213 protein-coding genes and 4 pseudogenes (2 of these 217 running past the window's edge) are annotated in these 227,380 nt (G+C 65.6%); 122 read left to right on the top strand and 95 right to left on the bottom strand.

Going from position 1 to position 227,380, the window contains the following annotated elements; genetic code table 11:
* Positions 1–375 carry the beginning of a SulP family inorganic anion transporter gene (locus QRN07_RS13085; protein ID WP_285241247.1) on the bottom strand. 1,149 nt of this gene lie to the left of the window's left edge, so 375 of the gene's 1,524 nt are visible here — the first part of the coding sequence; its start codon is at positions 373–375; the stop codon falls past the left edge of the window.
* 168 nt (positions 376–543) lie between these two features.
* Here QRN07_RS13085 and QRN07_RS13080 point away from each other — a divergent pair, with 168 nt between their 5' ends.
* Complete coding sequence (locus tag QRN07_RS13080; RefSeq protein ID WP_285241366.1) at positions 544–915, top strand: MerR family transcriptional regulator; 372 nt, start codon at positions 544–546, stop codon at positions 913–915.
* Between the two features lie 179 nt (positions 916–1,094).
* Positions 1,095–2,687, top strand: coding sequence for a polyprenol phosphomannose-dependent alpha 1,6 mannosyltransferase MptB (gene mptB, locus QRN07_RS13075; RefSeq protein ID WP_285241246.1), 1,593 nt, complete (start codon positions 1,095–1,097; stop codon positions 2,685–2,687).
* 3 nt (positions 2,688–2,690) lie between these two features.
* Here mptB and QRN07_RS13070 read toward each other — a convergent pair whose 3' ends face one another.
* Both QRN07_RS13070 and QRN07_RS13065 read right to left on the bottom strand, forming a co-directional pair.
* Positions 2,691–3,911: a glycosyltransferase 87 family protein gene (locus tag QRN07_RS13070; protein ID WP_285241245.1), complete on the bottom strand. Its 1,221-nt coding sequence runs from the start codon at positions 3,909–3,911 to the stop codon at positions 2,691–2,693.
* A gap of 61 nt (positions 3,912–3,972) precedes the next feature.
* Complete coding sequence (locus QRN07_RS13065; protein ID WP_442854166.1) at positions 3,973–5,253, bottom strand: glycosyltransferase family 87 protein; 1,281 nt, start codon at positions 5,251–5,253, stop codon at positions 3,973–3,975.
* A gap of 365 nt (positions 5,254–5,618) precedes the next feature.
* Between QRN07_RS13065 and QRN07_RS13060 the strand changes: the two genes are divergently transcribed.
* Complete coding sequence (locus tag QRN07_RS13060) at positions 5,619–5,828, top strand: hypothetical protein (RefSeq protein ID WP_050686857.1); 210 nt, start codon at positions 5,619–5,621, stop codon at positions 5,826–5,828.
* Positions 5,829–5,879: 51 nt separating this feature from the next.
* Here the strand turns inward: QRN07_RS13060 and QRN07_RS13055 are convergent, their stop codons facing one another.
* A complete protein-coding gene (locus QRN07_RS13055; protein WP_235504726.1) occupies positions 5,880–6,440 on the bottom strand; it encodes a hypothetical protein in 561 nt (186 codons plus the stop codon).
* A 254-nt stretch (positions 6,441–6,694) separates the two neighbouring features.
* On the opposite strand from QRN07_RS13055, the gene QRN07_RS13050 reads away from it, so the two are divergent.
* Together QRN07_RS13050 and QRN07_RS13045 are read left to right on the top strand one after the other, a co-directional pair.
* Positions 6,695–7,903, top strand: a complete 1,209-nt coding sequence (locus tag QRN07_RS13050) for an aspartate transaminase (protein ID WP_285241244.1) — start codon at positions 6,695–6,697, stop codon at positions 7,901–7,903.
* 22 nt (positions 7,904–7,925) lie between these two features.
* Positions 7,926–8,621 (top strand): 4-carboxy-4-hydroxy-2-oxoadipate aldolase/oxaloacetate decarboxylase, encoded by a 696-nt coding sequence (locus tag QRN07_RS13045; protein WP_056599524.1) that lies wholly within the window; start codon positions 7,926–7,928, stop codon positions 8,619–8,621.
* A 479-nt stretch (positions 8,622–9,100) separates the two neighbouring features.
* On the opposite strand, the gene nac is transcribed toward QRN07_RS13045, so the two are convergent.
* Entirely contained in the window at positions 9,101–10,036 is a 936-nt protein-coding gene (nac, locus tag QRN07_RS13040; RefSeq protein ID WP_056599530.1) for a nitrogen assimilation transcriptional regulator NAC, read from the bottom strand.
* Between the two features lie 313 nt (positions 10,037–10,349).
* Here nac and QRN07_RS13035 point away from each other — a divergent pair, with 313 nt between their 5' ends.
* The 13 genes from QRN07_RS13035 (at position 10,350) to QRN07_RS12975 (ending at position 22,566) form a co-directional block, all read left to right on the top strand.
* A complete protein-coding gene (locus QRN07_RS13035; protein ID WP_285241243.1) occupies positions 10,350–11,432 on the top strand; it encodes an ABC transporter substrate-binding protein in 1,083 nt (360 codons plus the stop codon).
* 48 nt (positions 11,433–11,480) lie between these two features.
* Positions 11,481–12,593 (top strand): ABC transporter ATP-binding protein, encoded by a 1,113-nt coding sequence (locus tag QRN07_RS13030; protein WP_285241242.1) that lies wholly within the window; start codon positions 11,481–11,483, stop codon positions 12,591–12,593.
* The gene (locus tag QRN07_RS13025) at positions 12,590–13,507 is read left to right on the top strand and encodes an ABC transporter permease (protein WP_056599541.1); all 918 of its coding nucleotides are present in this window, start codon (positions 12,590–12,592) and stop codon (positions 13,505–13,507) included. Before QRN07_RS13030 ends, QRN07_RS13025 begins: the two co-directional genes overlap by 4 nt.
* 3 nt (positions 13,508–13,510) lie before the next feature.
* Positions 13,511–14,326: an ABC transporter permease gene (locus QRN07_RS13020; RefSeq protein WP_056599544.1), complete on the top strand. Its 816-nt coding sequence runs from the start codon at positions 13,511–13,513 to the stop codon at positions 14,324–14,326.
* A 213-nt stretch (positions 14,327–14,539) separates the two neighbouring features.
* Positions 14,540–15,325, top strand: a complete 786-nt coding sequence (locus QRN07_RS13015; RefSeq protein ID WP_285241365.1) for a LamB/YcsF family protein — start codon at positions 14,540–14,542, stop codon at positions 15,323–15,325.
* A gap of 1 nt (position 15,326) precedes the next feature.
* Positions 15,327–16,040, top strand: coding sequence for a 5-oxoprolinase subunit B family protein (locus QRN07_RS13010; protein WP_285241241.1), 714 nt, complete (start codon positions 15,327–15,329; stop codon positions 16,038–16,040).
* Positions 16,037–17,050, top strand: a complete 1,014-nt coding sequence (locus QRN07_RS13005; RefSeq protein WP_285241240.1) for a 5-oxoprolinase subunit C family protein — start codon at positions 16,037–16,039, stop codon at positions 17,048–17,050. The genes QRN07_RS13010 and QRN07_RS13005 overlap by 4 nt, the downstream gene beginning before the upstream one ends.
* Before the next feature lie 40 nt (positions 17,051–17,090).
* On the top strand, positions 17,091–18,431 hold the full coding sequence (locus tag QRN07_RS13000; protein ID WP_056599704.1) for an MFS transporter: 1,341 nt from the start codon (positions 17,091–17,093) through the stop codon (positions 18,429–18,431).
* 49 nt (positions 18,432–18,480) lie between these two features.
* Positions 18,481–19,236, top strand: coding sequence for an SDR family oxidoreductase (locus tag QRN07_RS12995; RefSeq protein WP_056599552.1), 756 nt, complete (start codon positions 18,481–18,483; stop codon positions 19,234–19,236).
* A gap of 48 nt (positions 19,237–19,284) precedes the next feature.
* The gene (locus QRN07_RS12990) at positions 19,285–20,223 is read left to right on the top strand and encodes a 2-hydroxyacid dehydrogenase (protein WP_285241239.1); all 939 of its coding nucleotides are present in this window, start codon (positions 19,285–19,287) and stop codon (positions 20,221–20,223) included.
* Positions 20,223–20,993, top strand: coding sequence for an SDR family oxidoreductase (locus tag QRN07_RS12985; protein WP_285241238.1), 771 nt, complete (start codon positions 20,223–20,225; stop codon positions 20,991–20,993). Before QRN07_RS12990 ends, QRN07_RS12985 begins: the two co-directional genes overlap by 1 nt.
* Positions 20,993–22,057: an L-idonate 5-dehydrogenase gene (locus tag QRN07_RS12980; protein WP_285241237.1), complete on the top strand. Its 1,065-nt coding sequence runs from the start codon at positions 20,993–20,995 to the stop codon at positions 22,055–22,057. Before QRN07_RS12985 ends, QRN07_RS12980 begins: the two co-directional genes overlap by 1 nt.
* Positions 22,054–22,566 (top strand): gluconokinase, encoded by a 513-nt coding sequence (locus QRN07_RS12975; RefSeq protein ID WP_285241236.1) that lies wholly within the window; start codon positions 22,054–22,056, stop codon positions 22,564–22,566. The genes QRN07_RS12980 and QRN07_RS12975 overlap by 4 nt, the downstream gene beginning before the upstream one ends.
* Before the next feature lie 32 nt (positions 22,567–22,598).
* Here the strand turns inward: QRN07_RS12975 and QRN07_RS12970 are convergent, their stop codons facing one another.
* Positions 22,599–23,171: an MOSC domain-containing protein gene (locus tag QRN07_RS12970; RefSeq protein WP_285241235.1), complete on the bottom strand. Its 573-nt coding sequence runs from the start codon at positions 23,169–23,171 to the stop codon at positions 22,599–22,601.
* 75 nt (positions 23,172–23,246) lie between these two features.
* On the opposite strand from QRN07_RS12970, the gene QRN07_RS12965 reads away from it, so the two are divergent.
* Positions 23,247–24,212 (top strand): alpha/beta hydrolase, encoded by a 966-nt coding sequence (locus tag QRN07_RS12965; protein WP_285241234.1) that lies wholly within the window; start codon positions 23,247–23,249, stop codon positions 24,210–24,212.
* Positions 24,213–24,227: 15 nt separating this feature from the next.
* On the opposite strand, the gene QRN07_RS12960 is transcribed toward QRN07_RS12965, so the two are convergent.
* The 4 genes from QRN07_RS12960 to QRN07_RS12945 form a co-directional block, all read right to left on the bottom strand.
* Positions 24,228–25,496, bottom strand: a complete 1,269-nt coding sequence (locus QRN07_RS12960; RefSeq protein ID WP_285241233.1) for an MFS transporter — start codon at positions 25,494–25,496, stop codon at positions 24,228–24,230.
* Positions 25,489–27,891, bottom strand: coding sequence for an ATP-binding cassette domain-containing protein (locus tag QRN07_RS12955; RefSeq protein ID WP_285241232.1), 2,403 nt, complete (start codon positions 27,889–27,891; stop codon positions 25,489–25,491). Before QRN07_RS12955 ends, QRN07_RS12960 begins: the two co-directional genes overlap by 8 nt.
* A gap of 86 nt (positions 27,892–27,977) precedes the next feature.
* Positions 27,978–28,397: a VOC family protein gene (locus tag QRN07_RS12950; protein ID WP_050686848.1), complete on the bottom strand. Its 420-nt coding sequence runs from the start codon at positions 28,395–28,397 to the stop codon at positions 27,978–27,980.
* On the bottom strand, positions 28,394–28,837 hold the full coding sequence (locus QRN07_RS12945) for a helix-turn-helix transcriptional regulator (protein ID WP_056599573.1): 444 nt from the start codon (positions 28,835–28,837) through the stop codon (positions 28,394–28,396). Before QRN07_RS12945 ends, QRN07_RS12950 begins: the two co-directional genes overlap by 4 nt.
* 318 nt (positions 28,838–29,155) lie before the next feature.
* Between QRN07_RS12945 and QRN07_RS12940 the strand changes: the two are divergent.
* The 3 genes and pseudogenes from QRN07_RS12940 to QRN07_RS12930 form a co-directional block, all read left to right on the top strand.
* A pseudogene (locus QRN07_RS12940) lies at positions 29,156–30,037 on the top strand (ATP/GTP-binding protein); the annotation flags it as partial.
* Positions 30,034–31,803: a type IV secretory system conjugative DNA transfer family protein gene (locus QRN07_RS12935; RefSeq protein WP_285241231.1), complete on the top strand. Its 1,770-nt coding sequence runs from the start codon at positions 30,034–30,036 to the stop codon at positions 31,801–31,803. The pseudogene QRN07_RS12940 and the gene QRN07_RS12935, both read left to right, overlap by 4 nt.
* Positions 31,804–31,815: 12 nt before the next feature.
* A complete protein-coding gene (locus QRN07_RS12930) occupies positions 31,816–32,259 on the top strand; it encodes a DUF4913 domain-containing protein (protein WP_285241230.1) in 444 nt (147 codons plus the stop codon).
* Positions 32,260–32,295: 36 nt separating this feature from the next.
* On the opposite strand, the gene QRN07_RS12925 is transcribed toward QRN07_RS12930, so the two are convergent.
* The 6 genes from QRN07_RS12925 to QRN07_RS12900 form a co-directional block, all read right to left on the bottom strand.
* A complete protein-coding gene (locus tag QRN07_RS12925) occupies positions 32,296–32,616 on the bottom strand; it encodes a hypothetical protein (RefSeq protein WP_285241229.1) in 321 nt (106 codons plus the stop codon).
* The gene (locus QRN07_RS12920; RefSeq protein WP_285241228.1) at positions 32,609–32,815 is read right to left on the bottom strand and encodes a hypothetical protein; all 207 of its coding nucleotides are present in this window, start codon (positions 32,813–32,815) and stop codon (positions 32,609–32,611) included. The genes QRN07_RS12925 and QRN07_RS12920 overlap by 8 nt, the downstream gene beginning before the upstream one ends.
* A gap of 189 nt (positions 32,816–33,004) precedes the next feature.
* A complete protein-coding gene (locus QRN07_RS12915) occupies positions 33,005–34,987 on the bottom strand; it encodes a glycoside hydrolase family 127 protein (RefSeq protein WP_285241227.1) in 1,983 nt (660 codons plus the stop codon).
* On the bottom strand, positions 34,984–35,808 hold the full coding sequence (locus QRN07_RS12910; protein ID WP_285241226.1) for a carbohydrate ABC transporter permease: 825 nt from the start codon (positions 35,806–35,808) through the stop codon (positions 34,984–34,986). The genes QRN07_RS12915 and QRN07_RS12910 overlap by 4 nt, the downstream gene beginning before the upstream one ends.
* 5 nt (positions 35,809–35,813) lie before the next feature.
* On the bottom strand, positions 35,814–36,767 hold the full coding sequence (locus tag QRN07_RS12905) for a carbohydrate ABC transporter permease (RefSeq protein ID WP_285241225.1): 954 nt from the start codon (positions 36,765–36,767) through the stop codon (positions 35,814–35,816).
* A gap of 112 nt (positions 36,768–36,879) precedes the next feature.
* Positions 36,880–38,166 (bottom strand): ABC transporter substrate-binding protein, encoded by a 1,287-nt coding sequence (locus QRN07_RS12900; protein WP_285241224.1) that lies wholly within the window; start codon positions 38,164–38,166, stop codon positions 36,880–36,882.
* A 297-nt stretch (positions 38,167–38,463) separates the two neighbouring features.
* On the opposite strand from QRN07_RS12900, the gene QRN07_RS12895 reads away from it, so the two are divergent.
* From QRN07_RS12895 to QRN07_RS12875, 5 genes are all read left to right on the top strand, one after another.
* Positions 38,464–39,444 carry a LacI family DNA-binding transcriptional regulator gene (locus QRN07_RS12895; RefSeq protein WP_350224287.1) on the top strand — a complete coding sequence of 327 codons (981 nt, stop codon included), beginning with the start codon at positions 38,464–38,466 and terminating at the stop codon, positions 39,442–39,444.
* A gap of 413 nt (positions 39,445–39,857) precedes the next feature.
* Positions 39,858–43,091, top strand: coding sequence for a DUF5695 domain-containing protein (locus QRN07_RS12890; protein ID WP_285241222.1), 3,234 nt, complete (start codon positions 39,858–39,860; stop codon positions 43,089–43,091).
* A gap of 203 nt (positions 43,092–43,294) precedes the next feature.
* Entirely contained in the window at positions 43,295–49,279 is a 5,985-nt protein-coding gene (locus tag QRN07_RS12885) for an OmpL47-type beta-barrel domain-containing protein (protein ID WP_285241221.1), read from the top strand.
* A 215-nt stretch (positions 49,280–49,494) separates the two neighbouring features.
* The gene (araB, locus tag QRN07_RS12880) at positions 49,495–51,225 is read left to right on the top strand and encodes a ribulokinase (protein WP_285241220.1); all 1,731 of its coding nucleotides are present in this window, start codon (positions 49,495–49,497) and stop codon (positions 51,223–51,225) included.
* Positions 51,222–51,920: an L-ribulose-5-phosphate 4-epimerase gene (locus tag QRN07_RS12875; RefSeq protein ID WP_285241219.1), complete on the top strand. Its 699-nt coding sequence runs from the start codon at positions 51,222–51,224 to the stop codon at positions 51,918–51,920. The genes araB and QRN07_RS12875 overlap by 4 nt, the downstream gene beginning before the upstream one ends.
* Positions 51,921–52,668: 748 nt before the next feature.
* Here the strand turns inward: QRN07_RS12875 and QRN07_RS12870 are convergent.
* From QRN07_RS12870 to QRN07_RS12850, 5 genes are all read right to left on the bottom strand, one after another.
* A complete protein-coding gene (locus QRN07_RS12870; RefSeq protein WP_285241218.1) occupies positions 52,669–54,150 on the bottom strand; it encodes a PepSY-associated TM helix domain-containing protein in 1,482 nt (493 codons plus the stop codon).
* A 122-nt stretch (positions 54,151–54,272) separates the two neighbouring features.
* Positions 54,273–55,376, bottom strand: a complete 1,104-nt coding sequence (locus QRN07_RS12865; protein WP_350224286.1) for a Dyp-type peroxidase — start codon at positions 55,374–55,376, stop codon at positions 54,273–54,275.
* 134 nt (positions 55,377–55,510) lie between these two features.
* Complete coding sequence (locus QRN07_RS12860) at positions 55,511–56,101, bottom strand: copper chaperone PCu(A)C (protein WP_285241216.1); 591 nt, start codon at positions 56,099–56,101, stop codon at positions 55,511–55,513.
* Between the two features lie 81 nt (positions 56,102–56,182).
* Positions 56,183–56,722 (bottom strand): copper resistance CopC family protein, encoded by a 540-nt coding sequence (locus QRN07_RS12855; RefSeq protein ID WP_285241215.1) that lies wholly within the window; start codon positions 56,720–56,722, stop codon positions 56,183–56,185.
* A gap of 163 nt (positions 56,723–56,885) precedes the next feature.
* Positions 56,886–57,500, bottom strand: a complete 615-nt coding sequence (locus QRN07_RS12850) for a hypothetical protein (RefSeq protein WP_285241364.1) — start codon at positions 57,498–57,500, stop codon at positions 56,886–56,888.
* Between the two features lie 531 nt (positions 57,501–58,031).
* Between QRN07_RS12850 and QRN07_RS12845 the strand changes: the two genes are divergently transcribed.
* On the top strand, positions 58,032–58,211 hold the full coding sequence (locus QRN07_RS12845) for a helix-turn-helix domain-containing protein (protein WP_285241214.1): 180 nt from the start codon (positions 58,032–58,034) through the stop codon (positions 58,209–58,211).
* Between the two features lie 34 nt (positions 58,212–58,245).
* Here the strand turns inward: QRN07_RS12845 and QRN07_RS12840 are convergent, their stop codons facing one another.
* On the bottom strand, positions 58,246–58,647 hold the full coding sequence (locus QRN07_RS12840) for a nuclear transport factor 2 family protein (RefSeq protein WP_285241213.1): 402 nt from the start codon (positions 58,645–58,647) through the stop codon (positions 58,246–58,248).
* Positions 58,648–58,727: 80 nt separating this feature from the next.
* On the opposite strand from QRN07_RS12840, the gene QRN07_RS12835 reads away from it, so the two are divergent.
* Positions 58,728–59,123 carry a winged helix-turn-helix transcriptional regulator gene (locus QRN07_RS12835; RefSeq protein WP_285241212.1) on the top strand — a complete coding sequence of 132 codons (396 nt, stop codon included), beginning with the start codon at positions 58,728–58,730 and terminating at the stop codon, positions 59,121–59,123.
* Positions 59,124–59,265: 142 nt separating this feature from the next.
* Here the strand turns inward: QRN07_RS12835 and QRN07_RS12830 are convergent, their stop codons facing one another.
* Positions 59,266–60,201 (bottom strand): AEC family transporter, encoded by a 936-nt coding sequence (locus QRN07_RS12830; RefSeq protein WP_285241211.1) that lies wholly within the window; start codon positions 60,199–60,201, stop codon positions 59,266–59,268.
* Between the two features lie 26 nt (positions 60,202–60,227).
* Here QRN07_RS12830 and QRN07_RS12825 point away from each other — a divergent pair, with 26 nt between their 5' ends.
* The 3 genes from QRN07_RS12825 (at position 60,228) to QRN07_RS12815 (ending at position 62,234) form a co-directional block, all read left to right on the top strand.
* Positions 60,228–60,761, top strand: coding sequence for a CGNR zinc finger domain-containing protein (locus tag QRN07_RS12825; RefSeq protein WP_285241210.1), 534 nt, complete (start codon positions 60,228–60,230; stop codon positions 60,759–60,761).
* 268 nt (positions 60,762–61,029) lie between these two features.
* Positions 61,030–61,401, top strand: a complete 372-nt coding sequence (locus QRN07_RS12820) for a BlaI/MecI/CopY family transcriptional regulator (RefSeq protein WP_285241209.1) — start codon at positions 61,030–61,032, stop codon at positions 61,399–61,401.
* 14 nt (positions 61,402–61,415) lie between these two features.
* A complete protein-coding gene (locus QRN07_RS12815) occupies positions 61,416–62,234 on the top strand; it encodes a M56 family metallopeptidase (RefSeq protein WP_285241208.1) in 819 nt (272 codons plus the stop codon).
* 14 nt (positions 62,235–62,248) lie between these two features.
* On the opposite strand, the gene QRN07_RS12810 is transcribed toward QRN07_RS12815, so the two are convergent.
* Positions 62,249–63,163 (bottom strand): CopD family protein, encoded by a 915-nt coding sequence (locus QRN07_RS12810; protein ID WP_285241207.1) that lies wholly within the window; start codon positions 63,161–63,163, stop codon positions 62,249–62,251.
* Positions 63,164–63,186: 23 nt separating this feature from the next.
* Positions 63,187–63,732 carry a DUF5134 domain-containing protein gene (locus QRN07_RS12805; protein WP_285241206.1) on the bottom strand — a complete coding sequence of 182 codons (546 nt, stop codon included), beginning with the start codon at positions 63,730–63,732 and terminating at the stop codon, positions 63,187–63,189.
* A 111-nt stretch (positions 63,733–63,843) separates the two neighbouring features.
* Between QRN07_RS12805 and QRN07_RS19785 the strand changes: the two genes are divergently transcribed.
* Genes QRN07_RS19785 through QRN07_RS12795 form a run of 3 tightly spaced genes read left to right on the top strand, consistent with a single transcriptional unit; the run spans position 63,844 to position 68,401 of the window.
* Positions 63,844–64,068 (top strand): heavy-metal-associated domain-containing protein, encoded by a 225-nt coding sequence (locus tag QRN07_RS19785; RefSeq protein ID WP_350224285.1) that lies wholly within the window; start codon positions 63,844–63,846, stop codon positions 64,066–64,068.
* The gene (locus tag QRN07_RS12800; protein ID WP_285241205.1) at positions 64,065–66,116 is read left to right on the top strand and encodes a cytochrome c oxidase assembly protein; all 2,052 of its coding nucleotides are present in this window, start codon (positions 64,065–64,067) and stop codon (positions 66,114–66,116) included. Before QRN07_RS19785 ends, QRN07_RS12800 begins: the two co-directional genes overlap by 4 nt.
* Positions 66,113–68,401, top strand: coding sequence for a heavy metal translocating P-type ATPase (locus QRN07_RS12795; RefSeq protein ID WP_285241204.1), 2,289 nt, complete (start codon positions 66,113–66,115; stop codon positions 68,399–68,401). The genes QRN07_RS12800 and QRN07_RS12795 overlap by 4 nt, the downstream gene beginning before the upstream one ends.
* A gap of 95 nt (positions 68,402–68,496) precedes the next feature.
* On the opposite strand, the gene QRN07_RS12790 is transcribed toward QRN07_RS12795, so the two are convergent.
* The 3 genes from QRN07_RS12790 to QRN07_RS12780 form a co-directional block, all read right to left on the bottom strand.
* Entirely contained in the window at positions 68,497–68,883 is a 387-nt protein-coding gene (locus tag QRN07_RS12790) for a DUF7793 family protein (protein ID WP_235504765.1), read from the bottom strand.
* Positions 68,880–71,432, bottom strand: coding sequence for an excinuclease ABC subunit UvrA (locus QRN07_RS12785; protein WP_285241203.1), 2,553 nt, complete (start codon positions 71,430–71,432; stop codon positions 68,880–68,882). The genes QRN07_RS12790 and QRN07_RS12785 overlap by 4 nt, the downstream gene beginning before the upstream one ends.
* Positions 71,433–71,562: 130 nt before the next feature.
* On the bottom strand, positions 71,563–72,408 hold the full coding sequence (locus QRN07_RS12780; protein ID WP_056600816.1) for an SDR family oxidoreductase: 846 nt from the start codon (positions 72,406–72,408) through the stop codon (positions 71,563–71,565).
* Here QRN07_RS12780 and QRN07_RS12775 point away from each other — a divergent pair.
* Positions 72,391–72,822, top strand: a complete 432-nt coding sequence (locus tag QRN07_RS12775; RefSeq protein ID WP_350224292.1) for a winged helix-turn-helix transcriptional regulator — start codon at positions 72,391–72,393, stop codon at positions 72,820–72,822. The genes QRN07_RS12780 and QRN07_RS12775 overlap by 18 nt on opposite strands.
* Before the next feature lie 87 nt (positions 72,823–72,909).
* Here the strand turns inward: QRN07_RS12775 and QRN07_RS12770 are convergent.
* From QRN07_RS12770 to QRN07_RS12755, 4 genes and pseudogenes are all read right to left on the bottom strand, one after another.
* Positions 72,910–73,173 (bottom strand): annotated as a pseudogene (locus tag QRN07_RS12770) (DMT family transporter); the annotation flags it as partial.
* A gap of 30 nt (positions 73,174–73,203) precedes the next feature.
* On the bottom strand, positions 73,204–74,271 hold the full coding sequence (locus QRN07_RS12765; RefSeq protein ID WP_056600817.1) for an LLM class flavin-dependent oxidoreductase: 1,068 nt from the start codon (positions 74,269–74,271) through the stop codon (positions 73,204–73,206).
* 73 nt (positions 74,272–74,344) lie between these two features.
* Positions 74,345–74,677 (bottom strand): hypothetical protein, encoded by a 333-nt coding sequence (locus tag QRN07_RS12760; RefSeq protein WP_285241202.1) that lies wholly within the window; start codon positions 74,675–74,677, stop codon positions 74,345–74,347.
* 2 nt (positions 74,678–74,679) lie between these two features.
* Positions 74,680–75,318, bottom strand: coding sequence for an isochorismatase family protein (locus QRN07_RS12755; protein WP_285241201.1), 639 nt, complete (start codon positions 75,316–75,318; stop codon positions 74,680–74,682).
* Between the two features lie 145 nt (positions 75,319–75,463).
* On the opposite strand from QRN07_RS12755, the gene QRN07_RS12750 reads away from it, so the two are divergent.
* On the top strand, positions 75,464–76,414 hold the full coding sequence (locus QRN07_RS12750; RefSeq protein ID WP_056600822.1) for a GlxA family transcriptional regulator: 951 nt from the start codon (positions 75,464–75,466) through the stop codon (positions 76,412–76,414).
* 142 nt (positions 76,415–76,556) lie between these two features.
* Here QRN07_RS12750 and QRN07_RS19780 read toward each other — a convergent pair whose 3' ends face one another.
* Entirely contained in the window at positions 76,557–76,760 is a 204-nt protein-coding gene (locus QRN07_RS19780; RefSeq protein ID WP_082484437.1) for an AbfB domain-containing protein, read from the bottom strand.
* Between the two features lie 337 nt (positions 76,761–77,097).
* Between QRN07_RS19780 and QRN07_RS12745 the strand changes: the two genes are divergently transcribed.
* The 5 genes from QRN07_RS12745 (at position 77,098) to QRN07_RS12725 (ending at position 83,332) form a co-directional block, all read left to right on the top strand.
* Positions 77,098–78,099, top strand: a complete 1,002-nt coding sequence (locus QRN07_RS12745) for a LacI family DNA-binding transcriptional regulator (protein ID WP_285241200.1) — start codon at positions 77,098–77,100, stop codon at positions 78,097–78,099.
* A 155-nt stretch (positions 78,100–78,254) separates the two neighbouring features.
* Positions 78,255–79,436 (top strand): sugar ABC transporter substrate-binding protein, encoded by a 1,182-nt coding sequence (locus tag QRN07_RS12740; protein WP_285241199.1) that lies wholly within the window; start codon positions 78,255–78,257, stop codon positions 79,434–79,436.
* A gap of 64 nt (positions 79,437–79,500) precedes the next feature.
* The gene (locus QRN07_RS12735) at positions 79,501–80,436 is read left to right on the top strand and encodes a carbohydrate ABC transporter permease (RefSeq protein ID WP_285241198.1); all 936 of its coding nucleotides are present in this window, start codon (positions 79,501–79,503) and stop codon (positions 80,434–80,436) included.
* Positions 80,433–81,281: a carbohydrate ABC transporter permease gene (locus QRN07_RS12730; protein ID WP_056600826.1), complete on the top strand. Its 849-nt coding sequence runs from the start codon at positions 80,433–80,435 to the stop codon at positions 81,279–81,281. Before QRN07_RS12735 ends, QRN07_RS12730 begins: the two co-directional genes overlap by 4 nt.
* Positions 81,278–83,332 (top strand): hypothetical protein, encoded by a 2,055-nt coding sequence (locus tag QRN07_RS12725; RefSeq protein ID WP_285241197.1) that lies wholly within the window; start codon positions 81,278–81,280, stop codon positions 83,330–83,332. The genes QRN07_RS12730 and QRN07_RS12725 overlap by 4 nt, the downstream gene beginning before the upstream one ends.
* Positions 83,333–83,621: 289 nt before the next feature.
* Here the strand turns inward: QRN07_RS12725 and QRN07_RS12720 are convergent, their stop codons facing one another.
* Entirely contained in the window at positions 83,622–85,121 is a 1,500-nt protein-coding gene (locus tag QRN07_RS12720; protein ID WP_285241196.1) for an amino acid permease, read from the bottom strand.
* 479 nt (positions 85,122–85,600) lie between these two features.
* On the opposite strand from QRN07_RS12720, the gene QRN07_RS12715 reads away from it, so the two are divergent.
* A complete protein-coding gene (locus tag QRN07_RS12715; protein WP_285241195.1) occupies positions 85,601–86,017 on the top strand; it encodes a RidA family protein in 417 nt (138 codons plus the stop codon).
* Positions 86,011–87,276 carry a MalY/PatB family protein gene (locus QRN07_RS12710; RefSeq protein WP_285241194.1) on the top strand — a complete coding sequence of 422 codons (1,266 nt, stop codon included), beginning with the start codon at positions 86,011–86,013 and terminating at the stop codon, positions 87,274–87,276. The genes QRN07_RS12715 and QRN07_RS12710 overlap by 7 nt, the downstream gene beginning before the upstream one ends.
* Positions 87,277–87,364: 88 nt before the next feature.
* Here QRN07_RS12710 and QRN07_RS12705 read toward each other — a convergent pair whose 3' ends face one another.
* On the bottom strand, positions 87,365–87,553 hold the full coding sequence (locus QRN07_RS12705) for a hypothetical protein (RefSeq protein ID WP_285241193.1): 189 nt from the start codon (positions 87,551–87,553) through the stop codon (positions 87,365–87,367).
* Positions 87,554–87,691: 138 nt separating this feature from the next.
* Here QRN07_RS12705 and QRN07_RS12700 point away from each other — a divergent pair, with 138 nt between their 5' ends.
* Positions 87,692–88,438 carry a helix-turn-helix transcriptional regulator gene (locus tag QRN07_RS12700; RefSeq protein ID WP_285241192.1) on the top strand — a complete coding sequence of 249 codons (747 nt, stop codon included), beginning with the start codon at positions 87,692–87,694 and terminating at the stop codon, positions 88,436–88,438.
* Positions 88,439–88,532: 94 nt separating this feature from the next.
* Here QRN07_RS12700 and QRN07_RS12695 read toward each other — a convergent pair whose 3' ends face one another.
* Positions 88,533–89,072 carry a TetR/AcrR family transcriptional regulator gene (locus QRN07_RS12695; RefSeq protein ID WP_285241191.1) on the bottom strand — a complete coding sequence of 180 codons (540 nt, stop codon included), beginning with the start codon at positions 89,070–89,072 and terminating at the stop codon, positions 88,533–88,535.
* Positions 89,073–89,339: 267 nt separating this feature from the next.
* Between QRN07_RS12695 and trxA the strand changes: the two genes are divergently transcribed.
* Both trxA and QRN07_RS12685 read left to right on the top strand, forming a co-directional pair.
* Complete coding sequence (gene trxA, locus QRN07_RS12690; RefSeq protein WP_285241190.1) at positions 89,340–89,678, top strand: thioredoxin; 339 nt, start codon at positions 89,340–89,342, stop codon at positions 89,676–89,678.
* Positions 89,679–89,843: 165 nt separating this feature from the next.
* Positions 89,844–90,413, top strand: coding sequence for an OsmC family protein (locus QRN07_RS12685; protein WP_285241189.1), 570 nt, complete (start codon positions 89,844–89,846; stop codon positions 90,411–90,413).
* Positions 90,414–91,253: 840 nt separating this feature from the next.
* Here QRN07_RS12685 and QRN07_RS12680 read toward each other — a convergent pair.
* Together QRN07_RS12680 and QRN07_RS12675 are read right to left on the bottom strand one after the other, a co-directional pair.
* Positions 91,254–93,335: a beta-galactosidase gene (locus tag QRN07_RS12680; RefSeq protein WP_285241188.1), complete on the bottom strand. Its 2,082-nt coding sequence runs from the start codon at positions 93,333–93,335 to the stop codon at positions 91,254–91,256.
* Positions 93,336–93,405: 70 nt separating this feature from the next.
* Complete coding sequence (locus QRN07_RS12675; RefSeq protein ID WP_285241187.1) at positions 93,406–94,701, bottom strand: ABC transporter substrate-binding protein; 1,296 nt, start codon at positions 94,699–94,701, stop codon at positions 93,406–93,408.
* 412 nt (positions 94,702–95,113) lie between these two features.
* Between QRN07_RS12675 and QRN07_RS12670 the strand changes: the two genes are divergently transcribed.
* From QRN07_RS12670 to QRN07_RS12660, 3 genes are read left to right on the top strand one after another with little or no spacing between them, the layout of a single operon-like run.
* Positions 95,114–95,995 carry a carbohydrate ABC transporter permease gene (locus QRN07_RS12670; protein WP_285241363.1) on the top strand — a complete coding sequence of 294 codons (882 nt, stop codon included), beginning with the start codon at positions 95,114–95,116 and terminating at the stop codon, positions 95,993–95,995.
* A 58-nt stretch (positions 95,996–96,053) separates the two neighbouring features.
* Complete coding sequence (locus QRN07_RS12665; protein WP_285241186.1) at positions 96,054–96,884, top strand: carbohydrate ABC transporter permease; 831 nt, start codon at positions 96,054–96,056, stop codon at positions 96,882–96,884.
* A 49-nt stretch (positions 96,885–96,933) separates the two neighbouring features.
* Complete coding sequence (locus tag QRN07_RS12660; RefSeq protein ID WP_285241185.1) at positions 96,934–97,938, top strand: LacI family DNA-binding transcriptional regulator; 1,005 nt, start codon at positions 96,934–96,936, stop codon at positions 97,936–97,938.
* Positions 97,939–98,417: 479 nt separating this feature from the next.
* On the opposite strand, the gene QRN07_RS19775 is transcribed toward QRN07_RS12660, so the two are convergent.
* The 5 genes and pseudogenes from QRN07_RS19775 to QRN07_RS12640 form a co-directional block, all read right to left on the bottom strand.
* Positions 98,418–100,397 (bottom strand): bifunctional metallophosphatase/5'-nucleotidase, encoded by a 1,980-nt coding sequence (locus QRN07_RS19775; protein ID WP_502934793.1) that lies wholly within the window; start codon positions 100,395–100,397, stop codon positions 98,418–98,420.
* A gap of 210 nt (positions 100,398–100,607) precedes the next feature.
* Positions 100,608–102,040 (bottom strand): annotated as a pseudogene (locus tag QRN07_RS19770) (choice-of-anchor I family protein); the annotation flags it as partial.
* Positions 102,041–102,252: 212 nt separating this feature from the next.
* Positions 102,253–103,467 (bottom strand): formaldehyde dehydrogenase, glutathione-independent, encoded by a 1,215-nt coding sequence (gene fdhA / locus QRN07_RS12650; RefSeq protein WP_285241184.1) that lies wholly within the window; start codon positions 103,465–103,467, stop codon positions 102,253–102,255.
* A gap of 66 nt (positions 103,468–103,533) precedes the next feature.
* On the bottom strand, positions 103,534–104,943 hold the full coding sequence (locus tag QRN07_RS12645) for a ferredoxin reductase (protein WP_285241183.1): 1,410 nt from the start codon (positions 104,941–104,943) through the stop codon (positions 103,534–103,536).
* Complete coding sequence (locus QRN07_RS12640) at positions 104,940–106,244, bottom strand: aromatic ring-hydroxylating oxygenase subunit alpha (RefSeq protein WP_050687667.1); 1,305 nt, start codon at positions 106,242–106,244, stop codon at positions 104,940–104,942. The genes QRN07_RS12645 and QRN07_RS12640 overlap by 4 nt, the downstream gene beginning before the upstream one ends.
* 160 nt (positions 106,245–106,404) lie before the next feature.
* Between QRN07_RS12640 and QRN07_RS12635 the strand changes: the two genes are divergently transcribed.
* Positions 106,405–107,337, top strand: coding sequence for a LysR family transcriptional regulator (locus QRN07_RS12635; RefSeq protein ID WP_285241182.1), 933 nt, complete (start codon positions 106,405–106,407; stop codon positions 107,335–107,337).
* Positions 107,338–107,418: 81 nt separating this feature from the next.
* On the opposite strand, the gene QRN07_RS12630 is transcribed toward QRN07_RS12635, so the two are convergent.
* From QRN07_RS12630 to QRN07_RS12615, 4 genes are all read right to left on the bottom strand, one after another.
* A complete protein-coding gene (locus QRN07_RS12630; protein ID WP_050687663.1) occupies positions 107,419–107,622 on the bottom strand; it encodes a hypothetical protein in 204 nt (67 codons plus the stop codon).
* A gap of 78 nt (positions 107,623–107,700) precedes the next feature.
* Entirely contained in the window at positions 107,701–109,728 is a 2,028-nt protein-coding gene (locus QRN07_RS12625; protein WP_285241181.1) for a BCCT family transporter, read from the bottom strand.
* A gap of 372 nt (positions 109,729–110,100) precedes the next feature.
* A complete protein-coding gene (locus QRN07_RS12620; protein WP_056600131.1) occupies positions 110,101–111,207 on the bottom strand; it encodes a GTP pyrophosphokinase in 1,107 nt (368 codons plus the stop codon).
* Positions 111,208–111,261: 54 nt separating this feature from the next.
* A complete protein-coding gene (locus tag QRN07_RS12615; RefSeq protein ID WP_285241180.1) occupies positions 111,262–112,308 on the bottom strand; it encodes a LacI family DNA-binding transcriptional regulator in 1,047 nt (348 codons plus the stop codon).
* Between the two features lie 160 nt (positions 112,309–112,468).
* On the opposite strand from QRN07_RS12615, the gene uriH reads away from it, so the two are divergent.
* Genes uriH through QRN07_RS12600 form a run of 3 tightly spaced genes read left to right on the top strand, consistent with a single transcriptional unit; the run spans position 112,469 to position 115,893 of the window.
* On the top strand, positions 112,469–113,503 hold the full coding sequence (gene uriH, locus QRN07_RS12610) for a uridine-preferring nucleoside hydrolase UriH (RefSeq protein ID WP_285241179.1): 1,035 nt from the start codon (positions 112,469–112,471) through the stop codon (positions 113,501–113,503).
* Complete coding sequence (uriT, locus tag QRN07_RS12605; RefSeq protein WP_285241178.1) at positions 113,504–114,931, top strand: uridine transporter UriT; 1,428 nt, start codon at positions 113,504–113,506, stop codon at positions 114,929–114,931.
* Positions 114,928–115,893, top strand: coding sequence for a ribokinase (locus QRN07_RS12600; RefSeq protein ID WP_285241177.1), 966 nt, complete (start codon positions 114,928–114,930; stop codon positions 115,891–115,893). Before uriT ends, QRN07_RS12600 begins: the two co-directional genes overlap by 4 nt.
* 20 nt (positions 115,894–115,913) lie before the next feature.
* Here QRN07_RS12600 and QRN07_RS12595 read toward each other — a convergent pair whose 3' ends face one another.
* Positions 115,914–116,159 (bottom strand): hypothetical protein, encoded by a 246-nt coding sequence (locus QRN07_RS12595; RefSeq protein ID WP_285241176.1) that lies wholly within the window; start codon positions 116,157–116,159, stop codon positions 115,914–115,916.
* A gap of 243 nt (positions 116,160–116,402) precedes the next feature.
* Between QRN07_RS12595 and QRN07_RS12590 the strand changes: the two genes are divergently transcribed.
* The 5 genes from QRN07_RS12590 to QRN07_RS12570 all read left to right on the top strand — a co-directional run bounded on the left by QRN07_RS12590 (position 116,403) and on the right by QRN07_RS12570 (position 120,621).
* Complete coding sequence (locus tag QRN07_RS12590) at positions 116,403–117,341, top strand: alpha/beta hydrolase family protein (RefSeq protein WP_285241175.1); 939 nt, start codon at positions 116,403–116,405, stop codon at positions 117,339–117,341.
* A gap of 51 nt (positions 117,342–117,392) precedes the next feature.
* Positions 117,393–118,334 carry a carbohydrate kinase family protein gene (locus tag QRN07_RS12585; RefSeq protein ID WP_285241174.1) on the top strand — a complete coding sequence of 314 codons (942 nt, stop codon included), beginning with the start codon at positions 117,393–117,395 and terminating at the stop codon, positions 118,332–118,334.
* Between the two features lie 30 nt (positions 118,335–118,364).
* Positions 118,365–118,916, top strand: a complete 552-nt coding sequence (locus QRN07_RS12580) for an MFS transporter (RefSeq protein WP_350224291.1) — start codon at positions 118,365–118,367, stop codon at positions 118,914–118,916.
* 46 nt (positions 118,917–118,962) lie between these two features.
* The gene (locus tag QRN07_RS12575) at positions 118,963–119,925 is read left to right on the top strand and encodes a LysR family transcriptional regulator (protein WP_285241172.1); all 963 of its coding nucleotides are present in this window, start codon (positions 118,963–118,965) and stop codon (positions 119,923–119,925) included.
* A gap of 132 nt (positions 119,926–120,057) precedes the next feature.
* Complete coding sequence (locus tag QRN07_RS12570) at positions 120,058–120,621, top strand: DoxX family protein (protein WP_285241171.1); 564 nt, start codon at positions 120,058–120,060, stop codon at positions 120,619–120,621.
* Positions 120,622–120,665: 44 nt separating this feature from the next.
* Here QRN07_RS12570 and QRN07_RS12565 read toward each other — a convergent pair whose 3' ends face one another.
* The 9 genes and pseudogenes from QRN07_RS12565 to QRN07_RS12525 all read right to left on the bottom strand — a co-directional run bounded on the left by QRN07_RS12565 (position 120,666) and on the right by QRN07_RS12525 (position 130,305).
* Positions 120,666–121,673, bottom strand: coding sequence for a fumarylacetoacetate hydrolase family protein (locus tag QRN07_RS12565; protein WP_285241170.1), 1,008 nt, complete (start codon positions 121,671–121,673; stop codon positions 120,666–120,668).
* An 11-nt stretch (positions 121,674–121,684) separates the two neighbouring features.
* Positions 121,685–122,758 (bottom strand): amidohydrolase family protein, encoded by a 1,074-nt coding sequence (locus QRN07_RS12560; protein WP_285241169.1) that lies wholly within the window; start codon positions 122,756–122,758, stop codon positions 121,685–121,687.
* Positions 122,755–123,879, bottom strand: coding sequence for an FAD-dependent monooxygenase (locus QRN07_RS12555; protein WP_285241168.1), 1,125 nt, complete (start codon positions 123,877–123,879; stop codon positions 122,755–122,757). The genes QRN07_RS12560 and QRN07_RS12555 overlap by 4 nt, the downstream gene beginning before the upstream one ends.
* A 59-nt stretch (positions 123,880–123,938) precedes the next feature.
* Positions 123,939–124,973 (bottom strand): cyclase family protein, encoded by a 1,035-nt coding sequence (locus tag QRN07_RS12550; RefSeq protein WP_285241167.1) that lies wholly within the window; start codon positions 124,971–124,973, stop codon positions 123,939–123,941.
* Positions 124,970–125,926, bottom strand: a complete 957-nt coding sequence (locus tag QRN07_RS12545; protein ID WP_050683744.1) for a fumarylacetoacetate hydrolase family protein — start codon at positions 125,924–125,926, stop codon at positions 124,970–124,972. Before QRN07_RS12545 ends, QRN07_RS12550 begins: the two co-directional genes overlap by 4 nt.
* A 6-nt stretch (positions 125,927–125,932) precedes the next feature.
* Positions 125,933–126,952, bottom strand: a complete 1,020-nt coding sequence (locus tag QRN07_RS12540) for a VOC family protein (RefSeq protein ID WP_285241166.1) — start codon at positions 126,950–126,952, stop codon at positions 125,933–125,935.
* A gap of 249 nt (positions 126,953–127,201) precedes the next feature.
* Positions 127,202–128,377: an ABC transporter substrate-binding protein gene (locus tag QRN07_RS12535; protein ID WP_285241165.1), complete on the bottom strand. Its 1,176-nt coding sequence runs from the start codon at positions 128,375–128,377 to the stop codon at positions 127,202–127,204.
* 168 nt (positions 128,378–128,545) lie between these two features.
* Positions 128,546–129,844, bottom strand: coding sequence for a Y-family DNA polymerase (locus QRN07_RS12530; protein WP_285241164.1), 1,299 nt, complete (start codon positions 129,842–129,844; stop codon positions 128,546–128,548).
* Between the two features lie 30 nt (positions 129,845–129,874).
* Positions 129,875–130,305, bottom strand: a pseudogene (locus QRN07_RS12525) (LexA family protein).
* Between the two features lie 303 nt (positions 130,306–130,608).
* On the opposite strand from QRN07_RS12525, the gene QRN07_RS12520 reads away from it, so the two are divergent.
* Positions 130,609–131,100, top strand: a complete 492-nt coding sequence (locus QRN07_RS12520) for a DUF6023 family protein (RefSeq protein WP_285241163.1) — start codon at positions 130,609–130,611, stop codon at positions 131,098–131,100.
* A 49-nt stretch (positions 131,101–131,149) separates the two neighbouring features.
* Here QRN07_RS12520 and QRN07_RS12515 read toward each other — a convergent pair whose 3' ends face one another.
* From QRN07_RS12515 to QRN07_RS12505, 3 genes are all read right to left on the bottom strand, one after another.
* Positions 131,150–131,668: a GNAT family N-acetyltransferase gene (locus QRN07_RS12515; RefSeq protein WP_285241162.1), complete on the bottom strand. Its 519-nt coding sequence runs from the start codon at positions 131,666–131,668 to the stop codon at positions 131,150–131,152.
* Between the two features lie 317 nt (positions 131,669–131,985).
* Entirely contained in the window at positions 131,986–132,369 is a 384-nt protein-coding gene (locus QRN07_RS12510) for a hypothetical protein (RefSeq protein ID WP_285241161.1), read from the bottom strand.
* A 363-nt stretch (positions 132,370–132,732) separates the two neighbouring features.
* The gene (locus QRN07_RS12505; RefSeq protein WP_285241160.1) at positions 132,733–133,371 is read right to left on the bottom strand and encodes an isochorismatase family protein; all 639 of its coding nucleotides are present in this window, start codon (positions 133,369–133,371) and stop codon (positions 132,733–132,735) included.
* 196 nt (positions 133,372–133,567) lie between these two features.
* On the opposite strand from QRN07_RS12505, the gene QRN07_RS12500 reads away from it, so the two are divergent.
* Entirely contained in the window at positions 133,568–134,521 is a 954-nt protein-coding gene (locus QRN07_RS12500; RefSeq protein WP_285241159.1) for a GlxA family transcriptional regulator, read from the top strand.
* A gap of 163 nt (positions 134,522–134,684) precedes the next feature.
* Here the strand turns inward: QRN07_RS12500 and QRN07_RS12495 are convergent, their stop codons facing one another.
* A complete protein-coding gene (locus tag QRN07_RS12495) occupies positions 134,685–135,080 on the bottom strand; it encodes a nuclear transport factor 2 family protein (protein ID WP_285241158.1) in 396 nt (131 codons plus the stop codon).
* A gap of 92 nt (positions 135,081–135,172) precedes the next feature.
* Positions 135,173–135,328, bottom strand: a complete 156-nt coding sequence (locus tag QRN07_RS12490) for a hypothetical protein (RefSeq protein WP_285241368.1) — start codon at positions 135,326–135,328, stop codon at positions 135,173–135,175.
* On the opposite strand from QRN07_RS12490, the gene QRN07_RS12485 reads away from it, so the two are divergent.
* Positions 135,261–135,560, top strand: coding sequence for a winged helix-turn-helix transcriptional regulator (locus QRN07_RS12485; protein WP_285241362.1), 300 nt, complete (start codon positions 135,261–135,263; stop codon positions 135,558–135,560). The genes QRN07_RS12490 and QRN07_RS12485 overlap by 68 nt on opposite strands.
* 617 nt (positions 135,561–136,177) lie before the next feature.
* Here the strand turns inward: QRN07_RS12485 and QRN07_RS12480 are convergent.
* Together QRN07_RS12480 and QRN07_RS12475 are read right to left on the bottom strand one after the other, a co-directional pair.
* Positions 136,178–136,768, bottom strand: coding sequence for a dihydrofolate reductase family protein (locus QRN07_RS12480; protein WP_285241157.1), 591 nt, complete (start codon positions 136,766–136,768; stop codon positions 136,178–136,180).
* 58 nt (positions 136,769–136,826) lie between these two features.
* Positions 136,827–137,492: a GntR family transcriptional regulator gene (locus QRN07_RS12475; protein WP_056600086.1), complete on the bottom strand. Its 666-nt coding sequence runs from the start codon at positions 137,490–137,492 to the stop codon at positions 136,827–136,829.
* Between the two features lie 178 nt (positions 137,493–137,670).
* Here QRN07_RS12475 and QRN07_RS12470 point away from each other — a divergent pair, with 178 nt between their 5' ends.
* The 7 genes from QRN07_RS12470 (at position 137,671) to QRN07_RS12440 (ending at position 142,947) form a co-directional block, all read left to right on the top strand.
* The gene (locus tag QRN07_RS12470; RefSeq protein ID WP_285241361.1) at positions 137,671–138,927 is read left to right on the top strand and encodes an ABC transporter substrate-binding protein; all 1,257 of its coding nucleotides are present in this window, start codon (positions 137,671–137,673) and stop codon (positions 138,925–138,927) included.
* A 67-nt stretch (positions 138,928–138,994) separates the two neighbouring features.
* Complete coding sequence (locus QRN07_RS12465; RefSeq protein WP_285241156.1) at positions 138,995–139,609, top strand: hypothetical protein; 615 nt, start codon at positions 138,995–138,997, stop codon at positions 139,607–139,609.
* The gene (locus tag QRN07_RS12460; protein WP_285241155.1) at positions 139,609–140,457 is read left to right on the top strand and encodes a phosphotransferase family protein; all 849 of its coding nucleotides are present in this window, start codon (positions 139,609–139,611) and stop codon (positions 140,455–140,457) included. Before QRN07_RS12465 ends, QRN07_RS12460 begins: the two co-directional genes overlap by 1 nt.
* Before the next feature lie 40 nt (positions 140,458–140,497).
* Entirely contained in the window at positions 140,498–141,316 is an 819-nt protein-coding gene (locus QRN07_RS12455) for an HAD family hydrolase (RefSeq protein ID WP_285241154.1), read from the top strand.
* Between the two features lie 123 nt (positions 141,317–141,439).
* Complete coding sequence (locus QRN07_RS12450) at positions 141,440–141,688, top strand: hypothetical protein (protein ID WP_050683728.1); 249 nt, start codon at positions 141,440–141,442, stop codon at positions 141,686–141,688.
* Positions 141,689–141,715: 27 nt separating this feature from the next.
* Entirely contained in the window at positions 141,716–142,531 is an 816-nt protein-coding gene (locus tag QRN07_RS12445; RefSeq protein ID WP_285241153.1) for a glycerophosphodiester phosphodiesterase family protein, read from the top strand.
* A 164-nt stretch (positions 142,532–142,695) separates the two neighbouring features.
* Complete coding sequence (locus QRN07_RS12440; protein WP_050683726.1) at positions 142,696–142,947, top strand: DUF6480 family protein; 252 nt, start codon at positions 142,696–142,698, stop codon at positions 142,945–142,947.
* A gap of 12 nt (positions 142,948–142,959) precedes the next feature.
* Here the strand turns inward: QRN07_RS12440 and QRN07_RS12435 are convergent, their stop codons facing one another.
* The 3 genes from QRN07_RS12435 to QRN07_RS12425 all read right to left on the bottom strand — a co-directional run bounded on the left by QRN07_RS12435 (position 142,960) and on the right by QRN07_RS12425 (position 147,415).
* Complete coding sequence (locus QRN07_RS12435) at positions 142,960–144,021, bottom strand: EAL domain-containing protein (RefSeq protein WP_285241152.1); 1,062 nt, start codon at positions 144,019–144,021, stop codon at positions 142,960–142,962.
* A 167-nt stretch (positions 144,022–144,188) separates the two neighbouring features.
* The gene (locus QRN07_RS12430) at positions 144,189–145,730 is read right to left on the bottom strand and encodes a putative bifunctional diguanylate cyclase/phosphodiesterase (protein WP_285241151.1); all 1,542 of its coding nucleotides are present in this window, start codon (positions 145,728–145,730) and stop codon (positions 144,189–144,191) included.
* Between the two features lie 20 nt (positions 145,731–145,750).
* Positions 145,751–147,415 (bottom strand): ATP-binding protein, encoded by a 1,665-nt coding sequence (locus QRN07_RS12425; RefSeq protein ID WP_231685976.1) that lies wholly within the window; start codon positions 147,413–147,415, stop codon positions 145,751–145,753.
* Between the two features lie 31 nt (positions 147,416–147,446).
* Here QRN07_RS12425 and QRN07_RS12420 point away from each other — a divergent pair, with 31 nt between their 5' ends.
* The 3 genes from QRN07_RS12420 to QRN07_RS12410 all read left to right on the top strand — a co-directional run bounded on the left by QRN07_RS12420 (position 147,447) and on the right by QRN07_RS12410 (position 149,982).
* Positions 147,447–147,866, top strand: a complete 420-nt coding sequence (locus QRN07_RS12420; RefSeq protein ID WP_442853698.1) for a DUF7793 family protein — start codon at positions 147,447–147,449, stop codon at positions 147,864–147,866.
* Between the two features lie 131 nt (positions 147,867–147,997).
* Complete coding sequence (locus QRN07_RS12415; RefSeq protein ID WP_050683763.1) at positions 147,998–148,786, top strand: class I SAM-dependent methyltransferase; 789 nt, start codon at positions 147,998–148,000, stop codon at positions 148,784–148,786.
* A gap of 71 nt (positions 148,787–148,857) precedes the next feature.
* Complete coding sequence (locus QRN07_RS12410) at positions 148,858–149,982, top strand: glycerate kinase (RefSeq protein WP_285241150.1); 1,125 nt, start codon at positions 148,858–148,860, stop codon at positions 149,980–149,982.
* 83 nt (positions 149,983–150,065) lie between these two features.
* Here the strand turns inward: QRN07_RS12410 and QRN07_RS12405 are convergent, their stop codons facing one another.
* A complete protein-coding gene (locus QRN07_RS12405; RefSeq protein WP_050683720.1) occupies positions 150,066–150,728 on the bottom strand; it encodes a DUF6766 family protein in 663 nt (220 codons plus the stop codon).
* A 14-nt stretch (positions 150,729–150,742) separates the two neighbouring features.
* Positions 150,743–151,252 (bottom strand): DUF6328 family protein, encoded by a 510-nt coding sequence (locus QRN07_RS12400; RefSeq protein ID WP_050683719.1) that lies wholly within the window; start codon positions 151,250–151,252, stop codon positions 150,743–150,745.
* 205 nt (positions 151,253–151,457) lie between these two features.
* On the opposite strand from QRN07_RS12400, the gene QRN07_RS12395 reads away from it, so the two are divergent.
* The 3 genes from QRN07_RS12395 to QRN07_RS12385 all read left to right on the top strand — a co-directional run bounded on the left by QRN07_RS12395 (position 151,458) and on the right by QRN07_RS12385 (position 153,867).
* Positions 151,458–152,357: an SDR family oxidoreductase gene (locus QRN07_RS12395; RefSeq protein ID WP_050683718.1), complete on the top strand. Its 900-nt coding sequence runs from the start codon at positions 151,458–151,460 to the stop codon at positions 152,355–152,357.
* A gap of 64 nt (positions 152,358–152,421) precedes the next feature.
* Positions 152,422–152,757, top strand: a complete 336-nt coding sequence (locus QRN07_RS12390; RefSeq protein ID WP_050683717.1) for a hypothetical protein — start codon at positions 152,422–152,424, stop codon at positions 152,755–152,757.
* 312 nt (positions 152,758–153,069) lie between these two features.
* Complete coding sequence (locus QRN07_RS12385) at positions 153,070–153,867, top strand: GAF domain-containing protein (protein WP_285241149.1); 798 nt, start codon at positions 153,070–153,072, stop codon at positions 153,865–153,867.
* Here the strand turns inward: QRN07_RS12385 and QRN07_RS12380 are convergent.
* A complete protein-coding gene (locus QRN07_RS12380; RefSeq protein ID WP_285241148.1) occupies positions 153,845–155,194 on the bottom strand; it encodes a uracil-xanthine permease family protein in 1,350 nt (449 codons plus the stop codon). The two genes, QRN07_RS12385 and QRN07_RS12380, sit on opposite strands and share 23 nt — an antisense overlap.
* A 194-nt stretch (positions 155,195–155,388) precedes the next feature.
* On the opposite strand from QRN07_RS12380, the gene QRN07_RS12375 reads away from it, so the two are divergent.
* Positions 155,389–155,994, top strand: a complete 606-nt coding sequence (locus QRN07_RS12375; protein WP_285241147.1) for a malonic semialdehyde reductase — start codon at positions 155,389–155,391, stop codon at positions 155,992–155,994.
* Between the two features lie 103 nt (positions 155,995–156,097).
* Here QRN07_RS12375 and pgm read toward each other — a convergent pair whose 3' ends face one another.
* The gene (gene pgm / locus QRN07_RS12370; protein WP_050683762.1) at positions 156,098–157,747 is read right to left on the bottom strand and encodes a phosphoglucomutase (alpha-D-glucose-1,6-bisphosphate-dependent); all 1,650 of its coding nucleotides are present in this window, start codon (positions 157,745–157,747) and stop codon (positions 156,098–156,100) included.
* Between the two features lie 246 nt (positions 157,748–157,993).
* On the opposite strand from pgm, the gene QRN07_RS12365 reads away from it, so the two are divergent.
* Both QRN07_RS12365 and QRN07_RS12360 read left to right on the top strand, forming a co-directional pair.
* A complete protein-coding gene (locus QRN07_RS12365; RefSeq protein ID WP_285241146.1) occupies positions 157,994–158,932 on the top strand; it encodes a nuclease-related domain-containing protein in 939 nt (312 codons plus the stop codon).
* A 45-nt stretch (positions 158,933–158,977) separates the two neighbouring features.
* Complete coding sequence (locus QRN07_RS12360; RefSeq protein ID WP_285241145.1) at positions 158,978–159,580, top strand: DUF4190 domain-containing protein; 603 nt, start codon at positions 158,978–158,980, stop codon at positions 159,578–159,580.
* 111 nt (positions 159,581–159,691) lie between these two features.
* On the opposite strand, the gene QRN07_RS12355 is transcribed toward QRN07_RS12360, so the two are convergent.
* Positions 159,692–160,390 carry a FadR/GntR family transcriptional regulator gene (locus QRN07_RS12355; RefSeq protein ID WP_285241144.1) on the bottom strand — a complete coding sequence of 233 codons (699 nt, stop codon included), beginning with the start codon at positions 160,388–160,390 and terminating at the stop codon, positions 159,692–159,694.
* 131 nt (positions 160,391–160,521) lie between these two features.
* Here QRN07_RS12355 and QRN07_RS12350 point away from each other — a divergent pair, with 131 nt between their 5' ends.
* The 3 genes from QRN07_RS12350 to QRN07_RS12340 are packed head-to-tail and all read left to right on the top strand — an operon-like array spanning position 160,522 to position 164,685.
* The gene (locus QRN07_RS12350) at positions 160,522–161,889 is read left to right on the top strand and encodes an SLC13 family permease (RefSeq protein ID WP_056601741.1); all 1,368 of its coding nucleotides are present in this window, start codon (positions 160,522–160,524) and stop codon (positions 161,887–161,889) included.
* 46 nt (positions 161,890–161,935) lie between these two features.
* Positions 161,936–163,144 (top strand): CaiB/BaiF CoA transferase family protein, encoded by a 1,209-nt coding sequence (locus QRN07_RS12345; protein ID WP_285241143.1) that lies wholly within the window; start codon positions 161,936–161,938, stop codon positions 163,142–163,144.
* Positions 163,144–164,685 (top strand): carboxyl transferase domain-containing protein, encoded by a 1,542-nt coding sequence (locus QRN07_RS12340; protein ID WP_285241142.1) that lies wholly within the window; start codon positions 163,144–163,146, stop codon positions 164,683–164,685. Before QRN07_RS12345 ends, QRN07_RS12340 begins: the two co-directional genes overlap by 1 nt.
* Before the next feature lie 76 nt (positions 164,686–164,761).
* Here QRN07_RS12340 and QRN07_RS12335 read toward each other — a convergent pair whose 3' ends face one another.
* Together QRN07_RS12335 and QRN07_RS12330 are read right to left on the bottom strand one after the other, a co-directional pair.
* The gene (locus QRN07_RS12335) at positions 164,762–165,208 is read right to left on the bottom strand and encodes a LapA family protein (protein ID WP_050683708.1); all 447 of its coding nucleotides are present in this window, start codon (positions 165,206–165,208) and stop codon (positions 164,762–164,764) included.
* Between the two features lie 143 nt (positions 165,209–165,351).
* Positions 165,352–166,758 (bottom strand): amidase, encoded by a 1,407-nt coding sequence (locus QRN07_RS12330; RefSeq protein ID WP_285241141.1) that lies wholly within the window; start codon positions 166,756–166,758, stop codon positions 165,352–165,354.
* A 186-nt stretch (positions 166,759–166,944) separates the two neighbouring features.
* On the opposite strand from QRN07_RS12330, the gene QRN07_RS12325 reads away from it, so the two are divergent.
* The 3 genes from QRN07_RS12325 to QRN07_RS12315 all read left to right on the top strand — a co-directional run bounded on the left by QRN07_RS12325 (position 166,945) and on the right by QRN07_RS12315 (position 168,597).
* Positions 166,945–167,271 carry a rhodanese-like domain-containing protein gene (locus QRN07_RS12325; RefSeq protein WP_050683706.1) on the top strand — a complete coding sequence of 109 codons (327 nt, stop codon included), beginning with the start codon at positions 166,945–166,947 and terminating at the stop codon, positions 167,269–167,271.
* A 60-nt stretch (positions 167,272–167,331) separates the two neighbouring features.
* Complete coding sequence (gene pheA / locus QRN07_RS12320; protein ID WP_285241140.1) at positions 167,332–168,309, top strand: prephenate dehydratase; 978 nt, start codon at positions 167,332–167,334, stop codon at positions 168,307–168,309.
* 93 nt (positions 168,310–168,402) lie between these two features.
* The gene (locus QRN07_RS12315; protein ID WP_056601734.1) at positions 168,403–168,597 is read left to right on the top strand and encodes a hypothetical protein; all 195 of its coding nucleotides are present in this window, start codon (positions 168,403–168,405) and stop codon (positions 168,595–168,597) included.
* Between the two features lie 43 nt (positions 168,598–168,640).
* On the opposite strand, the gene QRN07_RS12310 is transcribed toward QRN07_RS12315, so the two are convergent.
* A complete protein-coding gene (locus QRN07_RS12310; protein WP_050683703.1) occupies positions 168,641–169,705 on the bottom strand; it encodes a diacylglycerol/lipid kinase family protein in 1,065 nt (354 codons plus the stop codon).
* Between the two features lie 89 nt (positions 169,706–169,794).
* Here QRN07_RS12310 and serS point away from each other — a divergent pair, with 89 nt between their 5' ends.
* Positions 169,795–171,075, top strand: a complete 1,281-nt coding sequence (gene serS, locus QRN07_RS12305) for a serine--tRNA ligase (protein ID WP_050683702.1) — start codon at positions 169,795–169,797, stop codon at positions 171,073–171,075.
* Between the two features lie 10 nt (positions 171,076–171,085).
* Here the strand turns inward: serS and QRN07_RS12300 are convergent, their stop codons facing one another.
* A complete protein-coding gene (locus QRN07_RS12300) occupies positions 171,086–171,622 on the bottom strand; it encodes a GNAT family N-acetyltransferase (protein WP_056601733.1) in 537 nt (178 codons plus the stop codon).
* Between the two features lie 413 nt (positions 171,623–172,035).
* Here QRN07_RS12300 and QRN07_RS12295 point away from each other — a divergent pair, with 413 nt between their 5' ends.
* From QRN07_RS12295 to QRN07_RS12285, 3 genes are read left to right on the top strand one after another with little or no spacing between them, the layout of a single operon-like run.
* Entirely contained in the window at positions 172,036–172,893 is an 858-nt protein-coding gene (locus QRN07_RS12295; protein ID WP_285241139.1) for an HAD family hydrolase, read from the top strand.
* Between the two features lie 12 nt (positions 172,894–172,905).
* On the top strand, positions 172,906–173,046 hold the full coding sequence (locus tag QRN07_RS12290; RefSeq protein WP_285241138.1) for a hypothetical protein: 141 nt from the start codon (positions 172,906–172,908) through the stop codon (positions 173,044–173,046).
* On the top strand, positions 173,043–173,627 hold the full coding sequence (locus QRN07_RS12285) for a histidine phosphatase family protein (protein ID WP_285241137.1): 585 nt from the start codon (positions 173,043–173,045) through the stop codon (positions 173,625–173,627). Before QRN07_RS12290 ends, QRN07_RS12285 begins: the two co-directional genes overlap by 4 nt.
* Positions 173,628–173,677: 50 nt before the next feature.
* On the opposite strand, the gene QRN07_RS12280 is transcribed toward QRN07_RS12285, so the two are convergent.
* Complete coding sequence (locus QRN07_RS12280; protein WP_050683687.1) at positions 173,678–174,277, bottom strand: MarR family transcriptional regulator; 600 nt, start codon at positions 174,275–174,277, stop codon at positions 173,678–173,680.
* Positions 174,278–174,398: 121 nt separating this feature from the next.
* Between QRN07_RS12280 and QRN07_RS12275 the strand changes: the two genes are divergently transcribed.
* Positions 174,399–176,795 (top strand): phosphoketolase family protein, encoded by a 2,397-nt coding sequence (locus QRN07_RS12275; protein ID WP_285241360.1) that lies wholly within the window; start codon positions 174,399–174,401, stop codon positions 176,793–176,795.
* A gap of 40 nt (positions 176,796–176,835) precedes the next feature.
* Here QRN07_RS12275 and QRN07_RS12270 read toward each other — a convergent pair whose 3' ends face one another.
* Positions 176,836–177,579, bottom strand: coding sequence for a siderophore-interacting protein (locus QRN07_RS12270; protein WP_285241136.1), 744 nt, complete (start codon positions 177,577–177,579; stop codon positions 176,836–176,838).
* 147 nt (positions 177,580–177,726) lie between these two features.
* Between QRN07_RS12270 and QRN07_RS12265 the strand changes: the two genes are divergently transcribed.
* Positions 177,727–178,317, top strand: coding sequence for a GNAT family N-acetyltransferase (locus tag QRN07_RS12265; protein WP_285241135.1), 591 nt, complete (start codon positions 177,727–177,729; stop codon positions 178,315–178,317).
* A 33-nt stretch (positions 178,318–178,350) separates the two neighbouring features.
* Here QRN07_RS12265 and QRN07_RS12260 read toward each other — a convergent pair whose 3' ends face one another.
* The 3 genes from QRN07_RS12260 to QRN07_RS12250 all read right to left on the bottom strand — a co-directional run bounded on the left by QRN07_RS12260 (position 178,351) and on the right by QRN07_RS12250 (position 181,024).
* A complete protein-coding gene (locus QRN07_RS12260) occupies positions 178,351–179,103 on the bottom strand; it encodes a DUF429 domain-containing protein (protein WP_285241134.1) in 753 nt (250 codons plus the stop codon).
* A gap of 7 nt (positions 179,104–179,110) precedes the next feature.
* Entirely contained in the window at positions 179,111–180,436 is a 1,326-nt protein-coding gene (locus tag QRN07_RS12255; RefSeq protein WP_285241133.1) for a carboxylesterase family protein, read from the bottom strand.
* Positions 180,437–180,532: 96 nt separating this feature from the next.
* Positions 180,533–181,024 carry an inorganic diphosphatase gene (locus tag QRN07_RS12250; RefSeq protein ID WP_050683682.1) on the bottom strand — a complete coding sequence of 164 codons (492 nt, stop codon included), beginning with the start codon at positions 181,022–181,024 and terminating at the stop codon, positions 180,533–180,535.
* A 158-nt stretch (positions 181,025–181,182) separates the two neighbouring features.
* Here QRN07_RS12250 and QRN07_RS12245 point away from each other — a divergent pair, with 158 nt between their 5' ends.
* Entirely contained in the window at positions 181,183–182,703 is a 1,521-nt protein-coding gene (locus QRN07_RS12245; RefSeq protein ID WP_285241132.1) for a D-alanyl-D-alanine carboxypeptidase/D-alanyl-D-alanine-endopeptidase, read from the top strand.
* 17 nt (positions 182,704–182,720) lie between these two features.
* On the opposite strand, the gene QRN07_RS12240 is transcribed toward QRN07_RS12245, so the two are convergent.
* Complete coding sequence (locus QRN07_RS12240) at positions 182,721–182,924, bottom strand: hypothetical protein (protein WP_285241131.1); 204 nt, start codon at positions 182,922–182,924, stop codon at positions 182,721–182,723.
* A gap of 187 nt (positions 182,925–183,111) precedes the next feature.
* Here QRN07_RS12240 and QRN07_RS12235 point away from each other — a divergent pair, with 187 nt between their 5' ends.
* From QRN07_RS12235 to QRN07_RS12160, 16 genes are all read left to right on the top strand, one after another.
* Positions 183,112–184,242 (top strand): Rv3626c family coenzyme F420 biosynthesis-associated protein, encoded by a 1,131-nt coding sequence (locus tag QRN07_RS12235; protein WP_050683674.1) that lies wholly within the window; start codon positions 183,112–183,114, stop codon positions 184,240–184,242.
* Between the two features lie 123 nt (positions 184,243–184,365).
* On the top strand, positions 184,366–185,421 hold the full coding sequence (tilS, locus tag QRN07_RS12230; RefSeq protein WP_350224290.1) for a tRNA lysidine(34) synthetase TilS: 1,056 nt from the start codon (positions 184,366–184,368) through the stop codon (positions 185,419–185,421).
* Positions 185,422–185,452: 31 nt separating this feature from the next.
* Positions 185,453–186,004 (top strand): hypoxanthine phosphoribosyltransferase, encoded by a 552-nt coding sequence (gene hpt, locus QRN07_RS12225; RefSeq protein ID WP_050683673.1) that lies wholly within the window; start codon positions 185,453–185,455, stop codon positions 186,002–186,004.
* A 206-nt stretch (positions 186,005–186,210) separates the two neighbouring features.
* Positions 186,211–188,274, top strand: coding sequence for an ATP-dependent zinc metalloprotease FtsH (gene ftsH / locus QRN07_RS12220; RefSeq protein ID WP_050683672.1), 2,064 nt, complete (start codon positions 186,211–186,213; stop codon positions 188,272–188,274).
* Between the two features lie 9 nt (positions 188,275–188,283).
* A complete protein-coding gene (gene folE, locus QRN07_RS12215) occupies positions 188,284–188,916 on the top strand; it encodes a GTP cyclohydrolase I FolE (protein WP_050683671.1) in 633 nt (210 codons plus the stop codon).
* Positions 188,917–188,926: 10 nt separating this feature from the next.
* Positions 188,927–189,847 (top strand): dihydropteroate synthase, encoded by a 921-nt coding sequence (folP, locus tag QRN07_RS12210; protein WP_056601714.1) that lies wholly within the window; start codon positions 188,927–188,929, stop codon positions 189,845–189,847.
* 7 nt (positions 189,848–189,854) lie between these two features.
* Positions 189,855–190,232, top strand: a complete 378-nt coding sequence (folB, locus tag QRN07_RS12205; RefSeq protein WP_050683669.1) for a dihydroneopterin aldolase — start codon at positions 189,855–189,857, stop codon at positions 190,230–190,232.
* Positions 190,229–190,774: a 2-amino-4-hydroxy-6-hydroxymethyldihydropteridine diphosphokinase gene (gene folK, locus QRN07_RS12200; RefSeq protein WP_056601713.1), complete on the top strand. Its 546-nt coding sequence runs from the start codon at positions 190,229–190,231 to the stop codon at positions 190,772–190,774. The genes folB and folK overlap by 4 nt, the downstream gene beginning before the upstream one ends.
* Positions 190,771–191,304, top strand: coding sequence for a DUF3180 domain-containing protein (locus QRN07_RS12195; RefSeq protein ID WP_056601711.1), 534 nt, complete (start codon positions 190,771–190,773; stop codon positions 191,302–191,304). The genes folK and QRN07_RS12195 overlap by 4 nt, the downstream gene beginning before the upstream one ends.
* Positions 191,285–191,797: a PH domain-containing protein gene (locus QRN07_RS12190; protein WP_050683666.1), complete on the top strand. Its 513-nt coding sequence runs from the start codon at positions 191,285–191,287 to the stop codon at positions 191,795–191,797. Before QRN07_RS12195 ends, QRN07_RS12190 begins: the two co-directional genes overlap by 20 nt.
* A 35-nt stretch (positions 191,798–191,832) precedes the next feature.
* Complete coding sequence (locus QRN07_RS12185) at positions 191,833–193,365, top strand: PH domain-containing protein (protein WP_056601709.1); 1,533 nt, start codon at positions 191,833–191,835, stop codon at positions 193,363–193,365.
* The gene (locus QRN07_RS12180; RefSeq protein WP_056601707.1) at positions 193,358–194,251 is read left to right on the top strand and encodes a Rossmann-like and DUF2520 domain-containing protein; all 894 of its coding nucleotides are present in this window, start codon (positions 193,358–193,360) and stop codon (positions 194,249–194,251) included. Before QRN07_RS12185 ends, QRN07_RS12180 begins: the two co-directional genes overlap by 8 nt.
* 2 nt (positions 194,252–194,253) lie before the next feature.
* Complete coding sequence (locus QRN07_RS12175) at positions 194,254–195,180, top strand: 4-phosphopantoate--beta-alanine ligase (RefSeq protein ID WP_056601704.1); 927 nt, start codon at positions 194,254–194,256, stop codon at positions 195,178–195,180.
* A gap of 33 nt (positions 195,181–195,213) precedes the next feature.
* Complete coding sequence (locus QRN07_RS12170; protein ID WP_056601702.1) at positions 195,214–195,804, top strand: TOPRIM nucleotidyl transferase/hydrolase domain-containing protein; 591 nt, start codon at positions 195,214–195,216, stop codon at positions 195,802–195,804.
* Between the two features lie 122 nt (positions 195,805–195,926).
* Complete coding sequence (locus QRN07_RS12165; RefSeq protein WP_050683661.1) at positions 195,927–196,493, top strand: type 1 glutamine amidotransferase domain-containing protein; 567 nt, start codon at positions 195,927–195,929, stop codon at positions 196,491–196,493.
* Positions 196,494–196,635: 142 nt separating this feature from the next.
* Positions 196,636–198,117: a DHA2 family efflux MFS transporter permease subunit gene (locus tag QRN07_RS12160; RefSeq protein ID WP_285241130.1), complete on the top strand. Its 1,482-nt coding sequence runs from the start codon at positions 196,636–196,638 to the stop codon at positions 198,115–198,117.
* 111 nt (positions 198,118–198,228) lie between these two features.
* Here QRN07_RS12160 and QRN07_RS12155 read toward each other — a convergent pair whose 3' ends face one another.
* The gene (locus tag QRN07_RS12155; protein WP_050683659.1) at positions 198,229–199,068 is read right to left on the bottom strand and encodes an alpha/beta fold hydrolase; all 840 of its coding nucleotides are present in this window, start codon (positions 199,066–199,068) and stop codon (positions 198,229–198,231) included.
* A 51-nt stretch (positions 199,069–199,119) separates the two neighbouring features.
* The gene (locus QRN07_RS12150) at positions 199,120–199,974 is read right to left on the bottom strand and encodes an alpha/beta fold hydrolase (protein WP_050683658.1); all 855 of its coding nucleotides are present in this window, start codon (positions 199,972–199,974) and stop codon (positions 199,120–199,122) included.
* A 68-nt stretch (positions 199,975–200,042) separates the two neighbouring features.
* Here QRN07_RS12150 and lysS point away from each other — a divergent pair, with 68 nt between their 5' ends.
* The 10 genes from lysS to QRN07_RS12100 all read left to right on the top strand — a co-directional run bounded on the left by lysS (position 200,043) and on the right by QRN07_RS12100 (position 210,704).
* Positions 200,043–201,581: a lysine--tRNA ligase gene (gene lysS / locus QRN07_RS12145; protein ID WP_050683657.1), complete on the top strand. Its 1,539-nt coding sequence runs from the start codon at positions 200,043–200,045 to the stop codon at positions 201,579–201,581.
* Positions 201,582–201,583: 2 nt separating this feature from the next.
* Complete coding sequence (locus tag QRN07_RS12140; protein WP_164468860.1) at positions 201,584–201,751, top strand: hypothetical protein; 168 nt, start codon at positions 201,584–201,586, stop codon at positions 201,749–201,751.
* 130 nt (positions 201,752–201,881) lie between these two features.
* Complete coding sequence (locus QRN07_RS12135; RefSeq protein ID WP_050683656.1) at positions 201,882–202,211, top strand: histone-like nucleoid-structuring protein Lsr2; 330 nt, start codon at positions 201,882–201,884, stop codon at positions 202,209–202,211.
* 322 nt (positions 202,212–202,533) lie between these two features.
* Entirely contained in the window at positions 202,534–205,026 is a 2,493-nt protein-coding gene (locus QRN07_RS12130; RefSeq protein ID WP_050683655.1) for an ATP-dependent Clp protease ATP-binding subunit, read from the top strand.
* A gap of 145 nt (positions 205,027–205,171) precedes the next feature.
* Positions 205,172–207,289 (top strand): S9 family peptidase, encoded by a 2,118-nt coding sequence (locus QRN07_RS12125; protein ID WP_056601697.1) that lies wholly within the window; start codon positions 205,172–205,174, stop codon positions 207,287–207,289.
* A gap of 99 nt (positions 207,290–207,388) precedes the next feature.
* Positions 207,389–207,898 (top strand): amino-acid N-acetyltransferase, encoded by a 510-nt coding sequence (locus QRN07_RS12120; protein WP_050684788.1) that lies wholly within the window; start codon positions 207,389–207,391, stop codon positions 207,896–207,898.
* 229 nt (positions 207,899–208,127) lie between these two features.
* Positions 208,128–209,129, top strand: coding sequence for a dihydroxyacetone kinase subunit DhaK (gene dhaK / locus QRN07_RS12115; protein WP_056601694.1), 1,002 nt, complete (start codon positions 208,128–208,130; stop codon positions 209,127–209,129).
* A gap of 2 nt (positions 209,130–209,131) precedes the next feature.
* Positions 209,132–209,764 carry a dihydroxyacetone kinase subunit DhaL gene (gene dhaL, locus QRN07_RS12110; RefSeq protein WP_056601691.1) on the top strand — a complete coding sequence of 211 codons (633 nt, stop codon included), beginning with the start codon at positions 209,132–209,134 and terminating at the stop codon, positions 209,762–209,764.
* Positions 209,761–210,450 (top strand): dihydroxyacetone kinase phosphoryl donor subunit DhaM, encoded by a 690-nt coding sequence (dhaM, locus tag QRN07_RS12105; protein ID WP_285241129.1) that lies wholly within the window; start codon positions 209,761–209,763, stop codon positions 210,448–210,450. Before dhaL ends, dhaM begins: the two co-directional genes overlap by 4 nt.
* 77 nt (positions 210,451–210,527) lie before the next feature.
* The gene (locus QRN07_RS12100) at positions 210,528–210,704 is read left to right on the top strand and encodes a hypothetical protein (protein ID WP_164468859.1); all 177 of its coding nucleotides are present in this window, start codon (positions 210,528–210,530) and stop codon (positions 210,702–210,704) included.
* 17 nt (positions 210,705–210,721) lie between these two features.
* Here the strand turns inward: QRN07_RS12100 and QRN07_RS12095 are convergent, their stop codons facing one another.
* Genes QRN07_RS12095 through QRN07_RS12085 form a run of 3 tightly spaced genes read right to left on the bottom strand, consistent with a single transcriptional unit; the run spans position 210,722 to position 212,636 of the window.
* Positions 210,722–211,207, bottom strand: coding sequence for a hypothetical protein (locus QRN07_RS12095; RefSeq protein ID WP_056601686.1), 486 nt, complete (start codon positions 211,205–211,207; stop codon positions 210,722–210,724).
* 24 nt (positions 211,208–211,231) lie between these two features.
* Positions 211,232–211,663 carry a DUF3592 domain-containing protein gene (locus QRN07_RS12090; RefSeq protein ID WP_285241128.1) on the bottom strand — a complete coding sequence of 144 codons (432 nt, stop codon included), beginning with the start codon at positions 211,661–211,663 and terminating at the stop codon, positions 211,232–211,234.
* 55 nt (positions 211,664–211,718) lie between these two features.
* A complete protein-coding gene (locus tag QRN07_RS12085; protein ID WP_285241358.1) occupies positions 211,719–212,636 on the bottom strand; it encodes an HhH-GPD family protein in 918 nt (305 codons plus the stop codon).
* Between the two features lie 183 nt (positions 212,637–212,819).
* Between QRN07_RS12085 and QRN07_RS12080 the strand changes: the two genes are divergently transcribed.
* Complete coding sequence (locus tag QRN07_RS12080; protein ID WP_285241127.1) at positions 212,820–213,488, top strand: hypothetical protein; 669 nt, start codon at positions 212,820–212,822, stop codon at positions 213,486–213,488.
* A gap of 39 nt (positions 213,489–213,527) precedes the next feature.
* On the opposite strand, the gene disA is transcribed toward QRN07_RS12080, so the two are convergent.
* The 8 genes from disA to QRN07_RS12040 form a co-directional block, all read right to left on the bottom strand.
* Entirely contained in the window at positions 213,528–214,604 is a 1,077-nt protein-coding gene (disA, locus tag QRN07_RS12075) for a DNA integrity scanning diadenylate cyclase DisA (protein WP_050683571.1), read from the bottom strand.
* 352 nt (positions 214,605–214,956) lie between these two features.
* A complete protein-coding gene (locus tag QRN07_RS12070; RefSeq protein ID WP_285241126.1) occupies positions 214,957–215,916 on the bottom strand; it encodes a carbohydrate kinase family protein in 960 nt (319 codons plus the stop codon).
* Positions 215,901–217,397, bottom strand: a complete 1,497-nt coding sequence (locus QRN07_RS12065; protein ID WP_285241125.1) for a glycoside hydrolase family 32 protein — start codon at positions 217,395–217,397, stop codon at positions 215,901–215,903. The genes QRN07_RS12070 and QRN07_RS12065 overlap by 16 nt, the downstream gene beginning before the upstream one ends.
* 52 nt (positions 217,398–217,449) lie before the next feature.
* Positions 217,450–219,060 (bottom strand): ABC transporter substrate-binding protein, encoded by a 1,611-nt coding sequence (locus QRN07_RS12060; RefSeq protein ID WP_285241124.1) that lies wholly within the window; start codon positions 219,058–219,060, stop codon positions 217,450–217,452.
* A gap of 125 nt (positions 219,061–219,185) precedes the next feature.
* A complete protein-coding gene (locus QRN07_RS12055; RefSeq protein ID WP_050683566.1) occupies positions 219,186–220,151 on the bottom strand; it encodes a carbohydrate ABC transporter permease in 966 nt (321 codons plus the stop codon).
* Between the two features lie 7 nt (positions 220,152–220,158).
* Positions 220,159–221,151 (bottom strand): ABC transporter permease, encoded by a 993-nt coding sequence (locus QRN07_RS12050; protein WP_050683565.1) that lies wholly within the window; start codon positions 221,149–221,151, stop codon positions 220,159–220,161.
* Positions 221,148–222,191 carry a LacI family DNA-binding transcriptional regulator gene (locus tag QRN07_RS12045; RefSeq protein ID WP_235504799.1) on the bottom strand — a complete coding sequence of 348 codons (1,044 nt, stop codon included), beginning with the start codon at positions 222,189–222,191 and terminating at the stop codon, positions 221,148–221,150. The genes QRN07_RS12050 and QRN07_RS12045 overlap by 4 nt, the downstream gene beginning before the upstream one ends.
* Positions 222,192–222,375: 184 nt before the next feature.
* Positions 222,376–222,591 (bottom strand): hypothetical protein, encoded by a 216-nt coding sequence (locus tag QRN07_RS12040; RefSeq protein ID WP_050683563.1) that lies wholly within the window; start codon positions 222,589–222,591, stop codon positions 222,376–222,378.
* A gap of 264 nt (positions 222,592–222,855) precedes the next feature.
* Here QRN07_RS12040 and QRN07_RS12035 point away from each other — a divergent pair, with 264 nt between their 5' ends.
* The 4 genes from QRN07_RS12035 to QRN07_RS12020 all read left to right on the top strand — a co-directional run.
* Positions 222,856–224,469 (top strand): peptide chain release factor 3, encoded by a 1,614-nt coding sequence (locus QRN07_RS12035; protein WP_285241123.1) that lies wholly within the window; start codon positions 222,856–222,858, stop codon positions 224,467–224,469.
* Between the two features lie 10 nt (positions 224,470–224,479).
* Positions 224,480–225,709: a beta-ketoacyl-[acyl-carrier-protein] synthase family protein gene (locus tag QRN07_RS12030; RefSeq protein ID WP_285241122.1), complete on the top strand. Its 1,230-nt coding sequence runs from the start codon at positions 224,480–224,482 to the stop codon at positions 225,707–225,709.
* A 90-nt stretch (positions 225,710–225,799) separates the two neighbouring features.
* Positions 225,800–226,558 (top strand): LamB/YcsF family protein, encoded by a 759-nt coding sequence (locus QRN07_RS12025; protein ID WP_285241121.1) that lies wholly within the window; start codon positions 225,800–225,802, stop codon positions 226,556–226,558.
* Positions 226,555–227,380, top strand: partial view of a 5-oxoprolinase subunit B/C family protein gene (locus tag QRN07_RS12020; protein ID WP_285241120.1) — the start only. The gene runs 869 nt beyond the window's last position; the window shows 826 of its 1,695 coding nt (coding positions 1–826); the start codon lies at positions 226,555–226,557; its stop codon lies beyond the right edge, outside the window. Before QRN07_RS12025 ends, QRN07_RS12020 begins: the two co-directional genes overlap by 4 nt.

Raw genomic sequence — 227,380 nt, 5'->3', positions numbered from 1 at the left:
GGTGACCCCGGCGACGGCCAGCAGGATCTGGAAAACGCCGGCCAGGATCACTGCGGCAATCAGGTAATCCAGCCCGTGGCTGCGCATCAGCGGTGCGATCACCAGCGCCACCGCCCCGGTGGCAGCGGAAATCATTGCCGGGCGGCCGCCCACAAACGAAATGGTCACCGCCATGGTGAACGACGCGAACAGGCCAATGCGCGGATCAACGCCGGCGATCACCGAAAACGCGATGGCCTCCGGGATCAGCGCCAGGGCCACCACCAGCCCGGCCAGGGCCTCCGTCTTCAGTCGCCGTGGCGAACGCAGCGTGGCGCGGACTGATTGCAGCTGATGCGGCGGGACCGTTGCCGGCGTGGTGGTTGGCGCGGCCATTACTGGCTCCGTTCGGAATCGGGAGGGGCTGGCGGGCGGCGGCCGGTCACCGGCGATGCCGGGAAGGGGCGGCTGTGCGCCGGGGTGGCCTATACGGCCGGAAACTAAACCCTACCCTAACGTAATGGTAGGGTTTAGGCCGAATGTAAGGAGCAGAAGGTGGACACCATGCACATTGGCGAGCTGGCCGAACGGACGGGCCTGTCCCTGCGCACCATCCGCCACTACGACGAGGTGGGCCTGCTGCCGGCCGCTGCCCGCACCGATGGCGGCTTCCGGGTCTACACCGAGGATGACTTCGGCCGGCTGATGGTGATCCGCCAGATGAAGCCGCTGGGCTTTTCGCTGGAGGAGATGGCGGACATGCTGGCCCTCCTGAAGCCCGACGGCGGCACCGCCGGCGGGGAAGCGGCCACCGGCGGTGCCGCCGCGGAAAAGCTGGCCGGCTACCTGGGGAAGGCCATCCACGAGCGGGAAAAGATGGCGCGGAACCTCGCCCAGGCCGACGAACTGATCGAACGGCTCCGCGCCGGCGCCTGAACCGGCGTGGGGCTGCCGCGGGGGCCCGGCCGGCATCGCGGCACGTGTTGCCGAATTGTGCCTTTCCACACCGGCCCGCCCGGGCCGCGGCAGGAAGCCTGCTGGTAAAATGGCCGGGTTGCGGAGGGCCGTAATGCGCGTCCACCCAGCGCCGTAACGAAGTAGGGGACCAACACAATATGACGGCAGGCGGGTCACACCTCGGGACTTCGGAGAGCACGGCGGGCGCACCTGCCGCCGCCTCCGCACCCGTAAAGCGCCGCGCCTACGTTGCCACCCTTGAAGGGTTCGTGGGCGCCCTGATGATGTTCGTAGGCTCCATCGGCACCGGCTGGATCGCCAACGGCTCGCCCATGATCCGCCAACCCGTGGTCATCGCCCTCCGCACCGAAGGCTGGGGCGTCACCGTGTCCACCGTGCTGCTCACGGTGGGTGCCATGCTGCTGATCCGCTCCTGGCTGCGGCTGGGGCAGCGGTTGGGGGACTGGGGTGCCCGGTCCCTGCGGTCAGTGGTGATCGCCATTTCGGCGTGGTCCTTGCCGCTGCTTTTCTGCGTGCCCGTGTTTTCCCGGGATGTCTATGCCTACACGGGGCAGGGGCGGCTGGTTATGGAAGGCCAGGACCCCTACGAGGTGGGCATCTCCACCCTCAACAACTGGTTTGCGCTCGGCGCTGACCCGGCCTGGGCCGAAAACCGGACTCCCTACGGGCCCTACTTCCTCTGGCTTGCCCGCGGCGTGGTGGGACTGACCGGAGCCCAGCCTGACATCTCGGTCCTGCTGTTCCGGTTGCTGGCCGGCGTCGGCGTGGTCCTGTGCGTGATCTACGTGCCCAAACTGGCGGAGCTGCACGGCATCAACGGCGCCCGCGCCCTGTGGATCTCCGTGGCCAACCCGTTGTTCCTCATCAGTTTCATTGCCAGCGCCCACAACGATGCCCTGATGGTTGGCCTGGCCGTGGCCGGGGTCTACTTCGCGGCCACCCGCCGCTACATCCTGGGCATATTGCTGGTCACCGCATCCATCGGCATCAAGCCCATCACCATCCTGCTGCTGCCCTTCATCGGCGTGATGTGGGCCGGGCCCGGCGCCACCTGGCTGCGGAAATTCCTGATCTGGGGAGCTACGGCAGCCATCAGCTTCGGTGTGCTGGCCCTCAGCGGGATCCCCTACAACCTGGGCATGGGCTGGACCTGGGCCATCCTGGACTCAACGCCCGGCTACACCGGCTATTCGCCGTCGGGCTTCCTGGGCCAGCAGGTGGAGTTCCTGGGCAACGTCCTGGGACTGCCCGGCGGGACCTTCGCCGACCTGCTCCGGACCGGAATGAAGTGGGCTGCCATCGGCCTGGTCCTGCTGCTGATGTTCCGCGGCGACTACTCCCGGGCGGTCCGCCGCATGGCCCTGGCGTTCGCCGCCGTCGTGATGCTTTCGCCCATCATCCAGCCCTGGTACATCCTCTGGTTCGTGCCGCTCCTGGCCGTCACGGGGATCCGGGACGACTGGCAGATCAGGTCCCTCTACGTGGGGGTGACCTTCTTTGTGGTGTTCGGCGCGCAGGACCAGCTGTCCGTCTGGTCATTTGTGGAGCTGCCCATCGATGCCTCGTCACTGGCGTTTGTGACGGCGCTGGCCTTCACTTTCTACCTGTTGTTCCTTGATGTCCACACCAGGACGCTGCTGATCGATGGCAGGCCGCTGGACCTGGCCAAACGCGCGTGGCAGTGGCTGCTGGCCAAACGGACCAGCCTGCAGCGCACCGGCACGCCCTAGGGTTCAGGCTCCGGCCGGGACTGTGGCAGGCTTGCGGCCCAGCTCAGCGGTCCGCTGCACGGACCACCAGAGGAGCACCACCAGCAGTACGTTCCGGGTGGTGAGGACGGCAGCCATGACCGGGTGGGCATGGATCAGCGGCGTGTAAAACAGTGGATAAATGACAAACGTGGTGATCGCGATGCCCATCAGCAGCGCCGCGGGGACCTTCCAGCGGTCCCAGTCGTGCGCCAGGCCGGCCACAATCACCGGTGCCAGCCAGATGATGAACTGCGGCGAGCCCACCTTGTTGAACACGATGAACGCGGTGACCATCATCAGGGCACCTTCGAGGACCAGCTCCTCCCGCTCGGCGCCGCGGTTCAGGGCCCGGACCAGCAGGACGGCGGCGGCCACGGCCGCCAGGATCAGCAGCGGCTGCATCAGGAACGCAGCGACGCTGGCCCCGGGGCCGTACACCTCCGTGGAGTTGATGGCCGTATTGTCCGCCATCCTTGATCCTGCGATGTTGAAGACGCTCAGCCAGACCCAGGGCGTGGAGAACGTCGCCTCAAGCTGCATGCCGCGCTCGCCCTGGTTGGTGAGGAAGTCCAGGATGTGCGGCAGGCCGCCGGAAAGCCAGGTCCCCACAGCCACGACGGCCGTCACTGCCACACCGGACAGGAGCACCTGGATCCGCTGCCTGCTGGCGATCACAAACGGCACCAGCACGGCGGCCGGCCACACCTTGATCCACGTGGCGACGCTCAGCAGGAGCCCGGCCACCACGGGGCGTTCGGCCGCGTACAGCAACGCCACCAGCACAATCGGGGCGGTGATGCCCTCCACCCGGGCAAAGCTGAGGTAGCCCATGAACACGGTGAAAAACAGCCACCACCAGGCCGGCGCAATCCCGGATTCCGATCGCCGGCTGCGGGTCAGGAACCACAGGCCCGCAGCGTTCAGCGCCGTGATGATCAGGGTCCAGACCAGCAGGTACAGGCCGGGTCCGGCGATGTTGGCGAGGAAGATCGGAATCTGCGCCAGGACCGGGTAGACCCAGGGGCTGATTTTGCCCTCCAGGTCCGCCGGGTTGTAGCCGTCCATGGCCCACTGGCGGTACTGCTCAGTGTCGCTGAAGGTGCCGCCGCCAAGGAAGAAGGACGCCATCCAGCCCAGGAAGTAGAGGTGCACAACGGCGAATCCCCACCACACGCTGGCACGGGTGGCGAACCAGTCCACCACCTTCGCCGGGAGGAGCCGGGTGCGGACGCTGACCAGGCGGTCGAAGAAGCGGGTAGGAATGTCAGCTCTCCTTGAGTGCGGGAGCGGCGGCCGGCGTCTTGCGGCCCAGGAGGTACAGGCGGCGGACGCTCCACAGGAACAGGACCACCAGCAGGACGTTGCGGATGGTCAGCACCAGCGCCATCCAGGGGTTGTTGTGGCTGAGCGCGTCGTAGAAGAGCGGGTAGATGAAGTACGTGGCCACCGCGATGACGATCAGCATGGCGGCCGGGACGCGCCATTCACGCCAGCTGTGGGCCAGACCCACGGCAACAGCGGGGGCCAGCCACACCATGAACTGGGGGGAGCCCACCTTGTTGAACACCACAAACGCCGTGGCCAGGGTCAGGGCACCGGCCAGGAGCAGCTCGGTGCGGTCCACCCCGCCGCTGACCTTGCCGTTGTGCAGGGCCCAGAACGTCAGCCCCGCCACCAGCAGCGCGGCCAGGATGAGCAGGGGCTGCATCAGCACGGACATCACCGCCGTGCCCGGGCCGTCCACCTGCATGGAGTTGATGTCCGTGTTCATGTACATCCGCGAATCGCCCACGTTAAGCACGGACAGCCAGAGCCACGGCGTGGTGAACGTGGCTTCGAGCTGCATGCCGCGGTCACCCTGCTGGGTGAGGAAGTTAAGCAGCTTGGGGACACTGCCAAGGGCAGCGGCCAGCGCAACGACGCCCGCCGTCGTCGTAATGCCTGCAAGGACCACCAGGATCCGGTTCTTGACCACGGCAAACAACGCCAGCATGACCGCTGCAGGCCATACCTTGGCCCAAGTGCCGATGGCCAGCAGGATCGAGGCGATGAACGGCCGGCCCACCCCATAGGAAAGGGCCACCAGGACCAGCGGTGCGGTGAGGCCGTCCACGCGGGCGAAGCCAAGCCAGCCCATCAGGAACGTAAAGACCAGCCACCACCAGGCGGCGGGGATGGCCTGGCTGTCGCGGCCGCGGTTGGTGAGCTTGAGCAGGGCCCAGGCGTTCAGGAGGGTGGTCATCAGGACCCACAGGAAGAAGAACGGCGCGGGACCGGCAACGCCCGCGATGGCCATGGGGATCAGGGCCAGGATGGGGTAGACCCACGGGCTGGGCCCGCCGCTCAGGTTGGCGTCGTTGAAGCCGGCCAGCGCCCACGCGCGGTAGATGCCTGTGTCGCTGAACGCCTCGCCGTTCAGGGAAACGATGCCGGCGAAGATCAGGAACACCAGGTGCACCACAATGAATCCGGCCAGCAGGCCGCGCGGGGTGTTCAGCCAGGCCCGCGCACGGGACGGGATGACGACGTTGCGGATCCGGGTCAGATTGCCGAAGAAGGCGTCGGTGGAAATGGCGGAATCCTTGTCGTCGTGGCACCGCCGGCTGCAGCGCAGAAGAGGCGTTTGTCATGCCGCAGGGCGGGTCTCGGGGGCAGTGGAGCCGTTTTGCGCGCGGCGTCCGCTCCGCGTCCAGTCTAATTGACGGCGCCGCGCTGCCGGTCAAGGCCCGCCCACCCGGCCGCTTTTGTCCGCTGTGACCTGCGGTTACCCGCCGGTAGTTAAATAAAGTTGCTTGCTGTGACTTGACGGTAGATTATGTTCTGGGCACACATATGCCTGATTGCGCCGGCGGCTTGGGGGAGCGGACCGGCGCGGACCCGTATGCACCGTCCCCACCGAAGGTTCTCCCAATGACTGCTGACTTCCCACTGACACTGACCATCTCCGATCGCCAGAGCATGGACACCGAACTTGAGGCTGCCGTCGCCGCAGCCAAGGACCACGCCCTCGCCGGGAAGCAGCACGGCATCCTGGTGACCCGGCACGGGGTGGACACATTCACTGTGGCCCTCAGCGACGCTGTCCCCTTCGGCCTCACCCGCGAACACCAGGCCTGGTAGGCCGCGCCGCCGCCTGTCCGGCGCTGGATGCCGGCAGCGGCGCGCCGGGGCCTATGGCCGGCCGGCGCTGCGCAGCCCCCTGGTCAGCTTGCGGATTTCCTCGTGCTTGAGGCCGCTGGCTGAAGCGAGCTCGTAATCATCGAGCAGCCCCAGGGCCCGTGCACTCGCCAGCAGCCGTGCCCGGTTCCGTTCAAGCACCGCGCGGTCCCCGTCGGCAGCCTTCAGCTCGTTGCCGAGCTGCGTGATGCCCCGCAGATGCTCATCGGCTGACCCGCCGGACGGCTGCACATCGTCCAGTGACACCGCTGCGCTGCGGATCGCCCCGAGCGGCATCCCGGCGGCTTTGGCAATGGCGGTCATTTTCAGGCCGTCACACAACGCCTGCGCCACGTGCTGGTTGAATTTCGCGGAAAGTGCCCGCAGCCTGCTGGACCGGAAAGCCAGCAGGGTCTTTTGCTCCCCGAGCTTCGCGCGGACGTCAGCGGACCGGTCCGACGGCTCCCGGTCCGGATGCCCCCGGTAGGTGTAGAGCCGCGGTGCTGTTCCGCGCCGGAAACCAGGCGCGGCGCCGCTGGCCGCGTCACGGACCTGCGGCGCGGGTTCTGCAGCCACTTTGAGCTCCTGCCCTCGGTTCGGATGCGGACCGGGCAGCTACACCGGGCCCGCTGTGCGTCCCCTGCACGCTACGGGCAATTCCCGACCGGCAAAAATACCGAAAATGCGTGGTGTGATAGCCCGTTCGTGTGGCCGGACGGTCATAAGCCCGCCTTATCCGTCCACGTACTTTAGGTCTTATCCAGATGCCGCGGCCTTCCCTAGGCTCGAATGAATCAAGCTCTGCCAGCTCCCCGACCCTGGAAAAGACCATGACTGAATTTGTGCCTGCCTCCCGCGTATCCCGCATCAAATCCTCCCCCAGCGTTGCTGCCGCAGCCCGTGTCCGCGAACTGAAGGCCGAAGGCCGGCGGATCCTTGACCTCACCGTCGGTGAACCGGACTTCGACACGCCGGCCCACGTGAAGGACGCCGCCGCCGCGGCCATCAGCCGCGGCGAAACCAAGTACACGTCCGTCAACGGCACCCCCGAACTGCAGCGGGCCATCCTGCAAACCCTTGAGCTCAAAACCGGGCTGCACTACACCCCGGCGGAAATCACCATCGGCGGCGGCGCCAAACAGGTCATCTTCACCGCCTTTATGGCCACCCTGGACCAGGGCGACGAAGTGGTCATCCCCGCCCCCTACTGGGTTTCCTACCCGGACATGGTGCTGGCCAACGACGGCAGCCCCGTGATCGTCCCCTGCGGCGAGGACGTGGGCTTCAAACTCACCCCGGAAGCCCTGGCCGGCGCCATCACGGACCGCACCAAATGGCTCATCCTGAACACCCCCTCCAACCCCACCGGAGCCGTGTACTCGCGGGAGGAGCTGGCAGCGCTCGCAGCCGTCCTCGAGGACCACCCGCAGGTCCTGGTCCTGACGGACGAGATCTACGACGAAATCCACTTCGGTGCCGGAAAACTCTCCAGCCTGGTGGCCGTGGCTCCGGGGCTCAAGGACCGGGTGCTCCTGGTGAACGGCGTCTCCAAGGCCTACGCCATGACCGGCTGGCGGCTGGGCTACGGCGCGGGACCGGCGGCCCTGGTGGGTGCGATCAACAAGCTCCAGTCCCAGATTTCGTCGTGCCCGTCCTCCGTGAGCCAGGCAGCAGCAGCGGCCGCCTTGACCGGGGACCAGTCGTTCGTCCGCGACAGCCTCGAAACCTACAGGCAGCGGCGCGACGTGGCAGTGGCAGCGCTGAACGCCATCGACGGCCTCTCCTGCGCGACGCCGGAAGGCGCCTTCTACGCCTACGTCAACTGCAGCGGCGTGATCGGCAAGTCCACCCGTGAGGGCCGCCTGATCAGCACCGACGAAGACTTCACTCTCTACCTCCTTGACGAGGTGGGTGTTGCGGTCATCCAGGGCTCCGCGTACGGCCTTGGTCCGTACTTCCGCATTTCCTATGCCACAGGGCTTCCCGTCATCGAGGAATCCATCGCGGCCATCGACAAAGCCGTCCAGGCGCTTTCCTAACCCCAGCTGAGGAGCAAATCCCATGATCCACGTCAAAACCTCCATCGAGCGGCCTTCCGCGGACGCTGTCCAACGGCTTTCGAAATTCTCATCGGCCACCGTCCACGAAGCACAGGGACGCAAGGGTGCGCTAAGTTCCAGGATCAAGCCGATCGACCGCAGCATGTCCTTCTGCGGCCCCGCCGTGACGGTACGGTGCGCCCCGAGGGACAACCTCATGCTTCAAGTGGCCATCCACTACGCCCAGGAGGGCGATGTTGTCCTGGTCGCCGCCGGTGAGTTCGAAGAAGCGGGAACGTTTGGGGACGTCCTGGGCAACGCCATGAAGGCCAAAGGCCTGGCTGCCCTGGTCACCGATTCCGGCGTCAGGGACACCCAGGACCTTATTGAGCTTGGCCTGCCGGTCTTCTCCGGCAGCGTCAGCATCAAGGGCACCGTGAAGGAGACCATCGGCCCCGTCAACCACCCCGTGGTTTTTGGTGACGAGATCATTTACGCGGGCGACATCCTGCTCGGCGACGCCGACGGTGTGGTGGTGGTCCGCCGCGACGAGATCGAAGAGGTCATCAAGCTTTCCCAGGCGCGCGACGACGCCGAGCGGGAGCTGATCCGCCTGTACAAGGAAGGCGGCACCACCATCGACCTGTGCAACCTCACGGACGTCCTCAAGGCCAAGGGCCTGCTGGTGGAGGACGCCCCGGAACTGCTCAGCCGGTAGCCCCACCGCAAGCGACAGGGGGGCCGGTGTCCGCATGGACACCGGCCCCCTGGCTGCGTTGGCCACAAAAAAGCCGGTTGCGCAGCGACGCTGTACAACCGGCCATGCTCCGTCCGTGCGGCGGGCTACCGCCCCGGCAGCGGGTACGCTGGCGGACCCGCGTGCGCTTCGTCGAGGAACCACATGGTGGAACCACCCTTCCCCGGCGGCATCATGCTGCCTTCAAACACGAAGATGGGATCCGAGAGGAGGTCCGCTGTGCGCCAAAAGCCGTTGGCTGGGCAATGGGATCCCGTGCTGGCCTTCAGATGGATGGCTCGCTCCGCTGCACTCCGGTAGGCCGAAGTAATTTTTTTCATGATGGGCTCCAGTTAATTACGGCATTTATAAAAGCGGTCCGGCTGATCCTGATGCTTTTATTTTAGTTCTGCCGGGAATTGCTGGATAAGACGAATGCAGGGTGCTGTGATAAGCCGGCCTTATGAATCGGCGCGCCGGGTGTACTTGCTGTTGAGCCATTCCTGCAGCATCTCCCGAAGGACCAGCAGGACCGCCGACGCGGCCTCGGACAGCGGTTCGTGATCAGGGGTGCAGAGGGCGATCCGGCATTGCAGTGCGGGGTCCGAAATCCGCAGCACCCGGAAGTCCTCCTCGTGGAAGAGCGCGTCCGCAGCCGACTTGGGCAGGATGGTTGCGCCCAGGTCCGTCCGGAGCAGCCGGGTCAGGCTGGGGACGGACTCCACTTCCCCCATCAGGCGCAGTTCCATGCCCTTGGCTTCGATCCCGGCCTGGACCACCTGGCGGAGGGTGTGGTTCTGCTCGGGCAGGAACAGACCAATTTTGGCTGCTTCAGCCAGGGTGACGGAACCCGCATCGGCGGCGATACCCAGGTCCCGCCCCGCGTTGACAATCAGGTGCAGGTCCTCCACGATCAGCGTGGTGAACTTGACGCCGCGGATGGGGCCCGGCTCGTAAATCAACGCCATGTCCAGGCGCCCGTTCTTGATGGCATCGCTCAGGACGCCACCGTAAATCTCGGTCAGGTGCAGCACAATGTCCGGGTAAAGCCGGCCAACTTCCCGGATGATCTGGGGCGTGAGGCTCGAGGCCATGCTGTACGGCGCGATGGCGATGGAAACGCGGCCTGACGGCGCGGCGCCGGAAGATGCCACGTCCAGGCGTGCCTGCTCCACCTGGCGCAGGATGGTTTGCGCGTGCCGGTACAGGGTGTGGCCTGCGGCGGTGGGCTGGACCCCCTGCTTGCTGCGGATCAGGAGCCGCTGCTTGAGATCGTTTTCCAGGGACGAGACCTGCTGGCTCAGGGCAGGCTGCGCCACGTGCAGCGCCGCCGCGGCCTTGGTGATGCTGCCCGAGTCGACGATCTGTACGAAGTACGCCAGCTTCCTAGTGTCCAAAACGTTCCTCTTTCCAGCACGGTGGGCAGGCCCGCCGGGGGTCATACGCGAACGCTATGTAGGGACATGCATTCGGTCTTTGTGTGATCCACATCTCGGACCTAAGTTTATGCCAGACGACATTTCCGTGACGGCATCATTCTATCCCCGTCGATCAATGGGAAAAAACTATGACCCAATATGCATTTTGCATGTTTGGTACATTCGGCCGAAATGTCATCGCTTTAAACATTCCGGAAATAAGTGCCGCATACCTTCTGGTGTGTTCTTGGGCCCACCCACCGGATTCTTCCTTATGAGAAAGAGCTGACAGATGAAAGTAACGAATAAGGGAAAGTTTGCGGCGCTGGCTGCGATCTCCGTTTCCGCCCTGGTCCTGACCGGCTGCGGCGGCGGATCCACCCCGGCGGGCAATGACAGCCCGGACTCCGGCGAAGTCAACCTGATCGCCTACTCCGGTGTGTGGCAGGACCAGTACACGGCCGCCGTCATCGAGCCCTTCAAAGCCAAGTACCCCAACATCAAAATCAACTTCTCCTCCAAGCGGTCCTCCGCCGAAATGTTGAGCGCACTGCAGGGCCAGAAGAACAGCCCCGCCACGGACGTTGCCATCATGGACAACTCGGTCTCCACCACCGGCAACAAGCAGGGCCTCTTCGAGAAGGTGGACGCTGCCAGCGTCCCCAACCTGGCCAACGTTCCGGACGACTTCAAAAACAAGGACGGATTCGGCCCGGTGGTCATGCTGGACGCCGTCGGACTCCTCTACGACACCGCCGCCTTCCCCAAAGCCCCGGACAGCTGGGACGTCCTCTGGGATCCGGCCTACGCCGGCAAGATCAACGTCAACGCGCCCCCGTCGCTGCTGGGCCTATCCCTGACCGCCATCACCTCAAAAATGGAGGGCGAGGACTACACGCAGGGGATCGACAAGGCCGTGGCCCGGCTGAAGGAACTGGCTCCCGCCGTCCAGACCTTCGCCCCGAACCCGGACGAATACCAGAACGTGATCACAGGGCAGACCGTCCTGGGCCTGGGCCAGAATGCCCGCGGCCAGTTCTACAGCGACCAAAGCAACAAAAAGATGGGCGTCACCTTTCCGAAGGAAGGCACCGTCTACCAGATCAACACGGTGAACCTCGTCAAGGATGCCCCGCACGCAGCCGCAGCCAAGACCTTCATTGACTACTCCCTCTCCGCCGAAGCCCAGACGGCCTTCGCCAAGGCGCTGTTCTACGCCCCGTCCGTCAACAACGCGGACCTCCCGGCAGACGTCAAGGACCGGGTGGTCCCCACCGACGGTTCCCTTAACATCATCCCCCTCGACGTCGACTTCCTGTCCTCGGCCCGCGACAAGTGGACCGACACCTGGAAGCGCGAAATCATCACCAAATAGCCGCCCACCGGCGCCCCTGCCTCCCTTCGCATCAGGAGAACTGAAACCGTGAGTGAAACAAAACTGTCGATCGTTGATCTGACCAAGCGATACGCCGCAGGCCTTGACCCGGCGGTGGACCGACTGAACATGCAGGTGGAGGAGGGGCACCTGGTGGCGCTCCTCGGCCCGTCCGGGTGCGGCAAAACCACCACCTTGCGGATGGTGGCGGGCCTGATGGACCCCACCGCCGGGTCCATCGTGGTGGACGGAAAGGAAATCACGCACACGCCCGTCAACAAGCGCGGCATGGGCATGGTGTTCCAGTCGTACGCGCTGTTCCCCCACATGAACGTGGAACAGAACGTGGCGTTCGGGCTGCAGATGCGGCAAACGCCCAAAGCCGAGCAGAAAAAACGGGTGGCGGCCGCCCTGGACATGGTCCAGCTGGGCCACCTCGGAAAGCGGCAGACCCGGGAACTCTCCGGTGGCCAGCAGCAGCGGATCGCGTTGGCCCGCGCGCTGGTGGTGGAGCCCACCCTGCTCCTGCTGGATGAGCCCCTTTCCAACCTCGACGCCAAGCTCCGCGAAACCATGCGGACCGAAATCCGGTCCATCCAGCAGCGCACCCGCGCCACCACCCTGTTCGTCACCCACGACCAGGACGAGGCACTGGACATGGCCGACCGGATCGCGGTGATGAACGGTGGCCTGATCGAGCAGTTCGGCTCACCCACCGACGTCTACGAACGCCCGCAGACCCACTTCGTGGCCAACTTCATCGGCCAGGCAAACTTCCTCGACGTCACCATCATCTCGGAAACCGGCCCCGCCCCCGTGGTCGGCGAGGCCAGCTACAAAGTGGACGTCGAAGGCCTCGGCGGCTTCGGCGCCGTCGGCGCCAAGGGGCTCACCGGAGCCCACGAACTGGTCATCCGTCCGCACCGGCTCAAGGTCACCCTCACCGGTGAAGGCCACGACGCGCTGAAGGGAACCATCGAACGGGTCAGCTACACCGGCGATGCCCTGTCCGTTGCCATTGCTGTAGGAGAAAGAAGCTTCAACGCCCAGCTGCTGACCACCAGCGGGGACCTGCCCCGCCGCGGTGACACCGCGTACCTGTCCTGGGCGCCGGAAGACGCCTACCTGCTGCCGGCAGCCGCACCCGGGAAGGCATCATGACCCTCCTCAAGACCAGGGGGCGCTCGCCGCTCCAGGCCGCGGGCTCAGGTGAACTCGAAAAAGCCACCGAGAAGCGGAACCGGCGCACGTACCTGGCGCTGCTGATTCCCGGACTCTTGGGCCTGCTGGTGAGCTTCGTCTTCCCACTGGCCTACATGGTGCGGATGTCGTTCAACAAAGGCGCACCGGACGGCGTCATCGAGGAAACCTTCACGTTCGACACCTACCTGCAGCCCCTCACCGATCCGTACTACTGGAAAGTGACCCTGGATACCTTCCAGATGGGCGTTACGGTGGGCCTGCTCTGCGTGCTGGTTTCTTACCCTGTGGCGCTGTTCCTGGCCCGGAGCCAAAGCAAATACCGCGGGCTGCTCCTGGCCATCGCCATTGCCCCGCTGCTGACCTCAGCCGTCGTCCGTACCTATGGCTGGATGGTCATCCTGGGCACCAACGGCCTGATCAACTCGTCCCTGACGGGAATGGGCCTGATCGATACGCCACTGAAACTGACCAACAACATCACCGGCGTGACCATTGGCCTGGTGGAAATCTTTATGCCCTACGCCATCCTCGCCATGATCTCAGGGTTCGGCCGGCTCAGCCCGCAGCTGGAAGAGGCCGCCGGGTCCCTGGGGGCCAGCAAGGCAAAGATCTTCGCCCGCGTGACCCTGCCGCTCAGCCTGCCGGGCATCCTCACCGCTTTCCTGCTGGTGTTCGTCCTGTCCATCAGCACCTTCATCACGCCCCGCCTCCTGGGCGGCGGCAGCGTCCAGGTGCTGGCCACTGAGATCTACGACCAGACCACCGGCCTGCTCAACTGGCCCTTCGCGGCCGCCCTGTCCGTCATCCTGCTGGTGCTGTTCGGGCTGATCATCGCCGTCTACCAGCGGCTTACACGAAAAATCGGAGGCTGAACCATGAGCGAAGCACCGCTGTTCAAACCACGGTTCAACGCCGCGAAGCCCGCCTTCGGCATCCTCGTGTTCCTGCTTTACGTGTTCCTGCTGGCGCCGCTGTTGATCGTCTTTGTTGTCTCCTTCGCCTCCAACCAATACCTCTCGTTCCCGCCGGAGGGCTTCACCCTCAAGTGGTACGAGATGCTGCCAAAGGAAAGCACCTTTATGGAGGGCATGAAGGTAAGCCTGATTGTCGCCGTTGTGGTCACCCTGATCGTCCTGGCGCTGGGTGTTCCGGTGGCCCTGGCCCTCGACCGGTTCGAGTTCAAAGCAAAAGCGGCCGTGCAGTCTTTTTTCCTCTCCCCGCTGCTGATCCCCAGCATCGTGCTGGCGCTGGGCATGGTGCTGCTGTTCGGCCCGCTCAGGCTGAACAACACCTACGCCGGGATCATCATCGGCCACGTCGCCATCACCATCCCGTTTGTCATCAGGACCACGCTGATGAGCCTGGCCACCACCGATACCTCCTGCGAAGCCGCTGCCAGGATCCTCGGCGCCAATTCGTGGACGGTGTTCCGGCGGGTGACCCTGCCCATCATCGCGCCAGGGGTGATCGCCGGCGGCGTCATCGCCTTCATCGTGTCCTTCGACGAGGCCGTCATCTCCTTGTTCGTAGCGGAATCGGGCCTGCCCACGCTCCCGGTGCAGGTCCTGAGGTACGTCGAAAATTCGGCGGACGCCGCCGTCGCCGCCCTCTCCGTGATCCTGATCCTGATCTCCCTGGCCGTTGTGGTCATCGTGGAACGGGTGATGGGTCTGCGCAAGGCGCTGCGGTAATTCCTGGACCCGCACGCCCCCGGCGGGATAGGGCCACGTCATAACCTGGCCCTATCCCGTGACACCGATTACGTCTTTGTGTGAGTCAACTCTCGGTGACAGACTTTTTGAAGGCCGGAAGTGGCGGCGCAAACCGCCGCTTCCGGCCTTCACTCCGAACCACCAGCCGCGAAACGCGGCGGCGGCAGATACCCCAGCAGAGGAAGGCCCATGATGCCCACAGTTGATCTCGTAGCGGATCTTGGTGAAGGCTTTGGTGCCTACTCAATCGGCGACGACGCAGCCCTGCTCGACATCGTCTCCAGCGCCAACATCGCCTGCGGCTTCCACGCCGGCGACCCGGACATCATGAACGCCACCGTTGCAGAATGCGTCCGCAAGGGCGTAGGCATCGGGGCGCACCCCAGCTTCCCGGACCTGCGGGGCTTCGGCCGGCGCGCCATGGACCTCACGGCGGAGGAAGTCCGCAACGACGTGGTCTACCAGCTCGGCGCGCTGACCGCCTTCGCCGGCTACCACGGCGCCTCCGTCTCCCACCTGGCCCCGCACGGCCGGCTGGGCAACCTGGTGGCCACCCGGGCCGACTACGCGGACGCGGTGGCAGAGGCCGCCAGCCGCGTGGATCCCAGCCTGATCATCCTGGCCCAGGACGGCGAACTCGCCCTGGCCGCCGCCCGCCGCGGGCTCAGCGTGGGGATTGTGGGCATCGCGGACCGGGCCTACCAGGATGACGGCACGCTGGTGCCCAGGGCGCTGCCCGGCGCCGTCATCCACGACCCCGCCATCATCGTTGACCGGACCGTCCGGATGGTCTGTGAAGGACTGATCCGCACCGCTTCCGGCACGGACATCCGCATCGCCGCGGACACCGTGCTGCTGCACGGCGACAACGCCGGCGCCGTCGAACTCGCCGACCTGATCCGCAGCGAACTGATCGCCGCCGGTGTCACCATCGCCCCGCTGGCCCAGGTGCTCGCCGCAAAGCAGAAGGTCGCCTGACATGTCCGCTCCCACCCTTGAAATCCACGAGTCAGGCGACGCCGCCCTGCGCGCCGTGGCAGTGTCAGCGGACAAGGAAGCCAACTGGAGCACCGTCCACTCGCTGGCAGCCTGGCTGGCCACCGCCGGGGTGGACGGAATCCACGGCGCTGTCCCCACCTACGACTCGGTCCTGGTGGAATTCGATCCCTACATCACATCCGCCCGGCAGGTCCGGGCGTTCATCCAGCTGGGAATGCGCCAGCTGGAGTTTGTGGGCGGCGGCCTGCGGCAGCCCCGGCACTTCGACGTGCCGGTGGTGTACGGCGGGGGCTACGGCCCCGACCTGGAACGGGTGGCCGAACAGCAGGGCCTCTCCGTTGCCGAAGTCATCGCGCTTCACACCGAAAAGTCCTACCTCATCCGCTGCCTGGGCGCCCCCGCCGGTTCACCCATGATGGACGGGCCCGACTTTCCCCATCCTGTCCCGCGGCTCAAGGACCCGCGGCTGTCCGTCCCCGCCGGAGCCGTGTCGGTAGCCGGCCGCCAGGCGGTTATTGCCCCGGCCGTCGCCCCGGGCGGCTGGTGCGTCATCGGCCAGACCCCGCTGGTGGTCCTCGACGCCGCCAGGGAACCCCTGGTTCCCTATACCCCCGGAGATGTCCTGCGCTTCCACCGGATTGACGCCGTCGAATTCGCCCGGCTTGAGGGCCGGCCGCTGGAGGCCACGGCATGAACAACCCGCTGATCGTCGAACAAGCCGGCAACTCGGTCGTCACTGATCTCGGCAGGACCAGGGGACCCGCCTTCGGGCTCCCCGTCAACGGCGCCCTGGACCAGTTCTCGGCCAAGGCCGCCAACATCCTGGCAGGCAACCCGGACAACGATCCGCTCCTGGAAATCACCGCACTGGACTTCCGGATGCGGGCCACCTCTGACCTGCTGATCGCCGTGACCGGCGCACCCCTGCACCTGACTGTCGGCGGCCGGGAAACCCCCTGCTGGGAGCCGGTATCCGTCCGCGCCGGGGAAACCGTGGCCATCCGCCGCATCACCACCGGCCTCCGCGCCTACATCGCGGTCCACGGTTCCTTCCCCGTCCCCGTCCTGCTGGGCAGCTGCGCCCCGGACACCGTAATCGGCTTCGGCCTCCGGCTCGCCAACGGCACCGCCCTCCCCACGGCCGCCAGCCTCCCGCCCGTCAGCCAGCCGCACTTCGGCCTGCCGCTGTACCGGTTGGGGTTCGCCGCGCCCCAGTTCAGGGACCACCTGGTCATTGACGTGACGGACGGCTCGGACGTGACCGAGTTCGGCGCCACCGCGGAACTGCTGTACCAGAGCACCTACACGGTCAGCCCCCGCAGCAACCACATCGGGCTGCGGCTGGGCGGGCTGCTCCCGGAACGCCAGACGACGGCGGAAGTCCTCTCACGCGGCGTCCCGGTGGGTGCCATCGAGGTTCCGTCGCGGGACGAACTGCTGCTGCTGCACCGAGGCCGCGGCGTGACCGCCGGCTACCCTGTGCTCGCCGTCGCCACCACCCGCGCCCTGGACCTCCTGGGCCAGGCCAGGCCAGGCCACACCATCACCTTCCGAAAAACCACCGTCGCCGAAGCCACCGCCACACACCGGGCAGCGTGCCTCGAGCTGGAGAGGCTGCGTGGAACCGTGCAGACCGTCTTCGGGCTGCTCGGCGTCGGAACCAACGCCGGCTGGCGTGAGCTGCCCGCCGCAGCCGGAATCTAAGCGCATGCCCCCCGTGCCAAACCCCGCAAAGGACCTGAACATGACTACATCAACGCGCGCGGCCTCGCCGCAGCACGACCGGCTGGATGCACGGCAGACCAGGAAGGTTGTCACCGCCGGCTGCGTCGGGATCTTCGTCGAACTGTACGACAACGGAATCTTCGCATTTATGGCCGGCACCCTGGCGCTGGTATTCCTGGCACCGGGGAACCCGGACAACGCCCTGCTGTTTGTTTTCGCCGGCTACGCCGTGTCCTTCTTCGTCCGCCCACTGGGCGCCGTGGTCTGCGGCTACCTGGGTGACATCATCGGCCGGCAACGGCTCCTGGTCTTTGTGATCATGCTTATCAGCGTGGCGACGGCGGGCATCGGCCTGCTCCCGGACTACGCGGCCATCGGCATCGCGGCGCCCATCCTGCTGGTGCTCCTGCGCCTCCTCCAGGGCTTCTCCGTGGGCGGCGAATCGGCCGGTGCCATGACTTTCCTGGCCGAGCATGCCCCCGAAGGCAAACGCGGCATCATCACCTCGTACGCCCAGATCGCCTCCTTCGCGGCGCTGCTCACCGGCACGCTGGTGGCCTACTCCATGTCCCCCTGGCTCACCCAGGCCGCGATCGACGGCGGCGGCTTCGGTTCGTTCGCCTGGCGCATCCCGTTCCTGGTGGCCATCCCCATGGGCATCATCGGCTGGTACATCCGCAAGTCCATCAGCGACACCCCGAACTTCGAGAAGCTCAAGGAAGAAGGCGGGCTGTCCAAGAACCCGCTGAAGGAAGCCTTCGCCTCGGCGGAACACCGCCGCGCCATGGTGCTGGCCCTCTTCATCCCGCTGATGAACGGCTCCGGCTACTACGTCCTCTTCTCCTACATGCCCACCTTCCTGAAGGGCAAGGCCCTGAACTTCAGCATCGGTGAAGCCCTCCTGGTGACGGCCTGCAGCCTGGTGGTCATCTGCATCGCCATCCCGTTCATGGGAGCCCTCTCTGACCGGATCGGCCGCAAGCGGGTCATCGCCGGTTCGGCGATCGCCATGGCCGTGATCGGCATCCCGGCGTACGCCCTCATCGCCACCGGTGAGATGGTCTGGGCCATCCTCGGCGCGTCCCTGATGGCCATCGTCTTCGCCGGCCACACCGCCGTCATCCACATCCTGATTGTGGAACTCTTCCCCACCCGGGTGCGGTACTCCGCCTACGGCCTGGGCTACAACGTCTCCTCGGCGCTGTTCGGCGGCACCGCGCCGCTGCTCATGACGTGGCTGATCAGCACCACCGGCAACATCTACATGCCCGCGTTCTACGCCGTCCTGACCGCCCTCGGCACGCTCATCGCCGTCAGCAGGGTCACGGACCGCGCGCACCAGCCGCTCCGCGACGCCTGACCCACCACTCACCCGGGACCACCGTCCCGCCCAATCACAGGAGACTTCAATGCCCTTTTCCGACTACAAGACTGCGCTCGTCACCGGAGCCTCCACCGGCATGGGTGCCGCGATCGCCGAACGCCTCACCAAGCGGGGCCTCACCGTCCACGCGGTGGCCCGCAACACCGAACGGCTGGCCGAGCTCGCCGACAGGACGGGGGCCATCCCGCACACCGTTGACCTGACGGACACGCAAGCCCTCGCGGCCGCCGTCGGGAATCTGGAAATCGACGTCCTGGTCAACTGCGCCGGCGTCTCCCGGCCCGGCAACATCCTGGACTCCAGCGCGGCGGACATCGACGAACTTGTGGACGTGAACCTCCGCGGGCTGTTGCAGCTGACCCGTCTGGTGCTGCCGGGCATGGTGGCCCGGGACCTGGGCCACGTGGTGAACATCAGCTCGATCGCCGGGCTGTACAACTTCTACGGCCACACGGCATACCACGCCACCAAAGCCGCCGTGCACCAGATTTCCCGGCAGCTGCGGAACGACACGGTCGGCAAACGGATCAGGGTCACCGAAATCTGCCCCGGCCGCGTGGAAACCGAGATCTTCGGCCGCAACATGGGCGGCAGCCCCGAGGCCATGGCCGAGGCGTGGGACACGTACTACGAGGGCTACGAGTCCCTCACCACCGACGACATCGTCAACGCGCTGGACTACGCCGTCGAAACGCCCCGCCACGTGAACCTTGGCCTGATGGAAATCATGCCCACCTTCCAGGTCCCCGGCGGCCTCACCTTCGACCGGCGCGTCGCCTGACCCGTCCGGCCAGCAGTCACCCGTCCCCACAACGAACAGGTCCAACCGATGCAGCTTGTACACACCGTCAGCTTTCCCACGCCCCAACTCCTGGCGGACCTCTCACCCCTCCCGGAGGGGCTGCGCGGCCTTGTCTGGGACATGAAGGCGGCGCCGGGGGAGTCCGCGGGCGAGATTGACGGCGTGATCCTGCCGTACATCGATGCGTCAGCGGTGCTGGGTTCACTGGCGCACGTAAAAAACCTCAAGTACGTCCAGACCCAGTCCACCGGATTCGACGGCGTGCCGGAGGCGGCCGGGCCCGGCGCCGCAGTGGCCACCGCTTCGGGGGTGCACGCTGCTGCCACCGCGGAACTGGCGGTGGGCCTGATCCTGGCCAAGCTGCGCGGCATCGACGAGGCCGTGCGGGACCAGCAGGCGCAGAACTGGAACCCGCAGCGCCGCCAGTCCCTGGCCGACCGGCGGATCCTGCTGCTGGGGGTGGGCGGCATCGGCGCCGAACTGGCGCGCCGGCTTGCTCCTTTTGAGGTCACGCTCACCCGGGTGGGCAGCAGGGCCCGGACCGACGCCGATGGCCAGGTCCACTCCTCGGCGGACCTGGTCCGCCTTGCGGCCCAACACGACATCCTGGTGTCCGTCCTTCCGCTGGATTCGAAGACGCACCACCTGGTGGGCGAGGAGGTCCTCGCCGCGCTTCCGGACGGTGCACTGGTGGTCAATGTGGGCCGGGGCGCCGTCATCAGCACGGACGCCCTGACCCGCGAGGTGGTCTCGGGACGCCTGAGCTGCGCCCTCGACGTCGTCGACCCGGAACCGCTGCCGGCCGGCCACCCCCTGTGGTCCACCCCGAACGCGCTCATCACCCCGCACGTGGGCGGAAACGCCTCGGCCTTCGAACCGCGGATCCTCAAACTCCTCAAGAACCAACTGGAAGCGTTGGCCGCAGGCCGGACCCCGGCCAACCTGGTCCAGCAGGGGGCGTTCTGATGAGCGGGCTCTTCGACCTCACGGGCCGGGTGGCCCTGGTGACCGGATCAAGCCGGGGCATCGGCTCCGCCCTGGCCCGCGCCCTCGCGGACGCAGGTGCCACGGTTGTGCTTAACGGTGTCAACACCGAACGGCTCAAGGCCGCCGAGACGGCGCTCGCCGCCGACTATCCGCCGGGCCGGATCGCCAGCTGCGCCTTCGACGTCACGGACGACGACGCTGCTGAACGCAGCATCGCCTGGATCGAGGAAAACGTCGGCCCGCTGGAGATCCTGGTGAACAACGCAGGCATCCAGCACCGGGTGCCCATGCTGGAGCTGGACGTCGCCGACTGGGAACGGGTCCTGGCAACGGACCTGACCAGCGCGTTCCTGGTGGGCCGGGCCGCCGCCCGCCGCATGATTCCCCGCGGACGCGGCAAGATCATCAACATCTGCTCGGTCCAGACAGACCTGGCCCGGCCCACAATCGCCCCTTACGTGGCGGCAAAAGGCGGGCTCCGCAACCTCACCCGCGCCATGACGGCCGAGTGGGCAGCGGACGGGCTGCAGATTAACGGCATCGCACCCGGCTACATCCACACCGAAATGACCCAGAACCTGGTGGACGACGCCGCATTCAACTCCTGGATCCTCGGCCGCACCCCCGCCCACCGGTGGGGAACCGTGCAGGACCTCGCCGGTCCGGTGGTCTGGCTGGCCTCCGACGGCTCGGCGTTCGTCAACGGCCAGACAATCTTCATCGACGGCGGAATGACGGTGGTGGTCTGATGGAAACCTTGAACCTGCCCGCTTCCGGGCCTGCCCTGGTGGCCCACGCCGCCGGGGACCTGCGCATCGACGACGTACCGTTGCGTGCTCCTGGCCCGGATGAGGCCGTGATCGAGGTGCTGTACGGCGGCATCTGCGGGTCCGACCTGCACTACTGGCTGCACGGCGCGGCCGGCGAATCCATTCTCAAGGCCCCGCTGGTCCTGGGACACGAAATCTCGGCCACCGTGGTCCGCGGCGCCGCCGATGGTTCCGGCCCCCAGGCCGGAACACCCGTTGCGGTCCATCCGGCCACGCCCGGACCAGGGGCCGCGAGGTATCCCCAGGACCGGCCCAACCTGTCCCCGGGATGCACTTACCTGGGCAGCGCGGCCCGGTACCCGCACACCGACGGCGCGTTCAGCCGCTACGTCACCCTTCCGGTCCGGATGCTCCGGCCCCTGCCGGACACCATCGACCTCCGCACGGCGGCCCTGATCGAACCCGCCAGCGTTGCATGGCACGCGGTCTCCCGGGCCGGCGACGTGCGCGGAAAAACCGCGCTGGTGATCGGCTCCGGTCCCATCGGTGCGCTCGCCGTGGCCGTCCTGAAACGGAAGGGTGCCGCCCGGATCGTGGCCGTGGACCTGCATCCCCGGCCGCTGGCCATCGCCACGGCAGTGGGCGCCGACGAGGTCATCGCGGCCACCGACACCGCTGCCATCGCCGCCGTCGAAGCCGATGTGGTGATCGAATCCTCCGGCAACCACCACGGCCTGGCGTCCGCGATCAACGGCGCAGTCCGCGGCGGCACCGTGGTGATGGTGGGCCTGCTGCCTACCGGCGCCCAGCCGGTTCCCATTTCACTGGCCATCACCCGTGAATTGCGGCTCCTGGGCTCCTTCCGCTTCAACAACGAAATCGACGACGTTATCGCCGCCCTGGCCGACGGTTCACTCCGGATCGACCCGGTGATCACCCATGAATTCCCGCTCTCCGAGGCGCTGCCGGCCTTCGAGATGGCCAGGGATTCCACCAGCTCGGGCAAGGTGCTGCTGCGGTTCGACGGGTCCGTCCCAGCATGAGCGGGGAAGCGGCGCCGCTGGTGGTGATGGGGGTTTGCGGTTGCGGGAAATCAACTGCCGGTGCCCTGCTCGCTGCCCGGCTGGGGCGGCCGTTCCTTGACGGGGACGATTTCCACCCGGCCGCCAACAAGGCCAAAATGGCGGCCGGCATTCCCCTGGCCGATGAGGACCGGACGCCCTGGCTTTCCCGGCTGGGGCAGCTGCTGGCCGGCGCCGATACCCGGCACGCACCGCCAGTGCTGGCGTGCTCGGCGCTCAAGCGCAGTTACCGGGACCTGCTGCGCAGCTACGCCCCCAATGCGGTGTTTGTGCATTTGGATGGCAGCGAGGCCACCATCACCGGGCGGCTGAGCGCACGGGCGCACGAGTTTATGCCCGGCTCACTGCTCGCCTCGCAGCTGGCTACGCTGGAGCGGCTCGGGCCGGATGAGGCACACGTCCTGGCGGACATCACGCTTCCGCCGGAACTCCTGGTCGATGCGGTGGCCAGGCTGCTGGCCGCGGGCTGAACGGACCAACCGGCACCTCAGCGGTCCGCCGCTCAGGGCAGCCGGCTGGGCCGTAAAACGTGCGCGACGCCGGCCTGGCCGGGGTCCAGCGGTACCGGGCTGACCAGCGTGGCGGGCCCGCGGTGCAGCGTGCCGTCCGAAAGGGCCCGGCACCGGATCCCGCCCCGGCCCCGCATGGCCACATGCGCTCCGTCCGCCAGCATCCGGTCCATCCACGCGCACGGATGCGCCGGCCGGCCGCCATGGAATTCCACCGCGGAGCCACCGGATTCCACGGCAAAGTCCCGGCCCAGCAGCGGCGCGAGCTCAGCGCCGCGGAGCACCACGTTCCGGCGCGCCAGCAGTGGATCGAATGGCCCCGCACCAAGTTCCGCGGCCATTGCCTCCAGCGCCTCCACCGCCAGCAGGGTCACCGCTGCATCCATATGGGCGGCCTTGCCAAAAAACCGGTCCCCGAGGATCCCCTTGCCCGCCACCACGTCCGCCTGCCCGGCATCGATGGTGGGAACATCGGCGGCACCGTCCCGAGCCCGGCCGAAATAGGCATGTGCGGGGGACACCAGGACATGCAGGATTTCGACGTCGTAGCGGTACATGTCAGCCATGCTCCCAAGCGTAGGGCAGGCAGCACCGGACGGCCTGCGGTGCAAAAGTATCTCCATGATGGAAAGATCTTCCCCATGAGCTCTCTTCAGCACGCGCCAACAACCCCCTCGACGCGCCGCCCGGTCCTGCACTGGGTGTCGCTGGCCTGCGCCGCCGCGCTGGTGCTGGTCCCGGTGGCGATGCTGACCGGGAATCCGGCGGTACTGGGCGGGCACCCGCTCCTGCCGGCGCTGCTGGTGGTTGCCGCCGTCGTGGGCCTTGCCTGGGGAGTGCTGGAATTACGACGGCGGCGCAAGGCCCGGCAGCGCGGGAAGCTCCGGTCCGTCGGGGCCTGGGCCGGTCGGATCGCCATCTTGGGGCTGGTGGCCGCTTTGGCGTGGCTTAACCCGTTCGCCTACCAGCCGGGCAGTGCCGCGGAGGCCGGGCCGATGTCCGACCTGACCGTCACCGAAACGCCGACGGCGATCACCATGGCACCTGACGGCGTCCCCGCCACCACGGGACTCGTCTTTTATCCGGGAGCCCGCGTGGATGCGGCAGCCTACCAGGAGATCCTGGCGCCGGCGGTGGACGCCGGGTTCCTGGTGGTGATCCTCAAGGAACCCCTGGGGCTGAGCCTCCTGGACGGCAACCAGGCCCGCGCCGCCATCGCCGACAACCCGGACATCACCACCTGGGCGGTGGGCGGACACTCACTGGGCGGCGTCAGCGCGTCCACCTTCGCCGGGGACAACGCCGACGTCAGCGGCCTGCTGCTTTACGCCTCCTACCCTTTGGCCACGCTGCGCGACAAGCCGGACCTGGCCGTGCTGTCCGTCTCGGGCACCGCCGACGGGCTCAGCACCCCGGACAAGATCGACGCATCCCGCGAACTGCTGCCTGCAGACTCGGAGTTTGTGGCGGTCCAGGGTGGTGTGCACGCCTTCTTCGGCAGCTACGGCCCGCAGCCGGGCGACGGCGAACCCGGCATCAGTGCCGACGCCGCCAGGGACCAAATCTCCGCCGCCACGGTCACGTTCCTGCAGCGCGTCACGCAGTAGTTAGGACACCGGGCTTCACCGGCCCGGCACCGCCACCTCAACGTTCCCCGGCTCGTTCCGCGCTGCCCTGGTGGCCAGGACGCGGGCAAACACCAGCACCAACAACCCGGCCGCGGGCACAAACAGGAGGCCAACCCGCAGGGACGACGCATCGGCGATGGCCCCCACCACAGGCGGCGAGGCCAGGAAGCCCACCCGCAGCAGCCAGCCCACAATCGTCAGCCCGGCGCCCGGCCTGAACCCGGGAAGTTCGTCGGCTGCGTGCATCGCGGCGGGAATGAGGGTGGCCACCCCAAAGCCGGCCAGGCCAAAACCGGCCACCGTCCCCAGGACGCTCGGGAACGCCAGCGCGGCACCGGTACCCACCAGCACCAGCACACCGCCGGCCCTGGCAACGGCCCGCTGGCCGAAGCGGTCCACCATCCGGTCACCGAGGAGCCGGCCCACAAACTGCATGCCCTGCAGGGAGATGAAGCCCAGGCCCGCCATAAACGCGGACGCGCCCAGGCTGCCGGCCAGGTAAATGGCCAGCCACGAACTGCCGGCATCCTCCACGATGGCACCGGACGCGGCAATCGCCACCAGTGCCAGCAGGATCCCGTACCGGGCCGCGACTCCTGGGATCCGGGGCGGCCCACCCGCCTTCGTTGGAACGGGATCCGTGGCCGGCGGCCTGCCGGCGTTATCAGTCCGTTCAGCGCCATCCGGCTCCGGCCCTGCCAGGAGCCAGCGGGCCGCGGCCAGCGCCGCCGCCCCGAACACCACTGCCGAGACCGCCAAATGGAGCAGGAGCGGGACCCCGGCTTCCGCCGCCGCCGCGCCCACCACGCCGCCCGTGACCGCACCCAGGGACCAGACAGCGTGGAACGAATTGATGATGGACCGGCCGTACAGCCGCTGCACCCGGAGCCCGTGCGAGTTCTGCGCCACGTCGGTCAGCGAATCCATGGCTCCGGCCAGGAAAAACGCCGCGGCGAGCACCGCCCAGCTGGACGCGGTGCCGGCCGCCAGGATCCCGACGGCGGTCAGCAGGGTTCCGGCGACGGCCACCCGGGAGGAGCGGAAACGGCGGATGAGGTGGCCGGCGCTGAGCCCAACAATCAGGGCACCCAGCGGAAACGCGGCAACGGCAGCGCCAAACGCGGCGTTCCCTAGGTCAAGGTCCGCCTTGATCTCCGGGTAGCGCGGCAGGAGGTTGGCGAACAGGGCCCCGTTGGTGAAAAACAGGATTCCGACGGCGGTCCGCGCCCGGCGCGCCGCCGCCGGTACGGCGGCGCTAGGCACCAACGTACGCGGCGAGGTGCTTGCCTGTCAGCGTGGACTTGGCTGCCACCAGCTCCGCCGGGGTCCCCTCGAAAACCACCCTGCCGCCGTCGTGCCCTGCCCCCGGACCAATGTCGATGATCCAGTCCGCGTGCGCCATGACCGCCTGGTGGTGCTCAATGACAATCACCGACTTGCCAGCCTTGACCAGCCGGTCCAGCAGGCCCAGCAGCTGCTGGACATCCGCCAGGTGCAGGCCCGTGGTGGGCTCGTCGAGGATGTAAACGTCGCCCTTTTCGGCCATCTGGGTTGCCAGCTTGAGCCGCTGGCGCTCGCCGCCGGACAGGGTGGTGAGGGGCTGGCCCAGCGTGATGTACCCCAGGCCAACGTCCGCGAGGCGCTCCAGGACCTTATGCGCGGCGGGCGTCTTGGCCTCGCCGTCGGCGAAGTACGTCAGCGCCTGGTCCACGGACATCGCCAGCACGTCCGCGATGTTGCTACCGCCCAGCGTGTACTCCAGGACGGCGGCCTGGAAGCGCCGGCCCTCGCAGTCCTCGCATGTGGACTCCACCGTGGCCATCACACCGAGCTCGGTGAAGATCACGCCGGCGCCATTGCAGGTGGGGCAGGCGCCCTCGGAATTGGAACTGAACAAGGCCGGCTTCACGCCGTTGGCCTTCGCGAAGGCCTTGCGGATGGGCTCCAGCAGCCCGGTGTACGTGGCGGGGTTGCTGCGGCGGGAGCCCTTGATGGCGCCCTGGTCGATGGTGATGATGCCTTCCCGGTTGGCCAGCGAACCGTGGATCAGCGAGCTTTTGCCGGACCCGGCCACACCGGTGACCACGCACAGCATCCCCAGGGGCACGTCCACGTCCACGTCGCGGAGGTTGTGCTTCGCGGCGCCGCGCACTTCCAGCGCGCCGGCGCGTTCGCGGAAGGAATCCTTCAGGGTGGTGCGGTCATCCAGGTGGCGGCCGGTGACGGTGTCGCTCTTCCGCAGCCCCGGCACGTCGCCTTCATAAACGATTTCGCCGCCGCCGGAGCCAGCCGCCGGGCCGAGATCCACCACATGATCCGCAATCGCGATGATTTCCGGCTTGTGCTCCACCACCAGGACGGTGTTTCCCTTGTCGCGGAGCTGCAGCAGAAGGTTGTTCATGCGTTCGATGTCGTGCGGGTGCAGGCCGATGGTGGGCTCATCAAACACGTACGTGACGTCGGTCAGGGACGAGCCGAGGTGCCGGATCATCTTGGTGCGCTGGGCCTCGCCGCCGGAGAGGGTGCCGGCCGGGCGGTCCAGCGAAAGGTAGCCCAGGCCGATTTCGGCGAAGGAATCCAGCAGGTGCTGCAGCCCGGCGAGCAGGGGTTTCACCGACGGCTCCTTGAGTTCCCGGATCCACTGGGCCAGGTCGCTGATCTGCATGCTGCACAGCTCGGCGATGTTCTTGCCGTTGATCCTGGCACTGAGGGCTTCCGGCGCCAGCCGGGTGCCGCCGCAGTCAGGGCAGGACGCGAACGTGACGGCCCGCTCCACAAAGCGCCGGATGTGCGGCTGCATGGCCTCCACGTCCTTGGACAGCATGGACTTCTGGATCCTGGGGATGATGCCCTCGAACGTGAGGTTGACGCCCTCCACCTTGATCTTGGTGGGTTCGGCGTAAAGCATCGTGTCCAGCTGTTTCGGGGTGAAGCTGGCCACCGGTTTGTCCATGGGCAGGCCCACACCTTCGAACAGCCTGCCGTACCAGCCGTCCATCGAGTAGCCGGGGACCGTGAGCGCACCCTCCGCCAGCGTTTTGGTGTCGTCGTACAGCGCGGTCCGGTCGATATCGCTGACGTTGCCCATGCCCTCGCAGCGGGGGCACATGCCGCCCAGGTACGTGACCTCGCGGACCACGTTCTTTTCGACGCGGCCGCCCTTCTCGGTGCTCATCACGCCGCTGGCCTTGCGGGTGGGCACGTTGAAGGAGAACGCGGTGGGCGGCCCAACATAGGGTTTCCCCAGCCTGCTGAACAGGATCCGCAGCATGGCGTTGGCGTCCGTGGCGGTGCCCACGGTGGAGCGCGGGTTGGCGCCCATCCGCTCCTGGTCCACGATGATCGCGGTGGTCAGGCCCTCCAGCCGGTCCACCTCGGGGCGGGCCAGGCTGGGCATGAACCCCTGCACAAAGGCGCTGTACGTCTCGTTGATCATCCGTTGCGATTCGGCGGCGATGGTGGCGAACACCAATGAGCTTTTGCCGGAACCGGACACGCCCGTGAACACGGTGAGCCGCCGTTTGGGCAGTTCGACGCTGACGTCCTTAAGGTTGTTCTCCCGGGCGCCCTGCACGGTGATCAGGTCGTGGCTGTCAGCGACATGCAGTCCGTCGTTGCGGCGGCCCTGGCCGGCGGCGGTTGTGGTGTCCGTGCTCATTGCGTCTCCATCTGTGGGCCGTCGATTTCCGGGGCAAAGCCGTTGCGGCTTTTGTTCCCGGCGCCGCTGGATCCAATACTGTCAGGTCAGGGGTGCTGGTTGATACGGACGGTGTTGCCGGCGGGGTCCCGGAAGGCGCAGTCACGGATGCCGTAGGGCTGGTCGATGGGTTCCTGGACGACGTCGGCACCGGTCGCCTCCACGGCGGCGAAGGCCGCATCCACGTCCGGTGCGGACAGGATGACGGTGGCATAGGTGCCCTTAGCCATCATCTCGGCGATGGTGCGGTGCTCGACTTCGGTGATGCCGGGGCCGGCCGCCGGTGGGTAAAGGACGATTGAGACGGCGGGCTGGCCCGCGGGGCCCACCGTTATCCAGCGCATTCCGCCGTAGCCGACGTCGTTGCGGATCTCGAAGCCCAGGCAGTCGCGGTAGAACGCCAGCGAGGCGTCAGGATCGGTGTGGGGGAGGAAACTTGAGCTGATGGTGATGTCCATGCCAGTCATGCTAACTGCGGCTCCGGGGCGGGCGCTTCTCGATTCCTGACCGGTCTGGTGACCTGTTTCGATACGCACGACGGAAGTCCCGCCGTCGTGCCTGCTGCCTCCGCTTTGTAGGCGCTGGGCGGCATCCCCACGAGTTCGCTGAACCGGGTGCTGAACGTGCCCAGGGAGGAGCAGCCGACGGCGAAGCACACCTCGGTGACGCTGAGGTCACCGCGCGTCAGCAGCGCCATGGCCCGCTCAATGCGCCGGGTCATGAGGTAGCTGTAGGGCGATTCGCCGTAGGCCAGTTTGAAGCGGCGGCTCAGATGGCCGGCCGAGACGTGGATTCCGCGGGCCAGCGACTCCACATCCAGCGGCTGGGCGTACTCCCTGTCGATCCTGTCCTTGACGCGGCGGAGCAGGGCAAGTTCACGCAGGTAGGGGCTGGGTGCTGTGCTCACCTTTCGATGGTGCTACGGGCGGCAGGGGTTGTCCAGAGCCGGGAGTCCAGCGGTTGGGCCCGGACAAATTGGCGGGCGCGGCGGTGCCGGGTCGGCCAGGGTGGGGCCAGGTTCTACCGGCCGGCGGGTGTTCGCCTCTTCAAAGCCGTCTTGAACCGCGTGGGTTGGAACCGTGGCATCAGCGGAATGCGCGGGTACGCTCCCGGCCGGGCCGGAGTGCGGCCGCACTGTTCGCGGGAAGCGGCACAGGAGCAGCCCGGATCGGGGCGACCGGCATTCTGCTCCACGCCAATCCCGTGGTAATGACACGATCGGTGCCGCTTCACCGGCGTCCCCGTCCTCAAAGACCTCCTGGAGGTGATCGTCTCCGCCCCGGACGAACTCCGCCAGGTCGCCCTCGACCGCGGCGACCTGGCCATCTACCAGCAGGAAACCCGGGCACTCGAAGCCACCCTCCTGGGTCTCACCGGGGGTGGGAAGCTCGGGGAAATCTTCTCCCGCCACACCACCGAATCCATGAAACGGGACCGCGCCGTCGTCTTCGACGTCTCCAACATCGATGAGACCGAAACGGACCTGCAGGCCGCGGTGCTGCTCGCGTGCTGGTCCTACGGCTCCGGTACCGTCAACGTCGCCAATGCCCTGGCTGACGCCGCCCTGGAACCGCGCAGGAACTACTTCGTCGTCCTGGATGAACTCTGGCGGGCACTGCGGGCCGGTAAAGGCATGGTGGACCGGGTGGACGCCCTCACCCGGCTCAACCGTTCGGTCGGTGTCGGGCAGATCATGATCTCCCACACCATGTCCGACCTGCTCGCGCTCCAGGCCGAAGAGGACCGGATGAAAGCCCGCGGCTTCGTTGAACGCTCCGGCATGGTCATCTGCGGCAGACTTCCCGCCTCGGAAATGCCGCTGCTGACCTCCGCCATACCCTTGTCCCGGCAGGAGCAGCAGAAGCTCATCTCCTGGCAGGACCCGCCCGCGTGGGACTCCCGCGGCGTCGACGTCGAGCCCCCTGGCCGGGGAAAGTTCCTTATCAAGTTCGGCGGCCGTCCCGGGATCCCCGTCCAGGTCGGACTGACCTCCCTGGAAAAGGGACCGGACGGTGTGAACGACACCGACGGCAAATGGCACCAGCCACCCGAACCTGTTCTTGATCCGGTTCCGTCGGCAGTACCCACCCAAGGAGGCATCTCATGAGCGCACCGAACCGGAAAGGCATGGGCCTTGGGGACGCGATCCTCGTCTGGCTGGCCGTCGGTGCGATCGTCGTCTTCGGCGGCGGGACTTACGCTTCCCTGCACCTGGGGTGCTGGCTGGCCGGTGCGGAGGCTCCGCCGGCGCACCCGGTGGACTTGGTCGCGGGACTGATCAAGGGCAAAGTGGCCTGGCCTGTCCAGGCCACCGTTGTCGCAGCCGTCATGGCCGGGCTGATCCTCGCCCTGGCTGTCGTGGTGCTGCTGGCCTGGCGGAAGGGCGCGTCCCGGCGCGCCCGGGTCGATAAAGCCGCCCGCTACCTGGGTAAGGGTAAAGCGCTTGCCGCGTTCTCGGAAAAGGGCGCCCAGGCGACCGCTGACCGCCTCGGTGTTACCGGCACGCCGGGCATTGTCGTGGGCCGGGTCGTGGCCACCGGGCAGAAGTTCATCCAGTCCTGGGAAGACCTGTCCCTGGACATCTGGGGACCCAGGACCGGTAAGTCCACCTCGAGGGTGATGCCGGCAACCCTGGACGCACCAGGTGCGGTGGTCTCGACCTCGAACAAGCGCGACGTCGTGGACGGCACCCGCGGCGTCCGGGAAACCATCGCCCCGGTGTGGGTGTTCGACCCGCAGAAAATCGCCCAGGAAGAACCCCACTGGTGGTGGAACCCGCTCTCCTACGTCACCGACGAAGAGAAAGCCTACAAACTCACCCAGCACTTCTCCACCGGATCCCGGACCCCCGGCTCCAAACCGGACGCGTACTTCGACCCGAAAGCCGAAGACATCCTCTCCTCCTACTTCCTCGCCGCCGCGCTCGGAGAGCTGCCCATCACCCAGGTCTATCTGTGGGTGACGGAACAGGTCAGCCAGGAACCCATCGAGATCCTCCGGGAGCATGACTATGAGCTGCAGTACAAGGGCCTGGAGTCAACGCTGAAGCTGGCTGATAAGCAGCGGGACGGTATCTTCGGCACGGCCGAGAAAATGATCCAGTGCCTTAAGTCCCGCAACACGTTGCGCTGGGTCGCACCCACGGGAGGGGCGACGGTGGGCACCGATGCCCGCCGTCAGTTCAACCCGCACGAGTTCGCCGCCTCCCAGGAAACGATCTACATCCTCTCCAAGGAAGGCGCCGGCTCCGCAGCACCACTGACCACCGCCCTGACCGTCGCCATCGCCGAAGCGATGGAAGAACGGGCCGAACGCAGCGGCGGCCGGCTTCCCAAGCCCGCCCTGTTCGCCCTGGACGAGTTGGCGAACGTGGTTCGCTGGGCTGGCCTGCCGGACCAGTTCAGCCACTACGGCTCTAAGGGCCTGATCGTGATGGGTATCCTGCAGTCCTGGTCCCAAGGCGTCGAACTGTGGGGTGAAGCGAACATGCGGAAAATCTGGTCCGCCGCGAACGTGAAGGTCTACGGCGGGGGAGTGGCCGAAGAAGGCTTCCTCCGCGCCCTCTCGGACCTTGTCGGGGACTACAGCTACACCAACGTCTCCGTCTCCTCCGGCAAGTCCGGGTCCTCCCGCTCCCGCCAGGAAGGCAAGGAACGGATTTTCGACGTCTCCAACCTCGCCGAACTCGACCGCGGCCGCGCCGTCGTCCTCGCCTCCGGCGCCCCCGCCACCCTCGTCCGCACCATGCCCTGGTACACCGGAAACCACAAAGACGCCGTGCAGGCATCCATCACGAAATACAGCCCCCGACCCGAAGAACCAGCCGTCGCTGTCCACAGTGAGCCGGCACCCAATCCCTGGGTTACGAAGTAGGGAAGCGACGTTATGACCACTGACATTGGCCTCTTCGGTGAAGCCACCGCTGCAGCTCCTGCGCTTCCTGCCCCGGTGGAAAAGCAGGGTGAAGATAAACCGCCTGAACTGGTCTACGGCTCAGCCGAAAAATTCCTCCACGAACAGCTGCTCCCCACCTACGTCCGCGACGTCGACGGCCGCTCCTTCAAATGGTGCACCGAATGGTACTTCCACCCCGAAGCCGTCTCCCGCGTGGAAGCGCTGTGGCGGGCCTGGGAACACCTCAGACTCGACGGCGCAACCGGCATCAGCGTCTGGTTCAAAGACCACGCAGACCACCATATGAACGTCCTCCTTGACCCACGCGGACCGTTCTTTAGATGCGACATGCACAAGCACCGCGATCCGGAACACCTTGAGCCCAGGAAAGCGCCGCATGGGTGGTTCCCGGACGTCCGTCGGTTACCTGGTTGAGGATCACACAGGGTTTCTCTGGTGTCGGGTATCGCGTCAGGCAGAGCTGATTCCGGGCTGCTTCGGGTTAGTCGTCGCTACCGCATCCTGCGCTGGCAGAGGGTGCGCCGGTTGATGGGGGAGCCGGACTTCGTAGTGGTCGTCGCGGTCGATAATCTGGCGTAAATGTGGTCCATCGAATCTGAGCCACATCATCAATCCGTCCGCTGTCGCTGTTTCCACCGTGGCGGTCCGAAGGAACGTGTTGTCGGCCCAGATCTCGATCAGGGAACCAATCAGCGTGCGCCAGTTGCCAATATCTGGTCTTCTCGCCGGTGAGTGGTGCGGGAGCTGGTTGGTCGGCAGGGCCTTAGTCATGGCAGGTTCGGGTGAGTCCGAATGGGACGTTTTCGCTCAAGCGAATGGTGTAGTGGTGAGGGCCGTGGCGGGTGATGAGGATTCCCTGGCTTCTGGAGGCGGCAGCGGCGGTTTGCAGGAGCTTTTCACCGCGGCTGAGTTGATGGTTAAGGTCTTCGCGGTTGTCGGCGCGAACGGTGATGACCTCCAAGGTGTTCATGGCAGTTCTCCAGGTTTTCTCTAGCGATTGTTTGCTGACAGGAACGGGTTGGGATGACATCGATGCCCGTTTCCAGCGTCAGTGGTCCTACCTGACTCGTGGAGGAATGACGCTGTCCCGGTTGGTTGGGACAAGGTGGTTGTGGCCGGGCGAGAGGGAAAGGATCGCCCGGCCACAGGTCTTGGGTGCTCAGTTGATGGGGGCCTTGAGCCACACCCGCATTGTGACGGGGCCGTTGTTGCCCCAGTGGTGGTAGGGGACCAGTGAGGTGGCGACCGGTTCCACGGTGCGTTGGGAGGGCTGACCTGCCGGGTGGAACGGCCAGGGGGCGGGGTTTGATTTTTCCAGCCAGCCTTGGATGTTGATGCGTTCACCGTCGAGGTCCAAGGCTGTGTGAGGGTCAATGATGAAGTCGTCCACGTGCCGTCCCAGTGGCAGGTCAGCTGATTCAAGGCAGTACACCCGCGGGCCGCACTCGATGGCCACGGACCCTTTAATGGCGTCGATTCTGTCATCGCCGGCAGACATGCGGGGGGTCATCGGGAGCCGGAGATGGATAAGGTCACCGGAGGCGAACGTGCGGGTGATTTTGTTGTATCCGGGTGCCGCGGGCTGTTGTTTGCCATTGATGTCGATCGTGGCGTTTTCAGCCCATCCGGGGACCCGGATGGACAGGGTCCAGGGTCCGGTTGGTGTTTCGTCGACGGTCACGGCGATATTTCCGTCGTGGGGGTATTGGGTGTTGACGCTTAGCCGAATACGGCGTTCTCCGGGCAGGTCCGTGGCGATGTCGGTGTTTGCAAATTGGTGGATCTGGATCCCTTCTTCGTCGCTGGTGGCCAGGTAGGTTCCCAGTGATGCCAGGGTCCGGGCAATATTGTTGGGGCAGCATGCCACATCGAACCAAGCAGCCCGTTGGCTGGAGTCTGCCCGCTTGCTTTGTTCCTCGGGGCCGGTTGTCGTGCCCGGATTCCGTCGGTGGAGGGTATTGGAATAGAAGAACGTTTTGCCGTCTTCCGCGGTCGCAGTGGCCACGATGTTGAACAGGGTGCGTTCGATCAGGTCTGCGTATCGGGCGTTGCCGGTGGCTAAGAGCAAACGCCAGCTGAGCATGACCGAGGCGACGCCTGCGCAGCTTTCGCAGTAGGCCCTGTCGCTTGGCAGAACGTAGTCATCACCGAAGGCCTCGTCCTGGTGGTGGGAGCCCATTCCGCCGGTGATGTACGTCCGTTTAGCGACGGTATTTTCCCATTGCGTCTCGATGATTGACAACAGTTCCTGGTCGGCTGTGTCAACGGCAAGATCGACGACAGCCGCGGCCAGATAAAGTGCGCGTACGGCGTGCCCGCGCAGAACTGTTGATTCCCGAACCGGCATGTCGTCCTGGTAGTAGGACCGACCCCATTCGATATCGTCGAGCACGCCGTGCCCGCGCCTGTCGATGAAAAGCCGGGCCTGATCGCGATAACGTTCCTCTCCGGTGGCCCGCGAGAATTCCATGAGCCCGAGTTCAATTTCGGGATGCCCGCACACTGACTGGATTCCCTCCGGACCAAAAGTGTGACAGATGTGGTCAGCTACACGCCGCGCGATGCCGACCAGCTCGTCCTCCCCGTGGGTCCTGAGCCGGGCGACAGCTGCCTGGAGAAGGTGGCCGTAGTTGTAGAGCTCATGGCCCCATTCAAGGTCCGAGTAGCGGGAGCTCTGGCCTGGCCGGCCGAAATTGGTATTGAGGTAGCCGTCTTCCTCCTGTGCAGCGGCGAGCCGGCCAGTGATGGCTGTGATGGTGCGTTCAAGGTTGTTGCTGGGATGGGTTGCGCTTTCCCAGCAGTAAGCTTCGAGAAGTTTGTAGATTTCGGAGTCAGCGAATTCCCGGCCTTGACGTCCCGCGGGCAGGGTGCCGGCGGCGGCGCGGTCAAAGTTGGGCAACCATCCGGAACGCTCGAGCCACCCTAGGCAGTGATCAAGGGTATTGGTGGCGTTTATTCGCGAGCGTTCCCCCCAGAAGCCGGTGGACCGGAGGCGTGTTTCGCTGAGTCCCAGCGGGTACAGCAAGGTCGTTGCAGGGCAGACGGGACGGGGGTCGTATCTGGTGAGGGTGGTATCTAGCACGGTGTTGTCCAATGGTGGTTCCTGGCGCGGTTTGGGGTTGGTGTTGGTTTCCAAAGTCATCCCTTCAGTGCTCCTGACATGAAGCCTGTGATGTAGTAGCGCTGGAGGAAAAGGAACAGGGCTATGCAGGGCAGGGCAAGGACGACGACGCCTGCTTCGGTTACGCCGTAGTCAACGACTCCCATGGCCTGTTGGCGCAGATTGGCTACTGCGAGGGGCAGGGGTGCCAGATCTGAATTGTTGATGAGGATCAAGGGGGCGATGAAGTCATTCCAGGCTGCGAGGAACGTGAAGAGACCAACGGTGACCAGGCCGGGGACCACGCTGGGAAGCAGGATCCGCAACAGTGCCGTGAAGGAGTTGCAACCATCCACCTGTGCTGATTCCTCCAGCTCCGCAGGGATTGCCTCGAACGAGACACGCATCATAAAGATTGCGAAGGGCAGCTGGTACATGGTCAGGACAAGTGACAGGCCCACGAGTGAATCGGTTAGCCCAATGTTCCCGAGCAGGACGTAGAGCGGTACCAGCAGGCTGGCGTAGGGGACCATGAGGATTGCCAGGATCACCAGGAACAGGATGTTCTTTCCTGGAAAGCTGAAGCGGGCAAAGGAGTATCCGGCCAGCAGCGCCAGGGACAGGGTAAGGATGACGGTGAGGCCGGAGACTATGACGCTGTTCAGGATTAGTTGGCCAAGGCCTGGACCGTACTCCAGGAGGCGTTGGAAGTTTCCGAATCCGAATCCTTCCGGCTGGGCAGTTCCGGGTTGACCGGATACGGAGGCCATGCCTGCCCAGATCAGCGGGGAGAGGAAGATGATCGCCAGGCCGCCGGTGAGGACGTAGTAGGGCGTTCTCGAGAGGCTGCGGAGCCCGTTCATTGGTCTTACTCCTTCTCGCGCAGGGCGCGGAACTGAATGAAGTTGATGATCACCAGGGCTGCCAGGACAACGACGGACAGCGCCGCAGCGGAACCCAGATCAAAGCGCTGGAATGCCTCGCGGTAAATCAGCTGAACGACGGTGATTGTCGAGTTGTCCGGACCGCCTTTGGTCAGGATGAAGAACTGATCGAAGGCCAGGAGTGAGCCGGTGATGCACAGGATCAGGCACATCGCAATGGAAGGTTTGAGCAGGGGTACGGTGATGGTCCTGAAGATGGTCCAACGTCCGGCGCCGTCGATCCGGGCAGCTTCGTAGATGTCACCGGATATTCCCTGCAGGCCGACCATCAGGATGACCATGTAGAAGCCTGTGAAGCGCCAGATGATCAGGAATACGGTTGACCAGAGGGCAGCCTCGGGGGTTCCGAGGAAGGAGAGGGGCTCATCAATCAGTCCCAGGGACTGCAGGATGGGATTGATGGGACCGATGTTTGGGCTGTAGAGGCCCCAGAAGAGGAGTGCAGCTGATGCCAGGCCCAGTGCGCTTGGTACCAGCACGGAGGTTCGCAGGAATTTGTTCCAGCGGGTTACTTCCTGCACTATCAGGGCGATTCCCAGGGCAAGCGCCAGCATGATTACGGTGACGATCGCGGTGTACTGGAGGGTGAAAAGGATGCTCGGCCACAGCAGCGGGTTGTCCGCCAGGCCGGTGTAGTTCTCGGGAGCGTTGATGCCGCGGTTGCCGCCGAGCAGGCTCCAATCACTGAGGGACATCTGCCCCACGGTAAAGAGCGGTACGAGGAAGAGCAGGATGACGAAGATTGCGGTCGGTGCGGCATAACCCCAGCCGACGAGTGCCCGTTTGGTGGATTTGGATAAGCGGCGGCGTGGGGTTGCAGGGGCGCGGTCAGGGCCCGGAGCTGTCACCTTTGGTTCAATCTGGTTATGGATGGACATCGTTGTTCTCCTCGGACTGCCGGCCGGCTCTGGGCTCTAGGGCAGCGGTGGGCTTTTGGTGACGCGTGCGGGCAGCCGGTCAGGCTGCCCGCACGCGGGTATCAGGAGGGAATCAGTCGCCGAGTACGGCGTTGACTGCCTCGTTGTCTTTGTCAACAGAATTTCCGTCGCCGAACACGGCACCCCGGAACAGGCTGAGCCAAGGACCATTGGGGTCATTGAAAGCAGCGCCGAACTTCAGCGAGTAGGGGGTTTCGCCCTTGGCCGCGACCTTGTTGATGGCCACAACGCGCGGATCGGCGTCTGAGTACTTGTTCGAGGCCAGGTCTGTCCGGGCCACTACGTCGTTGTTTTTGGCCAGTACCTCGACCTGGGCTTCATCGCCAAGTGTCCATTTCAGGAATTCCCAGGCAGCATCCGCGTTCTTGCTGTTTGCGGAAATTCCAATGGCGTCGCCGCCCACGAACGTTGATTCCCCGCCCTTAATGCCCGGGATGGCCGCGACTCCTGTTGAAGCGGGCATGGACCCCAGGGTGGTGGAGGGCATCGGCATGACCCCGACCTTCCCGTCGGCAAACGGCTTGGTCCAGGTCGCGCCGGTTTCGTCCGCAGTTCCGGCGCCTGCGATGCCGTCGGCAGCCAGGCCACGGTAGGTCTTGTAGAGCTCTTTGGCTTCGCTGGATGCGAGGTTGGCGGATGTCCCGTCCTCGTTCAGTACGCTTTGGCCCGCGCCCCAGATCCAGGGGAAACCGGTGAAGACCATGCAACCACCGCAGTTACCGCCGAAGTATGTGCCGCTGACCCCGCCGCCGAGCTTGTTGACAGCCCGTGCCTGCTCATCAAATTCAGCCAGCGTGGTGGGGCCCTTGTCCGGGTTCAGACCGGCTTTGGCGTAGAGGTCTTTGTTATAGAAGAGCACGGACAAGTCCATAGTGTGGGGAACGACGTACTTTTTGCCCTCAAGCGTTCCGGTCTTGATGTGTGACTGGGCCAGGTCCCCGGCAAAGTCCAGACCGTCAATCCGGTCGGTAATGTCCGTGTACAGGCCCTGGGAGGTGTAGTTGGGGACGAAAACCACGTCGGAGGCGAAGAGGTCAGGCAGGCTCTTGGATCCTGCAGCCGCACCGATCTTCGCCTGGTAGTCATCCGTGGGAATAATGGTGAGCTTAATCTTCGTCGGGTGGTCTTTGTTGTAGGCGTCCACGAAGGCCTGGCTCTGGACTTTCGTGGCTGCACGGGTCCACATGGTCAGTTCTGCGGGGCTGCTGGACTGGCTTGCCGGAGTTCCGGCCGCGCACGCCCCCAACGTCAGGGCCGCAATGACCGCACCGGCAGCGCCGGTTACGGCCCGCCGGCTGACAGTGGGCTTCCCTCCACGGATGAAATCGAACATAGTCATCTCTTTACTCTTCCTTGAGCGGTTCACCGAACCCCTGCGGGTCGGGATCTGCTGCTTGTACGACCCGCGATCGAGGTCGGTGATGCAAACGGAATGAACGGGATGGTTTCGGAAAACATGCGTCAAAAAGCACAAAACAGAAAACTTCCGAAAACCTTTTTATAGAGTAGGGCCCGTGTAAAGTCAGGTCAAGGGTCTATCACTTGAGCTTTACGGAAAACTGGTGGGAAACGAATGACGAACGTGCTTGATAATCAGGACGCTACCGATCTCGTTCGCCCTCCAACGCTTCGGGATGTGGCGGCACTGGCAGGGGTATCCATTGCTACGGTTTCCAAAGCCCTCAACGGGCGGGAGCACGTACGGTCCGAAACCCGGCAGAAGGTGCAGCGGGCGGCGGAAAAACTCAACTTTTTCCCCAACGTCCTTGCCCAGAATCTCCTCTCGGGGCGGTCAGGTACTGTCGGGTTGCTGACCAGCGACATGGTTGGCCGGTTCTCCATTCCAGTTATGGTGGGAGCCGAAGATGCGTTCGGTTCTGACAGCATGTCTGTTTTCCTGTGTGATGCACGGGGGGATGCGATCCGGGAACAGCACCACCTCCGCGCTCTCCTGGGCCGCAGGGTGGACGGGCTGATCGTCGTAGGGGACACCACCAATCCCAGAAAATCCTTGGGCCAGGCATTGGGCGTTCCTGTGGTGTACGCCTACTCACCGTCAGAAGACAACAATGACATGTCCGTCATCAGCGACAACGTTGCCGCAGGCCGCCAGGCGGTTGAACATATCCTCAACTGCGGCCGCACGCGGATCGCCTACGTTTCCGGCGACATTGAGTACATGGCGGCCCGGGAGCGGGTCGCCGGGGCAACGGAAGCACTGGCCGAACGCGGGCTTACCCTCGTTGACGGGGCACCGCTGTACGGAGCCTGGAATGAAACCTGGGGCCGGGGTGCCGCCCGGCTGCTCCTTGAACGGCACCCGGACCTGGACGCCATCGTTTGCGCAAGCGATGAAATCGCCCGCGGCGTCCTGGACGTACTGCGTGAAGCGGGCCGGATAGTGCCCGATGATATCGCCGTCATCGGCCACGATAACTGGGAACAGTTCGCGAGCCAGGCACGGCCGCCCCTGACAACCATCGACATGAATCTTGAACTCGTAGGCCGCCGCGCAGCGCAACTGCTGTTTGCCGCCATTGACGGCAAGCCCGAGCCCGGCGTTCACGTCATCGCCACCCGCCTCGTCAACCGGCAGACGACGACGCCCACCCACTGAAGCCCGCCCGGAGGCGCCGGCGCCCCCTCCGCCAGCAGCACTCAACAGCCAGGAAAGAGCGTTTCGCATCTTTTCCTACCCCACAGCATCGCCCGATACCTTATCCAGGAGCCACCAACAGCCGCATGCGGTAGTTCTAGTACGCTCCCTTCATTACTTCCGAAAACTTCCGAAAACCTTTACTTAATTCTTTGGGCCACATAAAGTCCGGGGGGTATGAGGCTGCGCGCCCGGTCTGCGGGGCGTGGCGTGGTTCGCGACAAGGAAGTACGCGCTGGAATATGAAAACAACGAGTTTAAGTCTAGGGATTGCCTCTGTCCTCGTCCTCGGAATCGCCGCCCCGGCTATTGCCCTGGGCGGCAGTCCATCGGTCATTGCCTCGGTGGCTGAACCCGGGTTCTGTGAACGGCCGATGTCTGACAGCCCTGCGCAGCGGGCAACGGTTTCCGCCTCTTACACGGCGGCGTGGAACAACCTTGCCGCAGTCAAAGATGGCGTGGTCCTGCATCGCGGTGGTTCCCAGAACCAGATCTGGGGCACCTATTCAGGTGCGAACAGGCCGGCGCAGCAGTGGCTGCAGTACGACTGGTCCGGTCAGGGCACACTCACCGGAGCGACAGTTTCGTTCTGGTCCGAAACTGATGCAGATGTCGGCGGCGACGGGGTACTGGCACCAAAGTCGTGGAAGCTGCAGTCCTGGGATGGTGCGGCTTGGCGGGACATTGCGCTTAAAGACGGTGCCGCCTACCCGAGGGTAAAAAATGCCCCCAATACTGTCACGTTTGCAGGACCTGTCCTGACTGCCAAACTTCGTGCGGTTTTTGATGCCGCCTCCAACGGCACCAGCAACGCTGCGGTTGCAGTCAGCGAGTTTGCCGTGACCGGCGACGTGCCACAGGCCCCCGGCCGCGGGCAGGAGGTCCTTAGCAGCGACAGTTTCAATGTCGCCGTCGACCGGGGGACCGGGGGACTCTTCCAGCTCAGCAACGCCAAAGACACTCCCTCGTGCACGAACTACGTCATGAACCCGTCCCTGCACCCTCCGTTCGATGTCAATGATTCCCGCTGGACCGGCGATGTGGTGATGAAGGTCGATAACGTCAACCGGACGACAGGCCTGTCCGATGACATCCGGTCGGTCACCCGGGAAGGAAACGCCGTTAAGGTTGATTACAAAGGCACCGCAGCAAATCCCAACGGTATCCGCGGCTTTGGGCTCACCGAGAAATACGCACTGAGCGGCACCGCAGGCCAGGTCATGGATTGGTCCATCACCCTGGACAACACCTCCACCAAATCTATGGAGGTCCAGGACCTCGGTATTCCCCTGCTGATGAATTCATGGTGGGACGGGGGAAACCAGACAGGGATCTACGAGCAGAACGTCGCACGGCACTCCTACGTTGCCGGTGACGGCTCCTACATGTACTGGCAGCGGCCCAACGGTGAAGGCCCCTACCTGGTGATGGTCCCGGATGCGAACACTTCACTCGAGTTCAAAGACAAGGCCCGCCCCGGCGAGGGTCCCTTCGCCGAAAAGGACCCGTCATGGGAAGGACTTGTCGAGTACTACATCCACTCAAAGTCAAAAGCCCCGGAACGGGTGGCGGCCGGCAAAGCAGGCCAGTTTCTGCCTGCAACATCAGCAACCATCGCCGCCGGCCAGAGCAGGACCTACGGCTTCAGCTTCCAGTGGGCCAACTCCTACGAGGATATACGCAATGTGCTCTACAACGCCGGCGTTGTGGACGCTGTTTCACTGCCTGGAATGACCATCCCGCAGGGAACAACGGCCAAACTTGCCGTGCGGGCCAAGGCCGGCATCAACTCCGTGACGCCCGGCGGGGGAGTCACTGCCGCCGGAAACAACGCCACCGTCACACCCGCCGGAGAACGGAACGGCTACAAAATCTATGACGTGAAGTTCAACTCCCTGGGAGAAAACTTCATCACCGTCAACTACGGCAACAACAAGAAATCCGTGATGCAGTACTACTCCATCGAACCCGTGGAGAAACTGATCGAAGCCAACGCGAACTTCATCTCCACCAAACAACAGTCCAAGGACAAAACCCGCGGCTACGATGGCGCTTACCTTCAGTGGGACATGCGCACCAAACAGATGGTCACCCGCCAAAACTTCGGCTCAGTGGCATTATCCGGAATCAGCGAGTTCGACCTGCGATGGATGACCGGCGGCTCCGATGACGTCGGACTTTCCCCCGCCACCTTCCTGGCGGAAAAGAACGCCCTGGCCCCCAACGGGGCGCAGATCAAATCCCTCGATTACTACATCGACAACTTCCTCCTTGGCTACCTCCAAAACCAGGTCAAAGACGGAAAGCGGACCTGGAATCTTTACCACTGGTACGACGGCGGCGACGGAGACAGGCCTGCCACGGGACGCGAAGACGGCAGCGGCGACGTCGGCGACGGGCTGGCCACCTGGCGGGTGATGAACTCACCTCACGTCTGGAACACCTACTTCGCCATGTACAAAATCGCCAAAAAACACCCGGAACTGACCGCACGCAGCGCTGCCGACTACCTCGACTACACCTACAACACCATGCGGGCCTACTTCGAACACGACGACAGCCGTAAGTTCCTGCCCGACGCATCCCGCGACATGGCATCCATGGGCGAACTGTCACTGCCGACGGTGCGCGATGCACTTAAAGCAGAAGGCAAGACCGCGGAAGCGGATTCCCTCCAACAGCACTTCCGCCACAAGTACGACATCTTCGCCGCAAAAAAATATCCATTCGCATCAGAAATGAGCATCGACACCACCGCCTTCGAAGCCAACTACACCTTGGCCAAAATGTTTGGTGATACCCAGCTCGCCCAAAAAGTCACCGCCGCGTCCCTGTCATCACGCGGAACCCAGCCCCTGTGGTACTACTACGGGGGAGACAACCGGCACATGGGCGAATCCTGGTGGAACCTGGGATACGAAACCCAACTCGGCGCCTGGCAGCAGCAGGACTACCTCAAGTCCTACGACGCCGCAACAACCGGCTTCAACGCCGACGAGACCATGCGTTCGACCTACGGCGCCTACCTCGCAGGCTGGGCAAACATCAACTCCGGCCAGATCAGCTCCGACCCCGCCAACTACGGTGCCGCTTCCTGGCAGTACCAAAGCGAAAAGGGCTCCACCGAATACAGCTACATCCCCAACCTCAACGGCTGGTGGGGCTGGTCCGGCGAATCGGCGCTCGGCTTCTGGGGCGGCCTGAAAACCGCTGCCGTGAACATCGTCGATGACAAAGTCTTCGGGACGTACGCCTACGGCGGCGACATCACCGTCGTGAACGGAACAACCCGGATCACTCCCCAGGACGGGGTGCGCCAGCGGCTGACCATGTTCAACAAAAACAAGTTCGCGATGGACATTGAGGGTGCAAAGTACCGCGCCGCCACGATCAGCTCTGACCTTCGGACAGTGGAGGTGACGCTGGAGAACACGACCGCCAACAGCTACTCACCCTCGATCTCCTTGACCAGGCTCCCGGCCGGGAACTACCAGGTCCTGGTGGATGGGCAGCGCACCCAAACCCTCACCACCGACGGGACCACAGCCGCCCTGTCCCTGACCGGGCTCAACGGAACCACCAACACCATCAAAATCCAGCCGGTCTGATCGTTGTGATCACCTAGGTGCGACCCGCACCACACACCAGGGGAGGTGCCCGCTCCTAAAAGAGCTGGCACCTCCCTCGCACCCCTGCAAGATCCTCGCGGTATACGCGGCCACAGGGGTTGGCCTGCCCCAGCACCCATCCACGGGCAAGAGCCGAATGCATCAACACCAGCCCAGAAACGACAAAGAACGGGAGCGTCCCCATGACGCAAAAAAGTAGATTATCGCGGGCCATCACGGCCTGCGTTACCTCAACGGTTACTGCAGCCCTCGCCGGCTCGGTACTGATGGCAACACCAGCGAATGCCGCTGACGCTTGGGACCCATATGGTGAAGGGTTACAAAACACAAACGCCTCGCTGGGGTATCCCGCGTTTGTTAACGGCGACAAAGCCATTCCCGCAACGACTGCCGCCTATGACCCCACCACACCGTATTTGGGGCGGATTTTCGCCGCCGATGCCGCCGCCGGGGCAGGCAAGACACCCGGCAATGACTATTGGCTCGATAAAATGCTTGCCCGTGACGGCGTTCAACCCGACGAACCCGGCGGGCTGGACTTCGTCTCAGACCAGCCCAGTGACGTGAATTTCGACAACAACGGCGTCTTCTTCTCGCGGGGACGTGCCCTCTACATGCAGGACTCGGAAGCCGGGCTCGGTTTCCGGGGCAGGGTGGCCTACATTGAAGACCTCGGCAGCTCCGCTTATTCGCTCAACGCCACCATCAACGGGGTAAGTCTCACTTTGCAGGAGACCGAATCCAAACGACACAACACTCCCAGCTATTGGTACACCGAATATACCGGCGGCGGAATGCTGGTGAAGCAAACCAAGTTCATGACGCGGCAAAACGTGGCTGTGGAACGCCTGCAGATCACCACAACTGACGGATCCACCAAGACGGTCAGCTTCTCCCTCACCTCATCTCTGGCCCCAACGCTGGCAGGCACAGAACTAACCGGTTCCGTCGCTACCGCCCATAACGTCACCAAGGTCGCCACCAGGCTCTCAGGCGACCAGTTCACCGCCAGCGGCACAGCGCTTGCCCGCACCGTGGATGTTTCCCCCAGCGCCACGGACATCAAAGTCCAGATGGGATTCACCACCACCGAGATCCCGGAAAGCACTACCGAATTCGAAGCCGTCACCTCAGCTTCGCCCCAGGCAGCCTACGAAAACCAGACTTCGTCGTATAACTCCTGGTGGGTCCAGAACATCCCCTACCTGGAAACGCCGTCCGGGGAAATAGACAAAACCCTGTTCTACCGCTGGTGGCTTTTGCGGACGAACTTCCTGGACGCCCAGGTACCGGGCAACGACTTTCAGTTCCCCACTTCGTTGGAAGGGGTCTACGGCAGTGCGTACAACAACGCGATCGTTCTCACGGCCGGCATGTTCATTGAAGACATGAAGTATTTCCGTGACCCATCAAGCGCCTACGGAACATGGCTCTCCGCCGGCGAGGTGGCACGGAACAGCAAATACACCGACAACCCCGGTAACCCGAACAACTGGAACAGCAGTTATGCCAACTACATTTCCGAGGCGGCTTGGAACTCTTACGAACTGCACGGCGGTGATCCCTCCATTGCCAAAAAACTGGCCGCATACGCCGAGGATGACGTTGTAGGCCAGCTCAAAGAGTTCGATAAAAACAACAACAATCTGATCGAGTATTCCAACCCCGCACTGACGGGCAACGACGTGGATGCCGTGTCCTTCTCCTGGCGGAACACTGCCGCATGGACATCCCACCCCATGGACCGCCCGGAAACGGCCTATCTCTATTCAGGGGCACGCGCAGCTGCCGAAGCTTACAGAACCTCAGGCGACACAGCCGGAGCCGAGCGGATGGAACAAAAAGCCGCAGCCATCAAAAAAGCCGTCCTCGACGTGATGTGGGAAGACAAACGCCTCACCGCAGATGAAGCCGGTCTGTTCGGAAACATGATTAAGGCCAGCTACTCGGATGGCAGTTCCGGTCTGGCCGCGGGATCAAAGATCCCCTGGAAGGAAGTCAACATGTACTATCCGTACACCGTTGGCCTCATGCCCAAACCCGGAGACGCCGATTTCGACAAGAAGTACCTGGAGGCTTTCAGGCTGTTTGTCGATAGCGAGCACTACGCGCCCTTCCCGTTCTACACAGCAAACCAAAAAGACGCCAAGGCCCGGGCAATCAGGGATGCCGGGTCAGGGAAGCACTATTCCAACAACTTTTCCACCATCAACTCCACGGTGATGTTCAGGCTGCTCTCCTCGACCCTGCGGGACTATCCCAACAGCTACCTCACCAGCGATTACTACAAGAAAATGCTGTACTGGAACGCGTGGGCATCTTACGAAAAGGGCGACGTCACACGTCAGAACGAGAATGAATTCTGGTCCCACGGCTCAGCAGCTGACGGCGGATCGATCAAGTACCGCTCCTGGATCCACCAGACGCAGCTTGGCACCACCAACTTCACGATGATTGAAGACGCCATGGGTCTTCAGGCAAGGACCGATGACAAGCTGGAGCTCTCGCCGATCAACATCGACTGGGACCACTTCACCGCCAACAACCTCAAATACCACGACAAAGACCTCACCATCGTGTGGGATCAGCCCGGCGGGGAGAAACACTACGGTGATACCCCCGAGGGTTATTCGGTCTATTTGAACGGTGAGCGGGCCTTCACCATCGACGCCCTCGTCCCTGTCACCTTCGACACGGTCACCGGAACCGTCACCACTAAAGCAAACGTCACTTACAACAAAGCCAACGCGGTCAAGCAGGCCCGAGACGTCCGTTTTGCCTCCACAGATTCTGTCGTGGGTCTGCTCGCCAAAGCCGGTGTAGACATTGATCCTGCCTCCAGCGCTGCACCCAATCTGGCAGAAGGAAAACCCGCCACCGCCTCCTTCTCCGCCCCCGGCACTACCCCGTTTGGAAGTACTAACGTTCCCGGGAACGCCGTGGACGGGTCGACGGTCAATGAACCGTTCTGGGGAACTACGGGCTCACCGAATGCCAGTGACTGGCTGGAAGTTGATCTGGGCACCGAACAAACGATCAACGAAGCCAAAGCGTATTTTTACCGGACATCCTCCAGCACGACGGTCCAAGGCTACGCCGCACCGAAGTCCTACTCAGTCCAGTACTGGGACGGCACAACGTGGAAGTCTGTCACTGCGCAGGCGAGGACACCCAAAATCGCTGCGGGCAACGAGAATTCGATCCGCTTCGCGGATGTCCGGACCCAAAAGATCCGGATAGCCGTAACTCACCAGCAGGGCCAGAAAACCGGCATCAAGGAACTCCAGGTCCGACGGATCGGCACCGCCTACACGCCCGCGGAAAATGAAGCCCCGGCAATATCGGTGCAACGCATCACCGTGGCCGACCCCAGCATTGCCCGGTTCACAGGAACCGTCTCCGATGACGGCTTGCCAACCGGCGAACTGACGCAAAGCTGGGCCGTGACGGCCAAACCGGCCGACGACGCCACCGTCACGTTCAGCGATTCAGCTTCACCCAACACCACCGCCCGGTTTTCCATCCCCGGCTCCTATACCCTACGCCTCACAGCTTCGGACGGGATGAAGGAAACCAGTGTTGAACAGGTCATCAACGTCTCCGACATCCGGCCCCTCGGACCGGACGTTGGATCGTACGCAAAACCCGCCACCTCCTATGTAGCTCCCTGGAACCGGCTCAGTGCCATCAATGACGGCGAAACCGTGGGCACCGCGCAAACAGATCAGACCAAGCTGTGGGGAACCTACAGCGACAACAACAGGCCGGCCACCCAGACGGTGACTTATACCTGGCCGAACGCAACGCGTTTGGCAGGGGCCGGAATGGCCTTCTGGCAAGATACTGCCCAAGGAACGGGTGCCGGCGTGGCACTGCCCTCGGCATGGAAGCTGGAGTACCTGGACGGGGCCACCTGGAAACCGGTGATCCTGAAGCCCGGAACAACCTACGCCACGGCCGGAATCGGAACGTCCAACGAAGTCGCATTCGAACCCGTCACCACAACCCAGCTCAGGGCCACAATCTCGGCAAGCAAAGCCGCCTCCAGTTCGACATACTCCGCCGTGGCTGCATCTGAATTCGACGTTTTCAGCGACTACCCCAGTTCCTATGAGGTAATTGCCAAACGCACCAGCGCGGGCGTGTTGGTAACCCTTCCCGAGACAGCCACCGTCGTGTATCCCAACGGAAACCGGGGAGACCTGCGGGTGAGCTGGGATGCGGTCGAACCTTCACGGTTCAACGCCCCGGGCACCGTTACCGTCACCGGGGTATTCACCGGATCAACACTGCCTGTCACGGGCACCATCAGCGTCGGCGAAACGGGAAGCGAGGTCATCTCCATCGACCCGCAAACCGCACAGACGCTGGCAGGGAAAGCACCGGATCTGCCCAGAACGGCTGTAGTGGTCTTGGGCGGTGGAAACGGAGCCAGGGAATCCAGGCCCGTCACCTGGGATGCGGTTGATCCAGCCGCCTACGCACAGACGGGCACCTTTACAGTCGCAGGCACTGTGTCTGGAACCGGACTCAAAGCCTCCGTCACTGTTACCGTGGACCCGGATCCCGCAGCAGCCACCAAACCCGCGGCACCGGCCGCACCTTCTGCCACCGTAGCGGGAGCTGATGCGACCATTAACTGGACGGCACCTACGAACGGCGGAAACCCCATCACGAGCTACACCGTCACGTTGAACGCCGCCAACCAGGTACCGGTCACCAAGGCGGCGACGGGAACCACCACCACGTTCACGGGACTAACGGCCGATACGTATTCAGTGACCGTGTCAGCTACGAACGCCGTAGGAAAATCCGAGGAATCCCCTGCAACAGGGTTCACGGTTGCTGCCGCTGATGTGCAGGCGCCCACACTGGCAGTGTCTGCCTCTCCGGAGGTTGCCGACGGGAACGCGGGTTGGTGGAAGTCAGTGGTGAACGTTGCCGCCACCGCAGCCGATGAAATCGATCCCAAACCGGTGGTCGAAATCAGCCGTGACGCCGGAACAACCTGGGCTCCTTTCACGCCCTTGGTTCTCGGCGGGGGCACCCCCTCGCTCCAGCTCAGGGCCGTGGACGCCGCGGGCAACAAGTCCCCGGTCATCGAGCGGGCCTTCAAGATAGACAGGGTAATTCCCACTGCCACGGCAACCGTCGACCAGGCAGCACGGAAGGTCACTATCAGCGGCACCGATCCCGAGCCGGGGTCCGGGATTGACCGGATGGAGTACAGGGACAACCCCGACGCCGGCTGGACAGCTGTCCCGGGTTCTGCAACGGCAATCACTGTCGGACAAAAGGCCACAACAGTGGAATACAGGGCCATCGATTCTGCGGGAAACCCCAGCGCAGGACAGTCCGCGCTGGTGCCAGCAGCATCCGCGCCGAAAGCAACAGTGACCACGACATCGGCCACCGAACCATCAGCACAGGGTTGGTACCAGACGGACGTCCTGGTCAAGGCCACAGCACCGGTCGGATACGCCGTACAGTACCGGCTCGACAACGGAACCTGGAAAGCTGCTACGCAGACGCTGACTGTTTCGACCAGCGGCCCGCACACCATCGAACACCGGTTGCTCAAGAACAACGTCCTAGTGGACGGATCAGTCTCAAGCACCTCGGTCAAGATTGACAAGATCACACCGGTAACATCCGTAGCCGCCTTGCCCACCAGCCTGGTCGGCACACCCCGTAACCCGGTCAACCTGACCTTCTCCGCCAGGGACATCCACTCCGGAGTCGCGAAGATCGAATACAAAATCAACCAGGGACCCTGGACCACGACAGCGGCTACCACCACGGTGGAATTCTCAACCGTGGGCGACTACGCCGTGGCATACCGCTCCTTGGACGAGGCAGGAAACATCGACAGGATCCGTTCGACCACAGTGAAAATCACGCCCAACACAGCAACAACGCTGAAGACAGGCGTCAGCACCGTCAAACCGGGTGGATTCATCACCTTCAATCTCACCGGCTTCAACCGATGGGACAAAGTCTCGCTCACCAGCGGGTCCACTGAAGCATCGTCAGTACTCACAGACGAGAAAGGCAACGCCAGACTCACCATCCAAATCCCGGCCGGGGCCCCAACAGGAGCATTGGTCCTGACTGCAAAGGGAAGCGCTGAGCTCACAGCTACGACCAAGATCATCGTCGTCAAATAGCACCTGAGCTGATCCATAAAAGGAGGTGCTCCTGTTCACAACAGGAGCACCTCCTTTTTCACGTGCTTCGAGCCGCAAAAAAGAAGCAGGGTTCGGCCCCCGGCGCGGCCATTCTCGATCTCAGACTCTTCGCGGCCAGCGTTGACGCATTTCTTGTTAGCGCTCACAATAGATTCAGGCCGCGAAGTGGCGGCAGCAACTGAAGGAATCTTCTTATGGACGCTGTGGAAGGCCGGGACGCTTACGTCGTCGGCGTGGATTATGGGACCCTTTCGGGCCGCGCCGTGGTGGTCCGCGTGCGGGACGGCAAGGAACTGGGCAGCGGTGTATTCGACTACCCGCACGCCGTGGTCACCGACGCCCTGCCCGCAAGCACCGGCGGATCCGCCAGGCTTCCCGGCGAGTGGGCCCTCCAGGTCCCCAACGACTACCGCGATGTCCTGCGCAACGCCGTCCCGGCAGCCGTGGCCGACGCCGGGATCGATCCGGCCGCCGTCGTCGGAATCGCCACTGACTTCACCGCCTGCACCATGGTGCCCACCAAGGCCGATGGCACGCCCCTGAACGAGGTGGCCGGTTTCGCCAACCGGCCACACGCCTACGTGAAGCTCTGGCGGCACCACGCGGCCCAGCCCCAGGCGGACCGGATCAACGAGCTTGCCGCGGAACGCGGCGAGGCCTGGCTGGCGCGTTACGGCGGCCTGATTTCCTCGGAATGGGAATTCGCCAAGGGCCTGCAGCTGCTGGAAGAGGACCCCGGGGCCTACGCGGCGATGGACCACTGGGTGGAAGCCGCCGACTGGATCGTCTGGCAGCTCTGCGGCCAGTACGTCCGCAACGCCTGCACCGCAGGCTACAAGGGGATCTACCAGGACGGCCGCTACCCGTCCGGGGACTTCCTGGCCGCCCTCAACCCCGGGTTCGAGGACTTCGTCAGCACCAAACTCGAACACACCATTGGCCGGCTGGGTGACGCCGCCGGCTACCTCACCGCCGAAGCTGCGGCCTGGACCGGACTGCCGGAAGGCATCGCCGTGGCCGTGGGCAACGTTGACGCCCACGTCACCGCGCCCGCAGCCAGGGCCGTTGACCCGGGCCAGCTGGTGGCCATCATGGGTACCTCCACCTGCCACGTGATGAACGGCACCGAACTCCGCGAAGTACCCGGCATGTGCGGGGTGGTGGACGGTGGCATCGTGGACGGGCTCTGGGGCTACGAGGCGGGCCAGTCCGGCGTTGGCGACATCTTCGGCTGGTTCACCAAGCACGGCGTCCCGCCGGCCTACCACCAGGCCGCCGCGAAGGCCGGCCTGGGCATCCACGAATACCTCACCGAACTGGCCGCCGCACAGGCCATCGGCGGGCACGGGCTGATCGCCCTCGACTGGCACTCCGGCAACCGCTCGGTCCTGGTGGACCACGAACTCTCCGGCATCGTGGTGGGCCAGACCCTCGCCACCAGGCCCGAGGACACCTACCGGGCCCTCCTGGAAGCCACGGCCTTCGGCACCCGCACCATCGTGGACGCCTTCCGGGACTCCGGAGTACCCGTCAAGGAGTTCATCGTGGCCGGCGGCCTGCTGAAGAACAGGCTCCTGATGCAGATCTACTCCGACGTCACCGGCCTGCAGCTCTCCACCATCGGCTCCACCCAGGGCCCGGCCCTCGGCTCAGCCATCCACGCCGCCGTGGCTGCCGGGAAGTACCCGGACATCCGCGTGGCCGCCGCCGCCATGGGCGCCGAACCCGGCGAGGTGTACACCCCGATCCCGGAAAACGTGGCTGCCTACGATGAGCTGTTCCAGGAATACCGGACCCTGCACGATTACTTCGGCCGCGGCACCAACAACGTGATGCACCGCCTCAAGGCCATCCAGCGGCGGGCCGCCGGCCCGCTCCCGGCAGCCGGGGCGGACACTGAGGCAGCTGCCGGGGTGAACGCATGAGCGCCGTAGGAATCCTGGACACCATTGCCAAAGTCCGCGCCGACGTCTGCACCCTGCACGCCGAGCTGACCCGGTACCAGCTGGTGGTCTGGACGGCGGGGAACGTCTCTTCGCGGGTCCCCGGCGAGGACCTGATGGTCATTAAGCCTTCCGGAGTCTCCTACGACGGGCTGGCCCCCGAGCTGATGGTGGTCACCGACCTTTACGGGGTGCCCGTGGCTGGCAACGCCGGGGCGGAATGGGGCAACCCGGCGCTGTCGCCGTCGTCGGACACGGCAGCGCATGCCTACGTCTACCGGCACATGCCGGAGGTGGGCGGCGTGGTCCACACCCACTCCACCTACGCCACCGCCTGGGCCGCCCGCGGCGAGGCGATCCCGTGCGTACTCACCATGATGGGTGACGAGTTCGGCGGGTCCATCCCGGTGGGCCCGTTCGCGCTGATCGGCGACGACTCGATCGGGCAAGGCATCGTGGAGACCCTCCGCGGCTCCAGCTCCCCGGCCGTGCTGATGCAGAACCATGGCCCGTTCACCATCGGCAAGGACGCCACCTCGGCCGTGAAGGCAGCCGTGATGTGCGAGGAAGTGGCACGCACCGTGCACATCTCGCGGCAGCTCGGCGAGCCGGTATCCATCGACCAGGGCCACATCGACTCCCTCTACGCCCGCTACCAGAACGTTTACGGCCAATAGTGGCGGGACGGCCGGCTGTGTAGCCTGCCGGCATAGAATTCGACGGATCAGGCCATAATTAGCAGGCTCATGCCATTGATTTAATCCCGAGGACTTACTTTGACACCGGTAGCAGACACTTCCACGTGGCATTCATTCACCGGTCAGACCTCGGGGTTTGGCCCGTCCTGTTGGGTATCCCTGGTCCATGACACTTCTGTCGTCTTTCGAAACATCATGACCCCACAGTTAAGTGAAGCGATGTCGCGTTCAGCCGGAAGACAAGACCGGCGGATCTCGAGCAGCGCACCCCCGGTTGAGCGGCGCACATCGATGCGCACGTCCAGGAGGTGGGCGTCCTCGAAGATCGTGCCAGCCGTCAGTGGATTGCGTTCGGGTTTGCCGTGAAGATCCAGTATCTGCCGTAAAAAGAGCTCGAAAGCTTTGTACACCGAACTCAGGTGGGGGGACTGCGGCAGGTCCCCAGGCCGCTGCCACGCAGAAATCCGCGCATAGCCGCGCGTAGCCGCGACCCAGGTGCAGGGCCGGCGGTCTTGTCCTATCTTCCGCGACGACGGGGCTTCAGCAGCTATTTCTACCTATGTCTCCAAAGCACCGATAATGGACCTGATGTAAAGCTAGGCCTGAAAAGGGCTCCTAAAAGACCTTCTGGCTACGAATCGTGGCATGCCCTGCAGGACTCAGCTCACCACAACAGCTCATCATCGCCTGGCGCGCCCTCAGCCTTTTGCTGGGACCTTTGGTTTTTCTAGTTGGTGGTTGTGCCCGCGGGGCGGCGGTTCTTGATGAAGCCAAGGGCAACGTCAAAGGCCAGGAAGACCAGCAGGCTGATTCCCAGGATTGGTATGGCAATGCCGACGCCTGTGGCGAGGATCGCCACCGCGAGTGTCAACGGCCATGGGGCGTTGCGGACGAAGGAACGTGCAGGAGGGCGCCCGGCAGTCCAGGCTGACCCCTTGGTGGGGCGGCGTTTCCACCACATCAGGTAGCCACCCACTACGCTGGTCGCCAAGCTCAGCGCGATGAGGACCAGTACCAGCTGGTTGGCCAGGCCGAACAGGACGCCCATGTGGGCGTCGATGCCCCAGCGGCTGAGTTTCGCGGCTAGGTTGAAGTCTTCAAAGACCAGTTTTCCGCTGACGGTCATGGTGGTGGGGTCGACTGCGATTGCGTCAGCTTCCGTAGGCCAGGACCTGTCGATTTCCGTGGCGGTCCAGGCGGTTCCTTCCTTGGAGGGCGGTTTGATCTCTATCTTGCCTGCGTTGATGAGGGGTTCCTGCCGGGCTGCGGCGAGTACGTGGTCGTACATGGCCGGATCTGCCGTACCGGTTGTCATTGCGGCATGGTCGTGACCGCCGTGGTCGTGCTCACCGGTGGCTTGGGTTGCCGCCGTGGGCGTCAGCGCTGTGGGAAGTTTTGGTGTTGTCCAGGTCAGGGATGCCCGCAGGTTGGTGATGTTGTCCCCGGCAAACTGCGACCAGGTCAGACCAGTGGCAGAGAGGAACAGGAAGCCGAGCAGCAATACGGCGCCGCCGGTAGCGTGAATCTTGAGCAACTGCGGACGGCTGAAGCGGCCCTTCCGTAACACCAGGGAAGGGCTTTGACCAGTCTCTTTCGTGTTCTTTGCGATCGGCTTTCCCCGGCGTGGTTTGGTCAACCAGAGGGCCAAGCCGGCGAGGGTGATCACCCACAGCCAGGAGGCAGCGAGTTCGCTGTACAGTCGTCCGAAGTCACCGAGGTGGAGGTTGCGGTGGAGTTGGTCGATCCACGTTCGGAACGGCAGGACGCCGGAGGTTCCGTAGACGGTCAGGTCGCCGCGGACTTCGGCGTTGGCCGGGTTTATGAAGATCGCCCGGGATTCTGATTCCCCCAGGGATGGGTTGGTGAACATGATGCGGGTCGTGTCCCCTGGTTTGGGTGCAGGGCGAACGGCGGAGGGTTGTTGGTCTCCTACTATTTGCTGTGCCGCGCGGATCTGCTCGGAGAGGGGTATCGAGGTCTGCGAGACGGGAACGTGGAGTTCTTTGTCGTAGATGGCCTCTTCCATGGCAGGGGTCAGCGCGTAGAGTGCTCCCGAGAGTGCGGCGATGAGCAGGAAGGGGCCGACGAAAACGCCGGCATAGAAATGGAGACGGCTGAGCAGGGCTCTCAGAGGACTCCCGGGTCGTTTACCGGTTGGACGGGGCGACTCGGCGGGTGTGCCGGGGTCGTTGGTGATGGTGCTTGTCATGACGTGTGTTTTTCCTCAAAGGAATGCTCGTGCCGGCTGGGATGACCGGGCGGAGCGTAGGGCAAGGGGCAGCGCACCGTGACCACCCTGTGGGGTGGTCACGGTGCTGAGTGAGTAATGGTTCAGGTGAAGAGTTGGTCCCCGATGAATCCGCCGGGTTGGCACCCCGGCGGGATGGCAAAGACGGCTGAGCCCACGGGGGTGGTCCACTCATTGAGCAGGTCCAGTTCGTCCAAACGGCGTTGGATCGGTACGAACTGCCGTTCCACGTCTGCCTGGTAGGAAACGAAGATCAGCCCGGAGTCGGACACCGCACCAGAAGTGGGCGCGGCGTCGTAGTTGAACGCCCTCCGGAAGATCCGCTGGGTTTCGTCGTCCGGGCGTGCACGGCGCAGGTGGGAGAACTCCGCAATGACCGGAAAACCCACAGGATTGACCGCCGCGAAGTCCGGTTCCTCGTGTTCAGTGGTTCCGGTCAGGGGAGCGCCGTTGGACAGCTTGCGCCCCACAGACTCTTCCCGTCCGGAACGGTCCAGTTCATCCCATTTGTCCAGGTTCATCCTGATTCGCCGGATGACTAATGACGTACCGTTCTGCGTCCACGCGGGGATCGCGTCAGTGCCGTAGACAACCTCTTCAAAATGTCCGGTACCGGCAGATGGGTTGGTTGTTCCGTCCACTTGGCCGAAGAGATTACGCATGGTGGTACCCGGCTTCTCAGTCCCGTAGGCCCGGCGAAACCCCGTTTGCACCCACCGGACACTGGTGAAGCTTCTGCTGTCCTTGAGCAGCATCCGTTGTGCGTGTGCCATGGTCAGGGGATCATCACCGCAGATCTGCAGCAGAAGATCTCCGCCGGTGAACTCCGGGACCAACCGGTCCACGGAGAACGCCGGGAGGTCCTTCAGCCATGCCGGACGACGCCGGGGGGCCACCACATCCACCAAAGCGGATCCGAAACCGAAAGTCACCGTCAGCCGCGCCGGGCGGAGGGCAAGTTCACCCTCAGTGTCCGCCAACGCAGCCTTGCCCTGGGTCAGGTTGGCAGCATCGTCGCTCAAGAGCTTCAAGAGAGCCTTCACACGCTGGGGCGTGGTCCCGGGTTGCAGATCCAGAGCAACGAAGACACCGTGCGCTTGGGCGTCGGTACCGACTCCGGCCTGCCGGGCCCCGTGAAAAGGAACCGTTTCAGAGCCGTTTGCATCGGGTGCTGCAGCTGGAGCCACGGTTTGCGTTTGCCCGGCCAGTTGCGCACCGACAGCGGCTAACGCCCCCACTCCGGCAGCTGCGCCGCCGAAGAGCAGATGACGTCGACGCACCCCGGCTTCGGGCCGGTCTAGGTCCTCAGAATGGGCGGACACTACTCGGACGGGGCCGGCGCAGCGGACTCACTGTGGCTGTGGTCCATGGAGTCATGGCCTGACGGGCTGGTTTCGCCCGGCATGTAGTTCTCGTTGGCGCCCACGAAGTCCTTGCCCTGGGCGGTGAAGTCAACCGTGCCGCCGTCGGACGTCTTCAGCTCAACACTGATGTCGTCCCCAGCGAGGACAGGCTTCGCCAGGCCCATGAGCATAAGGTGGTTCCCCCCGGGTTCAAGCGTCAGCTCACCCTTTGCAGGAATCACGAAGCCGCCCTGTTTGGCCTGCATTTGCATGGTGCCGTTGGCGCCCATGACGGTTTCGTGCAGCTCGACCATGGGCGAGGCCGCGGTGCTGGCACTGACAACCGTCACATCTTTGTCCGTTGTGTTGCGAATGGTGCCGAACGCTGCAGACATACCAGTATCTGCTGCCTTGACCCACGGCTCTGAGACGGTCAGCGCCGCGGCGTTTTGCGTTACGGACGCAGAAGCGGACGACGCCGGGTTGCTGCCTTGGGCGCATCCGGTCAGCACCAGCGCAGCTGCTGCAATGACGGGCAGGGCGAGGTAAAGGAAGTTCTTTTTTGACATGGTAATGCTCCTGGTGAATTCGGCTCTCCACAGAAACGCAGTGAGGTTCGTGGAGAGGAAAATTAGTATTTCAGTAAGGCGTCAGTTGCCCTTGGTCGCGGCTTTACGCACCCCGCGCACCACAGCCCACAGCAGATAGAGGGACAAGCCTCCGGCTGCACCTATTCCAGCGGCCAGTACCCAGCCGGGCCATGACAAAGGCTCACCGCTGGTGCCGGCAACTTGCGGTTGCGCCGCTGACTCCGGGATGGCGGTGGGCGCTGAGGTGCCGGCACCGGGTGCCGGGACGGAACCGGTTCGAGCGTCAGCTCCGACAAGGAACGAGTAACTGCCGTTGATCGGGTGCCCATCACTGGACACCACACGCCAACGAACCTGGTACTCACCAGGGGGCAGGTCCCCGGCCAGCGGCTGGGTCAACGTCTCCCCGGCCAGGACAGACTCTCCTTGGACCCAGTTCTTCGAACCGGAATCGACCACACGGATCTCATGACCGATCTTCAGCAACGGTGCGCTGAACTCTAAAGCGACACTCGACGGTGCGGTGGTAAACCGTTCGTTGGTGCCGGGGGTTGACGAAACCAACTCGTCGTGGGCGGAAGCTGATGGTGCGCCGACCAAGGTAAAACCAAGGCACAGCAACACGGCCAACAGCAGGGTGTTCCTGCTGCGTTCAGGAATCCGCCATGTGAATGAATGCAAGGAATGACTTGCCATGGCTGCTTCCCGCCCCGCGACCACCCTCGGCGGGCGGGGCTAAGTGGGTTGTGAAGGCGCGGTGCGCCTAGGACACGACCGGAAGCAGAGGCGGGCCGCGGTGCCGCATCACCAGCAAAGGGACACCAAGATTACGCAGAGGCCGTACAGGCCAGTCTGATGGGTTAAAAGGTGCTTCCGCTGACACCGCCAAAGGTTGGAACAAGGGCAGGAACGGGACCAGCCTCAGACCCAGCGCCTGGATCAGCCTGAGGGCAGTAACCTCACCATGCCGCAGCACTGCGATCGTCAGCACGGCCGCGATCGTGTGCCCCACCCACATCACTGGGTTGGCATGATCCATTCCTCCCGCAGCGGTGGCCGGATCCAGTATGACGTGGGCCGAATGTCCGGCGTGACCGGAAGATGGAACCGACGCCATAGCCGTATGGGACGAAGCGCCGAGACTGAAAAGTCCATGGAACAGGGCTTGGCTGAGAAGAACAGCGGCGCTCAGCCTCAAGAGGGACATTGATCTTCCGGCCAAAGCTGTGCACACCAACCCCGACAATGCCAGCGACAACAAGAAGATGACACCATCCGGGGAAGGGCCGCCAGCCGCGATGTGCGAGAAAGCAGCGATGAACGTTGCCGCAACGGCCGCGGCAAGGCCACGCAGCAAGCGCACCACACGTCCCGTCATCAGCTCCACTTTCGTCCACGGCAACCGAATCCATCACGGTCGCATCAACTCGCTGACCATACTACTTCTACAAAACGTCGAAATAGTAGAAATCGTTCAGCTACCGACATCGGCTCCATCTTTGCGGGCCCACCGTCGGAGTCATCCATGCAGGCTGTGAGACCTGGATCCAGCCACCGGGGAAAGCATCCGGGCGTCACGTGAAACGAACCGCCGCTACGAACGCGACGGCTGCAGCTGGCGGGCACATCGGGTTGGCCAGCATGCAGGGGCACTGCCGGATTTCGGCCGATGACGCGGGCAGCAGGATTCCTGGCAGCATCCGGCACGCCATGGAGTTGCGCCGTTGCCGTCAGTGTGTGGCGCCCAACTCGATGAGCAGGACTCCGGTGATGATGAGTCCCAACTCGGCCAGCATTATCGGTGTGAGCCGTTCCTTGAAGAAGACCCGGGTGTTCCGTGGAAGGTCGGTGTAGGCGTCGACGGTCTGGCGCTCGGCGGTGGTATGCAGGTGGGAGTCGATTTCATCCGGTGGCAGCAGCCCTGGACGAGGCCCGCAGGCTGCTCGAGCAAACCAAACTGACCGTTGACCAGGTAGCGGCTGCGAGCGGTTTCACCAGCACCGTCACCCTGCGGCAGAACTTCGCTTCCGCCTTCGCAACAACCCCCACCGACTACCGCAGGCGCTTCGAGGCACTGCCGTCCCCGTGACTGGCCGGCCGTTGTATGGGCCGGGCAGCTCTTGCTAGTTGTTGGCCTGGCCCCAGAAGTTGTCCTCTGCTGAAGGTTCTGAGGAGAAGAGGTGTACCTCTGTGATGGCTCCTTCGTGGACGGTGAGCAGGTCGAGTCCGGGCATGTCCATGGTCGCGTCCGGCCGTGATCCCGAAAACCGGACCGGTACGGCAACCAAGCCGCCGTTGACCATCGGCTCTCCCGTGACCGCAAGTTCGAATGTGCCTTGGCTTGCTTCCATCATGCCGCCCAGCAGGCTAGCGACGGCGTTGATGCCCTGGTGGGTGCCGGAGAACCGGTTGGCTCCTGGCTGGTACCAGATGATGTCCGGGCTCAGCAGCGCCATGGCTGCCGGGACGTCGCCGCGGCCCAGGGCATCGAAGTAATCGGTGGCGACGGTGGAAGGTGTACTCATGGGATTCTCCTAATAAAGTGAGGTAACACGCTCAATGGTTACATTTGGTATCCTGTTACCTCAACGTAACTGGAGGACTGATGACGAACGAACCGGCCTGGAATGTCATGGTGTCCACCTGTCCGTCCCGGACGTCCCTTGCAAAAATCGCCAATAAGTGGACCGCCATGATCGTGATCGCCCTCAGCGCGGGGCCCCTGAGGTTCGGGGAAGTACGCCAGACCGTGGACGGGATCAGCGGCAAGGTCCTCGCCGACACCTTGCGGGATCTGGAACGGGACGGGATTGTGAGCCGCACGTCCTATGACCAAATGCCTCCCCGGGTGGACTACGAGTTGACCACCCTGGGACGGTCCCTCCACGAACCGTTGGTGGCCCTTGGGCGCTGGGCGGAAACCCATATCGCCGAAGTCATGGCGGCCCGCGATTCGTACGACACACGGCCCGGCCCCGCCACGCTTCCCACCCGCACCTAGGGAAGCGCTAACAGCGACTGCCCCCTTCACCGAATGGGATCACCGGCGATGACTTGTTTTCTTGAGTCACGCCGTGACGAAATGGCCTACTGAACGACTGTCGTGGACACGCTGCCGGGGATCCATTTAACGTAGCCGGTCTTCACGGGTTGCCGGAGAGGAAATCCATGACCATGAGCGTGATGGGCAGCGTGGCAATCGAGAGAATGGTTTGTGTGCCGGTGATGGAGGCCATGAGCCTGGTGTCCCCACCCATTTTTGCTGCCAGCACGTACGCCGACGGGGCGGTTGGGACAGCGCTGATCAGCACGATGCTAGTCAACGTTGCGCCTGTCGCGCCGAGCAGGATAGCCAAGGAGGCGGCAGCGGCCGGAAGAATGACAAGTTTGAGTGCGGTGGCCACGCCGATGTCGAAGATGTCCCGTTTATGGAACGTCAGGTGCAGTGCGGCTCCGGCGATGAGTGTCCCACAAGCCAATGCAGGGGCGGAGAGCATAGTGACCGCTGATGAAATGAAGCCAGGTAGGGGGAGAGCAATAAGGTTCAGGACCAGCCCCAGGGCGCAGGCTTGGATCAAAGGGTTTTTGATCAATTCACGCCAGACAGGGACTTTTGGACTCGATGCCGCTTTATCTCCGTAAGCTGCCAGAACGCTCACGCTGATGATGTTGACCAGGGGGACCACAACGGCGCTGGCCAAAGCAAACGTAGCCACTCCCTCCAGGCCGTGCAGCGCTTGCGCGAAGATCAAACCAACGTAGGTGTTGATGCGAATTGAGCCCTGCACCATGGAGGTGAGTTGAGGGCCGTTGACCCGGAAAGGCCGTCGAAGGGCGAGGACTAGGCCAGTGACAAGGAGGATTGGTGGGGTCAAACTCAGCAGCAACGACCCGAGCGGAATGACGGTGAGGTCCGTACCCGCGATGGATGTAATGAAAAGCGCCGGCGTAAATATCCGGTAACTCATCCACTCCAATCCCCGCCAAAAACCGGGCTCCCTCAAGTACCGGTGCCGCAGCCAAGCGCCCAGGCCAAGGATGAGGACAATGGGAACAATAGCCGTAGTTACGAGGTTCATTTCAGAAACTATGGTGCAATGGTTTAGTGCAGTTCAACCATGACAATATGACAGGGCCGCTGCTTGCTGTGGATCTCGTAAATTTCGCCGGCGGGACGTGGACCGTCGATGGCGCCCAGGAAATTCTCAGAAAGCATCAGATCCGCAGAGCCTCATTGACCAGCTCCACATCAGAATCCTTGCAGGACTGGGCTGGACGCTTACGAGCCGCCTTTGAGGCCATCGACGTAGGGACCCGCTGCCGGGTGATTAACGGACTGCTGGATGCAGGAGCAATGCGGGCGTATCTGAGTACTCACGACCAGTTGCGTCCGCACCTGCATTTCGCGCCTGATGATGATGATGTCCTTGCTCGGGTTAAGGCGGTGACTGCCGGGGGGCTCGCTATTTTCGCTGTCGAATCCGATGGCGCCAGGCTTGGGATCTGCGCCCGCGGTTCCTGCGGCATCGTCTTCGTGGACACCAGCCGTAACGGCCTGCGGTCCTATTGTTCCACCCGGTGCGGAAACAACGATGCAGTCCAGCGCCATCGCAAGACTCTGGCGCACGGTAAAAGCTAACGGTGGGCTGCTCCTGTACTGGCCGCCCGGCTTCGTTCGGATAAGAACTCATCGACGGGACCGCCGATTGCGGGTGGCCCCTGGCGGCATCGGCCATGAACGAGGCAAAGATGCCTCGTAAGAATCTTGTCCAGGCGCTTGAACGGGCGTTACGCAGCGCGGGATGGTGGAGCAGGGAAACAACCATCTTGATCGAGGCAGCGGTGAACCTGCGCCGCCGGGGTGACACCGCCGAATACCATAGAATACTGATCAATAGGAGGTATCCATGGCCAGCACCCGCGTTCGCGCCAGGGGTGAGCTTGAGACAGAGGTTATGCGCCTGCTTTGGGCGGAAAGCCAGCCTGTCAGTGCGAATGAACTTGCACAGAAGTTTCCGGCCCCGCAGCCTGCCTACACTACCCTCATGACTGCTTTGTCCCGGCTGGAGCGGAAAGGCCGCGTTGTCAGGTCCGGGGATTCCCCGCGGAAGATTAAATTCAGCGCCTCACGTTCCGATGAGGAGCATGCCAGCGAAACAATGATGACGGCGCTGGGCGGGGCCGGTGACAGGCGGGCAGCGCTGCTTGCTTTCGCCGGCAATCTTAATGACGAGGATTTGGATCTTCTTCGGGCAAATTTCGGAACGATATCTGAGTAAGTCGGAGGTACTTCATGCTGCTGACCGCGTTGGCCTGCGTAGCCTGCGCTGCCCTGATAGCGTATTTCGCCCCCTCGCTCATGACCGTGGGAAGGTGGCAGCTCCTTCATCCAAGAAGGGCCCTTGCGGCATGGTTCGGTGCATTTTTTCTCGGAGTGGCGCTTTGCGCGGCTGCCTTGGTGCTCAGTGTTGGTGGTGCCGTTTCAGCCTCCGTTTCCACTCCGGTCCTCGACGCCATTCTGTTGACGCTGGGCGGATGGTTGAGTCTTGCTCTTTTCGGTGCGCTTGCGTTCTTTGTGGTGTCGTCGGCTGCGCCGGTGGTGGCTCTGGAGCGGATGAGCAACGCGACCTTGGCTTCCGTAGCTACCAGTCGGGAGGAATTTGCCGGCTACACGCTGGTCCGTTTCGAATCATCCGATGAAATCGCCTATGCCATACCGGGAAAGCGCCCCGCCATCTTTCTTTCGTCAGCCATGGAACGTGCCCTGACGCCACCACAGCTGCTGGCTGTGGTGGCGCATGAGTATGCGCACCTGCGGCAGCATCATGGATTCGCGATGCTGGTAGCAAAAATCAACGCTGCCTGTCTGCCTGGAATGAACCAAGGAAAATCACTAAAGCGGGCCACGACACTCCTCGTCGAGCTCGCCGCCGATGACGCAGCTGCGCGGCAAGTGGGCGCTGTATTTCTTGCAAACGCCCTGGTCACCCTGTCCCGGAACTCCGGGGACCAGTCGATGCGGCTCCGCGCTGAACGGCTTGCTGGAAAACAATGGCCCCGGCGCCGCGGGATCGTCCGACACGATCCGGAACGAAAGCTCCTGGCGAGATAGCTTTGAGGTCGGGTTCAGTGGGAGTGAGAGGGACTGGTACCCGTCAGGACAGCTGTAATCACAGCCACGACCACCAGCAACAACAACTCGTATGCCAGGGTCCGGCGCAGCGACGACCATTCGGAGCCGGAGGACGTTGCCAGATGGCGTATGAGGCCCATCCGGTTCCAGAGAGCGACTGCTACAGCAGCGAACACCAACCCCACTTTCACCAGCAGCATCCGCCCGTAGCTTCCGGACAAAAGCTGAGCCGGTCCGTCAAGGATCAGGAACGCCATAACCACACCTGAAACCGCCAACAGAACCACGCTCACCAAGGCGAATCCAGAGAACCTGACGACCACGGCCGCCAGTTTGAAAGCCTCAGGCGGGGTGGCGGGGAGTCTACCTAGCCGCAGCAACAGACCGAGGAGACCGCCCAGCCAGACCGCTGCCACGGCCAGATGCGTCAAGTCTGCCGCGAAGATCAGCCACGCAGGCTGTTGACTGCGGGTATGTCCCGAGAGGACCGGGATACCCAGGCATGCCAGCACCACGAGCGGGAAGACGAACCTGCTCCACGCGGCGGGTTCTGCCGCACGAACAATCAGTAACGCTGTCGGTGCCGCCACAAGAAGCACCAGGGCTGCCTGCACCGATGGTGGGTACAGGTAGGCGCCCCACTCGCTCGTATCCCATGCCGCGGAGAATGGCCGACCGGCGATCCGGAGAGCGGTCAACGGCACCAGCAGTAGCGTGGCCGCAGTTCCGGCCAGAAGAAACACGCACGGCACAACACGCATGAACAATTTACTGCGCTGGCCAGCCGGGACGATCCATCGTTCAAAGACCACGAGCCCTGCAAATGCGATGAGCCCAATGTACTGGCAAGCCGTCAGCCAGTCCACGGTTGCATTGACGGTGGGATCCTCGGTGGGGAAGTCCTGCACAACCCATTCCAGGGCCGTTCCGATCAGTGAGCTAGCATCAACCAACACATCACCGCCATTCCAGCGTGCATGGCAGTTCCGGCAAGTTCCGCTGTTCCCGAACCAGTGCTGCGCGGAAGGACAGTATCTGCGAAGAAGACGACAGCAGCCACTGCAAGAATCACCGTAAGGATCAAACCGATCACCAACATCCCGCCTGTAATGGTGGTGTGGTGCACCCCACCACCGGCAGGCATGGCAGCAATCATCCACACCATGGCCGTCATCATGGCCAAGTGTGCGAAGTCGTGCCATACCTGCGATAGCCGGGAAGCGTCCCGCCGCAGGTCTATAACGAGGCAAGCTGTGCACCAGAGTGCGCCGGCTAAGAAAACGGCCATTTGTGGGCTCTTGGGCCAAAGGTTCCACCACGGCCAGCACATGGCCATCATGATCAGGCTCATCATGGCATGAAGAACGCCGTCAACAACGCCCCGTACACCCCGGGCTTTTAAACGCGCAAGAGATGTTGCAGTGGTGCCGGCAAAAAGGGCGGAAAGTAACCACTGCCATGTGGGGTCCTGGATCAATGGAATATTCTCCTGCCGGTCTCGAAGGCTAATCTACAACATGTAGAATACTATCTCTACATGTTGTAGACTTGCGGGCGGATCGGCGAACAATAAGGAGCGGTGGGCACCATGGAAACGATGGAAATCCGAGTCGACGGAATGACGTGCTCACATTGTGAGAAAACAGTCGCGGACGGGCTCTCGCGGGTTCCGGGAATCGGGGGTGTCACCGCCGATGCCGCTACTGGCCGCGTCGGGTTCCACCTGGATGGACCTGTTCAGCGTCAGAGCATTGAGAATGTGATCACAGAAGCCGGGTTTGTCTTGGGCGTCTGGCCGGACCGGAATCCGTGACAGCAGCACCAATCTTGTTTGATCCCGCTATTGACGGCAAGCGCATCCATCGCAACCGTCGCGCAATATTTTCGGTAGCCGCAGGGAGCCTGGGGTTAATAATGACTCCGCCGATAACCTCCGCCATATCTGCGGGAAGCGAAGCCTACGAGAAACTGCATACCAGTTTTCCCGGGCTCGACGTGGCCGTGTCCACTGGTGCCGCGCAGGCTGCGGCTGATCTTTTCGCTGCTCTGACGGTCGGTGCGCTCCTGATGTTGTTATTCTTTCGGGACGCCCACGGAAAAACTTCGCCGACGCTAGGCTTCTCCGTGGAGATGCGGGTCCTGCAGGTGGCCTCTGCCGGGTGGGCAACGATGTCGGCGGCCATGGTGCTGATGGAGATGCTGGACACTTCGGGTTTTCCGTTCGGAAGCCTGGCTAGCCCCGACGTTGTACCCTTCCTCTACGGCGGAGGCGACGCGCCAAAGGCGTGGACCATCTCGGCCGTCGCCGCCTCTGTTGCCTTCGCGGCGAGTATCTTCGCCGAGCGTTGGAACGGTCTGCTTATAGCACTGTGGGCCACCGGATTCGGAGTTCTGGCACCTGTCGTCGTAGGCCAGACACTGGTGGGACCCAACCATGACTTTGCCAACGATGCAGGAGCCATCCAGACTCTGTTGACAACAACTGTATTCGGGCTTTCCTTTGTCGCCGCCCTGCGGGTGGCCTCCGGCCACCTCATAGCGCCCATAATTGTCCTGCGCCTTTACAAAACCATGGTTCTGACAACATCCATGATCATCGTTTTCGACGTGCTCCTGACGTGGTTCAAGCTCGCCGGGACCGGCCTGTTCGATTCATCGACAGGCTGGCAAATCACAGCGCGGTGGGTTTGCCTTGTGGCTCTCGCTGGCGCGTCAGCATGGGGCTGGTTCTACTGGCAGCAACGGAGCCTGACCGACAGGCGTATCAACCGCATCCTAGCCCTGTGTACCGCCGCCGGCAGTGGTTGGATCGGTGTTACTGCCGGTATGGCGCGGATCCCGCCGCCGCATTATTTCCAGCCCACCACCATCACTCAGATCCTTCTCGGGTACAACGTTGAACAGGCACCCACGGCAGCCATCCTGTTCACGGAGTGGCGTCCTAACGTGCTGTTCCTCGTGATGGCTGCCACTGGCGTGCTGGTGTATCTTTTGGCAGTCCGTACCCTGATCCGAAGGGGCGACAAATGGCCGGTTGGGCGGACCGTGTCATGGCTCGCAGGGTGGGCCACAGTGGTGTTCGCCACCAGTTCCGGATTCGGTAAGTACTCCGCGCCAGACTTCGGCATCCACATGATCGTGCACATGAGCCTGAATATGCTCGCACCCATCCTGCTGGTGATGGGCGGGGTCCTCACCCTGCTCCTGCGTGCCGCGACGACCCAGCCCGGCACTCCGGTGGGCCTGCATTTCTGGATTACCCAGGGCATGCATTGGCCGGTACTGCGCCTGGTGTACAACCCCTTGGTCGTCTTTGCGCTTTTCGTAGGCTCCTACTACGGGCTCTACTTCTCCGGCATATTCGGTGAGTACATGCGCTTCCACTGGGCACATCAGCTCATGAACGTGCACTTCCTCATCGCCGGATACCTCTTCTACAGTCTCGTCATCGGTGTGGACCGGCCACCACGGCCGCTGCCGCATATCGGCAAGCTCGGCTTCGTTTTCGCGGCCATGCCATTCCACGCGTTCTTCGGCGTCATCCTGATGTCCAGCACCAGCATCATCGCTGAGAACTTTTACAGGTCACTCGCGCTGCCCTGGTCAGACCTTCCGTCCTCACAATACTTTGGCGGCGGTGTCGCCTGGGCCGGAGGGGAACTGCCGCTGCTGCTGGTCATTATTTCCCTGGGTATCCAGTGGTCCCGGCAGGACGCAAAAGATGCCCGACGCAAAGACAGGCACCTGGACGAGGGCCGCGACGACGAATACGAGGCCTACAACCGGATGCTCGATACACTCGCGGCCCGCCAGGAAACTCAACTCGCAAACCCGCTCGTCCAACGAAGGGAAAAGCCATGACCGTCGAAGCCCCCACCGGGCCACCCTTGCAATTAAATATTTCAGGGATGACCTGTGCCGCTTGCGCCGGAAGGGTCGAAAAGGCCCTCAATCGCCTCGACGGTGTCACCGCAAGCGTTAATTATGCCACTGAGCGGGCCTGGATAACAGGCATGCCGGCAGGTCGGGTAGCCGAAGCAGTGGCAAAGGTCGAGAAAGCAGGTTACGGCGCGCAACTCCATGATGACGCCGATGACCAGTGGTCACGCCGGGCCAACGAGGTCCGGGTTACCTCACTGCGCCGCCGGCTGCTGCTGGCTGCTGTGCTGACGGTCCCCTTAATGGATATCACCATCGTTTTCGCTCTTGTCCCCGGATGGCGGTTTCCGGGCTGGGAATGGCTTTGCCTTGCCCTCGCGCTGCCGATTGTGACATGGGCGGCATGGCCATTCCACCGGACCACGCTCCGGAATCTCCGCCACGGCAAAGTCACTATGGACACGCTGGTGTCATTGGGCATTGCCGCATCCTTCGGCTGGGCCCTCATCACGCTTGCCTTGGGTATCGAAGGCGGCAGCGGATACTGGCTGGGGTTTGGAACCGTTCCTGCGGGCGCCAACTCAATCTATCTGGATGTTGCAGCAGGGATGACCACATTCCAACTGGCAGGCCGCTATTTCGAAACCCGGTCCCGGCGGAAAGCCGGCGACGTACTCGGTGCTTTGTCGCGCCTGGCACCAACCACCGTCCGGGTCTTCGAGGACGGCTACGAACGGCTCAAGCCTGTGCACGAGCTACGCAGGGGAGACACGTTCGTTGTTCTTCCCGGCGAAGCGATCCCGGCCGACGGACTCATCACCTCGGGACGTGCATCGGTAGATACCAGCATGCTGACCGGCGAACCCCTGCCCCGCGAGTCCCGGACAGGGAACACCGTAGTAGGCGGAACCATCAGCACCAATGGACGGCTCCAAGTGCAGGCCACCTCAGTGGGCGCGCACACCCAACTGGCGCAGATGGCAGCGCTGGCAGAACAGGCACAAGCCAGAAAAGCCAACGTCCAGACCCTCGTCGATAGGATCACCGCATACTTCGTTCCAGGGGTCATCACCCTCGCGGTCCTCGTTACCGGGGCATGGCTCCTCAGCGGCGCAGAACTCTCCCAAGCGTTCGGCATAGGTATCTCCGTCCTCATTATTGCCTGCCCCTGCGCCCTTGGGCTGGCAACCCCTACAGCCCTTATGGTCGGCATCGGGCGCGGGGCAACCCTCGGAATTTTGGTCAAAGGCCAGGACGCTCTGGAAGCCAGCGGCCGGATCACCACGGTGGTTCTGGACAAAACGGGAACCCTGACTACCGGAAAAATGACAGTGCACTCCGTGACGCCACTGGCCGCCTTCACGGAGTCAGAGGTGCTGCGCATCGCGGCCACCGTAGAGCAGGGTTCCGAACACATGATCGGCCAAGCCATCGGCCGCGAGGCTCGTTCCAGACACCTGATGCTCAGTGACCTTGTTGACTTCGATGTTCACCCCGGCCGCGGTGCCACAGCATCCGTAGACGGCAGCGCAGCGCTCGTGGGAAATCTTGCCTATCTGAGTGAAAATTCCGTTTCCGGCCTGCAGCCCCTGGCTGGCCCGTTAGAGCAGGTCCAAAGCAGTGAAACCTCCGTCTTCGTTGCCTACCGGGGCGAATTGATCGGAAAGATCGAACTGGCAGACACCATCAAGGCCGACGCTGCCAAAGCCGTTGCTGCCCTGCATGGGCTGGGCCTGAAGACAGTTCTGCTCACGGGCGACTCGGATGCCGCGGCGCAGCGGATCGCCGCGCACACCGGAATCAAACACGTCTACAGCGGTGTGTTGCCTGCAGAAAAAGCCGCTATCGTCCGTGGCCTAAAGGATGAGGGTAACCGGGTGGCCATGGTCGGCGATGGAATCAACGACTCCGTGGCCCTCGCGGCCTCTGACCTTGGACTGGCGGTAGCCACAGGGACGGATATCGCGCTTAAGTCCGCCGACATCATTCTGGTGCGGGAGGACCTGTCCGTTATCCCTGATGCAATCGCACTTTCCCGGCGCACCCTTATGACCATCCGGATCAACCTGCTCTGGGCCTTTGGCTACAACATAGCGGCTCTGCCGATCGCAGCCGCCGGACTCCTGAACCCTCTGATCGCGGCCGGCGCCATGGCGCTGTCATCAGTTCTGGTGGTCTACAACAGCCTCAGGCTCCAAAACTTCCGAAGTACACGGGACCACCACGCCATCAGAGAAGCATCCGGTGTACGGGGTAATCCTGGCTGAGGAGGGTGCCCGGGCAGGTGTGGTCAGAACTTGCATGGACCGGCAATGACGGGCAGCAGGCCTGAACTGTCCTTCAGAGATGTGTCCATCCGTCCTCAGTGTTCTGGCTGCGGAGCTGACGCCAGGATCCAGTCCAGGGCCTCGGTTCTGCGGGTGAAGAAACGGGTTGGGCACGGGTAAGAATGGGCGCTACGGAAATTAGCGATCATCCAGTCGACAGGGCCGGCACCGAGCAGGGCAATTCGTGAGGCTGCGGTGGGGGTGGAGAAAGCTGCACGGGCATGATGGCTAACCGTTTTTACATCTGCCATTTCCGCCAATAGCGGCATCGCCAGTCCCTTGCTGATCTTGTTGACTTCAGCCATGGCGCTTTTGACGTCGTCAACGTCAAGGCTGGACCCTGGTTGCCAGACGAGGTGAATCACGCCGTCTTCACGGATTCCCAGGCTGGCTTTGCCGCCCACGATGGATGTCGTTTTCACTCTGGGCGCTCTCTTCGGGTGGGGGTTGTTCGCAGCAGTGCGGCGAGATGGCGGCCGGTGATACTTGCCGGGTCAGCGGCGACTTGTCCGGGGGTTCCCGTGGCGATGATCTGTCCGCCGTTGCTTCCGCCGCCGGGTCCGAGGTCGATAATGTGGTCGGCGTTGGCGATTAGGTCCAGGTCGTGGTCGATGACGATCAGTGTTGCCCCGGTAGCCAGCAGCATGTCGAAAACCCTCAGGAGGTTGCGGACGTCGCGGGGATGCAGTCCAACAGAAGGCTCGTCGAAGACGAACACTGTTCCTTTGTGGTTACGGCCCAGTTCCGTAGCAAGTTTGAGTCGCTGCGCTTCACCGCCGGAGAGGGCTGGAGTGTCTTCTCCTAAGGTGAGGTAACCGAGACCCAGATCGATGAGGGTTTTCAGTTTGCGTTGGACCTTGGTTATTCCGGTGAGCAGATGGGCGGCATCAGCGACGGTGGTCCCGAGCATCGCAGGAAGCGAACGGTGGTCCAGGGAAGTGGCCAGGACAATGTCGTTTGCTGCGGGAGAATACCGGGTACCCATGCAGTCCGGGCAGGGGATATCAACGTCGGGAAGGAACTGGACGTCGAGAACAATTTGCCCGGTGCCTTCACACCGCGGACACCGCAGCGTTCCGGTGTTGTATGAAAAGTCGCCGGCCAAGAGCCCCCGCTGCCGCGCTTCGGGCGTAGCGGCATACGCCTTGCGCAGCTCGTCCAGTATGCCGCTGTAGGTGGCGATGGTTGATCGGACGTTAGTTCCGATCGGGGTGGCATCAACGACGTCGGCGCGGGTCACACCCGCGCTGTCCAGGAAAGTCACATGCGGCGGGAGGGCTTCGCCGCCGTGCGCCGCGGCCAGTGCCGGGACCAGACTCTCCAGTATCAAGGTGGTCTTACCGGATCCGGACATACCGGTTACAGCCGTCAGCCTGCCCAGCGGAATCGAAGCTTCGAGAGCGTGCACGGTGTGGATCGGCGCCGTTGCGAGCCGGATGGTCCCGGCGTCGAAAACGTCCTGCGCTGGCCTCTGCTGGCGGATCTGGACAGTTTCTTTTCCGGAGAGATAGCTCCCGATGACCGATTCCGGGTTCCGGCTGATGTCTTCGATGGATCCGGTGGCCGTCACCGTACCGCCGTTGGTCCCGGAACCGGGTCCAATTTCGATCATCCAGTCAGCTTCACGGAGAACCTGCACATCGTGGTCCACGAGAATTACCGAGTTGCCGTCGGCGAGAAGGTCCCGCATGACTCCGATCAGGCCCTCGACGTTGGCGGGATGAAGACCAATCGAGGGTTCATCCAATACGTACAGCACGCCGGTGGTCTGGTTGCGGACTGCCCGCGCGAGCTGCACGCGCTGCCGTTCGCCGGTGGAGAGGCTCGAGCTGGCCCGGTCGAGGCTGAGATAACCCAGTCCCAGCTGGACCAGCCGATCGGCCATCCCCGTGTACTGGGTAATGATCATCCGAGCCATCGGGTGCATCTCCGGCGGCAGCGTGTCAACGGCTGCCGATACCCAAAGGACCGTCTCATCAAGAGTCTTTGCCGTGATTTCTGCAAGGTTGCTGCCGGCGACCTGCGTGCTGCGGGCGGCCGTTGACAGGCGGCTCCCGTGGCAGGCGGGACACGTCTGGGCCGTCATGAATCTGTTGACTCGTGTGAAGCCCTTCTCGGATGTGGCGTTTTTCAAGGCTTCTTGTACGGCGAGCCGGGCATTGCGGTACGTGAAGTCCAGCTCGAACAACTTGCCGTTCTTGGACCTAACGGCAATGTGTCTTTTCTCCTCCGGTCCGTGCAGCACAATGTTACGTTCATGCTCGGTGAGGTTCGTGTACGGTACGTCCGTTCGCACTCCCAGTTCGGCCACAACCTGGGGCATGACGGTAAGCCCGAACATTTTCCAGGGCGAAACTGCACCCCCGCCAATGGTGAGCGACTCGTCAGGAACGAGGGTGCTGTCATCGACTTCCCTGACAGTGCCCGTTCCCGAGCAGTTCCCGCAGGCACCATCGGAATTAAACGCCAGCGATTCAGCTCCCGGCGGGTAGAACACGGACCCGCATTCCGGACAGGTCAGGTCGAGGTTAGCTGCGACATCGATAGTGGGGTCCAGCCGGTGCCCGTTCGGACATGTGTGTGAACCCAAGCGCGAAAACATGACCCGCAAGACATTCAGAAGCTCCGTTGAGGTGCCAAAGGTGGACCGCATGCCGGGGACACCCGGCCTCTGTCTCAGCGCCAGGGCGGCGGGAACATGCCGCACTGAGTCCACGGCTGCCCGGGTCGCATGTGCCATCCGCCGCCGCGTGTAAGTCGAAAGAGCCTCAACATAGCGGCGTGAACCCTCGGCATAAAGGACCCCCATCGCAAGCGAGGACTTTCCGGAGCCGGATACACCGGCGATGGCCACGAGCCGGCGCAGCGGCACGTCGACGTCGATGCTGCGAAGGTTATGCACCCGGGCCCCGCGGACCGAAATCACCATAGGGCTGTCGATCTCCGGCCTGTCGATGTGGTCAATCCCCACGCTGCTCCTCCGGAAACCGTCGTCCTGACTCGAATATTTCACATCACCTCAACCCTATGGTGCACCCGGCTCCCTGAAACCAGGGTGCCGGACGATCATTATTGTGGACGGGGAAGCTATGGTTTCTGGTTCAGGGCTGGAGAGCCAACTCCCGCAGCCACTCCTCGACGGTGCGCGGCGCGATTCCGAGGAGTTTCTGCGCGGAACGCGGTTCAGCGATGACGTCACCAGGCTGGGATTGCCGGTGTTCGTATGCCTCGACCACTGGCAGGACACCGGCTTCGCCAAAAAGCGGGACGGTGGCGATACCAAATTCCTGCGGGGTAATGCTTTCGTACCTGACTTCAGTACCCAGGTAAGCGCTGAATCCCCGGGCAAGGTCCGCGCCGGAGAGTGCGGGCAGGGAGCCCACCGACACGTTTCCGGTGATTCCACTTTCAGTCAGGAGCCTGACGACAACATCAGCGACATCCAGATGGGAACTCCAGGAGGCCTTGTAGCCGCTCTTCAGGGGATATTTCAGTGTGCCCTCTTTCTTCACGACGTTCATCACCGGCGGCAGGAGGAGGTTTTCCAGGTAGAGGCGTGGTTCGACGACCGCGTAGGACAACCCGCTGGCACCGAGGTAAGCGGCCAGAATCGCATGTGCAGTCAAAGGCGATTCCGTAGAAGCCGGGTAGCCGCTCGTGGAGAACACGACCCTGGCCGGCCGGGTCTTCTCCAACGCGCCTGCAACGTTACGGGCAAAGTCTTCCTGTGCGCCGGGGGCAGCAAGGGGAAGATGGATAAACACACCGTCAGCGCCGGCGTAGGCGGCGGTCAGCGATTCAACGGAGGTGAAATCCACACTCACCGCTTCTCCGGCGACACCGGAGGCATCGCGTACCGCGGCGACAGGCAAGTGACCTGCTGCCTTGAGGGCGTTAAGGACGGGGGAACCTTGGGCGCCGGTAGCGCCATGCACGATAATTTTCATGTATTCATTAGTGCATACTATGCATCGGTTACATCAAGTGCACTAATGGTAAATTTATGTATGACTTTCTGCGCTTCGAACTTTCCCGGCTGTGGCGTCGCCCGTTTTCTGGGTCTCATGAATGGACCTTGGGCCACACTGATCGTTCGCGAGCTGCTGGGAGGACCGCTCAGGTTCGGCGAAATCAAGGACCGACTGACCGGCATCAGTGCACATACGCTGACGAACTCTCTGCGGAAGTTCGAAGACCATGGCCTGCTGACCCGGACCGTCTACCCGGAAATCCCTCCCAGGGTGGTTTACGAACTGACCCCGGCTGGTCAGGAACTGCGGACGGTCTTGAATTCCATGAACGACTGGGCGCTGTCCGTCCCCATGGTTGCGCAGATGCCGGATTCTACTCACGCCTTGTAGAGGACAGGCGAGGGAGCACCCGCTTGCCGGTACCGGTCGGTGGGAACCGAGTTCCACACACAAAACCCCGCCGATAACCAGGACTATTCCCACCATCATGAGCGGCTTGAGTGGTTCGCCAAAAAGCAGGGTGGCCAGCAGTACGGTGAGCGTGACCCCGATCGCCGCCCAGATTCCGTAGGCGACACCGAGCGGCATACCCTGGCGGAGGGTGCCGGCCAGAAAGCCAAAGGAGGCGATGTAGCCCACAACGACGACTGCGATGAAGGCAGGGTTGTCGAGTGCGGCTTTCATGGCAAGGGAAGCGGTGACTTCACTGCAGATGGCCCCGGCAAGGAAGATCCATTTCATGTCGGTTTTCCCGGCGTCCGAGGGTGGGCGCTACAGGCGAGGGAAGTCATAGTAATCCGCCATCAGAGTCAGTGCGTCCAGGTCAAGGGCGGATGAGTGGCCCCCGACGACCAGCATGATCTCATCGACTCCGGTTCGTTGGTGCAGGTTTTCGAGGCGGCTGGCCACCATGGCGGGTGTTCCGTGAAAGGTACGGTCGGTGTAGGCGTCGACGATCTGGCGCTCGGCGGTGGTATGCAGGTGGGAGTCGATTTCATCCGGTGGCAGCAGCAGGTAGCCTTCCCCTCTGAACATCCGCAGCATGGCCATGGCTGAGGTAGCCGCCTGCCTCTTCGCTTCAGCCGTGTCTGTGCTGATGGCAGCGGGCACGCTGACGAGGGTGTGTGGCGCGGTAAGGACCTCCGAGGGGTCGAAGCTCTGGCGGTAGACGCGCATCGCCGTATCGATGTCAGCGTCCCCGAACTGCAGGGCGAAGGCGTACGGGAGACCAAGCTGGCCTGCAAGGCGCGCGGAGTAGGGCGACGAGCCGAGTATCCACGGTTCCGGTGCCGTCAGCGGGGCGGGGACCTGGTTCTCCCGCGCCTGCCACGGGCCGGGAACGGCATGGACGTCCACAAACGGGTGGCCGGCTGGAAAGTTGTCCCCGAGGAAGCCAAGCAGTTCCAGTACCTGGTGCGGGAACCCGTCGTTGGCGTCCGCGTTCCTGCGCAGTGCCGCCGCCGTTCTCTGGTCAGTGCCGGGCGCACGGCCCAGGCCCAGATCTATCCGGCCGGGTGCCAGGGCATCCAGCATCCCGAATTGCTCGGCTATCAGCAAGGGTGCATGGTTCGGAAGCATCACCCCGCCGGCCCCCAGCCGGATGCGCGCTGTTTCCGCGGTAAGGCGGGCGATCATCAAGGACGGTGAGGACACCGACGTCGCACCCATCCCGTGGTGCTCGGACATCCAGAAGCGGTGGTACCCCCGCTGGTCCGCGGCTCGCGCCAGGGAAACGGTGCCTGCGAGGCCCTCGGTGGCTGTGGTTCCCACGCCTGTGCCGCCAGCGGACAGGACAGATAAGACAAAGGGTGCCGTGCCGGAGTTTTTCCCGAACTGCATTTTACTGAAACTCCTTGTGGAAATTCTTCCTGGAACCGGTCTGAACGGCCCTGGATGGTGTGGTGTGGCCGAACTACGGCGTCGAGAGATGGCGGATGGCTGACAAGAGGACCTCAATTTCCCTGTGCCCGAGTCCTGGAACCAGTGATCCAAGCGATACCTGTTCAGCGTCGGCGACGGAAGCCACCAACGTCAGGAAGTTCCTCTCGTCCGCGGGAAGCGACGCGGCATAGGTGACGAGCGCCGGGAAGTTCACCGCAGCCGGCGTTTTGAGCAGGCCGGGACGGATCCACGGCTGGCCCAACGCCGCGAACTTTCCGTCATAGCCCCGAATCAGCATCTCTGTCGCTGCAGCGTGCATCGGGCTATGCCGTGCATGCGCCCGGAGTTGTTCGTGGAGCTCCACGCTTAGAGCCGGGCTGCCTGCTCAGCGCCTGCGATGGCGGAGCTGCCCAGGTCGCTGCCGGTGGTTGGCTCCCCTGCGGCAAGCGCCGCGGTCCAGGTTGCCGTGGTGGAAACGTGGGCCCAGTTTGAGTTGAGGACCGCCATCAGCGTTTGGTGCACGGTTTTGGCCGCGGCGGCACCGGCGTTGTTGGCGATGTTGATGGCACCTGTCGCATCCGAGATGACCTCTGTGGCAAAGCCAAGGAATTCTGCGTCCGCTGCTGAGGCGAGAATGCAGTTGTTGGTCATGTAGCCCACCAGCGTGACAGTGTCCACGTCCTGGCTGCGGAGCCATTCGGCCAGGTCCGTGCCGGCATAAACGGAGCTGTAGTGCTTGGTGAGCAGCTTCCAGGAGTCAGCCTTGCGGTTTTCCACCTCAGGGTGCAGTGCAAAGGCAGGGGTCCCCGGATCAAAAACGGGCGCACCTTCTCCTGCGCTGTGCTGAACGGCCGCTACCGGTATTCCGGCGGCCGCGGCGGCATCAATGGCCTGCCCGATATTTGCCAGCGACTCAGCAGGCCGGGGGTAGTGGATCTCGAGCGGACCGCTGAAGTACTGCTGCTGGATGTCCACAATGATGAGTGCGCGGCGGGGCGTGGTCACAATAATTTCTTCTCCTAGGTCGTTGGCGTCCGGCAGGACCCCTGGCTTCCATTGTTCGGGTGCCCGCCCCCGGCTACCAGTGGCATGAATGCTGCCTTACGATGGATTTGCGCCAAAACTATTCCTGAGCCCACCCTGGAGCGTTATGAAGATCGCCATCTATGCTTTCGACGGCGTGCCCATGTTCCACCTCGCGGTTCCACAAATGGTTTTTGAAGAGGTCAAGCGCCAAGGGCACCCGTGGTCCACCGAGCTTTTTTCAGACGGCGCGGACTCCTTGGTGACCGCCGAGGGCTATCAACTCAGCGGAATTTCCGGGCCCGAAGCTGCTGTCAACGCCGATGTTGTGGTGATCCCATCGTGGTACGGCGGCGACAGGACTGCTGGGGCCGGCCTGCAGGCACTCCTCGTGAACGCACACCGGGAAGGAGCCACCATCATGGGCCTATGCCTCGGGGCGTTGGCCGTGGCTGATGCCGGCCTTCTTGACCACCGGTCAGCCGTAACGCACTGGAACGCCGTTGGGGCTCTTGCCCGGCGGCGCCCGGCTGTCTGCGTTGACCCTTCGGTCCTGTACATCGACCACGGGGACGTCATCACCTCGGCGGGCACCGCGTCGGGGATTGATGCCTGCCTTCATCTGGTGCGCAGGAGCCTCGGCGCCGCAGCGACCAACTCGGTCTCCCGCGCACTGGTGGTGGCTCCCCACCGGGAGGGCGGGCAGGCGCAATACATTGAACGCCCGGTCCGCCCGCAGCAGACAGGCGATCCCATTTCCAATGTCATCGGATGGGCGCTGAACAATCTTTCCGAACCTCTCACCATTGAGCAATTGGCTCTTCAGGGGCACATGAGCCGAAGGACCTTCATCCGCGAATTCCAGGTCAGCACAGGCACAACGCCGGCGGCATGGGTCCGCAGCCGGCGCCTGGACGAGGCCCGCAGGCTGCTCGAGGAAACCAAACTGACCGTTGACCAGGTAGCGGCTGCGAGCGGTTTCACCAGCACCGTCACCATGCGACAGAACTTCGCTTCCGCCTTCGCAACAACCCCCACCGACTACCGCAGGCGCTTCGAGGCACTGCCGTCCCCGTGACTGCCGGCAACCGCACCAGCCGGGAAGCCCCGGCCCCGGGAGCTGCCCTCCGCTGACGGATCGGAGGAGAAAGGCGAACCTCCGCAATTGTCCCTCCGCGCACGGGGAGCAGGGTCGAGTCCCACCTAATCGTTTGTTCAGGTCAACGGACGTTGCGGAACGTAGCATCACTCCGAGAGGTATTGGAAGTGATTGGATCTATTCGAAGGCGGAAATCAGCATGCCGAAGGTAGCGGTCGGGGAAATTGTAGGACTGGTACGAACTGGCAGTTGCATCTGCCAAGGTGTCCGTCGGAGAAACGCGGGCCCAGTTGGAGTTGAGGACCGCTATCAGCGTTTGGTGCATGGTTTTACCCCGGCGGCACCGGCACTGTTGGCGATGTTGACCAGCAATTACATCCGAAAGACCATGCCAATTGGCGTCAAGCCAACACCGATACCGCTGGTGCTAAGCCATTGCCACGGGGTCGACCTTTCGCTCGAATGGCATTGGCGCCTGCGGCCATACACTTGATTCGAAGTTCAAGCCCTGACAGCTGATTGTGGGGGCTTGCCTTGATTCCCCCGGCCTCAAGGGAGGCAGATCGAGGATACCGGTGAACAGCTGCGCTGCCTACTTCACCGTGAATCGGTACTCTGGAGACAGAAGGGGAAGTCATTGATGATGTACGTGAGGAGTGTGGGTGGTAACAAGCAAGGACGTGGCGGCCCGTGCCGGTGTGGCCCAGAGCACGGTTTCTTACGTTATGAGTGGGAAGAGATCCATCTCGCCGGAAACCCGCGCCAAAGTCGAAGCTGCGATAGCAGAGCTTACATACCACCCAAATGCTGGAGCGCGCGCCCTAGCAAGCAACAGGACGAGCGTCATCGGCCTCGTGGTCAGTATGTCCCGGACAACGGAGATGGCCGGTTTGCTGCCCTTCATCGAGGCAATAACTTCGGATGCCCGTGTGCGCGATCATGACGTCGTACTGGTAACCGAGGAGGCTGGAACGGCAAGCCTGGAACGACTCTCGGGAAGGTCGCTGGTTGATGCCATCATTCTCATGGACGTGCACCTGCATGACGCCCGGCTTGAGCGGGCGGCTCAGCTGGCTGTCCCTGTTGTCCTCATCGGCCTCGCAGAAGATAACCATGGCCTGGACGCCGTCGATTTCGACTTTGAAGCTGCCGGCATTATGGCTGCGGAAGAACTGCTGGACCGGGGCTACACCCGGGTCGTGGTAATAGGTGAGCCGCCTGAGGTGAACGTGCGTGCGTACGGCTTTATCGCCGGGTTCGAACGGGGCGCGCTGGAGGCGTGCCACCGGCGGGCTGCGGAAGCTGAAGTGCTTCGGCCCGCAGCCCCGGGGTGGAATGCATTCTTGGCCGAGGTCTCAGAGCAAATCGGTAAAGCAAGGACTTCACGGGTTGGTTTCATCGCCCGCACGCCCCAAACTGTGGCGTGGGTATTGCAGTTGCTCCTCATCGGGCATCTCGAACCTGGCCGGGACGTGGGCTTGGTCGGCATGTGTACTGACGAAGACTCTGAAACCTTCAGCACCCCTGTCACGAATGTCTCCCCGAGGCCGCGGGAAGTGTCGTACGCGGCCATGAACCGCGTGTTCGAACTATTGGACGGAGCCGAGCCGGGCGGCCAGATTCAACTGATCCCGCCGCGGCTCACTCGCCGCTGCACGACCTAACCCGAGTTACAGCAAAGCAGCACCCCCTTCCTAAAAGAATTGTTTCATGCTATTTTCGATGCGTATCGAGTCGATACGCATCGATTAATTTTTCTGATAGATAAGGCGAGATGATGACTCAAAGGCGAGGCAGGGTTCTGCGGACGGCTGCGGCTGTGGCGGTTCTTTCCACGGCATGTGGTGTAGCCGGATGTGCTCCGACATCGAGCGGCCCTGAAGATGCGCAAACAGTCTTGTTGCAGCGTCCCGCAGGTTCCACTAATGACACGAAAATTTATGACTCGGTTCTTGCCACGTGCGAAAAGACTACCGGGATCACTATCAAGACTCAGGACATCCCCAGTAGTGGCTATCTGGCCAAAGTCCTTCAACAGGCTTCCTCCAAAACCCTGCCCGACGTATTAATGCTGGACAACGGGGAGGTACCTCAGATCGCCGAATCGGGGGCCCTTGCACCCCTGAAGCCATTGGGCGTTACGACCAATGGATTTGCTGAAGGTGTAGTGCAGGCTTCGACTTACGGAGGTGAACTGTATGGAGTGCAGCCCGTGGCTAACACGATCGCATTGTTTGTGAACACCGAACTCCTTGCGGCAGCTGGGCTGAAAGCCCCTACAACATGGGATGAATTGAAAAGAACGGCTTCTATCCTCACCAAAGGCGATACTTATGGCGTCGCTTTTTCCGCAGCCGCGTCTGAGGAAGGAACATTTCAGTTCCTTCCGTTCTTCTGGTCCAACGGCGGCGATGAGACCAACATTCCCACTAGCGAAGGTGCGGCCGCTCTTCAGCTGTGGAAGGACCTCGTGATCGCCCATGCGGCATCGGAATCGGTGCTGACCTGGACGCAGGCGGATGTCAACGACCAGTTCATCGCAGGCAAGGCTGCGATGATGATCAATGGGCCGTGGCAATTTCCGTCCCTGGATAAGGCCGGAGTCAAATACGAGGCCGTGGCCCTTCCTGCTCCTCAGCCGGGTGCTGAAATTGTTTCTCCGCTCGGGGGCGAGACTTGGACGGTTCCTGTCACCGGCAATAAGGAAAAGATGGCTTCAGCTGCCCAGGTGGTGCAGTGCCTGGGGTCCGATGCAAGCCAGCTCGAGCTCGGATCCGGGCGAAACCTCATCCCAACGAATGAGAATCTCGCGGGACAGTATGCGCAAGAGAATCCCAAGATGAAGGGCTTCGTTGACCAGATTCCCGGTCTTCGTGCACGCACCGCCCAGTTGGGCCCGGATTACGCCAAAGCGTCCCAAACCATCTACACCGCCATCCAGGATGTACTTACAGGAGGAGCGGAACCTTTGGAAGCTCTGCGTCGAGCGGAAACCAAATAGCAATGGCCACGATGGCCGGACCAGTCCGTGCAGGCGCCCTTGCAGGGAGACAAGCATCATGATCATGACTGAAATCAAGACGAAGCCGGTAATCGCACCACGCTGGCGGGTATCTGGTCGCAACAAAGAAAGGCTCCTACAGCAGGCCTTTTTGCTGCCGGCCACTTTATATATTCTGCTGATCTTCGGATACCCCGTCGTGCAAAACGTCATAATGGCGCTTCAGCAGTACACCACCGCCACATTCTTCACCGGTCATGCCCCTTGGATAGGCCTTGCCAACTATCAGGCAGTACTCCAGTCGCGGGACTTCGGCCGTGCTGCTATGAACACCCTGACATTCACAGTTTTTTCAATCGCAGGACAGCTGATCTTCGGCATGCTCATCGCCCTCTATTTCCGCCGCAGATTCCCGCTTAACAACCTACTGCGGGGTTTGCTGCTGTTGCCATGGCTGATTCCACTGATTGTTTCCAGTGCAGTCTGGCGGTGGATGCTGGACAAGGACTCTGGGGTGGTCAACCAGATCCTTGGTGCTCTGACCTTCAGCGATGTCCGGATCGGATGGCTCACCGACACAACAGTGGCGCTCCTGGCGGTGATCTGTGTGAATATCTGGCTGGGAATTCCGTTCAACGTGGCCTTGCTGTACAGCGGCCTGCAGGACATCCCACAGGAACTCTATGAGGCCGCCGCCCTAGACGGTGCCACCGGAGCGAAAGCATTCAAGCACATTACCTGGCCCCTTCTCCGGCCCGTCGTCACGGTGGTGTTGGTCCTTGGCGTCGTCTACACCCTGAAGGCCCTGGATATCATTCTTGGCCTCACCGGAGGGGGACCTGCGAACGCAACACAAACCTTGTCGACAGAGTCCTACCGTTTGTCGTTCCAACAGTTCGACTTCGGCCAAGGAGCCGCAGTGGGCAACATCCTCATTGTTATTTCCCTCGTATTCGCACTGCTCTACCTGCGGGCCAACCGGAAGGGGTCGAAGGCATGACAAGCACCACCGCCACAAAAGCGGCCGGATCATTTGGACTGGAACGATCTGCTTCCCGCCACACGATTTTCGGACTGGTGATCGTTGTCGTTTTGCTCTTTCCGGTCTACTGGATGGTCAACGTGTCGCTGCAACCCGGCGGACGGGCCGTGGGCACGCCCTGGTTTCCCATCAATCCTGACCTGTCCGGCTACGCCACCGCCATCGCCGAGCAAAGCCCAAACCTCGTCACCAGCCTTCTCGTCGCTGGGGGCAGTGTCCTATTCAGTCTCGTGATTGCCGCCCCTGCCGCCTACGCAGTGGCGCAATTGCGGATCCCGTTCGCCCGGACCCTTCTCTTCGCGGTGCTCATCTGCCAGATGATTCCAGGGATCGTCGTGTCCAACGCTCTCTATACAGCGTTCAATCAGTTGGGGCTGTTGAACAGCATCATTGGCCTAATTATTGCCAACTCCAGCGCCGGCATACCGTTCGGGATCCTCATCATGCACGCTTTCATGCTTTCCATCCCGCCCTCAGTCATAGAAGCTGCACGGGTCGACGGTGCGGGGCCAGTCAGAGCCTTTGTTTCCATCGTCCTTCCGATGAGTAGGAATGCGATCATCACCGCGGGTCTCTTTGCCTTCCTCTTTGCTTGGGGAGACTTCCTCTTCGCCGTCACCCTCACCACCACCAATGAAGTCAGGCCCGTGACCGTTGGCCTGTACTCCTACCTCGGCACCTACGTAAATGACTGGAGCGCCGTCATGGCCACCGCAGTTCTCGCATCCACACCCGCCATCGCCGTGCTCGCGGTCGCCCAACGCTACATATCAGCAGGCGCAACCGGGGGAGCGGTCAAATGACCATTACCGATTCATCGTCCCTCAACGCACCCCAGGCCCTCGGCAGGATCCGTATCCCCTTCGGCCAGGGGGAGGCTTCTATTGACCCCGTGACCGGCGCGCCCGTGCAGTTTGTGGCCAAAAATGCCCCGGACCGCCGATTCCTTCTTGATCCTGACTTGGTCTGGCACTCTCTGGAGCACCAATGGGGCAGCGGACACATCATCACCGATGGGGGAGCGGCACGCTGGAACAGACCGGACAGGCAGGAAGTGGCCACCAACTCCTCAGTTAGCCACTTCCTCCCTTCGGAGCAGCTCGCTTTGACAGTCAAAAGGAACGTTCGCAAAGACAAGTTCATCGAACGCTACGAATTTACCAACACGGGATTACACACAACGAAGGTGACCAGCGTCGGCATCCAGACGCCGTTCGCAGACCTATATGAAAGCGCCCAGGAAGCCCTCCAGCGTTCCGTGCACGCCCACATCTTCACCGGCGGCGCTTGGGCATGGGTGCTCGCCCAGCCCATGTCAGGAACAGGGCCTCTCCTTGGGCTGGTCCTCGAGGAAGGGGAACTTTGGGGATATTCCATAGAATCACGCAACCGGAACACATCCTCCAATGCCCGCGGACACATCGTTCTCCAGGTAACTGACCACGCCCGCAACCCGAACGCCTTCGGCGGCCAACCGGCCCTCACACTCGAGCCCGGTCAGAGCCTTGTCCTCCAATGGCAGCTTGGCTGGTACGGAAACATCGACGAGTTCCTCTCTGCCACCAAACCGTCGGCCAAACTCTCGGCGGTGTCAGCACCCATAAACCAAGCAATCACCATCACCACCAACCTCTCCGTTACCAGTAGATCAGAGGCGCTGAAAATTTCTCCCACCCCCGAGGGCACAGAGGTCCGAAGCGCCTGCCCCGGCACCTTCATGATCGAAATCGGCGGCAGCTCACGCACCGAAATCGCCTTCCACGACCCGCTAGCCGGGGTCATCAAACGGCGGTGCGCCTACATTCTTGACCACCAGCGCGCGGCATACCGTCCCGGCTCCCTGGCCCACGCGTTCGTCCCCGTCGATACCGCAACAAAGTTGGCGCAGACCACTAACGGCTGGTCTGACTGGACAGATGGCTCGGAACGAATTGGCATGGCCCTGCTCCTGCAAATGGCTGTGCGCCGCGGCCTCATAGACCCGGCCCTTGATGACGCCCTTGAGGGGTGGGCCGAGTTCGCGGTGGAAAACCTTATGGACAGCACAGATGCGCCTCGCCGGGGTTCCCAGGACCATCACACCGGAGCACGGCTTTACGACGCGCCATGGCTGGCCCAGTTCTTCCTTGAGCGCTACCTTCAAACAGAAGACACCACCCACCTTCACCGCGCAGAACGAATTCTCAACCGTGCCTTCGCCTTGGGAGCGCAAGGCTTCCTGGCAATTCACTTCTCTGGCACCTGCGTTGCAGTGGCCGACGCGCTGGCTGTGGCTGGTGCTCTTGAGGCAGCCCAACAACTTAGAGGCCAAGTGATTGAAAGCGCCCATTACTTTGCTGCCCGCGGGGTGCAGCTGCCCCCACACGAGGTGTTCTACGAACAGTCAATCGTGGCGCCCTTGGTCTGCCTATTCAGTGATGCCTACCGGCTTACAGGGGACCACGTGTTCCTCGACGCCACACGCACGGCGTTGCCATGGTTGCTTGCCTTCGGAGGCCCGCAGCCGCACACCCGATTGTACGGAGTGGCAATCCGCCACTGGGACGGCTACTGGTTCGGCCTTCGTCGGCAATGGGGCGATGTTTTTCCTCACTATTGGAGCGCCCTGACCGCAGAGGCTCTTCTAGGCCTGCCGGAGGAACTTCTGAATGCAGGGCATGAAAGCCTGGCCCTAGCTATCCTTCGTGCAAACATGAGCAATTACTTTCCCGACGGGTCAGCAACCTGTGCCTTCATCATGCCCACCACCGTGGACGGGGTCCCGGCTCACACCGCCGATCCCCTTGCCAATGACCAGGACTGGCACCTTGCTATGTGGCTTGGAATGATCGATAAATTCAATTTGTCGGACTAGTTTTGGGGCGCTCATTGGGGCCCGGGCCGTCCAGGGACTGGGAACTGGCCGCGCTAAATGCCTGGCCGTGTTCGCCATAACCTTTGCCGAGCGCAAGACGCCGTAGTCCGCGAGCGTCGGGGTGGCCGCCGGCAGTAAGGGATTGGAGGCGAAGAAGCCTGTGGTATCTCCGTGGAACTCATTGCCTCACTCTCGCCGCTCTGGTGTGAGGTGCAAACAGCAGATCGATCGGGGCGGGACCGACGACCACTGCTCGGAGTTACGGTCGTCCGCCCCGTTGCGCTGTATCTTAGGGCTGCCGGGCTGTGGGGCGGTTGCTGACGATGGGTGCCGCTCCGGTGTAGCCGTTGCGTGCAGCGGCGATCTCGCGGATCCTTCCGCGGCATGCATACCAGCCGGCGATCATGAGCGCGACCGCGATTGCGGTTACGAGCATGGTCAACGGGGATTCGATAAGGATCATGGCAAGGACCACGGCGAGGAAGGCAATGGTTAGATAGCCGGTAAAGGGGGCTCCAGGCATGCGGAATGAAGGACGTTGGGTCCAACCTTTCTTGCTCCACCGCTGAAACTGGATTTGGCACAGCACAATCGCGGCCCATGCCACGATGATGCCAACGGCCGCGATGCTGAGAACGATCTCGAACGCGTCGCCCGGGACGATATAGTTCAGCGGGATGCCGAGGAAGGAGACTGCTGCGGTGATGGCAACGCCGCCATAGGGGACGCCCGCCTTGTTCATTCGGAGCGCGAATTTCGGCGCTGACCCTGCGGTGGCCATCGAGCGCAGGATTCGTCCGGTGGAGTAGAGCCCGGCGTTGAGCGAAGACAGGGCGGCTGTGAGCACGACGAGGTTCATGATGGAGTCAATGCCATTGACGCCGATTGAGCTGAAGAACGTCACGAACGGGCTCACGCCCTTTTCGTAGGCGGTGTAGGGCAGCAGCAGTGAGAGCAGGACGACGGATCCGACGTAGAAGACCGCGATGCGGGCGATGACGGCGTTGATCGCCTTCGGCATAACCTTTTCGGGGTTCTCCGTTTCGCCGGCGGCGGTGCCGACGAGCTCAATTGAGCCGTAGGCGAAGATGATTCCCGACATGAGCAGGATCATCGGCATGATGCCGTTCGGGAAGATCCCGCCGTTGTCGGAGATGAGCTGGAAGCCGACCGGATCACCGGTTGGGGTGCCGAAGATGACGAAATAGATGCCCACGAGGAGGAACATGACCAGTGCGGAGACCTTGATGAGGGCGAACCAGAATTCCATCTCGCCGAAGACCTTGACGGAGACAAGGTTGAGGGCGAGGACGAGCACCAGGGCGATGAGGGCCCAGCCCCATTGCGGGACCGCGGCGATCCAGGGGACGTACCTGCCGAAGAAGCTCATGTAGAGTGCGGCGGCGGTCGTGTCGGCGATGGTCGTGGCGGCCCAAACCAGCCAGTAGAACCATCCCACGGTGAACGCTGCCTTCTCGCCGAAGAATTCTCGGGCGTAGGAGACGAACGAGCCCGACGATGCCCGGTGCAGTACGAGTTCGCCGAGGGCGCGCAGGATCAGGAACGCGAAGGCCCCGCAGATCGCGTAGGCGACGAAGAGTGATGGCCCGGCTGCGGCAAGGCGGCCACCTGCGCCGAGGAATAGGCCTGTACCGATCGCGCCCCCGATGGCGATCATCTGGATTTGTCGGGATTTGAGTCCTTTCTGGTAGCCGGCATCCTCGGCGTGCAGTACTTGATCGGGAGCATGTGCGTGCCCGGAGTCTGTGACGGGTGGCTGAATCGACATGGGAAGCCTTCCTGGAGATACGAAGCTCGAATTGCGAGGCCTGATGGTCTACGGCGTAACCGCCGGAGTTGGGGTGCTAAGAGGATGTCCGCCCTTTGTAGGGCTTCGTGGCAGTCGAGGTGATTGCGGTTCTGAGCCTGCCCGCGGTCAGGCGACCTGATGAGGGGCGACGGGATGTGGAAGACCTGAACCCCCGGCCTATTGGGAGATTCAAATCACAGTTGAGAGTATGCCGGACATCACATCCAGAAATCAACAGATTGTTGGATATATTCAGACGACTTCCGCATTCCATGCACTAGAAGTACAGGACAGGCGGGATGTACAAGGTGATTCGATCTACCGCATGTAAACAAGCTGTGTAATAGTGGTGGAAAGTTCAGCTTCTTAATTACTGAGTGTTGAATATCCTTGAAGGTGAATCGACGTGCCGTGCCTACTGTGCCGCGTTCGCCTCTCGAACGTCTGGAAGGTATTTCATGGTTGAGTCCGTTACGTCCACACCGCTCTACGAACGCGCGGTCCGGGTGGGGGATCTACTCTTTGTCTCCGGCCAACTCCCTATCGGAGATGCTGGGTTGCTCTATCCCGGGCGCGTGGGCCAGGAAGTTACAGTCGAGCAGGCGCGCGAGGCTGCCGTGCTCGCTGCCAGCCGGTGCCTGGACGTCGTCCGCGACGAACTCGGGTCGTTGGACGTGGTCAAAGGTATCGCCAGGATCGGAGGATACGTCTCAGCAGGGGAAGGATTTGTGGATGCACCCGCCGTAATCGATGGTGCGTCCCAACTCGCCCTCGATGTGCTTGGAGAAAAAGGGCACCATGCGCGGCTGGCAATGGGAGTAGCCTCCCTGCCGCTGGGTGCATGCGTCGAGATCGAAATGACTGTCCAGTGCTAAGGGCAGCCGAGCAGGCTCAGGCCCGCAGCTTCACGACAATCGGGAACCCGCTTGAGGAGCTCTCCCTCGAACAGCTCCGCCAGCGCACGAGCATGAAATGGCGCACTCATCCCTCCGACGTGCTGCCTCTGTGGGTTGCCGAAATGGACGTCCGGCTCGCGCCGCCCGTTTCGGAAGCGCTGCACCAGGCCATCGATGACGGAGACACCGGATACCCTGCTGGGACGAAGTTCGCGGAGGCCATAAGTGCGTTCGCTTCCCGGCGCTGGGGCTGGGACGGGCTGGCGGTCGAGCGCACCGCCATCGTGCCCGACGTGATGATGGGCGTCGTTGAAATCCTGCGGCTGATCACAGATCCAGGTGATGCCGTCGTCGTCAACTCCCCGGTCTATGCACCTTTTTACGCCTTCATCACCCATGATTCGCGCAGGATCGTTGAAGCCCCGCTAGGACAAGATCTCAGGATCGACCTTGGCACCCTCGAGGAAGCTTTCAAGCACGTGCGGTCGCAGGGACGGAACGCCGCCTACCTGATCAGCAATCCACACAACCCGACCGGTGTGGTCCACAGCCCTGAAGAGCTCGCAGCTGTCGCGGCCCTCGCCCGCAACTACGGGGTCCGGGTCGTCTCGGACGAGATCCACGCCCCGCTCATACTGCCGGGAGCAACATTCACTCCGTATCTCAGCGTGCCCGAGACCGAGAACGCGTTTGCGCTCACTTCGGCGTCGAAAGCCTGGAACCTGGCCGGCCTCAAGGCAGCACTCGCAATCGCCGGACCCGACGCTGCCGATGATCTTCACCGTATGCCCGAAGAGGTCAGCCACGGACCGAGCCACCTGGGAATCATCGCCCAGACCGCCGCGTTCCGTGACGGTGAAGAATGGCTGGATGCACTCCTCCGAGGCCTCGACGCCAACCGGACTCTCCTCGGAAAGATGCTCGCCGAACATCTTCCCGGTGTGGGGTACGCCGCTCCCGAGGGGACATATCTAGCCTGGCTGGACTGCAGCCATCTCGCCCCCGATTCGCCAGGCGGCCCTGATGGCCTCGGCACCGTAGCCGACCTCGCCGGGCCGGCCAAGATATTCCTCGACAAGGCGCGGGTCGCCCTGAGCTCCGGCCATGTCTTCGGCACGGGCGGCGCTGGACATGTCCGCCTCAACTTTGCCACTTCCCAGGCCATACTCACCGAGGCTGTCACCCGGATGGGCCGGGCCGCCGTCCCAATTGAACAAGACTCATCAGCCCGCGCCTGACGGTCCAGCAATACAACCCGGCCGACCACGGAGAACGTATGGCTTTGCGTATCCACCACACCTGGCACCCTGTCATCGGCCAAAGAGTTCAAATGAGGTGCAGCGGCATCACTAGCGCGAAGGTATCGTCGACGCAGTCACCCTGGACGATGCGATTCTCTGGATCGCCGGTGACATCTTGCAGCCGCGGATGATGTTCCAGCGCACCGACGGCTTCGAAGTTTGGATCGGCTACCGCTGGGAATCCCGTACGGGAGAGCCAGCGTGATCCATGCAATGCAACAGTATGTTGAAGCAAATAGCCCTAGCCTGCGGGATCGATCTCTGCCGCGACAGCGATACACTTCAACAAAAGGTATAATTTATAGCGGTTTCGGGAACTTGTATCCGCCTACTCATCGGAAGGACAGCACCAATGACCCAAATTGGTTCGCTCGGATCAGCAGCTCCGCCCCCGGACGCGCTGCATGGCATGGACGCCGAGTCCATCAACCGGATTCTGGAGCTCCTGGTGGCACCCCTTCAGGCCGCGGTGCCTCAGCCCACGGAAGTCGTTCTGCATGACCTGCAGAGAATCCCGAACACGGTCCGTGCTATCGCCGGAGATGTCACTCGCCGTCAGATCGGCGACCCACCTACCGACAAATTGCTCGAACGCGTGGCAGCAGGTAACTTCTCCCATGAGATCGGCTACCGCTCGCAACTGCCTGACGGGAGAATCCTGCAGAGCACGACGATCATTTACATCGACAAGGAAGGCCAAGCTGCTGCAGCCCTGTGTCTGAACGCTGACGTGTCAGCCTGGGTCACGCTCCGCTCCGCCTTGGACCGCTTCGTCCTCGGTCACGACGGGAGCTCCATGCTGGCGACCCCTGCCGTGCACGGGGCTAAACCGGTCGGCCCCCAGGGGAGCGAGTACTTCCCGCACAGCGTGGAGGAACTCAGTTCCAAGCTCGTTGAGGCCGCGATCACCGCCATTGGGGTTCCCGTTGAGCAAATGCGCAAGGAACACAAGATGCAGGTCGTCTCGGAGCTTGACCGCCGTGGATTCTTCCTCATCAAGCAGGCAGCCGAGACAGCGGCTACCGCGCTCGGAGTCACCCGCTTCACCATTTACAACTACCTCAACGAACTCGGCGGAGAGGTCGAAAAGACAGCCTGACCCTCGGACCATCATGGCCATCACGGAGGTGCCTTCGGTGAGTTTATGTACGCGGGGGGCGGCAGGGCACCGCATCCATAGCGCCCCTGACTACCTACGGGGCTCTCGGTACTACCTGTGCGGCGAGGATCGCAGCGGCCGTGAGTTCCTCCTTGGGGGCCCCGGCGGCCGCTTCGACACTCAACCCGTAAATCGCCGACATGACGTATCGAGCCAGCGCGGTGCAGTTTGTGCCGGCGGGCAGATCGCGGTCGGCGAGGGCCATTTCAAGCCGGTCCAAAACGGTTCTCCTCATCCGTTCGCGAGCGGCTGCCAGGAGATCAACTATTTCGTGGTGAGGTTTTCCGGATGCAAGGCCTGCCTGGATCGTCATACAGCCGAAAGGCTGACCTTGGCTAGTGAATACGTCAACTCTCCCCGTCAGAAGGGTCAGCACTGCCTCGTGGGCCGTAGGCCTGGACATGGCGTCCTCCAGCTGGACTGTGCGTTCGCACATGTACCGGTCCAGCGTCTTTTCGAATAGCTCCCGCTTGCTGCCGAAGGCGGCATACAGACTCGGCGGGTTTATGCCGAGCGCCTGTGTCAGGTCGGCAATAGATGTGCCCTCGTATCCCTGACGCCAAAACAGCTCCATGGCAGCCTGAAGGGCGGCCTGATCATCGAATCCGCGTTTACGGCCTCCCGGCATTTCATGCCCTCCTGATCTCAGCAAATGCTGCCATTTGCCTTTTCTGTAATATCCACTACAGTACATCCCATGAGATACGTAGCGATCACTATACAACTTGCGGTGGATCTTTCCGAAGCTCGTTCGCTTAGCGACACATGACCCTCATCCGGCACGGCATTGCAACCGGGCCCGCACCCGCCTTTCCCTGACCAGCAAATGAAAGAGGAAGCCATGTCTGCCCGATCAACAACCAGCTCCGCATTCCAATCCGATGTCCTCCAGAACGATCTGCCGGTCCTGGTCGACTTTTGGGCACCATGGTGCCCGCCGTGCCGTGCCGTTGGGCCTGTGCTCGATGAAGTGGCCCTTGAGCAGGCCGGGAAAGTCGAGGTCATCAAAGTGAACGTCGATGAGAACCCCGAGCTCGCCCGGCAGTATGGCGTCACCTCAATTCCCGCCTTCCGGGTATTCAACAACGGTGAGGTCGTGGGTTCGTTCCTTGGTGCCATGCCGAAGGAAGCATTTGAAGACCGTCTTGCCCCCTACCTGGGGGCAGCGGCCCGCAACTGATATCCAGGCAGCTCAACAGGGGCACCACCCTCAACGAGACATCGCCGATGTTGAGCTGCCAGCAAACTCCCTCCGAAAAGGGCATTCCACACAAGCCTGGCCCGTGACGCGCTTTAGCTGCGGAAGGGCGGATGAACCGCATCAACCAACCTGAAAGGAAACACCATGACTGAAACGAACACCCTGCGCACAGAGCCTTTCGCCGACCTGGCAGCCATCGAGGCGACAGTGGCAGCTGTCACCGAGCAGCGTGAGCTTGGCAAGGTCACCTTCAGCATGCACAGCGAGTCGGCCGGAGGTTTGACCGCCAAGACCATCACCGGACCCCTGACCCAGGCGGGAGTCGGCAACGAATCGCGCCGCGGCCAGTTCACGCTGCACAGTGATGAGCCGGTCTCCCTGCTGGGAACTGACACGGCCGTCAGCCCCGCTGAATACATCCTCAAGGCCCTGGCTGGCTGCTACATGGTCACGCTGGCCTCCCTTGCTGCAGCCAGGAACATTCAGTTGAAGCACGTCGCACTGACCCTGGGCTTCGACATCGATCTCAGCGGCTTCCTCGGAATTGATAAGAGCGTCCGCAAGGGTGCACAGCAAATCACCGTGGACGTTCAGATCGACAGCCCCGGCACTTCACGGGCTGACCTGAAAGATCTGATTGGCGCGCTCGAAGCCACATCCCCAATCCGTGACACCTTGGCCAACCCCGTCCCCGTCATCACCCGTCTCGGCTGACACCGCACGGGGTTTCCCAAGGCTACGGTTATAACGAAAAGGAACAAACTTGGCGACGACCAACGTTGCCTGAGAACAGTTCACCGCCACCATCGAGGGCAACGACATAGCACTCGTGGATTTTGGGCATCTTGGTGCGGTCCCTGCAGCCAATTTGGCCCCATGGACGAATCCGCGCTGAACTCGCCGCATCCCCGGCCCAGCTCTGACCGCGTCAAACTGGACTGCCGATGCAGTGAGCGCGTTGCCGGCCGTTCCGCATGACCGGCCGGCAACGCTTCGGTTTCGATGAACGAACGATAGCGGGATTTGGCATGGTGGACCACACCGCCGAAAGGATGAATCGGGCCAACGTGAACAGCAACCTTCGATGTATGTCCGTCACGGAACTTGTGGTGACCAGCTCCGGGCCTTCCTGGACATCCCCTTCGTCAACCGGGCGCTGGCTTCGAAGCCTGACTTCCGTATCCGGTGAAAAGGTGCCACGATCGATGGCAAAACATCGCCTTCTCGGGGCACTCCCCTTGTCCTTTCCTGAGCGCCGATAACGGGTCTTATGTAAAGCTGGGGCCAAGAGAGGCTCTCTGAAGGCTTCCGCGGACCTCTGTTGACAGTCCTCACGGGTTGCGTCACCTGCGGCAACTCGCCAAGTAGTCGAGAGCGACCAGAACCAGCATGTGCCTGCAATGGGCGAAGCTCCAGTCAAATAGCGGTTGACCGGAGCTTCGGTTCATTATGTGCCCTGGAACCTGAGGATTACTTGTGAGCTGATGGGAGCCTGTTCGAACGTGGACTGAACGGCGACGCCCGCGCCCTTAAGTGATGGCCGGCCGACGGCTGTCATCCCAGGTCAGGCTGGCTGTGGACGCGGACCACCGATACCCCTGCCGGCGGGAGTTTCATGGTCCCGCCGCGCTGCAGCCCTGCTCCACCGAGCAGATCCGTGCCGTCCACCTCAAGTTCCACCACCACTACCGATGCGGTGTGATTGAGGAAGAAGAGGTACCGTCCTGCGGTGGTGCAGCGTTCGGTCACTTCCACACCGTGCGGTGCCGGGTGCGGCGCACGGATTCCGGCCCGTGACAGCACTGCTCCCACCACCAGGTCCAGCGCTTCCTGGGGCAGGTGCGTGCCGATGTAAACGGCCGTCCCGGCACCCAGTCGGTGATCCAGGATGGCGGGCCGCCCGGCCAGGTGGCCGGTCGTGTAGGTGGCCACGACTTCTGCCCCTTCCGAAACCATGTCATCCTGCCACCGTGTGGCGCCGCCGTCGAACGCTTCCTGGAGTAAATCCGGGGCGTAACTGCCCAGGAGCGCCTGCCCCTGAACCGTGCTGATTTCGACGGCGGCGTCTTGGGCCAACGGTGAGAAGTCCCTGATGTGCCCGCCCACCACAGTGCGCAGGCCACCCGGATATCCGTTGCCGATAACTTGATCGTCCTGGTCCACGATGCCGGAGAAATAGGACGCCACGACATGGCCGCCGCCTGCCACGAACGCCTCGACGGCAGCCTGCTGGCTGGAGCTCATCAGGTACTGGTTGGGGATGACAAGCACCTTGTAGCCGGACAGGTCGGATGCGAGGGCGACAACGTCCACAGCCGCATTTTCCAGCCATAAAGAGCGGTAGTGGCTGGCCGCCACCGCCCGGTAATCGTAGTTGTTCACAGGGTGGGCGGGTCCCTCCACGGCCCACCAGTTTTCCCAGTCCCACACCAGGGCAACGTCTGCGGTTGTCCTTGCTCCGGCGATTTCCGCGAGCTGCGCCAGCTCGTTGCCGAGTTCCTTGACCTCTTGCCAGGTCCGGCTGGCCTCGCCGCTGTGGGGAAGCATTGCCGAGTGGAACTTTTCCTGACCGAAGCGGGAGGCGCGCCACTGGAAGAACATCACGGCGTCTGCTCCGTGGGCCACCGCCTGGTAGGAGCCCAGCCGCATCATGCCGGGCTGCTTGGTCAGGTTCACCTTCCATTGGCTCACTGCACCTGCTGCCTGCTCCATCATCATCCAGGGTGCTCCGTTCCCCAGATGCCGCATGAGGTCGTACTGCAGCGCGGCCTCCACCAGTGAGGCGGGCTTGGCAGGGTCCGGGTAGATGTCCAGGGCGATCACGTCCGTCTCCGGGGCCCACCGGCGGTAATCCTGGATCCGGAAGAACTGGACAAAATTCGTGGTGGCTGGGATGTCCGGTGTAACTCCCTGGAGCAGGTCCCGCTCCAGTTTGTACAGGTCCACTTGGATGTCTGTGGTGAAGCGGGCGAAATCCAGTTCGCGTGCCGGATTCACCCACCCCCGCACGGGTTGTGGCAGGTGCACCTGGTCCCAACTGCTGTAGACCTGTCCCCATAAAGTGGTCCCCCACCTGGCATTAAGCTGATCCAGGCTGCCGTACTTCTCCTGCAGCCAGGACCGGAAGGCCCCGTCGCACAGCCCGCAGAAGCAGTATGCGTGGTATTCGTTGCCGATGTGCCACATGGCCAGCGCCGGATGATCCCTGTAACGCTCCGCGAGGGCACGCGCCACCCGCTGGCTCCGGTCCCGGTACACGGGCGACGACGGGCAGAAATGCCCGCGGCTGCCCACCGCCACACGGGTTCCTGACCGTTCCACCATCAATGTTTCGGGGAACCCCTCGGCCAGCCACGGAGGCGGGGAGGCATTGGGCGTGGCGAGGTTCACGAGGATGCCCCCGGCAGCGAGCAGGTCCATCACTTCGTCCAGCCAGCCGAAATCGAAAACCCCGTCCGCCGGTTCCAGGCGCGACCAGGAGAAAACCCCCAGGCTGACAAGTGAAACGTTCGCCTCCCGCATCAACCTGACATCCTCGGGCCAGGTGCTCCTGGGCCACTGCTCCGGGTTGTAGTCACCGCCATAGACCAGGCCGGGAAGCCGCTGCTGGAAGGACTCTAAGGGGGTGGGGCTCATGGCCTGCACTTTCACAGAAGGGAGGAGGGTTGGTTGCCTGAAGAGTTCGTTGCCTGGATACAAGCAGCGACTACATGGCTGCCTTAACATCGGCAATGAGCTGGTCTGCCGCTTGGCGGGGCGTCATCCGGTCGAAGACGACCTCCTGGGAGAGCCTCTTGACGGAGTCGATCAGCACCGCGCCGGCCTTCGGGTTGGGAATGGCGTAAGGAGGGGTGTCGAGCTCATTGATCCTGGTCACGTACTCGGCGACCTTGCCCTCCACGGGGGTCAGCGTGGGCGTGATGGCTTCAAGGACCTTGGAGCTGGACGGCACACCGCGGTCAAACTTCGAGATCTTTCCGGCTTCGGCGGAATTGGTCAGGAAGTCGATCAGCATCGCAGCTTCCTTGGGATGGTCGCTGTTCGCTGCCACTGAATAGTAGATACCGGGCTTGGTCCAGCCACCCGGTTCCTGGAACTGCCGTTCGCCCGGCAGGCGGAGCAGCGTGAATTCCTGCCCTGCCGCCTTCTCCAGGTTTCCGAGTTGATTGACGGAGACCAGGGACATGGCTTTTTTACCCAGCGCGAGAGGGGACTGTTCCAGGGCAAGGCTGGCCGCTTCGAGTTCGGCTTCCACGGACTGGGTTCCGCCGCTGTCCCGCAGGCTGCGAACGAACTCCCACCACCCTGCAGCGGTATCGGCGCTGAAGCCGACCTCGCTGCCGTTGTTCTTCCAATAGTCTTCTCCATGCTGGCGCAGCCACAGGTTCATTGTCTGCTCGTCCATTGTCAACGCCGCGCCTGCCACCTCCGGTGTGGCCTTGGTGATGGCGGCCGCGGTGTTCCTGAAATCGTCCCAGGACCAGGTGTTGTCGTCCGGCACGGGAACACCTGCGGCTTCGAATAACGCAGGATTCACTGCCATGCCAAAGCCGGATTCACCGGAGGGGATGCCGTAAAGCTTGCCGTCAATCTGCGTTCCGGCCAGCGATGCCGGGGAAAAATCGCCGGTGGGCAGCACCTCGGCCTGTCCGGTGAGGTCCACCAGCTGGCCGTTGTCGATGTAGGTGTACATGTATGGATCGGTCATCTGCATAACATCAGGCAGGTCACGGGATGCAGCGCTGGTGGAAAGCTTATTGAAGTAGTCACTGAAGTTGGAGAACTCCGGCTGTACGCTGATATTCGGGTGTGCCTCCTCAAAAAGGTCAATGACCTCCTGCGTCTGGGCATGCCGGGCGTCCGAACCCCACCAGTTGAAGCGGAGTGTTACGGAATCATCCCCCGCCGGGCTGCCGCAGCCGGCGACGCCCAGACTCACCGCGGCTACCAAGGCTGCTGCGAGGGTTCTGACCCTCAGGGGTCCTGCGTTCTTTTGTGCCATGGTGGAGCTCCTTTGCTACGGGTGGCAACGCGCCGCAGGGATCAGCGGCAGTGCGTCGATGGACTTTCAGGGTGCGGCGAAATATCGGCAACCGGCTTGGGAAGCTCAGTCGAGCTGCCATGCCTGACCGGACTGAAACGGTCATCGATCTAACAACAATTGTGACCGTTCACTCCCGTGAGTGCGTTGTAAATAAAACACTTCTCAAGGAATACCTTGAACAATAGTGACCGGTAACTATTTTCGTCAAGACCATTGACGCCGTCGAATTTTCACTGCAATACTCGATCCAACCTGCCGGCGTGAGCCGCCCCCATTCCCTCTGACCCGGAGCGTTTTCATGTCAACGATGACCCACCTGCCCCGAAGTACGGCAGCCGCCCCGCCCCCGGCGCCGCAGCGGCGAACACTCATGAAGAAGCTCGAAGAGCGGGCAGCCTGGCAATTTCTGCTGCCGTGGTTCGTGGGCATGCTGCTGATCACCATCGGGCCCATGATCGCGTCGCTCTATTTCTCGTTCACGGATTACAACCTGCTCCGCGCCCCCAGTTGGGTGGGTCTGGACAACTTTGAACAGATGCTCACTGACACCCGGCTGCACAAGTCCCTTGGCGTCACGTTTGCCTACGTGCTGATTGGGGTTCCCGCCCTCTTGGTGGTGGCACTCTCCCTGGCCATGCTGCTGAACCGCGGCATCAGGGGGCTGCCGTTCTACCGCTCCGTGTTCTACCTGCCCTCCCTTCTTGGTGGGTCAGTGGCGGTGGGAGTGCTCTGGCGGCAGGTCTTCGGCACTGAGGGCCTGGTCAACCAGTTCCTTGCGCTCTTCGGCATCGATGGTCCGGGGTGGATCTCCAACCCGAGTACAGCCCTGACTTCCCTGATCATGCTGCACGTATGGAGCTTCGGATCCTCGATGGTGATCTTCCTGGCCGGGCTACGTCAGATCCCCGAGGAGCTCTACGAGGCGGCAGCGCTGGATGGGGCCGGCCGGTGGGCGCAGTTCCGCAACGTGACAGTTCCACTCCTGACTCCCATCATTTTCTTCAATCTGATACTGCAGATCATCAATTCATTCCAGACCTTCACCCAGGCCTTTGTGGTCAGCGGGGGGACCGGCGGACCGGCCGATTCCACCCTGTTCTACTCGCTCTATCTCTATGAGCAGGGCTTCGGCCGTCTCAACATGGGGTACGCATCCGCGATGGCCTGGGTGCTGGTGATGATCATCGCCGTGTTCACGGCCGTCAACTTCTACTTCAGCAAACGATGGGTGTTTTACAGTGACCGCGACTGATATCAAGCCACCCCGGACGAAGGCACCTCTTCCTACCGGGTATCCCCAAGCCGGAAAAATGCGCAAAAATCTTCGGGGCCTGTTCAAACACGTTGCACTGGTTCTGGCCGCGGGGCTCATGCTCTACCCTCTGCTATGGATGGTGGCCAGCTCGTTCCGCCCCGAAGCCCTGATCTTCCGGGACCCCTCGCTGATACCGACGGAAGTGGACACCAGCCACTACGCGGACGGATGGACCGCATTGGCCCATCCCTTCCACGTCTTCCTGGCCAACTCGGCGATCATCGTGGCGGGATCACTCCTGGGAAACCTGGTGACCTGCTCGATGGCCGCCTACGCCTTTGCCAAACTCGAGTTCCGCGGAAAGGGCCTGCTGTTTGGGGCACTGCTGCTTACCCTGATGCTCCCCATGCACGTGGTCCTGGTCCCGCAATACGTTTTGTTTTCCAACCTGGGCTGGGTCAACACCTACCTTCCCCTGATCATCCCCAAGTTCCTGGCCACAGACGCCTTCTTTGTGTTCCTCATGGTGCAGTTCTTCCGCGGACTGCCCAAGGAACTGGACGAAGCGGCAAGGCTGGACGGCGCTGGATACTGGCGGACCTACTTCCAGGTGATCCTGCCGCTGTCAGTCCCCGCCCTGGCCACCACGGCGATCTTCACCTTCATCTGGACCTGGAACGACTTCTTCGGACAACTCATCTACCTTACGAAGCCTGCATTGCAGACGGCACCCGTGGCGCTGCGCAACTTTGTGGATGCCACCAGCGGAGCCTCCTGGGGCTCCCTGTTCGCGATGTCCATCGTGACCCTCATCCCTGTCTTCGTTGTTTTCCTCGTCGGCCAGAAGTACTTGGTTAAGGGGATTGCGACGACGGGGCTGAAGTAGCAGGGCGCCGGCACCGCCCGCCGTGGTGCAGCCCCTAGACTCAGGAGTTATGGAATCCATCAGCGGGGCCCCTGGCCGCCGCGCCACCATCGTGGATGTAGCCACGGCGGCGGGCGTCTCCAAGCAGACGGTCACCCGTGCCATGAACGACATGCCGGGAATCAAGGCCGAGACCAGGACCCGGATCCAGCAACTGGCCAAGGACCTTGGCTATGTTCCCAGCCGTTTCGCCAAAGGCCTCGCCCAGGGTGCGCAAACCTCTATTGGCCTCGCCATCCCCGGCCTCACCAACCCGTATTTCCCGGCGTTTATAGCCAGCGTCGTCGAGCAGGCGACAGAGCGGAACTGGCAGGTGGTGATCAGCGACTACGTGGACCGCGCCATGGGGCCGGTCTCCGCCGTCAGCCAGCTGGCGCCCCAGGTGGACGCCGTAATCGGCTACCTGGGCAACGAAACCGGCGCATCGCAGGAAATTCTTGGCCGGCGTCCGTTGGTACTGCTTGATCTGACGGGCAGCACCAGCGCCGGCGAGGTGTCCTTCGACTATGCGCACGCGGCCGCCCTGGCACTCGCCCACCTCGCAGGACGGGGTGTTAACCGGGTCGCATATCTGGATTATGTCCGCGATGGTGGATTGTCTGTCCGGGGTCAGGCTTTCGCCCGCCGGGCGGGGGAACTGGGAATGGCCACCACCTTCCTAAACGCAGAAGATTCCGCGGGCAGTGCGCGCGAGACCATCTCCGCTTACCTCGCCAAGGGCAACTCCCCCAAAGCAATCGTGACTTTTAATGACCTTATGGCTGCCGGGGCTATGAAGGCCCTCACTGCCGGCGGCAAGAATGTGCCCGGCGATTGCGCCGTCATCGGCATGGATGGAATCGCCCTGGGCGAGCTGCTCACACCTGAACTGACTACGCTGGCGCTGGACCTGCGCGAAGTTGGGGCCGTCGCGGTGCGGCTCGTGGAGCGGCTACTTGCAGGTGAACTACCCGCCGGGGCAGCTGAGTCGCGGGTGGTCCTGCAACACCACCTAGTGGTCAGGGAATCGGCCTAGGATCCGATGGACACCTCGGGATATGTCAATGGCGAAGGCCCTCAACTTAAGCACCCATTCAGAGAAGAACAGTCCTTCGAAGCTGGCAGCCTTCGCTTCCTGGTTTGTGCCCGTGCCGGTCTCGATCAGGTGGGCGGCATATCGCAGAACGCGTAGCTCGACGTCGGTGAACGCCCCAGGCTGCGATGGCGTCATCAGTCGCTTGCCGAACCCCTCTCTGAACTGCAAAAGCACAGTCTTCTGCAGGCCGCAGTTTCCCATCCAGCCGTAATTCCCTGCTTGTCGAACCGATAGCCGACGTTACGTAAAGTAAAAGTAATCCAAGCGCATTTGATCCAAGAAATACTTTCTCTGCGCCAATGCTTTGCGGCTTCACGTGCTGCGTGCTGCGTGCTTCGAACTGGCCACAACACAACGGCGCCCGGACTCCGTCAAGGAAGCCGGGCGCCGTCATTGGAACCGGTAGGAACTGCCTAGAATCAGCTGTCCGCGGCCATTGGAGCGGTCCGCCGGCGGCGGATGACCACCAGCAGTCCGCCGAGCAGCGCCAGCAGGAGGCCCACCCCGGCCAGCGTCAGGGTGGCCCCAGTGGTTGCCAGGTTGCCGGTCAGGTTGGCATCGCTGGTGCCATTGCCCGCGTTCCCGCCGTCGGTCCCGCCATTGCCTGCGCCTGGAACAACCGTGCCGTCGCCCGGCACAACCGTCCCGTCGCCCGGAACAACGGTGCCGCCGTCGCCTGACCCGTTGCCGCCGTCGGGAATGTCCGCGGCCAGGATGGCGCGGCCCAGCGGCGCCGGTTCAACCACGGGGTGCGCTTCGAAGTACTGGACCGTGGCAACCAGGTCGCTCTGCCCCGTGTCCGTGACGCGCCCGCCCTGGGCGAAGGTGGTGAAGTTGTCGCCGCCGGCGGCCAGGAAGGAGTTGGTCACCACGCGGAAGACGTCCCCGTCCGCCACGGCCTTGCCGGCGAACGCCACGGAGACCACGTGGCTGCCGCGCGCTGCCGCCGGGTCATAGACGTAGCTCAGCCCGTCGGAGATGCCCAGGTGCAGCTTGGGCCGGGACGAGCCATCCGGCTGCCACTGCTCTTCCAGGATGGCCTTGAGCTGGGCCCCGGTCAGGTCCAGCGTCACCAGCGTGTTGCCGAACGGCTGCACCGCCGCGACGTCCTTGTAGGTCAGCACGCCGTTGGTGCCGTAGAGCAGGTCTGCGCGGAGCCCGCCCGGGTTCATGATGGCGATCTGGGCCGCCTCGCCGGCGAATGACTCGTTGGACGTGGCCCAAAGCTGGATGTCCGCAGCCAGGTTGCCCAGCGATGATTCCACGCCGCGGTCAGAGCCGTTGGTGCCGCCGCGGAGGATGTCCGCGGTAATGGAACCGACTTCGACGGCGCCGGCCACCTCCGCCTGCGCTGCCGCCTTGGCCACGGTCTCCGCCACGGTGGCGAGGGGTTCGAACGCCCCGACGATCTGGGCGTCATCCCCTTCGCCGACGGTGGTGGTCAGGGACAACAGTCCGCCGGCCAGGGAGACGATGTCCTTGGTCGTCGGATCCACTTCGATGGTCAGCTGGTCCAGGGTGGTGCCGTACTGGTGTGCCTGCAGGACCGGGCGCTCCAGACCGGTGTTGCCCTTGACCGGGAAGGAGCAGGCGTAGGACTGGTGCGTGTGCCCGGACAGGATCGCATCGATGTGGGGGGAGGAGTCCCGGACGAGCTCGCCGTAGGTGGTGTCCTCGGCCGCGATGGCTGCGCAGTCACTGCCTGCTGACCCGTCGTGGGCCAGCAGCACAATCACGTCGGCCTCGCCGTTTGCCGCGTCGCCGTCCGAGAGGTTGCGGGCCACGCGGTTTGCGGCGGCTGTCTGGTTCCCGAACTCGATGCTTTCGATGCCGTCCGGTGAGACCAGCGCGGCGGTCTGCTCGGTCACGGTGCCGATGAAGGCGACCTGCACACCATCAACCTCCCGGATCGCGTACTCCTTCAGCGCCGGCGTTTCGGTGCCCTTGAGGTAGACGTTGGCGCCCAGCGCGAAGTCGGCGGCTTCCGCGCCCGATGCGGGGTCGCCCGCGGCTGCGGCGTAGCGGGGGATAACGCGGTCGGTGAGGTCGGCGAAGCCGGCATCGAATTCATGGTTTCCGACGGCGGACACGTCCAGCCCGGCCTGGGCCAGCGCATCGATGGTGGGGTTGTCCTGCTGGGAGAAGGAGGTGAATGTCGACGCGCCGATGTTGTCGCCGGCTGAAACGAACAGCGTGTTCGGGTTTTTGTCCTTCAATGCCGTGACGGCACCGCCCAGGACGGCGGCGCCTGCTTCAGCGCCGTTTGCTTCGATACGGCCGTGGAAGTCGTTGATGCCCAGGACCTGGATGGTGGTGGTGTCCTTCGGCTCCCCAACCCCCAGCCCGTCGATGCCGAACAGGGTGGTGGTCCCGGAGACCTCGTTCCCGACGGCGAGCATCGGCTTACCGGTGGGGGAATCCCCGGCGGGGATGAAGGCCAGGCCTTCGGGACCCAGGTCGCCCGCGGCACCAAGCGTGTCCACGCCGTCGTCCTCGACCGAGACGGCGAAATCACGGTTGTTCACGTACGTCACGAACGTGCTGTCCTCGGGGGTGGAGATGTCGTAGACGGCGACGCCGCCCACGCGTTCGAAGCCGACAAACGCGTAGGTCCGGCCGCCCACCTCGCCGATCGCCAGGTTCTCCGGTTCGGGTCCTTGTCGTCCGAGCGCCCTTCAAGGTTCGATTCGGAGTGGTTTGAGTTGAAGAACTCCGGGTTGGCGGCGTGGCTGATCCGCTCGAAGTCGTCGCCGGAGTCGAAAACCTGCCGCCCGTCGGTGGTCCAGATGGAGAAGGAGCGGGAGCCGAACGAATACAGTTCCCCGTAGCAGTCACCGGCGGCACCCAGGCCGGTGGCGGTGGTGACGGTGAGCCGGCCCAGGTCGCCGTCAGCGGTCAGGTCAGCCAGCGGGCTGTCTGCGCAGATTGGTGCCAGGCCGTCCTTGCCGAGGTCCTTGACCCGGGCGCCTTCCACGTAGTCGCCCCATTCGCGGGCATCGCCCTCGTTGGCAGTCACTAGGTAGGTGGCGCCGCCGGCGGTGTAGGCGTTGATCCCGTCGGGCATGTACATGCCGTTGAGGCCCTCGAAGGTGCGGATGTTGAACGCCGGGGCGTCTTCGGGGTCGCGGTCCGAGGCGTCGAGTCCCTGGCCTTCAAGGCCGTGGTCCTTAAAGCCAAGCGGCCAGACGTCCTCCACCGTTGCGGTGGCCAGGTCCACCACGGCCACAGCGTTGGCTTCCTGCAGCGCGGCGTAGGCTTTGCCGCCGTCGATCGCGATGTATTCGGGTTCGAGATTGCGGGATACCGGGTGGTCGGCGCCGTGTGGGGCGGGGCCGAAGACGCGGACGTCCGCCGGCAGGGTTTTCGTCCCGCCGGCCTCGAAGGCGTGGAAGGTGGCGGTGCGGACAGCGGACTGGGCGGGTGCCGCCAGGCCGGTGGGAAGGGCGACGACGGAGACGGAACCTTCGGGGTCCACCGTGAAGTCGTCCGAGGGTTCGCCCTCGTTTGCGACGACGGCGCGGCTGCCGTCCTTGGCGATGGTGACCATGTCCGGAAGGGCTCCCACCGTGACCCGGCCGAGGGCGACGGGGGCGTCGGCGGTGGCGTCGAAGAAGAGCAGGGAGCCGGCGTCGGTCTTGGTGGGTGCCTCCAGGGCTATGGTGCCCAGGCCATCGGCGCGGATGGCGACGGAGTTGGCCACCCCGCCGCCGGCGTCGCCGATCGAGAAGAGCTTTTTGGGGGCCGACGGGTCTGCGATGTCCAGGACATCCACGACGGCGGCCTGCGCGTTGACCACAAACAGCCGCTGGGTGGCCGCGTGGTAGGCCACGATTTCCGCCGCGGACTCATCAAACTGGCCGGTTTCATAGGACCCGAGGGCCGTCAGCGAAAGGGCTGAGCCGGTGGCCGGGTACGTGATGGGCGAGGGGACGACGGCGGCCGAGGCCCCCGGTGCCACGACGCAGGATGCTGCGAACGTGAGCGCTGCAGAAGCCACCACGGCACGGGCAAGCCCGCGTGGTGCGCGTCTGGATATCGGCATGGGTTCTCCCAGGAAAGGACGAGTGATACGTCCTGTCTAACCACGCCAGGCGACCGGAGGGTGAACGGCGGGTGTCCGGGGCTCCGGATGGGTACCGGTCCAGGGGTCTCGGGAGGCAGGGAGCAAAGCAGAAAAGGGAGGGCGCCCAGGGTGCCCTCCCTCTCCTGCGCTGACCAGCCGGAATGGACGGTCAGCAGTGGTACATCCGTGACTTAGTTGCTGAGGTAGCCGTTCGGATCGAGGACGTACTTCGTGGCGGCGCCGGCATCGAATTCGGCGTAGCCCCGCGGTGCGTCCTCAAGCGGGATCGAGGTGGCGTTGACGGCCTTGGCGATCTGGATCCGGTCGTGCAGGATGGCCATCATCAGCTGGCGGTTGTACTTCATTACGGGGCACTGGCCGGTGGTGAAGGACAGCGACTTGGCCCAGCCGGTACCCAGCGACAATGACAGGGAGCCCTTCCGGGCTGCCTCGTCCGAGGCGCCGGGGTCCCCGGTGACGTAGAGGCCGGGAATGCCCACGGACCCGCCGGCTGCGGTGAGGTCCATCAGCGAGTTCAGGACGGTGGCCGGTGCTTCGGCGGCGCCGTGGCCATGGCCGCGGGCCTCGAAGCCGACGGCATCGATGCCGGAATCGACTTCCCGGACGCCGAGCAGCTGCTCGATCTGGTCGGCCGGGTCGCCGTCGGCAACGTTGACGGTTTCGCAGCCAAAGGAGCGGGCCTGGGCCAGGCGGTCCGCATTGAGGTCGCCCACGATGACCACTGCAGCACCGAGGAGCTGGGCGCTCGCTGCTGCGGCAAGGCCTACGGGTCCGGCGCCGGCGACGTAGACGGTGGAGCCGACGCCGACCCCGGCGGTGACGGCGCCGTGGAAGCCGGTGGGCAGGATGTCGGAGAGCATGGTCAGGTCCATGATTTTTTCCAGGGCCTGGTCCCGGTTCGGGAACCGCAGCAGGTTCCAGTCGGCGTAGGGCACCAGGACGTATTCGGCCTGGCCGCCCACCCAGCCGCCCATGTCCACGTAGCCGTAGGCGGAGCCGGGACGGTCCGGGTTCACGTTCAGGCAGATCCCGGTTTTGCCCTCTTTGCAGTTCCGGCAGCGGCCGCAGGAGATGTTGAAGGGGACCGAGACGATGTCGCCCACCTTGATGAACTCAACGTCGGGCCCGGTCTCGATGACCTCGCCCGTGATCTCGTGTCCCAGGACAAGTCCGGCGGGGGCCGTAGTGCGCCCGCGCACCATGTGCTGGTCCGACCCGCAGATGTTGGTGCTTACGGTGCGCAGGATGACCCCGTGCGGGACCTTGCGGCCCACATTGACGGGATTGACGCCGGGCCCGGCCTGCAGTTCAAAGGTGGGGTACGGGGTATCGATGATTTCAACGATTCCCGGTGCCTTGTACGCAACGGCTTTGTTACCTGTCATTGAATGGCTCCTATGGTTGGCGGTCTGTGGTTCAGGTGTGCAGCGGGGAACGGCAGCGGGGAACGGCTAGGCATCGATCACCATGTCGGTCTGCGCGGTGGAGCAGCAGGGCAGGAACTTGCCGGCATCGATTTCACGGGCCCGGATGCCGCCCTGGTGGTTCATCTCCACTTCCCCTGAAAGCTTGACGACCTTGCAGGACCCGCACATGCCTTCCTTGCAGTTCGCGCCGATCCTGACCCCGGCCCGCTGGGCCACCCCCAGGATGTGCTCGGTGGGGTCGATCCGGACGTTGATGCCGGTGCGCATGAAGGACAGGGTGAGGCTGCCGGTTCCCACGGTGTCGAAGCTTGAGGCGTCAGGTGACGCGGCCTGCGGTTCCTGGCTGGCGCCGCCGTCGTTCGTCGAGGCCCCGTCCCGGTCCACGGTTTCCAGCTGCAGCCCCGTGGCCTCCAGGGTGCCATCGGCGTCGTAGCCGGGTTCGTAGAGTCCGAATGCCGCGGGCTGGCCCTCGTAGTAGACCTCGGCGGAATCGGCGATTTCCTCCGCGATTTCCTCCGCGATGTCCGCCGCCAGCGCGAGCTCCGCCTGGTATTCGAGGAGGGTCTGGCGATCCCCCGTGAAGAACTCCATGTAGATGGAGGTGTCATCCACGCCCACCTTGCCCAGAAGCTCGGTGGCCGTGTTCAGGTAACCCTCGGGACCGCAGGCGTAGACCTGCCGGCCGTTGGCGTCGGGTGCCACCTCGTCGAGCATTGCCGCTGTCAGCCGTCCGCTGAGCCCTTCCCAGCCCTCCGGCTTGTTGCGGTCGCCCAGCGAGTAGAAGATCTTGACGCGGGAGTCCACGGAGGCGATGTAGGCCAGCTCCCGGTGGAAGGCAAAGCCGCCGGCCTCCGCGCCGTGGTACAGCACCACAACGTCGGCATGTCCGGGCAGCGAGTGGATGGTCCGCAGCATCGACATGATGGGCGTGATGCCTGCGCCGGCGGCGAGCAGCAGGTACCTGGCCCGCCGGTCGGCGTCGGGCAGGTGGAAGGCGCCAACGGGTCCCAGCATGTCCAGGACGGTGCCGGGTTTGACGTTTTCGTGCACCCACGGTGAAACCAGCCCGGTGGGGTCGGCTTTGACGGTGATGTTGAAGGTCCACGGTTCCGTGGGCGAACTGGACAGCGAGTAGCTGCGGTCCACCGGGTCCTGGTCCGCACCGTTCACGGGGAAGGCGATGTTCACGTACTGGCCCGCGCGGAACGCCAGGGGCGCACCGTCGCAGCGGCGGAACACGAAGGTCATCATGCCGCCCGCCTCGGGAACGGTCTCGACGCATTCGGCCATGAACTCCTGGGGATGCCACGGGCCCAGGGCGCGGGCGGCTCCAGCGGGTCCGTCGGTGGTTCCCATCACCCTGTTCCACGGCATTTCAAGACCGCGAATACGCTGTGGTTCCTGAATGGCCGCCTCAGGGAGGAGCTCAATCATGCCAAGTGCTCCTGAACACGCTGCACGTACCAGTTGATGAATGCCTCGACCTGGTATTCGCTCTTCATGTACGGGCCAGGCTGGTAGGCGGGGCTGCCGGCACCCTTCTGGCACAGTTCCACAAACGCCTTGTCCTGCAGGTTGGTCTGCTCCCAGGTGTAGGTGAGTTTCGCCAGGTCGTAGTCAACGCCTTCCACGGCGTCGTCAGCGACGAGCCAGGTGGTGCGCACCAGCGTCTGGTGCTCGTTGACCGGGAAGACACCGAACGTGATGACATGGTCGCTCTGGAAGTGGAACCAGCTGTTGGGCTGCAGGTGCATCGAGCAGCGGCCCAGGCGGAAGTCCCGGAGGTCGCCCAGCAGCTTCTTGGAGAGCCGGCGGCCGTCGGGCGAGAAGGACTCGCCTTCGCCGTCGAGCGATTCCCGGGAGATGCGGATTCCCGCGATGCGGGTATCGAGTTCCTCGACGACCTCGTAGGGCAGGCCGTACCGGCGGCAACGCTCCTCCAGGGAGGACTGGGCTTCCTTGTTGCGGTCCCAGACTTCCTCGAGGTGCGCCGGGATCAGGCCTTCGGTCAGGCCCCAGGTGGGGAAGAGGGAGCAGGCGAGTTCCGGGTGGCCGTCACAGTGGTAGCACTCACGGTTGTTCTCCATGACGAGCTTCCAGTTGCCCTCTTCGATGATGTTCTGCTGGTAGGCGATTTTCGTCTTCGCCAGATCGTGGGGCGCGAGGTAGGGCTCGAAGATTTTCCCGGTTTCGTCGAAATCAGTCGGGGGTTCATCGGCGATGCAGACGAAGATGAGTCCCGCGAACTCGCGGCTGTGGGCGCGTTTGAGGCCGAAGCAGCCCTTGTCGAACTTCGTTTCGCCCGGTGCGGAGGCGTGGATCAGGTCGCCGCTGGGGGCGTAGGTCCAGGAGTGGTAGCCGCACACCAGGTTCCCCGTGGTGCCGGCGGGTTCGGTCAGGACGCGGGCGCCGCGGTGGCGGCACACGTTGTGCAGCACGTTCACGCCGCCGTCGTCATTGCGGAGCACGATCAGCGAGTAGGGGCCGTAGTCGACGGTGACGTAGTCGCCCGGCTCCGGCAGCTCGGCGACGCTGGCTGCAAAGATCCAGTGCTGGCCGAAAATGGCCTGCATGTCAATGTTGAAAATCGTCGGGTCTGTGTAGAACGGGGCGTCGAGGGAGTATCCCGTGCGCCGGAACTCGAACAACTCGGTGATCTCCGCCAGCTGCGCTGCAGGCAAGGACGATGCGAGTTTTCCGCGGGAATTGAGGGGCAGGCTCACAGGAGCAGTCATGTGTTTCCTCCGGGGAAGGCTGGGTAAAGGTGCGGTTTGTTAGAGCCGCGGGGTGGATGGCGCCAACCGGCGTTTTCAAAAGCGTGTAATCACGAGATTAGGGATCATCGACCTGCTACAAAAGCGCAAGATTCTGGAGGGGACCGTGCACAATGGGTGCATGATCGATCCAAGGCTCATCACCCTTCGTGTGTTCGCCCGCTGCGGCACCGTAGGGGCAACCGCGGAGCTCACGGGCTACTCGCCTTCTGCCGTGTCCGCGCAATTGCGGGAGCTCCAGCGGGTGCTTGGCATGCAGCTGCTGACGAAGGACGGCAGGGGGGTGCGGCTGACCGCCACGGGCCGCTATCTGGTGGCGGGATCCGACGCAATCATTGCGGAATGGGAGGCTTTGCGGGCTGCCGCCATGGAGGCCGGCGACCAGATACCAAGTCGTTTTGGACTCGGCGGATTCTCGACGGCGGCAGCCCAGTTGCTTGCGCCGCTGGCCGCCACGCTGCGCTCCACCCGCCCCCTGCTGGAGGTGCAGGTCCTCGAGGCCAACCCGTCCCGGTGCTTCGACTTGCTGGTTGCGGAGCGGATCGATCTGGCCGTCATAGTGGCGATGCAAGCCGACACATACGGTGAGGACGATCCGCGTTTCGAGCAGACCGTCCTGCTCGACGATCCGCTGGACGTGATCGTCCCTTCCACCCATCCGTTGGCGTCGCGGGAAACGGTGACGCTCGAAGAACTTGCGTCCGAGCCGTGGATCACCGAGGCCGCAGGTTCCACGTACCACGCCCTGTTCACCGCGGCATTCACCGCGGTGGGGGTGACCCCACGGATTGCCCATGAGGCCGTGGAATGGGAAACCCAGATCGCTTTTGTGGGCGCGGGCCTGGGTGTGGGGCTGCTGCCGCGGCTGGCACCCCTGCGCAACGCAGAAAATGTGACCCGGCTGCGGATTACCGGCAAGGGGAAACCCGTGCGCCGCATCATCGCCGCGGTCCGCAAGGGCAGCATCGCCTCGCCCCTGATCCAGGAGTCCCTCGGAATCCTCCAGGTCACAGCCAACCGGATCCTCACCGCCCGGCCGGAAGACGAAAACTAGGCCCTGGTCAGCCGTGCCGAATTGAGGGCACGGCTGAGCGGTCCAGGACTGGAGTGCCCTGGACCGCTCAGTGGAGAACTCTTAAGGCTGACGGGAAAAGCGGGAACCGAGATCGCTGTCGACGTACGAGCCGGGACGGGTCCCGGTGGTGTGCTGGCAGTTGCAGCCGCCATCGAGCTGCAGGCGGACGGTCACGGGAGTTGCGGACTCCAACCGGACGTCGACGAAGTCTTTTCCGTCGGTGCTGACCCGGAGAACCTGTTCGGGGACGTTGAGCTGGGACATGGGGTTTGCCTTTGCTGGGGATGGGGAGGGTGGGTCCAGGCGGCACGGGCCGGGGGAAGCCGTGTGCCGCCTGGGGTGTTACTGACTGTTTTGCTGACCGGTTCCGGACTGGGTGCCCACTGCAGGGATGCTCCCCGTGGGAGTTCCGCCCTGGCAGTCAGTCTCGGGGCAGTTTTCGCCGCATTCGTGGCGGGTGACGAGGTCGAATTGGATGCCGCGGTGTTGTTCGACGCCGGTGCGGATGGCGCGTTCGACGACGGAGGTGGCGAGGCGGCGGTGGAGGGAGAGGGGGTCGCGGCGGAGGTCTTTGGCGAGGGCTATGCAGAGGAGGAGCATGACGATGACGAAGGGTAGTGCTGCGACGATGGTGATGCGTTGGAGTCCGGCGAGGGCTTCGGAGGGGACGTCGCCGCCGGCGAGGAGCATGACGGCTGCGACGGCGCCGGTGAGGCAGCCCCAGAAGATGACGATGGGTCGGCGGGGGTGTTCGGCGCCGTTGGAGCTGAGGGATCCCATGACGATGGAGGCTGCGTCGGCGCCGGTGATGAAGAAGATTGCCACGAGGACCATGGCGAGGATGATGACGGCGGCGGTGGCCCAGTCGGGCATGCTGAGGTTTTTGACGAGGTCGAAGAGGGAGCCGTCGAAGTTGATGGAGGGGCTGCCGTTGACCATGGTGACCAGGCCGGGGGTGTTGTTTGTGTCGGCTTGTTGTTGGATGTTGATGGCGGCGCCGCCGAAGATGGCGAACCAGATGACGCTGACGACGCTGGGGACCAGGAGGACGCCGGTGACGAATTGGCGGATGGTGCGGCCGCGGCTGATGCGGGCGATGAAGAGGCCTACGAAGGGTGTCCAGGAGATCCACCAGGCCCAGTAGAAGATGGTCCAGCCGGAGAGCCAGGTGCGCAGGGCGTCATCGCCGACGGCTTCGGTGCGGGAGGACATTTCGGCGAGGTCCCGGACGTAGTCGCCGACGGCGGAGGGGATGAGGTTCAGGATGAACAGGGTGGGTCCGACGAGGAACACGATGAGTGCCAGGACGACGGCGAGGATCATGTTGATGTTGGAGAGCCATTGGATGCCGCGGCTGATGCCGGAGACGGCGGAGGCGACGAAGCACAGGGTCAGGATGGCGACGATGACCACGAGGACGGGGGTGCCGATTTGTCCGAACCAGCCGTTGGAGGTCATGCCGCTGCCGATTTGCAGGGCGCCCAGGCCCAGGGACGCGGCGGTGCCGAAGAGGGTGGCGAAGATGGCGAGGATGTTGATGAATTTACCGACGGGGCCTTCGACGACCCTGACGCCGAAGAGTGAGGTGAAGGCGACGGAGATCAGTTGCCGGCGGCCCAGGCGGTAGGTGCCGTAGGCCATGGCGATGCCGACCACTGCGTACATGGCCCAGGGGTGCAGGGTCCAGTGGAAGATTGAGGTGGCCATGGCGGTCTGGATGGCGGCGGGGGTGCGGCCGTCCACGGTCCCGGGCGGGGGCGAGACGTAGTGGTAGAGCGGTTCGGCGACGCCGTAGAACATCAGGCCGATGCCCATGCCGGCGGCGAACATCATGGCGACCCAGGACACGGTCCGGAATTCGGGTTTCTCCCCGTCCTTGCCCAGGGGGATGTTCCCGAATTTGCCCATCGCGAGCCACAGGACGAAGACGACGAACAGGGAGGCCAGGAGCATAAAGAGCCACCCGGTGTACTCCATCACCCAGTTCAGGGCGCTCGTTGAGCTGGCGGACAGGCTGTCCCGCCCCACAAAGCCCCAGACCACAAACGCAATCGCAATCGCGCCCGTGATGCCAAAAGTGACCTTATCCAGGGTGAGTTTATGGTTGCGGCGGTCCGCAACGGCCCGCTCAGTCCTGGCGCTGCGCAGCTCCTCCATGATCTGCGCGTACTCGCCGGCTTCCGGCAGGGTGGTCGCGACTTCCTCCGGGTCGAGGACAGCGGGGTTGGTGTCTGCTTCGCTGGAGACAGCAACTGCCGGCGGGGTTGTGCGGGAAATTTCGCGTTCTTCGCGGCGGGAGGATTTTGCCGGCGTGGTATCGGCAGGAAACTCCTCGGGCGGATGGGATTTTAAGTCACTATCAAAAGCCATGAGCGGGTCCTTTTGCTCGGAGAGGCATGGGCGTGCGGTCTGGCAGGCCCTCGGAGGTCGGCGCGGACGGGAGGTTGGGGGCCTCGTCCGGTGCGGTGACCTTGGTGTTGCCGTCGACGATTTGCACTTCGTGGGTGCGTACCGGCAGTTCGGCCGGCGATGCGGCGAGAATTGATATGTTTAAATTACCTAGAGAGATATATCAGTGAAGTGTAGGGCAGGACCGGTTGGGTGTCCAGAGTTTTTTCGTGCCCGTGCATCCCACTGAGCGCATTGGCGCGCGGGGACGCACCCGCACGCCCGCATGGACGGGCGGCATGCGGCCTTGATCCGGAGGATGCCGGTGGGTCCCGAGGCGGATCCCGCAGGTTTCTAGGCCTGCGTGAGCCGGTACCGTTCGATTTGCTTGAGCCGGCGCTGGAGGCTGTCGCGCCGCGGGTGGGGGATGGTGTCCGGTGATTCCGCGGTGAGGTCGATGTGCTTGGTGCCGTACTGCCAAAGCAGCAGGTCATCCAGCAGCCGGTCCGGACCGGGGGAGTAGCGGTGGTCAAGGGCTTTGCGGACCTCGGTGATCCGGTTGGCGCTCAGCAGCCCCGCCAGCTGGACAGTCTGGTTGAGCCCGTGCGCTGCCATCAGTTCGGCGGCCCAGCCCCAGTCGTCGTCCACCTTGCGGTCCACGTGCGGCAACAGCGTACGCCACACGTCGCGGATCCGGTTGGGCGTCAGCGGGGCAGCCCCTTCGCCCTCCAGGTCCCAGAAGCTGCGGACCTGCTCGTAGCTCTCGTTGAGCTCCGAGAACGCTGTCTCCACGGTTTCCAGCATGGCTGCCGTGGCCGTGAACTGCCGGTCGAACTGCGGCGTCCACGCGCGCGGATCCTCCGCCTTGAAGCGGATGTCGTGCTCGATCTCGCTCCAGGCGTGGGCGAAGACGGTGCGGATTTGGCATTCGAAGAAGTAGCTGCCGTTGGGCTGGGCTTCCGGGTTGAATGCCTGCTGGTATTCCTTGACGGACTCGTTCTGGATGGTCCGCAGGATCAGGTGCCGGCTGGAATAGCCGTAGGTGCCGGACTCAATGGAGCCGATGTCCTTTTCCCGGTCGCCGCGGCAATCAAACAGCTGGCGCTGGCGCTTGATCAGGTTGGCCACCGCGGCATTCTCCGCCGGCAGCTTGGTGATCACCCGGATGCCCACCATGTCGTTCAGGGTGCGGAACGGGTCCGGGAACTTCAGGACGGGCGGGCCGCCAGGCTCCAGCGGCTCCTCAATCCGCGAGATCTTCTCCCGGAACGACGCCACCGTTTTGGTCCGCCCGGTGACGAACAGCGGTGTGACGTCCGTGTCCTTGAGCATGTCGCGGAGGGTCAGCAGGACATCCCTGGTGACCAGTTTCAGGGCCGGCCGGACGCGCGTGTAGATCTCCACGTTCTGTTCCACGGATTCGCGGAGCGTGGCGTCCAGGTTTTCCCAGTTACTCGGCATGGTCTTAGCTTACGGCGGGGCTGTGACATCCCAAGGCGCCGCCGCGGCGTGCAGTTAATCCGCGGCAGCGGACGTGGAACCACGCACCACCAGGGAGCTCTCCAGCGTCACCTCGGACTGCACCAGGGCCTCACCCTGCATCAGCCGGCGCAGCTGCGCGCCGGCTTCCAGTCCAAGGGGTGCGGCGGGCAGATGGACGCTGGTCAGGCCGGGATTGCTGGTGGCCGAGTAGGGCAGGTCGTCAAAACCCGCCACGGCCAGCTCGCCGGGGATGTCCACCCCGGCCACGCGCGCCTCCTGCAGCACGCCGTAGGCATGGGTATCGGTTCCGCAGACGACGGCGGTCACCCCCTCCCGCTGCCACTGCGTCCACGAGGTGGCGAAAGCGGCCGCGGCAGCGCCGACGTCGATGGTGGTGGCGATGATGCCGTCCGCGGGGGTGCTGATGCCCAGCGCGGCAGCCTCGGTGAGGAACGCCCTGCGCCGGACGGCGAACGTGTCCGTGCCGGTCACACTGTCCACGTAGGCCACTTTTCGGTGCCCCTGGGCGGCCAGGTGGGCAGCAAGCTGGCGGGCGCCATGGGCCACGTCAAGGTTCACGGCCGGTGCGAACTCCGCCAGGCCCGGTGCGTCCAGCAGCACCAGTGGGCCGGCTGCTGACAGGTCCGCCAGGAAGTCCGCGTTGGGTGCGTCCACCAGGAGCCCGGCCGGACGCAGCGACATCAGCCGCCGCACGTCGTCGGCCTTGGGGAACCGTCCCGAGTCCGTCACCGAAAGCAGCAGCTGGTAGTCCGGACCGAGGGACTCGCGGACGCCGCTGATCACCTTTGCAAAGAACGGGTTGGAGATGTCAGGGGCCACCAGGATCACGATCGAGCTGACACCCCTGGCCAGCGAACTGCCGATCCCGTCCACCACATAGCCCAGCTCGGAGATGGCCTCGCGGACCCGGGTGATGTTGTCCCCGGAAACCCGGCCTGCGGTTTTGCCGTTGGCCACCAGCGACACCGTGGCCACCGAAACCCCCGCCCGCTCCGCCACCATGGCGGCAGTGATCCGGCGCGGCCGCGCGGGTTGCTGCACCTGCTCTGCCGAATCCATCCCTCGATCGTAGTCGGCAACAGCCCCCGCCAGCCACCGCAATGCATTAAGCGTTTGACGCGCATGCCGCACAGACCAGCGTTAAGCGTTTGACGTAAACCGGAGGCAGGTGTCATGATCGCTTCTGGAATGCTTCAGTACCCTGCCCCGGCAGGCCCCAATGACGTGGAGAACGATCGTGGAACCCAACCCCCAGCCCACCGCCCCCCGGAAAATCATCCTGGACTGCGACCCCGGCCATGACGACGCGGTGGCCCTGCTGCTGGCGCACGGCAGCCCGGCCATCGATCTGCTGGCCGTGACCACCGTGGTGGGCAACCAGACCCTGGCAAAGGTCACCCGCAACGCCCTCGCCGTGGGCACCATTGCGGGCATCACCGGCGTGCCTTTCGCCGCCGGCTGCGACCGCCCCCTGGTCCGCAGCATCGAAACCGCGCCGGACATCCACGGCGAATCCGGCATGGACGGCCCCGCCCTGCCGGAGTCCACCATCGAACTGGACCCGCGCCACGCCGTCGACCTCATCATTGACACCGTCATGGCACACGAGCCGGGCACCGTCACCCTGGTCCCCACCGCCGGCCTGACCAACATCGCCATGGCGGCCCGCAAGGAACCCCGCATCGTGGAACGCGTCAAGGAAGTTGTCCTGATGGGCGGCGGCTACCACGTGGGCAACTGGAGCGCCGTGGCCGAGTTCAACATCATCATCGACCCAGAAGCCGCGCACATTGTGTTTAACGAGAAGTGGCCCGTGGTGATGGTGGGGCTGGACCTCACGCACCAGGCCCTGGCCACCACGGACGTGGTGGAGCGGATCGACGCCATCGGCACGGGTCCGGCCCGCTTTGTCCGTGAACTGATGGACTTCTTCGCCGCCACCTACAAGGACGCCCAGGGCTTCGACTTCCCGCCGGTCCACGATCCCTGCGCCGTGGCGTACGTGATCGACCCCAGCATCGTCACCACCCGCAAGGTCCCGGTCAACATCGAACTCCAGGGCGCACTCACCCTGGGCATGACCGTGGCGGACTTCCGCGCCCCCGCGCCGGCGGACTGCACCACCAGCGTGGCCGTTGACCTGGACCACGCCAGGTTCTGGGACCTCGTCACCGATGCGCTGGTCCGGATCGGGGACCCGCACGACGGCGGCAGCCAGTCCACCGCGGACCTCGCCACCGCAGGGGGAAAGTAAATGTCTGCCACCCTCACCGCCCCCGTCACGGGCCGCGGCAACATCGCCGCCCTGATGACAGCCCTGCTGGCCGCCTGCGTGGCCTTCCAGCTCAACGCCTCCATGCTCAGCCCCGCCCTGGTGACCATGGGCGAGGAGCTCAACACCAACCAGGCAGTCATCGGCCTGTCCCAGACCTGGTTCTTCACCGCCGCCGCCCTGTTCTCCCTGTTCCTGCCGCGGCTCTCTGACATCATCGGCCGGAAGAAGGTCCTGGTGGGCATGATGGTGCTGATGGCCGCAGGGTCCGTCATCGCCGCCCTGGCCCCGGACGTCACCTGGCTCTTCGTGGGCCGCATCATCCAGGGCATCAGCGGACCCACCGTGCCGCTCTGCCTGATCATGCTGCGCTCCGCCGTCAGCAACCCGCGTAAATACGGCACCCTGATGGGGCTGATCACAGCCGTCAACGGCGGCGTGGCCGGCGTGGACTCGTTTGTGGGCGGCTACTTCGCCGAGCACTTCGGCTTCCGCAGCATCTTCTGGCTGATGGTGGTCCTGGCCCTGGCGGCCACCGCACTGATCGCCTTCCTGGCTACCGAAAGCAAGCCCGCGGCCGGTACCCGGATGGACTGGCTGGGTGTGTTCTTCATCGTGGTGGCCGTGGGCGCGCTGCTCACAGCCCTGAATGAGGGCGCCAAACTGGTGGGTGCCTTCTCCAGTGGCACGCTGGTGCTGAGCCTGGCCTTGGTGCTGGTCTCCGCCGCTGCGTTTTATGCCTTCTGGCGCACGGAACAGCGGACCAGCCAGCCCATGGTGGAAACGGTGCACCTGCGCCAGCGCTCCACCTGGGCGCCGCTGCTCACCACCACCCTCACCATGACCGGCATCTTCGCCGTGATCAACGGCATTGTCCCCGCCTATGTGCAGGCCGCCGGGCCGGGCTTCGGCGTGGGCCCCACCGAAATGTCGCTGCTGATCCTCACCCCGTACGCCCTGCTGGGCTGGCTGGTGGGTCCGCTCAGTGGCCGGCTGGCCCCCGTCCTGGGCTACACCAGGGTGCTCCGGATCGGGCTGCTGGGCAGCGTGGCGGCGCTGGCCATCATCGCTTTCCTGGGCTTGGGCAGCCTGCCCATGATGATTGTGGGCACGGTGTTGCTGGGCATTATGTACGCCGGTACGGTCAACATCATGCTCAACGGTCTTGGTGTGGTCCTCTCCCCGGCAGGCAACCCCGGGTTCCTTCCCGGCATGAACGCCGGCGCGTTCAATCTCGGCGCCGGGCTCAGCTTCCTGGTGCTTCCCGCCGTGCTGGTGGCCACCGCCGGCCTGGCGGACGCGAAGGCGTCCTACCTCACCGTTGTGCTGGTGGGCCTGGCGCTGACGGTGGCCGCGTTTGCTGCCTCGCTGCTGATTCCCAAGCCCGTTGAGGCTGAGGTGGCCGAATGAGTTCCGCAGTGCAGGCCCCCGGCCGGATCGTCGTCGTCGGGTCCCTGAACGCGGACCTGACCATCTACTGTGAACGGCTGCCGGCCCCCGGGGAGACCGTCCACGGCAACGGCTTCGCCGTGAATCCCGGCGGCAAAAGCGCCAACCAGGCCGTGGCTGCCGGCCGGCTGGGCGGTACCGTCTCGCTGGTGGGGGCTGTGGGGGACGACGCCAACGGCGCCATGCTGCGTGAGTCGGTTGCCGGCGCGGGCGTGGACGTGCGGCATGTCCGCATGTCGCAGGAGCCCACCGGTGTGGCCGTCATCGCGGTGGACGCCGGCGGCGAGAACAACATCATCATTTCCGCCGGCGCCAACGGGACGCTGGTGCCGGCCGACGTGGCAGGCGCGTCGGACGCCTTGGCGGGTGCCGCCGTCGTGAGCCTGTGCCTTGAGGTGCAGCTGCAGACCGTGACGGCCGCCGCGCAGGCAGCGCACGACGCCGGTGCAACAGTGCTCCTGAACCTCTCGCCGTATGCGCAGATCCCCGCAGCCCTGGCCGGGCTGACGGATGTGCTGCTGGTGAACGCGCACGAGGCTGCGCTGTTCCTGGGCGGCGCCGGCATGCCCGGCCCTGAGGCGCCGCTGTCCGAGTGGGAGGACGTCCGGCTGCGCTTTGCGGACCACGGTGTGCGCCGTGTCCTGCTGACCCTCGGCGGGGCAGGCTCCGTGGTGCTGGATTCCCTGGCCGAACCGCCGGCGGTGACCCGGGTTGCCCCCACCACCGTTAAGGCCGTGGACACCACCGGCGCCGGGGACGCATTCACCGGTGCGGTCGCTGTCAGGCTTGCCGCGGGCGATGCGCTCGCCGAGGCCGCGGCGTTCGCGTCCGTGGCGGCCGCGCTGGCCACCACGGCCAAGGGCACCCAGGCGGCCTACCCTTCCGCGGCGGACGTGGAAGAACGGCTCCGGCAGGATTCCTAGGCCTTCCGGGGCGCGGGGGCTTAGCCGGGCCGCCGGACCTGGCGGTGGTCGTAGAAGTAGATCCGGTCATGGACCTCGAGACCCACGGATCCCTTGTTCACAACAGCCAGCCGGCCGTGCCGCCTGCCCGTGAACGGATCATCGCCGATCAGCACCTCGCCCACCTTGTAGTGCGGACGGGGTGCGACGCCGCGCCGGCCGATGCGGCCGAACAGTGCAGACACCCGTCCCGTGCGGACCTGGCCGGCCCCTGGCTTCTCCCACATACATGCCCCCTTATCAACAGCACCGTTGCTGCCATGCAGTGAGTGCAGTTTCGGACGCCCCTTGACGGTTCGCTCGTGGCCCGATATGCACCTTGTTACGACAGTAGCCCCATCCGTCACTCGTGTAACACCCTTCGGAGATAACGCCTGCATCACATTTGACCGCCCCGGATGCGCGCCCGGACCGGGCGGCATCCGGGGCCCTGGGACGTTCCCCCGTTCCACCCGCGATAGTGTCGGAACATGACTGGCTTCCGGCGTCGAGCGCTCCTGGCCTCAGTTGCCGCGGCCGCGCTGGCAGCCTGCAGCCCGGCTTCGGAGCCCGGCGCCGGGCGGACGTCGACCACGCAACCATCCACGGGGGACCCCATCGAAGACATCACTGTTCAGCGGCACCGCTACACCTACGGCGACGATCCCAGCCAGTGGGGCGAGCTGTTCCTTCCGGAAAGCCCCGCCAGCAGGACCAGCCAGGGCGTGGTGGTGGTAATTCACGGCGGCTACTGGCGTGCGCAGTACGGTGCCGAGCTGGGCGAGCCGCTGGCCAGGGACCTTGCCGCCCACGGCATGGCAGCCTGGAACCTGGAATACCGCCGCGCGGGCAACGGCGGCGGCTGGCCGGAAACCTTCCAGGACGTTTTGGCCGGCATCGACAGGCTTCGCGGACTGGCCGGGCAACACGGCCTTGACCTGGCCAACGTGGTGGCGCTGGGCCATTCAGCCGGCGGGCACCTGGCGGTGTGGGCGGCGGGGCGTTCCCGGTTGGCCGGGTTCGGTCCCGCCCCGGAGCAGGACGGGCTGGGCAGCGGGCCCGACGCCGTCCGGCTCGCGGGTGTGGTGAGCCAGTCCGGCGTCCTGAACCTCACCGAGGCGGAGAAACTGAATCTCAGCGACGGGGCGGTGGCCAACCTGCTGGGTGGGCCGTCGTCGGACTTCCCGGACCGGTACCGGGCCGCGGATCCCATGAATGCCCTGCCGTTGGACGTTCCCGTGTACGCCGTCCATGCGGTGGACGACACCACCGTCCCGCTCGCCATGTCCACCAGTTACACGGACGCGGCCCAGGCGGGGCACCAGCCCGCCCATCTGGTGATGGTGCCGGGAGACCACTTTTCGCTGATCGACCCGGGGGCCGCGGCGTATGCCAGGTGCCGGGGACTGCTCCAGGGGCTGCTGCGCTGACCGGAGTGAAACGAACTGCTGCCGGACCCACTTCTCTGGCAGAGTATGTCCATGCTCACAGTTATCGGCGAAGGCCTTGTTGACGTAGTCCAGCGCGCCTCCGGAATCGAAGCCCACGTGGGCGGTAGCCCGCTCAATGTTGCGGTGGGCCTGGCCCGCCTGGACCACCCGGTGCAGTTCATCGGCCGGTACGGCCGGGACGCGTATGGCGACTCCGTGGCCGCGCACCTGCGCGCCAGCTCGGTGATGCTGCCGCAGGGGCCCGACGGCCTGCCCACCAGCGTGGCCACCGCGTTGATTGACGACGACGGCGCCGCCACCTACACGTTCGACCTCGCCTGGGAGCTCCCCGGCCTGGCCGACAGGATCGCCTTTATGCTGCAGGGCACCACGCTCCTGCACACCGGATCCATCGCCACCATGCTGGCTCCCGGCGCCGCTGACGTGCTGGCCGCCGTCGAGTTCGCGCACCCGTCCGCCACCATCAGCTTCGATCCCAACTGCCGCCCCAGCATCATCACCGATGTGGACTATGCGCGCGGCCAGGCCGAGAAGTTCGTCGCGCTCGCCGACGTGGTCAAGGCCTCGGATGAGGACCTGGCGTGGCTGTATCCGGGCCGGGACGTGCTTGAATCGGCGCGGCACTGGCTGGCGCTGGGCGGCTCCGAAGGGCCGGCGATGGTGGTGGTGACCCGTGGCGCCGACGGCCCGTGGGGCATCACTGCCGCCGGCGTTGCCGAGTACCCGGCCCCTTCTGTGACTGTGGCTGACACCGTGGGTGCCGGGGATTCCTTTATGGCCGCTTTGCTGTCAGGCCTGGTGGACCGGGGGCTGGACGGGGCGCAGAACCGTGACGTGCTCCGCGCGCTTTCCGCCGAGGGCCTGGGCGAGCTCCTGGCTCACGCCGCCCGCGCCGCCGCAGTCACCGTGTCCCGGCCCGGCGCCAACCCGCCCACGCGCGCCGAGCTGAACGGGGCGTTGGGGGAGGGTTAGGCCGGCGTCCATCCGTCCCGTGGATGGCAGATCGGCGCCCCGGCCGCAGTCACGCTGTTCGGGGGCATCGTGTTCTACGCCCTCATCGTGCATCTGCCGTATGTCATCACCGGCCTCGGCGTTGCCGACGCGGCACTCATCGGGCTCGCCGCAGCCATCGCATCCCTCGCCACCGCAGCGGGCGCCATCTCCTTCCGCTTCCTGGTGAAGCTGGGCACGAAGAACCTGCTGGCGCTCGCCTTCGGTCTGGCCGCCGTGGGACTTTCACTCGTTTCCGTTGCCGGGAATGTTCCGCTGGCCATTGCCGGTGCCGTCATCGCCAGCGCGGGAACCGGTGTCCTGCTGCCCACCCTCCTGACCTGGGCCGTGAACGGACTCGAATACCAGCAGCGCGGCCGGGGCACCGGCATCTGGACCGGAACCTTGTTCATCGGCCAGTTCCTGACTCCCATCGTCCTCGGCGCGGCCGCGGCGGGGTTGGGCAGCCTCGGGTTTGCCCTGGGCGCCTTGGGCATCGCGTGCGCGGTGGCCCTCCTCGCCGTCCTGGTCCGGGGACCGCGCCTGGTGCCGGTCAGCCATTAGCCGGCCCTCGGAAGGGCGGAACTCCGGGCACGGATAACCTGTGGGTATGAAGAACCTGGACCTGAACCTGCTGCCCCAACTTCAGGTCCTCCTGGAACTACGCAACATCTCCCGGGCGGCGGAGCGGCTCCAGCTCAGCCAGCCGGCCACCAGCGCGGCGATGGCCAGGCTCCGGCGCCATTTCGACGACGAACTGCTGGTCCGAAACGGCCGCACCTACGACCTCACGCCCTTTGCCCAGTCGTTGGTCCCGCTGGTTGATGAAGCCATGCTTCACATCCAGCGGGCCACGCGCGTGCGGTCCGGGTTCGACGCCGCCACCAGTGAGCGGGAGTTCATCATCGCCGCCTCCGACTACGCTGCGGCGCTCATCGTCGGACCGCTCCGCGGGATCCTGCGGGAAGAAGCACCGGGCGTCTCCGTGGACTTCGTCCCCACCGCAGGCTCCGGGATCCAGGGCCACATGGCCGACTACTCCAGGATCGACCTGCTGGTGGGACCCACGGGGTACCAGATGCAGGGAGCCAGCAAACAGCTTTTCCGTGACAGTTTTGTGGCCGTGGCCGACGCTGGCAACCCGCTGCTCCAGCAGCCGTGCCTGACCCTCGAACACCTGACCGCGGTGCCCCACGCCGTCGGCTATTTCGGCGAGGGCATCAGCACCCCCGCGGACAAGCTGTTCGAAGCGCGCGGCATCCAGCGCCGGGTGGCCGCCGTGGTGGCCGGCTTCCTCTCCCTGCCGCTCCTGGTCGAAGGCACGGACCTTGTGGCACTTGTCCCGCGGATGCTGGCCGGACGGGCGCAGCGCGGCGCGGACATCGCGGTGCTGGAGTTCTCCGGCGGGACCGAAGCATCCCTGGTGGAGGCCATGTACTGGCATCCGTCCCAGGCGGAGGACCCGGCAAACGTGTGGCTGCGGTCCGTGGTCCAGCGCTCCTGCGCCCGGCTCCACGAGCTCTTTCCCGTCAACGCGCATCCGGTGGCTATCCACGCGGCGGATACCCCGTAAGCTCACGGCTGGTGCCTGCTGCCGGAGGGGTGTACCCTGCCCGATTCTCTCCTGTGACGCGGTGGTCGCTCAGCCGTAGACTCATGCTGGAACGAGCCGTGCAGCGACTCAAACAACCCAAGGAGGACTGTTATGAGCAATGTAACCACCAGCCCTGAGGCGGCGGCCGCCGCGCAGACCCTGTTCCGGGTGGCTCTGGGAGGGGTTCTCGTGGCCCATGGATCCCAAAAACTTTTCGGCTGGTTCGGCGGGGGAGGCGTCGAAGGCACCAGTGAGGGCATGCACGCCATGGGGTTCCGCCCCGCTAAGGCAAGCGCCGTCCTTGCGGGCGTTGGTGAAGCAGGAGCCGGGCTTGCCTTGGCCCTGGGTTTGGCCACCCCTGCCGCGGGCGCCGCTGCCGCAACCACCATGGGCGTCGCGGCCAGCGTCCACGCCCCGAACGGTTTCTTCGCCCAGGAGGGCGGCCTCGAGTACCCGGCCGTCCTGGGCCTGGCTGCCGCCGCGTTCACTATTGGCGGCTCCGGACCGTACTCCCTGGATGCGCTCACCGGCCATATCCTGGACCGGCCCTGGATGCGGATCACCGCCTTGGCTGCGATCCCCACCGCCATTGCGGTCCAGGTCTACCGTCGGCGGCAAGCCCTCGCCGCAGACTCCACGGCTCCGGCTGCCGGCACTGCCGCGGAAGGCGCCTGAGCCCGTCTCCGGGACCAGCCGAAACCCGGATGGGGAGGGGCTGTTCAGCGCAGGGCGTCTCCGGAAGGAGCCGCAGCGGCAACCCGGTTGCGTGGACGGGTCCGGGCGGGAACCCGGGTCGCGGCCTCGCGCCGGGTGCCGACGGTGTTTTCGATGGTTCCGATTCCTTCCACCGTCATCCGGACCACGTCGCCGGTCTTCAGCGGCGGGGGAGTCTGGGCGCCGTTCCGGCCCCAGAGTTCGGCGAGGCAGCCGCTGCCGCAGGTGCCGGAGCCCAGCACGTCGCCGGGCCGCACCACCGAGTCCTGCGAGGCATAAGCCACCAACTCCGCGAACGGCCAGCCCATGTTGGAGAGCAGGTCCTGGCCGATCGCCTCACCGTTGACCTCGACAGCCATGGAGATGGGCAGGAACCCCTCGGCGTCGTGCCGGTCCTCGAACTGGTCCGCCGTGACAATCCACGGGCCGAGCGTATTGGCGAAGTCCTTGCCCTTGCAGGGCCCAAGGCTGACCTTCATTTCCCGGCGCTGCAGGTCGCGCGCGGACCAGTCGTTGAGGACGGTGTACCCAAAAATGTGCCGGTGGGCCTCCTCCGCGCCCAGGTTCCGCCCGTCGCTGCCCGGAACGCGGCCGACGACGGCGGCCACTTCCGTCTCAAAGTCCAGGTCCGTACACCCGGCCGGAATACCGATGACCGCACCGGTGCCTGTCACCGTGTGCGGGTTGGTGAAATAGAAGGTGGGTGCTTCGTACCATTCGGGCACCACGCCGGCCACGCCATCGATGCTTTTCCGCACGCCTTCGACGTGTTCCTCAAACGCCACGAAGTCGCGGATGGTGGCGGGCTCCAGCGGGGCGAGCAGGCGCACGTCCGCCAGCGGAACGGCAGCAGCGGAACCAACCACCTCACGGGCGAGTGCCAGCGTCTCCTCAAGTCCGGCGTCGAGCAGCGTCTGGACGGACTGGCCTGCGGGCAGGGCATAGCAGTTTCCACCGTCCACAAAGCCGGACTGCGTCCCGCCGTCGTGATCCCAACGGGCAATCTTGACCATGTGCGTGTTCCTTAAGCGTCGCGTCGGGCGGCCAGGGCGGCCGCCGCGGTGATGCCCAGCGTGCGTGCGTTGCCGCCCAAAACCTGGGTTTCGTCGTCGGCCGGAAGTCCGGCGGCCTGGACCTCGTCCACCGGGAGGTCTGATCCCATGTCGAACGGGTAGTCCGAGCCGAGCAGCACGCGCTCCGGGCCGGCTGCGGCCACGAGTGCCCGCAGTTCAGCGGGGCTGTGGACCAGCGAGTCGAAGTACAGCTTCTTCAGGTAGGACGACGGCGGCTGGGCACAGCCGTGCGCCTCGGGACGGACCGTCCACGCGCGGTCCGAGCGGCCCAGGGTGGTGGGAAGGTAGCCGCCGCCGTGTGCCGCCAGGACTTTCAGTTCAGGGTGCCGGTCCAGGACGCCGCTGAAGATCAGGTGGGACAGGGCCACCGCATTCTCGGCCGGCTGGGAAACGGTGTTGGCCAGGTAGAAGCGGTCCAGCCGCTCATCCAGCGAGCAGCCAAACGGGTGCAGGAACACCAGGGCGCCCAGCTCCTCCGCGCGGGTCCAGAATGGCTCCAGCCGGGGATCGGACAGTTCCACGGTGCTGCGCTCCGGGTCCTCGGGGGTGGCGGCGAACGAGCCGATCTCCACACCCAACAGCCCGCATTCCAGCACCGCATGCTCCAGGGCCTCCACCATCAGGGCAGGGTGCTGGAGCGGGACCAGGCCCAGGCCGTTGAGCCGCCCGGGCGCGCGGTCCACGAACTCCCGCACCGCCTGGTTGGCAGCTTTCGCCAGCTTCAGGGCCAGTTCCCCGCCGGCGAAGTAGTAGAAGTGCGACGGCGACGGCGAGACCAGCTGCACATCGACGCCCTGGGCATCCATATCCGCGAGCCGGCGGTCGAGGTCGGTCAGCTGCGGCCAGCGTTCCTTGATCATCCTGCCCGAAGCGGTCATGGACTCGGGCCCGTTGCGCCGGACTTCCAGAGCCTGCTGGGCGCCGAAGCCTTCGGGGTCCGCCTCGGCCACGAGCTGTTGCAGGGCCGGAAGCAGGATATGGGCGTGGACGTCCACGATAGGTACTTGAACGGGAGCGGTGCTCATGCGGGTTCCTTCAGCATGGTGGACAGCGAGTTCATCAGGCCGGGCACGTTGGCGTCGCGGACGCCGTCGAGCATCCACTGGCCCAGCTGGACGGAGGCGGTAACTACTGCCGTGGCCCGGTCCAGGCGTCGGTCGGTGAATTCTTTCCAGAGCGTTTCGGTGATCTCGTCGGCCTGGATCAGCAGTTCAGCGAGAACGGTCGCGTCCTCCAGGGCCATGGCGGCACCCTGGGCCACCGTGGGTGGGCAGCTGTGTGCTGCGTCGCCGATGATCACGGTGCGGCCGCGGTTCCAGGGACCGTCCACCAGGTGGGTGGTGAACCACGTGTAATTGATCCGTGCGCTGTGGTCCAGGTTGGCGCGGATTTCCTTCCACGGGCCGCCGTAGGCTGCGGCGAGTTCGGCCATGATGCGGGGTCCGTCCTCGTGTTTGCGTTCCTGCGCCTTCTCCACGAGGTAGGCGTAGATGGTGTCCGGGCCGGTGGGGCAGTAGCCGGCGATGAAGCAGGGGCCGCCGTAGGTCAGGTCGGTGCGGACCACCTCGTCGGGCCGCTCCACGAAGGCACGCCAGATGCCCATGCCGGTGGGCTGGGGTTCCACGTCGATGCCGATGGCCTTGCGCACGGCTGAGTGCAGGCCGTCGGCGCCAATCAGGAGATCGTATGTGGCGGTGCCGCCGTCGGCGGTGCTGACGGTGACGGACCCGCCGTCGTCCGTTATTCCGGTGACGGTCCTTCCGTAGCTGATCCGTGCACCGGCCTGTTCGGCCCGTTCGCGGAGGATGGCGGTGAGGTCCGGGCGGTACATGCCCATGGTGGCGGGAAGGTCATCGCCGCCGGTACGGATGTCTTCGAGGACGGCGATGACGGTGCCGGCGGGGTCGGGGGCGCGCAGGCCCAGGGTGCTGAACCCGTAACCTTTCGCCTCCACCTGGTCCCAGACACCGAGCTGGCGGAGCACCCGCAACGCGTTGCCCTGCAGGGTGATGCCGGACCCGAGGCTCTGCGGGGCGTCCGCTTTTTCGAGGATTTCGACCTGGATTCCGGCGTCGGCCAGGAGGATGGCTGCGGCCAGCCCGGCGGCTCCCGCCCCAACGATTCCGACGTTCTGTACTGCTGCCATCGCTGACTCCTTTGTATTGACGGCGATACTGCTGGTGGTTGTTCTGCTTTAGCTGAAAGCTACCGGACCGCGATCGGATTGACCGGCGAGCCAACGGCCCCCGTGATCGGGAGCGGGGCTGCGGTGAGCAGGAAGTCGTACCTGCCGTCCGCTGCGCACGCTTCGGCCAGCCCGTCCGGGTCCCACATCTCGCCCAGGAACAGGCCAAGGTTGGGGATGGCGATCTGGTGCAGGGGCTGGAAGGCGGCGTCGAACTCGTTCGGACGGACCTCGAAACCCCAGGTGTCAGTGGCGATCCCGGCGATTTCTGAGCGGTGCAGCCAGGGCGCGGTGGTAAAGGACAGGCCGGGGGCTGAGCCGCCGGCGTAGTCGCCCCAGCCGTCGCGGCAGACCCGCGTGTATTGTCCGGTGCGGATTACCACGATGTCGCCCCGGCCCACGGTTGAGCTGGGGCCTTGGAGCTCGATGGTCCGCTGGAGGTGTTCCGGGGTGATGGCGAAGCCGTCCGGCAGTTCGCCGTCGTTCCTTCCCAGCTCGGGGCCGAGCGCCCGGCCGACGTCGAGCAGCACGCCCCGGGTGACGATCTTGGCGGCGGCTGTCTCGATGCCGGTCACCAGGTCGCCCTCGGAGGTGACGACGTCCCCGGCGGCGCGGCCGTTCCAGGCCTTGCCCTGGTCAAAGATGTGGCCCAGGCCGTCCCACTGGGTGGAGCACTGCAGCGGCATGGCGATCACGTCGTCCGCGCCGCCGAAGCCGTGCGGGAAACCCTGGTTGCCGCGTTCGGCGTCCACCCCGGTGTCCGTCATGGTGTGGACGGGGTTTGTGCGGCGGCGCCAGCCCTTTTGCGGGCCGTTGGTGTCGAACGGCTGGGACAGCGAGAACGCATCACCGGTCTTCACCAGTGCTGCGGCTTCGACGCGCTTGGCGGCGTCGATGAAGTTCAGGGTGCCCAGGATGTCGTCCTGGCCCCAGCGGCCCCAGTTGTTGTGGGCCGCGGCCATGGCTCGGATGCTGCCGAGCGGATCGTCACGCCGGATAACCGGGGAATCAGTTGATTCCCCGGTGCCGGTTGGTGCTGTGTCCTGGGTGGTCACTGGGCACCTTCACTTGTGGGTTCGTCCTTGCAATGGATCAGTTGGGTGCCGAGCCCGGTGATGGTGCCTTCCATCACGTCCCCGTCCTGGAGCAGGCGGCCCCAGTGCTGGCCGTTGCCGGCTGGGCTGCCGGTGAGCACGAGGTCGCCCGGGCGCAGCGGCATGATCTGCGATGCTTCGCTGACCAGCTTGGCGACACCGAAAATCATGTCCTGCGTGGACTCATCCTGCATGGCTTTCCCGTTGAGCTTCAGGGTGACCTGGACGTCCTGCGGGTCGCCGAAGAACTTGGCGGGCACCAGCAGCGGCCCGGTGGGCAGGAAGCCCGGCGCGTTTTTGGCACGGTACCAGTCCGAGCCGATGGCCGGCATGTCCTTGCGGAAGACGTACTCGCGGGTGGTGATGTCGTTGACCATGGTGTAGCCGAACACGTACTCCAGGGCTTCCTCGGGGGTGACCCGGAATGCCGTCTTTCCGATCACTGCTGCCAGTTCCAGCTCCCAGTCATGGGACGTGGAGTAGGACGGCAGGGTGAGGTCGTCCGTGGCGGACGCGATCGCCGTCGGGAGCCCGATGAAGAAGTACGGCGTGCCCTGGCCTGCCCGCTTGTCCATCATGGCGGCGGTCTTGGCGCGCACTTCCTCCTCGTCCTCGCCGGGTTCGCGGTGGGCTGCGGCGAGGTCGATCACGTGCTTGCGGTAGTTCGCGCCGGTCTGCAGGACCTGCGCGGGCTCCACCGGGGCGAGGATTTCGACGTCGGCCAGCGCCAGGCCGGTGTGCCCGTCAGCGGAGGCCGCCAGCGAGTCCAGTTGTGGTTCGGTGGTGTCCCAGTGCTCGATCAGGGAGTTGATGTCCCCGTCCAGCGGCAGGACCCGGCCGTCAACCAGCAGGCCGGTGCGTGCCTTGGCGTCGCCGGCTTCCTGGAACCGGATGAGTGCATAGGTTTCAGCCATGGTGTCTTAGCCCCGGCCCTGCTTGGCGTACGGGTTCAGGAGGGCTTCCTTCATTTCCGGGGACGCACCTTCCTCCGTGGCAGTGAAGCCCTCGGCCGGCGGGAAGGATTCAGTCATGGAGTGCGGCATGGCGCCGTTCTTGTAAAAGTTGTTGGAACCGAGCGAGGGCTTCCAGGTGTTGGCTTCCCAGTCCGGGACGTAGTTGCGGTAGCCGCCGGAGTTGAGCTCCACGCGCAGGCCGGAGGGGTCGCGGAAATAGAGGAAGTTCTGCTCACCCACGCCGTGGATGGAGGGGCCGTATTCCATCGGGGTGCCGTTTTCCATCATGACGTCGGCGGTGCGGAGCAGGTCCTCGGTGGCGTCCACCCAGAAGGCGATGTGGTTGACGCGGCCGGCGCGGCTGGAGGTGTCCAGGACAACGCCGAGGTCGTGCGACTTTTCGTTGGTGGTCAGCACGGAAAACACGGTGATGGGTGCTTCGTCCAGGTCAACGAACGCCATGACGCGGAAGCCCAGGGCCTCGTTGTACCACTTGGCGAAGCCGCGGACATCGGAGGATGCCACGGTGACGTGGTCCAGGAAACGGGGGGCGGCGGCGTGGCTGCTGCGGCGCTCGGGCCGGTCCGGGTAGGTGGATTCGAAGCCGGGCTCGGCCACGAACTTTTCCACGTCGTAGAACAGGCGCATGTGGTGGCCGTAGGGGCCGGTGAATTCGTAGGCCTTGCCGTAGCCGTGGCCGCCGGCGGTCCAGGTGCCCTGGACGCCGGTCGCTTCGATGCGCTGGGCTGCGGCTTCAAGGGCTGCCTGGGAGTTGGTGCGCCAGGCCATCCGGCCCAGGGACGCTTCGGGGCCTTCGGTGATGACCAGGCTGTAACGGTAGTAGTCGCCCCAGCAGCGCAGGTAAACGTTGCCATCCATGCGGTCGATGATGCGCATGCCGAACTTTTCCTCGTAGAACCGTGCCGACGCTTCGACGTCCGGGGCGGTGATCTCGAGGTGGGCAAGATGGGAGAGGGGAGTTTCCACGTTGAAGTCCTTCTGGTTACTGGCTGCGGTCGGTTTGGTGCAGGTCCTGTAACCACTGTGAAGCACTTCATATATTTGGGGAAGGCGAGTTTTTCGATATCAACTATCTGCCTCACCGATACCCATCGGATGGCCGTTCCCTCACTTAATGCGCTTAAATCGCCAACACCCGCTAACTTTCCTGGGGACGGTGAGCGGGTGTTGGCCAAAATGGCGCATCTAGTGAGAGCGTCCTGGCTGGAGCCGGTGTTACTCCTTGCCGAGTTTCGCAGCTGAGGTCTGCTCGCCGGACACGCTGTTGAGGGCACGCAGGTCGAAGATGCCGTTGATGTCCGCCTGCTTGGTGGTGCCGGCGGTGACGCCGTCGGCCAGGAGCTTCTGGTAGGTTCCGGCAAGGGGGTCAACGGTGAACACGATGTTCTTCAGCGAGCGGTCGATCACGTCCGCCTTCAGCTCTGCCCCGGCAGCTTCCTTGAGGGCTGCGTTGATGACGGTGGCCTTCTCGCCGTCGGAAGCCTTGTTCAGCCATTCAACCGACTTCACGTGGCCTTTTAGCAGCGCCTTTACAGTGTCCGGGTGGTCGGCTGCGAACTTCTGGTTGACGATCAGGATGGTGGTGGGGAATTCGCCGGGCTTGCCGGACAGCGAGCCGTCCCACAGGTCCTTTTCATCCACCAGCACCTTGGCGCCTGCGGTCAGCACGAGGCGGGAGGCCCACGGCTCGGGTACCCAGGCGCCATCCAGCTTTCCATCCTGGAAGAGTTTGAGGGTCTGGGCGTTTTCGGTGGGGTTGATGGCGACGTCGCCGCTGCCGTCCACGTTGGTCTTGTAGCCCTGCGTGACGAGCCAGGCACGGAGTGCGACGTCCTGGGTGCCGCCCAGTTGCGGGGTGGCCAGGGTTTTGCCCTTGAGGTCGGCGGCGGAGGTGATCTCCGGCCGGACCACCAGCTGGGCGCCGCCTGCTGCAGCGCCGGCGATGATGTTGATGGACTGGCCCTGGCTCTTGACGAACGAGTTGATGGCCGGGTTGGGGCCGATGTAGGTGGCGTCGATGGCACCGGCGTTGAGGGCCTCGATGGCGGCCGGGCCCGCGTTGAAGACCTGGGTGTTGAGTTTGGTGCTGCCCAGCTCTTCGGCGATGAAGCCCTTGCTGACTCCCACCAGCGCCGGGGCGTGCGTGACGTTGCCGAAGTAGCCCAGCTTCAGGTCGGCGGCCGGGTTGCCGGCGGGGGCGCTGTCCGCGGCGGGGGTTGTGCCGCCGTTGTTGGCGTTGACGGCGGATGCGACGGCGACACCGCCACCTACCAGGGCCAGGATGGCGGCGCCGATGCCGATCTTCAGGCCGAGCGGGCGTTTCGGGGTTGCGGACTGGCCGGCCACAATGCGGGTGGAACTCTGCGGACTCTTGTCCTGGGATTCAGACATCGGGGATTCCTTCGGTGGGGGGATGCTGAGTTGAGAGTACGGAGCGCCCAGCGGGGCCACAATCGTTCCGGTCGCGCACGTTCACGGGACGACGCGAAGGCTCAATATGGCGTAGCCCGGCGTCATCCAGGGACGCGGGACGTCTTCCTACGGCCGGATCCGGTGCCGTCAGGCTGCCTTGACCAGGGGCAGTTCCGCCCAGTGCGTGGTGTACCTGGGGGAGCGCATGTCCCGCTTCATGGTCCAGTCGAGTCCGCTTTTGATGCCGCCATGGCCCAGCCCGATGGCGCCCCGGCCGAACCGTTTGCTGACATCCGCCAGGAGGACACCGATGCCGCGTTCCTCGTGCGGGTTTTCGAACAGTTCCAGCGGCGACTGGTTGCCGGTGGGGCGCAGGTCCGTGAGCATCAGGCCCACTTTGGCGTACCTGAGCCCGTCCCGGAGGCGGGGCAGCAGGGCATGGGCTGCCCGGGTGAGCAGGAGGGGGTCCGCGGTGGGCATGGGGAGGGGCACACAGACGCTGGGATACGCCTGTTCCTGCCCACTGAACGCAGACGTGGCCGCGTACGCGGTGAGCACTTTGGCCTGCAGCCCGTGCTTGGCCAGCCGGGCGCTGGCCTGCTGGCCGTAAATGCTCAGGACCTGGCGCATTGCCGCGGTGGTGGTCACCGGAGTAGCGAACGACCTGGAGAAGATGAGTTGGTCCCGGCCAACGCGCTCCTCTTCCAGGGGAATACAGGGAGTGCCGCGCAGCTCCAGGACGGTGCGCATCATGACCACCGAGAATTTGTCCCGGATGGCCACCGGATCCGCACGGGACAAGTCCAGGATGGAGTGGATTCCGATCGCGTTCAGCCTCTTGCTGAGCCGGCCGGCCACGCCCCAGATCTGGTCGACGGGAAGCTTGCCCAGGAGGTTTTCCCGGACGGATCCCGGGACGGAGTCCCAATGGCAGACGCCGAGGAACGACGGGTTGTTTTTGGCCCACTTGTTGCACAGCTTGGCCAGTGTTTTGGTGGGTGCGATCCCCACGCAGACCGGAACTCCCACATGCCGCAGGACCGCCGTCTTCATGATCCGGCCCAAGGCCAGCAGCTCCTCCGGCTCGCCTTTGACGCCGAGGAAGGCCTCGTCGATGCTGTAGACCTCCAGCCAGGCCGAGTGGCGGCCCAGGAGTTCCATGACCCGGGCGCTGATGTCCCCGTACAGCTCGTAGTTGCTGGAGCGCGCCACCAGGCCCCATTCTTTGGCCCGCGGGGCCAGCTTGAACCACGGCTCACCCACCGGAATGCCCAGCGCCTTCGCCTCCGGGGAGCGGGTGACCGCGCAGCCGTCGTTGTTGGACAGCACCACCAGGGGCTTGCCTTCCAGGCTGGGGTCAAAGGCACGCTCCGCCGACGCGTAGAAGCAGTTCACGTCCACGTGGGCGATCTGCGGGAGTTGCCGCATCAGCGCCGGCTTAGACATGCCGGCCGTCGGCCGGGGCCCGGGGGCTGTTTAGACGTGGTGCAGGCATCGGGTGGCCACACCCCATACCGTCAGGTCCGACAATGCCGACACCCTGATGTCCGGATACCGCGGGTTCTCGGCCTGAAGCACCACACCGGCCGGCGTAATGCGGAGCCGTTTGACCGTCAGCTCGCCGTCCAGGACGGCGATGACCACCGAGCCGTCCTTGGGTTCGAGGGCCCGGTTGACGATCAGCTCGTCACCGTCGCTGATGCCGGCACCCTCCATGGAATCCCCGGTCACCCGGACCACAAAGTGCTGGTGATGTCCTTAATGAGGTGCGCATTCAGATCGATCCGGCCGTCAAAGTAGTCCTGGGCCGGCGACGGGTACCCCGCTGCGACAGGCATGGGGGAGACCAGTACCGAGATCAGCGAGGCGCCCGCGGTTAGCACACGGGGACCAACAATAACGCCCACAACACACCCTTATTCGAAAATATGTTCGATTAGTTCAGTGTAGTCCCGGGCGCCGACATCCGCGAGAAACGGCGTAGGCAGCAGGCGCAGAAGCCATCGCGGCGCCCAAGCGTTCCTTCGAGGAAAACGCCACCGAAGTGGGGCGGCTGCTGGGCGCCGCGGCCCAGGGCCCGGGGGTGCCAAAGAAGCCGGCGCCGGCCGGGGAGATCACCGTTGACCTTGCTCCGGGCGACTACATGGTGAAAGGTGCGTGTGCCGGCGTCATCCGTTGAAACTTCCATTGTCGACGGCGGGAACGCGCCGATGACGACGCCGTACCAGTGTTCCTCAGGCCTGGAGCGGTTCCTCCGCCACCCCGGTGGCCCGGTCACCATTGGCTCCGCCTCGCCCCTGGCCAAGCCGGCCGCCGCCGGTGTGGCCATCCGGCCCAACACGGACCCGCGGGCCGCGGAGTTGGAAGACATGTCTGAGTGGTCGGCGCAGCAGTTCAAGCCCTCAATCCCGGGCCAAACCATGGCCAGCACCGCCGCAAACCATGCCACCAGCATCAGCATGTCCACGCGGCCGGGCAGCTACGAGCTGCATTTCATCTGCGACGGGCCGACCGGGGCCAGGTTTTCCATGAGCAGCAACGGAGCAGGGACCGTCGACCCGGTGGGCGTTCCCTGCAACGGGGTCACTTTTACGGCGGCCGTTGACGTGCCGGCGCCCGGGGCGGATGTCAGCATGGCGCCGTTCGGCGGTGCTGATGGCCGTTACGCTGTCCGGCTGGTCCCGTCCCGCAGCCCGGGCTGAATAAACTCAGGGGCGGCCGGCGTCGACCACCGGCAGCAGCGCACCCTGGCTACGCGGTGCCGATCCAGTGGCGGCGTTTGCCGTTGCGGCTGTCCTCGTAGACGCCGCCATTCCTTTCGATCGTGGCCCGCGACCCGGCGTTGTCCTCATCGCACGTGAGCAGCGCCCGCATGATTCCCAGGTCGCGGGCGACCGGCAGGGCGGCGGCGAGTGCGCCGGCTGCATGGCCGCGGCGCCGAGCGGAGGGCCGAACGCTGTAGCCGATGTGCCCGCCCTCGTTAAGCAGGTAGTCGTTCAGCCTGTGCCGGATCGCCAGCGAGCCAAGGAACGTGTCGCCGTCCACGATCCACAGGTAGGTGCAGGGCACGTGTCCCTGCTGCCGTGGGCTTTCCGGCAGGGCGTCGTTGGTGAGCGTGTCAACAAACCGGCGGAATGCCGCGGGATCCTTGAGGTCTGCCAGGAGCCAGCCGTCGGTGCCGGAACCATCCATGCGGGTGCCGCCAAATTCGGCGGCGGCTTCCAGCCAGGAGTGGTGGTAACTGACGTGGGGTGCGGCAAGCGTAGGCATGACTCCGATCGTAGCTGAGCCATTGCGTCCTGGCGGTTTCGGGATGGCGAGTACTTCTGGTCGAAAATTGTCCCTTGGGCTGACCATAAATCGTCGGACTTGCCATTCCACCCAAAGGTCAACTCGGCCGAGACGGGTTCCCTGTTCCGGGATCAGCTCAGGCGTGTGACGTTCGGCGATAAATGGCGGCTTTTTCACGGAGTCATCGATCTTTTGGTGTCGCACGCGAGGGGATCCCCTGTCGAACGCAAAAGCACCCGTTGGACCGCGGTCCAACGGGTGCTACATGACCGCGGTGAAGCGGTTGATGAGGGAGGTCATTTTGAGGCCGGCGAAACCGGTTGCCGAAGGTTTAAGCGGAAGAACGCGATTTCCTTGCCCACCGCGTACCCGATGGCCGATGCCGGGATGGCCACGAAGGCGAGCCCCTGCCAGGGATGGTGCAGGAGGAGAAGTGCAGCCGATCCGGTCAAGATCGAAGCGTAGATCGGCCAGCGCGGCCCGTGAATGCCCGTGAGGAATCCGGTGGCGCCGCCGATCAAGAGCGCAGCTCCGGCGACCAGCAGCGCAGGCGGACGCGAGCCAAGTGGAACGGAAGTGAAGACAAGGATGACCAGCGCGGCGAAAAGCGCGGCGGGAATCGTTACGCGTCCCCAGAAATCTCGGACGATTTGCCGTCGATCCACAACATGTTCATGCACAATGTCCCCCGTATTCGTCCTCTCCCCAGGTTACCGAGCATGCAGCGAGGCGTCGGTTGCCGCAGTCCAACGGGAGCGGCTCCACCCTGGATGCCCTGAATGATTGACTGAGCGACGTAGCCGTTCAGAGCTACGGATGGACAGCGGCAGACAGGAAGCATTCTCGTGATTGACGAGTATCAAGCCGGGCGCCGGCCTGCACCGCCTGCTCCTGAAGGCCCATCCGTACAAAAATGTCCCGCCAGGTGGGGGGACCGGGCGGGACTGCCCTACCGTAACAGGGCATCCTGGGAACTTCGGGAGAGCCTTGGTCTGCGCTGCGCGCCAACCAACTGATGGGCATCCGCTGGCGCGGCCGACTGCTTAGGCCAGGGCCGCCCGACCGGCGCCTGCGACGGCGGAACTGCCAAGATCACTGCCGGACAGGGCATGCCCCGAGGCCAGTGCTTCTGTCCAGGTTTGGGTGGTGGCGACCCTGGCCCAGTTCGAATTCAGGAGGGCCATGAGGGTCTCGTGGACGGTTCGGGCATCGGCGAACCCTGCGTCATTGGCAATGTTGACGGCGCCGGTTGCATCGGACAGGACCTCCGTGTGGATTCCAAGGAATTCTGCCTCCACAGCGGATGCAAGGATGCAATTGTTGGTCATGTAGCCCACCAGGGTGACGGTGTCTACCTCCCGGTCGCGAAGCCACTCAGCCAGGTCCGTGCCCGCATAGACCGAACTGTACTGCTTGGTCAGCAGCTTCCAGGAGTCGGCTTTGCGCTGCTCCACTTCCGGATGCAGGGCGAAAGCCGGGGTGCCTGGATCGAAAACCGGCGCACCTGCTCCTGCGCTGTGCTGAACCGCCACCACCGGTATTCCGGCCGCCGCAGCCGCGTCAATTGCGCGCGCGATTTTTGGGAGTGACTCTGCGTGGGCGGGGTACTGGATCTCCAGCGGGCCACTGAAGTACTGCTGCTGGATATCAACGATGATGAGTGCGCGGCGGGGCGTGGTCATGGTGATGTGTTCTCCTCGAGGAATGGCGTTGGGCAGGACTGCCGAATCTCATTCTTCCGGCGCGTCAAATAAGTCACCAGTGGCATGAACGCTGCTTTACGATGGATTTGAGCCAATGTATTTATGGTGTCCGGCGGATCGATCCGGCCCTTCGTGACGCAGCTGAGCCGCTCAACCCATCCATCCATGGAGACGCATGAAGATCGCCATTTACGCCTTCGACGGTGTGCCCATGTTCCACCTCGCGGTGCCCCAGATGGTTTTCGAGGAAGTCAAAAGGCAGGGGCATGGATGGTCCACTGAATTGTTTTCAGATGGCGTGGAGTCCTTACGTACAGCGGAGGGATATCAACTTGGTGGAATCTCCGGTCCGGAGGCCGCGATTGGAGCTGACGTTGTTGTTGTCCCATCGTGGTTCGACGACGATAGGGCGGCGGGCGGTGACCTGCAGGCGCTCCTCGTCGAGGCGCACCGGAGCGGGGCCACGATTATGGGACTGTGCCTGGGGGCACTGGCCGTGGCCGATACCGGCCTCCTCGATCACCGGTCGGCGGTGACCCACTGGAAGTCCGTGGATGACCTGGCCGGACGCCGCCCAGCGGTCCACATCGATGCTTCGGTCCTTTACATCGATCACGGAGACGTCATAACTTCGGCAGGCACCGCTTCAGGAATCGATGCCTGCCTGCATCTGGTACGCAAGAACCTTGGGGCCGCCGCCACCAACGCCGTCTCACGCGCCCTGGTTGTGGCGCCCCATAGGGAAGGCGGGCAGGCGCAATACATCGAACGCCCCATCCGTCCGCCGCAAACCGACGACCCCATCTCCCGCGTCATCGAATGGGCCCTGAACAATCTTTTGGAACCGCTCAGCATCGAACAGCTGGCCTCCCGGGCACACATGAGCCGCCGGACATTCATCCGGGATTTCCAGGCAAGCACCGGCACCACGCCGGCATCCTGGGTGCGCAGCCGGCGCCTCGACGAATCCCGAAGGCTGCTGGAAGAAACCACCCTCCCCATTGATCAGGTAGCCTCCGCCAGCGGGTTCACCAGCACGGTCACCATGCGGCAAAACTTCGCGACCGCATTCGCAACAACCCCCACGGACTACCGGAGACGTTTCGAGGCCCTCCTGCCCTCTGAATGACTCCGCAGAGTTTGAAGGAGCCGCCTGAGGGCTTGTTGCCAAGCCGGGGCAATGAGTTTCCCGCCCTGAGCGTAACCTCCAGCGATCTCAACCGGTCCGCACACGCAAAAACCCCCGACGTGTGGTCGCCTGCGGTCTTGGTGCGGGGTTGGGTTTGCTTTCACTATCCCCAGAAGGTGTCCTCGATGTAAGGGTCGGAGGAGAAGAGGCGTACCTCGGTGATGGACCCGTCGTCGACGGTGAGCAGGTCCATGCCTGGCATGTCCATGCTGGCCCCGGTCCGGGTGCCGGAGAACTGAACAGGGACAGCAACCATGGAGCCGTTGGCCATCATGGTTCCGTTGACGGCGATCACAAAAGTGCCTTGGCTTGCCTCCATCATGCCGCCCAGGAGGGCGCCGATCGCGTCAAGGCCCTGGTGGGTGCCGGAGAACCGGTTGTCGCCGGGCTGGTACCAGATTACTTCGGGCTTCAGCAGTGCCATGGCAGCAGGGACTTCCCCGCGGCTGAGGGCGTCGAAGTAGGCGGTGGCAACGTCAATGGGTGTAGGGCTGGTCATGATGGTCTCCTTGGAGTGGGGATCGAGATTCCAATGGTTACATCTGGTAACCTGTTACCTCAACGTAACTAATAGAGACTTTTGGTGGTGTTTCAGGTGAGTGTCCCGGTATGGAACGTCATGGTGGCTTCGTGTCCCTCGCGGACGTCCCTGGCGAGGATTGCCAACAAGTGGACCGCGATGATCGTGATTGCCTTGAGTGCCGGGCCCTTGCGGTTCGGGGCGGTGCGGGAGGCGGTTGGTGGCATCAGTGGGAAGGTCCTCGCCGATACCTTGCGGGACCTGGAGCGGGATGGGATTCTTAGCCGGACCGCGTACAACCAGATGCCTCCCCGGGTGGAATACGAACTAACGCCGCTGGGCTGTTCGTTGCAGGAGCCACTCACGGCCTTGGGCCGCTGGGCCGAGAAGAATATCCCTGATGTTCTTGCGGCGCGGGAAGCTTATGATGACCGCGCCCACCCGGTGTCGCTTTCCTGACAGTTGGACACAGGCAACACCCCGTCCCCCGGGACTACCTGCAGCAGTGGGTCATATGGGATGCGCCGCCTCGGAGGCTTGAATAGATCATCATCGACAGCGCCAAGTAGCCAGCGGCATGGAAAGACCCCAGACCCTGGATAAGCGAAGTACCCAGGCTCCGGGGTTTTCTTCTCCCAGCAGTTTGCCATCCAAAGCAGGGAACGGCAGCGCAGAACTACCGCCAGACCACCGTGTACGCGTAACCGTTACCGTTCCTCACGCAGCCCTCAACCAAACGCACGTAAGAACCAAAGCCGGGACGGGCAGCATCCAAACGAGACTCACACAAGGCTTTCGTACCATTCCAGTACACGACCCGCTCAGAAGCCTGAGCCGGCAAGCCAAGCGCGATTCCTCCCCCAACGAGCATTGATGTAGCAACAGCAGCGGACGCGAGCTTCCTCTTCATATTCATCATGTCGTGAGAATAATTTCCGGTGAAGGACGGGTCAATGGGCACTGCTGCCCATGTCGCAGCCACCCCTAGACCATCCGGACACGGTAAAAGATCAACCCCTCGGGTTTTTTCCGCGCACCCCGGGTGCGTCAGGCATGAGTTGCGGCGTGTCAGCCCGTCAGGTGGTGACGCGGTAGCGGATGTGCGTGACCAACGCCGTCCCGCTCACCTCGGAGGGTTCCAGGTTCAGGCCGGTCACGCCGTCCAGGAGCCGCTCGCCTGCCCCCAGGGCGATGGGCGCTATATGCAGCCGGAGTTCATCGATCAACCCGGCCGACAGGTACTGCCGTGCAGTCTGTGCCCCGCCTGCAATGGCCACATCCCCGCTGCCGGCGGCTTGGCGGGCCTGCGCCAGGGCCGTTTCAATTCCATCGGTGACAAAATGGAACGTGGTGCCGCCCGCCATTTCCAGCGGCGGGCGCGCATGGTGGGTGAGGACAAATACGGGTGCGTGGTAGGGCGGTTCCGCACCCCACCAGCCCTGCCAGTCCGGATCCCACGTCCCCGGCCCGGCAAACATGTTCCGGCCCAGGATGTAGGCGTCCGCTGCCAGGATGCCGTCGCGCTCGGCTGTGTGCTCTTCGGGTTCTTCGAACATCCAGCGGTGCAGCCGCTCGCCGCCCCGGCCCAGTGGCTCGGCCATGCTTTGGTCCGGGCCGGCGACGAAGCCGTCGAGGGAGATGGTCAGGTCGCAGGTGACGAGGCTCATGCGCCCATCATGCCACTGCGGTGGATCACCGGGCCCCCTGTTCCCTGCGTGGGAACAATCAGGGTTTGCCGCCGGCAAGCTGCCCAACGGCGCGGGCTTCGAAACTGCGGATGTGGTTCAGCACCAGTTCCGTAGCGGCGTCGGTGTCACCCCGGCGGGCCGCGGCCAGTATGTCGGCATGCTCCGCGGCCTCGACGTCCCACGACGGCTGCTGGGTCCACGCATTGACGGAGATCAGCGCCGTCTGTTCGCGGAGCCCGTCCAGCATGTCCACCAGGACCTGGTTGCCGCAGTTTGAATAGAGCAACTGGTGGAAATCGCGGTTGGCGAGGCTCCGGTCGGCTTCATCCAGTGCCCTGGCCGCGCGGTTCAGCGCGTCCTGCGCGAGCTCCAGGTCAAGGCCGCGCTCGATGGTTCGTGCAACGGCCACCGGCTCAAGCAGGGAGCGGACGTCAAAGACACTGCGGGCCATCTCTGCATCCACCGCCCGGACGGTGGCGCCCTTGTAATCGCTCATGGTCACCAGGCCCGCGCCCACAAGCGTCTTCAGCGCCTCCCGCACCGGCGTTTTCGAAATCCCGAAATAGCGGGCCAGCTCGGCCTCAACCAAGGCCCGGCCAGCGGGTAGTTCACCGGTGAGGATCGAACGGCGGAGCGCCTCAACAACGAGGCCTGTCCGGGACGCTGACGGCAGGAGGCCATGGGGAGTTGGTTGGCTGGTCACGCTCAAACTTTCCCACATTCCGGGACCGCATGCTGCATCGTACTTAGTATATGATGTATCAAGAGTCATGTGATCACCGACGATCGGAGCCCCAGTGCAGTCTTCATCCTCATTCGGCCGAGCCGGAACGGGGTCCCGCCCGGGACGCCGCTTTGCCAGGTCGGGGCTAGCCGCCGCGCTGACAGCAGCGGTCCTTGCGCTAACCGCCTGCGGCGGCGGAACCTCCGGGCAGGAGGCTGATGGTGTTGTGGAGCTTCGGTTTGCCTGGTGGGGCGGCGACAAACGGGCCCAGCTGACCCAGGACGTCATCGCCGCGTTCGAAGCGGAAAACCCGGACGTCAAGATCAGGCCGGAGTTCGGTGATTCCGGGCCGTACTGGGACAGGCTGGCCACCCAGGTTGCAGCCAACGATGCCCCGGACATCATCCAGATGGACGAGAAGTACATCACAGAGTACTCCAGCCGCGGCGCCTTGCTGGACCTGTCCAAGTACAAGATTGACACGTCAAAATTTGATCCAGCAGCACTCCAGTCGGGAACCAGCGAAGATGGCCTCACTGGCCTGCCAGCCGGCATTAATGCGCCCACCATCCTGGCCAATCCGCGGGTTTTCGAGGCCGCCGGTGTTGAACTGCCGGATGATGCAACCTGGACGTGGGCGGACTTCGGGCGCATCGCCGCCGAAGTCACGGCCAAGTCACCGCAGGGCACTTACGGATCCGCTGCGTACGGCGGGGACGAAGCCTCCCTCGGCGTCTGGTTGCGCCAGAACGGCAAGTCCCTCTACACCCAGGACCGCACGCTTGGGTTCGAAGCGCCGGACATCGCGGCGTGGTGGGCCTTCCTGAAGGAGCTCCGCGAGAAGGAAGCAGTGCCCACCGCCTCTGAAGTGGTTGAAGCCGAGGCCGCCACGCTGGATCAGAGCGGCATCGCCGTGGGCACCAACGGATTCGCTTTCAGATGGTCCAACCAGCTCCCGGCACTGGAGAAGGCAGCCGGTGGCGACCTGGAGATCCTGCGGTTTCCCTCGCGGACAGGCGACGCAGCCGATACGCAGCTTTGGTACAAGACCTCGCAGTTCTGGTCGGCGTCCGCAAGGACCAAACATCCCGAAGAAACGGCCCGGTTCATCAACTTCCTGGCCAACGACATCAAGGCCGGGGAGATCCTGCTTGCGGAGCGTGGCGTGAACCCGAATTCCGGGATCCGGACCGCCACGGAATCGAAGTTGCCGTCCGCCGACCTCAAGGTGGTTAAATTCATCGATCAGATCAAGGGAGAGCTGGGAGCTGCTCCCGCCCCGCCGCCGAAAGGCGCCGGTATCATCCAGGAGATCATCCGCCGCTACACGGTGGAGGTCCTGTTCAACCGGCTGTCGCCGGAAGAAGCGGGGCAGAAAGCGGTGGACGAAATGAAAGCCGCCATCAGCGACTGAGTCCAGAGGCGCGGTGACCGGCCCCGTCGGCTTTAAACTGGGCTGACACATCACTTAGGGGGCATGCATGAGGCGTTCCGCTGCTGGACCGGAGGCGCGCTGGGCCAGCGCTTCCGCCGTCGCTGACGGCGTCAAGGACGTGGGCGTCGAGGCAACGGTCCGGTTTTACTTCCAGGCGGTTTTCCCCGCCACGGTGCTGGCCGCACTCTGTGCGGGAATGGCCCTGGCAGCCAGCGGCGCCGTGTCAGCCGTCGGTATTCACCTTTCCGGCTTGACGCTGGGCCTGTACCTGGCCGCGGTTGGGGTCCTCGCCGTAGGAGTGTTGTACGGCTGGCTGCGGATTATGCCCGAAGTCCAGCCGCTGCGCGCCCTTGTCACCTTGGAACTGGGGCCGGCAGCGGCGCGTCACGTCCGGCGCCAGATCCTGGGAATAGAAGCGGTGGATCCTGCCGCGCTGGGTGTTCTTCGTGGCGCGGCCGCCCAGATGCGTGAACGTACTGCCCGGCGCCTGGTGACGACGCCAGGACTGTCGCTCTACTTCGCTGCCCTGGCTGTGGACGGGGACCCCTGGCGCGTCTCCAACACGCTGTCTCTACTGCTCTTCGTGGCCACCATCCCCCTTGGCGTCCAGGCATTCCGCCAGTTCTCCAGGACCGGAAAATTCCTGCGGGAAACGGCGTGATGCGTTGGGATAGGGGGACGCTCACGGCGAGGCAATCGGAGCTGGTGGCCGCCTGGTGCGGTGAGCCGGAACTCATTGAGGATCTGTCCTGGGGTTTGACTGACACCACGGTTCTTCGCATCCGCTCCAGGGGCAAGGATCTGATTGTGAAAGCCGGCGGGCCGGACAACCACCACCTCGGCCGCGAGATCATGGCCCACACCACCTTCACTGGACCGCTGGTGGAGTCCGGCCGGGCCGCAACCATGCTGCACGCAAGCATCAACGAGGCCCTCCTGGTGGCCGGCTACCTGCCCGGGGTCCTGGTGGAAGGCGCCCCGGATGAACAGAACCCGGAGACATATCTGCAGGCCGGCAGGCTCCTGAAGGCATTCCACAGCCAGGCCCGCACGGCGGACGGCGGCTGGGAAACCCGCGCTACCGCCAAAGCCCTCGCCTGGCTGGACACTGACCACCGGATCGATCCCCGGGTGGAAAGCCGGGCCAGGCAGTGCCTCGCTGACTACCGGGCCGCCGCCGCCGAGATGGTGCCCACCCACGGGGACTGGCAGCCGCGGAACTGGATCAGCAACAACGGCGCCATCAGCGTCATCGACTTCGGCAGGTTCGACCTCCGGCCGGCAGCCACCGACCTGTGCCGGCTGGCCGTCCAGCAGTGGCAGCGGGACCCGGCCCTGGAAGCGGCCTTCCTCCGTGGCTACGGCGCGGACCCGCGGGATGGGGACGCCTGGCCGGTTTACCTGCTCCGCGAAGCCATCGGCACTGCCGTGTGGGCGCACCAAGTGGGCGACGGGGCGTTTGAAACGCAGGGGCACCGGATGCTGGACCAGGCGCTGTCGCGATTCTGACGCAGGACCGGCACCCCTGATTCCCACGTAGACTGGCAGTATGCGGCTGGTGGCAAGTGATATTGACGGAACAATCCTGGGGCACGACGGAAAGATCAGCGACCGCACCATCCGTGCCTTCCACGCCTGCCGTGACGCCGGCGTCGAACTGGTCTTTGTAACCGGCCGGCCGCCGCGCTGGCTTTACCCCCTCCAGGAGCAGCTGGGTCACTCGGGCACGGTCATCTGCTCCAACGGCGCTGTGGTGTGGGACCTCGAAGCGGACCGGCTGGTGTCGGCCAAAACCCTTGACATCGCCACGGTCCTCGAAGCCCGCCGCATCATCAAGGACCTGCGGCCATCCGCCCGGTTCGCGGTGGAAACGCTGGCCGGCTTCCACCTGGAGCCCGGGTTTGTGGAAAACGAATCCAGCGAACTCCTGGCCGAATTCACACCCGCGCCGCTGGCGGACACCCTGACGGACGACGACGCCGTGGTGAAGTTCCTGGCCATTGTCCGGGAGGGCACCGCGGACGAATTCCTCGCGGAGGTGCGTCCCGCCGTCGGGCATCTGGCCTCCGTAACGCACTCCGCACCCACCGTGGCCATGCTGGAACTTGCCCGGCCAGGCCTGAACAAGGCCGTTACCCTGGCGGGCTACGCTGCCGCGCTGGGAATCGACGCCGCGGACGTGGTGGCCTTCGGCGACATGCCTAACGACATCGAGATGCTCCGATGGGCCGGCCACGGTTACGCGATGGCCAGCGGGCATCCGGACGCCATCAGTGCCGCCGGCCAGCAGGCACCGCATTTTGACGACGACGGCGTGGCCCAGGTCCTTGAGGCCAGGCTCGCAGGGCTCGGCGCGCCGCTGTCCTGACGCGCCGCCGCCGGACGGGTTCCAAGGTGGCATTCAGCTAACGATCACTCCGCGTTTACCTTCCCTCCGTAGCGTAGCTTCCGGAGAGCCCCAACCTCTCCTTACGAGCACTGAGGGGTAACGATGGCAAAGAACGTCAAGCATGGCAGCGCCGAAGCACCACTGCGCCGGGCAACGCCAGCCCCGCACTGGCGGAACCTGAGCCAGGGCGACCGTGTCCGGGTCCTGCTGAGCCCGGGCTTTGAGACCGGCGGCCTGGTCGATGCCATCACCGCAGACCACACCGCCGTATGGATCAACCTGGACGGCGGCCGCGGCCGGACCCTGCTGCACTGCAGCGACGGCGTGGAGATCCTGCCCGCCGAGAGCTAGCCTCCGCGGCTCGGGTACGCTCGCTGTGTGACCCTGCCCTACTTCGAGAACACCGGCGACGGCGGCCGGATACTCCCCATCGCCATGGCCCACCGCGGGTTTTCCCGGGAGGGGCTGGAGAATTCGATGACGGCCTTCCGGGCTGCTTCCGGGCTGGGGTACCGGTACCTGGAGACGGACGTGCACACCACGGCCGACGGCGTGCTGCACCTTTTCCACGACGACACCCTTGACCGGGTGACGGACGGCCGGGGCAAAGTTTCGGAGCTCACCGCGGCCCAGGTGGCCGCCGCGCGGATCAGCGGCCGGGAGCGCGTGCCGCTGTTCGACGAACTCGTCACCGCACTGCCTGCCGTCCGGCTGAACCTGGACGTCAAGGACTGGAGTTCAGTCCGGAGCCTCGCCGCGGCCATTGAGCGGCACCGGGTCCACGACAGGGTCCTGGTGACGAGCTTTTCGGACCGGCGCCGCAGGGCCCTGTTGGAACTGCTGACCCGGCCCGTTGCCGCGTCCGCGGGCCTGGTCTCCAACGCCCTGTTCACGCTGCTGGGCCCGGTACTCCCCGCGCCCGTATTTGCCCGGCTGATGCGGCACGTGCTGCGCGATGTCCAGGCCCTGCAGGTCCCGGTCCGGCAAGGCCCCGTGCGGGTGGCCACTCCGGGCTTCATCCGCCGTGCGCACGACCTGGGGCTGGTGGTGCACGTGTGGACCATCAATTCCGCCGACGAAATGCGCCGCCTCCTGGACCTGGGTGTGGACGGCATCGTCACAGACCGCGCCGACCTGCTCCGGGACGTGCTGCTGGCCCGCGGGGAATGGCCGGCGGCCGGCGGACGGTCCTAGGACCGGTGTCCGTCTCCGGGCGTGTTCGGGTCCGGGACCTTCGCGCGCGGCGCTCCTCTCAAGCGTGCCGGCCGCACCGGCCAGTCCTTCAGGATTATCAGTATGCTTACAATTAGTCCAGGCTGGGGAATCCGCCACGGCCGGACAGGGAGGACGCACACGCCATGAGCACTTACCATCCGGAAAATGATCCCGCCAATCCCGATCAGCCCCGAAGCGACCAGGCCGGCAGTGCAGGGCCGGCCGGCACGGACAAGGCCGGGCCGCACCCGCATGGCAAGGACTCCGCCGGTACGTCCAATCCGGACCCTGCCGAAGGCAACATCACCGGTTTGGAACCCGGCGGGGGAGTGCCGCCGGGCGAAACGCCGCCTGCAGAAGACCAAATGAGCGGGGACCAGGGCCACGCAGAATAGGTCTTCCGCTGCCTAACGGGACTTTTTGGGCGTGGCCGAGCCGGACGCTGTTTCGCGCTCACCCAGCTGGCGCTCCAGCACGTCCACGTCCAGTTGCTTGTTCCAGGTGGCCCAGTCCTGCGGCCGCACGGAAGGCCGGCCCAGCAGGTAGCCCTGACCGGCGCTGATGCCCAGCTGGGACAGGGCCTTAAGCTCGCCCACGGTCTCGACGCCTTCGGCAACCAGCGTGCTGCCGATCTGGTCCGAGAAGTCCACCAGGCAGGCTGCGAGGGCCCGCTGCAGGCCGTCCGAGTCCACCCTGCTGATGACGTTCCGGCCCACTTTGATGAAGTCCGGCCGCAGGTGGATCATCCGGCTCAGGTCGCCGGCCCCGGAGTGGGCGTCATCCACGGCAATGCGCAGGCCCTTTTCCCGCAGCGGATTAATCGCAGCGATGAATTGCAGGTATTCCTCATCCGAAATGCTGTCCGTTAATTCGAGGACCACGCGGTGGATGGGCAGGTCGATGTGCGCAAACAATTCCGGCAGCCGCGGATCAATGCAGGATGAGGGGGAAATGTTCAAGGAGACGTAGAGGTGTTCGGGCAGGTCGCGCGCCGCGGCTGCGGCGGACCCCAGCGCCGAGAACTCAAGGTTGGCCCCGAGCCCCACGGCGGCCGCTTCCGCGAACCACAGCTCCGCCGCGGCGCCGTCGTCGCTGACGAAGCGGGACAGTGCCTCGACGCCCACCACGTTCCTGCCGGCCAGCCCGTAGATGGGCTGGAACGCCGTCATCAGCATCTGGCTTTCCAGCAGGGCACTGATCCGCGAGATGCTTTGGATCGCATCCATCTGCTCGATGATCTGCGGTGGCAGGACCGGCGGCGCCAGCCGGCGCGGTGCGCCTTCCGTGTCCTGCGCTGCCGCGGCGTCCTGCTGCCGCGCCTCAAGGAGATACTCCAGCAGGGCCCGCTCGGGGACGCCGGGATTCTCGTCGAGACTGTTGCTCAGGCGCTGCCGTATGGCCGCTCCGGACGGATCAGAATCCGCCAGAACAGCCGCAATAATTCCCCATGCCTGTACCCGAACCGACATTAGCTACGCCCCCAGTTGACGAAGTAATGACCCCATGGCCCATTTAATGTTCAAATTTCAAACGCCTTTTTAAGGTCGGTGCTGCTATTGATGCCCAACGTGTTGCGGTGCTGAGAACCTGACACCGCACGATGATCGTATATCGGCAGGACCAAAAGCGCAGTACTTTACAGTTTCGGGCTAGCGCTTTCCGGCTGGTCAGCCAACAATGCCGGAATTTTCTCGGGCGGAACGGGCCGGCTGAAATAGTAGCCCTGCGCGCTGAGGCAGCCCAGGTTTAGCAGGATCTGGGCCTGTTCGGCGGTTTCAACGCCCTCCCAGACCGCTTCCAGGCCGCAGGCGCGCACCAGCTGCAGGACCGCTGCGACGAGGGCCGGCTGGTTGGGATCGGTGCCCAGCCCCGTGATGAGCGAACGGTCCACCTTGACCCTGTCCACGGGCAGCCGGCGCAGGTAGCTGATGGACGAATAGCCGGTCCCGAAGTCGTCGATTTCGATGCCGACGCCCAGCCCGCGGAGTCCGCCCAGGGAGTAGCGGTCCAGCTCGTTGCCCTTGACGATCGCAACTTCCGTCAGTTCCAGCACCACCTGGTCCGGCTGCACCCCGGTTTCCTTCAGCACGGTCCGCACATCCTCGATGAACTGCAGGCTTTGCAGGTCGGTGGCGGAGATGTTGATGCGCACGGAGAAGCGGGCGTCCACCAGGCCGTCGTCGATCCAGCCGCGGAGCTGGCGCACCGCGGTGCGGAGCACCCACAGTCCAAGCTCGGAGATCAACCCGGCTTCCTCGGCCAGCGGAATGAACTCGTCCGGCATGATGAACCCGCGCTTGGGGTGGTTCCAGCGGATCAGGGCTTCCACACCTTCGATCCTGCCCGTGCCCAGCTCCACCACCGGCTGGTAATACAGCGTCAGCCCGCTGCTCCTGATGGCGGTACGGAGGTCCTCCACCAGTTGGCTCCGGAGCCGCCGGACCAGCAGGAGGCCGGGTTCAAACCGGTGCAGGCGGCTCTGCCCTTCGGCTTTGGACGCATACATTGCGACGTCAGCCTCCATCAGCATGTCCTCCGGCGTCGGGTTTTCACCGCCCACGCTCAAGCCGATGCTCGCGCCGCAGCGGACGCTCCGGCCCGGCAGCTCGATGGGTTCCTTCAGTGCTGCCAGGATCCGGTGGGCCACAATGGTGGCCTGGTCGGGGGACGCCGAGGGCATCACCACAGCGAACTCGTCACCGCCCAGGCGGGCCACGACGTCGGAGCTGCGGACGGCGCCGCGGATCCGTTCCCCGACCGTAATCAGCACCTGGTCGCCCGCCGTATGGCCAAGGGTGTCGTTGATGGACTTGAACGCGTCGAGGTCCAGCAGCAGGATCACCGGTCCCTCGCCGGCCTCCCGCTCGGCGTCCAGTGCGGAACGCAACGCCTCGATCAGCGCGGAGCGGTTGGCCAGACCCGTCAGCGGGTCCTGCATGGCCATCTGCTGCATTTCCAGGTGCGCCTCGTGCAGCAGTCGGGTGCGGATCTGGACGCGCTGCTCAAGCTCTTCGTAGATGACCTGGAGATCCTCGGCCAGCAGGTTGGTGCCCATGATGATCGCGTCGAGTTCATCCCGGTTGGCGGACACCTCGATCCTGGAGCTGAGGTCACCCGAGGCGAGCCGGACAATGCCTTCCAGGAGCTGGGAAAGCCGGGGATCTTCGTCGGAAAACATGTGTGGTCCTCCTTCCGGCCCTAGTTGGCCCGGTTGCTGTCGGCGTCCAGCGGCAGGCTGACAGTGACCGTGGTGCCCAGGCCCAGGGTGGACGCCACGTCGATCCTGCCGCCGTGCCTGGCCACGATGTCGCGGGTGATGGCCAGCCCCAGTCCGGTGCCGGGGATGGCACCGGACATGGCGTTGGAGGCCCGGTAGAACCGGGTGAAGACGTGATCGATTTCCTCGCTGGAGATGCCGATGCCCGTATCCGCCACGCTGACGGTGGCCCAGCGGCTGCCGTCCGGGGCCTTGTGCGAGACGCTGCCCACCTCGATCCGGCCCCCGCTGGGGGTGAACTTGATGGCGTTGGAGACCAGGTTGGTGAAGACCTGCTGCAGCTGGACCTCGTCCGCCAGGATTTCCGGGTCTTCAGGCACGGAGTCGACGGCGATGGTCACGTTCTGCAGTTTGGCCAGCGGCCGGAGGGCTGCTGCCACCAGGTCAAGGGTGTGCCCCAGCCGGACCGGGGTCAGGTGCAGCAGGCTGTTGTCGAGGCCCGCGCGGGAGACGCTGAGCATGTCCTCGATCAGGGACCGGAGCCGTTCCGTGTTCCGCACCACGATGTCCAGCATCTGGTGCACCTCGGAGGAGACCGGACCCTCGGTGCTCTCCTGGATCATGTCCAGATACGCCATGATCGAAGTGAGGGGTGTGCGCAGCTCGTGGTTGACGGTGGCCAGGAAATCGGTTTTGGCCTTGTCCAGCTGCTGCAGTTGCTTGACCACCTGCAGCTGGTTGCTGATCAGGTGGCTCTGGATCAGCCCGTGCGCCGCGTTGCCGGCCACGTGCTGGATGAGTCCGCGTTCGGTCCGGGACCATTGCCGGGGCTGGTCCACCATGGCAATCCAGATGATGCCCAGGGAGGAATCGCCTTCGCCCATGGGCACGGCCAGTGAGGAAACGGCATCGGTAATGCCCGACGCCGGGCCCTCGCCGCCGGTGGCTTCCTCATCGGAGGCGTCAGTGGAGAGTGTCTCGGTCCCGGCCCAGAGGTAATCCGCCACCTGGCGGGCCTGCACTTCGTCCGGGATGGCCTCGGCGCCGGCGGGTACCAGGCCGGGCCGGTTCCACGTGGCCGTGATGCGCGGAACCCGTTCGTCTTCGAACGTGGTCAGCCACACCCGGTCGGCGCCGAAGGTTTTACCGAAGCCCGCCACGACGTGCTGGGCTATTTCCTGCGGGTTGTTCGTGGCGCGGACGGCTGCGGAGACCTGGCGGAGCTGCCCGCGGAGGGCCTCGGCTTCCTGCCTGGCACTGCTGCGGCGGGCCACCTGGTCGATCAGTGCCGTGGCACGGTGGACCAGTTCGGCGGGCGGCGGGGGCTTGGTGATGCAGTCGTGGATGCCGGGGGGCGTCATCGCGGCAATGTCGGCCGGGTCATCAAGGTCCACAAGGACCAACATGGGCGCGTCGGAATGCACGGCGGACAGGGAGGCGTCCGCCACGATGACCGAGGGCTGGCCGGTGGCAAGGAGGGCAGCCAGGCCGGCGGCGTCACCGGTGGTCCGGACGGCGTAACCGACGCGCCGGAGTGCAGCGGCGTTGACCTCCAGCCGGCCGGCGTCGGGATCTGCCACGACGGCGGTACGGGGTGCGCGCCATTCACACGGCACATCAGCCGCCACAATGTCCCCTTCCCTCACAGTTGAGTACATTGTAGGGGGAGCAGGGGTGATGGGCTCCATAGGTAATCTGCGAAGGAGACGCGTGACGGATCAGCCGGCTGAACCTGTGAAGGGCGACCTGACCCTCGATGCGGGCGGCGTGCTTCAGCTGTTGTGGCCGCGCGGCGCGTCCATCAGCGAGGCCGATGCCGAGGATGCCATGCGCCGGGTGAACCTCCTCTGCGGCACCGACACGCATCCCATGCTGGTTGACATGGCCACCACGGCGCAGGTCAGCCGCGGCGCCCGGGCCGTTTTCGGCCGGCCTTGCCAGGCATCCCGGATTGCCCTGCTGGGCTCTTCGCCCGTGGACAAGGTGCTGGCCAACTTCATCCTGGGCATCAACAAGCTGCCGTGCCCTACGCGCTTTTTCACCTCCCGCGCGGAGGCCATGGCGTGGCTTCAGCTGGACTCCGGGCACGGAGCCTGACGGGCAGTGCCCGGGGCTGGCGCTGTCACAGAACAAGTGCATGGGCGCCCGGAAAGGCGTTCCGGACTTATATTTGAGGCGTGTCCACCGTCAAAAGTTCCTTCGGCGCATGCCCGCCGGCACTGCGCTCCCTGCTGGCTGCAGCGCGTCGATACCTGCTGATTCCCCGGCTGGCCCGGCTCTCACGCTCCGCCCCCAAAGACCGGGCGGTGGCCTGGGACCGTTACTGGGCCGGCATCAGGACCACCGGTATCGGCGGGGAAGTCCTGTGGGACTCCGGCACCGAACACGAGTTCCTGGGTTACCGGGACACGCTGGTGAAATACCTGGACCCTGCCCTGCCCGTGGTGGACGTTGGCTGCGGCCACGGCAGCTTCACCCGGTCCCTGGCCGGCCTGTTTAGCCAGGCCATTGGTGTGGACATCTCGGCGCACGCGGTGGAGCGGGCCCGGGCCGAAGCCGCCGGGTTGGGCAATGCCAGCTTCGAGGTCCGGGACATGACTGCACCGGGCGCGGCGGAATCCTTGGTGGCCGGCGGCAGCGCCAACGTTTTTGTCCGCGGCGTCCTCCATGTCCTGGACCACTCGGACCAGGCTGCGTTTGCCGCGAACCTCCGGCGGCTCGCCGGTCCGGGCGGCACTGTGTTTATCGCCGAAACAAACTTCCAGGGCAACCCGGTGGCGTACGTTTCGCATCTGGGCGCCACCGGCCGCGGCATTCCCGCGCCACTGGAGCGCGCCATCCGCGAGCTGCCCATGCCGGGTCATTTCGGTCCCGTGGAGCGGGCGCGGGCCCTGCCGGCGGCGGACTGGGAGCTGCTGGCGGACGGTGCCGTGGCCATCGAAACCAACCCCGCCACGGGGGTGCCGGAGCAAAGCCGCGTGCCCGGTTACTTCGCAGTGCTGCGACCCCGCAGCTAGGGCCGTAATAAACCCCACCCCGGCGCGACCCCGGCAAGCGCTTTCCCGCCGCAGGCTGGCATGATGGTCGGATGCGCATTCTGATTGCTCCGGACAAGTTCAAGGGTTCCCTGACCGCTGCCGAAGCGGCAGCGGCCATCGCGGAAGGCGCGCTGCGCGTCTACCCTGACGCGGTGGCCACCCAGTTCCCCATCGCCGACGGCGGCGAGGGCACCCTGGAAGCGGCAGTGGCCGCGGGTTACGAGGAACGCGTCAACGCCGTGGTGGGCCCCATCCTTGCCCCGGTGGGCGCGGCCTGGGCCCTGCACAAGGACGCCGCCGGCCACGTTACCGCCGTGATCGAGACGGCGCAGGCCTCCGGGCTCGCTGAGATGGAACCCACACCCGCCAACGCGCTGCGTGCCCACAGCTACGGCTGCGGCCAGCTGATTGCCGCCGCCCTCGACGCCGGCGCCACCGAGATCGTGCTGGGCCTGGGTGGCTCGGCCATGACCGACGGCGGCAGCGGCGCCCTCCGGGCGCTCGGCCTGAAGCCGCTCGACGCAGCCGGCAATGTGGTCCCGCTGGGCGGTGGCGCGCTGGCGGACATTGTGGCCTTGGACAGCACCGGCCTGGACCCCAGGCTTGCGGCCACCACCTTCCGGATCGCCGTGGACGTCCGCAACCCGCTGTACGGCACCACCGGCGCAGCACACGTCTTCGGGCCACAGAAGGGCGCGGATGCTGACGCCATCGAAGCGCTCGACGCCGGGCTCCGCAACTGGGCGTCCATCCTCCGGGAGGCCACGGGCCGGGACGTGAACGTCCCGGGCGCCGGCGCCGCCGGAGGCTTCCCGGCGTCGTTCCTGGCCTTCACCGGCGCCACGCTGGAAGGCGGCTTTGCGCTGGTTGCCGGACTGACCGGCCTCGCCCACCAGCTCGGCTCAGCCGACCTGGTGATCACCGGCGAAGGATCCATGGACTCACAGTCCCTCACGGGCAAAGCGCCGATCGCCCTGGCAGATGCCGCACGCGACCGCGGCATCCCCGTGATTGTGGTGGCCGGCCGGATCCTGGTGACGCCCGAAGACCTGGCCGGACATGGCGTGGTGGCCGCCGCCCAGCTGCTGGACGTGGCCGGAAGCCCGGAAGAAGCGATCGCAAACGCCGCAAAGTACCTGACCCGGGCCACCACGCAGGTCCTGGAAGGCGCCTGACCCCCCAGGCGGACCTGCCGGCACTTGGCGCTGCGCCGGCCGGGCCCGGTTGGGCCGGGCGGGGATTTCCCGGGCCGGGAGCGCTACGAGCCCGTCTCGTAATGGGGTTCGGCAACGGGCTTGGACTCCGGGGACCCCTTTTCCCGGAGGTACACCGACGCTCCCACCAGCACGGCGACGGCCAGGAATTCGCTCTGCCAGTTCTGGAAGGACTCGAACCAGAACCGGCTGGTGGCCAGGTACTGCAGGACAGTGACCGGCGCCGCGCCGTGGCTTAGCTGGTCCTCGCTGTAGGCTGCTGCGCCGCCCACGGCGTGCAGGGCGAAGGACGCCAGGAACAGCAGAAGCAGCAGGATGGACAGCGAGTGCTCGTAGAGCACCAGCGCGGCACCGCCCCGCTTCACCGGCCACGGCGTGGATTTACCCACGGTGGCGTCCCGGGGGTCCTGGTCCTGCGGGGCCGCCTTTCCCATCGGCTTCGACTCCGAAGAGCCTTTCTGGAACAGGAAAACCGTCAGGATCACGTACATGGCCATCTGGAGGAACTCCGACTCCCAGTTCTCGAAGGTGGCCTCCACAAACGCCCCGGTGCCAAGGAACTCCAGCACGGAGACCGCTGCCTCGCCGTGTGCCTGCTGCTCGTCGCTGTACGATGCGGCGCCGGAAAGGATCATCCCGCCGAAGAACACCAGGAACAGTCCGGCGTTCGCCAGGAGCAGTCCGTGCTCCTTGGCCCATCTGCCCATATTTCGGCCCTCCTTCATTTGGCGCCGTTGCCTGCAGCGGCGGCACGCCTGTTCAAGTGCAGCGGAACGTAGACCAGGAGCACCACCATGACGGCCAGCAGTACCCCACCGGCTGTCAGCCCCGCCTGCCGGCCTGCGGTCACGTCGAACACCAGGGCGGCCGTTCCGGCGCTCAGCAGGGCGATCCCTGCCAGGGCGATCTTGGTGATGGCATCGGCGCTGGAGACCAGGGTTTCCTTCAGCCGCTTGCGGAAGAGCCGCCGGTGCACACTGACGGGCGACAGGATGAACGCGGTGGTCAGCGCGGCAACCACCACATTGACCAGGTAGAGGGTGACCTGGAACCGGTCCAAATCCCCAAACCGCTCCTGGAAAGGCAGGGTCAGGAGGAAGCCCGCAAGGATCTGCACGCCGGTCTGCAGGACCCGCAGTTCCTGCAGGAGTTCGGCCCAGTTCCGGTCCAGCTGCTCCTCCCGGGTTTCATTCCTCCCGGTCGGGCCAGTGTAGTCCTCCACTGCGGACACGCCGCCTCCTTCTGCCGTGCATCGGTGCTGATCCATTTCTACTCCTCCGCTACAGAGAAACAAGGCTGCTGCGTCCGGAAACAATATTTGATAAGTTTGCTGATTATTCGCACGGAAACGGTGGACTTCGGTCCGCCGGCCGGGATAGCTTCGAAAGACAGGTACCCGGCGAAGCTCTTCGAAACCCGACACAGGCAGGCGGACCATGAGCGGAACGAACAAGCAGACCACCCAGCCCACAGACCCCCGGGGCGGTTACCACGCGGGCCCGTTCCCGGAACAGGAACAAAAGCAGCCCGGCCTCACGGCCCCCATGGACCCCACCCCGGACCACGGCGAACTCAGCTACGAGGGGCACGGCAAGCTCCAGGGCAAGGCCGCCCTCATCACCGGCGGCGATTCCGGGATCGGCAAGGCCACGGCCATCGCGTTCGCCCGCGAAGGTGCCGACGTTGCCATCTCCTACCTTCCCGAGGAGGAGGACGACGCGCAGGACACCGCGGCCTGGATCCGGAAGGCGGGCCAGCGGGCCCTCCTCTTCGCCGGAGACGGCCGGGAGGAGGAGTTCAGCACGCGTATTGCCGACGAAACGGCTGCGGAGTTCGGCCGGCTGGACGTGGTGGTCCTTAACGCCGCCTACCAGAAAAACCGGGAAAGCCTGGCGACGCTGCCCACCGAGGAATTCGACCGGGTGTTCAAGACCAACCTCTACTCCCTGCTGTGGACCGCCCGGGCCGCGGTACCGCACCTGAAGGCCGGATCCGCCATCATCACCACGGCCTCCATCCAGGCCTTCAATCCTTCCCCAGCGCTGATCGATTACGCCATGACCAAGGCAGCACAGGTGGCGTTCACCAAGGCGCTGGCCCAGGAGCTCGGGCCCAAGGGAATCCGGGTCAACGCGGTGGCGCCCGGTCCCATCTGGACGCCCCTCATCCCCGCCACCGAATGGCCGGACAAGCTTCCGTCCTTCGGCCAGGACACGCCCCTCGAAAGGGCCGGCCAGCCCGCAGAACTCGCGGCAGCCTACGTGCTGCTGGCGTCCGAGGACGGGTCATACATCTCCGGCGCGGTGCTGCCCGTGACCGGCGGCAAAGGCCTCTGACGGCCAACCAACCCCCGCTCCACACCAGCAAAACCCCGCTCCACACCAGCAACCAGGAGGAACCATGGCACAGGACAACCAGCACGCAGAGCCCGAGAAGGACCCGGGAGGCTACGGTACGCCGACGGCCGAACAGGAAACGGCCGGCAGCGCCCAGCATCAGGGCGACGCCGCCACCAACGAGTCCCAGGCCGACGGCGACACGCCCGTGGCACGCGACATGGACCTGCCGTCCGCTGCGGCGGAGATCGACGAAACCAATGATGACTCCAAGGGGTCCGCGCCTGTCTCTTCGGAGCCGGGGCAGGAGGCGGCCGGCGTCCCGGATGGCAGCGGCAACGATCTTCCGCAGGAAAAGTCCCCGAAGGACGACGACGGCGAGGACTTCGCCGCCGGCTGAGCAGGCACCCCTGTTCCGGAGGCCTCCGTTCATCCTTCCCCAAGGCTGGACGGAGGCCTTTCCCGTGCCGGCACCCTCTCGCGGCGCATCCGCCGCCAGCGTAGAGCCGGCTCCAGAGGCGCGGACGTCCGCGCGCCGCGGCATCCCGTCACACCCGGCCGCAAGGACCCGGCATGACCGCCGGGTGGGTGCGTCCCGAGGCATAACCTGGTGCCTGCGGGTGCCTGAAAACCTCCCGCCGGAGCGCCGCCGCGACGTATCCTTGAACAAGGCTTCATGGCAGGCCGCAACGGACACGAGCAAGGCTGGAACATGGCTGCTGAACCTTCGGGGCAGGTCGGCTGGGGACCGCTTCCAGTTCCACCCGAGCCAGTTCTCGACAGCAAGGACGTGGAGAACTATCTCGGGGAGATGACCCGCGGGTTCATGACGGACATCAGGGCCGCGGACCGTGGCATCGGGTGGGCGGCCACCATCTTCCGGCAGGGGTCATCCCGGACCCTCGCCGCCAGCAGTGAGCAGGCCCGGGCCGCCGACCGGGAACAGTGTTCGTTCGCTGACGGGCCGGTGCTGGCAGCCCTGGGCAGCGGTGAGTTCGTCCTCCTGTCCGATTTGGCAGTGGACAGGCGCTGGCCCGGGTACTCCAGCGCCGCGGCCGGCCACGGAGTCCTGTCGCTGCTGGCCGTCCCCATCGTGTCCGAGGGGGCCGGCAGCGCCGCCATCACGCTGTATTCCCCGGAGCCCTACACCTTCACCAGTGATGACATCCTCCGCAGTACCAGCTACGCCCGGAAAGTGGCGGGCGCCCTCCGGATGGTGGCGCAGGTGGCCGGCCGGGCGGAGTCCGTGGCGGGGATCGCCGTGGTCCGAAGCTCCCTGGTGCTGGTGGATCTGGCCGCGCGGAGCCTGATGAACGAATACGGCCTCAGCCGTGAGGCGGCGCTGCGCATCCTGCAGGCGCAGGCGCTGAGCCACGAACTGGACCTCCGGGATGCCCTGCACGTTGTGGTTCCAGGCCCGGCGCCGGAAGGCCCAGGCATCCGGCCCCAAGCTGTGCCCGGGACGGAACCGGGGCCGGCTCCGGAAGCTAGCGCTTCCTGGCGCGTTTAGCCGCAGCGTTGGCGGCGGCCTTCGCCGCGGGCGGAAGGGGGGCCGGCTCCATTTCGGGTTCCGCCGCGGTGCCCCGGGCCTTGGCGATGGCCTTCATGCCGTGGTAAATCACCAGCGCCGCAGCAGACCCCAGGGCGATGCCCGTGAACGTCAGGTCGCCGATGGTCCAGGTGTAATCGGCGATGCCGATGATCAGGGCCACGGCCGCGGTGGTCAGGTTCACCGGGTTGGCGAAGTTCACCTTGTTCTGCACCCAGATCTTGACACCCAGGATGCCGATCATGCCGTACAGCATGGTGGCCGCGCCGCCCAGGACGCCGGCCGGGACGGTGGCGATGAGTTCACCGAACTTGGGCGAGAAACTCAGCAGGATGGCAAACATGCCCGCCACCCAGTAGGCCGCCGTCGAATAGACCTTGGTGGCTGCCATCACGCCGATGTTTTCCGCGTATGTGGTGGTGCCCGATCCGCCGCCGAAGCCGGCCAGTACCGTGGCGGTGCCGTCGGCCATCAGCGCACGTCCGGAGACGCCGTCGAGGTTCTGCCCGGTCATGGCCGCCACGGACTTCACGTGCCCGATGTTTTCTGCCACCAGCACCAGGACCACGGGGACAAAAAGGCCCAGGACGCCGATGTGGAACTCAGGGGTCTGGAACTGGGGCAGCCCCACCCAGGCTGCGGCGTCCATCTTTTCGTAGCTGACCTCACCGCGGAGCATGGCCACGAGGTACCCCACCACCACGCCCACCAGGATGCTGAGCCGGCCCAGGATCCCGCGGAACAAAACGCTGACCAGGATGATGGTGGCCAGGGTGATCACCGCGGTGATGGGGGCTTTGTCGAAGTTGTCCTTGGCCGCCGGCGCGAGGTTGAGGCCAATCAGGGCGACGATCGCGCCCGTGACAATGGGGGGCATCAGGCGGTTGATCCAGCCTGATCCGAACTTCTGGACAATGGCCCCCACCAGGGCCAGCGCCGCGCCGGCCACAACCACGCCGCCCAGGGCGCCGGCCACACCGAACTGCGCCTGCGACGCCGTAATGGGTGCGATGAACGCGAAGCTTGAGCCGAGGTAGCTGGGCACCTTCCCGCGGGTGATCACCAGGAACAGCAGGGTACCAATGCCGGAAAAAAGCAGGGTGGTGGCAGGCGGCATGCCCGTGATGATCGGAACGAGGAAGGTGGCGCCGAACATGGCCACCACGTGCTGCATGCCCACCCCGATAGTCAGTGGCCAGGCCAGCCGCTCGTCCGGCGCCACCACCTGGCCCGGTTTGATGGCCTTGCCGGTGCCGTGCAGCTTCCATTTGGTTCCGAGCATGCTCATGGGGGCGGGGCCTTTCAAAGGTGGGGAGGGTGCCGTGGAGGGCGGGGATTTGCTGGCAACAGACTACCGCGCGGCGCTGCTGTGGTGAACGTCACGGGCCGTCACGGGAAGAGGACAACTTCAGTTGAAGTTGCAACCATAGGAAGCAACAAGTCTCCCCCCGTGAGCGGGGAGGTACAGCGAAAGGTAAGCCAATGACCATTGCCCATGAAGAAGCGGTTATCGATTCCGCAGCCGTCGACGCGATTTTCGCCGAGGCCCGCACCGCCAACTCCTTCACGGGGGATGTCACCGAGGACCAGGCCCGCGCCATCTACGAGCTGACCAAGTTCGGCCCCACGGCCTTCAACTCCCAGCCGCTGCGCGTGACCTACATCCGCTCCGACGAGGCCCGCGCCAAGCTGGTGGATACCCTTGCCAACGGCAACAAGGCCAAGACCGCCTCCGCGCCGCTCGTTGCCGTCCTCAGCTATGACACCCACTGGGCCGGCCAGTGGGACAACTTCCTGCCCGGCTACAACGCCCCCAAGGCCATGTACGACGCCGATCCCGCCCTGGCCGCCGCCACGGGCAACAACAACGCGCACCTGCAGGCCGGCTACTTCATCCTGGCCGTCCGCACCCTGGGCTTTGCCGCCGGTCCCATGACGGGCGCCAACTTCGCCGCCATCGATGCCGAATTCTTCCCGGCAGGTGACCAGAAGAGCTTCCTGGTGGTCAACATCGGCCAGCCCGGAGCCGACGCCTATGGTGCGGCCAAGCCCAAGTTCTCCTACGACGAGGTTGTCCGCACCCTCTGACCCGCAGTCAGGAACACCGCTTAAACCAGTGATGCTCTATCACTTATGGTTCCCAACCAGGCCGGATGGGAACCATAAGTGATAGAGCATCTGGCGTTTGGGGCTAGGCGATGACGCCGTCCACCAGGGCCTTGGCTTCGGCCTGGACCTGCTTGAGGTGTTCTTCGCCCTTGAAGGACTCGGCGTAGATCTTGTAGACGTCTTCGGTGCCGGATGGGCGGGCCGCGAACCACGCGTTCTCGGTGACCACCTTGAGGCCGCCGATGGAAGCGCCGTTCCCCGGGGCCTCGGTCAGCTTGGCGGTGATGGCCTCGCCGGCCAGTTCCGTCGCGGTGACGTCCGACGACGACAGCTTGCCCAGTGCCGCCTTCTGCTCACGCGTGGCGGCGGCGTCGATCCGGGCATACACCGGGGCGCCGAACTGGTCCGTCAGGCCCTTGTAGAGCTGGGAGGGTGATTTGCCCGTCACGGCGGTGATCTCGGAGGCGAGCAGGGCCAGCAGGATGCCGTCTTTGTCGGTGGTCCACACACTGCCGTCCAGCTTGTTGAAGGAGGCGCCGGCGGATTCCTCGCCGCCGAAGGCGCCCTCGCCGGAGAGCAGGCCGGGAACAAACCATTTGAAGCCCACGGGAACTTCCACGAGCTTCCGGCCGAGGCTGCCTGCAACCCTGTCGATGATGGAGGAGGACACCAGGGTCTTTCCCACCACGGACTCCGGGTTCCAGCCGCTGCGGTTCCGGTAGAGGTAGTCGATGGCCACGGCGAGGTAGTGGTTGGGGTTCATCAGCCCGCCGTCAGGGGTGACGATGCCGTGGCGGTCCGCGTCGGCGTCGTTGCCCGTGGCAATGTCGAAGGCGGCGCCGTCGGACATGCGGTTGATCAGGGAGGCCATGGCGGACGGCGATGAGCAGTCCATCCTGATCTTCTCGTCCCAGTCCAGCGTCATAAACGCCCACTGCGGGTCCACGGTGGGGTTCACCACGGTGAGGTCCAGGTGGTGCCGCTCGCCGATTTCACCCCAGTAGTCAACAGCCGCCCCGCCCATGGGGTCGGCGCCGATCCGCACGCCCGCCTCACGGATGGCGTCCAGGTTCAGCACTGACGGCAGGTCGTCCACGTAGCTGCTGAGAAAGTCGAACTTGCCGGTGCTCTCCGCGGCCAGGGCATCCGCGACGGGGATCCGCTTCACGCCGCGCAGGTCGGCTTCGAGCAATTCGTTGGCGCGGTTGGCGATCCAGCCGGTGGCGTCCGAATCGGCGGGTCCGCCGTGCGGCGGGTTGTACTTGAAGCCGCCGTCGCCGGGCGGGTTATGGCTGGGCGTCACCACGATGCCATCCGCCTGCGGCGCACCGGGCGCTGCTTTCCGGTTGTAGGTGAGGATGGCGTGGCTGAGGGCGGGGGTGGGCGTGTAGCCGTGGCGGGCGTCCACCAGGACCTGGACCCCGTTGGCAGCCAATACTTCCAGGGCCGAGTTCTGCGCCGGCTCGCTCAGTGCGTGGGTGTCCTTGGCCAGGAACAGCGGGCCGGTGATGCCCTGCCCGGCCCGGTACTCCACGATCGCCTGGGTGATCGCGACGATGTGCTTTTCGTTGAACGACGCCTTCAGGCTGGAGCCGCGGTGCCCGGAGGTGCCGAAGGCAACCCTCTGGGCCGGGTCCCCCAGGTCCGGGGTGATGTCGTAATACGCGTCAAGGAGCGCAGTGATGTCAACAAGGTCCTGGGGTTGGGCAACTGTACCCGCGCGGCTAGCCATGGGACCAGCATGCCAGAAGCGGGCGGCAGTCAAAACGAACCGTCCAGAATCCGGTCCCTTTTGGGCGCCCCTGTGACGCGGGGGCGTCATCAACCAAGTAGTGGCACCGAGTACCCCGGGCAGAAAGTACTTATATACCGGCTCCTTGGCCCGCTGCTACTTTTCAAGAAAATCCAGGGATGACATCAACCACGGACGACGCCGGCCTGCCGCCATCGTTGCTCCGGCCAGGAAGCAGGGACGGCCATGGGCGCAGGGGACGGGGCAGCTGAGCAGTCACGGCTGGCGGCCGAAAGGGTGGCCCGGCTGAAGCTCCAGCTGGACCGCGCCGAGCGGGCCACCAAAGCCTGGGATGCCGGTGCCGTGGGGGAGCGACTGGTGGCCGATAAGCTCGGCGAACTGGTGCCCCGCGGCTGGTACGTGCTGCACGATGTCCACTGGCCCGGCCGCCCCAAAGCCAACCTGGACCACGTCCTGGTGGGACCGGGCGGCGTGGTGGTGGTGGACGCCAAAAACTGGACCGGTGAGGTGCGTGTTGCTGCCGGGGTGCTGTGGCAGGGCCGGTACGCGCGGACCCAGGCGGTGGAAGGCGCCCTGGCGCAGTGCGCCGCCGTGGCGTCCGTCCTGGCACCGCAGCACCGCAGGCTGGTGCGTCCCATGATCTGCATGGCCGCGCAGCCGGATCTCTTCGGCGTCACCAACTCGGACGTGGCCGTGGCTGGAGCCGGGCGCGTTGTTGGTGCCATCAACGCGCTGCCCCCGGTCCTCGACCCGCAGGCGGTGGTGGGCCTGTACGCCCAGCTCGGGCAGGAACTCACCCACGAACAGGAGCCCGGGATCACGGCGTTCCGCACGGTTCAGCCAGGCACCGTGATCCGGCCGGCCGGCGGCCTCCCGCCGCGCGGACCCCGGCCGGTGCCCGCCAGCCCCGGACCCGGCAGCCCTGCACCCGGCAGCGCCGCCAACGCCCAGCCGGCCGGCGGCAGCCTGTCCGGGACCGCCGGCAAAGCCAGGCCCGGTAGTAAGGCCGGCGGTAAGGCCGGCGCCCGGCAAATGGGAAACCGGTCCCGCAAGGGACGCAGCATCAAGGTCCAGCACCCCGGAACCACCAGCGGGCTCCGGCTGGCGCTGCTGGCTGTCGTTATAGTTTTCGCGGTATATCTGCTGCCGTATTTGGGGCGCTGACCGGCACGCGGCGGTAGGCTGGAAAGAAATCCTAGGGGGACCCTCTTGACCGACCAGCCTGCCAACAAGCCCGACGCCCAAGGCTTCGATCCGGCGCAGCCCGGTGTCCCGCCGTCGGGCTATGAACCGCCTGCCTTTGTGCCGCCGTACGGCTCCGACGCCCCGCCCGTTCCGCCCTACGGCGCAAACGAGGCGCCGCCGCTTTATGGCCAGGGCCATGGGCCGGCCGGCTACCAGGCGCCGCAGGGGTCGGCCCACGGCGACCACTACGCCTCGAACCAGGCCCCGACGGGCCAATACGGCAACCAGTACGCCGCGGGACCTTACGCCCAGCCTGGCAGTCCCTTCGGTGCGCCCGGCAGCCCATATGCCCCGCAGGGCTACTACGGCATGGCCGCCCAGCCCAAGACGCTAAGCATTGCCAGCATGGTGTGTGGCATCGCCTCGGTATTGGTGGGCTGGCTGATGATCCCGCAGATCGCTGCCATCATCACCGGCCACATGGCGCTGAAGCGCGAACCGGCCGGCAAGGGCATGTCCATAACCGGCCTGGTGCTGGGCTACTTGTGCCTGCTGGGGTACGGCGCCTTCTGGCTGCTGTTGATCATCGGGCTCACGTACGCGAGCTCCAGTTCCTACGGGTACTGACCTGCTGCTGCCTTCCCAGGCTTGTCCGCGGATCCGAACCTTCAGGGCCCTGATCTGCGGACAACCTTAGGATCCGGGCTGTTCCGTGCCGCACGGCGCCCGCCCGGGCAGCTAGCGGAGCAGCTCCACATCCGAGACAAGTTCGATGTGGGCCAGCATGGCATCGGCTGCGCCGTCAGGATCCTGGGCGCGGATGGCGTCGGCAATTTTCCGGTGTGAGGCCAGGGACTGCTCCGGCCGGCCAGGCTGGCCCAGAGACTCCATCCGGGTTTCCAGGATCATTTCGGCGATGAACGCCATCAACTGCGCCAGCACCGAGGAATGCGCCGCGCCCGTGACGGCCTGGTGGAACAGCTCGTCGCCATGCGTGCCGCGGTCCCCGTCGCCGATTTCCGCCGCCATCACCTCCAGCGCCCCGTCAATGGCGGTGAGGTCCGCGTCCGTGCGCCGGACGGCGGCGAGGGCCGCAAGCTTAACCTCCAAGGTACTGCGGGCCTCGACAATCTCCGGCAGCCGGCTGCGGTGCTCGCGCAGGCCCTTGATCACCGAAGCGACGCTGGGCCGGCGGGCCAGGACCGCGCCGGTGCCGTGCTGGACGTCAATGACCCCCAGCACCTCGAGGGCCACGAGTGCCTGCGCCAGGGTGGCACGGGAAACGCCCAGCCGTTCGGCGAGGTCGCGTTCGGCCGGCAGCAGGTCGCCGGGACCCAGCTTGGCCGATTCGATGTAGGCGAGAATCTGCTCCACCAGCTGCTCGTACAGCCGTGGCCGCGCCACCCGCTCGAGTCCCAGCCGTGATGACTTCTCCACAAAACCCCGCTACGTCGTCGTTATCTCCCAGAATACAGTGCAAACCTATTGACAGATAGACTCACTGTCTAAGAGGCTAGTCCAGTGAGCCAGTAATCCACGTCACAATTTTCTGCAATGGAGAACCAACGATGTCCGCTCCTGTCCTGTCCATCATCATCCTGGCGGCGATGTTCCTGCTCGCCACCGTGCTGCCCCTGAACATGGGCGCGCTGGCGTTTGTGGGCGCCTTCCTGCTGGGCAGCGTTGTCCTGGGAATGTCCACCAACGACATCCTCGCCAACTTCCCCGGCGGCCTCTTCCTGACCATCGTCGGGGTAACCTACCTCTTCGCGATTGCGCAGAACAACGGCACCATCGACCTGTTGGTCCGGGGTGCCGTCCGGCTGGTGGGCAGCCGGGTGGCGCTCATTCCCTGGGTGATGTTTGCCATCACCGCCGTGATCACCTCCGTGGGCGCGCTGTCTCCCGCCGCCGTCGCCATCATCGCGCCGATCGCGCTCAGCTTCGCCGGAAAATACAAGATCAGCCCCCTGCTGATGGGCATGATGGTGATCCACGGCGCCCAGGCAGGCGGCTTCTCGCCCATTGCCGTGTATGGCGTCACCGTCAACGGCATCCTGGCCAAAACGGACCTGGACTTCAGCCCCACGGCGCTGTTCCTCTCCAGCCTGGGCTTCAACCTCGTGATCGCCGTGATCCTCTTCATCGTCCTGGGCGGGAAGGCCCTGCTGTCCTCCCGCGTGGGCCACTTTGTGGAGCAGGCAGCGGAGGCCCGGATGTCCGTCAGCGTCGGCGCGAAGGCCGGCAGTGACGTGGCCTTCAAGGGCTTCGGCTCCGGCATGTACGGTCCCCGCGACCCCGCCGGCGACGGCGTGGCAGCCACCCGGGAACGTTCGCAGCGCCTCCCGCAGCTGGTGACCATCGCCGGCCTGATCGCGCTTGCGGTCATCGCGCTGGGCTTCAAGGTGGACGTGGGCTTTGTGTCCATCACCATCGCGATTGTGCTGGCACTGGTGTCCCCGGCCGCCCAGAAGGGCGCGATCAACAAGATCAGCTGGTCCACCGTGCTGCTCATCTGCGGCATGCTCACCTTCGTGGGTGTGCTGGAGGAAGCCGGCACCATCGAGTTTGTCTCCGGCGGCGTGGCGGGGATGGGCCTGCCGCTCCTGGCCGCACTCCTCATCTGCTACATCGGCGCCGTGGTCTCCGCCTTCGCTTCCTCCACCGCCATCCTGGCCGCACTGATCCCGCTGGCCGTCCCGTTCCTGTCCTCCGGCGACATCGGCGCTGTCGGCGTCATCTGCGCCCTCGCGGTTGCGTCCACGATTGTGGACGTGTCGCCGTTCTCCACCAACGGCGCCCTGGTCCTGGCCAACGCACCGGAAGGCGTGGACAAGGACAGGTTCTACAAACAGATCCTCGGCTACAGCGGCATCGTCATCGTCGCAGGCCCGGTCCTGGCCTGGCTGGCCCTGGTGGTCCCCGGCTGGCTCTAGCCACCACCGCTCCCCGCCACCCCGCATCAGAAAAGGAACACCGCACATGAGCAGAGCTGACAGCACCCAAGGACCCCTGGCCGGCCACACGGTGATCGACCTGAGCCGCGCCCTGGCCGGGCCGCACGCCGGCATGATGCTGGCGGATCTGGGTGCCCGCGTGATCAAGGTGGAAAACCCGGGCACGGGCGATGACACCCGCGGCTGGGGCCCGCCTTTCGTGGGACCCGAGGACGATCTCCAGTCCACCTACTTCATGTCCTGCAACCGCAACAAGGAATCCATCAGCCTGGACCTCAAGAGCGGTGACGGCCAGGCGGTGCTCCGCGGCCTGCTGGAACGCGCCGACGTGGTGATCGAGAACTTCCGCCCCGGTGTGATGGACCGGCTGGGCTTCTCCACCGGTGCCATGCATGAGCTCAACCCGCGGCTCATCATCCTGTCCATCACCGGGTTCGGCCACGACGGCCCTGAGTCCCAGCGCAGCGGCTACGACCAGATCCTGCAGGGCGAAGCCGGCCTGATGTCGCTCACCGGCTCCGGCCCGGACGACCCCCAGCGCGTGGGTGTCCCCATCGCCGACCTCCTGGCCGGCATGAACGGCGCGTCCGGGGTCCTCGCGGCCCTGGTCGAACGGGGCCGGACCGGCAAGGGGCAGGTGGTGCGCACCTCGCTGCTGGCTTCGCTGATCGGGGTCCACGCCTTCCAGGGCACCCGGACCACCGTGGCGGGCGAGGTGCCGCAGGCGCAGGGCAACCACCATCCCTCCATCGCCCCCTACGGCCTGTTCGCCTGCAAGGACGGCAGCGTTCAGATCAGCGTGGGCAGCGAGAAGCTGTGGGCGGCGTTCGCAGCGGCCTTCGGCCTGGACCCGGCGGCCGCCGGCTTTGCCAGCAACGCGGACAGGGTGCGCAACCGCGCCGGGGTGATTGCCGCCGTCGAACGCGCCTTCTCCGCCTATGGCGCTGCGGAACTGCTGCAGAAACTGAACGACGCCGGGATCCCGGCAGGCAAGGTCCGCTCGCTGGATGAGGTCTACGCGTGGGACCAGGTGGCGTCGCAGGGGCTGGTGGTGGACGTGGAGCATCCGCTGCTGGGCACCGTCAGCCTTCCCGGCCCGCCGCTGCGCTTCTTCGCCGCCGGCGATAGCGCGGAAACCACCATCACCAGCCACAGCGCGCCGCCGTTGCTGGACGCCGACGGCGGCGCGATCCGGGAGTGGCTTGGCCTCACCGCCGCGGCGGGCACCAAGTAATGCCTACGTCGGAGAAGGTCCGGCACCTGGGCGCCGCCGAGCTGCTGTCGGCCGTGGTGGATCCGGGGTCGTTTGTTTCCTGGGACGCGCCCGCGGAGCAGCCGCCCGTGTCCGACGGGTACGCCGCCGACCTGGCCAGGGCCCGCGACCGCAGCGGCACCGACGAGTCGGTGCTCACCGGGGCCGGGCTGATCCAGGGCCGCCGCGTGGCGGTCATCGTCAGCGAGTTTGCGTTCCTTGCGGGGTCGATCGGGCACGCGGCCGCGCAGCGGATCGTGGCGGCCGTGGAACGGGCCACCGCCGAGGGGCTTCCGCTGCTTGCCGGTCCCGCTTCGGGCGGAACGCGGATGCAGGAAGGCACCCTGGCGTTCCTGTCCATGGTCAAGATCACCGGCGCCGTCCGCGCCCACCGGCAGGCCGGCCTGCCGTACCTGGTCTACCTGCGGCACCCCACCACCGGCGGGGTGATGGCCTCGTGGGGCTCGCTGGGCCACATCAACGTGGCGGAACCCGGCGCCCTCCTGGGCTTCCTCGGCCCGCGCGTCTACGAGGCGCTGTACGGGGAGGCGTTTCCGGACAACGTGCAAACGGCGGAGAACCTGTTCAGCAAGGGCCTTATCGACGGCGTGGTGGCGCCCGGACAGCTGGCGAACCTGGTGGCACGGGCCCTGGACATCCTGGCCGCAGCGCCGGGTACCGGTGTGGGCCCGGAGGGGTCCGGTCCGGCTGCCAAACCGGCTCCGCCGGAAACCCTTGCCGTCCGGCCGTCAACTGTTGACGCCTGGACCTCCATCGGTATCTCCCGGAAACCGCGGCGGCCGGACCTCCGGCAGCTCCTTAAGTACGGCGCCAGCGATGCGCTGCCCCTCAACGGTACCGGCCAGGGGGAAAAGGATCCCGGGCTGCTCCTGGCGCTGGCCCGGTTCGGCAGCCAGCCCTGCATTGTGCTGGGCCACGCCCGGCCGCTGCGGAAGGACGCCGCCGGCATGGGCCCAGGCTCGCTGCGGGAGGCCCGGCGGGGCATGAAGCTCGCCGAGGAACTCCGGCTGCCCCTGCTGACCGTCATTGACACTGCGGGCGCGGATCTGTCCAGGGAAGCTGAAGAGGGCGGCCTGGCGGGGGAGATTGCCCGCTCACTGCACGAATTGATCGGACTGGAATCACCGTCCGTCTCGGTGTTGCTGGGGCAGGGTGCCGGCGGTGGGGCGCTGGCCCTGCTGCCCGCAGACCGGACCATCGCGGCGCAGCACAGCTGGCTGTCGCCGCTGCCGCCGGAGGGCGCCAGCGCCATTGTGCACCGCACCACCGCCCACGCTCCGGCCATGGCACAGGCACAGGGTGTGAACGTGGCATCGCTGTACGCCAACGGCCTGGTGGACCACATTGTTGACGAGCGCGGCGACGCTTCGCTGGAGCCCGCCGGATTCTGCGAACGGATGGCCCGGGCCATCGAGTACGAGCTGGGAAACCTGGCCGGGGCGCCGGTTGCGTCGCTGGTGGCGTCCCGGGCGGAAAAGTACCGGAACCTGGGCGCCTTCTAGGCTCCCGCCGCTTCCAGGCCTGCGCCGGGCAGGCGGGCCCGGAACTTACCGCCCGGGCCCACCGCTGCGGCCCGCCTCAGCGGCGGTTCGCGGCCCTGGTCCGGTGCGCCGTGGCGCGGAGCTGCAGGATCCGGACCCCGCCGGCCGCGGCCACCAGCACGCCGCCGGTGACGCTGGCGATGAACAGGGCCATGCCCAGTGGCAGCTGACCCTCCAGGCCGAAGTACCGGACCAGGACCTGGTCCTGGTTCTGCAGGATAAAGATGATCAGGAGGATCAGCAGGACCAGAGAGGCCACGACGGCGGCCCACACCACGCCGGCGCGGGTCACCTTGGGCTCCTCCGCCGGCCGGGTCGCTGGCTGCCGGGGCTCCTGCCTGCGGGAGTCCTGCTTCCGGGTCTCCGCGGTGCCCGCCTGGGGTTCGGTCGCGGGTGCTGCGGGCTCATGGTCCGGAACCGCCGGCACCTGCCCGGCGGGATCCGGCTGGCCGTCCGTGCCGGGGGTGTACTGTCCAGAACTCATGTTGTTCCCCTTAACTAATAAGCATGCTTATGGTGCAACCTTAGTTGGCGGGCCTGCCGGGAACAACTGCTCCGGGAAGGCTCCCACCGGCTCTCCACATGTTAGGGCGGAGTTGGCGGGCTGCCGGATCCCGCCACGGGCTTTCAGAATCCGATCTGATGCGCCACCTGCAGCAGCAACGACTCTGAGCCGGCCGGCCCCACCAGCTGGATGCCCATGGGCAGCCCCTGCCCGGGTGCCCCGCCCGTCCAGTGCACGGGAATGGTGATGGCGGGCAGGCCGCACACGTTCACCATGGAGGACCATGGCGCGTACTCGCATTGCTTCCGGTAATCCCCGTCGGCATCCCCGGGCCACTGCGCCGCAGGCCACCTGTCGCCGCCGTGGACTGTTCCCGTGAACCAGCCCACCGGGCGGGGTGTCTGGGCAAGTGCAGGCATCAGCATCAGGTCCCACTGGGCGTACTGGGCCACCGTGTCATGTTCGAACCTGCGCAGGAACGCCAGCGCTTCCTGCAGCTTGGCAGGGCTCCGCTGCTGGGCCCGCCGCCGGAAGGTCCTGGTCAGCGGGGCCAGCAGCGCCTCCCTGGTGGGGCTGATCTGGGCGCTGCCCACCCCTGCGGTCCAGGCGGTGGTGAAGGCGTCCGGGTAGCGGTTGTCGTACCGGACCGGGGCTTCGGCCACCACATGCCCGGCCCGGGCCAGCAGCTCCACCCCGGTGTGGAGCGCGTCCAGCGCCTCCTGCTCCACGGTGAACGGGAACGTTCCGGCCCACGGGGACTCCAGTGTCAGGCCGATCCTCAGCTTCCGCGGGTCCGGGCCCAGTGCTGCCAGGTAGCCCGCCCCGGGCACCATGGCGTCCATCAGGAGCGCGGCGTCCGTGGCGCTCCTTGCCAGCGGGCCCGGCACCACCAGCCGGGCAGGATCGCCCTGGGATTCCGCGGCCGGCACGGCGCCGCGTCCCGGCTTCAGTCCCACCAACCCGCAGGCAGCAGCGGGAATCCGGACGGATCCGCCGCCGTCCGTCCCCGGTGCCACCGGAAGCAGACCGGCGGCAACAGCCGCTGCGCTGCCGCCGGAGGAACCGCCGGAACTCCTGCTGGGAGCGTGCGGATTACGCGACGGCGGCGCGATCCGGTTTTCGCTGTACGCCGTCAGTCCGAACTCCGGAACCTGCGTTTTGCCCAGGGACACCACGCCCGCGGCCTTGAGGACGGCCACCAGCTGCCCGTCCGCCGGGGCCGGTTTGTGGTCCAGGGCGGCGCTGCCGTGGGTGGTCACCACCCCTGCCACATCCGTGAGGTCCTTGAAGGCAACCGGCATCCCGTGGAGCAGCGGAAGGTCCCCGGCGCTGGAGCGGGAATGGAGCGCGTCGGCCTCCCGGGCGCCGGCCATGGCCTGCTCTCCGGTGACGGCCACAAATGAACCCAGCAACGGGTTCCGGTCAGCGATGCGGGCCAGGAAGTGCTCCGCGGCCTCGCCCGCGGAGACGGCACCCCGGCGCAGCAGGTCCCGCAGTTCCACGGCCCCTAGCTCGTGCAGCTCAGCCACGGTTGCCTGGGTCCTGCTGCCCGGGCTTGTTTGCGGCCCGGAAGAAGGCCGGTCCGGCGGGCTGAACTGCAGTGATGGCATCCTCCAAGCGTTTCACGTAGCGTATCGCGGCCGGCAACGGGGCCGGCGGATGCCGGAAGCACTAGGCTTAATGGTGTCTTCCGATCTGCCACGACAGGACTTCCAATGAGCGACTTTGACACCGTCCCCGTCCATGACGTCCCCGCCGGCGCCGCAATCCTTGACGTCCGCGAAGACTACGAGTGGGTGGCCGGGCACGCCGACGGCGCCCGCCACATTCCGCTGGACCAGCTCCCCGCGCGCCTCGATGAACTGGACCCTGATGAGGATCTCTACGTCATCTGCCGTACCGGCGGTCGTTCCTTCCGGGCGGCCCAGTGGCTGACCGGACAGGGCTACTCCGCCTTGAACGTTTCCGGCGGCATGGACCAGTGGCTGGAGGCCGGCAAGCCCCTGGTCTCGGACAACGGGCTCAAGCCGCTGGTGCTCTGAGCCCCCGGCCCTCCGGCCCGCGTCCGGGCAGCAACCAACCACCAGCCGAAGGGCTCCACCATGCCGCCACCCGTCACGTACACGTTCCTGGGACCTGAGGGGACGTTCACCGAAGCGGCCCTCCTGCAGGTGCCGGATGCGGCCGGGGCCACCCGGATCCCCGCCTCGAACGTCAACGCTGCCCTGGACCTGGTCCGCCGGGGCACGGCGGACGCGGCCATGGTGCCCATCGAAAACTCCGTCGAGGGCGGCGTCACCGCAACCCTGGACGCGATCGCCGGCGGTGCGGAACTTCGCATCCTCCGTGAAGTCCTGGTGCCCATCAGCTTTGTGCTGGCCGTCCGTTCCGGCACACCAATGGCGGGCATCCGCAGCGTGGCCACCCACGGCCACGCCTGGGCGCAGTGCCGTGGCTGGCTGGAGCGGAATATTCCGGAGGCAGAATATGTCCCGGCATCCTCAACGGCAGCAGCCGCCGTCGGTCTGCTGGGGGCAGACTGCCCCTACCACGCTGCCATCTGCTCACCGCTGGTGGCGCAGGCACAGCCCGGCCTCGAGGTGCTCGCCACTGACATTGGCGATAATCCCGCGGCCGTGACCCGCTTTATCCTGGTGGGCAGGCCCGGCGCCCTGCCGCCCCCGTCAGGCGCCGACAAAACCACCGTGGTGGTGCCGCTGCCCGCGGACCGGCCGGGTGCCTTGATGGAGATCCTGGACCAGTTCGCCACCCGGGGCGTGAACCTGAGCCGGATCGAATCAAGGCCCACCGGACAGTACCTTGGGCACTACTTTTTCAGCATCGACGCGGACGGGCACGCCGCCGACGCCCGCATGGCGGATGCGTTGGCCGGGCTGCACCGCATCAGCCCCGCCACCCGGTTCCTGGGCTCCTACCCCCGGGCCGACGGACAGGCTGCGGTGGTGGAGCCGCACACGTCCGATGACGCCTTCGGCGCTGCGCAGGCCTGGGTGCAACGCATTCTCCAACCGGCATCAACAGGACCGGAAAGCGGTTCCACCGCTTCGCCCACAGCGTAGGTGAATACCGCTCCGAGTACTTACTTAGGGCCCCGGCCGTGCGTAAGCTTGCTTGATCCACCGGGGAATGGCCCCGAATGAAGGGAGCGGGTCATGACTGCGAACAGCACCGATGACGGCCAGGGAATGATTGTGAACCCCAAGCCTGCAGCCGACAACCAGGACTGGGACGGAGACGATGCCGACCGCGCCGACCGCCTGCGCTTTGAAGAGGAACAGGCGATGATCCGTGAGCAGTCCGAGGCCAGGGCTGCCGCGAAAGCCGCCGCAGAGGCCGCAGGGGACTGACGCCCGCACGTTGCAGGTCCGCCGCATTCCGGCAGGTGCCGGTTCAGTGCCCCGCCGCGGGCCCTTTCACCCGGACCAGCAGGGACTGCGGTTTGACCTGGACAGTGAGCCGGGTGGCAAGCCCGGACGTGTCCCCATCCAGCTGCGTGGGCATGGGCTCGGGGCATTTAATGACGATCCGGCCGGACCGGTACACAGTCATGATGGGCAGTTTGCCGCTGTGCTTGAAGATGACCTTCAGGTACATCAGCAGCCAGCCCAGGGCGCTGCGGGGGCTCATCACCACCACGTCCAGCATCCCGTCGTCGATCATGGCCTGCGGGATGAAGTCGATGCCGCCGGGAACCAGGCCGCAGTTGGCGAACAGCACGCTGCGGATGTTCCGGACCTGTTCCGGGTTGCCGTCCAGTGATATGGAAACCTTCTTGCGCCGGCCCGGCAGGTGGCGCACCCCTGCTTCCGTGTACGCCAGCCAGCCCACCGCTTTTTTGAGGCCGTCGTTGGTGTCGGCCAGGACTTCGGCGTCCACGCCGATTCCGGCAATCACCAGGAACACGTGCTCCGAGGAATGCCCGGTCCGTGAGTTCTCGATCCCCATCCGGGCGGTATCGATGTAGCGTTGCCGGCCAAACAGGGCCGTGTGGACGTTGCTGTGCAGGTCGTGGACATCAAGGTCCACGTTCCGGGCCAGGAGGTTGCCGGTTCCCAGCGGGATCAGGCCCATGGCCACGCCGCTGTGCGCCAGCGATTCGGCGGCAACCCGCACGGTGCCGTCGCCGCCGCCCACCAGGACCACGTCCGGGCTGCCGGCCAGGGCCGCCTTCACCTGGGAATACCCCGGATCCTCGGCGGTGGTCTCGAAGAACACCGGCTCGTCCCAGCCGGCGGACAGGCAGGCGCGCTGGATGGTGGCCCTGGCCTCGCCGGCGCGGGCTTTGATGGGGTTCAGGATCACTGCCACGCGCTGCCGGGCCAGCCCGGACTCGTGCGCGTCGCCGCCCACGGCGCTGCGGATGTGCAGGGCCTTAAGCCGCCGCACCCCCCACCAGCTGGAGACGGCGAAGGCCAGCGCCGCCGCGCTCAGAAGGTACAGGATCCAGTCGCTCATGGTGCTTCAACAGTAGCCCGGCGGGCGCCGCACCCGCGCGCCCGCCCCGGCTGCCCGCCGCCGTGCGTTGGATTGGATACCCTTGGGGAGTGATCGACGTAAAAGACCTCAGCGAAAACCCGGACAAGTTCCGTGCCAGCCAGCGCGCCCGCGGCGCCGACGAATCAGTGGTGGACGCGATCATCGCCGCGGATTCGGACCGCAGGGCTGCGCTGATCCGCTACGAAAACCTCCGCGCCGAGCAGAACGTGTTCGGCAAGAAGGTGGCGCAGGCCAAGGGTGAGGAAAAGCAGGCGCTGCTTGCCGAGGTCCGCGAGCTGGCCAACTCGGTCAAGGCAGCCTCGGCGGAAGCCGACGCCGCGCAGGCCAAGCAGGAGGAACTGCTCCGGGCCGTCCCGAACGTTATTGAAGACGGCGTCCCCGAAGGCGGCGAGGACGACTTCGTGGTGGTCAAGACAGTGGGCGAGCCGCGGGAATTCGCCGGCTTCGAACCCCGCGACCATCTGGAAATCGGCGAGCTGATTGGCGCCATCGACATGGAGCGCGGCGCCAAAGTGTCCGGCTCCAGGTTCTACTTCCTCCGCGGCGTGGGCGCCCGGCTGGAAATGGCACTGCTGCAGATGGCCATGGAACAGGCCATCGACGCCGGTTTTGTCCCTATGATCACGCCCACCCTGGTGCGCCCCGAAACCATGCAGGGCACCGGCTTCGACGTCAAGCACGACGCCGAGATCTACCGTCTCGCCGAAGACGACCTTTACCTTGTGGGCACCTCCGAGGTTGCCCTGGCCGGCTACCACGCGGACGAAATCCTTGACTTCAGCGCCGGGCCCATCCGGTTCGCCGGGCAGAGTTCCTGCTACCGCCGTGAGGCGGGCTCGCACGGCAAGGACACCCGCGGCATCATCCGGGTGCACCAGTTCAACAAGGTGGAGATGTTTATCTACACCACCGTTGAGGAAGCCGCTGCCGAGCACCTGCGGCTGCTGGCCTGGGAAGAGGAGATGCTGGCCAAGTGCGAGCTGCCCTACCGCGTCATCGACACCGCAGCCGGTGACCTGGGCATGTCCGCGGCCCGGAAATTCGACTGCGAGGCCTGGGTTCCCACCCAGGGCGCCTACCGGGAGCTCACCTCCACCTCGAACTGCACCACGTTCCAGGCCCGCCGCCTCAACATCCGCGAACGCACCGTCAACGACGCCGGCGTGGCCAAGGGCACCAGGGCTGTCGCCACCCTGAACGGAACCCTGGCCACCACCCGCTGGATCGTGGCCATCCTGGAGCACCACCAGAACCCGGACGGCTCCGTCAACGTCCCCAAGGCGCTGCAGAAGTACCTGGGTGGGCTGGAAGTACTGCCCGTCCTGTAGCCAGGTGCGGTCAGCCGGCCAGGTCCAGCGTGTAGACCACCAGTTGCACCTTGGGCGCGGGCCGGGGCTTTTCCCGGTCCGGCCGGCGGATGAAGCCGAACTGCCGGTAGAGCTCCTGGGAGCCCAGGTTGTCCACGCCGGTGTCCAGGACCACGCCGCGGGCGCCGTTCCGGGCTGCGAGCTGCACCGAGTGTTCCAGCAGGAGCCGGCCCAGACCCTGGCGCCGTGCCTCCGGCAGGACCGCGAGCAGTCGAACCTCCGCCTCCCCTGGTTCAGCCTGTCGGGCCAGCGGTGATCCGTGCAGCAGTACCGTGATGGTGCCCACCAGCTTTCCCGTCCGCACGTCCTCGGCGACCAGCAGGGTGCCCGCATCTGCGCGTGCCTCCGCATCCACCAGCAGGTTCAGGCGCTCGCTGTCCGGCTGGTCCGCCGCCGGCAGGTGGTGGCCGAACCCGCGGTAGGTCAGCTCACCCACCGCTGCGTACTCGGATTCGCGGGCCCGCCTGACGATCAGCGGCTCAGTGGACGTGGTGGCGGTGGCGGTCATGGTGGCGCCCTCTCGTGTTCGGCCGGCCCCGCACCGGCTGCGCGGGTTCCCTGACCGACAGGCTAAGCATGCCGGCAGCCCGTGGTCATCCCGGGCCGCAACGGGGCGTCGCGCCTTGTCATCCAAGGAAACGGGAGGACATCTGTTGCGCCGCGCGTCGGCGGGTTGCGTCCGTGTTGGAAAGCCTCCTGCCCGGTGGTTGGCTGGTTGGAAAAGGCCCTGGGCAGGTGGTCCACAGCCCAGGGCCGTTGCGCATGGCTTCGAGGACAGGCTGAAGACCCGGACCCGTCCCGGGCCGGGGCCACCAGGGTTAATACCCACACCGGGGACAACCTGTGAATATTAACCGGACGTTCAACAAAGCTGTGGCGCGCGTCCTAGCGGCCATGCCGGGCGTCTGCTTCACTTGTTCAATGACAATGCTGACTGAATCCTCAGTCGCCGGCAACGATGACCGGCGAGAGAACCCCAACAACAACGACACCCGGCTGATGGTGGCCCTGGACGTGGACGGCACCCTCGTCAACCACGACGGGCACATGTCCCCGGCCGTCCGCAACGCAGCCCAGGCCGTGGTGGCCGCAGGCCACGAAGTGATGATTGCCACCGGCCGGTCCCTGAACGCCACGCTGCCCATCATCGAGCTGATCGGCATCGAACACGGCTACGCTGTCTGCTGCAACGGCGGCGTGACCCTCCGGCTGCACCCGGAGCTGGACAAGGGCTACGAGATCATCCACAAAGCCACGTTCAACCCCGCTCCCGCACTCCGCGCCCTCCGCGAGCGGCTTCCGGCAGCCAAGTACGCGCTGGAGGACGAGGACGGCAACTTCCTCTCCACCGAGCGGTTCCAGGACGCCAGTTTTGGTGTTGAGGCCGTGGGCGTCGACTTCCAGACCATGCTGGCTGCCACGGCCGTCCGCGTGGTGGTGTTCAGCACGGACAACACCCCCGAGGAGTTCAACGAGGCCATCCGCCACATCGGCCTCGCTGGCGTCACCTACTCCGTGGGCTGGACTGCCTGGCTGGACATCGCCGCCGCCGGCGTCACCAAGGCCAGTGCGCTGGAAAACCTGCGCACCAGGCTGGACATCGGGCCGGAGCAGACGGTCGCCATCGGTGATGGCCGGAACGACATCGAGATGCTCACCTGGGCAGGCCGCGGCGTGGCCATGGGGCAGGCGCCGGAGGAAGTTCTCGCCGCTGCGGACGAGGTTACCCTTTCCGTGCACGACGACGGCGCCGCCCGTGTGCTCCACAGCCTCCTTTAGCGCCACACCGGGATGACAGTGGTCCAGACGGCGGCGCTGGCCGCCTGCGTCCTGCTTGCCGGACTCGCTGTCTTCCAGGTTGCCCTCATCGCCGGCGCGCCCGTGGGCCGGTTCCCGTCCGGGCCGCCCCGCAAGGCAGAATGGAAGCCATGAGCCTCACCACTTTCGCCCTGGTCCGCCACGGCCAGACCGACTGGAACGCCGAACGCAGGCTGCAGGGTGCCACCGACATCCCGCTCAACGACGTGGGCCGCGGACAGGCGCGCGACGCCGCAGCCGTCCTGGCACCCTACGAATGGGACGCCGTGGTGTCCTCGCCGCTGAGCCGCGCGGCGGAAACCGCCGACCTGATTGCCGCGGGGCTGGGGCTGACCGTGTCGCGGCGCGTCCCCGAACTGACCGAGCGCAGCTTCGGCCTCGCGGAGGGCATGCAGGCGGGTCCTGAACTTGAGGCGCTCCGCATTCCCGGCGGGTTCCGGGGAGCCGAGAGCGAAGACGAAGCGGCCACCCGCGGCCTGGCAGCCCTCGAAGCCCTGGCCGACGAATTCCGCGGCCAGCGCGTCCTGGTGGTCACGCACGGCACCCTGCTCCGCGTCAGCCTGGGGCGGGCCACCGGCCGGACCCTCGCCAGCGTGGACAACGCCGCACTCAACCTGGCCCACCACCACGCCGTCCACGGCTGGGAATTGGAATTCTTCAACGGCGAACCGGTTCTGGCCACCGCAGGCAGCTAGCACCTGACAACGCCCAGCCGGCCCGCGGAACACATAGCAGCCGGCGCCGGCTACCTGGCTTCGAGGATTAACGCCAACAGCCGGGCAGCGGCAGGCCTGGCGGCGTGCTCCTCGTTCCACTGCGCCCGCGCCACCGCCTTGCTGACGGCCTGCGTGGTGATGCCCAGCGCCTGGGCCACAGCTTTTTGCTGGCCACGGACCCCTGGTGTGAGCAGGTCCAGCACCCGCCACTCGGCCCCTGACCGGTCCCGGACTATCAGGCCCAGCAGGCGCAGTACGGCTTCGGCGTCGTGCGCAATGTCCGCCACCGGGCCCTCCACCGCAACAGGCACCCGTTCCTTGCCGTTGCGGAGCCGGTCCACGGCCCGCCGGGCATAAACCAGGCCATGCCCGGAGGCGTCCTTGATCTGGTTGGGCAGCGGCTCGTTCACCGGCCCCACCCCGATCCCCACGAACCAGGAGCCGCAACGCAGGGCCACCAGGGCTGCTTCCACTGCCTGGTGCGGGCAGTCCACAATGCCTTGGACTTCATCTTCCACGGACCTGTCGAAATCCAGGCGCGCGGGGATGTGCCGCAGGTCCTTCAACAGCTGAGGGACGCGGTCGCCGTCGCGCCGGCTATCCGTTTGGTTGATGGTCAACGTGAACATTGAACCAAAGACTACCCGTTGGCAGTGCCGGGCAGGCAAGCAGGGTTGCACCAGGTTTCCCCATCTGGTGCGATGGGTGGTAATGCCGTCCCAGGGCGGCGCCATCGACGGAAGGACCATCATGGCCGGCAGCATGGGACCGAACGAACTGGACCTCCTGGACAGATGGTGGCGGGCGGCGAATTACCTGTCCGTGGGCCAGATCTACCTGCGAAGCAACCCCCTTCTGCGCGAACCGCTCCAACCGGGGCACACCAAAGCCAGGCTGCTGGGACACTGGGGCACCACCCCCGGGCTGAACTTTGTTTATACCCACCTGAACCGCGTCATCCGGCGTGACGCCGCCGAGATGCTCTTTGTTGCCGGTCCGGGACATGGCGGTCCCGCCGTCGTCGCCAACTCCTGGCTGGAAGGGACCTACTCGGAGATCTACTCCCACGTGGGGAACGATGCTGACGGTATGGCCGAACTGTTCCGGCAGTTCTCCTACCCCGGCGGCATCCCCAGCCACGCGGCGCCGGAAACTCCCGGTTCCATTAATGAAGGCGGCGAGCTGGGGTACTCGCTGGCCCATGCTTACGGGACCGTGTTCGACAACCCCCAGCTGGTGACGGCCGTGGTGATCGGGGACGGCGAGGCGGAGACCGGACCACTCGCCGCGAGCTGGCACTCGCACAACTTCCTGGACCCCGTCGCGGACGGTGCCGTGCTGCCCATCCTGCACCTGAACGGCTACAAGATCGCCAACCCCACCATCCTGGCCCGGATGCCCGAACAGCAGCTTGACCAGCTGCTCCGCGGCTACGGCCACGAACCATATTTCGTCACGGTGGCGGATCCGGACGCCACGGAACAGGCCCACCAGGACTTCGCGCAGGCGCTGGACGCCTGCATGGCGGACATCCGCGCCATCCAGGACCGGCGCCGGAACCCCGCCGGCCCCGCCGGAGCGGACGGTGCCGGGCAGGACCCGGCACCCCGCTGGCCCATGATTGTGCTGCGCTCACCGAAGGGCTGGACCGGTCCGCGGGTTGTGGACGGACTGCAGGTGGAAGGGACCTGGCGCAGCCACCAGGTGCCCCTCTCGGAGGTGCGGACCAACGCCGGGCACCTGAAGATGCTGGAGCAGTGGCTGCAGTCGTACCGGCCGGAGGAACTGTTCGACGCCGACGGGAGGCTGCGTGCCGACGTCGCCGAGGCTGCCCCCGCAGGGGATTTCCGGATGAGCGCCACACCGCATGCCAACGGCGGCTTGCTCCGCAGGGACCTTTTGTTGCCCGCCTACCGGGACCACGCCGTCGAGGTGGCCCGGCCCGGAACTGAACGCGTCAGCCCCATGATCACGCTGGGTTCGTGGATGCGGGACGTGATCGCACTGAACATGGAAAACTTCCGGCTTTTCGGCCCGGATGAGACGGCCTCGAACCGCCTCCAGGACGTCTATGAGGTCACCGACAAGGTCTGGCAGTACCGGATTGAGGACGTCGACCAGAACCTGGCGCGTTCCGGCAGGGTCCTGGAGGTGCTCAGCGAGCACCTCTGCCAGGGCTGGCTGGAAGGCTACCTGCTGACCGGGCGGCACGGCGTGTTCAGCTGCTACGAGGCGTTCATCCACATTGTCGACTCCATGTTCAACCAGCATGCCAAGTGGTTGAAGGTGCACCGGACGCTGCCGTGGCGCCAGCCCATTGCCTCCCTGAACTACCTGCTGTCCTCCCACGTGTGGCAGCAGGACCATAACGGTTTTTCCCACCAGGACCCGGGCTTCATCGACCACGCGGTGAACAAGAAGGCGGAGGTGATCCGTGCCTACCTGCCGCCGGATGCCAACACGCTGCTCTCCGTGATGGAGCACTGCCTGGCTTCCACGGATTATGTGAACATCGTGGTCAGCGGCAAACAGCCGTCACCCACCTGGCTTGGCCCGGCCGACGCCGCCAACCATTGCCGCCGCGGCCTGGGAATCTGGACGTTCGCCGGCTCGGAAGTCCCCGGAGAGGAGCCCGACGTCGTGATGGCCTGCGCCGGCGATGTGCCCACGGTGGAAACCGTCGCGGCGGCGGAACTGCTCAGGCTGGGAGCCCCTGGACTCAAGGTACGGGTGGTGAACGTGGTGGACCTGATGCGGCTCCAGGACGAATCCGAGCACCCGCACGGGTTGCCCGCCAAGGACTTCGATGGCATCTTCACCACGGACAAGCCCATCATTTTCGCCTATCACGGCTACCCTGCGCTGATTCACCGGCTGGCTTACCGCCGGACGAACCAGGAGGGCCTGCACGTGCGGGGCTACAAGGAAGAGGGGACCACCACCACGCCGTTCGACATGGCCATGCTCAACGGGATCGACAGGTTCCAGCTTGCCATCGACGCGATCGACCGCGTGCCGGGACTGGCGGCGCGGCACTCGATCCTGCGCCAGGACCTGTTGGACCGCAAAAACAAGGCCTTCGAGCACACCCGCACGTACGGTGAGGATCCGGAGGAAATTACCGGCTGGACCCTCGGCGGGGCGTAGGCAGGAGGGCGCCCGACGGCGGGGCCGCGCCGCCGGCGGGTCAGGAAGCTTCGCCGGACCGCCAGTAGCCCAACGCGTTGATCCGGCGTTTGTCCACGCCCAGGGTTTTCCGCAGGTGCCTGGTGATGGCGCGGGTGCTGGCGGCCTCGGCGGCGAGCCAGTAATAGCCGGTATCCATGCCCGCGCCGGTCGCTTCGGCGCGGGCGGTCAACGCAGCGCAGACCTCGCCAACCAGCCGGTCGCCGCCGTCCTGGCGCGGCACCCAGGACACCGTATCCCTGGCCCTGGCATGTACCGGCAGGGAACGGTCCGGGTCGTGGCTGTATTCGAGCCAGATGGTGGCAGGTATGTCGCCGAGGGCCGTTAGCAGTGAGTTGATGGCCGGGATTGAGGCGGGATCGCCCACCAGCACCGCGGCCGTGGGCGCCGGGTCCGGGAGGTCGAATTTGCTGCCCTGGACGGTGGCCTCGATGGTTTCCCCGGCCTGGACGGCCCGCGCCCAGTCGGCGGCCCGGCCCTCGTGGAGGGCGAAGTCCAGGCTGAAGGTCCCGGCCGCGGCATCCGGGTTGACCAGGGTGAAGGCGCGCTGGTGCGGTTTGCCGTTGTCGTCGAACCACAGCCGGATCCACATGGTGGGATGGACGCCGCAGTCAGCCAGCAGCGAACCGCCGTCCACGTGGATCCGCATAAACTGCGGGCCGATCTGCTCGCGACCCGTCACGGCCAAGGAAAAATCCTTGGCCCCGAAGACTTTGAGGACGGCGCCTTCCCAGCTGCGCTTCATGGTTCTCCTTCTGCCCGGACGCTGGGCACGCAAAACGGGAATCGATGCTTTAATGAGGACAGCCTAACCTAACCTGCGCTGTCCATTGGTCCCGTTGCAGCGGCGTTACGGCAAAATTCAGCCCGCAGGACTATTCCGAGGAGAGCCATGTCCACCAGACCAATCGCGGCACCCGAAGCCGCCCGGCGGACCCCTGCTTACCAGGAGGAGTTCGAAACCTGGGGGCTGTTCCGGTTGCTGCCCATCGACCCCGTGGCGGACGCCGCTGTTCTCCACGGCTGGGTCACGGCGGAGCGCGCCAGGTTCTGGGGCATGTCCGGCTATACGGTGGCGGAAGTCCGGGAAGTCTACGAATTCCTGGCCGGGCTGGACACCCACCACGCCTACCTGATCGACCTGGCCGGCGAACCATTCGGCATTTTCCAGACCTACCAGGCCATCCACGATCCGGTGGGCGAGGCCTACCCTGCACTGCCCGGTGACACGGGTACGCATCTGCTGCTGGGCCCGGCGTCGAGGTTCATCCCGCATTTCACCCCGGTGCTGGCGGCGGCGCTGACCCGGTTCGTCTTCGCGGACCCGGGCACGGAGCGCATCATCGCCGAGCCCGACGCCCGCAACGGCAAGGCCATCCGGCGGCTCCTTGCCTCATCCTTCGAGCTCGGCCCCGTTGTTCAGTTGGCGGACAAGGAAGCCCAGCTGGCTTTCCTGACGCCGGCCATGCTCGCGGGTAACTGACAGCCCCGCTTGCTGGAGCCAGGCCGGCACGCGTCAGTCCGGCAGCCCGTCGAGCCCGCACGAGGGCAGATGGATCCAGCCTTCGGTCCCCGCCGCCGCAGCGTGCGCAGCGTCGGGGCGCAGGGTCAGGTTGCAGGCCACGGCGCGTGCCGTCAGGGCGGCCACGACGGCGTCAAACAGGTCATCAGACCCTGCCAGCCGGGCCTCGTTCCCGGCCACGTCCAGCCAGGGCGCCTGCGCACGCAGCTCCGCGAGGAGTGCGGCCAGCCGTTCTGTTTCGGTGCTGCCGCGGCCCTTGTAGCCGCGCCCGTTCAGGCCCCAGACCCGCAGCGAAGCGGCCGGGTACACCTCGGCGAGCCTGCCTGAGCCGTCTTTGGGCTGGGGTCCGTGCAGGCCGGCGATTTTGGCCTGCAGCACAGCGCACCGCATGGCGGGGTGCGCCAGCCGGTCAGCCGAGACGCTCAGCGGGATCAGGCGCGTCTGTGCGGTGACGAACCGGTCGGTGTCGCGGTAGGCCAGGAGCCGGCGCCCGGCGATGCCGTCGTGCTGCAGGACCGGTCCTGCGTCGGACGCCAGGTGCCCGGTCAGGAAGGGGAGCAACGCGTCCGGCCAGCCCACCGGGCAGTCGATGCCGGTGACGTCGGTGGCGCCGAAGAGGTCAACGATCTCCTGGTCGTCAACCCCGAGTGCCAGGTGAGCCAGGGTAGCCCCGGCCGGGCCCCACTCGAGGACCGCCACAGCAGTCTTTGCGGCCGCCGCGGCGAGGTCAACACCCAGCGACTTCACGGCGCACTCACGCTGCCCGGTACCGCAGGACGCCCGGAATGCCGCCCGCGGCATCCAACTTCCCGTCCCGTGCGAAGCCTGCCCACAGCGCCCGGACCTTCCGGCCCACGGCGTCCACCTCGTCCCACGTGGCGCCCCGGATCAGGCCCACCCCGTCCCAGGTGCCCCGGTTGCCGAACAGCAGGGGCAGGTCGATGGTGTGGGCCGAGCCGTAGACGTTGTCCGGTGCGTGCCAGTCCAGGACGTAGTGGTGCGCCGTGCCGCCGGCCGCGGTGTGGCGGCGTGCGAACCGCCTGGACGCGCGCCCGTAAACCGCCTCGGTGACCACCCGGTTGACGGCGCGGAGGGCGCCTTTGCCGGCCAGCGGAACCTGTTCCAGCCGGCTGAGGAACGGGCTGCGGGGGAGGAAGAGCCGCGCTTCCTGGGACGTGTGCCCGATCAGCACCTCGATTCCCGGCGCTGTCCGGTCCCAGGCTGCTTCGATGTCGGCTTCCGCCGGAAGGGGGTCATGGCCGTACTGGGTGCCGAACGGCATGGCTGCCAGCATGCCGAACCTGCGGGCCACCTGTGCCACGTTTTCCTCGACGGCCACCACGTCCATGGCCGGGGTGTCCGCTGTGACGGACCCGGCGGCGATCCCCATGGCGTGGTTCATTTTGGCCCGGCCGCGGGAGATGCCCAGCGGTGCGCTCTGGATGATGGCGCGCTGGAACAGTCGGGGCGCCTCGGGGACGGCCATCAGGTGGGCAATGGCGTCGCCCCCGGCGGACTGCCCAAAGGCCGTGACCCGGCCCGGGTCGCCGCCGAATGCCGCGATGTTCCGCTGCACCCAGCGGAAGGCCTCAAGCTGGTCCAGCAGGCCCAGGTTGCCCGGCCTGCCGCTGTGGGTGGACAGGAAACCGAACAGCCCCAGCCGGTACGTCACCGACACCACCACCACATTGTTCTCCGCCGCCAGCACTGCCGGATCAAAAATGGCCAGGTCGCCCGAGCCGGTGGTGTACGAGCCGCCGTGGATCCACACCATGACCGGCAGCTTTGCGTCCGGCGGGGTGCCGGCCGGGAGGGTGATGGACAGGTTCTGGCAGTCCTCGCTGCCGGGCAGCTCGCCGTATTTGGTGCCCAGCACGTCGTCCAGGAACGGCACCGGCGCCTGCGGGCAGGCCGGCGCCGGGGACGTGGCAACCAGTGGTGCTGTCCGGTCCGGCGCATGGGTGGGCGGCTGGAACCGGGCCGCCGTTGCGTAGGGGATGCCGGTGGCGCGGATGACATCGCCGTCGCGGCGGCCGATGACCGGTCCGGAGGGCGGGGCGAAAAGGGGTTCGGAGCTCACCCTCCACCTTAACCACAACACGGGGCCACTTCCGGTCCGATGCAGCGGGTGCATCGAACCGGAAGTGGCCCCGCGGTGATTGGCGGCTGCTGGACCTTAGTGGCCGGCTGCCGGCACGTAACGCTTGATGGAGGCTTCGAGCTCGGCTTCAGCGGCGGCGCGGTCGCCCCAGCCTTCGGCCTTGACCCACTTGCCGGGCTCCAGGTCCTTGTAACGGGTGAAGAAGTGCTCGATTTCCTTGATCAGGAAGTCGCTGACGTCACTGATTTCCTGGATGTGGTCGAACCGGGCATCCACGGGGACGCAGAGGACCTTGGCGTCGCCGCCGCCGTCGTCCGTCATGTTGAAGACGCCGATGGGCCGGGACTCGACGATGACGCCGGGGTGCAGGTCGAAGTCCTGCAGGAGCACCAGTGCGTCCAGCGGGTCGCCGTCCTCGCCCAGGGTGTTCTCGAAGAAGCCGTAGTGGGTGGGGTACTGCATGGAGGTGAACAGGACGCGGTCCAGGCGGACGCGGCCTGTCTCGTGGTCAACTTCGTACTTGACGCGGGATCCCTTGGGGATCTCGATGGTGACGTCATGCTTCATGGAAATGCTCCTCGGCAATGGCAGGGGGTGCGCGGCACAGGGGAGACCGCCGCCAAAAATGGGGTGTCCGTGCCGCCGACTATTATTGAGGATATAGCGAGCGGCCCTGGAATCAGGAACTTGTGGGGATATTTCAGGACGTGAGGACCGGCACTGGCATGACCAAAACAGCAGGCGCGGAACCCCGGCGGCACCGTGCCCGGAGGGCTGCCGCCGCGGTGGTGGCGCGCGTCCGGAAGTCCTGGCCGGCGGCGCTCCTGGTCGCGGTCCTGTTGGCAGTGGCCATCCCCTCGGCGCTGCTGGTGGTGCCGGGCTTCCTTGCCCCGGACCAGCCCGCCCCGGCGCCGGCGGCACCCGCCTGGCAGCAGGTCCCGGCCACGTTGTCCGCCGTGCCGGCGTTGGCGCCGCTGTCGGCTGCCGCAGCCATCCCGCGGCCCGCAGCCGTCGCGGCGCAGCTGGATCCGCTCCTGGCGGCCGACGGCGGCGGAAACTTTACGGGGCAGGTCCAGGATGCGCTCACCGGCGAAGTCCTGTTCGACAGGGGCGGCGCGGACGCCAGGGTGCCGGCCTCCAACCTGAAACTTCTGACCGCCGTCGCTGCCCTTCGCACCCTTGGCCCCGATCACCGGTTCAGCACCAAGGTCCTTTCCGGTCCGGACAACCGCCAGGTGGTCCTGACCGGCGGGGGAGACGTGCTGCTGGGGGCCGGCGCCTCGGACCCCGACGGGGTGCGCGGCCATGCCGGCCTGGCGACGCTGGCCGCGCGGACGGCGGATTCCCTGCGCAGTGCCGGGGTGACGGGCGAAATCACGGTGCGCTTTGATGATTCGCTGTTCAGCGGGCCGGCCTTGAATCCGGCCTGGGGCCTGGGGGACGTGGCCGCCGGCGAAGTGGCTCCGCTGGCTCCGCTGGCGCTGAACGCGGCCCGCTACGATCCCGCCGTGACCACCGGGCCGCGGCCCCAGGACCCGGCGGCGGCCGCGGCGGCCGAGTTTGCCGGCCAACTGCGGGCGGCAGTCGAACCGGCGGGATTGACGGTGGCGGCCGCCGTCGAACGCGCGCCTGCTCCGGCCGGAACCGGAACCGGAACCGGGGGCGAGGCAGGGCAGGAAGTCCTGGCCGCGGCGGACTCGGCCACCGTGGCGGAGCAGGTAGGGGCCATGCTGCAGGATTCCGACAACTACCTGGCCGAGGCACTGGGCCGGTTGGCGGCACTTGCGTCGGGGCGGCCCGGCAGCAATGACGGGGCCACCGCCGTGGTCGGGGCGGAGGCCGTGGCGGCGGGCATCGCCCCGGGGCCACTGCAGCTGGCGGACGTGTCCGGGCTGGCCATGGGAAACCAGGTCCCGGCAGGCACGTTTGTCCGGGCGGTCACTGCCATCACCTCCGGCCTGGATGACCGGCTCCGGGCTGCCCTGGCCGGGTTCCCGGTGGCCGGCGTCTCCGGCACCCTCGACTCACGGTACGGCGACGACGCCACAGCCCGCGGTGCCGGGCTGGTCCGGGCCAAGACAGGGACGCTGAACACTGTGATCGCGCTCAGCGGATATGTGGTGGACGCCGACGGCCGGTTGCTGGTGTTCTCCTTCATCGGCAACGGACTGACCCCCGGCGCGGCAGGGAACCGGGCAGCGCTGGACCGGGCCGCGACGGCCCTCGCGGCCTGCGGCTGCCGGTAGGCGGCAACAGGGTCGGGTCAGGACTCCCGGCGGACGGGTTCCGTGGCCACCAGCGGGGCGGCGGCTGCGGCCGCCACGGAAGACGCCGTGCCGGTGTCGGCAGCCAGGGCCGCCGGAGCCGTGGTGCCCAGCAGGGCTGCGAGGACAACGGCGGCCAGCACGGACGTCCAGCCCTTCCGCGGGCCTGCGGTCAGGGGAGCGATGGGACGGTACGGGATCATGGGGTCCTCCTGGCGAGTGTGTGGGGTCCGTGCGGGGGAGCCGCCGGTGTGCTTGATGGGTCCAACATTGCCCGGCGTGCATAGGCCGGGGCTTTCGCCGGCCTATGCGCCCGCTGTGAGCCGCGGGCTGTTCGCCGGTCAGCGAACTTAAGGCCGATCAGCAGCATGCTGTGTTCTGATGGGACTTATGGAGACCACCGCGCGCGAGTCGGCACAACCGTTGTCCGCATCTGCCCAGTCCCTCATCAACTGGGACCTGGCCGCGTCCACCGCGGCCCGGCTCACCCCCGCCGGGCCAACACTGTCCCCGGCGGACATCGGCAAGGCCGTGGACAGCCTGCGGGAACTGGCTGATAAGTCCGTTCCGCACGTCCACGAGATCACCGGGCTGGAGGCAGCGCGGGACCTCCGGGACTCCTCCGTGCTGGTGGTGGACAGGGCTTCCTGGGCCAAGGCCAACACCCAAAGCTTTGCCGTGATGCTCCGGCCGGCCATGGAAAAGATGGTCGAGAGCCGGCGGGGCACCATCAGCCCGGCCGCCGCCGGGGTCAGCGGCGCCATCACCGGCAGCCAGTTGGGCGCCGTGCTGGCGTTCCTTTCCAGCAAGGTCCTGGGCCAGTACGATCCCTTTGCCGCGCTCGCCGAAGGTTCCAAGGCGCCCGCCGGCGGCAGGCTGCTGCTGGTGGCCCCCAACATCGTCTCCGTGGAGCGCGAACTCAACGTCACGCCGGAGGACTTCCGGCTGTGGGTGTGCCTGCATGAGCAGACCCACCGGGTGCAGTTCGCCGCCGCCCCCTGGCTGCGCCACCACATGCTGGCGCAGATCGATGACCTCAGCGGGCACCTGCTGGGCAACGTCGATTCCCTGATGGACCGGGCAGGGGCAGCAGCCCGCTCGCTCAAGGACCGCTCAGCCACCGGCGACACCCCGGGCCGCGGCGCCATCCTGGACCTGCTGCAGGACCCGGAGGAGAAGGCGGCCATCTCGCACCTGACCGCCGTGATGAGCCTGCTCGAGGGGCACGCCAACGTGGTTATGGACGCCGTGGACGCCAGCATCGTGCCGTCCGTGAAGACCATCAGGCAGCGGTTCAACGCCCGCGGCAAGGACCGCGGTGTGCTGGAGAAGTTCCTTCGCAACCTCCTGGGCCTGGACGCGAAGATGCGCCAGTACTCGGACGGTGCCCGTTTTGTCCGTGCCGTGGTGGCCGCCGCCGGCATGGAAGGCTTCAACCGGGTCTGGGAATCGGCGGACCACCTGCCCACCGAACCCGAGATCCACGACGCCAAGCTGTGGCTTGAGCGGATGGGCCTCTAATTGCCTGACGTTCCCGCCGGCAACGCCGGTGTCCCGGCCGGCAAGGCCGCTGTCCCCGGCGTCCAGGGCGGACGACGGCGGCCCGGCAGGTTGGCGCCGGTTGTGGGCACTGCGCGGAAACGGTTGCAGGAATCCCTGGCCGGGGCCGGCTACCCTTCGCACGTGGTGGTGGCCTGCAGCGGCGGGCCCGATTCCCTGGCGCTGGCCGCCGTGGCCGGGTACTTCGCCCGGCGCGGCCACGTGGACGGCCACCCGGTCACCGTGGGCGCCGTGGTGGTGGACCACCAGTTGCAGGAAGGGTCCGCCGGGGTGGCCGCCCGGACGGCAGCAGCGCTCCGGGACCTGGGCCTGGAACCGGTGCAGGTCCGCACCGTCACGGTGGACCGCACCGGGATGGGCCCCGAAGCCGCAGCCCGGGACGCCCGGCACGCCGCGCTGGACGCCGCAGCCAGGGACCAGGGCGCCGGCGCTGTCCTGCTGGGCCACACCCTGGATGACCAGGCCGAACAGGTGCTGCTGGGCCTGGCCCGCGGGTCCGGCACCCGGTCGCTGGCAGGCATGCGGCCCGCCCGGGGCCTGCTGCTCCGGCCGTTCCTGACCCTGCGCCGCGCGGACACCGAGGAGATCTGCGACGTGGAGGAGCTCCAGCCGTGGCACGATCCCACCAACTCCGATCCCGCCTTTGCCCGGTCCCGTACCCGCGTTGATGTCTTGCCGCACCTCGAAGCCAACCTGGGCCCGGGGGTGGCCGAATCCCTGGCCCGCACCGCAGCAATCCTGCAACTGGACGCTGACTACCTCGAAGATGTGGCAAAAACCACCTTCGAGTCCCTGGTGGAGCGGGACGGAACGGACGTGGCCCTGCCGGAGGAGCCGCTGCGCGCCCTGGCCCCGGCCATCCGGTTCCGGGTGATCGCCCGGGCGGCGGCCGACGTCGGCGGCCAGCAACCCAGCTACCAGCGGCTTTTGGCGGCGGAAACGCTGCTGCGCCGGAAGGGATCCGCCGGCCCCGTGGAACTGCCCGGCGCGGTGTCCGTGTACCGGCTGTCGCTGGCACAGCTGCAGGACGCCACCGGAGCAGGCGGCCCCGCAGGGCAGGCGCCGCAGGCCACCGGTCCCCGCGAACCCGCGCGCTGTGGGAAGCTAGTATTCCGGTCCAAAAAACCGCCCAAGAATTAGTCGCACCCCCGCATCTACACAGGAGCCATTGGTGGATTCAAACGACGTCCATGCAGATCTCAAGCACGTTCTCTACACCAAGGAGCAGATCCAGCAACGGATCACCGAGCTCGCTGCCCAGATCGACAAGGACTACGAGGGCCGCGAACTGCTCATTGTGGGGGTGCTGAAGGGTGCCGTTATGGTCATGGCAGACCTGGCCCGGGCCCTCCACAGCCACGTGTCCATGGACTGGATGGCTGTGTCCTCCTACGGCTCCGGCACCCAGTCCTCCGGCGTGGTCCGGATCCTCAAGGACCTGGACACGGACCTGATGGGCAAGGACGTGCTGATCGTTGAGGACATCATCGACTCCGGCCTCACCCTGTCCTGGCTCAAGACCAACCTGGAATCGCGCGGCACCGCCTCGGTGGAGATCTGCACCGCCTTCCGCAAGCCCACCGCCGCCAAGGTGGAAATCGACGTCAAGTACGTGGGCTACGACATTCCCAACGAGTTTGTGGTGGGCTACGGCCTGGACTACGCCGAGAAGTACCGCAACCTGGACTTCGTGGGCACCCTCGCCCCGCACGTTTACGAGTAAGGCGCAGGGGACTTAAAGCGCGCTGACGACGGCGGCCTCCGGGCCGCCGTCGTGCGTTAAGCCGCTACGCCCACAGGGAACTTTTGGTTTCCACCGAGCGTGATTTACTCCGGACGGTGTATAGCTAGAAGCTGACGCAGCACCATCACGCGCGAAACACACGCCGTGCAGCACTACCGGAAGGGACGGGGCCAGCCCCCGAACAGATGAAAGCTAAGAACTTCTTCAAGGGCCCGGGCATCTGGATCATCGTTGTGGTCGGCCTGCTCCTTGTGGCTTTTGCAACGCTTGCTCCCGGCGGTGCGGCACGGATCGACACGGACAAGGGCCTGGAACTGCTCACCGGCGACAAGGTGGAGCAGGCAAAGATCTTCGACGGTGAAAACCGGGTGGACCTGACCCTGAAGGACAACTACCAGGTGGACGGGCAGGACAAGGGCAAGAGCGTCCAGTTCTTCTTTGTGGATGCCCGCGCCGCGGACGTGGTCAAGGCCGTCACCGACGCCAAGCCCGCCCAGGGCTACACGGACCAGCCGGTGGAAAGCAACTGGTTCTCCGGCCTGCTGTCGCTGCTGATCCCGGTGATCCTGCTGGGTGCGCTGTTCTGGTTCCTGATGACCCGGATGCAGGGTGGCGGCTCCAAGATCATGCAGTTCGGCAAGTCCAAGGCCAAAATGGTCAGCAAGGACATGCCGCAGGTGACCTTCGCCGATGTTGCCGGCGCCGATGAAGCCGTGGAGGAACTGCAGGAGATCAAGGAGTTCCTCCAGGAACCCGCCAAGTTCCAGGCCGTGGGCGCCAAGATCCCCAAGGGTGTGCTGCTCTACGGCCCTCCCGGTACCGGTAAAACGCTCCTGGCTCGCGCCGTGGCCGGCGAGGCCGGCGTCCCGTTCTTCTCCATCTCCGGCTCCGACTTTGTGGAAATGTTTGTAGGTGTGGGTGCTTCCCGTGTCCGTGACCTCTTCGAACAGGCCAAGGCCAATTCCCCGGCCATCATCTTTGTTGACGAAATCGACGCTGTGGGCCGGCACCGCGGCGCCGGCATCGGCGGCGGCAACGACGAACGCGAGCAGACCCTCAACCAGCTCCTGGTTGAAATGGACGGCTTCGACGTCAAGACCAACGTGATCCTCATCGCCGCCACCAACCGGCCGGACGTGCTGGACCCCGCGCTGCTGCGCCCGGGCCGCTTTGACCGGCAGATCTCGGTGGAAGCGCCGGACCTGATCGGCCGCGACCAGATCCTCCAGGTCCACGCCAAGGGCAAGCCCATGGCGCCGGGCGTTGACCTCAAGGGTGTTGCCAAGAAGACGCCCGGCTACACCGGTGCGGACTTGGCCAACGTCCTGAACGAAGCCGCGCTGCTGACCGCCCGCTCCAACGCGAACCTCATCGATGACCGCGCCCTGGACGAGGCAATTGACCGCGTGATGGCCGGCCCGCAGAAGCGCAGCCGCGTCATGAAGGAACACGAGCGCAAAATCACCGCGTACCACGAAGGCGGCCACGCCCTGGTGGCAGGTGCCCTCCGCAACTCCGCGCCGGTCACCAAGATCACCATCCTGCCCCGCGGCCGCGCCCTCGGCTACACCATGGTGGTCCCGGACAACGACAAATACTCCGTAACCCGCAACGAACTCCTGGACCAGATGGCCTACGCCATGGGCGGCCGCGTCGCCGAGGAAATCGTCTTCCACGACCCCTCCACGGGTGCGTCCAACGACATCGAGAAGGCCACCTCCACGGCCCGCAAGATGGTCACCGAATACGGCATGAGCGAGCGGATCGGCGCCGTCAAGCTGGGCCAGGGTGCCGGCGAACCGTTTATGGGCCGCGACAGCGGCAGTGACCGCGGCTACTCCGACCAGGTTGCGTTTGTGGTGGATGAGGAAGTGCGCCGGTTGATCGACCAGGCCCACGACGAGGCCTACGCCATCCTGATCGAGAACCGCGATGTCCTGGACCGGCTCGCCGTGGAACTGCTGGAACGCGAAACCCTGAACCAGGCGGAAGTGGCGGAGATCTTCACGGATGTCCGCAAGAGCGATTTCCGCCAGGTCTGGCTGTCCAAGGACACCCGCCCCGTGCAGGCGGCGGGTCCCGTGGAAAGCCGCCGCGAAAAGGCTGAGCGCGAAGCCCAGGAGGAAGCCACCCAGGCCCGCCTGGATGAACCGCTGGACGCCCAGCCCCCGCACCCGCAGGGCGTCAGCAACGACGCACCGTTCCAGGGCGGCGTCACCGGCTCGGGGCCGGACACCCTTCGCGGCTAAGCTTTCCCTGTGACTTTCTTCGACGACGACGACGTGCCCCCCTCCGCCGGATACCAGGCGGAGGGCGGGTCCCACCCTGCGGTTGACCGCCCCAGGATCGAAGCGGCCGTCCGCGAAATCCTGCTGGCCATCGGCGAGGATCCGGGCCGCGGCGGCCTCCTGGACACCCCCAAGCGGGTGGCCAAGGCCTACGCGGAGATGTTCGCGGGCCTGCACCACGACCCCGCCGACGTCCTGTCCACCACTTTCGACCTGGACCACGAGGAACTCGTCCTCGTCAAGGACATCCCCTTCTACTCCACCTGCGAGCACCACCTTGTGCCGTTCCACGGCGTTGCCCACGTGGGCTACATCCCGTCGCACGAAGGAAAAGTGACGGGGCTCAGTAAGCTGGCCCGGCTGGTGGACATCTACGCCCGCCGCCCCCAGGTCCAGGAGCGGCTCACCACCCAGATCGTCGAAGCGCTGGTCAGCCACCTCAAACCCCGTGGCGCGATCGTCGTTATTGAATGCGAACACATGTGCATGTCGATGCGCGGTATCCGCAAGCCCGGAGCGAAGACCGTCACCAGTGCGGTCCGCGGGCAGCTTCATGACCCGGCTACCCGTGCCGAAGCCATGAGCCTCATCCTCGGAAGGTAACCAACAGACCATGGATTCACTCGCCGCAAACCCGGGCACCGGGCCCGCGACCTCCCCGCTGCCCGTCCTGCGCAAACCGCGCCCGGCGGCCCGCTTCGATGACCTGCCAACCGGCCGCACCCTGGTCATGGGGATCCTCAACGTCACCCCGGACTCCTTCAGCGACGGCGGCAAGCACCCTACGGCGGACACTGCCATCGCCGCCGGGCTGCGGATGTTTTACGCGGGAGCGGACATCATCGACGTGGGCGGCGAATCCACCCGGCCCGGCGCCGAGGAAGTCAGCCCCGACGAGGAACAGCGCCGTGTGCTTCCCGTTATCGAAGCGCTGGTGAAGGCCGGCGCGCTGGTCAGCATCGACACTGTGCGCACTGCCACGGCCGCGGCTGCGGTCAAGGCCGGCGCGGCCATCATCAACGACGTTTCCGGCTTGACCATGGAACCGGAGATGGCCGAGCTGGTAGCGGCCACCAAAGTTCCCTACATCCTCACGCACCGCCGCGGCGATGCCCGCACCATGGATTCGCTGGCCGAATACACCGACGTCGCCGGGGAAGTGGCCGCGGAACTGGCCGGTGTCCGGGACAAGCTCCTGGCCGCGGGCGTGGCAGCGGACCAGATCATCGTGGACCCGGGATTGGGCTTCGCCAAAAACGATGCGCAGAACTGGGAGCTGCTCCAGCAGCTGGACCGCCTGGACGGCCTGGGCCACCGGGTCCTGGTGGGCGCCTCCCGCAAACGGTTCCTCGGCACCCTCCTTACCGTGGCCGGCAAGGCTGCCGCACCGGAGGAACGCGACGCCGCCACCGCCGCCATCACCGCCGTCAGCGCTTTCCGCGGCGCCTGGGCGGTCCGCGTGCACAACGTCGGTCCCAGCCTTGACGCCGTCAAGGCCGCTGCACGCATGGCCCCGCCACGACCCTCCCGGTAGGCGCGCCATGGACAGGATTACGCTGACCGGAGTGACCGCCGTCGGCCATCACGGCGTCTTCGACTTCGAACGCCGCGACGGCCAGCCCTTTGTGGTGGATGCCGTGCTGTACCTGGACTTCGGTCCCGCCGCCGCGTCCGACGACGTCAGCGACACCGCGCATTACGGGGAAGTGGCGCAGCGGATCACCGACCACATCACCGGCGAGCCGCTGAACCTCATCGAAGCCCTGGCCGTGCGCATCGCGGACAGCCTGCTGGCGGAATTCCCGCTGCAGGCGGTGGACATCACCGTCCACAAACCCCAGGCGCCCATCGAGGTGCCGTTCGGCGATGTCACGGTCGCCGTCCACCGCGAACGGCCCGCCGCAGGGGTGCCGGCATGACCGCCGGCTACGCCAAGGCAGTGCTCGCCCTGGGCAGCAACCTGGGCGAACGCAACGACACCCTTTCCGGCGCGGTGGCAGACCTGGTGGACCCGCCTGAGGTCCGGCTCCTGGCGGTCTCCTCCGCGGTCCAGACCAAAGCCGTGGGCGGACCCGCGAACCAGCCCGATTTCCTGAACATGGTCATCACCGTCGAAACCAGCCTGAGCCCCCTGGAACTGCTGGCCCATTGCCAGGCGGTGGAGAACAAGCACCACCGCGTCCGGGAGGTCCGGTGGGGGCCGCGCACCCTCGACGTGGACATCATTACCTACGGCGAGCTCTCCAGCGATGACCCGGTCCTGACCCTGCCGCATCCGCGGGCGGCGCTGCGCGCCTTTGTGCTCTACCCCTGGTCCACCATTGAACCCGCCGCCATGCTGAACGGTGAGCGCGTCAGCACCCTGGCCGCCCGGGCCGCCGACTTCGGCGACCTGGTCCCGTTCGACGGGTTCGGCGACTTCGACGGCCTGCCCACGGCTGGTGCGGTGGAGGAACGATGAAACCCCTGAGCCCCGTCCGCCTGCTGCTCATTGTGGTGATCCTGGCGGTGGCCGGCTGGTCCGCCACGGTGGTGACCGGCCGCTACAGTATGGCCACCCCCGTCCTTCCCGCCACAGCGCTGGCCACCATGGGGGTCATTGTGGTGATCACCCTGGTCCTGGGCATCCGGGTGCTCCGCTGGCGCAACAGCACCATCAAAAAGACTGTGCTGGACCCGCTCCTGGCCGCCAGGACCCTGGTCCTCGCCCAGGCCTGCGCCTACGCCGGCACCGTGCTGCTGGGCTGGCATGTTGGCATTTTCCTGGACCAGTTGCGGATCTGGACGCTGCGGAGCAACCAGGGCATCACCTGGCTGGCCCTGGCCATGGCCGGCGGCGGCCTGGTGATGATCGTTGTGGGCCTGCTCGTGGAGCGGTTCTGCAGGATCCCGCCCGAAGACACCGACACCAAGAACATTGACGGAAAGCCCGGCCGGGCAGTCCGCGGAGAAGCCACGGGGGAAGGCGAATATGCGTACAGAGGCGATTGATCCACCAGGGATAACCTGGGTCCGTGTGTCACCGAAGTACGTCACCGTCAGGCTGGTGCAGTGGGCGCTGGCCAACCTGCTGAGCATCCTCGTCTTCTGCCTGCCCCTGGTCTTTGTCCTCCTGGGCTGGTGGCGGTGGCCGCCGCTGTGGCTGGCCATCACTGTTCCGGCGGTGCTCCTGGTGGCCGCCCTGTGGCGGCTGGTCCTCATTCCGCGGCAGGTCCGCGCCATCGGCTACGCCGAACGGGATGATGACCTCCTGGTCCGGACCGGCATCTTTTTCCAGCGGACCATGGCCGTGCCGTATGGCCGTATGCAATACGTCGACATCGGCGTGGGGCCGGTGGAGCGCGGGCTTGGCCTGTGCACCCTGAAGCTGCACACCGCATCGCCCGGCACCAACGCCCACATCCCGGGCCTTCCTGCAGCGGAGGGGGCACGGCTCCGTGAGCAGTTGACGGCGCGCGGCGAAGCAAGGCTGGCCGGGCTGTGACGGAGCGTCCTTCAGCCCTTGACGGGGCGGCTTCCTTGGACGGGCCGGCGCCGCTGGACGGGCCCGCCGTTGAAGCGGCCGACGGCGCGTGGCTGCGCGTGCATCCGGCGTCGCCTTTTGTGCGCGGCTGGGTGGCCCTGGCCGCCATCGCATTTTTCTTCGGCAGGGACATTTTTGAACGAACCCTGCAGGGCCGGCCGATGTTCGAGGGCAACTTCGCCGCCCGCGCGCCGTGGCTGATCGCCGGCGGCGGGATTGTGCTGGTCATCGCCGTTCTCGGTTTTGTCCTTACCTGGTACTTCACCAAGTACCAGGTGTCCGGCGGGTATGTCCGGGTCAACTCCGGGTTTGTGTTCCGTCAGCAGCGGCAGGCCCGGCTGGACCGGGTGCAGGCCATCGACATCGTCCAGCCCCTGCTGGCACGCATCTTCGGGCTCGCCGAGCTTAAGTTCGAAGTGGCCGACGCCGGCGAGTCCGCCGTCCGCCTGGCGTACCTCAAGGTGGACCAGGCCCGCCAACTGCGGGCCACCATCCTGGCGCGCGCCGCAGGCGTCACCGTCGGGCCGGACACCCCGGACGCTGAGGCGCCCGAGGCGCCGGAACACCAGGTCCTGTCCGTTGCGCCGCCGCGCCTGATCGGGTCGCTGTTGCTCAGCGAGCAGAGTTTCTTTGTGCTCCTGGGCGGCGTGGGAGCGGTGGTCCTCTCCGCGGTAACCGACAACCGCGGCTTCTACTTTTACCTGATTCCCGCGGCACTGGGCCTGGCCGCCAGTTACTGGAGCCTGTTCAACAAGGGCTACAACTTCACCGCGGCCATTTCCCCGGACGGGATCAGGCTTCGCTACGGGTTGCTGGACACCCAGGCGCAGACCCTCCCGCCCGGCCGCATCCAGGCCCTCAAAATCAGCCAGCCGCCCTTGTGGCGGATCTTCGGCTGGTACCGGATCCAGCTCAACGTGGCCGGCTACGGAGCAGTGGAAGGCGCCGGCGGCAATTCCGCACGGACCACGCTGCTGCCTGTCGGCAAGAAGGCAGATGCCATGGCCATGCTGGCCCTGGTGCTTCCCGACCCGGGCACCAGCGAGCCGGACGTGGTTTTCGGCGCCGGGCTGGCGGGGCTGGATTCCGATGGTGGCTTTGTCACCACGCCCCGCGGGGCCCGGCTGCTGGCTCCACTGGGCTGGCGGCGGAACGCGTATGCGGCCACGGACACGGCGCTGCTGATCCGCTCCGGCCGCTGGTGGCGGGCCCTTGTTGTGGTCCCGCATCAGCGCACCCAGTCCATGGCGCTGCACCAGGGGCCGCTGGCCCGCCGGTTCGGCGTGGCCGACCTGGTCCTCCACACCACGGCAGGGCCAGTGGCGCCGCGCCTCTACCAAGCCGGACTGGAGCAGGCCCGGACCCTGTTCAACGATCAATCCGCACGTGCCCGGCTCGCCCGGAAACGGCAAACCACCGAGCAATGGCTGCGGGAGGTGGCGCCGCCGGGCAGCAGTGTTGCGGCGGCCGCCCACAGCGGCCCGGAACACCCATCCCTCCCGCCACAGGAAGGCCACCCCCATGGCTAAGCCCGGACGCCTGGGCGTCGGAATCATCGGCGCAGGCAAAGTCGGCGCGGTCCTCGGCGCTGCCCTGCGCGGCGCCGGACACGCCGTCATCGGCGTTTCGGCCGTCTCCGAGGCGAGCCGGGACCGGGCCGAGGCCCTGCTGCCCGGCGTGCCCGTCCTTGAGGTCCAGGACATCGTGGAGCGCGCGGAACTGGTGCTGCTCGCGGTGCCCGACGATGCCCTGCCGGACCTGGTGGACGGCCTGGCCAAGCTGGGCGCGTGGCAGCCGGGGCAACTTGTGGCGCACACTTCCGGGCGGTTCGGTGTGGGGGTGCTGCGTCCGGTGCGGGCCGCCGGTGCCATCCCGCTGGCCCTGCATCCGGCCATGACGTTCACGGGAATGAGCCTGGACCTGACCCGGCTGCTGGACTGCACCTTCGGGGTGACCGCGGATGCGGCCATGCTTCCTATCGCGCAGGCACTGGTGGTGGAGATGGGCGCCGAGCCGGTGGCCATCGCCGAGGCGGACAGGGCGCTGTACCACGCTGCCCTGGCGCACGGGTCCAACCACCTGGTCACCCTGGTGGCGCAGGCCTCCGAGCTGCTCCGCGAAGTGGCCGTCGAATTCCCCGAACGCATGCTGGGCCCCCTGCTGCGCGCCACGCTGGAAAACGCGCTGGCCTCCGGTGAATCAGCCCTTACCGGCCCGGTGGCGCGCGGGGACCTGGGAACAGTCAGCGCACACGCGGAGGCGCTGCGGGAGTTCGACGCCGGGGCACACGGCGACGTGCTGGCCGCCTACACGGCCATGGCCGGCGCCACGGCCCAGCGCGCGGAACGGCGGGGACTGCTGACACCGGACCAGGCTGCCGGCCTCCGCCAGGCCCTCGACACCACGGAAGACTGAGCATGGCCATCGAACTCGTCACAACGGTCACCGGCCTGCAGGCCGCAAGCGCCCGCCTCTTGGCCGCCCGGAGCGGGGCTTCGCAGGCCCTGGTGCCCACCATGGGCGCCCTTCACGAAGGACACGCGGCCCTGGCGCGGGCCGCCGTCGAAAACAACGACGTGGTGGTGGCGTCCATCTTCGTGAATCCGCTGCAGTTCGGGGACGCCACGGACCTGGACCGTTATCCCCGCACCCTGGAAGCGGACCTGGCACTCCTTGAAGCGGAAGGTGTGGACCTCGTGTTCGCCCCCTCCGTGGACGAGGTCTACCCGGGCGGCGAACCGCTGGTCCGGCTGACCTCAGGCCGGCTTGGCGACAAATGGGAGGGCGCGTCCCGTCCCGGCCACTTCGACGGCGCCCTCACCGTGGTGGCCAAACTGCTGCACTACGGCACCCCCGCGGCAGGGCTGGCCGCAGGCGCCCCCACACCCTCAGCTGGAGCAGCGCTGACCGCCTACCGCGCGTACTTCGGGCAGAAGGATGCCCAGCAGCTGGCCCTGGTCCGGCGTATGGTGGCTGACCTGAACTTCCCCGTGGAAATCGTCGGTGTGCCCACCGTCAGGTCTGCGGAGGGGCTGGCACTCTCCAGCCGCAACCGGTTCCTCTCCCCGGCGGAACGGGACGCTGCCCTGGTCCTGTCCCGGGCCCTGCGCCTGCTCCAGGAACGCGCCAATGCCCGCGAACCGCTGGACCTCGGCTCGGCGCAGGCGCTGGTCGCGTCGCAGCCGCTTGTGGAACTTGATTACTTCGACGTGGTGGACCCGCGCACCCTCGAACCGTTGGCCGAGAACTGCCGCGAAACCCCCTTCAGCGGCGAGGCGCTGGCCCTGATCGCCGCCAAAGTAGGCCCCGTGCGGCTGATCGACAACCTTCCACTCAGCTCCTGATCCGGACGGGCAGGCATCAGGCATACTGATCTGATGCAGGCGACAACGGTGTTGGTCGAAGGCGAAAGTGACCGGCTGGCGGTCGAGGCGCTGGCCCTGGGTCTTGGCCACAACCTGGCAGCGGAACAGGTCGCGGTGGTGCCCATGGGCGGTGCCACCAGTATCGGCAGGTACCTCCGCCGCTACGGCCCCGGCGGCGCCGGCCACCGGCTGCTGGGCCTGTGCGATGCAGCCGAGTCCCCGTTCATTGCCCGCGCGCTCGGCAGGGCAGGCCTGGGGCCGGGCACCCTGGCGTCGCTGGGCTTCCAAATCTGCAGCTCCGATCTGGAAGACGAGCTCATCCGCTGCCTGGGCGTGGAGTGTGTGCTCGGCATCATCGAGGCCCAGGGCGAACTGCCGTCCTTCCGGCTCCTGCAACGCCAGCCTTCCCTCCGGGACCGGACCGAAACGGCGCAGCTGCACCGTTTCTTCGGCGGCCGCAGCGGCAACAAGATCAGGTACGCGCCGCTGCTGGTCCGTGCCCTGCCGGCCGGGCACGCGCCGGAGCCGCTGGCCCGCCTCGTGGCCTGCTTCCCGGCGGCAGCGGCGACAGCAGCCAGCACCCCGCACTCGGGACCCAGATAGTCAGCTTGCTTATCACTTTGATTGTTCCTAGGCTGGAAACCGTCAGGCAAGCAACTCTTGGAGCGGCCATTGCCGCGCCCTTCCGGGCGCGGTCCGGTCCCGCTCCGCACCGAGGAGGACCAATGTCAGAACACAGCATCAGCGGTAAAAAGGTAGCGTTCCTGCTCACGGACGGCGTGGAGCAGGTCGAGCTGACCAGCCCCTGGCAGGCCGTCAGGGATGCCGGCGGCGAACCCACCCTGGTGGCACCCGCCAGCGGCCGGCTGCAGGGCTATAACGGTACGGACAAGGGCGACACCTTTGAAGTGGACCTCACCGTGGCCGAAGCCAACGCCGGCGACTACGACGCGCTGGTCCTTCCCGGCGGCGTGGTGAACGCCGACCACCTCCGCGTGGACCAGGACGCACAGCGCTTCGCCCGGAACTTCTTCGAACAGCACAAGCCGGTGGCCTCGATCTGCCACGCCCCATGGTTGTTGATCGAGGCAGGCGTGCTCAACGGACGGAACGTGACCTCGTACCACACGCTCCGGACCGACCTGGTCAACGCCGGCGCCAACTGGACGGACGAGGAAGTGGTGGTGGACCAGGGCCTGGTCACCAGCCGGAACCCGGACGACCTGCCGGCCTTCAACGCCAAACTGGTGGAGGAGATCGCCGAAGGGCAGCACGCAGGCCAGACCGCCTGATCTCCGGGCCCAGGCCCCCAGTGTTCCCTCAGGGTTAAGGAAAATATTCCGTGCGGAGGAATTAGTCCGGCCGCTAGAATGTTTGCATCTGCAGCGGCGATTCCCGCGCACCCACTTCTTCTTACTCCCTGAGGGAACACCCATGTCTACCGAAGTATCGCCCAACACCAGCGGACATCCAGCTCCGGCCGCGGCAACCACCCCTGCCGCGCCGGAGAAGATGTCCCGGGAATCCGTGACGGTCATCGCCACGCTCCTGGTGGCCACCTTCGTGGTGATCCTCAACGAAACCATCATGAACGTGGCGCTGCAGCGCCTGATGGTGGATCTCCAGGTGGATGCCCCCACCGTGCAGTGGCTCTCCACCGGCTTTATGCTCACCATGGCGATTGTCATCCCCACCACGGGCTTCATCCTGCAGAGCCTTTCCACCCGGGCCGTGTTTATGCTGGCCATGGGACTCTTTTCCGTAGGCACCGCGCTGGCCGCAGTGGCCCCGGGCTTCGAAATCCTCCTGCTGGCCCGCATCATCCAGGCCGGCGGCACCGCCATCATGCTGCCGCTGCTGATGACCACCATCCTTACGCTGGTTCCCATGTCGCGTCGCGGCGCCGTGATGGGCAACGTCAGCATCGCCATCTCCGTGGCGCCGGCCATGGGCCCCACCGTCTCGGGCCTGATCCTTGAGCACTTCACCTGGCGGTTCATGTTTGTGTTTGTCCTGCCCGTGGCCCTCGTGGCGCTGGCCATCGGCGCAAAGTACCTCACCAACATCGGTGAAGCCGAAAAGACCAAGCTGGACATCGTCTCAGTACTGCTCACCGTTCCCGCCTTCGGCGGCCTGGTCTACGGCCTGAGCCAGATCGGCGGCGGCCATGGCGGCGACGCCGGGCCCGCCACCACGGCGATCGCGGCCCTGGTCATCGGCGTCGCGAGCCTGGCCGTTTTTGTGCTCCGCCAGGTCCGGCTGCAGAAGTCCGCGGCGCCCCTGCTCGACCTGCGCGCGTTCAAGCTGCGGATGTTCACCGTCTCCGTCCTGCTGATGGTTGTGGCCATGATGGCGCTGTTCGGCGGCGTGATCCTGCTGCCGCTGTACCTGCAGGAAGTCCGGGGCCTCGGTTCACTGGAGACCGGCCTGGCGCTGCTCCCCGGTGGCCTGGCCATGGGCCTGCTTGGCCCCGTGGTGGGCCGGCTGTTCGACCGGATCGGGCCGCTGCCCCTCACCGTCACCGGCTCCGTCATGATGGTCCTGACCCTGTGGCAGTTCTCCATGCTCGACGCCGGCACGCCCGTCTGGTGGATCATCACCCTGCACGTGGGACTCAGCCTGGGCCTGGCCCTGCTGTTCACGCCGGCCTTCACCACCGGCCTGAACCCGCTGCCGCCCCACCTGTACTCACACGGCTCAGCGATCATGAGCACCACGCAGCAGGTGGCCGGCGCCGCCGGCACGGCGCTGCTGGTGTCCATCTTCTCCGTGGTGTCAGCGACGTCCGGGCTGGTTGCCGGAATGAGTGCCGCCTTTATGACGGCGACGGTGATTGCCCTGGCTGCCGTTGTCCTGTCCGCCATGATGCGCAAGACGGACGCTGCGGGCGCGGCCGGCGGTCACGGCACCCACTGACCCCCGCCCCAACTAGCTCGCAGTTGTTGTCGTTTAGACCCGTCAAAACGACAACAACTGCGAGCTAGTTGGGATGCTCAGGGAGGTTGGTGAGCCGGGGCGCAGGAACCGTCAGCCTGCGAAGAAGTCGCTCAGCTCCTGGATCAGCCGGTCCGGGGCCTTGATCACACCGTCGTGCCCCATGCCGGGCAGGATGGTGTAGCTGGAGCCGGAGAGCACGTCGTGGATCTGGCCGCAGGCCACGCCGAAGTAAGCGGGGCTCTTCTCGCCCACCACGATCAGGGTTTCCAGCGGCAGTTCAAGGAACGGCTCGGCGGGCATGTCCGCGGCGATGATGGCCTTGATTTCGCGGACGCCCGTCCGCATCATGTCCCGCTGCTGCCGGCCCTCGCTGGTGCCGGCGGTCAGCTTGTTGGCGAGCGTCAGCATGGACAGCGGCATCCGGGACGAGAAGCTGCTGCCGCCTGACTCCAGGCCGCGCTTCATTACGGCCAGGGCGCGGTCGTCGTCGCCCGCAGCGGCGGCGCGTTCGTATTCGGCGGTCCAATCGGCGGTGACGCTGTGGTTCACGGACACCGCGGGGTCGTACACGGCGAGCCGCTCCACGGGCAGGGTCCGCGCCGCGTGCAGCGCCACGGCGCCGCCGAAGCTGTGCCCGAACACGTCAGTGCTGGACGTGTGCTTCATGATGGTGTCGAGGTCCCGGATATCCACATCCAGCGTGTAGTCCTCCGGCTGGGGTGAGGAAGAACCCCGCCCGCGGCGGTTGAACGTGTGGACGGGGCGGCCCAGGGCAGCGCTGAGCTTCTGGGCGAACTTGGTGTAGTCGGCAGCCGTCACCATGGACGGTGGCACCACAACGATGCCGGAACCGGCCTTGGCCAGTTCAGCGCCGGTGGAAAAGAGCTCCAGAGTGCCGCCGTCGGGGGTCCTGATGTTCTCGCGCGTCATGGTCGAAGCCTAGCCGAGCAATCCGGACGCAGGCGATACGCACCCTGATGCTCAGCCCTTGAAGTACTCCGAAATGTCGGTGACCAGTTCATTCACCGCGGCCGGGATGGAGCCGTGGAATCCCTTCGGCGAGAGTTCATAGGTGCTGCCGGGAACGGCCGCGTGCAGCCGTTCGGCGGTGACCTTGTAATAGCCGGGGCTTTTCCCGCCCGCCATGAAGTGGGTGTTTGCCGGCAGCACCCGGAAATCCCTGGCGGATTCGGCCTCGTTGTACGCGGCCCGCAATTCGCCCACGGCGCTCGGCATAACGTCGCGGAACACCTTGTTCACCTTGGTCCGTGACACCAGCGCCATCAGTCCCGCCAGGATGGGCTCGGGGACACGGGCCATTGCCGATCCGGGATTGACCGCCCGTTTCGCATGAGCCAGGGCATGGCCCAGCTTCCCGTCGTTGACCGCCGCCTCAAACCCGTCCAGCCAGGCGGTGTCGATGCTCCCATCAATGTTCACGGCGGCGTCGTACACGGCCAGCTTGTCCGGAACGTACGCCGTCCCGGTGAACTCCTGGACGGCGTTCAGGGCCACCGAGCCGCCCAGGCTGTGGCCCAGGATATTCCGGGCGCCGGTGGCGTCCAGGACCGTCCGGACGTCTTCGATCTCCGTGGCCATGGAGTAGCCGGGAGGCTGCGGGGTGGAACTGCCCCGGCCGCGGCGGTCGTAGACGTCCACGGCCCAGCCCGGTCCCAGCCCGTCGGCCAGCGCAATCGAAAACGGCCGGTAAATCAACGCCGTGAGGAAAGCGCCGCCGATAACCACCACCCGGCGTTCGCCCGGCGCGTCCTCGGTGCCGTAACTGTACAAAGCCAGCCGGCCGCCGTCGTGCGTTGGAAGTGCCTGTTCTTTCACCACCCCATCCTAGGCTTCCGGCCCCGGACGGCCCGGCAAGCCCGGATGGGTGGCGTCCCGTAAACTTGATGACTGTGACTTCCCAAAACACCCCCGCCCCCAAAAACGCACCCGAGCCCCTCGACGCCAGCGAGCAGATGCGGATCCGCATGGAGAAGCGCGCCAAACTGATCGAGCGGGGCGCCGAGGCGTATCCGGTGGGAGTGGAACGGACCCACTCGCTGACGGAGATCCGCGAAAAGTACTCCCACCTTGAGGCCGACGACGCCTCGGGGGAGACCGTAGGCATCACCGGGCGCGTGGTGTTTGTCCGCAACACCGGAAAGCTTTGCTTCGCTACCCTCCAGGAAGGCGGCGTGGACGGCAAGGGTGCACGCCTGCAGGCGATGCTCAGCCTCGCCAACGTGGGCGAGGAGGCGCTGGCCGACTGGAAGGCGCTGGTGGACCTGGGTGACCACGTGTTCATCAAGGGAGAGGTGATTTCCTCCCGCCGCGGTGAACTCTCCGTGATGGCCGATTCCTGGTCCATGGCTTCCAAGGCGCTGCGCCCGTTGCCGGTGCTGCATGCAGAACTGAGCGAGGAAACCCGCGTTCGCCAGCGCTACGTTGACCTGATGGTCCGTGACGAGGCCCGCGAGATGGTCTACACCCGCGCGGCGATCACCCGCTCCATCCGTGAGACGCTGTTCAAGCGCCGCTACGTTGAGGTGGAAACCCCGATCCTGCAGCTGGTCCACGGCGGCGCCCTCGCCCGGCCCTTCGAGACCCACATGAACGCCTTCGACCAGAAGATGACCCTGCGGATCGCCACCGAGCTGTACCTCAAGCGTGCCGTGGTGGGCGGAATCGACCGGGTGTACGACATGGGCCGCGTGTTCCGCAACGAGGGCGTGGACTCCACCCACAGCCCCGAATTCACCACGCTGGAATGCTACGAGGCCTGGGCGGACCAGTTCGTGATGGCCGAACGCATGCGCGAAATCATCCTCGACGCCGCAGATTCCGTTGGCGCCGGCCGTGTGCTGCAGACCGACGCCGGGGAGATCAACCTCGACGGCGAATGGGCCTGGCTGTCCGTCTACCCGGGACTTTCTGACGCCGTTGGCCAGGAAGTCACGCCGGACACGTCCGTTGAGGTGCTTCGCGGGATCGCCGAAAAGCACGAAGTGAAGGTTGACCCCAAGTGGGATGCCGAGAAGCTTGCCGTGGAGCTCTTCGGCGAAATCGTCGAACCCACCCTCCTGAACCCCACGTTCGTTTACGACTACCCGCCCTCGGCGCAGCCGCTGGCCCGCCCGCACCGCGAGGACGGCCGGCTCATCGAGGCCTGGGACCTCATCATCGGCGGCATGGAGCGCGGCACCGCCTTCTCCGAACTGATCGACCCCGTCATCCAGCGGGACCGGCTCACCGAGCAGTCCCGGCACGCCGCCGCAGGCGATGACGAGGCCATGCAGCTCGACGAGGACTTCCTGCGGGCCCTGGAATACGGCGCCCCGCCCATGGGCGGCATCGGCCTGGGCATCGACCGGCTGGTGATGCTCTTCACGGGTGCCGGCATCCGCGAAACCATCCTGTTCCCACTCCTGAAGCCCGAAGGAAACTGACCGTGGAGTATGTAGCTGTCCTTGTACCCTCCCTGGTGGTGGGCCTGCTGTTCTGGTTCGCGATGAAGTCAATCTTCAATGCGGACAAATCCGAGCGGCAGGCAGAGGCGCGTGCGCAGGCCGAGGCGGATGCCAAAGCGGCCGGCCACGGTCCGGTTTCCAATAACTAAACCCTGTGAACTTTCCGGGAATATAGCCAGGAACCATTGCGTACTTTGACGCGTTGCCATAAAGAGAGTAAAACTTTTTAGGAAACATCCTGCTTCTCTGAAAATCCACCCCTCACAAGGAAGTCTTTTAATGGCACAGAAAGTAAACATCATCCTCGTTGATGATCTGGATGGGGGATCCGCAGACGAGAATGTAAAGTTTGGCCTTGACGGGGCCAACTATGAGATCGACCTCTCGGCAGCTAATGCCGCCGAGCTCCGCACTTCGCTGGAGCGCTTTATCGACGCCGGCCGTAAGACGTCCGGTGGCCGCGCGGCCCGCGCCAAGGCGCCCGCTGCCGGCCGGAACAATGATTCGGCGCAGATTCGCCAGTGGGCCCGTGATAACGGCTACACCGTTAACAGCCGCGGCCGAATTCAGGCGGAAATCCAGGAAGCCTACCAAAAGGCAAATTCCTAGCCCTGCGCAGTGATGCACGGAAAGCCGCGCCGCCCGGACTCCGGGAAGCGCGGTTTTTTGTGTTCCAGCCGCGAATGCGGTCCGGCCCGCAAAAACCGCATACTTTGTTGTGGCTAACCGAAGCGGCACCGGATTTGTCAATTCATTTGGGCCGGGGTATTTTTTCCTCCCGCCGGATGCTGCCGGCACCCCCCGGAAATGCCGGCAACGGCGGCCGGCTGCTATTCGGGACCGGTCCCGGTTTCCCCCGTGGCGAACACGCTCCCCATCTTGTAGCGGGCCACGTAGCATCAAAGTACGTCGTAGCTAGGAGTGTGGCGAAATGTTTGAGCGATTTACGGACCGTGCCCGTCGCGTAGTGGTGCTTGCCCAAGAAGAGGCACGCATGCTGAACCACAATTACATCGGTACCGAACACATCCTCTTGGGTCTGATCCATGAAGGTGAGGGCGTTGCCGCCAAAGCTCTTGAGTCCTTGAGCATTTCGCTCGACGGCGTTCGCGAGCAGGTGCAGGAGATCATCGGTCAGGGCCAGCAGGCCCCGTCCGGCCATATCCCCTTCACCCCCCGCGCCAAGAAGGTCCTGGAACTCTCGCTGCGCGAGGCGCTCCAGCTGGGCCACAACTACATCGGCACTGAGCACATCCTGCTTGGCCTGATCCGGGAAGGTGAAGGCGTTGCCGCCCAGGTGCTGGTCAAGCTCGGCGCCGACCTCAACCGGGTCCGCCAGCAGGTCATCCAGCTGCTGTCCGGCTACCAGGGCAAGGAAACCACCGGCGCAGGCGTCGGCCCGGGCCAGCCCGAAGGCACCCCTGCGGGTTCGGTGGTCCTGGACCAGTTTGGCCGGAACCTCACCCAGGCTGCCCGCGAGAACAAGCTGGACCCGGTCATTGGACGCGAGCAGGAGATGGAACGCGTTATGCAGGTCCTCTCCCGCCGCACCAAGAACAACCCGGTCCTGATCGGTGAGCCCGGCGTCGGCAAGACCGCCGTCGTTGAGGGCCTCGCCCAGGCGATCGTCCGCGGCGACGTCCCCGAGACCATCAAGGACAAGCAGCTGTACACCCTGGACCTCGGTTCACTGGTGGCAGGCTCGCGGTACCGCGGTGACTTCGAGGAGCGCCTGAAGAAAGTCCTCAAGGAGATCCGCACCCGCGGCGACATCATCCTCTTCATCGACGAGATCCACACCCTGGTGGGTGCGGGTGCCGCCGAAGGTGCCATTGATGCTGCGTCCATCCTCAAGCCCATGCTGGCCCGCGGGGAACTGCAGACCATCGGCGCCACCACGCTTGATGAGTACCGCAAGCACATCGAGAAAGACGCCGCGCTGGAGCGCCGCTTCCAGCCGATCCAGGTCAAGGAACCCTCCGTGGCGCATGCCATCGAGATCCTCAAGGGCCTGCGTGACCGCTACGAGGCACACCACCGCGTCACCATCACCGACGGCGCCCTGGCCTCCGCGGCCAGCCTCGCCGAACGGTACATCTCCGACCGCTTCCTGCCGGACAAGGCGATCGACTTGATCGACGAGGCCGGCGCACGCCTGCGCATCCGCCGCATGACCGCGCCGCCGGAGCTCAAGGCCATGGACGAGCGCATCGCCAAGCTCAAGCTGGAAAAGGAGTCCGCGATTGATGCGCAGGACTTCGAGGGTGCCGCTTCGCTCCGTGACAAGGAGCAGAAGATGATCACCGAGCGGGCCGAAAAGGAACGCCACTGGAAGTCCGGCGGCATGGACGACATCTCCGAGGTGGATGAGGACCTCATCGCCGAGGTGCTGGCGAACTCCACCGGCATCCCCGTCTTCAAGCTCACCGAGGAAGAATCCTCGCGACTGCTCAAGATGGAAGACGAACTGCACAAGCGCGTGGTGGGCCAGAACGAGGCCATCAGGGCACTGTCGCAGGCAATCCGCCGGACCCGCGCCGGACTCAAGGACCCCAAGCGTCCGGGTGGCTCGTTCATCTTCGCCGGCCCCACCGGCGTCGGCAAGACCGAACTGGCCAAGGCCCTCGCGGAATTCCTGTTCGGTGAGGAGGACGCCCTCATCACCCTGGACATGTCCGAATACTCCGAGAAGCACACCGTCTCGCGGCTCTTCGGTGCCCCTCCGGGCTACGTGGGCTACGAGGAAGGCGGCCAGCTGACCGAGAAGGTCCGGCGCCGTCCGTTCTCAGTGGTCCTGTTCGACGAAGTGGAAAAGGCCCACGCGGACCTCTTCAACTCCCTGCTGCAGATCCTGGAGGACGGCCGGCTGACCGACTCCCAGGGCCGGGTGGTGGACTTCAAGAACACCGTGATCATCATGACCACCAACCTGGGCACCCGGGACATCTCCAAGACCGTGGCCACCGGCTTCCAGTCGGGCACGGACACGCAGACCGGCTACAACCGGATGCGGGCCCGCGTCACGGAGGAACTCAAGCAGCACTTCCGCCCCGAGTTCCTGAACCGCGTTGACGATGTTGTGGTGTTCCCGCAGCTCACCCAGGACGAGATCATCGAGATCGTGGACCTGTTCGTCAACCGCCTGGAGAAGCGGCTCAAGGACAAGGACATGGGCATCGAGCTCACGCCCGCGGCCAAGGTCCTCCTCGCCACCCGCGGTTACGACCCCGCCATGGGCGCCCGGCCGCTGCGCCGGACCATCCAGCGCGAGATCGAGGACCAGCTCTCCGAGAAGATCCTGTTCGGCGAGATCCACGCCGGTGACATCGTGGTGGTGGATGTGGAAGGCGACGGCGACGAAGCCAAGTTCACGTTCGCCGGTAACGCCAAGCCACGCATCCCGGAGATCGCTCCGAGCGTCTAGCGCCAGCGACGAAAGCCCCGCCCTCTCCCACCAGGAGAGGGCGGGGCTTCCGCGTTTAACCCGGGATCCGTTCCCTGGCCGGGCCCGCCGCGACGAAACCATGCGTACTGTGTCCTGGCGCACAAAACGTGTTTGAATCGGACGCATGGCTACCCTGAAACCGGAGACCCCGGAAGAGCAACCACTGACCCCGTTCCACAACCTCGACCACTACCTCTCCATCCCCCGGGTAAGTGGCCTGAGCCTGAGCCCGGACGGCACCCGCCTGGTCACCGCCGTCGGCACCCTGAACAGCAAGGGCACCGCATTTGCCTCCGCCCTGTGGGAAATCGACCCGGCCGGCCGGCAGCAGGCCCGCCGCATCACCCGCAGCGCCAAGGGCGAGGCCGGCGCATGCTTCGCCGCCAACGGTGACGTCTACTTCACCTCCGCCCGCCCCGATCCGGAGAGCCCGGAGGACGAGCCCGTCAGCGCGCTCTGGCTCCTGCCCGCGGGCGGCGGCGAAGCCCGGATCGTCCTGAGCCGGCCCGGTGGCGTGTCGGCCGTGAAAACCGCCAGGAACGCCGCTGCGGCCTTCGTGACCGCGGACGTCCTGGCCGGGTCCGCAGACGAGGAGGACGACGCTGCGCGCCGCAAGGCCCGCAAAGACAACAAGGTTTCCGCCATCCTGCACAGCGAATACCCGGTGCGGTACTGGGACGAGGACCTGGGCCCCGGCCAGCCCCGCATTTTCGCCGTGGAACCCGGGGCCGGCGATGCTCCAGGGAAGCCCGCCACGGTGGACGCCACCGCGCCGCTGGCCCTCCGGAACCTCACCCCGGACGCCGGTGCCAGGCTCCGGGAAGCGGAAACGGCTGTGAGCCCTGACGGCCGGACCATTTACACCAGTTACACCAAGCCGCTGGCCAGGGCAGACAGCCGGTTTGTGCTGGTGGCCGTGGACGTGGCGTCCGGCACGCAGGAAGTCCTACTGGACCAGGAAGGCATGAGCTTCTTTCCCGGCCCCGTCAGCCCGGACGGCAGCACGCTGGTGGTGGTCAGTGAGAGTGATTCCACTCCCCACCAGGCGCCGGAAATCAAGCTGCACCTGCTGGACGTATCAGCGGGCCGGGGGGTTGTGGCGCTGCAGCCGCTGGCGCACGACTGGGACCGGTGGGCCAAGCCCGCGGCCTGGCTCCCTGACGGGTCCGCCCTCCTGGTGACCGCGGACGACGACGGCGCGTCGCCGGTTTTCCGGATCAGCGTCCCGTCCGCTGCGGCTGAAGTCGGTATCACCCGGGTAACGCAGGACGCCGCGGCGTATACCGACGTTGTGGTGTCCCCGGAAGGCCGCACAGCCTATGCCCTGCGGAGCTCCTACGAATTCCCGCCCGAAGCGGTCCGGATCGACCTGGCCACGGGCGAGACCACACGGTTGCCGGCCCCCACTGAGCGGCCCGTGGCCTCCGGACGGCTTGAACGGATCGCCGCCACCGCCGCCGACGGCTCCCGGGTGCCCGCGTACCTGGCACTGCCGGAGGGTGCGTCCGCAGCCTCGCCCGCCCCGATGCTGCTCTGGATCCACGGCGGTCCGCTGGGATCCTGGAACGCGTGGACCTGGCGCTGGAACCCCTGGCTGCTCACGGCCAAGGGATACGCCGTGCTGCTCCCGGACCCGGCATTGTCCACCGGCTACGGCCAGGCCTACATCCAGCGCGGCTGGGGAGCCTGGGGCAAGGCGCCGTTCACGGACCTTATGGCCGTCACCGACGCGGCAGAGGAACGGGTGGACATCGACGGGACCCGCACGGCCGCCATGGGCGGGTCCTTCGGCGGATACATGGCGAACTGGGTGGCAGGACAGACCGACAGGTTCAAGGCCATTGTGACCCACGCCAGCCTTTGGGCGCTGGACCAGTTCGGCCCCACCACCGACTCCTCCCAGTACTGGCTGAAGGAAATGACGGAGGAGATGGCGCGGGAGAACTCCCCGCATCTGCACGTCGAAAAGATCAGCACCCCCATGCTGGTCATCCACGGGGACAAGGACTACCGCGTGCCCATCGGCGAGGGCCTGCGGCTCTGGTACGAACTGCTGTCCAAATCACAGTTGGCAGCCGACCGGGACGGGCAGACCCCGCACCGGTTCCTGTACTTCCCGGACGAAAACCACTGGGTCCTCCAGCCCAACCACTCGAAGATCTGGTACCAGGTGGTGGAGTCATTCCTGGCCCGCAACGTGCTGGACCAGGAAACCGAACTGCCCGGGGAGTTGGGTCTCTAGCCGCCCCCGTACCCTACGGCACCGTCATCCGGGCCGCTTCCTTGAGCGGAAGAAGCCCGGATTTCGGTGCCGTTGCAAGGCCCCAACTAGGATTGGCCTGTGACGAATTCCTTCGAGATCCGCCCTGCCCGCACCGATGATGTTTCCGCCATCAAGAAGCTTGTGGCGCCCCTGGCCGAGGAGCGGATCCTGATGGCCAAGGAAACCGTCGCCTACTACGAAAGCCTCCAGGAGTTCCTGATCGCCGAGTCCGCCGACGGCGAGGTGATCGGCTGCGGCGCCCTCCACGTGATGTGGGAGGACCTGGCCGAGGTCCGCACCCTTGCGGCGTCGCAGGACCGGCGTGGCCAGGGCATCGGCCATGTGCTGGTGGAGAGCCTCCTGGAGCGGGCCCGGGCCCTCGGAGTCAACCGGGTCTTCTGCCTGACGTTCGAGGTGGACTTCTTCAAGCGCCACGGCTTCGAGGTTATGGCGGACCAGTCGGCGGTGGACCCTGTGGTCTACTCAGAGCTCCTGCGTTCCCACGATGAGGGCGTCGCGGAGTTCCTCGACCTGGCGCGGGTCAAGCCCAACACTCTTGGCAACACCCGCATGATCCGCGTCCTCTAGGCCGGAATTCCAAATAAGACGTCGAAGGCAGTACTGTCTTGGCTTTATTCGATTTGATGGATAAACTAGCGGTGGCCGGGAATGGGGGCCCGGAAAGGGACAGTCATTGGGGGCTGTCCCTTTTTCGTGTTGAAACACCCCAGGGCCCGGCCGGTGCCTACCTTTGCCCGGCCTGCCGGTAGTAGGGTCGTCTGTGACATCCTTCAGGAGCACAGCCAGGAGCAACGCCGTGAAGAAACTCATCAACGATCCCCGTTCAGTGGTCGGGGAAAGTGTTGCCGGCTTCGGCCTGGCGCACGCTGACCTCGTGAGCGTTAACGCCGATCCGGCCTTCATCACCCGCAAGGATGCGCCGGTGGCAGGCAAGGTGGGGTTGCTCTCCGGCGGCGGCAGCGGCCATGAGCCCCTCCACGCCGGATTTGTGGGCCGTGGCATGCTCGACGCCGCCGTCCCGGGCGCCGTGTTCACCTCGCCGACGCCGGACCAGATCCTGCCCGCCACAATGGCCGTGGATTCAGGCGCCGGAGTGGTGCACATCGTGAAGAACTACACCGGCGATGTGCTGAATTTCGAGACCGCCGGCGAACTGGCCGAAGCCGAGGGGATCCGCGTCCGCACCGTCCTGGTCAACGATGACGTGGCTGTGGAGGATTCGCTCTACACGGCGGGCCGGCGGGGTGTGGCAGGGACCTTGCTGGTGGAAAAAATCGCCGGCGCGGCGGCCGAACGCGGCGATGACCTGGACACGGTGGCCGGAATCGGCGAACGCGTCAACCTCAACGTCCGCACCATGGGGGTGGCGTTGTCCGCCTGCACCGTACCGCACGCCGGGACGCCCAGCTTCGACCTCGCCGGGGACGAAATCGAGATCGGCATCGGCATCCACGGGGAACCCGGCCGGCACCGGATTGCCATGGAAAACGCCGACGGCATCACTGACCGGCTGCTGGAGCCCGTCCTGTCCGACCTGAAGATCGAAGCGGGTGAGCAGGTGCTCCTGTTTGTGAACGGCATGGGCGGAACCCCGTTGAGCGAGCTGTACATCGTGTACCGGCGGGCAGCGCAGGTACTGGTTGACCACGGGGCCGTGGTGGCCCGCTCGCTGGTGGGCAACTACGTCACGGCCCTGGAAATGCAGGGCTGCTCCATCTCGGTCCTGCGCCTGAACGATGAACTCACCGCCCTGTGGGACGCGCCGGTCCACACCGCCGCCCTGCGCTGGGGGGCCTGAGCATGCTGCTGGATACTAACTGGACCCTGAAGTGGCTGACGCTGTGCGCGCAGGCCATGGCAGGACACCGGATGGAACTGATCGAGCTGGACCGGGCCATCGGTGATTCGGACCACGGCGAGAACATGGACAGGGGATTCCAGGCAGTCCTGGAAAAGCTCGCCGAAGCGCCGCCGGAAACACCGGGTGCCGCGCTGAAGCTGGCCGCCATGACGCTGATGTCGAAGGTGGGCGGCGCCGCCGGGCCGCTGTACGGCACGGCCTTCCTCCGCGCCGCAACCGCCCTGGGTGACGCCACCGAGATTGATTCCGCGGCATGGGCCGCTGCGCTGGCCGCAGGGCGGGACGGCATCGTGGCCCGGGGCAAGGCCGAAACCGGCGACAAAACAATGGTGGACGCCTGGACACCGGCGGTGGATGCCGCCCGGGCGGCCGTTGACGCCGGCGCCCCGGACGTCCTCACGATCCTTGTGGCCGCCGCAGAGGCCGCCGAAGCGGGTGCTGCGGCCACAGACCCGCTGGTGGCACGCAAGGGCCGGGCCAGCTACCTGGGGGAGCGCAGCGCCGGGCACCGCGACCCGGGAGCTGCTTCCAGCGCCTTGATCTTCCGGGCAGCAGTGGGGGCCGCGGCATGACCATCAGCCTGGTAGTGGTGTCCCATAGTGAAAAAATTGCCGACGGCGCCGCGGAACTTGCCGCCCAGATGGCCCCGGATGTGCAGATCCTGGCAGCCGGGGGCACCATGGACGGCAGCATTGGCACCAGCCTGGAAAGGGTCCTGGCGGCCCTCGAGAAGGCTGCGGACGGCGGGGTGGTGGTCCTCGCGGACCTGGGCTCGGCCGTGATGACCGCCGAATCGGCGATGGAGTTTGTGGATAATCCGCACGGTGTGGTGCTGGCCGACGCGCCCCTGGTGGAAGGCCTGGTGGCTGCGGCGGTCGCAGCCCAGGGCGGGGCGGGGCTGCACGCGGTAAAGCGGGCGGCCGAGGCGGCGGGCGCACCGCCGCGCAGCCCGGAGGTTCCGGCAGCGCAGCTGGCCGAGGGCTCGGTCACAGGCCCGGGCCCGGACTTCACCGGCGACTTTGAGCTCATCAACCAGGCCGGCCTGCATGCCCGGCCGGCGGCCAGGATCGCCGGCGGCGTCGCAGCACTGGATGCCAGGGTCACCCTGAACGGTGTGGACGCGGCATCGATGACGGCGCTGATGACCCTCGCGGCTGGCAGGGGCCAGGGTATCCACGTCCAGGCCTGGGGTCTGGACGCGGAACGGGCGGTGAACTACATCGGCGGGCTGGTGCAGGCCGGCTTCGGCGAGCCGTAGGCCGGACCCACCCCAATCAGGCGCCCGGCGGTGTGTTCAGGGCGGCATTGTCCGGCCCTGGCCATAAGCTCGATGCCATGGAACGGCCCCACCTGGAAGAAACCCCTGCCGAGATCGAAGTGCTTGACGGACAGATGTCCGTTGAGGAGCTTCTGGCTGAGCTCGGCTTTGACTGGCACGCTTGCACCTCGCAGCCGCAGGCAGTCTCCGGAGCAGCTGCCGAGGATCCCTTCGGCCAGCCTGCCCTCTTCTGACGGCGCCCCGGACAGCATCAGGAAGCGGGCTGCAGCCCCGCACTGTCCAGGATCACGGACGCCGAGAGGTATCGGGGGCACTGCTCCCCGAATGGATACCCCGCGCTGGGCTTGAACACCAGGGAGCGGACGGGCAGGGCGCCGCCGGCCGCGGTTCCGGTCACCGTTGCGGTGATCGGGGACTCGGTCAGGACACCCAGGTCGAGGTTTCCCACTTTGGTGCCGTCCGGCGAGGCCGTGGCGGAGCAGACCCCGTCGGTGGTGCAGCCCTGGTCCACGGAGGTGCTGCCCGGCATCAGCTCAAGGTCGGCCTCGTGGCAACCGCCGTCCTGGCAGGCCACCAGGTGCACCACGTCAACCTGCGCCGCGTAGTTGGCGGCAACGGTGAGGGCCACACCGTTTGACTGGCCCAGGTCCGGGCACGCCACGCCGCCGGCGCCCGGCCCGCACGCGGTGAGTCCCGCCGTCGTGATCAATGCCAGAAGAACCCCGGGCCTGCGCATGCCTTCAGCGTAGGGCAGTTTGGCCTAGGGCAGCGGGAAAAAGCTGATGAAGAGGAACGAAGCCACACCGAAGACGGCGAAAAACGGGATCAGGCAGCCCAGCGCAACCTTGGAGGCGGCCGAAACCTGCAGGGATTCGTTGGGATTGGCCGGGTTGTAGGCCACCTCAAGCGGGGACCCCGGTGCGGGGGCTGCTGCCCGGGAAACCTCGGATTTGCCCACAAAGAGCGTGCCGTGCGGGTCGGTGAACTGGTACGTGGGGAAGTAGCGGCGGCTGCGGCTGGAGCCGCCCCCGCCGTTGGTCCACCCCGCCACGCTGCCGGTCACGGTGGCCCGGGCCTTGGGCCAGCTGGCCATCTGCTCCGACTGGCGCCGCGTGGTCCGCACGGTCCGGATAATCGCGAAAACGGCGGCCACCATAAACAGCGCCCACACGCCATAGATGATCATTCTCATGCGTTCCCCCTGGTTGCGTTATGTCCGAAGTATGCCATTTTGCGGCCGCAGCCCCTCAGGCCGGAAGCCGGTAGCCGCCGTGTGCGAGCTCCGCCAGCCCATCCGCGAGCAGCCCGGCCAGCGCCCGTTCCAGCTGTTCAGGAGCGGAATTGAGCCGGTGCAGGGCAGCCAGCGGCACACCGATTCCTTCCGGCGCGAACCCCAGGTCCGCCGGCGGGGCCTGGAACAGGTCCGGGGGAACCGGCGCGTCCGCGAGGCGCAGGACGGCAAGCACGGCGCCGCGGACCTGCCGGTCGGTGCCGTGCCACGCCTGGCCTTTGGGGATGTACGACGGCGGTGGCTCGCCTGCGGCCAGCCACGCACAGGAGCCCCGGACCGGGCAGGCAACACATTTGGGTGCCCGGGCCGTGCACACCATGGCGCCCAGCTCCATGACCGCGGCGTTCCAGCGGACGGAGGCGCCGTCGTCGGCCGGCAGCAGCGCAGTGGCCAGGCGCATCTCGGCTGCGGTCAGGGCGGGGGCCGGCAGTGCCGTTCCGGATACCAGGCGGGCGTGGACGCGCCGGATGTTGGTGTCCACCACCGTCTCGCGGCGGCCGAATGCGAAGGCTGCCACCGCGGCTGCCGTGTAGCTGCCCACACCAGGCAACTGGAGCAGTTCGGCATGGGTTGCGGGGACGCTGCCGCCATGGTCCTGCACAATGGCGGCCGCCGCCGCGTGGAGCCGCAATGCCCGGCGCGGATATCCAAGCCTTCCCCAGGCCCGGACGGCTTCTCCGGCCGGAACTGCTGCCAGGGCGGCGGGGGTGGGCCAGCGTTCCAGCCATTCGTGCCAGACGGGCAGCACCCGGACCACCGGGGTCTGCTGCAGCATGATCTCGCTGACCAGGACGCCCCAGGGGCTGCAGGCCGGATCCCGCCAGGGCAGGTCGCGGGCGGTTTCGTCAAACCAGCCGTTGATCCTTGCGTGCAGGGAACTGAGCCCGGCTTCGCCGCCGGCAGGCGGCGCGGGAACTGTGGTGGTGGGGTTTTTGGTATCGATCCCCACACTGTAATGGAAGTTCTCCGGCGGGTTGAAACGCGATGTGACCAGCCCGTTGGCCGTCCGGCGGCGTGGTGGCCCCGCAGAGCAGTGCCGGTTCTCTAGCCTAGGAGGATGGGCAGGCAAGGCAGTACATCATCGCGCGGTAAAAGCGCGGCTTCGGCGGCAACGGGTGCCGGCAGGCCGGGCGCTGCCGTGTACCGGCGCCGCCGGCTGTTTGCCGGCGGCGCACTGCTCCTGGCGTTGGCCCTGCTGATGGGCGGGCTGGCCCTGGGCGGCGCCTTCGGTGGCGGGTCGGAGCAGGCCTCAGCCACGGACCCCGCTCCCAGCGGAACGGCCGCCGCGCCAACCAGTGCCGCTGCCACCCCTACTCCCACGCCGTCCGCGGCCCCGTCCTGCAACCAGAACCTGGTCACCGTCTCCGCAGCCACGGACAAGGGCGCCTACGGGCCGGACGACAAACCGCTGCTGACCCTGAAGGTCACCAACGGCGGCACCATGCCCTGCGAGGTCAACATCGGCACCTCGCAGATGGAATTCCTGGTCACCAGCGGTGCCGACCGGATCTTCTCGTCCCGGGACTGCCAGTCCACCAGCGAGGACCTCATCAAAACCATCGCGCCCGGTGCCAGCGAAACGGCCAACTTTCCGTGGTCGCAGGCCAGGAGTGTTGAAGGCTGCCAGCCGGTTTCGGCCAAGCCCGGCGGCGGTGGGGCCTACTACATCTTCACCGCGAAGCTCGGCTCCAAAGCCAGCCCCAAGGCTGTTTTCCAGCTCAACTGAGCCGGTTTGTGGCCGCGGTCCAGTTTTGCCGGGCCGGGATTAGAGGAAGCGGTCCAGCAGGCTGGCCTCGGCCATGCGGCTGAGACCTTCCCGGACCGTGCGGGCACGCTGGTCGCCGATGCCGTCCACTGTCATGAGGTCATCGATGGTGGCGGCCATCAGGAACTGGAGCCCGCCGAAGTGGTCCACCAGCCGGTCCGCCACGGCTTTGGGAACCGCCTTCAGGCCGGACAGGAGCCGGTACCCGCGGGGCTGGACCACGGCATCAAGGTTGTCCACGCCGCTGGCGAAGCCCACCATGCCGGCGATCCTGCTGAGGTCGATCAGTTCGGTGGGGCCCAGGTTAACCAGGGCGCTCACGGCCTTTTCGATGTCCTCGGGGGAGGCGTCGGGGCCCGCGTAGTCGCGGATGATCACATCGCTGCCCGGCCCGCGGCCCACGGTGAGTTCATCCAGCTGCAGGGAGAGCAGCCTGCCGTCCTCACCGAGCTCCAGGACGTACTGGGCTATTTCCTCGGAAATGCGCCGGACCATTTCCTGCCGCTGCAGGGTGACGGCGACGTCCCGCACCGTCACCATCGCCTCGATCTCCAGGGCGGAGAGGGAACTGGTGACCTGGTCAAGCCGGGAGCGGTACCGCTCGAGGGTGGCCAGGGCCTGGTTGGCGCGGGCCAGGACTTTTTCCGAGCCCTCCAGCACGTGCCGCAGGCCGTTGACGTAGAGGGCGATGATCTGCATGGACTGGCTCACGGAAATGACCGGGACGCCCGTCTGGATGGCCACGCGCTCCGCGGTGCGGTGCCGGGTGCCCGATTCCTGGGTTTCGATGCTGGAGTCCGGGACCAGCTGGACGGCGGCGCGCAGGATGTTTCCCGCGTCCTTGTCGCAGATGATGGCCCCGTCCATCTTGGCCAGTTCACGCAGCCGGGTAGGGGAGAAGTCGATGCCGATGTCGAAGCCGCCCGAGCAGATGGAGTCGATGGTCCGATCCGAGCCCAGGACGATCAGCGCACCCGTCCGGCCCCGGAGGATCCGTTCCAGGCCGTCACGCAGCGGAGTCCCGGGCGCCACCCTGCCCAGCGTTGCCTTGAGTGATTCTTCAGGGCTCCGCGCCATGGTTGTCCCTTCAAAGGTGCGGACCTGTGCCCGCCGGAATGCCGGCTTCCGCACTCTGCCGGCAGGATGAAAAGTGCATAGTTTCCTGCAAGCTCAATGATAGGGGTAAGAATTGTGTCCATCCGCACAGGCAAGCCTTAAAGTGCCCCGTGGGGAGGGAGCGGCGCAGGGGGTCCGAATGCCTCCCCGCGTTGTGCCCGGGAGGGCGCTTTTGGCCCGGCCGTGCCGCATGCCCGGGGCGCCGTGTGCCCTGCCGGACCGCCAAGCCCCGCCCCACCCAACTAGGTCGCAGTTGTTGTCGTTTTGGGGGCTCATAACGACAACAACTGCGACCTAGTTGGGGGGAAGGGGATCAGGCGGGGTGGGGCACCTTCAAGGCGGCCGCCAGTTCAGCAGCCGTGGGCGGGTTGGCGCCGGGCCGGCCCACGGTGATCGCCGCGGCCGCCGCGGCCATCCGGCCCAGCCCTTCCACGGTGGCCGGTTCCAGTTCGCCCGGCGCTACCGCCAGCAGGCCGGAAATCAGGGCCGCCATGTAGGAATCGCCGGCCCCGATGGTGTCCGCCACTACGGAAGGTACCGCCGGAACATGCAGCGTGGTGACCGGGGTAGCCAGCAGCGCCCCCTCCGCGCCGAGGGTCACCACTGCCAGGCGTGCGCCGCGCCGCACCAGTTCCGCCGCAACGTCCGCCGGATCGCGGCGGGGATACAGCCAGGCTGCATCCTCGTCGCTGAGTTTGATGACATCCGCCAGCTGGACCAGGTCCTCAAAGCCGGCCAGGGTTGCCGCGTGGCTGCCCAGCAGGTCCGGGCGGATGTTGGGATCGTAGGTGACCAGGGAGGTGCCCTGCGCCTGCTCCAGGAGGCCGCGGACCGATTCGGCGCCCGGGGCAAGGAAGCTGGCGATCGAACCGGTGTGCAGCACCCGGGGTGGCGCCGTTAGCGCGGCGGAATCCCAGGCCGGCAGGTCCCAATGGATGCTGAAGCTGTAGCGGGCCGATCCGTCCGGCGCCAGGGTGGCGGCGGCAGTGGAGGTGGGCCCGGTCCTCGGCGACCCGGACAGGATCCCCACCCCTGCCCGGACCAGGTGCTCCGCCACCAGCGCGCCGTGCCGGTCCGTGCCCAGGCAGGTGAGGAAGCCCGTGGGCACACCCAGCCGGCCCAGGCCGTAGGCCACATTGGCGGGGGAACCGCCGGGATGTTCGGTGGTGCCGGCGCTGGTGGTGACGATGTCCACCAGCGCCTCGCCCACCACCACCACGTCAAGGCCGGTGCCACGGGTGTCCTGGGCCGCCACGGTCAGGCCACGTCCCACAGCTGCAGCGAGGCGCCGGCGGTGCCGCCGTCCGCGAACAGGCTGATGGTGCTGTGGGCCGGGTCCGGGAAGATCAGTTCGGTCATGCTGACCAGGCCGTCCTGGCCAAAAACCTCCACGGAGCAGTGGTCAACAAAGATCCGGAGCGAGTAGGTTCCGTCCGGGCCCGGCAGGATGGGCGCCGTGCTGGCAGAGGCAAACGATGGGTCGAAGCCGGTGTCGCCGGACAGCGTCCGGTCCAGGACCAGGCTGCCGGCACCGGGCCGGATGCTGATCCGGGTCCCGGCAGTGCCGTCGGCGGCGCCGCGGACCACAATGCCGAACACGTCAGCCGATTCCGGCGTGAAGGTGACGTGGAGCAGCTGGACCGGGGTGCCGCCGTCGACCGCCAGGCTGCCGGCGACGGCGACCTCCGTGCGGGCGGCGGCCTCCGCTCCTGCGGTGACCTCCGGCGCGATGGCCTGGACCAGCCGGGGCTGCCCCGCAATTTCGGTGAGCCACACGTCGCGGACCAGGCTCATGGGGCTCCGCCACGGCGCGGTGGGGATCCGGTTGGCGTACTGCCAGTTGTTCATCCAGCCGATCATCAGCCGCCGGCCGGCCGGGACGTTGCTGAAGGACACCGCGGCGTAGTAGTCCCGGCCCCAGTCCAGCCAGTGGTAATCGGCCAGCCGGGAGTCGTCCTGCAGGCCTTCGGTGACGGTGGTTTCGGAGCTGAACCGTGTGCCGTCGAAGTGGCCCACAAAGTACTGTCCGGCCGAACCGCCGTTGGGGCCGCCGGGGTTCATGTTCACGGTGAGCACCCACTTGGTGCGCTCCGGGTTGCCGTCCACCGGCAGCTCGAAGAGGTCAGGGCACTCCCACACCCCGCCGGTGCCGTTGGCGGGCCCGAAGGTGCTCAGGTACGTCCAGTCCAGCAGGTTGTCCGACCGGTACAGCAGCACCGCGAAATCCAGAGCCTCGACGGCGGCCATGACCCAGTAGCTGCCGGCGGGGCCCTCGTACCGGAACACCTTGGGGTCCCGGAACTCCGGCGAGTTCCGGGTCAGGACGGGGTTCCCGGCGTACTTGGTCCACGTGTAGCCGCCGTCCGCGCTCCAGGCGACCGACTGCGCCTGCGTGCCCTGGTGCTCGGAGGCCGGCCGGTAGGCGCTGGTGTAGAGGGCCACCAGCGGCGCCGTCCCGGCCGCCCCGAGCCCCGAGGTGTTCTCCTGGTCCACCACGATGCTGCCGGAGAAGATCTCTTCGGTTTCATCGCAGTGGATGGCCACCGGCTGTTCCACCCAGTCCACCAGGTCCGTGGAGGTGGCGTGGCCCCACGACAGGTTGCCGTGGACGTTCCCGTACGGGTTGTTCTGGAAGTACAGGTGGTACGTGCCGTCGAGGAACACCAGGCCGTTGGGGTCGTTGAGCCAGGTGTCCCGGGCGGCGAAGTGGCGTGCCGGCCGGTAGGCCTCAAGGGTGGGCGTGGCGGGGTTCATGGATGCGTCTCGTTTCGTGCTGCAGGTACGGGCTGGCGTGCTGTGTTTTGGGTCAGGAGTTTTGCTGGAACCGGTCGTAGGCCTGCTGGTAGATGTCGATCATCCGGTCCACGCCGACGTTCTCCAGTTGGGAGACGTAGCCGTCCCATTCGCTGTCGATGCCGCCGGAGACAATCCACTTGGCAGTGGTCTGCTTGACCAGGGCGGAGACGTCGGTTTCGATGGTGCCGATCTGCTGGATTTCCTCGTTTGACAGGGCCACCGGCGGGTAGCCGTCATTGGCTGCAAACGGTTTGTAGTTTTCCTGGATGGTCTTTTGCCGTTCCGCGGCGCGGGGCTCGGGGGCCACCACTTTCTCGAAGTTTTCGGCGGTGTTGGCCTTAGGGCCGCCGGGGGCCACCTTCTGGCGGCGCTCGCCTTCGCTGGTCCCTGCCGGAGCGGGGATCTGGGTCAGCAGGCCGGTGGCGGCGTCTTTTTGCAGGGTTTCGCCGATGGGGCCCCAGTTGGCCTGTGCTGACTGGAGGGGGTCGTAGAGGTTGTCGGCCCAGCGCATGGTGGCTGCCGGGTACTTGTTGGTCCGGGTCACGGCGAAGGCGCCGCGGGCGATCTCCTGGTTGTTGGACTGGCTGGCCAGCCGCTTGCCGTCCACGCCTTCGAGGACGGGCAGCAGCGCGTAGTCGGCCGCCCGGTCAGCGCCCACCATTTCCTTGATTTCCCACCAGACGAACGAGCCGAGGTTTGCCGTCCCGGCCTTGCCCTTGGCCAGGTACGCCTTGTCGTCCTGGGAGAAGGACTCCGGATCGATCAGGCCTTCCTGGTACCACTGGTGCAGGGTGCCGATGGCTTTTTTGTAGCCGTCCTGCGTGGCGGTGTAGATGACTTTGCCGTCCTGGACGATCCGGTGGTCCATGTTGTCGGGGACCCCGCCCAGGGCGGCGATGAGGTCCACGATGTCCCCGCACCACGAGCCGGGCATAAAGCTCAGCGGGATGGTCCGGCCCGTCCCGGAGGCGTCCTTGGCCTTGAACGCCAGCAGGGCGTTGTGGAGTTCGTCAACAGTTTTAGGCATCGGGATGCCGAGCTTGTCCAACCAGGCTGTGTTGATGGCCATTTCGTTGGGGAACTGGACCAGGCCCAGCTCCTCAACGGAGGGCAGGGAGTAGATGTGCCCGTCGGAGGAGGTGATGGCAGCCTTGATGTCCGGCCGGTCCGCCAGGATTTTCGCCAGGTTCGGGGCGTTTTTGTCGATCAGGCCCTCCAGCGGGACCAGGGTGCCGCTGGCGGCGTAGGTGGTGATTTCCGCGTCGGTGAGGCCGCTGTTGAAAAACGCGTCCGGCAGGTCGCCGCTGGCCAGGATGAGGTTCTTCTTTTCCTTGAACACCGCTTCGGGGAGGTTTTCCCAGTCGATGTGCACGTTGGTGTCCGTTTCCCACTGCTGCACCAGCGACATGCTGCCGTAGTCAGGGGCCAGGGCGGATTTGGTGCCGGAGAACGTGAGGGTCAGCTTGTCCTTGACGATCGGGAAGCCGGTCTCCTGGAAACCGAATTCGGCGGAGGCGTCCTGGATCTCGGCGGTGCCTTTGGAGCCCGAGCAGGCGGTGAACAGCATTGTTCCTGCCATGAGGGTGCCAAGGACGGCGAGTTTGCGGCGGCTGGTGGCCATGGGTCGATCCTTTTCTTGGTGCGGGACTTGGTGCGGGACTTGGTGCGGGACTGGGTGCGGGAGGTGCGGAAGGTGGGGCGGCGGCACGAGGGGAGTGCCGCCGTCGGACGATACGGAAGGGAGCGTCAGCTCTTGACGGCGCCGATCATGGTGCCCTTGGTGAAGTGCTTCTGCATAAACGGCAGCGCGATCATCAGCGGGAGGCTGGAGACCACGATCATGGCGTATTTGGTAAGTTCGCCGATCCGCTGGGCTGCCGCGTAGGACTCGATGTCCCCGCCGGTGGTGCCGGCCGAGGAGACGTCGGACTGGATGAGGATGTTCCGCAGCACCAGCTGCAGCGGGTACTTGGTGTCGTCGTTAAGGAAGATGAGGGCGTCGAAGAACGAGTTCCAGTGCGCCACCACATGGACCATGACCATCAGCATGATCAGCGGCTTGGACAGCGGGAGCACCATCCTGAAGAAGAACGTGAAGTCGTTGGCGCCGTCCATCTGGGCGGCTTCGCGGAGTTCGCCGGGGATGGTGTGTTCGAAGAAGGACCTGGCGATGATGAGGTTCCACACGCCTACCGCGCCGGGCAGGACCACCGCCCAGACCGTGTCCAGCATGCCCAGGTCGCGGACCACCAGGTACTTGGTGATGAGGCCGCCGTCGAAAAACATGGTGATGACAAAGAGCAGCATCAGGATTTTCCGGCCGGGCATGTCCTTGCGGGACAGGGCGTAGGCGCCGAACAGGATGGTGGTGACGCTGATGGCGGTGCCCAGGACGGTGTAAACCACCGTGTTTCCCAGGCCATTCCAGATCCGGCTGTCCGCGAAGATCCGCTGGTAACCCTCCAGCGTGACGCCGGAGGGGAACAGCCAGACTTTGCCTTCGTAGACGGCGTTGGGGTCGCTGATGGAGGCGATCACAATGAAGTAGAGGGGATAGACGACGGCGATGATGGACGCCGTGAGGATGGTGACCGCGGCGACGTTGAAGGCGGAGTCCGCCCACCGGTCGCGGAAGGAGAAGGTCCGCTTCGGGGCCGGAACCTGGCGGGCGGGGGTGGCCGGTGCGGGCACGGGCTTGGTGTTCAGGGACATAGCGGCATCACCAGAGGGTTGCTTGGTTGGCCCGGCGCGCAATCGTGTTGAAGACGAGCAGCAGCACCAGGTTGAGGACGGAGTTGAACAGGCCGATCGCGGCCGAGTAGCTGAACTGCGCCTGCTGTAGCCCGGCGTGGTAGACGTACGTCTGGATGATTTCCGACGTCGGCAGGTTCAGGTTGGTCTGCATCAGCAGTGCCTTCTCGAAGCCGACGTTGAGCAGGTTGCCGATGGCCAGGATGAACAGGACCGTGATGACGGGCATGATGCCCGGCAGGTCGATGTGGCGGATCCTTTGGAGCTTGGAGGCGCCGTCCACTTTGGCGGCGTCATGCAGGGCCGGGTCGATGCCGGACAGCGCCGCCAGGTAGACGATCATGGCGAAGCCGGCGTTCTGCCAGACATCCGAGATGACGTAGATGGGCCGGAACCACTCCGCCGAGCCCATAAAAAACACGGGCTCGCCGCCGGCCAGCTGGATGGCGTTGTTCACCAGGCCGGACCGCGGGGAGAGCAGCACAAACATGATGCCAACCACCACCACCGTGGAGATGAACGCCGGTGAATACAGCACCGTCTGCGTGAACTTCTTGAACCGTTCGCTCTGCAGCTGGTTGACCAGCAGGGCCAGGATGATGGGGATGGGGAACGCCACCACCAGGCCCAGGACAGCGATCCAGAGGGTGTTTCCCACCACCTGGCCGAACTGGTACGAGTTTACGAACCGGACGAAGTGCGCCAGGCCCACCCAGGGGCTGTCGGTGAAGCCGTCCACGGGGTTGTAGTTGCGGAAGGCGATCTGCACGCCGTACATCGGCCAGTATTTGAAGACGGCAATGTAGATGAGTGACGGCAGTAGTAATACGTATAACTGCCAGGCCCTGGCCGCCCTTTTCAGGCGCAACGGCAGCGGCTTGCGGTGTGTGGCCCGTTGGGTGGACCTGTTGGGGGCGGCCGGCGGCGGTGCCGGCGTTGTCCCGGCCGCGATGCGGCTCATGGCAACTCCTTTGGATGTGTTACTGAATTGCGTTCCACCAGCGGGCAAGCCATGTATTCGACGGTCCCGTCGGGTTCGGCGCCCTGCAGGATGAGGTCCACAGCGCGGCGCCCCATTTCGATGAAGGGCAGTTCGAGGGTGGTCAGTCCCGGCCGCAGGTGCGGGGCGAGAGTTTCCTGGTTGTCGAAGCCGACGATGGAGACATCGTCGGGGATCGAGATGCGCAGCTCCGAGGCGGCCTGGTAGGCCCCCCAGGCGGTGCGGTCGTTGGCGCAGAAGATGGCGGTGGGCGGGTGGCCACCGCGCATCAGGTCCATGGTGTGGGTGAAACCGTCGAGTTCGTTGCCGCCGCCAAAACGGACCAGGTCCGGATTGGCTGGAAGCCCGGCCTCGGCGAGGGCGCGGACGTAGCCGTTGAAGCGTCCAACGGCGGCCGGCAGTTCGCTTTCCAGCGTTTCGATGTTGATCATCGCCACGCGCCGGTGCCCGGCATCAAGCAGGCGGCGGGTGGCCGTGTAGCCGCCCAGCTCCTCGTCCGGCGCTACGCTGGGGAGCCGCCGCTGGCGGTCCTGCGAGTTCAGGACAACGGAGGGGACGCCCGAGAGGGCTTCGGGGACGTCCAGGCGGCGGTGGTACATGCCGGCATAAACGACTCCCGCCACCTTGTAGGAAAGCATGGAGTCCAGCGACGCGGTTTCCAGGGCCTTGTTGCCGCCGGTGTTCATGGTCAGCAGGAGGAGCCCGTCCTCCCAGGCCCTTTCCTGGGCGCCTTCGATGATCTTGCCGGCGAAGGGGGTGGTGGCCACGGCGTCGCCGAGGAAGCCGATAATGCCGGAGACGCCGTCGCGCAGGGTTTTGGCGTGGGCGTTGGTGCGGTAGCCGAGCTCCTGCACCGCGTCCTGGACCCGGACGCGGGTTTCCTCGGAAAACCGGCCGCCGGATGCCTGGTTGAGGACCAGCGATACGGTGGCCTGGGAGACGCCGGCGGCTGCCGCGACATCATGCATGGTGGGTCCGGAATGGGGTCGGGACCTTGCCATCTGGCACCTCCTTGGGCCTTGGGTGATACGTGACAGTTATTCGTATAACTGCGAACAGGAAAAACTGTAACCTGCGCCATAGTGGTGCGTCAACAGTCCCCCGCCTTCCGACTCCCAACTGGCTGGCAGTTGTTGTCGTTATGAGCCCCCAAAACGACAACAACTGCTAGTTAGTTGGGGAGGGTCAGGGGCTGCGGCGCTCGCGGACCATCCGCTCCAGGTCCGAGCTGACCCGCAGCAGCGAGGCCGCGCGCAGGGCGCGGTGCTCCGCGGCGCTTTGCTGGCCCCGGCGCTGGTTGGCCGGCGGTGGCGATCCGCCGGCGGCTGGGCCCTGCTGGCGCGGGGCGGCCGCTGCGAACGGATCGAAGAAGGGGTTGTAGGAAACCGGAACGCCGTGCACCGCTCAGGCCCCCGTCCAGGAAGGCAGCATGCCGGCAGGGGAGCGGCCCCCGGGTGGTGTCCTGCTGGGGCGCCGGTTCGCTGCGGTGATCATCCGGCCACGCTAGCGGGCCTGCATTTCGTTGTTTTGAACGTCCGGTTTCGGTGGCGTTAAGCGGGCGGGCCGCCGTTTGCGGCCCTGCGATAAACTGGAACTTGGCTTTTCCGCCGCCCCACAGGTTCCGCCAGAGCCCCGGGCAGACCCCACCGCAGCGAAGGTAGCACCGTGTCCCAAGAAGTCCTGACCCCCGCCCGGATCTCCGGGATCCACAAAGAGGCGGGCCGCCGCAGGACCTTTGCTGTCATTTCCCACCCTGACGCGGGCAAGTCCACCCTGACCGAGGCCCTGGCGCTGCACGCCAAGGTAATCGGCACCGCCGGAGCGTCCAGCGGCAAGGCCAACCGCAAGGAAACCGTCTCCGACTGGATGCAGATGGAAAAGGACAGGGGCATTTCCATCAGCTCCGCCGCCCTGCAGTTCTCCTACCGCGACACCGTGATCAACCTCCTGGACACCCCCGGCCACGCCGACTTCTCCGAGGACACTTACCGCGTGCTGGCCGCCGTCGACTGCGCCGTTATGCTGGTGGACGCCGCCAAGGGCCTGGAAACACAGACCATGAAGCTCTTCGAGGTCTGCAAGGCCCGCAACCTCCCCATCATCACCGTCATCAACAAATGGGACCGCCCCGGCCTCGACGCCCTGGCCCTGATGGACGAAATCACCGAACGCACGGGCCTCCAGCCCATGCCCCTGACCTGGGCCGTGGGCATCTCCGGTGACTTCCGCGGCGTCTGGGACCTGCGCAACGACCGCTTCGCCCGGTTCCAGCGCAATAACTCCGGCGCCCAGATCGCCCTCACCGAATACTTCACCCCGGACCAGGCCGCCGAAAGCCAGGGCAAGGATTGGACCGACGCCGTGGACGAGGCCGGCCTGGTGATCGAGTCAAACCTCGAATTCGATGTGGAAAGCTTCCACGCCGGCACCGCCACCCCCATCCTCTTCAGCTCCGCAGCTCTGAACTTCGGGGTCAAGGAACTGCTGGATGCCCTGGTGGACTTCGCGCCGCCGGCCGCACCCCGGCCTGACGTGGCGGGCAACGCCCGCCCGGTGGAATCCCCGTTCTCCGGCTTCGTCTTCAAGGTCCAGGCCGGCATGAACAAGGCCCACCGGGACCACGTCGCCTTCATCCGCGTCTGCTCCGGTGTGTTCGAGCGCGGCATGGTGGTCACCCAGACCCGCACCGGGAAATCGTTCGCCACAAAGTACGCCCAGCAGGTTTTCGGCCGGGAACGCGAAGTCATCGACGAGGCCTTCCCGGGAGACGTGGTGGGCCTGGTCAACGCGTCCTCCCTCCGCGTGGGTGACAGCCTTTTCCTGGCCGACCCCGTGGAATATCCGGCCATCCCGCTGTTCGCCCCCGAACACTTCCAGGTGGCACGGTCCAAGGACCCCAGCAAGTTCAAGCAGTTCCGGCGCGGCATCGAGCAGCTCGAGCACGAGGGCGTCATCCAGGTGCTCCGCTCTGACGTCCGCGGCGACCAGGCCCCCGTGCTGGCCGCCGTAGGCCCCATGCAGTTCGAGGTGGTGGAGGACCGGATGGCCCACGACTTCAGCGCGCCCATGCGCCTTGAGCGCCTGCCGTACTCGTTGGCAAGAATTTCGACGGTGGATGCCATGCCTGCCCTGGCCAACGTCACCGGCGCCGAGGTGCTGCTGCGGTCCGACGGCGAATACCTCGCGCTCTTCAACGACGTATGGGCCCTGCGCCGGATCGAGAAGAACCACCCCGACCTGACCCTGGTGCCCATCGGCACGCACAACCCCGCAAAGTAGGGCCCAAAACATGACTGCAGTCCAGCCACGTGCCCTGGTGACCGGCGCCGGAACCATCAACCCGCTGGGGTCCTCGGTGGCAGGGACCTGGGCCGGCCTCCTGGCCGGGAAGTCCGGAATCGCGGAGCTGGACGAACCCTGGGCGGAGCAGCTGCCTGTAAAAATCGCGGGCCGCGCGCCGTCGGACCTCTCCGGGCACCTGAGCACCCGCGAGATCAAGCGCATGGACCGCTGCGGCCAGCTCGCGCTGATCGCTGCCCGGGAAGCGTGGGCCCAGGCCGGCGCCCCGGACGTTGACCCCGAGCGCTTCGCGGTGGTGATCGGCTCTGCGTACGGCGGGCTGGGCTCCACCCTGGAGCAGGACCGGACACTGGCCGCCTCCGGCCCGCGCAAAGTCTCCCCGCACACCCTGACCCGGCTGATGGTCAACGGCCCGGCGGCCTGGGTATCGATCGACCTCGGGGCCCGCGGCGGCGCGCGGACTCCGGTCAGCGCCTGCGCCTCCGGGGCTGAGGCGATTGTCCAGGGTGCCGAAATGATCCGCTCAGGAGCTGCCGACGTCGTGATTGCCGGCGGTGTTGACGCCTCAGTCAACGACCTGGTGATCACCGGCTTTTCGCAGATCCGCGCCCTGTCCACCCGCCCCGGCGATCCGCAGCTGGCCTCACGCCCGTTCGACGGCGGCCGGGACGGTTTTGTCCTCGCGGAGGGCGCAGGTGTGGTGGTGCTGGAAAGCGAAGCCCACGCCCGTGCCCGCGGCGCCGCCATACTGGGCGCGGTGGCCGGCGGGGCCGTGACGTCCGATGCCAACGACATCGTCGCCGCCGATCCGGCGATGCAGCGCCGCGTCATGCAGAAAGCGCTCGAGTCGGCGGGCCTGGAAGCGGCCGGCATCGGGTTTGTGCACGCCCACGCCACCTCCACTCCCGTGGGGGACAAGCTCGAGGGGCAGGCCATCAACGCCATCTTCGGGCCCAATGTTCCGGTGACCTCCACCAAGGGACACACCGGCCACCTGCTGGGCGGCGCCGGCGCGCTGGCCGCCGTTGTGGTCCTCGAAGCCCTGCGCACCTCGCAGCTGCCGGCCACCCTGAACATGGAGGCGCTGGATCCGGAAGTTGACCTCGACGTGGTGACCGGACAGGTCCGCAACCTTGCCGCGGACGCCCCGCGAGCGGGCCTGGTCAACGCCTTCGGCTTCGGCGGGCACAGTGTGGCGCTGGTGATCACCGCCGGCTGACGGGCCGGCAAACTGGCGCCGAAAGATTGTTGAACAATCTTGTGGCGTAAGGCATGATGGTTGAAGAATCCAACCTGAGACGAGGGTCACATGCCGCACATCGATCTGAACAGTGACGTCGGGGAATCCTTCGGCAACTGGACCATGGGGGACGACGCCGCCGTCTTCCGGCACGTCACCAGCGCCAACGTGGCCTGTGGCTTCCACGCCGGGGACCCGGTCACCATCGCCAAAACCTGCCGCGACGCCGTGGCGGCGGGCGTGACCGTCGGCGCCCACGTGGGCTACCGGGACCTGGCCGGCTTCGGCCGCCGCTTCCTGGACTGCTCCGCCGTGGAACTAGCGGACGATGTCCTCTACCAGCTCGGCGCGCTGCAGGCGCTGGCCCGCGCCGCCGACACCGAGGTCAGCTACGTCAAGCCGCACGGCGCCCTGTACAACGCGATTGTGCACCACGAGATCCACGCGCAGGCAGTGGTGGACGCCGTCCACGCCTTCAACCCGGAGCTGCCGCTGTTGCTCCTACCTGGCGCCGTGGCGCAGAAGAAAGCCGAAGCCCGCGGCATGACGGCCCTGTCCGAGGCCTTCGCCGACCGCGCCTACAATCCGGACGGCACCCTGGTGTCGCGCCGCGAGGAAGGCGCGGTGCTCCACGACCACGCCGCCATCACGGCCAACATGGTCCGGCTGGCCACGGAGGGCACCATCGTGGCCCGTGACGGGTCCGTCCTGAAAGTGCAGGCGGACAGCATCTGCGTGCACGGCGATACCCCCGGCGCGGTGGCCATGGCCGGCGCGGTCCGGTCAGGCCTTGCCGCCGCCGGCGTCACCGTGCGGAGCTTCGCGTGAGCATCACCGGCATCCGCTGGTCCGGCCCCAACGCGGTCCTGGTGGAGCTCACCGGGCTGGCCGGCGTCCTTGCCCTCCACGACCGGCTGCAGGCCGAGCCGCTCCCCGGGCAGCTCGACGCCGTCGCCGGAGCAGCCACGGTGCTGGTCAAGTTCGGCTCCCGCTTCCACGCCGGGGCCGCCCGCGGGTTGCTGCCGCACCTGGACCTGGCGGCCCGCGGCCACCACGCGGGCAATGAGGTCACCATCGAGGTGGTGTACGACGGCGAGGACCTCGCCGAGGTGGGCCGCCTGACCGGCCTGGGTGCCGACGGTGTGGTGGCCGCCCACACCGGGCAGGTGTGGACGGGCGCCTTCGGCGGCTTTGCCCCGGGCTTCACCTACCTCGTGGGGGAAAACGACTCCTTGTCGGTGGCGCGGCGCAGCTCACCCAGGACGGCCGTGCCGGCCGGCTCCGTGGCGCTGGGCGGGGCCTTCTCGGCCGTCTACCCGAGGCAGTCGCCCGGCGGCTGGCAGCTGCTGGGCCACACGTCCGCCGTGATGTGGGACCTGGGCCGGAAATCGCCGGCACTGGTGCGGCCGGGGGATACCGTCCGCTACGTTGCCGTCCGCGAGAGGGTGGCAGTGCGTTCGGCCGTGGCCCCGGGCCCTGGGTCCGCGCCGGACCAGGCAGGCAGCGGGCTCCTGGTGCAGGCTCCGGGGCTGCAGTCGCTGGTCCAGGACCTGGGCCGGCCGGGATTCGGCGACCTCGGCGTTTCCGTGTCCGGCGCCGCTGACCCGCGCTCGGCCCGCCAGGCCAACCGGCTGGTGGGCAACGAACCGG

The sequence above is a fragment of the Pseudarthrobacter sp. MEB009 genome (assembly GCF_030208875.1).
In the GTDB taxonomy this organism is placed as follows: Bacteria; Actinomycetota; Actinomycetes; order Actinomycetales; family Micrococcaceae; genus Arthrobacter.
This window is presented reverse-complemented; position numbering and strand designations above follow the sequence as displayed.

Excerpts from the sequence above, each read along its gene's own strand:
- QRN07_RS12365 (WP_285241146.1), top strand. The coding sequence starts at position 157,994 with ATGGGCGCAGGGGACGGGGCAGCTGAGCAGTCACGGCTGGCGGCCGAA.
- QRN07_RS12395 (WP_050683718.1), top strand. The coding sequence starts at position 151,458 with ATGAGCGGAACGAACAAGCAGACCACCCAGCCCACAGACCCCCGGGGC.
- QRN07_RS12335 (WP_050683708.1), bottom strand. The coding sequence starts at position 165,208 with ATGAGTTCTGGACAGTACACCCCCGGCACGGACGGCCAGCCGGATCCC.
- QRN07_RS12155 (WP_050683659.1), bottom strand. The coding sequence starts at position 199,068 with ATGACGCGCGAGAACATCAGGACCCCCGACGGCGGCACTCTGGAGCTC.
- QRN07_RS12530 (WP_285241164.1), bottom strand. The coding sequence starts at position 129,844 with ATGTCTAAGCCGGCGCTGATGCGGCAACTCCCGCAGATCGCCCACGTG.
- QRN07_RS12340 (WP_285241142.1), top strand. The coding sequence starts at position 163,144 with ATGCCTACGTCGGAGAAGGTCCGGCACCTGGGCGCCGCCGAGCTGCTG.
- QRN07_RS13050 (WP_285241244.1), top strand. The coding sequence starts at position 6,695 with ATGACTGAATTTGTGCCTGCCTCCCGCGTATCCCGCATCAAATCCTCC.
- QRN07_RS12175 (WP_056601704.1), top strand. The coding sequence starts at position 194,254 with ATGGCCATCGAACTCGTCACAACGGTCACCGGCCTGCAGGCCGCAAGC.
- QRN07_RS12555 (WP_285241168.1), bottom strand. The coding sequence starts at position 123,879 with ATGGCAGCAGTACAGAACGTCGGAATCGTTGGGGCGGGAGCCGCCGGG.
- QRN07_RS12820 (WP_285241209.1), top strand. The coding sequence starts at position 61,030 with ATGGCCAGCACCCGCGTTCGCGCCAGGGGTGAGCTTGAGACAGAGGTT.
- QRN07_RS12915 (WP_285241227.1), bottom strand. The coding sequence starts at position 34,987 with ATGACTTTGGAAACCAACACCAACCCCAAACCGCGCCAGGAACCACCA.
- QRN07_RS12830 (WP_285241211.1), bottom strand. The coding sequence starts at position 60,201 with ATGAACCTCGTAACTACGGCTATTGTTCCCATTGTCCTCATCCTTGGC.
- lysS (WP_050683657.1), top strand. The coding sequence starts at position 200,043 with ATGACTGTGACTTCCCAAAACACCCCCGCCCCCAAAAACGCACCCGAG.
- QRN07_RS13025 (WP_056599541.1), top strand. The coding sequence starts at position 12,590 with ATGACCCTCCTCAAGACCAGGGGGCGCTCGCCGCTCCAGGCCGCGGGC.
- QRN07_RS12435 (WP_285241152.1), bottom strand. The coding sequence starts at position 144,021 with ATGTCGGTTCGGGTACAGGCATGGGGAATTATTGCGGCTGTTCTGGCG.
- QRN07_RS12545 (WP_050683744.1), bottom strand. The coding sequence starts at position 125,926 with ATGGCTGAAACCTATGCACTCATCCGGTTCCAGGAAGCCGGCGACGCC.
- QRN07_RS12965 (WP_285241234.1), top strand. The coding sequence starts at position 23,247 with ATGAGCTCTCTTCAGCACGCGCCAACAACCCCCTCGACGCGCCGCCCG.
- QRN07_RS12620 (WP_056600131.1), bottom strand. The coding sequence starts at position 111,207 with ATGCCGAGTAACTGGGAAAACCTGGACGCCACGCTCCGCGAATCCGTG.
- QRN07_RS12905 (WP_285241225.1), bottom strand. The coding sequence starts at position 36,767 with ATGTCCATCCATAACCAGATTGAACCAAAGGTGACAGCTCCGGGCCCT.
- QRN07_RS12920 (WP_285241228.1), bottom strand. The coding sequence starts at position 32,815 with ATGAACACCTTGGAGGTCATCACCGTTCGCGCCGACAACCGCGAAGAC.
- QRN07_RS12025 (WP_285241121.1), top strand. The coding sequence starts at position 225,800 with ATGCCGCACATCGATCTGAACAGTGACGTCGGGGAATCCTTCGGCAAC.
- QRN07_RS12730 (WP_056600826.1), top strand. The coding sequence starts at position 80,433 with ATGACAAGCACCACCGCCACAAAAGCGGCCGGATCATTTGGACTGGAA.
- QRN07_RS12450 (WP_050683728.1), top strand. The coding sequence starts at position 141,440 with ATGGCAAAGAACGTCAAGCATGGCAGCGCCGAAGCACCACTGCGCCGG.
- QRN07_RS12630 (WP_050687663.1), bottom strand. The coding sequence starts at position 107,622 with ATGTCCCAGCTCAACGTCCCCGAACAGGTTCTCCGGGTCAGCACCGAC.
- QRN07_RS12265 (WP_285241135.1), top strand. The coding sequence starts at position 177,727 with ATGTCCACCAGACCAATCGCGGCACCCGAAGCCGCCCGGCGGACCCCT.
- QRN07_RS12815 (WP_285241208.1), top strand. The coding sequence starts at position 61,416 with ATGCTGCTGACCGCGTTGGCCTGCGTAGCCTGCGCTGCCCTGATAGCG.
- QRN07_RS12930 (WP_285241230.1), top strand. The coding sequence starts at position 31,816 with ATGACCACTGACATTGGCCTCTTCGGTGAAGCCACCGCTGCAGCTCCT.
- QRN07_RS12590 (WP_285241175.1), top strand. The coding sequence starts at position 116,403 with ATGACTGGCTTCCGGCGTCGAGCGCTCCTGGCCTCAGTTGCCGCGGCC.
- QRN07_RS12440 (WP_050683726.1), top strand. The coding sequence starts at position 142,696 with ATGAGCACTTACCATCCGGAAAATGATCCCGCCAATCCCGATCAGCCC.
- QRN07_RS12720 (WP_285241196.1), bottom strand. The coding sequence starts at position 85,121 with ATGTCGATTCAGCCACCCGTCACAGACTCCGGGCACGCACATGCTCCC.
- QRN07_RS12875 (WP_285241219.1), top strand. The coding sequence starts at position 51,222 with ATGAGCGCCGTAGGAATCCTGGACACCATTGCCAAAGTCCGCGCCGAC.
- QRN07_RS12615 (WP_285241180.1), bottom strand. The coding sequence starts at position 112,308 with ATGGATTCGGCAGAGCAGGTGCAGCAACCCGCGCGGCCGCGCCGGATC.
- QRN07_RS12795 (WP_285241204.1), top strand. The coding sequence starts at position 66,113 with ATGACCGTCGAAGCCCCCACCGGGCCACCCTTGCAATTAAATATTTCA.
- dhaL (WP_056601691.1), top strand. The coding sequence starts at position 209,132 with ATGCTGCTGGATACTAACTGGACCCTGAAGTGGCTGACGCTGTGCGCG.
- mptB (WP_285241246.1), top strand. The coding sequence starts at position 1,095 with ATGACGGCAGGCGGGTCACACCTCGGGACTTCGGAGAGCACGGCGGGC.
- QRN07_RS12750 (WP_056600822.1), top strand. The coding sequence starts at position 75,464 with ATGAAGATCGCCATCTATGCTTTCGACGGCGTGCCCATGTTCCACCTC.
- pgm (WP_050683762.1), bottom strand. The coding sequence starts at position 157,747 with ATGGCTAGCCGCGCGGGTACAGTTGCCCAACCCCAGGACCTTGTTGAC.
- QRN07_RS12575 (WP_285241172.1), top strand. The coding sequence starts at position 118,963 with ATGAAGAACCTGGACCTGAACCTGCTGCCCCAACTTCAGGTCCTCCTG.
- QRN07_RS12600 (WP_285241177.1), top strand. The coding sequence starts at position 114,928 with ATGAGTTCCGCAGTGCAGGCCCCCGGCCGGATCGTCGTCGTCGGGTCC.
- QRN07_RS12375 (WP_285241147.1), top strand. The coding sequence starts at position 155,389 with ATGACCATTGCCCATGAAGAAGCGGTTATCGATTCCGCAGCCGTCGAC.
- QRN07_RS12325 (WP_050683706.1), top strand. The coding sequence starts at position 166,945 with ATGAGCGACTTTGACACCGTCCCCGTCCATGACGTCCCCGCCGGCGCC.
- QRN07_RS12890 (WP_285241222.1), top strand. The coding sequence starts at position 39,858 with ATGTCTGACAGCCCTGCGCAGCGGGCAACGGTTTCCGCCTCTTACACG.
- QRN07_RS12080 (WP_285241127.1), top strand. The coding sequence starts at position 212,820 with ATGGGCAGGCAAGGCAGTACATCATCGCGCGGTAAAAGCGCGGCTTCG.
- QRN07_RS12765 (WP_056600817.1), bottom strand. The coding sequence starts at position 74,271 with ATGCAGTTCGGGAAAAACTCCGGCACGGCACCCTTTGTCTTATCTGTC.
- QRN07_RS12570 (WP_285241171.1), top strand. The coding sequence starts at position 120,058 with ATGAGCAATGTAACCACCAGCCCTGAGGCGGCGGCCGCCGCGCAGACC.
- QRN07_RS12955 (WP_285241232.1), bottom strand. The coding sequence starts at position 27,891 with ATGAGCACGGACACCACAACCGCCGCCGGCCAGGGCCGCCGCAACGAC.
- QRN07_RS19780 (WP_082484437.1), bottom strand. The coding sequence starts at position 76,760 with ATGCACCAAACGCTGATAGCGGTCCTCAACTCCAACTGGGCCCGCGTT.
- QRN07_RS12990 (WP_285241239.1), top strand. The coding sequence starts at position 19,285 with ATGCAGCTTGTACACACCGTCAGCTTTCCCACGCCCCAACTCCTGGCG.
- QRN07_RS12910 (WP_285241226.1), bottom strand. The coding sequence starts at position 35,808 with ATGAACGGGCTCCGCAGCCTCTCGAGAACGCCCTACTACGTCCTCACC.
- QRN07_RS12490 (WP_285241368.1), bottom strand. The coding sequence starts at position 135,328 with ATGCCACCAACCGCCTCCCGCACCGCCCCGAACCGCAAGGGCCCGGCA.
- QRN07_RS12350 (WP_056601741.1), top strand. The coding sequence starts at position 160,522 with ATGTCCGCTCCTGTCCTGTCCATCATCATCCTGGCGGCGATGTTCCTG.
- uriH (WP_285241179.1), top strand. The coding sequence starts at position 112,469 with ATGACGTGGAGAACGATCGTGGAACCCAACCCCCAGCCCACCGCCCCC.
- QRN07_RS12700 (WP_285241192.1), top strand. The coding sequence starts at position 87,692 with ATGACCCAAATTGGTTCGCTCGGATCAGCAGCTCCGCCCCCGGACGCG.
- QRN07_RS12735 (WP_285241198.1), top strand. The coding sequence starts at position 79,501 with ATGACTGAAATCAAGACGAAGCCGGTAATCGCACCACGCTGGCGGGTA.
- QRN07_RS12970 (WP_285241235.1), bottom strand. The coding sequence starts at position 23,171 with ATGGCTGACATGTACCGCTACGACGTCGAAATCCTGCATGTCCTGGTG.
- QRN07_RS12245 (WP_285241132.1), top strand. The coding sequence starts at position 181,183 with ATGACCAAAACAGCAGGCGCGGAACCCCGGCGGCACCGTGCCCGGAGG.
- QRN07_RS12065 (WP_285241125.1), bottom strand. The coding sequence starts at position 217,397 with ATGAACCCCGCCACGCCCACCCTTGAGGCCTACCGGCCGGCACGCCAC.
- QRN07_RS12195 (WP_056601711.1), top strand. The coding sequence starts at position 190,771 with ATGAAACCCCTGAGCCCCGTCCGCCTGCTGCTCATTGTGGTGATCCTG.
- QRN07_RS12595 (WP_285241176.1), bottom strand. The coding sequence starts at position 116,159 with ATGTGGGAGAAGCCAGGGGCCGGCCAGGTCCGCACGGGACGGGTGTCT.
- disA (WP_050683571.1), bottom strand. The coding sequence starts at position 214,604 with ATGGCGCGGAGCCCTGAAGAATCACTCAAGGCAACGCTGGGCAGGGTG.
- QRN07_RS12235 (WP_050683674.1), top strand. The coding sequence starts at position 183,112 with ATGGAGACCACCGCGCGCGAGTCGGCACAACCGTTGTCCGCATCTGCC.
- QRN07_RS12950 (WP_050686848.1), bottom strand. The coding sequence starts at position 28,397 with ATGACTGGCATGGACATCACCATCAGCTCAAGTTTCCTCCCCCACACC.
- QRN07_RS12680 (WP_285241188.1), bottom strand. The coding sequence starts at position 93,335 with ATGAGCCCCACCCCCTTAGAGTCCTTCCAGCAGCGGCTTCCCGGCCTG.
- QRN07_RS12055 (WP_050683566.1), bottom strand. The coding sequence starts at position 220,151 with ATGTCCCTGAACACCAAGCCCGTGCCCGCACCGGCCACCCCCGCCCGC.
- QRN07_RS12480 (WP_285241157.1), bottom strand. The coding sequence starts at position 136,768 with ATGAGCCTCGTCACCTGCGACCTGACCATCTCCCTCGACGGCTTCGTC.
- QRN07_RS12095 (WP_056601686.1), bottom strand. The coding sequence starts at position 211,207 with ATGCGCAGGCCCGGGGTTCTTCTGGCATTGATCACGACGGCGGGACTC.
- QRN07_RS12715 (WP_285241195.1), top strand. The coding sequence starts at position 85,601 with ATGGTTGAGTCCGTTACGTCCACACCGCTCTACGAACGCGCGGTCCGG.
- QRN07_RS12925 (WP_285241229.1), bottom strand. The coding sequence starts at position 32,616 with ATGACTAAGGCCCTGCCGACCAACCAGCTCCCGCACCACTCACCGGCG.
- QRN07_RS12565 (WP_285241170.1), bottom strand. The coding sequence starts at position 121,673 with ATGGTCAAGATTGCCCGTTGGGATCACGACGGCGGGACGCAGTCCGGC.
- QRN07_RS12390 (WP_050683717.1), top strand. The coding sequence starts at position 152,422 with ATGGCACAGGACAACCAGCACGCAGAGCCCGAGAAGGACCCGGGAGGC.
- QRN07_RS13005 (WP_285241240.1), top strand. The coding sequence starts at position 16,037 with ATGAACAACCCGCTGATCGTCGAACAAGCCGGCAACTCGGTCGTCACT.
- QRN07_RS13020 (WP_056599544.1), top strand. The coding sequence starts at position 13,511 with ATGAGCGAAGCACCGCTGTTCAAACCACGGTTCAACGCCGCGAAGCCC.
- QRN07_RS12250 (WP_050683682.1), bottom strand. The coding sequence starts at position 181,024 with ATGAAGCATGACGTCACCATCGAGATCCCCAAGGGATCCCGCGTCAAG.
- QRN07_RS12670 (WP_285241363.1), top strand. The coding sequence starts at position 95,114 with ATGAAGAAGCTCGAAGAGCGGGCAGCCTGGCAATTTCTGCTGCCGTGG.
- QRN07_RS12165 (WP_050683661.1), top strand. The coding sequence starts at position 195,927 with ATGTCAGAACACAGCATCAGCGGTAAAAAGGTAGCGTTCCTGCTCACG.
- QRN07_RS12850 (WP_285241364.1), bottom strand. The coding sequence starts at position 57,500 with ATGACGGGACGTGTGGTGCGCTTGCTGCGTGGCCTTGCCGCGGCCGTT.
- QRN07_RS12685 (WP_285241189.1), top strand. The coding sequence starts at position 89,844 with ATGACTGAAACGAACACCCTGCGCACAGAGCCTTTCGCCGACCTGGCA.
- QRN07_RS12660 (WP_285241185.1), top strand. The coding sequence starts at position 96,934 with ATGGAATCCATCAGCGGGGCCCCTGGCCGCCGCGCCACCATCGTGGAT.
- QRN07_RS12515 (WP_285241162.1), bottom strand. The coding sequence starts at position 131,668 with ATGCCTACGCTTGCCGCACCCCACGTCAGTTACCACCACTCCTGGCTG.
- QRN07_RS12280 (WP_050683687.1), bottom strand. The coding sequence starts at position 174,277 with ATGTTCACGTTGACCATCAACCAAACGGATAGCCGGCGCGACGGCGAC.
- QRN07_RS12130 (WP_050683655.1), top strand. The coding sequence starts at position 202,534 with ATGTTTGAGCGATTTACGGACCGTGCCCGTCGCGTAGTGGTGCTTGCC.
- QRN07_RS12885 (WP_285241221.1), top strand. The coding sequence starts at position 43,295 with ATGACGCAAAAAAGTAGATTATCGCGGGCCATCACGGCCTGCGTTACC.
- QRN07_RS12995 (WP_056599552.1), top strand. The coding sequence starts at position 18,481 with ATGCCCTTTTCCGACTACAAGACTGCGCTCGTCACCGGAGCCTCCACC.
- QRN07_RS12725 (WP_285241197.1), top strand. The coding sequence starts at position 81,278 with ATGACCATTACCGATTCATCGTCCCTCAACGCACCCCAGGCCCTCGGC.
- QRN07_RS12030 (WP_285241122.1), top strand. The coding sequence starts at position 224,480 with ATGACTGCAGTCCAGCCACGTGCCCTGGTGACCGGCGCCGGAACCATC.
- QRN07_RS12500 (WP_285241159.1), top strand. The coding sequence starts at position 133,568 with ATGAAGATCGCCATTTACGCCTTCGACGGTGTGCCCATGTTCCACCTC.
- QRN07_RS12410 (WP_285241150.1), top strand. The coding sequence starts at position 148,858 with ATGCGCATTCTGATTGCTCCGGACAAGTTCAAGGGTTCCCTGACCGCT.
- QRN07_RS12405 (WP_050683720.1), bottom strand. The coding sequence starts at position 150,728 with ATGGGCAGATGGGCCAAGGAGCACGGACTGCTCCTGGCGAACGCCGGA.
- QRN07_RS12135 (WP_050683656.1), top strand. The coding sequence starts at position 201,882 with ATGGCACAGAAAGTAAACATCATCCTCGTTGATGATCTGGATGGGGGA.
- QRN07_RS12665 (WP_285241186.1), top strand. The coding sequence starts at position 96,054 with ATGCGCAAAAATCTTCGGGGCCTGTTCAAACACGTTGCACTGGTTCTG.
- QRN07_RS13060 (WP_050686857.1), top strand. The coding sequence starts at position 5,619 with ATGACTGCTGACTTCCCACTGACACTGACCATCTCCGATCGCCAGAGC.
- QRN07_RS12190 (WP_050683666.1), top strand. The coding sequence starts at position 191,285 with ATGCGTACAGAGGCGATTGATCCACCAGGGATAACCTGGGTCCGTGTG.
- QRN07_RS12045 (WP_235504799.1), bottom strand. The coding sequence starts at position 222,191 with ATGGCAAGGTCCCGACCCCATTCCGGACCCACCATGCATGATGTCGCG.
- QRN07_RS12100 (WP_164468859.1), top strand. The coding sequence starts at position 210,528 with ATGGAACGGCCCCACCTGGAAGAAACCCCTGCCGAGATCGAAGTGCTT.
- pheA (WP_285241140.1), top strand. The coding sequence starts at position 167,332 with ATGCCGCCACCCGTCACGTACACGTTCCTGGGACCTGAGGGGACGTTC.
- QRN07_RS12295 (WP_285241139.1), top strand. The coding sequence starts at position 172,036 with ATGACAATGCTGACTGAATCCTCAGTCGCCGGCAACGATGACCGGCGA.
- QRN07_RS12505 (WP_285241160.1), bottom strand. The coding sequence starts at position 133,371 with ATGACCACGCCCCGCCGCGCACTCATCATCGTTGATATCCAGCAGCAG.
- QRN07_RS13000 (WP_056599704.1), top strand. The coding sequence starts at position 17,091 with ATGACTACATCAACGCGCGCGGCCTCGCCGCAGCACGACCGGCTGGAT.
- QRN07_RS12275 (WP_285241360.1), top strand. The coding sequence starts at position 174,399 with ATGGCCGGCAGCATGGGACCGAACGAACTGGACCTCCTGGACAGATGG.
- QRN07_RS12635 (WP_285241182.1), top strand. The coding sequence starts at position 106,405 with ATGATCGATCCAAGGCTCATCACCCTTCGTGTGTTCGCCCGCTGCGGC.
- QRN07_RS12430 (WP_285241151.1), bottom strand. The coding sequence starts at position 145,730 with ATGTTTTCCGACGAAGATCCCCGGCTTTCCCAGCTCCTGGAAGGCATT.
- QRN07_RS12465 (WP_285241156.1), top strand. The coding sequence starts at position 138,995 with ATGAGGCGTTCCGCTGCTGGACCGGAGGCGCGCTGGGCCAGCGCTTCC.
- fdhA (WP_285241184.1), bottom strand. The coding sequence starts at position 103,467 with ATGACAGGTAACAAAGCCGTTGCGTACAAGGCACCGGGAATCGTTGAA.
- ftsH (WP_050683672.1), top strand. The coding sequence starts at position 186,211 with ATGAAAGCTAAGAACTTCTTCAAGGGCCCGGGCATCTGGATCATCGTT.
- QRN07_RS12935 (WP_285241231.1), top strand. The coding sequence starts at position 30,034 with ATGAGCGCACCGAACCGGAAAGGCATGGGCCTTGGGGACGCGATCCTC.
- QRN07_RS12485 (WP_285241362.1), top strand. The coding sequence starts at position 135,261 with ATGATCGTGATTGCCTTGAGTGCCGGGCCCTTGCGGTTCGGGGCGGTG.
- QRN07_RS13080 (WP_285241366.1), top strand. The coding sequence starts at position 544 with ATGCACATTGGCGAGCTGGCCGAACGGACGGGCCTGTCCCTGCGCACC.
- uriT (WP_285241178.1), top strand. The coding sequence starts at position 113,504 with ATGTCTGCCACCCTCACCGCCCCCGTCACGGGCCGCGGCAACATCGCC.
- QRN07_RS12495 (WP_285241158.1), bottom strand. The coding sequence starts at position 135,080 with ATGACCAGCCCTACACCCATTGACGTTGCCACCGCCTACTTCGACGCC.
- QRN07_RS19785 (WP_350224285.1), top strand. The coding sequence starts at position 63,844 with ATGGAAACGATGGAAATCCGAGTCGACGGAATGACGTGCTCACATTGT.
- QRN07_RS12060 (WP_285241124.1), bottom strand. The coding sequence starts at position 219,060 with ATGGCCACCAGCCGCCGCAAACTCGCCGTCCTTGGCACCCTCATGGCA.
- dhaM (WP_285241129.1), top strand. The coding sequence starts at position 209,761 with ATGACCATCAGCCTGGTAGTGGTGTCCCATAGTGAAAAAATTGCCGAC.
- QRN07_RS12315 (WP_056601734.1), top strand. The coding sequence starts at position 168,403 with ATGACTGCGAACAGCACCGATGACGGCCAGGGAATGATTGTGAACCCC.
- QRN07_RS12870 (WP_285241218.1), bottom strand. The coding sequence starts at position 54,150 with ATGACAAGCACCATCACCAACGACCCCGGCACACCCGCCGAGTCGCCC.
- QRN07_RS12625 (WP_285241181.1), bottom strand. The coding sequence starts at position 109,728 with ATGGCTTTTGATAGTGACTTAAAATCCCATCCGCCCGAGGAGTTTCCT.
- QRN07_RS12180 (WP_056601707.1), top strand. The coding sequence starts at position 193,358 with ATGGCTAAGCCCGGACGCCTGGGCGTCGGAATCATCGGCGCAGGCAAA.
- QRN07_RS12455 (WP_285241154.1), top strand. The coding sequence starts at position 140,498 with ATGCGGCTGGTGGCAAGTGATATTGACGGAACAATCCTGGGGCACGAC.
- QRN07_RS12520 (WP_285241163.1), top strand. The coding sequence starts at position 130,609 with ATGACGACGCCGTACCAGTGTTCCTCAGGCCTGGAGCGGTTCCTCCGC.
- QRN07_RS12675 (WP_285241187.1), bottom strand. The coding sequence starts at position 94,701 with ATGGCACAAAAGAACGCAGGACCCCTGAGGGTCAGAACCCTCGCAGCA.
- QRN07_RS12645 (WP_285241183.1), bottom strand. The coding sequence starts at position 104,943 with ATGATTGAGCTCCTCCCTGAGGCGGCCATTCAGGAACCACAGCGTATT.
- QRN07_RS12345 (WP_285241143.1), top strand. The coding sequence starts at position 161,936 with ATGAGCAGAGCTGACAGCACCCAAGGACCCCTGGCCGGCCACACGGTG.
- QRN07_RS12125 (WP_056601697.1), top strand. The coding sequence starts at position 205,172 with ATGGCTACCCTGAAACCGGAGACCCCGGAAGAGCAACCACTGACCCCG.
- QRN07_RS12170 (WP_056601702.1), top strand. The coding sequence starts at position 195,214 with ATGCAGGCGACAACGGTGTTGGTCGAAGGCGAAAGTGACCGGCTGGCG.
- QRN07_RS12380 (WP_285241148.1), bottom strand. The coding sequence starts at position 155,194 with ATGAGCATGCTCGGAACCAAATGGAAGCTGCACGGCACCGGCAAGGCC.
- QRN07_RS12560 (WP_285241169.1), bottom strand. The coding sequence starts at position 122,758 with ATGAGCACCGCTCCCGTTCAAGTACCTATCGTGGACGTCCACGCCCAT.
- QRN07_RS12310 (WP_050683703.1), bottom strand. The coding sequence starts at position 169,705 with ATGAGCGACTGGATCCTGTACCTTCTGAGCGCGGCGGCGCTGGCCTTC.
- QRN07_RS12585 (WP_285241174.1), top strand. The coding sequence starts at position 117,393 with ATGCTCACAGTTATCGGCGAAGGCCTTGTTGACGTAGTCCAGCGCGCC.
- folB (WP_050683669.1), top strand. The coding sequence starts at position 189,855 with ATGGACAGGATTACGCTGACCGGAGTGACCGCCGTCGGCCATCACGGC.
- QRN07_RS12835 (WP_285241212.1), top strand. The coding sequence starts at position 58,728 with ATGACGAACGAACCGGCCTGGAATGTCATGGTGTCCACCTGTCCGTCC.
- QRN07_RS12050 (WP_050683565.1), bottom strand. The coding sequence starts at position 221,151 with ATGAGCCGCATCGCGGCCGGGACAACGCCGGCACCGCCGCCGGCCGCC.
- QRN07_RS12985 (WP_285241238.1), top strand. The coding sequence starts at position 20,223 with ATGAGCGGGCTCTTCGACCTCACGGGCCGGGTGGCCCTGGTGACCGGA.
- QRN07_RS13010 (WP_285241241.1), top strand. The coding sequence starts at position 15,327 with ATGTCCGCTCCCACCCTTGAAATCCACGAGTCAGGCGACGCCGCCCTG.
- QRN07_RS12860 (WP_285241216.1), bottom strand. The coding sequence starts at position 56,101 with ATGTCAAAAAAGAACTTCCTTTACCTCGCCCTGCCCGTCATTGCAGCA.
- QRN07_RS12420 (WP_442853698.1), top strand. The coding sequence starts at position 147,447 with ATGGGCTCCATAGGTAATCTGCGAAGGAGACGCGTGACGGATCAGCCG.
- QRN07_RS12090 (WP_285241128.1), bottom strand. The coding sequence starts at position 211,663 with ATGAGAATGATCATCTATGGCGTGTGGGCGCTGTTTATGGTGGCCGCC.
- QRN07_RS12975 (WP_285241236.1), top strand. The coding sequence starts at position 22,054 with ATGAGCGGGGAAGCGGCGCCGCTGGTGGTGATGGGGGTTTGCGGTTGC.
- trxA (WP_285241190.1), top strand. The coding sequence starts at position 89,340 with ATGTCTGCCCGATCAACAACCAGCTCCGCATTCCAATCCGATGTCCTC.
- QRN07_RS13035 (WP_285241243.1), top strand. The coding sequence starts at position 10,350 with ATGAAAGTAACGAATAAGGGAAAGTTTGCGGCGCTGGCTGCGATCTCC.
- QRN07_RS12160 (WP_285241130.1), top strand. The coding sequence starts at position 196,636 with ATGTCTACCGAAGTATCGCCCAACACCAGCGGACATCCAGCTCCGGCC.
- QRN07_RS12840 (WP_285241213.1), bottom strand. The coding sequence starts at position 58,647 with ATGAGTACACCTTCCACCGTCGCCACCGATTACTTCGATGCCCTGGGC.
- QRN07_RS12980 (WP_285241237.1), top strand. The coding sequence starts at position 20,993 with ATGGAAACCTTGAACCTGCCCGCTTCCGGGCCTGCCCTGGTGGCCCAC.
- QRN07_RS12240 (WP_285241131.1), bottom strand. The coding sequence starts at position 182,924 with ATGATCCCGTACCGTCCCATCGCTCCCCTGACCGCAGGCCCGCGGAAG.
- folK (WP_056601713.1), top strand. The coding sequence starts at position 190,229 with ATGACCGCCGGCTACGCCAAGGCAGTGCTCGCCCTGGGCAGCAACCTG.
- QRN07_RS12285 (WP_285241137.1), top strand. The coding sequence starts at position 173,043 with ATGAGCCTCACCACTTTCGCCCTGGTCCGCCACGGCCAGACCGACTGG.
- QRN07_RS12640 (WP_050687667.1), bottom strand. The coding sequence starts at position 106,244 with ATGACTGCTCCTGTGAGCCTGCCCCTCAATTCCCGCGGAAAACTCGCA.
- QRN07_RS13045 (WP_056599524.1), top strand. The coding sequence starts at position 7,926 with ATGATCCACGTCAAAACCTCCATCGAGCGGCCTTCCGCGGACGCTGTC.
- QRN07_RS12460 (WP_285241155.1), top strand. The coding sequence starts at position 139,609 with ATGCGTTGGGATAGGGGGACGCTCACGGCGAGGCAATCGGAGCTGGTG.
- QRN07_RS12900 (WP_285241224.1), bottom strand. The coding sequence starts at position 38,166 with ATGACTATGTTCGATTTCATCCGTGGAGGGAAGCCCACTGTCAGCCGG.
- QRN07_RS19775 (WP_502934793.1), bottom strand. The coding sequence starts at position 100,397 with ATGCTCGCCGTCGGGAACGAGGTCTCCGGGACCACCACCCTGTTCGGC.
- QRN07_RS12780 (WP_056600816.1), bottom strand. The coding sequence starts at position 72,408 with ATGAAAATTATCGTGCATGGCGCTACCGGCGCCCAAGGTTCCCCCGTC.
- QRN07_RS12270 (WP_285241136.1), bottom strand. The coding sequence starts at position 177,579 with ATGAAGCGCAGCTGGGAAGGCGCCGTCCTCAAAGTCTTCGGGGCCAAG.
- QRN07_RS12300 (WP_056601733.1), bottom strand. The coding sequence starts at position 171,622 with ATGACCGCCACCGCCACCACGTCCACTGAGCCGCTGATCGTCAGGCGG.
- QRN07_RS12290 (WP_285241138.1), top strand. The coding sequence starts at position 172,906 with ATGACAGTGGTCCAGACGGCGGCGCTGGCCGCCTGCGTCCTGCTTGCC.
- QRN07_RS13015 (WP_285241365.1), top strand. The coding sequence starts at position 14,540 with ATGCCCACAGTTGATCTCGTAGCGGATCTTGGTGAAGGCTTTGGTGCC.
- QRN07_RS12385 (WP_285241149.1), top strand. The coding sequence starts at position 153,070 with ATGGCTGCTGAACCTTCGGGGCAGGTCGGCTGGGGACCGCTTCCAGTT.
- QRN07_RS12695 (WP_285241191.1), bottom strand. The coding sequence starts at position 89,072 with ATGGAGCTGTTTTGGCGTCAGGGATACGAGGGCACATCTATTGCCGAC.
- QRN07_RS12535 (WP_285241165.1), bottom strand. The coding sequence starts at position 128,377 with ATGTCTGAATCCCAGGACAAGAGTCCGCAGAGTTCCACCCGCATTGTG.
- araB (WP_285241220.1), top strand. The coding sequence starts at position 49,495 with ATGGACGCTGTGGAAGGCCGGGACGCTTACGTCGTCGGCGTGGATTAT.
- folP (WP_056601714.1), top strand. The coding sequence starts at position 188,927 with ATGGATTCACTCGCCGCAAACCCGGGCACCGGGCCCGCGACCTCCCCG.
- QRN07_RS12775 (WP_350224292.1), top strand. The coding sequence starts at position 72,391 with ATGCACGATAATTTTCATGTATTCATTAGTGCATACTATGCATCGGTT.